The organism is Arthrobacter sp. zg-Y1143 (assembly GCF_030125565.1).
Classification (GTDB): Bacteria; Actinomycetota; Actinomycetes; order Actinomycetales; family Micrococcaceae; genus Arthrobacter_B.
In genome coordinates this window covers 335,089-557,057 of the sequence record NZ_JASKLW010000001.1, presented here as the reverse complement: position 1 = coordinate 557,057, position 221,969 = coordinate 335,089, and the positions used below count along the sequence as shown (strand labels likewise).

Annotated in this window: 229 protein-coding genes, 1 tRNA gene, 3 pseudogenes and 3 riboswitches (2 of these 236 only partly in view); of the genes and pseudogenes, 105 read left to right on the top strand and 128 right to left on the bottom strand. The window is 66.7% G+C overall.

Going from position 1 to position 221,969, the window contains the following annotated elements; all coding sequences use genetic code 11:
* Together QNN98_RS02860 and QNN98_RS02855 are read right to left on the bottom strand one after the other, a co-directional pair.
* Positions 1–1,096, bottom strand: partial view of an MFS transporter gene (locus QNN98_RS02860; RefSeq protein ID WP_227925609.1) — the 5' portion only. The gene continues 269 nt to the left of window position 1, outside the view; only the first 1,096 of its 1,365 coding nucleotides appear in the window; its start codon is at positions 1,094–1,096; its stop codon lies beyond the left edge, outside the window.
* Positions 1,097–1,258: 162 nt separating this feature from the next.
* Positions 1,259–1,555: a hypothetical protein gene (locus QNN98_RS02855; protein WP_227911875.1), complete on the bottom strand. Its 297-nt coding sequence runs from the start codon at positions 1,553–1,555 to the stop codon at positions 1,259–1,261.
* A 195-nt stretch (positions 1,556–1,750) separates the two neighbouring features.
* Between QNN98_RS02855 and QNN98_RS02850 the strand changes: the two genes are divergently transcribed.
* Complete coding sequence (locus QNN98_RS02850; protein WP_283996207.1) at positions 1,751–2,410, top strand: nucleoside/nucleotide kinase family protein; 660 nt, start codon at positions 1,751–1,753, stop codon at positions 2,408–2,410.
* 133 nt (positions 2,411–2,543) lie between these two features.
* On the top strand, positions 2,544–3,452 hold the full coding sequence (locus QNN98_RS02845; protein ID WP_283996206.1) for an SMP-30/gluconolactonase/LRE family protein: 909 nt from the start codon (positions 2,544–2,546) through the stop codon (positions 3,450–3,452).
* A 36-nt stretch (positions 3,453–3,488) separates the two neighbouring features.
* Here QNN98_RS02845 and QNN98_RS02840 read toward each other — a convergent pair whose 3' ends face one another.
* A complete protein-coding gene (locus QNN98_RS02840) occupies positions 3,489–3,632 on the bottom strand; it encodes a hypothetical protein (RefSeq protein ID WP_283996205.1) in 144 nt (47 codons plus the stop codon).
* Between the two features lie 64 nt (positions 3,633–3,696).
* On the opposite strand from QNN98_RS02840, the gene QNN98_RS02835 reads away from it, so the two are divergent.
* The 5 genes from QNN98_RS02835 (at position 3,697) to QNN98_RS02815 (ending at position 7,981) form a co-directional block, all read left to right on the top strand.
* Entirely contained in the window at positions 3,697–5,163 is a 1,467-nt protein-coding gene (locus QNN98_RS02835; protein WP_283996204.1) for an amino acid permease, read from the top strand.
* 138 nt (positions 5,164–5,301) lie between these two features.
* Positions 5,302–5,700 (top strand): hypothetical protein, encoded by a 399-nt coding sequence (locus tag QNN98_RS02830; protein WP_227911880.1) that lies wholly within the window; start codon positions 5,302–5,304, stop codon positions 5,698–5,700.
* 54 nt (positions 5,701–5,754) lie between these two features.
* A complete protein-coding gene (locus QNN98_RS02825; protein ID WP_227911881.1) occupies positions 5,755–6,057 on the top strand; it encodes a hypothetical protein in 303 nt (100 codons plus the stop codon).
* A 39-nt stretch (positions 6,058–6,096) separates the two neighbouring features.
* Positions 6,097–6,459, top strand: a complete 363-nt coding sequence (locus QNN98_RS02820) for a DUF1622 domain-containing protein (protein WP_283996203.1) — start codon at positions 6,097–6,099, stop codon at positions 6,457–6,459.
* 247 nt (positions 6,460–6,706) lie between these two features.
* Positions 6,707–7,981 (top strand): Nramp family divalent metal transporter, encoded by a 1,275-nt coding sequence (locus QNN98_RS02815; RefSeq protein ID WP_283996202.1) that lies wholly within the window; start codon positions 6,707–6,709, stop codon positions 7,979–7,981.
* 46 nt (positions 7,982–8,027) lie between these two features.
* Here the strand turns inward: QNN98_RS02815 and trxB are convergent, their stop codons facing one another.
* Positions 8,028–9,005 (bottom strand): thioredoxin-disulfide reductase, encoded by a 978-nt coding sequence (trxB, locus tag QNN98_RS02810; protein WP_227925612.1) that lies wholly within the window; start codon positions 9,003–9,005, stop codon positions 8,028–8,030.
* A gap of 245 nt (positions 9,006–9,250) precedes the next feature.
* Between trxB and QNN98_RS02805 the strand changes: the two genes are divergently transcribed.
* The 3 genes from QNN98_RS02805 to QNN98_RS02795 are packed head-to-tail and all read left to right on the top strand — an operon-like array spanning position 9,251 to position 11,929.
* Complete coding sequence (locus tag QNN98_RS02805; RefSeq protein ID WP_283996201.1) at positions 9,251–10,855, top strand: HNH endonuclease signature motif containing protein; 1,605 nt, start codon at positions 9,251–9,253, stop codon at positions 10,853–10,855.
* 37 nt (positions 10,856–10,892) lie between these two features.
* Positions 10,893–11,375: a hypothetical protein gene (locus QNN98_RS02800; RefSeq protein ID WP_283996200.1), complete on the top strand. Its 483-nt coding sequence runs from the start codon at positions 10,893–10,895 to the stop codon at positions 11,373–11,375.
* Positions 11,372–11,929, top strand: a complete 558-nt coding sequence (locus QNN98_RS02795) for a GNAT family N-acetyltransferase (RefSeq protein ID WP_283996199.1) — start codon at positions 11,372–11,374, stop codon at positions 11,927–11,929. Before QNN98_RS02800 ends, QNN98_RS02795 begins: the two co-directional genes overlap by 4 nt.
* A gap of 100 nt (positions 11,930–12,029) precedes the next feature.
* Here the strand turns inward: QNN98_RS02795 and QNN98_RS02790 are convergent, their stop codons facing one another.
* From QNN98_RS02790 to QNN98_RS02765, 6 genes are all read right to left on the bottom strand, one after another.
* Positions 12,030–12,905 (bottom strand): ABC transporter permease, encoded by an 876-nt coding sequence (locus QNN98_RS02790; RefSeq protein WP_283996198.1) that lies wholly within the window; start codon positions 12,903–12,905, stop codon positions 12,030–12,032.
* Positions 12,902–13,636 (bottom strand): ATP-binding cassette domain-containing protein, encoded by a 735-nt coding sequence (locus QNN98_RS02785; RefSeq protein WP_283996197.1) that lies wholly within the window; start codon positions 13,634–13,636, stop codon positions 12,902–12,904. Before QNN98_RS02785 ends, QNN98_RS02790 begins: the two co-directional genes overlap by 4 nt.
* Positions 13,546–13,749: an ATP-binding cassette domain-containing protein gene (locus QNN98_RS02780; RefSeq protein WP_283996252.1), complete on the bottom strand. Its 204-nt coding sequence runs from the start codon at positions 13,747–13,749 to the stop codon at positions 13,546–13,548. Before QNN98_RS02780 ends, QNN98_RS02785 begins: the two co-directional genes overlap by 91 nt.
* Before the next feature lie 100 nt (positions 13,750–13,849).
* Positions 13,850–14,401, bottom strand: a complete 552-nt coding sequence (locus tag QNN98_RS02775; RefSeq protein ID WP_283996196.1) for a GNAT family N-acetyltransferase — start codon at positions 14,399–14,401, stop codon at positions 13,850–13,852.
* Between the two features lie 32 nt (positions 14,402–14,433).
* Positions 14,434–14,610, bottom strand: a complete 177-nt coding sequence (locus tag QNN98_RS02770) for a hypothetical protein (protein ID WP_227911890.1) — start codon at positions 14,608–14,610, stop codon at positions 14,434–14,436.
* Between the two features lie 197 nt (positions 14,611–14,807).
* Entirely contained in the window at positions 14,808–14,948 is a 141-nt protein-coding gene (locus QNN98_RS02765) for a hypothetical protein (protein ID WP_227911891.1), read from the bottom strand.
* Positions 14,949–15,222: 274 nt separating this feature from the next.
* Here QNN98_RS02765 and QNN98_RS02760 point away from each other — a divergent pair, with 274 nt between their 5' ends.
* Complete coding sequence (locus QNN98_RS02760) at positions 15,223–15,348, top strand: hypothetical protein (protein WP_283996195.1); 126 nt, start codon at positions 15,223–15,225, stop codon at positions 15,346–15,348.
* 14 nt (positions 15,349–15,362) lie between these two features.
* Here QNN98_RS02760 and QNN98_RS02755 read toward each other — a convergent pair whose 3' ends face one another.
* Together QNN98_RS02755 and QNN98_RS02750 are read right to left on the bottom strand one after the other, a co-directional pair.
* Positions 15,363–16,091, bottom strand: a complete 729-nt coding sequence (locus tag QNN98_RS02755; protein WP_283996194.1) for an SDR family NAD(P)-dependent oxidoreductase — start codon at positions 16,089–16,091, stop codon at positions 15,363–15,365.
* A 533-nt stretch (positions 16,092–16,624) separates the two neighbouring features.
* Positions 16,625–16,697 (bottom strand) — tRNA-Ala (locus QNN98_RS02750).
* A gap of 222 nt (positions 16,698–16,919) precedes the next feature.
* On the opposite strand from QNN98_RS02750, the gene QNN98_RS02745 reads away from it, so the two are divergent.
* Entirely contained in the window at positions 16,920–17,324 is a 405-nt protein-coding gene (locus QNN98_RS02745; protein WP_227911893.1) for a four-helix bundle copper-binding protein, read from the top strand.
* Positions 17,325–17,344: 20 nt separating this feature from the next.
* Here the strand turns inward: QNN98_RS02745 and QNN98_RS02740 are convergent, their stop codons facing one another.
* On the bottom strand, positions 17,345–17,860 hold the full coding sequence (locus QNN98_RS02740) for a mycothiol transferase (RefSeq protein WP_283996193.1): 516 nt from the start codon (positions 17,858–17,860) through the stop codon (positions 17,345–17,347).
* A 146-nt stretch (positions 17,861–18,006) separates the two neighbouring features.
* Here QNN98_RS02740 and QNN98_RS02735 point away from each other — a divergent pair, with 146 nt between their 5' ends.
* The 5 genes from QNN98_RS02735 (at position 18,007) to QNN98_RS02715 (ending at position 23,603) form a co-directional block, all read left to right on the top strand.
* On the top strand, positions 18,007–18,231 hold the full coding sequence (locus tag QNN98_RS02735; protein WP_227911895.1) for a hypothetical protein: 225 nt from the start codon (positions 18,007–18,009) through the stop codon (positions 18,229–18,231).
* A 181-nt stretch (positions 18,232–18,412) separates the two neighbouring features.
* Positions 18,413–20,350, top strand: coding sequence for a heavy metal translocating P-type ATPase (locus QNN98_RS02730; RefSeq protein WP_283996192.1), 1,938 nt, complete (start codon positions 18,413–18,415; stop codon positions 20,348–20,350).
* 145 nt (positions 20,351–20,495) lie between these two features.
* A complete protein-coding gene (locus QNN98_RS02725) occupies positions 20,496–22,091 on the top strand; it encodes an SLC13 family permease (RefSeq protein ID WP_283996191.1) in 1,596 nt (531 codons plus the stop codon).
* Between the two features lie 97 nt (positions 22,092–22,188).
* Positions 22,189–23,184 carry a magnesium/cobalt transporter CorA gene (corA, locus tag QNN98_RS02720; protein ID WP_227912407.1) on the top strand — a complete coding sequence of 332 codons (996 nt, stop codon included), beginning with the start codon at positions 22,189–22,191 and terminating at the stop codon, positions 23,182–23,184.
* Positions 23,175–23,603, top strand: coding sequence for an META domain-containing protein (locus tag QNN98_RS02715; protein ID WP_283996190.1), 429 nt, complete (start codon positions 23,175–23,177; stop codon positions 23,601–23,603). The genes corA and QNN98_RS02715 overlap by 10 nt, the downstream gene beginning before the upstream one ends.
* Here the strand turns inward: QNN98_RS02715 and QNN98_RS02710 are convergent.
* Positions 23,600–24,967: an MFS transporter gene (locus tag QNN98_RS02710; RefSeq protein ID WP_283996189.1), complete on the bottom strand. Its 1,368-nt coding sequence runs from the start codon at positions 24,965–24,967 to the stop codon at positions 23,600–23,602. The genes QNN98_RS02715 and QNN98_RS02710 overlap by 4 nt on opposite strands.
* Before the next feature lie 151 nt (positions 24,968–25,118).
* Here QNN98_RS02710 and QNN98_RS02705 point away from each other — a divergent pair, with 151 nt between their 5' ends.
* From QNN98_RS02705 to QNN98_RS02695, 3 genes are all read left to right on the top strand, one after another.
* Positions 25,119–25,796 carry a M23 family metallopeptidase gene (locus QNN98_RS02705; protein WP_227911900.1) on the top strand — a complete coding sequence of 226 codons (678 nt, stop codon included), beginning with the start codon at positions 25,119–25,121 and terminating at the stop codon, positions 25,794–25,796.
* A gap of 72 nt (positions 25,797–25,868) precedes the next feature.
* The gene (locus tag QNN98_RS02700; RefSeq protein WP_283996188.1) at positions 25,869–27,431 is read left to right on the top strand and encodes a DHA2 family efflux MFS transporter permease subunit; all 1,563 of its coding nucleotides are present in this window, start codon (positions 25,869–25,871) and stop codon (positions 27,429–27,431) included.
* A 97-nt stretch (positions 27,432–27,528) separates the two neighbouring features.
* Complete coding sequence (locus QNN98_RS02695) at positions 27,529–27,897, top strand: hypothetical protein (RefSeq protein ID WP_283996187.1); 369 nt, start codon at positions 27,529–27,531, stop codon at positions 27,895–27,897.
* Here QNN98_RS02695 and QNN98_RS02690 read toward each other — a convergent pair.
* The gene (locus QNN98_RS02690; protein ID WP_283996186.1) at positions 27,894–29,153 is read right to left on the bottom strand and encodes a cytochrome P450; all 1,260 of its coding nucleotides are present in this window, start codon (positions 29,151–29,153) and stop codon (positions 27,894–27,896) included. The genes QNN98_RS02695 and QNN98_RS02690 overlap by 4 nt on opposite strands.
* 176 nt (positions 29,154–29,329) lie before the next feature.
* Positions 29,330–30,211 (bottom strand): manganese catalase, encoded by an 882-nt coding sequence (locus QNN98_RS02685; RefSeq protein ID WP_227925641.1) that lies wholly within the window; start codon positions 30,209–30,211, stop codon positions 29,330–29,332.
* A 196-nt stretch (positions 30,212–30,407) separates the two neighbouring features.
* Here QNN98_RS02685 and QNN98_RS02680 point away from each other — a divergent pair, with 196 nt between their 5' ends.
* Positions 30,408–31,937, top strand: a complete 1,530-nt coding sequence (locus QNN98_RS02680) for a S10 family peptidase (RefSeq protein WP_283996185.1) — start codon at positions 30,408–30,410, stop codon at positions 31,935–31,937.
* Between the two features lie 22 nt (positions 31,938–31,959).
* On the opposite strand, the gene QNN98_RS02675 is transcribed toward QNN98_RS02680, so the two are convergent.
* Positions 31,960–32,712: a class I SAM-dependent methyltransferase gene (locus QNN98_RS02675; RefSeq protein WP_283996184.1), complete on the bottom strand. Its 753-nt coding sequence runs from the start codon at positions 32,710–32,712 to the stop codon at positions 31,960–31,962.
* A 119-nt stretch (positions 32,713–32,831) separates the two neighbouring features.
* Complete coding sequence (locus tag QNN98_RS02670) at positions 32,832–33,332, bottom strand: DUF456 domain-containing protein (protein ID WP_227925646.1); 501 nt, start codon at positions 33,330–33,332, stop codon at positions 32,832–32,834.
* 610 nt (positions 33,333–33,942) lie between these two features.
* Here QNN98_RS02670 and QNN98_RS02665 point away from each other — a divergent pair.
* Complete coding sequence (locus QNN98_RS02665) at positions 33,943–35,079, top strand: TIGR04086 family membrane protein (RefSeq protein ID WP_283996183.1); 1,137 nt, start codon at positions 33,943–33,945, stop codon at positions 35,077–35,079.
* Between the two features lie 73 nt (positions 35,080–35,152).
* Here the strand turns inward: QNN98_RS02665 and QNN98_RS02660 are convergent, their stop codons facing one another.
* Complete coding sequence (locus QNN98_RS02660) at positions 35,153–36,061, bottom strand: SDR family oxidoreductase (protein ID WP_283996182.1); 909 nt, start codon at positions 36,059–36,061, stop codon at positions 35,153–35,155.
* A 99-nt stretch (positions 36,062–36,160) separates the two neighbouring features.
* Positions 36,161–37,393 (bottom strand): multidrug effflux MFS transporter, encoded by a 1,233-nt coding sequence (locus QNN98_RS02655; RefSeq protein WP_283996181.1) that lies wholly within the window; start codon positions 37,391–37,393, stop codon positions 36,161–36,163.
* A 119-nt stretch (positions 37,394–37,512) separates the two neighbouring features.
* Here QNN98_RS02655 and QNN98_RS02650 point away from each other — a divergent pair, with 119 nt between their 5' ends.
* Positions 37,513–37,953, top strand: a complete 441-nt coding sequence (locus tag QNN98_RS02650) for a universal stress protein (RefSeq protein ID WP_283996180.1) — start codon at positions 37,513–37,515, stop codon at positions 37,951–37,953.
* A gap of 126 nt (positions 37,954–38,079) precedes the next feature.
* Here QNN98_RS02650 and QNN98_RS02645 read toward each other — a convergent pair whose 3' ends face one another.
* On the bottom strand, positions 38,080–39,711 hold the full coding sequence (locus QNN98_RS02645; protein ID WP_283996179.1) for a carboxylesterase/lipase family protein: 1,632 nt from the start codon (positions 39,709–39,711) through the stop codon (positions 38,080–38,082).
* Positions 39,712–39,916: 205 nt separating this feature from the next.
* Positions 39,917–41,440, bottom strand: a complete 1,524-nt coding sequence (locus QNN98_RS02640) for an MFS transporter (protein WP_283996178.1) — start codon at positions 41,438–41,440, stop codon at positions 39,917–39,919.
* A gap of 122 nt (positions 41,441–41,562) precedes the next feature.
* On the opposite strand from QNN98_RS02640, the gene QNN98_RS02635 reads away from it, so the two are divergent.
* From QNN98_RS02635 to QNN98_RS02625, 3 genes are all read left to right on the top strand, one after another.
* Entirely contained in the window at positions 41,563–42,129 is a 567-nt protein-coding gene (locus QNN98_RS02635) for a TetR/AcrR family transcriptional regulator (RefSeq protein WP_227911912.1), read from the top strand.
* A 69-nt stretch (positions 42,130–42,198) separates the two neighbouring features.
* On the top strand, positions 42,199–42,672 hold the full coding sequence (gene rraA, locus QNN98_RS02630) for a ribonuclease E activity regulator RraA (protein ID WP_283996177.1): 474 nt from the start codon (positions 42,199–42,201) through the stop codon (positions 42,670–42,672).
* Between the two features lie 8 nt (positions 42,673–42,680).
* Positions 42,681–43,268, top strand: a complete 588-nt coding sequence (locus tag QNN98_RS02625; protein WP_283996176.1) for a dienelactone hydrolase family protein — start codon at positions 42,681–42,683, stop codon at positions 43,266–43,268.
* A 45-nt stretch (positions 43,269–43,313) separates the two neighbouring features.
* Here the strand turns inward: QNN98_RS02625 and QNN98_RS02620 are convergent, their stop codons facing one another.
* The 6 genes from QNN98_RS02620 to QNN98_RS02595 form a co-directional block, all read right to left on the bottom strand.
* Positions 43,314–44,159 (bottom strand): HpcH/HpaI aldolase/citrate lyase family protein, encoded by an 846-nt coding sequence (locus QNN98_RS02620; RefSeq protein WP_227911915.1) that lies wholly within the window; start codon positions 44,157–44,159, stop codon positions 43,314–43,316.
* Between the two features lie 141 nt (positions 44,160–44,300).
* On the bottom strand, positions 44,301–45,161 hold the full coding sequence (locus QNN98_RS02615; protein WP_227925655.1) for a hydroxypyruvate isomerase family protein: 861 nt from the start codon (positions 45,159–45,161) through the stop codon (positions 44,301–44,303).
* Complete coding sequence (locus tag QNN98_RS02610; RefSeq protein ID WP_283996175.1) at positions 45,158–46,021, bottom strand: bifunctional allantoicase/(S)-ureidoglycine aminohydrolase; 864 nt, start codon at positions 46,019–46,021, stop codon at positions 45,158–45,160. The genes QNN98_RS02615 and QNN98_RS02610 overlap by 4 nt, the downstream gene beginning before the upstream one ends.
* Complete coding sequence (locus QNN98_RS02605) at positions 46,018–46,164, bottom strand: hypothetical protein (protein ID WP_283996174.1); 147 nt, start codon at positions 46,162–46,164, stop codon at positions 46,018–46,020. The genes QNN98_RS02610 and QNN98_RS02605 overlap by 4 nt, the downstream gene beginning before the upstream one ends.
* Complete coding sequence (uraD, locus tag QNN98_RS02600; RefSeq protein ID WP_283996173.1) at positions 46,161–46,706, bottom strand: 2-oxo-4-hydroxy-4-carboxy-5-ureidoimidazoline decarboxylase; 546 nt, start codon at positions 46,704–46,706, stop codon at positions 46,161–46,163. Before uraD ends, QNN98_RS02605 begins: the two co-directional genes overlap by 4 nt.
* A 137-nt stretch (positions 46,707–46,843) precedes the next feature.
* Positions 46,844–47,383 carry a hypothetical protein gene (locus QNN98_RS02595; protein ID WP_283996172.1) on the bottom strand — a complete coding sequence of 180 codons (540 nt, stop codon included), beginning with the start codon at positions 47,381–47,383 and terminating at the stop codon, positions 46,844–46,846.
* 141 nt (positions 47,384–47,524) lie between these two features.
* Here QNN98_RS02595 and QNN98_RS02590 point away from each other — a divergent pair, with 141 nt between their 5' ends.
* The 3 genes from QNN98_RS02590 (at position 47,525) to QNN98_RS02580 (ending at position 50,172) form a co-directional block, all read left to right on the top strand.
* Complete coding sequence (locus QNN98_RS02590) at positions 47,525–48,079, top strand: DUF3995 domain-containing protein (RefSeq protein ID WP_283996171.1); 555 nt, start codon at positions 47,525–47,527, stop codon at positions 48,077–48,079.
* A 76-nt stretch (positions 48,080–48,155) separates the two neighbouring features.
* Complete coding sequence (locus QNN98_RS02585; RefSeq protein WP_283996251.1) at positions 48,156–49,325, top strand: XdhC family protein; 1,170 nt, start codon at positions 48,156–48,158, stop codon at positions 49,323–49,325.
* A gap of 7 nt (positions 49,326–49,332) precedes the next feature.
* Positions 49,333–50,172 (top strand): FAD binding domain-containing protein, encoded by an 840-nt coding sequence (locus QNN98_RS02580; RefSeq protein ID WP_283996170.1) that lies wholly within the window; start codon positions 49,333–49,335, stop codon positions 50,170–50,172.
* A 232-nt stretch (positions 50,173–50,404) separates the two neighbouring features.
* Here the strand turns inward: QNN98_RS02580 and QNN98_RS02575 are convergent, their stop codons facing one another.
* Genes QNN98_RS02575 through QNN98_RS02565 form a run of 3 tightly spaced genes read right to left on the bottom strand, consistent with a single transcriptional unit; the run spans position 50,405 to position 52,430 of the window.
* The gene (locus QNN98_RS02575) at positions 50,405–51,382 is read right to left on the bottom strand and encodes a hypothetical protein (protein WP_283996169.1); all 978 of its coding nucleotides are present in this window, start codon (positions 51,380–51,382) and stop codon (positions 50,405–50,407) included.
* Positions 51,379–51,717 carry a PadR family transcriptional regulator gene (locus QNN98_RS02570; protein ID WP_283996168.1) on the bottom strand — a complete coding sequence of 113 codons (339 nt, stop codon included), beginning with the start codon at positions 51,715–51,717 and terminating at the stop codon, positions 51,379–51,381. Before QNN98_RS02570 ends, QNN98_RS02575 begins: the two co-directional genes overlap by 4 nt.
* Positions 51,718–51,743: 26 nt before the next feature.
* Complete coding sequence (locus QNN98_RS02565) at positions 51,744–52,430, bottom strand: DMT family transporter (protein ID WP_283996167.1); 687 nt, start codon at positions 52,428–52,430, stop codon at positions 51,744–51,746.
* On the opposite strand from QNN98_RS02565, the gene QNN98_RS02560 reads away from it, so the two are divergent.
* From QNN98_RS02560 to QNN98_RS02540, 5 genes are all read left to right on the top strand, one after another.
* Positions 52,407–52,763: a MarR family winged helix-turn-helix transcriptional regulator gene (locus QNN98_RS02560; RefSeq protein WP_349643203.1), complete on the top strand. Its 357-nt coding sequence runs from the start codon at positions 52,407–52,409 to the stop codon at positions 52,761–52,763. The two genes, QNN98_RS02565 and QNN98_RS02560, sit on opposite strands and share 24 nt — an antisense overlap.
* 135 nt (positions 52,764–52,898) lie before the next feature.
* On the top strand, positions 52,899–53,846 hold the full coding sequence (locus tag QNN98_RS02555) for a hypothetical protein (protein WP_283996166.1): 948 nt from the start codon (positions 52,899–52,901) through the stop codon (positions 53,844–53,846).
* 131 nt (positions 53,847–53,977) lie between these two features.
* Positions 53,978–55,510 carry a GNAT family N-acetyltransferase gene (locus QNN98_RS02550; RefSeq protein ID WP_283996165.1) on the top strand — a complete coding sequence of 511 codons (1,533 nt, stop codon included), beginning with the start codon at positions 53,978–53,980 and terminating at the stop codon, positions 55,508–55,510.
* Positions 55,511–55,530: 20 nt separating this feature from the next.
* The gene (locus QNN98_RS02545; RefSeq protein ID WP_283996164.1) at positions 55,531–56,007 is read left to right on the top strand and encodes a GNAT family N-acetyltransferase; all 477 of its coding nucleotides are present in this window, start codon (positions 55,531–55,533) and stop codon (positions 56,005–56,007) included.
* A 45-nt stretch (positions 56,008–56,052) separates the two neighbouring features.
* Positions 56,053–57,312 carry a glycosyltransferase 87 family protein gene (locus QNN98_RS02540; protein WP_283996163.1) on the top strand — a complete coding sequence of 420 codons (1,260 nt, stop codon included), beginning with the start codon at positions 56,053–56,055 and terminating at the stop codon, positions 57,310–57,312.
* Here the strand turns inward: QNN98_RS02540 and QNN98_RS02535 are convergent.
* A complete protein-coding gene (locus tag QNN98_RS02535; RefSeq protein ID WP_283996162.1) occupies positions 57,309–58,088 on the bottom strand; it encodes an SDR family NAD(P)-dependent oxidoreductase in 780 nt (259 codons plus the stop codon). The genes QNN98_RS02540 and QNN98_RS02535 overlap by 4 nt on opposite strands.
* Before the next feature lie 94 nt (positions 58,089–58,182).
* Between QNN98_RS02535 and QNN98_RS02530 the strand changes: the two genes are divergently transcribed.
* Entirely contained in the window at positions 58,183–58,779 is a 597-nt protein-coding gene (locus tag QNN98_RS02530; RefSeq protein ID WP_283996161.1) for a TetR/AcrR family transcriptional regulator, read from the top strand.
* On the opposite strand, the gene QNN98_RS02525 is transcribed toward QNN98_RS02530, so the two are convergent.
* The 9 genes from QNN98_RS02525 to QNN98_RS02485 all read right to left on the bottom strand — a co-directional run bounded on the left by QNN98_RS02525 (position 58,756) and on the right by QNN98_RS02485 (position 67,755).
* The gene (locus tag QNN98_RS02525) at positions 58,756–59,337 is read right to left on the bottom strand and encodes a GNAT family N-acetyltransferase (protein WP_283996160.1); all 582 of its coding nucleotides are present in this window, start codon (positions 59,335–59,337) and stop codon (positions 58,756–58,758) included. The two genes, QNN98_RS02530 and QNN98_RS02525, sit on opposite strands and share 24 nt — an antisense overlap.
* A 66-nt stretch (positions 59,338–59,403) precedes the next feature.
* Positions 59,404–59,958: a MarR family winged helix-turn-helix transcriptional regulator gene (locus QNN98_RS02520; protein ID WP_283996159.1), complete on the bottom strand. Its 555-nt coding sequence runs from the start codon at positions 59,956–59,958 to the stop codon at positions 59,404–59,406.
* A complete protein-coding gene (locus QNN98_RS02515) occupies positions 59,922–60,818 on the bottom strand; it encodes an alpha/beta hydrolase family protein (protein ID WP_283996158.1) in 897 nt (298 codons plus the stop codon). Before QNN98_RS02515 ends, QNN98_RS02520 begins: the two co-directional genes overlap by 37 nt.
* A gap of 431 nt (positions 60,819–61,249) precedes the next feature.
* On the bottom strand, positions 61,250–62,056 hold the full coding sequence (locus QNN98_RS02510; RefSeq protein ID WP_283996157.1) for an HpcH/HpaI aldolase family protein: 807 nt from the start codon (positions 62,054–62,056) through the stop codon (positions 61,250–61,252).
* A complete protein-coding gene (gene hpaH / locus QNN98_RS02505; RefSeq protein WP_283996156.1) occupies positions 62,041–62,826 on the bottom strand; it encodes a 2-oxo-hept-4-ene-1,7-dioate hydratase in 786 nt (261 codons plus the stop codon). Before hpaH ends, QNN98_RS02510 begins: the two co-directional genes overlap by 16 nt.
* Before the next feature lie 76 nt (positions 62,827–62,902).
* The gene (hpaD, locus tag QNN98_RS02500; RefSeq protein WP_227925674.1) at positions 62,903–63,988 is read right to left on the bottom strand and encodes a 3,4-dihydroxyphenylacetate 2,3-dioxygenase; all 1,086 of its coding nucleotides are present in this window, start codon (positions 63,986–63,988) and stop codon (positions 62,903–62,905) included.
* 45 nt (positions 63,989–64,033) lie between these two features.
* Positions 64,034–65,551, bottom strand: a complete 1,518-nt coding sequence (gene hpaE, locus QNN98_RS02495; protein ID WP_283996155.1) for a 5-carboxymethyl-2-hydroxymuconate semialdehyde dehydrogenase — start codon at positions 65,549–65,551, stop codon at positions 64,034–64,036.
* A gap of 36 nt (positions 65,552–65,587) precedes the next feature.
* On the bottom strand, positions 65,588–66,286 hold the full coding sequence (locus tag QNN98_RS02490; protein WP_283996154.1) for a GntR family transcriptional regulator: 699 nt from the start codon (positions 66,284–66,286) through the stop codon (positions 65,588–65,590).
* Positions 66,283–67,755 (bottom strand): fumarylacetoacetate hydrolase family protein, encoded by a 1,473-nt coding sequence (locus QNN98_RS02485; RefSeq protein WP_283996153.1) that lies wholly within the window; start codon positions 67,753–67,755, stop codon positions 66,283–66,285. The genes QNN98_RS02490 and QNN98_RS02485 overlap by 4 nt, the downstream gene beginning before the upstream one ends.
* A 506-nt stretch (positions 67,756–68,261) precedes the next feature.
* Between QNN98_RS02485 and QNN98_RS02480 the strand changes: the two genes are divergently transcribed.
* The 3 genes from QNN98_RS02480 to QNN98_RS02470 all read left to right on the top strand — a co-directional run bounded on the left by QNN98_RS02480 (position 68,262) and on the right by QNN98_RS02470 (position 72,711).
* The gene (locus QNN98_RS02480) at positions 68,262–69,605 is read left to right on the top strand and encodes a TIR domain-containing protein (RefSeq protein ID WP_283996152.1); all 1,344 of its coding nucleotides are present in this window, start codon (positions 68,262–68,264) and stop codon (positions 69,603–69,605) included.
* Positions 69,606–70,166: 561 nt separating this feature from the next.
* A complete protein-coding gene (locus QNN98_RS02475) occupies positions 70,167–71,075 on the top strand; it encodes a hypothetical protein (protein WP_283996151.1) in 909 nt (302 codons plus the stop codon).
* A 553-nt stretch (positions 71,076–71,628) separates the two neighbouring features.
* A complete protein-coding gene (locus QNN98_RS02470; RefSeq protein WP_283996150.1) occupies positions 71,629–72,711 on the top strand; it encodes an alkene reductase in 1,083 nt (360 codons plus the stop codon).
* Positions 72,712–72,781: 70 nt separating this feature from the next.
* Here the strand turns inward: QNN98_RS02470 and QNN98_RS02465 are convergent, their stop codons facing one another.
* From QNN98_RS02465 to QNN98_RS02450, 4 genes are all read right to left on the bottom strand, one after another.
* Positions 72,782–73,360 (bottom strand): PIN domain-containing protein, encoded by a 579-nt coding sequence (locus QNN98_RS02465; RefSeq protein ID WP_283996149.1) that lies wholly within the window; start codon positions 73,358–73,360, stop codon positions 72,782–72,784.
* 15 nt (positions 73,361–73,375) lie between these two features.
* Entirely contained in the window at positions 73,376–73,900 is a 525-nt protein-coding gene (locus QNN98_RS02460; RefSeq protein ID WP_283996148.1) for a helix-turn-helix domain-containing protein, read from the bottom strand.
* Between the two features lie 316 nt (positions 73,901–74,216).
* Positions 74,217–75,071, bottom strand: a complete 855-nt coding sequence (locus QNN98_RS02455) for an SDR family NAD(P)-dependent oxidoreductase (RefSeq protein WP_283996147.1) — start codon at positions 75,069–75,071, stop codon at positions 74,217–74,219.
* Between the two features lie 5 nt (positions 75,072–75,076).
* Entirely contained in the window at positions 75,077–75,619 is a 543-nt protein-coding gene (locus tag QNN98_RS02450) for a YbhB/YbcL family Raf kinase inhibitor-like protein (protein WP_283996146.1), read from the bottom strand.
* An 85-nt stretch (positions 75,620–75,704) separates the two neighbouring features.
* Here QNN98_RS02450 and QNN98_RS02445 point away from each other — a divergent pair, with 85 nt between their 5' ends.
* Both QNN98_RS02445 and QNN98_RS02440 read left to right on the top strand, forming a co-directional pair.
* Positions 75,705–76,373 (top strand): GntR family transcriptional regulator, encoded by a 669-nt coding sequence (locus QNN98_RS02445; protein WP_283996145.1) that lies wholly within the window; start codon positions 75,705–75,707, stop codon positions 76,371–76,373.
* Between the two features lie 246 nt (positions 76,374–76,619).
* On the top strand, positions 76,620–77,474 hold the full coding sequence (locus QNN98_RS02440) for an aldo/keto reductase (RefSeq protein ID WP_283996144.1): 855 nt from the start codon (positions 76,620–76,622) through the stop codon (positions 77,472–77,474).
* Between the two features lie 39 nt (positions 77,475–77,513).
* Here the strand turns inward: QNN98_RS02440 and QNN98_RS02435 are convergent, their stop codons facing one another.
* Positions 77,514–78,659, bottom strand: a complete 1,146-nt coding sequence (locus QNN98_RS02435) for an FAD-dependent oxidoreductase (protein WP_283996143.1) — start codon at positions 78,657–78,659, stop codon at positions 77,514–77,516.
* Between the two features lie 172 nt (positions 78,660–78,831).
* On the opposite strand from QNN98_RS02435, the gene QNN98_RS02430 reads away from it, so the two are divergent.
* From QNN98_RS02430 to QNN98_RS02410, 5 genes are all read left to right on the top strand, one after another.
* Entirely contained in the window at positions 78,832–79,323 is a 492-nt protein-coding gene (locus QNN98_RS02430) for a MarR family winged helix-turn-helix transcriptional regulator (protein WP_283996142.1), read from the top strand.
* A 22-nt stretch (positions 79,324–79,345) separates the two neighbouring features.
* On the top strand, positions 79,346–79,792 hold the full coding sequence (locus QNN98_RS02425; RefSeq protein WP_283996141.1) for an SRPBCC family protein: 447 nt from the start codon (positions 79,346–79,348) through the stop codon (positions 79,790–79,792).
* Positions 79,793–79,849: 57 nt separating this feature from the next.
* The gene (locus tag QNN98_RS02420; protein WP_283996140.1) at positions 79,850–80,470 is read left to right on the top strand and encodes an MOSC domain-containing protein; all 621 of its coding nucleotides are present in this window, start codon (positions 79,850–79,852) and stop codon (positions 80,468–80,470) included.
* Positions 80,471–80,496: 26 nt separating this feature from the next.
* Complete coding sequence (locus tag QNN98_RS02415; protein WP_283996139.1) at positions 80,497–81,537, top strand: FAD-dependent monooxygenase; 1,041 nt, start codon at positions 80,497–80,499, stop codon at positions 81,535–81,537.
* A gap of 137 nt (positions 81,538–81,674) precedes the next feature.
* Positions 81,675–82,391, top strand: a complete 717-nt coding sequence (locus QNN98_RS02410; protein ID WP_283996138.1) for an NADPH-dependent F420 reductase — start codon at positions 81,675–81,677, stop codon at positions 82,389–82,391.
* Between the two features lie 10 nt (positions 82,392–82,401).
* Here QNN98_RS02410 and QNN98_RS02405 read toward each other — a convergent pair whose 3' ends face one another.
* Positions 82,402–83,109: an SDR family NAD(P)-dependent oxidoreductase gene (locus tag QNN98_RS02405; RefSeq protein ID WP_283996137.1), complete on the bottom strand. Its 708-nt coding sequence runs from the start codon at positions 83,107–83,109 to the stop codon at positions 82,402–82,404.
* Between the two features lie 101 nt (positions 83,110–83,210).
* Here QNN98_RS02405 and QNN98_RS02400 point away from each other — a divergent pair, with 101 nt between their 5' ends.
* The gene (locus QNN98_RS02400) at positions 83,211–84,080 is read left to right on the top strand and encodes a helix-turn-helix transcriptional regulator (protein WP_283996136.1); all 870 of its coding nucleotides are present in this window, start codon (positions 83,211–83,213) and stop codon (positions 84,078–84,080) included.
* Positions 84,081–84,107: 27 nt separating this feature from the next.
* Here QNN98_RS02400 and QNN98_RS16495 read toward each other — a convergent pair whose 3' ends face one another.
* Entirely contained in the window at positions 84,108–84,392 is a 285-nt protein-coding gene (locus QNN98_RS16495) for a hypothetical protein (RefSeq protein WP_502864548.1), read from the bottom strand.
* Between QNN98_RS16495 and QNN98_RS02395 the strand changes: the two genes are divergently transcribed.
* Positions 84,282–84,989 carry a TetR/AcrR family transcriptional regulator gene (locus tag QNN98_RS02395; protein WP_283996135.1) on the top strand — a complete coding sequence of 236 codons (708 nt, stop codon included), beginning with the start codon at positions 84,282–84,284 and terminating at the stop codon, positions 84,987–84,989. The two genes, QNN98_RS16495 and QNN98_RS02395, sit on opposite strands and share 111 nt — an antisense overlap.
* A 67-nt stretch (positions 84,990–85,056) precedes the next feature.
* On the opposite strand, the gene QNN98_RS02390 is transcribed toward QNN98_RS02395, so the two are convergent.
* Positions 85,057–85,614 carry a TetR/AcrR family transcriptional regulator gene (locus QNN98_RS02390; protein WP_283996134.1) on the bottom strand — a complete coding sequence of 186 codons (558 nt, stop codon included), beginning with the start codon at positions 85,612–85,614 and terminating at the stop codon, positions 85,057–85,059.
* 86 nt (positions 85,615–85,700) lie between these two features.
* On the opposite strand from QNN98_RS02390, the gene QNN98_RS02385 reads away from it, so the two are divergent.
* Positions 85,701–86,117, top strand: a complete 417-nt coding sequence (locus tag QNN98_RS02385) for a nuclear transport factor 2 family protein (RefSeq protein ID WP_283996133.1) — start codon at positions 85,701–85,703, stop codon at positions 86,115–86,117.
* A gap of 384 nt (positions 86,118–86,501) precedes the next feature.
* Here QNN98_RS02385 and QNN98_RS02380 read toward each other — a convergent pair whose 3' ends face one another.
* The gene (locus QNN98_RS02380; protein ID WP_283996132.1) at positions 86,502–87,248 is read right to left on the bottom strand and encodes an SDR family NAD(P)-dependent oxidoreductase; all 747 of its coding nucleotides are present in this window, start codon (positions 87,246–87,248) and stop codon (positions 86,502–86,504) included.
* 84 nt (positions 87,249–87,332) lie between these two features.
* Here QNN98_RS02380 and QNN98_RS02375 point away from each other — a divergent pair, with 84 nt between their 5' ends.
* Together QNN98_RS02375 and QNN98_RS02370 are read left to right on the top strand one after the other, a co-directional pair.
* Positions 87,333–87,914: a TetR/AcrR family transcriptional regulator gene (locus QNN98_RS02375; protein WP_283996131.1), complete on the top strand. Its 582-nt coding sequence runs from the start codon at positions 87,333–87,335 to the stop codon at positions 87,912–87,914.
* Positions 87,817–89,516, top strand: a pseudogene (locus QNN98_RS02370) (alpha-amylase family glycosyl hydrolase). The gene QNN98_RS02375 and the pseudogene QNN98_RS02370 overlap by 98 nt, the downstream one beginning before the upstream one ends.
* Here the strand turns inward: QNN98_RS02370 and QNN98_RS02365 are convergent.
* Positions 89,513–89,890: a VOC family protein gene (locus tag QNN98_RS02365; RefSeq protein ID WP_227925700.1), complete on the bottom strand. Its 378-nt coding sequence runs from the start codon at positions 89,888–89,890 to the stop codon at positions 89,513–89,515. The pseudogene QNN98_RS02370 and the gene QNN98_RS02365 overlap by 4 nt on opposite strands.
* A 71-nt stretch (positions 89,891–89,961) precedes the next feature.
* On the opposite strand from QNN98_RS02365, the gene QNN98_RS02360 reads away from it, so the two are divergent.
* Positions 89,962–90,270 (top strand): ArsR/SmtB family transcription factor, encoded by a 309-nt coding sequence (locus QNN98_RS02360; protein WP_283996130.1) that lies wholly within the window; start codon positions 89,962–89,964, stop codon positions 90,268–90,270.
* A 95-nt stretch (positions 90,271–90,365) separates the two neighbouring features.
* Positions 90,366–91,052 (top strand): MBL fold metallo-hydrolase, encoded by a 687-nt coding sequence (locus tag QNN98_RS02355; protein WP_283996129.1) that lies wholly within the window; start codon positions 90,366–90,368, stop codon positions 91,050–91,052.
* Between the two features lie 41 nt (positions 91,053–91,093).
* Here QNN98_RS02355 and QNN98_RS02350 read toward each other — a convergent pair whose 3' ends face one another.
* The 7 genes from QNN98_RS02350 to QNN98_RS02320 form a co-directional block, all read right to left on the bottom strand.
* Positions 91,094–92,104 carry a lantibiotic dehydratase C-terminal domain-containing protein gene (locus tag QNN98_RS02350; RefSeq protein WP_283996128.1) on the bottom strand — a complete coding sequence of 337 codons (1,011 nt, stop codon included), beginning with the start codon at positions 92,102–92,104 and terminating at the stop codon, positions 91,094–91,096.
* 222 nt (positions 92,105–92,326) lie between these two features.
* Positions 92,327–93,766 (bottom strand): DUF4832 domain-containing protein, encoded by a 1,440-nt coding sequence (locus tag QNN98_RS02345; protein ID WP_283996127.1) that lies wholly within the window; start codon positions 93,764–93,766, stop codon positions 92,327–92,329.
* 181 nt (positions 93,767–93,947) lie between these two features.
* Positions 93,948–94,895, bottom strand: a complete 948-nt coding sequence (locus tag QNN98_RS02340; RefSeq protein ID WP_283996126.1) for a carbohydrate ABC transporter permease — start codon at positions 94,893–94,895, stop codon at positions 93,948–93,950.
* Entirely contained in the window at positions 94,888–95,823 is a 936-nt protein-coding gene (locus QNN98_RS02335; protein WP_283996125.1) for a carbohydrate ABC transporter permease, read from the bottom strand. Before QNN98_RS02335 ends, QNN98_RS02340 begins: the two co-directional genes overlap by 8 nt.
* A gap of 4 nt (positions 95,824–95,827) precedes the next feature.
* Positions 95,828–97,174 (bottom strand): ABC transporter substrate-binding protein, encoded by a 1,347-nt coding sequence (locus QNN98_RS02330; protein WP_283996124.1) that lies wholly within the window; start codon positions 97,172–97,174, stop codon positions 95,828–95,830.
* Entirely contained in the window at positions 97,171–98,454 is a 1,284-nt protein-coding gene (locus QNN98_RS02325; RefSeq protein WP_283996123.1) for a Gfo/Idh/MocA family protein, read from the bottom strand. The genes QNN98_RS02330 and QNN98_RS02325 overlap by 4 nt, the downstream gene beginning before the upstream one ends.
* A gap of 137 nt (positions 98,455–98,591) precedes the next feature.
* Positions 98,592–99,389 (bottom strand): DeoR/GlpR family DNA-binding transcription regulator, encoded by a 798-nt coding sequence (locus QNN98_RS02320; RefSeq protein ID WP_229958234.1) that lies wholly within the window; start codon positions 99,387–99,389, stop codon positions 98,592–98,594.
* A 133-nt stretch (positions 99,390–99,522) separates the two neighbouring features.
* Here QNN98_RS02320 and QNN98_RS02315 point away from each other — a divergent pair, with 133 nt between their 5' ends.
* Positions 99,523–100,401 (top strand): SIS domain-containing protein, encoded by an 879-nt coding sequence (locus QNN98_RS02315; RefSeq protein ID WP_227925709.1) that lies wholly within the window; start codon positions 99,523–99,525, stop codon positions 100,399–100,401.
* Positions 100,402–100,432: 31 nt separating this feature from the next.
* On the opposite strand, the gene QNN98_RS02310 is transcribed toward QNN98_RS02315, so the two are convergent.
* Entirely contained in the window at positions 100,433–101,581 is a 1,149-nt protein-coding gene (locus QNN98_RS02310) for a baeRF2 domain-containing protein (protein ID WP_283996122.1), read from the bottom strand.
* A 192-nt stretch (positions 101,582–101,773) separates the two neighbouring features.
* Here QNN98_RS02310 and QNN98_RS02305 point away from each other — a divergent pair, with 192 nt between their 5' ends.
* Positions 101,774–102,073 (top strand): hypothetical protein, encoded by a 300-nt coding sequence (locus QNN98_RS02305; protein WP_229958240.1) that lies wholly within the window; start codon positions 101,774–101,776, stop codon positions 102,071–102,073.
* 41 nt (positions 102,074–102,114) lie between these two features.
* On the opposite strand, the gene QNN98_RS02300 is transcribed toward QNN98_RS02305, so the two are convergent.
* The gene (locus QNN98_RS02300) at positions 102,115–102,456 is read right to left on the bottom strand and encodes a YciI family protein (RefSeq protein WP_227911976.1); all 342 of its coding nucleotides are present in this window, start codon (positions 102,454–102,456) and stop codon (positions 102,115–102,117) included.
* 237 nt (positions 102,457–102,693) lie between these two features.
* Between QNN98_RS02300 and QNN98_RS02295 the strand changes: the two genes are divergently transcribed.
* The 8 genes from QNN98_RS02295 to QNN98_RS02260 all read left to right on the top strand — a co-directional run bounded on the left by QNN98_RS02295 (position 102,694) and on the right by QNN98_RS02260 (position 112,536).
* On the top strand, positions 102,694–103,647 hold the full coding sequence (locus QNN98_RS02295) for a carbohydrate ABC transporter permease (protein WP_229958243.1): 954 nt from the start codon (positions 102,694–102,696) through the stop codon (positions 103,645–103,647).
* Positions 103,644–104,483, top strand: coding sequence for a carbohydrate ABC transporter permease (locus QNN98_RS02290; protein ID WP_227911978.1), 840 nt, complete (start codon positions 103,644–103,646; stop codon positions 104,481–104,483). Before QNN98_RS02295 ends, QNN98_RS02290 begins: the two co-directional genes overlap by 4 nt.
* 47 nt (positions 104,484–104,530) lie before the next feature.
* Positions 104,531–105,826: an ABC transporter substrate-binding protein gene (locus QNN98_RS02285; protein WP_283996121.1), complete on the top strand. Its 1,296-nt coding sequence runs from the start codon at positions 104,531–104,533 to the stop codon at positions 105,824–105,826.
* Between the two features lie 111 nt (positions 105,827–105,937).
* Positions 105,938–107,101: an ADP-ribosylglycohydrolase family protein gene (locus QNN98_RS02280; RefSeq protein ID WP_283996120.1), complete on the top strand. Its 1,164-nt coding sequence runs from the start codon at positions 105,938–105,940 to the stop codon at positions 107,099–107,101.
* On the top strand, positions 107,098–108,525 hold the full coding sequence (locus QNN98_RS02275; RefSeq protein WP_283996119.1) for an ADP-ribosylglycohydrolase family protein: 1,428 nt from the start codon (positions 107,098–107,100) through the stop codon (positions 108,523–108,525). The genes QNN98_RS02280 and QNN98_RS02275 overlap by 4 nt, the downstream gene beginning before the upstream one ends.
* Positions 108,522–110,483 carry an SUMF1/EgtB/PvdO family nonheme iron enzyme gene (locus QNN98_RS02270; RefSeq protein ID WP_283996118.1) on the top strand — a complete coding sequence of 654 codons (1,962 nt, stop codon included), beginning with the start codon at positions 108,522–108,524 and terminating at the stop codon, positions 110,481–110,483. The genes QNN98_RS02275 and QNN98_RS02270 overlap by 4 nt, the downstream gene beginning before the upstream one ends.
* Positions 110,480–111,673: a CaiB/BaiF CoA transferase family protein gene (locus tag QNN98_RS02265; protein ID WP_229958261.1), complete on the top strand. Its 1,194-nt coding sequence runs from the start codon at positions 110,480–110,482 to the stop codon at positions 111,671–111,673. The genes QNN98_RS02270 and QNN98_RS02265 overlap by 4 nt, the downstream gene beginning before the upstream one ends.
* A complete protein-coding gene (locus QNN98_RS02260; RefSeq protein WP_283996117.1) occupies positions 111,670–112,536 on the top strand; it encodes an HpcH/HpaI aldolase/citrate lyase family protein in 867 nt (288 codons plus the stop codon). The genes QNN98_RS02265 and QNN98_RS02260 overlap by 4 nt, the downstream gene beginning before the upstream one ends.
* Here the strand turns inward: QNN98_RS02260 and QNN98_RS02255 are convergent.
* Positions 112,521–113,072 carry a dihydrofolate reductase family protein gene (locus QNN98_RS02255; protein ID WP_283996116.1) on the bottom strand — a complete coding sequence of 184 codons (552 nt, stop codon included), beginning with the start codon at positions 113,070–113,072 and terminating at the stop codon, positions 112,521–112,523. The two genes, QNN98_RS02260 and QNN98_RS02255, sit on opposite strands and share 16 nt — an antisense overlap.
* A 133-nt stretch (positions 113,073–113,205) precedes the next feature.
* Between QNN98_RS02255 and QNN98_RS02250 the strand changes: the two genes are divergently transcribed.
* Positions 113,206–113,457 (top strand): hypothetical protein, encoded by a 252-nt coding sequence (locus QNN98_RS02250; protein WP_227911986.1) that lies wholly within the window; start codon positions 113,206–113,208, stop codon positions 113,455–113,457.
* A gap of 32 nt (positions 113,458–113,489) precedes the next feature.
* Here QNN98_RS02250 and QNN98_RS02245 read toward each other — a convergent pair whose 3' ends face one another.
* The 3 genes from QNN98_RS02245 to QNN98_RS02235 are packed head-to-tail and all read right to left on the bottom strand — an operon-like array spanning position 113,490 to position 116,150.
* Positions 113,490–115,097 (bottom strand): DUF6297 family protein, encoded by a 1,608-nt coding sequence (locus tag QNN98_RS02245; protein ID WP_283996115.1) that lies wholly within the window; start codon positions 115,095–115,097, stop codon positions 113,490–113,492.
* 3 nt (positions 115,098–115,100) lie between these two features.
* A complete protein-coding gene (locus QNN98_RS02240) occupies positions 115,101–115,787 on the bottom strand; it encodes an ABC transporter ATP-binding protein (protein WP_283996114.1) in 687 nt (228 codons plus the stop codon).
* 48 nt (positions 115,788–115,835) lie between these two features.
* Positions 115,836–116,150 (bottom strand): DMT family transporter, encoded by a 315-nt coding sequence (locus QNN98_RS02235; RefSeq protein ID WP_283996113.1) that lies wholly within the window; start codon positions 116,148–116,150, stop codon positions 115,836–115,838.
* Between the two features lie 10 nt (positions 116,151–116,160).
* Positions 116,161–116,227: riboswitch (guanidine-III (ykkC-III) riboswitch) on the bottom strand.
* A gap of 187 nt (positions 116,228–116,414) precedes the next feature.
* Between QNN98_RS02235 and QNN98_RS02230 the strand changes: the two genes are divergently transcribed.
* Positions 116,415–116,963 (top strand): GNAT family N-acetyltransferase, encoded by a 549-nt coding sequence (locus QNN98_RS02230; RefSeq protein WP_283996112.1) that lies wholly within the window; start codon positions 116,415–116,417, stop codon positions 116,961–116,963.
* Between the two features lie 74 nt (positions 116,964–117,037).
* Positions 117,038–118,435, top strand: coding sequence for an LssY C-terminal domain-containing protein (locus QNN98_RS02225; RefSeq protein ID WP_283996111.1), 1,398 nt, complete (start codon positions 117,038–117,040; stop codon positions 118,433–118,435).
* A 35-nt stretch (positions 118,436–118,470) separates the two neighbouring features.
* On the opposite strand, the gene QNN98_RS02220 is transcribed toward QNN98_RS02225, so the two are convergent.
* Together QNN98_RS02220 and QNN98_RS02215 are read right to left on the bottom strand one after the other, a co-directional pair.
* Entirely contained in the window at positions 118,471–119,427 is a 957-nt protein-coding gene (locus tag QNN98_RS02220) for a hypothetical protein (protein WP_283996110.1), read from the bottom strand.
* 80 nt (positions 119,428–119,507) lie between these two features.
* Complete coding sequence (locus QNN98_RS02215) at positions 119,508–120,464, bottom strand: AraC family transcriptional regulator (RefSeq protein WP_283996109.1); 957 nt, start codon at positions 120,462–120,464, stop codon at positions 119,508–119,510.
* A 114-nt stretch (positions 120,465–120,578) separates the two neighbouring features.
* On the opposite strand from QNN98_RS02215, the gene QNN98_RS02210 reads away from it, so the two are divergent.
* Positions 120,579–121,316 (top strand): SDR family oxidoreductase, encoded by a 738-nt coding sequence (locus QNN98_RS02210; protein ID WP_283996108.1) that lies wholly within the window; start codon positions 120,579–120,581, stop codon positions 121,314–121,316.
* A 192-nt stretch (positions 121,317–121,508) separates the two neighbouring features.
* Entirely contained in the window at positions 121,509–122,135 is a 627-nt protein-coding gene (locus QNN98_RS02205) for a hypothetical protein (RefSeq protein ID WP_227911995.1), read from the top strand.
* Here the strand turns inward: QNN98_RS02205 and QNN98_RS02200 are convergent.
* Both QNN98_RS02200 and QNN98_RS02195 read right to left on the bottom strand, forming a co-directional pair.
* A complete protein-coding gene (locus tag QNN98_RS02200) occupies positions 122,132–122,674 on the bottom strand; it encodes a VanZ family protein (protein ID WP_283996107.1) in 543 nt (180 codons plus the stop codon). The two genes, QNN98_RS02205 and QNN98_RS02200, sit on opposite strands and share 4 nt — an antisense overlap.
* Before the next feature lie 9 nt (positions 122,675–122,683).
* Positions 122,684–123,178, bottom strand: a complete 495-nt coding sequence (locus tag QNN98_RS02195) for an ASCH domain-containing protein (RefSeq protein WP_283996106.1) — start codon at positions 123,176–123,178, stop codon at positions 122,684–122,686.
* Between the two features lie 251 nt (positions 123,179–123,429).
* On the opposite strand from QNN98_RS02195, the gene QNN98_RS02190 reads away from it, so the two are divergent.
* From QNN98_RS02190 to QNN98_RS02175, 4 genes are read left to right on the top strand one after another with little or no spacing between them, the layout of a single operon-like run.
* A complete protein-coding gene (locus QNN98_RS02190) occupies positions 123,430–123,900 on the top strand; it encodes a hypothetical protein (RefSeq protein WP_227911998.1) in 471 nt (156 codons plus the stop codon).
* The gene (locus QNN98_RS02185) at positions 123,897–124,898 is read left to right on the top strand and encodes a hypothetical protein (RefSeq protein WP_283996105.1); all 1,002 of its coding nucleotides are present in this window, start codon (positions 123,897–123,899) and stop codon (positions 124,896–124,898) included. Before QNN98_RS02190 ends, QNN98_RS02185 begins: the two co-directional genes overlap by 4 nt.
* Positions 124,868–126,109 carry an alpha/beta hydrolase gene (locus tag QNN98_RS02180; protein WP_283996104.1) on the top strand — a complete coding sequence of 414 codons (1,242 nt, stop codon included), beginning with the start codon at positions 124,868–124,870 and terminating at the stop codon, positions 126,107–126,109. The genes QNN98_RS02185 and QNN98_RS02180 overlap by 31 nt, the downstream gene beginning before the upstream one ends.
* A gap of 4 nt (positions 126,110–126,113) precedes the next feature.
* A complete protein-coding gene (locus QNN98_RS02175) occupies positions 126,114–126,545 on the top strand; it encodes a hypothetical protein (RefSeq protein WP_283996103.1) in 432 nt (143 codons plus the stop codon).
* A 64-nt stretch (positions 126,546–126,609) separates the two neighbouring features.
* Here the strand turns inward: QNN98_RS02175 and QNN98_RS02170 are convergent, their stop codons facing one another.
* Positions 126,610–128,508, bottom strand: coding sequence for an FAD-binding monooxygenase (locus QNN98_RS02170; protein WP_283996102.1), 1,899 nt, complete (start codon positions 128,506–128,508; stop codon positions 126,610–126,612).
* A gap of 490 nt (positions 128,509–128,998) precedes the next feature.
* On the bottom strand, positions 128,999–130,225 hold the full coding sequence (locus QNN98_RS02165) for an MFS transporter (RefSeq protein ID WP_283996101.1): 1,227 nt from the start codon (positions 130,223–130,225) through the stop codon (positions 128,999–129,001).
* 93 nt (positions 130,226–130,318) lie between these two features.
* Between QNN98_RS02165 and QNN98_RS02160 the strand changes: the two genes are divergently transcribed.
* Positions 130,319–130,837, top strand: coding sequence for an ArsR/SmtB family transcription factor (locus QNN98_RS02160; RefSeq protein ID WP_227925744.1), 519 nt, complete (start codon positions 130,319–130,321; stop codon positions 130,835–130,837).
* Positions 130,838–130,940: 103 nt separating this feature from the next.
* Here the strand turns inward: QNN98_RS02160 and QNN98_RS02155 are convergent, their stop codons facing one another.
* Positions 130,941–133,334: an ATP-binding cassette domain-containing protein gene (locus QNN98_RS02155; protein ID WP_283996100.1), complete on the bottom strand. Its 2,394-nt coding sequence runs from the start codon at positions 133,332–133,334 to the stop codon at positions 130,941–130,943.
* A 236-nt stretch (positions 133,335–133,570) separates the two neighbouring features.
* On the opposite strand from QNN98_RS02155, the gene QNN98_RS02150 reads away from it, so the two are divergent.
* Together QNN98_RS02150 and QNN98_RS02145 are read left to right on the top strand one after the other, a co-directional pair.
* Positions 133,571–134,956, top strand: coding sequence for an FAD-binding oxidoreductase (locus QNN98_RS02150; protein ID WP_283996099.1), 1,386 nt, complete (start codon positions 133,571–133,573; stop codon positions 134,954–134,956).
* A gap of 51 nt (positions 134,957–135,007) precedes the next feature.
* Positions 135,008–135,973, top strand: coding sequence for an alpha/beta hydrolase (locus QNN98_RS02145; protein ID WP_283996098.1), 966 nt, complete (start codon positions 135,008–135,010; stop codon positions 135,971–135,973).
* Here the strand turns inward: QNN98_RS02145 and QNN98_RS02140 are convergent.
* The gene (locus QNN98_RS02140) at positions 135,970–136,368 is read right to left on the bottom strand and encodes a hypothetical protein (RefSeq protein ID WP_227912010.1); all 399 of its coding nucleotides are present in this window, start codon (positions 136,366–136,368) and stop codon (positions 135,970–135,972) included. The two genes, QNN98_RS02145 and QNN98_RS02140, sit on opposite strands and share 4 nt — an antisense overlap.
* A 14-nt stretch (positions 136,369–136,382) precedes the next feature.
* Positions 136,383–136,754 (bottom strand): hypothetical protein, encoded by a 372-nt coding sequence (locus QNN98_RS02135; protein ID WP_283996097.1) that lies wholly within the window; start codon positions 136,752–136,754, stop codon positions 136,383–136,385.
* A 152-nt stretch (positions 136,755–136,906) separates the two neighbouring features.
* On the opposite strand from QNN98_RS02135, the gene QNN98_RS02130 reads away from it, so the two are divergent.
* Together QNN98_RS02130 and QNN98_RS02125 are read left to right on the top strand one after the other, a co-directional pair.
* Positions 136,907–137,188: a hypothetical protein gene (locus tag QNN98_RS02130; RefSeq protein WP_283996096.1), complete on the top strand. Its 282-nt coding sequence runs from the start codon at positions 136,907–136,909 to the stop codon at positions 137,186–137,188.
* On the top strand, positions 137,185–137,727 hold the full coding sequence (locus QNN98_RS02125; protein ID WP_283996095.1) for a hypothetical protein: 543 nt from the start codon (positions 137,185–137,187) through the stop codon (positions 137,725–137,727). The genes QNN98_RS02130 and QNN98_RS02125 overlap by 4 nt, the downstream gene beginning before the upstream one ends.
* On the opposite strand, the gene QNN98_RS02120 is transcribed toward QNN98_RS02125, so the two are convergent.
* From QNN98_RS02120 to QNN98_RS02105, 4 genes are all read right to left on the bottom strand, one after another.
* Positions 137,728–138,573 (bottom strand): aldo/keto reductase, encoded by an 846-nt coding sequence (locus QNN98_RS02120; protein ID WP_227912020.1) that lies wholly within the window; start codon positions 138,571–138,573, stop codon positions 137,728–137,730.
* 46 nt (positions 138,574–138,619) lie between these two features.
* Positions 138,620–139,018, bottom strand: coding sequence for a (R)-mandelonitrile lyase (locus QNN98_RS02115; RefSeq protein WP_227912021.1), 399 nt, complete (start codon positions 139,016–139,018; stop codon positions 138,620–138,622).
* A gap of 154 nt (positions 139,019–139,172) precedes the next feature.
* Positions 139,173–139,760, bottom strand: coding sequence for a hypothetical protein (locus QNN98_RS02110; RefSeq protein ID WP_283996094.1), 588 nt, complete (start codon positions 139,758–139,760; stop codon positions 139,173–139,175).
* Positions 139,761–140,304: 544 nt separating this feature from the next.
* Positions 140,305–140,523: a MerR family transcriptional regulator gene (locus QNN98_RS02105; protein WP_283996093.1), complete on the bottom strand. Its 219-nt coding sequence runs from the start codon at positions 140,521–140,523 to the stop codon at positions 140,305–140,307.
* 97 nt (positions 140,524–140,620) lie between these two features.
* Here QNN98_RS02105 and QNN98_RS02100 point away from each other — a divergent pair, with 97 nt between their 5' ends.
* From QNN98_RS02100 to QNN98_RS02090, 3 genes are all read left to right on the top strand, one after another.
* Positions 140,621–141,952, top strand: coding sequence for a sensor histidine kinase (locus QNN98_RS02100; RefSeq protein ID WP_283996092.1), 1,332 nt, complete (start codon positions 140,621–140,623; stop codon positions 141,950–141,952).
* A 43-nt stretch (positions 141,953–141,995) separates the two neighbouring features.
* A complete protein-coding gene (locus tag QNN98_RS02095; protein WP_283996091.1) occupies positions 141,996–142,655 on the top strand; it encodes a response regulator transcription factor in 660 nt (219 codons plus the stop codon).
* A gap of 66 nt (positions 142,656–142,721) precedes the next feature.
* Complete coding sequence (locus QNN98_RS02090; RefSeq protein WP_283996090.1) at positions 142,722–143,345, top strand: maleylpyruvate isomerase N-terminal domain-containing protein; 624 nt, start codon at positions 142,722–142,724, stop codon at positions 143,343–143,345.
* Positions 143,346–143,365: 20 nt separating this feature from the next.
* On the opposite strand, the gene QNN98_RS02085 is transcribed toward QNN98_RS02090, so the two are convergent.
* On the bottom strand, positions 143,366–144,496 hold the full coding sequence (locus QNN98_RS02085; RefSeq protein ID WP_283996089.1) for a serine hydrolase domain-containing protein: 1,131 nt from the start codon (positions 144,494–144,496) through the stop codon (positions 143,366–143,368).
* Between the two features lie 80 nt (positions 144,497–144,576).
* On the opposite strand from QNN98_RS02085, the gene QNN98_RS02080 reads away from it, so the two are divergent.
* The 5 genes from QNN98_RS02080 to thiD all read left to right on the top strand — a co-directional run bounded on the left by QNN98_RS02080 (position 144,577) and on the right by thiD (position 148,592).
* Positions 144,577–144,987: a VOC family protein gene (locus QNN98_RS02080; protein WP_227912034.1), complete on the top strand. Its 411-nt coding sequence runs from the start codon at positions 144,577–144,579 to the stop codon at positions 144,985–144,987.
* Positions 144,984–146,105: a saccharopine dehydrogenase family protein gene (locus tag QNN98_RS02075; protein WP_227925759.1), complete on the top strand. Its 1,122-nt coding sequence runs from the start codon at positions 144,984–144,986 to the stop codon at positions 146,103–146,105. Before QNN98_RS02080 ends, QNN98_RS02075 begins: the two co-directional genes overlap by 4 nt.
* Before the next feature lie 44 nt (positions 146,106–146,149).
* A riboswitch (TPP riboswitch) is annotated at positions 146,150–146,239 on the top strand.
* Complete coding sequence (thiM, locus tag QNN98_RS02070) at positions 146,231–147,052, top strand: hydroxyethylthiazole kinase (protein WP_442860306.1); 822 nt, start codon at positions 146,231–146,233, stop codon at positions 147,050–147,052. Its footprint overlaps the riboswitch before it by 9 nt.
* Positions 147,049–147,735: a thiamine phosphate synthase gene (gene thiE, locus QNN98_RS16430; protein ID WP_227925761.1), complete on the top strand. Its 687-nt coding sequence runs from the start codon at positions 147,049–147,051 to the stop codon at positions 147,733–147,735. Before thiM ends, thiE begins: the two co-directional genes overlap by 4 nt.
* The gene (gene thiD, locus QNN98_RS16425) at positions 147,723–148,592 is read left to right on the top strand and encodes a bifunctional hydroxymethylpyrimidine kinase/phosphomethylpyrimidine kinase (RefSeq protein ID WP_349643199.1); all 870 of its coding nucleotides are present in this window, start codon (positions 147,723–147,725) and stop codon (positions 148,590–148,592) included. The genes thiE and thiD overlap by 13 nt, the downstream gene beginning before the upstream one ends.
* Here thiD and QNN98_RS02060 read toward each other — a convergent pair.
* Together QNN98_RS02060 and QNN98_RS02055 are read right to left on the bottom strand one after the other, a co-directional pair.
* On the bottom strand, positions 148,589–149,143 hold the full coding sequence (locus QNN98_RS02060) for a GNAT family N-acetyltransferase (RefSeq protein WP_283996088.1): 555 nt from the start codon (positions 149,141–149,143) through the stop codon (positions 148,589–148,591). The two genes, thiD and QNN98_RS02060, sit on opposite strands and share 4 nt — an antisense overlap.
* Before the next feature lie 48 nt (positions 149,144–149,191).
* On the bottom strand, positions 149,192–149,380 hold the full coding sequence (locus QNN98_RS02055; RefSeq protein ID WP_227925765.1) for a DUF8730 family Cys-rich protein: 189 nt from the start codon (positions 149,378–149,380) through the stop codon (positions 149,192–149,194).
* 52 nt (positions 149,381–149,432) lie between these two features.
* On the opposite strand from QNN98_RS02055, the pseudogene QNN98_RS02050 reads away from it, so the two are divergent.
* Positions 149,433–149,582: pseudogene (locus QNN98_RS02050) on the top strand (rhodanese-like domain-containing protein); the annotation flags it as partial.
* A gap of 43 nt (positions 149,583–149,625) precedes the next feature.
* Entirely contained in the window at positions 149,626–150,390 is a 765-nt protein-coding gene (locus QNN98_RS02045; RefSeq protein WP_283996086.1) for a sulfite exporter TauE/SafE family protein, read from the top strand.
* Between the two features lie 143 nt (positions 150,391–150,533).
* Here the strand turns inward: QNN98_RS02045 and QNN98_RS02040 are convergent, their stop codons facing one another.
* The 3 genes from QNN98_RS02040 to QNN98_RS02030 all read right to left on the bottom strand — a co-directional run bounded on the left by QNN98_RS02040 (position 150,534) and on the right by QNN98_RS02030 (position 154,342).
* Positions 150,534–151,916 (bottom strand): DUF2254 domain-containing protein, encoded by a 1,383-nt coding sequence (locus tag QNN98_RS02040; protein WP_283996085.1) that lies wholly within the window; start codon positions 151,914–151,916, stop codon positions 150,534–150,536.
* A 67-nt stretch (positions 151,917–151,983) separates the two neighbouring features.
* Positions 151,984–153,534: an ATP-binding protein gene (locus tag QNN98_RS02035; protein WP_283996084.1), complete on the bottom strand. Its 1,551-nt coding sequence runs from the start codon at positions 153,532–153,534 to the stop codon at positions 151,984–151,986.
* Positions 153,527–154,342 (bottom strand): alpha/beta fold hydrolase, encoded by an 816-nt coding sequence (locus QNN98_RS02030; protein ID WP_283996083.1) that lies wholly within the window; start codon positions 154,340–154,342, stop codon positions 153,527–153,529. The genes QNN98_RS02035 and QNN98_RS02030 overlap by 8 nt, the downstream gene beginning before the upstream one ends.
* Positions 154,343–154,919: 577 nt before the next feature.
* Between QNN98_RS02030 and QNN98_RS02025 the strand changes: the two genes are divergently transcribed.
* Together QNN98_RS02025 and QNN98_RS02020 are read left to right on the top strand one after the other, a co-directional pair.
* Positions 154,920–156,665, top strand: a complete 1,746-nt coding sequence (locus tag QNN98_RS02025; protein WP_283996082.1) for an MDR family MFS transporter — start codon at positions 154,920–154,922, stop codon at positions 156,663–156,665.
* Position 156,666: 1 nt separating this feature from the next.
* Positions 156,667–157,131, top strand: a complete 465-nt coding sequence (locus tag QNN98_RS02020) for a MarR family winged helix-turn-helix transcriptional regulator (protein ID WP_283996081.1) — start codon at positions 156,667–156,669, stop codon at positions 157,129–157,131.
* A gap of 106 nt (positions 157,132–157,237) precedes the next feature.
* Here the strand turns inward: QNN98_RS02020 and QNN98_RS02015 are convergent, their stop codons facing one another.
* The 5 genes from QNN98_RS02015 to QNN98_RS01995 all read right to left on the bottom strand — a co-directional run bounded on the left by QNN98_RS02015 (position 157,238) and on the right by QNN98_RS01995 (position 162,331).
* Positions 157,238–158,866 (bottom strand): sensor histidine kinase, encoded by a 1,629-nt coding sequence (locus QNN98_RS02015; RefSeq protein WP_283996080.1) that lies wholly within the window; start codon positions 158,864–158,866, stop codon positions 157,238–157,240.
* Positions 158,859–159,674, bottom strand: a complete 816-nt coding sequence (locus QNN98_RS02010; protein WP_283996079.1) for an alpha/beta fold hydrolase — start codon at positions 159,672–159,674, stop codon at positions 158,859–158,861. Before QNN98_RS02010 ends, QNN98_RS02015 begins: the two co-directional genes overlap by 8 nt.
* Positions 159,675–159,744: 70 nt before the next feature.
* Positions 159,745–160,734 carry a COG1361 family protein gene (locus QNN98_RS02005; RefSeq protein WP_283996078.1) on the bottom strand — a complete coding sequence of 330 codons (990 nt, stop codon included), beginning with the start codon at positions 160,732–160,734 and terminating at the stop codon, positions 159,745–159,747.
* A 150-nt stretch (positions 160,735–160,884) separates the two neighbouring features.
* Positions 160,885–161,433, bottom strand: coding sequence for a WxL domain-containing protein (locus tag QNN98_RS02000; RefSeq protein WP_227925786.1), 549 nt, complete (start codon positions 161,431–161,433; stop codon positions 160,885–160,887).
* A gap of 412 nt (positions 161,434–161,845) precedes the next feature.
* The gene (locus tag QNN98_RS01995) at positions 161,846–162,331 is read right to left on the bottom strand and encodes a MarR family winged helix-turn-helix transcriptional regulator (RefSeq protein ID WP_283996077.1); all 486 of its coding nucleotides are present in this window, start codon (positions 162,329–162,331) and stop codon (positions 161,846–161,848) included.
* Positions 162,332–162,422: 91 nt separating this feature from the next.
* On the opposite strand from QNN98_RS01995, the gene QNN98_RS01990 reads away from it, so the two are divergent.
* Positions 162,423–164,297: an ABC transporter ATP-binding protein gene (locus QNN98_RS01990; RefSeq protein ID WP_283996076.1), complete on the top strand. Its 1,875-nt coding sequence runs from the start codon at positions 162,423–162,425 to the stop codon at positions 164,295–164,297.
* Positions 164,298–164,378: 81 nt separating this feature from the next.
* On the opposite strand, the gene QNN98_RS01985 is transcribed toward QNN98_RS01990, so the two are convergent.
* The gene (locus QNN98_RS01985) at positions 164,379–164,750 is read right to left on the bottom strand and encodes a VOC family protein (protein WP_227925789.1); all 372 of its coding nucleotides are present in this window, start codon (positions 164,748–164,750) and stop codon (positions 164,379–164,381) included.
* Positions 164,751–164,783: 33 nt separating this feature from the next.
* Positions 164,784–165,239, bottom strand: a complete 456-nt coding sequence (locus QNN98_RS01980) for a MarR family winged helix-turn-helix transcriptional regulator (protein ID WP_227925790.1) — start codon at positions 165,237–165,239, stop codon at positions 164,784–164,786.
* A gap of 92 nt (positions 165,240–165,331) precedes the next feature.
* Here QNN98_RS01980 and QNN98_RS01975 point away from each other — a divergent pair, with 92 nt between their 5' ends.
* The gene (locus QNN98_RS01975; RefSeq protein WP_283996075.1) at positions 165,332–166,627 is read left to right on the top strand and encodes a multidrug effflux MFS transporter; all 1,296 of its coding nucleotides are present in this window, start codon (positions 165,332–165,334) and stop codon (positions 166,625–166,627) included.
* Positions 166,628–166,715: 88 nt separating this feature from the next.
* Here the strand turns inward: QNN98_RS01975 and QNN98_RS01970 are convergent, their stop codons facing one another.
* The 8 genes from QNN98_RS01970 to ctaD form a co-directional block, all read right to left on the bottom strand.
* Positions 166,716–169,241, bottom strand: a complete 2,526-nt coding sequence (locus tag QNN98_RS01970) for an MMPL family transporter (RefSeq protein WP_227925793.1) — start codon at positions 169,239–169,241, stop codon at positions 166,716–166,718.
* 33 nt (positions 169,242–169,274) lie between these two features.
* The gene (locus QNN98_RS01965; RefSeq protein WP_227912079.1) at positions 169,275–169,943 is read right to left on the bottom strand and encodes a TetR/AcrR family transcriptional regulator; all 669 of its coding nucleotides are present in this window, start codon (positions 169,941–169,943) and stop codon (positions 169,275–169,277) included.
* A gap of 55 nt (positions 169,944–169,998) precedes the next feature.
* On the bottom strand, positions 169,999–170,976 hold the full coding sequence (locus QNN98_RS01960) for an aldo/keto reductase (protein WP_283996074.1): 978 nt from the start codon (positions 170,974–170,976) through the stop codon (positions 169,999–170,001).
* Between the two features lie 96 nt (positions 170,977–171,072).
* Entirely contained in the window at positions 171,073–171,954 is an 882-nt protein-coding gene (locus tag QNN98_RS01955) for a Rieske (2Fe-2S) protein (protein ID WP_227925797.1), read from the bottom strand.
* Between the two features lie 81 nt (positions 171,955–172,035).
* Complete coding sequence (locus tag QNN98_RS01950) at positions 172,036–173,421, bottom strand: FAD-binding oxidoreductase (protein WP_349643198.1); 1,386 nt, start codon at positions 173,419–173,421, stop codon at positions 172,036–172,038.
* A 42-nt stretch (positions 173,422–173,463) separates the two neighbouring features.
* The gene (locus tag QNN98_RS01945) at positions 173,464–175,281 is read right to left on the bottom strand and encodes an L-lactate permease (protein WP_283996073.1); all 1,818 of its coding nucleotides are present in this window, start codon (positions 175,279–175,281) and stop codon (positions 173,464–173,466) included.
* A gap of 239 nt (positions 175,282–175,520) precedes the next feature.
* Positions 175,521–175,991 carry a DUF4383 domain-containing protein gene (locus tag QNN98_RS01940; RefSeq protein ID WP_227925799.1) on the bottom strand — a complete coding sequence of 157 codons (471 nt, stop codon included), beginning with the start codon at positions 175,989–175,991 and terminating at the stop codon, positions 175,521–175,523.
* Between the two features lie 122 nt (positions 175,992–176,113).
* Positions 176,114–177,868, bottom strand: a complete 1,755-nt coding sequence (gene ctaD / locus QNN98_RS01935; RefSeq protein ID WP_227925801.1) for an aa3-type cytochrome oxidase subunit I — start codon at positions 177,866–177,868, stop codon at positions 176,114–176,116.
* Between the two features lie 205 nt (positions 177,869–178,073).
* On the opposite strand from ctaD, the gene QNN98_RS01930 reads away from it, so the two are divergent.
* Complete coding sequence (locus tag QNN98_RS01930; protein ID WP_283996072.1) at positions 178,074–178,859, top strand: SDR family oxidoreductase; 786 nt, start codon at positions 178,074–178,076, stop codon at positions 178,857–178,859.
* Positions 178,860–178,938: 79 nt separating this feature from the next.
* Here QNN98_RS01930 and QNN98_RS01925 read toward each other — a convergent pair whose 3' ends face one another.
* The 6 genes from QNN98_RS01925 to gcvP all read right to left on the bottom strand — a co-directional run bounded on the left by QNN98_RS01925 (position 178,939) and on the right by gcvP (position 186,603).
* Positions 178,939–179,181 (bottom strand): hypothetical protein, encoded by a 243-nt coding sequence (locus QNN98_RS01925; protein ID WP_283996071.1) that lies wholly within the window; start codon positions 179,179–179,181, stop codon positions 178,939–178,941.
* Between the two features lie 87 nt (positions 179,182–179,268).
* Positions 179,269–180,684, bottom strand: coding sequence for an L-serine ammonia-lyase (locus QNN98_RS01920; protein ID WP_283996070.1), 1,416 nt, complete (start codon positions 180,682–180,684; stop codon positions 179,269–179,271).
* A gap of 10 nt (positions 180,685–180,694) precedes the next feature.
* Positions 180,695–182,002 (bottom strand): serine hydroxymethyltransferase, encoded by a 1,308-nt coding sequence (glyA, locus tag QNN98_RS01915; RefSeq protein WP_283996069.1) that lies wholly within the window; start codon positions 182,000–182,002, stop codon positions 180,695–180,697.
* Positions 181,999–182,376: a glycine cleavage system protein GcvH gene (gene gcvH, locus QNN98_RS01910; RefSeq protein WP_227925806.1), complete on the bottom strand. Its 378-nt coding sequence runs from the start codon at positions 182,374–182,376 to the stop codon at positions 181,999–182,001. The genes glyA and gcvH overlap by 4 nt, the downstream gene beginning before the upstream one ends.
* Before the next feature lie 241 nt (positions 182,377–182,617).
* Positions 182,618–183,742, bottom strand: coding sequence for a glycine cleavage system aminomethyltransferase GcvT (gcvT, locus tag QNN98_RS01905; RefSeq protein ID WP_283996068.1), 1,125 nt, complete (start codon positions 183,740–183,742; stop codon positions 182,618–182,620).
* An 11-nt stretch (positions 183,743–183,753) separates the two neighbouring features.
* Entirely contained in the window at positions 183,754–186,603 is a 2,850-nt protein-coding gene (gcvP, locus tag QNN98_RS01900; protein WP_283996067.1) for an aminomethyl-transferring glycine dehydrogenase, read from the bottom strand.
* A gap of 147 nt (positions 186,604–186,750) precedes the next feature.
* Positions 186,751–186,858, bottom strand: a riboswitch (glycine riboswitch).
* Between the two features lie 287 nt (positions 186,859–187,145).
* Between gcvP and cycA the strand changes: the two genes are divergently transcribed.
* Complete coding sequence (gene cycA / locus QNN98_RS01895; RefSeq protein ID WP_227925809.1) at positions 187,146–188,648, top strand: D-serine/D-alanine/glycine transporter; 1,503 nt, start codon at positions 187,146–187,148, stop codon at positions 188,646–188,648.
* Here the strand turns inward: cycA and QNN98_RS01890 are convergent.
* Genes QNN98_RS01890 through QNN98_RS01870 form a run of 5 tightly spaced genes read right to left on the bottom strand, consistent with a single transcriptional unit; the run spans position 188,645 to position 191,078 of the window.
* Entirely contained in the window at positions 188,645–189,262 is a 618-nt protein-coding gene (locus QNN98_RS01890) for an alkaline shock response membrane anchor protein AmaP (protein ID WP_227912100.1), read from the bottom strand. The genes cycA and QNN98_RS01890 overlap by 4 nt on opposite strands.
* 13 nt (positions 189,263–189,275) lie before the next feature.
* The gene (locus QNN98_RS01885; protein ID WP_283996066.1) at positions 189,276–189,890 is read right to left on the bottom strand and encodes a DUF6286 domain-containing protein; all 615 of its coding nucleotides are present in this window, start codon (positions 189,888–189,890) and stop codon (positions 189,276–189,278) included.
* Positions 189,887–190,291 carry an Asp23/Gls24 family envelope stress response protein gene (locus QNN98_RS01880; protein WP_227925810.1) on the bottom strand — a complete coding sequence of 135 codons (405 nt, stop codon included), beginning with the start codon at positions 190,289–190,291 and terminating at the stop codon, positions 189,887–189,889. The genes QNN98_RS01885 and QNN98_RS01880 overlap by 4 nt, the downstream gene beginning before the upstream one ends.
* Positions 190,288–190,467, bottom strand: a complete 180-nt coding sequence (locus tag QNN98_RS01875) for a hypothetical protein (protein ID WP_227925811.1) — start codon at positions 190,465–190,467, stop codon at positions 190,288–190,290. The genes QNN98_RS01880 and QNN98_RS01875 overlap by 4 nt, the downstream gene beginning before the upstream one ends.
* 23 nt (positions 190,468–190,490) lie before the next feature.
* Entirely contained in the window at positions 190,491–191,078 is a 588-nt protein-coding gene (locus tag QNN98_RS01870) for an Asp23/Gls24 family envelope stress response protein (protein WP_227925812.1), read from the bottom strand.
* A 203-nt stretch (positions 191,079–191,281) separates the two neighbouring features.
* On the opposite strand from QNN98_RS01870, the gene QNN98_RS01865 reads away from it, so the two are divergent.
* Together QNN98_RS01865 and aceB are read left to right on the top strand one after the other, a co-directional pair.
* Complete coding sequence (locus QNN98_RS01865; protein ID WP_227912109.1) at positions 191,282–191,914, top strand: RNA polymerase sigma factor; 633 nt, start codon at positions 191,282–191,284, stop codon at positions 191,912–191,914.
* 135 nt (positions 191,915–192,049) lie between these two features.
* Positions 192,050–193,648, top strand: a complete 1,599-nt coding sequence (gene aceB, locus QNN98_RS01860; RefSeq protein ID WP_283996065.1) for a malate synthase A — start codon at positions 192,050–192,052, stop codon at positions 193,646–193,648.
* Here aceB and QNN98_RS01855 read toward each other — a convergent pair.
* Positions 193,645–194,676: an alpha/beta hydrolase gene (locus tag QNN98_RS01855; RefSeq protein ID WP_283996064.1), complete on the bottom strand. Its 1,032-nt coding sequence runs from the start codon at positions 194,674–194,676 to the stop codon at positions 193,645–193,647. The two genes, aceB and QNN98_RS01855, sit on opposite strands and share 4 nt — an antisense overlap.
* On the bottom strand, positions 194,669–195,823 hold the full coding sequence (locus tag QNN98_RS01850) for an alcohol dehydrogenase catalytic domain-containing protein (protein WP_283996063.1): 1,155 nt from the start codon (positions 195,821–195,823) through the stop codon (positions 194,669–194,671). The genes QNN98_RS01855 and QNN98_RS01850 overlap by 8 nt, the downstream gene beginning before the upstream one ends.
* 154 nt (positions 195,824–195,977) lie before the next feature.
* Here QNN98_RS01850 and QNN98_RS01845 point away from each other — a divergent pair, with 154 nt between their 5' ends.
* Both QNN98_RS01845 and ald read left to right on the top strand, forming a co-directional pair.
* Positions 195,978–196,430 (top strand): helix-turn-helix domain-containing protein, encoded by a 453-nt coding sequence (locus QNN98_RS01845; protein ID WP_227912116.1) that lies wholly within the window; start codon positions 195,978–195,980, stop codon positions 196,428–196,430.
* 119 nt (positions 196,431–196,549) lie between these two features.
* Entirely contained in the window at positions 196,550–197,668 is a 1,119-nt protein-coding gene (ald, locus tag QNN98_RS01840; RefSeq protein ID WP_227912119.1) for an alanine dehydrogenase, read from the top strand.
* 73 nt (positions 197,669–197,741) lie between these two features.
* Here the strand turns inward: ald and QNN98_RS01835 are convergent, their stop codons facing one another.
* A complete protein-coding gene (locus QNN98_RS01835; protein ID WP_283996062.1) occupies positions 197,742–199,088 on the bottom strand; it encodes an MFS transporter in 1,347 nt (448 codons plus the stop codon).
* Positions 199,089–199,298: 210 nt separating this feature from the next.
* Here QNN98_RS01835 and QNN98_RS01830 point away from each other — a divergent pair, with 210 nt between their 5' ends.
* Positions 199,299–199,868, top strand: a complete 570-nt coding sequence (locus QNN98_RS01830; protein ID WP_283996061.1) for a hypothetical protein — start codon at positions 199,299–199,301, stop codon at positions 199,866–199,868.
* Positions 199,869–199,897: 29 nt separating this feature from the next.
* Here the strand turns inward: QNN98_RS01830 and QNN98_RS01825 are convergent, their stop codons facing one another.
* Positions 199,898–200,485, bottom strand: coding sequence for a TetR/AcrR family transcriptional regulator (locus QNN98_RS01825; protein ID WP_227925818.1), 588 nt, complete (start codon positions 200,483–200,485; stop codon positions 199,898–199,900).
* Positions 200,486–200,598: 113 nt separating this feature from the next.
* On the opposite strand from QNN98_RS01825, the gene QNN98_RS01820 reads away from it, so the two are divergent.
* Positions 200,599–201,159, top strand: coding sequence for an NADPH-dependent FMN reductase (locus QNN98_RS01820; protein ID WP_283996248.1), 561 nt, complete (start codon positions 200,599–200,601; stop codon positions 201,157–201,159).
* A 106-nt stretch (positions 201,160–201,265) separates the two neighbouring features.
* Here the strand turns inward: QNN98_RS01820 and QNN98_RS01815 are convergent, their stop codons facing one another.
* Positions 201,266–201,454, bottom strand: coding sequence for a hypothetical protein (locus tag QNN98_RS01815; protein ID WP_227912127.1), 189 nt, complete (start codon positions 201,452–201,454; stop codon positions 201,266–201,268).
* Between the two features lie 33 nt (positions 201,455–201,487).
* A complete protein-coding gene (locus QNN98_RS01810) occupies positions 201,488–202,447 on the bottom strand; it encodes a lantibiotic dehydratase C-terminal domain-containing protein (protein WP_283996060.1) in 960 nt (319 codons plus the stop codon).
* 472 nt (positions 202,448–202,919) lie between these two features.
* Between QNN98_RS01810 and QNN98_RS01805 the strand changes: the two genes are divergently transcribed.
* Positions 202,920–203,888 (top strand): helix-turn-helix transcriptional regulator, encoded by a 969-nt coding sequence (locus tag QNN98_RS01805; protein WP_227912131.1) that lies wholly within the window; start codon positions 202,920–202,922, stop codon positions 203,886–203,888.
* Between the two features lie 80 nt (positions 203,889–203,968).
* A complete protein-coding gene (locus QNN98_RS01800; protein WP_283996059.1) occupies positions 203,969–205,264 on the top strand; it encodes an aminotransferase-like domain-containing protein in 1,296 nt (431 codons plus the stop codon).
* 19 nt (positions 205,265–205,283) lie between these two features.
* On the opposite strand, the gene QNN98_RS01795 is transcribed toward QNN98_RS01800, so the two are convergent.
* From QNN98_RS01795 to QNN98_RS01780, 4 genes are all read right to left on the bottom strand, one after another.
* On the bottom strand, positions 205,284–206,714 hold the full coding sequence (locus QNN98_RS01795) for a dihydrolipoamide acetyltransferase family protein (protein WP_283996058.1): 1,431 nt from the start codon (positions 206,712–206,714) through the stop codon (positions 205,284–205,286).
* A gap of 73 nt (positions 206,715–206,787) precedes the next feature.
* On the bottom strand, positions 206,788–207,762 hold the full coding sequence (locus QNN98_RS01790; RefSeq protein WP_227912134.1) for an alpha-ketoacid dehydrogenase subunit beta: 975 nt from the start codon (positions 207,760–207,762) through the stop codon (positions 206,788–206,790).
* Positions 207,759–208,994 carry a pyruvate dehydrogenase (acetyl-transferring) E1 component subunit alpha gene (gene pdhA / locus QNN98_RS01785; protein WP_283996057.1) on the bottom strand — a complete coding sequence of 412 codons (1,236 nt, stop codon included), beginning with the start codon at positions 208,992–208,994 and terminating at the stop codon, positions 207,759–207,761. The genes QNN98_RS01790 and pdhA overlap by 4 nt, the downstream gene beginning before the upstream one ends.
* A gap of 143 nt (positions 208,995–209,137) precedes the next feature.
* Complete coding sequence (locus QNN98_RS01780; RefSeq protein ID WP_283996056.1) at positions 209,138–210,277, bottom strand: histidinol-phosphate transaminase; 1,140 nt, start codon at positions 210,275–210,277, stop codon at positions 209,138–209,140.
* 41 nt (positions 210,278–210,318) lie between these two features.
* On the opposite strand from QNN98_RS01780, the gene QNN98_RS01775 reads away from it, so the two are divergent.
* On the top strand, positions 210,319–210,732 hold the full coding sequence (locus QNN98_RS01775; RefSeq protein ID WP_227925824.1) for a phage holin family protein: 414 nt from the start codon (positions 210,319–210,321) through the stop codon (positions 210,730–210,732).
* Positions 210,733–211,542: 810 nt separating this feature from the next.
* On the opposite strand, the gene QNN98_RS01770 is transcribed toward QNN98_RS01775, so the two are convergent.
* Together QNN98_RS01770 and QNN98_RS01765 are read right to left on the bottom strand one after the other, a co-directional pair.
* A complete protein-coding gene (locus QNN98_RS01770; protein ID WP_283996055.1) occupies positions 211,543–212,889 on the bottom strand; it encodes a hypothetical protein in 1,347 nt (448 codons plus the stop codon).
* 5 nt (positions 212,890–212,894) lie between these two features.
* The gene (locus QNN98_RS01765) at positions 212,895–213,146 is read right to left on the bottom strand and encodes a hypothetical protein (protein ID WP_227912139.1); all 252 of its coding nucleotides are present in this window, start codon (positions 213,144–213,146) and stop codon (positions 212,895–212,897) included.
* 231 nt (positions 213,147–213,377) lie between these two features.
* On the opposite strand from QNN98_RS01765, the gene purB reads away from it, so the two are divergent.
* Positions 213,378–214,793, top strand: a complete 1,416-nt coding sequence (purB, locus tag QNN98_RS01760) for an adenylosuccinate lyase (protein ID WP_227912140.1) — start codon at positions 213,378–213,380, stop codon at positions 214,791–214,793.
* 271 nt (positions 214,794–215,064) lie between these two features.
* A pseudogene (locus QNN98_RS16420) lies at positions 215,065–215,460 on the top strand (PadR family transcriptional regulator); the annotation flags it as partial.
* On the opposite strand, the gene QNN98_RS01750 reads toward QNN98_RS16420, so the two are convergent.
* Together QNN98_RS01750 and rlmN are read right to left on the bottom strand one after the other, a co-directional pair.
* Positions 215,431–215,805 (bottom strand): hypothetical protein, encoded by a 375-nt coding sequence (locus QNN98_RS01750; RefSeq protein ID WP_283996054.1) that lies wholly within the window; start codon positions 215,803–215,805, stop codon positions 215,431–215,433. The pseudogene QNN98_RS16420 and the gene QNN98_RS01750 overlap by 30 nt on opposite strands.
* A gap of 57 nt (positions 215,806–215,862) precedes the next feature.
* Positions 215,863–217,107 (bottom strand): dual-specificity RNA methyltransferase RlmN, encoded by a 1,245-nt coding sequence (gene rlmN, locus QNN98_RS01745; RefSeq protein WP_229958410.1) that lies wholly within the window; start codon positions 217,105–217,107, stop codon positions 215,863–215,865.
* 126 nt (positions 217,108–217,233) lie between these two features.
* Between rlmN and QNN98_RS01740 the strand changes: the two genes are divergently transcribed.
* Entirely contained in the window at positions 217,234–217,752 is a 519-nt protein-coding gene (locus QNN98_RS01740; protein WP_227912143.1) for a GNAT family N-acetyltransferase, read from the top strand.
* Between the two features lie 25 nt (positions 217,753–217,777).
* Here QNN98_RS01740 and QNN98_RS01735 read toward each other — a convergent pair whose 3' ends face one another.
* Both QNN98_RS01735 and soxR read right to left on the bottom strand, forming a co-directional pair.
* On the bottom strand, positions 217,778–218,269 hold the full coding sequence (locus tag QNN98_RS01735; RefSeq protein ID WP_283996053.1) for a nucleoside deaminase: 492 nt from the start codon (positions 218,267–218,269) through the stop codon (positions 217,778–217,780).
* Between the two features lie 127 nt (positions 218,270–218,396).
* The gene (gene soxR / locus QNN98_RS01730; RefSeq protein WP_283996052.1) at positions 218,397–218,927 is read right to left on the bottom strand and encodes a redox-sensitive transcriptional activator SoxR; all 531 of its coding nucleotides are present in this window, start codon (positions 218,925–218,927) and stop codon (positions 218,397–218,399) included.
* Between the two features lie 397 nt (positions 218,928–219,324).
* On the opposite strand from soxR, the gene QNN98_RS01725 reads away from it, so the two are divergent.
* Entirely contained in the window at positions 219,325–219,798 is a 474-nt protein-coding gene (locus QNN98_RS01725; RefSeq protein ID WP_283996051.1) for a VOC family protein, read from the top strand.
* 26 nt (positions 219,799–219,824) lie between these two features.
* On the opposite strand, the gene QNN98_RS01720 is transcribed toward QNN98_RS01725, so the two are convergent.
* The 3 genes from QNN98_RS01720 to QNN98_RS01710 form a co-directional block, all read right to left on the bottom strand.
* A complete protein-coding gene (locus QNN98_RS01720; RefSeq protein WP_227912414.1) occupies positions 219,825–220,616 on the bottom strand; it encodes a carbohydrate ABC transporter permease in 792 nt (263 codons plus the stop codon).
* Between the two features lie 106 nt (positions 220,617–220,722).
* Entirely contained in the window at positions 220,723–221,667 is a 945-nt protein-coding gene (locus QNN98_RS01715) for a carbohydrate ABC transporter permease (protein ID WP_442860149.1), read from the bottom strand.
* On the bottom strand, positions 221,667–221,969 hold the final stretch of the coding sequence (locus tag QNN98_RS01710) for an ABC transporter substrate-binding protein (protein WP_442860308.1). 1,083 nt of this gene lie beyond the right edge of the window; the window shows 303 of its 1,386 coding nt (coding positions 1,084–1,386); its start codon lies off the right edge, out of view — the gene reads right to left on this strand; its stop codon occupies positions 221,667–221,669. The genes QNN98_RS01715 and QNN98_RS01710 overlap by 1 nt, the downstream gene beginning before the upstream one ends.

Below are 221,969 nucleotides of genomic sequence, written 5' to 3'. Positions count from 1 at the left end.
CAATATAGCCGGTGAGGACCAAGGACGTGGAGATGGATCCAATGCCCGCGAAGGCAACGAAGGCCAGGTTCACCACCATGGAGTTGGGGAACATCAGCAGCAGGATTCCCGCTGCACCGAGGATGTAGAAGACCACCAGGATGCGCTTTTGCCCCACCCGGTCTGCGGCGTATCCAAGGACCAGGCCACCGATGGCGGAGGCCAGGCTGAAGACCAGAAGGAAGGTCAGCGAGGATCCCAGGTCATAGCCGGCCTTGCGCATGATCTGCGGCAGCCAGGTGTTGAGGCCGTAGACCAGGACCATGCCGCAGAACAGCGAGATCCAGAAGAAGACCGTGGACCGGAGGAACCGCTTGGAGAACATGGTGGCCATGACTTCGCGCCAGGGAATTGCCGCCGTCCCGCGGGCAGGCGGTGCGGGGTTGTAGTTGGGGATGTTCTGGCGTGCGGCGAGGGCTTTGGCCTGCGTGATCCGGCCCTTGGAGACGAGGTACTCCAGCGATTCGGGCAGCAGGTAGGCCACGACGGGCAGGATGACCACCGGGAGCGCCCCCACGGCAATGACTGCCCGCCAGCCGAATGCCGGCAGCAGGGCCATGGCGACCAGTGCCGAGGCAACAATGCCCAGCGAGTAGCCCGAGTACATCAAGCCGTAGTTGAAAGAGCGCTTCTTCGGTGCGGAGTACTCGATGGTCAGCGCGGCGGCCACCGGGATGACGCCGCCCATGCCGAGTCCGCCCAGGAAGCGGAAGAGGCCGAACATTTCCGGGGTGGGGGCCATCGCGGCGCCCGCCTGCGTCACGGTGAAGATCAGCATGGACAGCAGCAGCATTTTCTTGCGGCCGATGATGTCGCTGAGGGTGCCGATAAACAGGGCGCCAAAGAGCATGCCTACCAGTGCGTAAGCGCCCAGCCCGCCCAGTTCAAGGGGTGAGAGGTCCCATTCCTTGTATTCCGCGAGTGCGGGAAGCACGGCGCCGAGGACGCCGACGTCGTATCCCTCAGCCAGGATTGCCAGCCAGCAGGCAAACAGCACCAGGCCCGTGGTGCGGCGGGGAATGTTCCATTCAGTCGATGATGGTGCCTGTGTAGCCACGGTGCTCCTTGCGTTGCAGTGCTTGGACGCTCCATTATTGACAGACTATGACGATCGTCACAATAGATAAATAGAATTACTTTCTGCCGCTGCCGCCACACACAGATAGGGCCGGACAGGTATTCCTGTCCGGCCCTATGGGTACTTGGGTTTTCGCTGCGGCTAGCGCTTCCGGCCGAAGACCAGCGAAGCCAGGGCGACGGCCCCGGTTACGGTGAAGACGGACGGCCAGGCGCCCATCTTCTTGGCCAGCGGGTGGGACAGGCCGAAGGCGGCAACGTAGCCGGTGGTGAGTGCGGCAGCGGTGCCCGTGCCGGCGTCGCGCTTCCACAGGGCGAAGGCGGCGGCGCCCGCCGCGGCGAGGACGGCTCCGCCGAGCTGGCGGTTCCCGGTATCACGGGCGGTCTTGTAGCCGCCGATCAGGCCGGCGCTGGTAATCAAGGGGGTCAGCAGGGACAACGTATTTCTCCTCGGATAGGCAACATCCCCAGCTTAGGCCGGGACGGGCGCGGCCCGCACACGGCGGTTCAGTGCCTGTTCGGCCTTTCCGCCTGCGGGTGGACCGGCATCGCCGCCTAGACTGGCCGAACCGGAACCTGCATGAAGAAAAGACCTGTCCGGAGCAGACCGGGACGGAGGAGGAGCGGAAGGACCGTGTCCAGTGCTACCACCCTGACCGAGTTGAAAACGCGGCTCCTGGCGTTGGCCGGGACCACGGACGGGCCCGTGATCGTCGGCGTCACCGGTGCGCCCGGAGCGGGAAAAACCACCCTGGTGGAAGCACTGGTCCAAGCCCTGAATCCGGAGGACCAACCCCTGGAATCGCACCGCTTTGCCCATGTTCCCATGGACGGCTTCCACCTCTCCGACCGGGAACTGACCCGCCTGGGCCTGCTGCAGCGCAAAGGCGCACCGGAGACCTTCGACGCCGGCGGGTACGCCGCACTGCTGGAGCGGCTGGCCGCTCCGCGCACCGCCGTCGTCTACGCCCCGGGGTTTGAACGGACCCTGGAGCAGCCGCTGGCCGGGGACATCCCGGTGTTCCCCGCCGCACGCGTCATCCTCACCGAGGGCAACTACCTGCTGCTGGACCGGCCGGAGTGGCGGCAGGTCCGTTCCCGCTGCGCTGAGGTTTGGTTCTGCGAACCCGAGGAGGAACTGCGGGTGGAACGCCTGGTGGAACGGCACATCCGTTTCGGCAAGGACCCGGTGACGGCAGCAGCGTGGGTGCAGGACGTGGACCAGCCCAACGCGGACCTGGTGCGCACTTTTCGGCAGCACGCCGACCTCCTGATCCACGGTTGGGTCCCCTAGCCTTGCGCGCGCTTCGCAACCCCGGAGCACATCCGCGGTGCTGCCCGGCTTGGGACCGGCGACCGCCTCGCGTATAAAAGGACGCAGACCGCACACGCTTGGGCCCGCAGGGGCTGCGAAAAGGAGACAACGCATGGACGCACTGCTGGAAGACGGAGCCGAGCTGGAGCAGGTGGGCACCGGGGCGGTCTGGGCCGAAGGACCAACCTGGGTGCCGCAGCGCAATGCTGTCCGGTACAGCGACGTGCGGTCCAACCGGATCCTGGAATACAGCGAAACCACGGGCGAGCTCAGCGTGTACGGCCGGGATGTGGAATTCACCAACGGCCGCGCACTCGACGCCGACGGCTCCGTGGTCCAGTGCTCGCACGGACGCCGGGCCATTGAGCGCGATACCAACGGCACCGTTCAGACCTTGGTGGACCGCTTCGGCGAGGTGCGCTTCAACTCCCCCAACGACGTCGTGGTCAAGTCCGACGGCACCGTCTGGTTCTCGGATCCCTCCTACGGCATCGACAATCCGGCGGAAGGCCACGGCGGAGAGCGGGAATACGGGGACCGGTACGTGTTCCGCTTCGATCCGGCCAGCGGGGAACTGACCGCAGTCATCACGGACATCATGGCGCCCAACGGCCTGGCGTTCTCGCCGGATGAGTCCGTCCTGTACGTTTCGGACACCGCGGAGGAAACCGTCTCCCCCGCCGGGCCGGCGCAGCCTGCGGGCAACCCCATCCGCGCCTACGACGTCGTCGACGGGCGGCAGGCGAAAAACGGCCGGGTCTTCGTGCGGGTGGCCCCGGGCGTGCCGGATGGTTTCCGGGTGGATACCGACGGCAATATCTGGTCTTCCGGCGGCGACGGGGTGCGGGTCTTCTCCCCTGCAGGGGAAGTGCTCCTGCACATTCCGGTGCCGGAAACGGTCAGCAACGTCTGCTTCGGCGGCGCCGACGGCCGCACGCTGTACATGACCGCGACGTCGAGCCTCTACCGGATCCGGACCACTGCCAGCGACGCCGCCGCGGCCCTGCGCGGCCAGCGCTAGGCGGCCCGCTAGGCGGCCGGTGCTAGGCGGCCAGCGCTAGGCGGCCCGTCCGATCCGGTCTTCCGGCTCCCGGGCCCGCAACGCCTGCGGGCCCTGCTGCCTGCCCGTTTCCCGGCGGTGCCCGCGCCGGTTGAACAGATAGCGGCGCAGGGGTACCCGGATGGCGGTGCAGGGGTCCATACTTCTGCCCTAGCGGGTGCCCGGCACCCGGTCCCGGCACTGCCGCGTACGGAACGGAGCAGATATGTCCACAGTTGCGGGCCGCGGAGGTTCCGTCCTCCGCCGCAAGCCCATCGAAGAGATCGACGACGAGAAGACCGGCAACAAGCTGTTCAAAAGCCTGGGCCTGTGGCAGCTGACCGCCATCGGGGTGGGCGGGATTATCGGCATCGGCATTTTCACCCTCGCCGGCCTGGTGGCCAACGGTGGACCGGACGCTGCCCCGGTGGGTCCGGCCGTACTGATTTCCTTCCTCGTCGCCGGTCTGGCCAGTGCGGCTGCCGCGCTTTCCTACGCTGAGTTCGCCGGCATGGTGCCGCGGGCCGGGTCCGCTTACACCTACGGGTACGTGGCTTTGGGGGAGCTGATCGGCTGGTTCATCGGCTGGGATTTGCTCCTGGAGTACACGGCCATCGTGGCGGTGGTCGCCATTGGTATTTCCGGGTACTTCACCGAGTTCCTGGCGGGCTTCGGTATCGACATGCCGGTGTGGATGCAGGGGACCGGTGACACCGTGGAGGGCGGGCTGATCAACCTGCCCGCCGCCGTCGTCTGCTTGTTCATCACCTTCATCCTGAGCCGCGGCACCAAGACCTTCGGCAGGTTCGAGCTGGTGGCCGTGGGGTTGAAGGTGCTGCTGATCCTGTTCATCGTCGGTCTTGGTTTCTTCTTCATCAACACGGACAACTACACGCCCTTCCTGCCCAGCGGATTCGGCGCCGTGTTCACCGGTGCCGCCACTGTGTTCTTCGCCGTTTTCGGCTACGACGCCATGAGCACTGCAGCAGAGGAAGCCAAGGACGGCAAAAAACACATGCCCAAGGCCATCCTGCTGTCCCTGGGCGTGGCCATGGTCCTGTACATCCTGGCCACCCTGGTGCTCACCGGGATGCAGAATTACGGGGACATCAGCCCAACGGCCGGGTTCGCGTCGGCCTTCCAGTCCGTGGGGCTGCCGGTCATTGCCACCGTCATTTCGGCTTTCGCGGTGCTCTCCATCCTGACCGTGATGCTCACGTTCCTGCTGGGCGTCACCCGGGTGTGGTTCTCCATGAGCCGGGACGGGCTGCTGCCGGGCTGGTTCGCCGGCACCGACCGGCGCGGCACTCCGCAGCGGGTTACCTGGATTGCCGGCGGGGCCTCGGCCCTGCTCGCCGGGTTCTTCCCCATCCGCGCCGTGGCCGACCTGACGAACATCGGCATCCTGGCCGCCTTTGTGGTGGTAAGTGTTGCCGTGATTGTGCTCCGCTACCGCCAGCCGGAAGCCCCGCGGGAATTCCGGCTGCCGCTGATGCCGTGGATCCCGGCATTCGGGGTCTTGTCCTCCGGCTTCCTGATGCTGCAGCTGCACTGGGAAACCTGGCTGCGGTTCTCCATCTGGCTGGTGATCGGCATGGCCGTGTACGGGTTCTACGGCTACCGCCACTCCCTGCTGAACCCCAACAGTCCGCGGCATTCCCAGCTGCGCGCAGATCCCCAGCCAGGAAGCTGAGCCGGCGGGAAGCGCCCTTGTGGCCTCGGCGGTAAAAGCCCATCTCCCAATTCGGCCAAAAACGGCTATTATCTGCATAGGTCCAGATAGGGACCTTTAGTTGGGGAGAAAACCGAAATGGGCAGTCAGTCTCAGGCCATGCCTTCCACCCGGAAGCGGTCGGCCATGCTCTACCGCCGGGCGCGCAGCGGTCTTGTACTGATCGGCGTCTTCTGGCTGTGGATGCTGTTCGGGGCCGCTGACCTGGTCGGCGCCCTGTTCGGTTCCCCCGTGCATGCCGCCCTGGCTGTATTCGCGCTCGGTGCCCTCACCCTGATTTCGCTGCTTTTCCTACCGATTTGCGTTGCCTACCTGGTGCTGAACCGGTCTGCCATGAAGGCCCCCGGGAAGCCGGCGAACGCCGCCGAGCGGCACGAGGGCACCGCACCCGCTGCAGGCCTAGCACCCGTGATCCGCATGATGCCCCGCCGAGCTGCTGAACGCGGCGCGGAGCTCACCGGCCGTGCTGCTGCGAAATGGCGGGACCTGGCTTCCTAGCCGCCCCTCCTCCGCACCGGCAGAAATGTCAGTGCCACTTGCCATGGTTTATCCATGAGCTCCTCCGCCGGCACCTCCGCCCTCTCCGCTGTTCCCACTACACCTGTCACCCACGCCCATTACCGCCGGGAACCGTACGTTCGGTGCACCACCCGCGGCGGCGGAACCGTGGACGGCAAGGCCGTGGCCTGGACCCGCACCCAGGTGCTCCTGCACTGGATTGACGACGACGGCGTGGCCCACAACCGCTGGGTACCGGCACCGGCGGTGCAGCGCATTCCCCGGGACGACTCCGCCTGGCGGGATCCGTACGACGATTTCCGTTTTTACTACAGCCCCTCCCCCGCAGCCGCCTGACCCTTGACGCAGGCGCACCGGGAGGAGCTGATAGTTGGAATGGATTTCAAGCACTTTATCGAAACGGTCGGGGAGCTGGTGGACCTGGCCGGGGTTGCCGCCATAGTGCTGGGAGCCATTGCCGCAAGCGTTGCCGCCGTCGCCGCCTTGGCTCAAAGGAAGCCCCGGGTCTACGCGGATTACCGGCAGCGGCTGGGCCGCAGCATCCTGCTGGGACTGGAACTCCTCGTTGCTGCGGACATCATCCGCACCGTAGCCGTGACCCCCACGTTTGAATCACTGGGAGTGCTGGCGGTCATTGTGCTGATCCGGACCTTTCTGAGTTATTCGCTGCAGCTGGAGGTCACGGGATATCTGCCGTGGAAGCGCCCGCCCGGCGAATTATCAAATGTCAGCGAATAGTCCACCGAAGCAGTTCCGTCCTTTCGGTCCGCAGGCCAGCAAGGGGCACTTCGGTCTCGCCAACCAGCCCGGTCAGCAGGCCGCACCCCAGCCCTAAGCGCCCCGGGCATCCGGTGCGCCCAAAGCACTCCTGAACCGATCCAAGGCCACCTGGTTAGTCAGCGTCCGGAACACCAGTCCACCCGGTGCCAAGGCAGACCTGGAAAAATTGTTAGGCGCACCGAACTTTGAGTGTTAGGTTGCTGTCATGGCTCGTACAGTCCCTTCCCCAGAGACCGTTGTGCCGGACCCCGGCACCCGCCCGGCAGGACGGCCGCGCAATATCCTGTGGCTGCTCGGGCCCGCGCTCGTAGCCGGTGTTGCTTATCTGGACCCGGGCAATGTTGCCAGCAACATGACCGCTGGGGCCCGGTTCGGCTACCTGTTGGTCTGGGTGGTGGTAGTCGGCAACATCATGGCCTGGCTCATCCAGTACCTTTCAGCCAAGCTGGGCCTGGTCACGGGCCGCAGCCTGCCGGAACTGCTTGGTGAGCGGATCGGCCGGAAGCCCGCCCGCCGGCTGTACTGGCTGCAGGCCGAGCTGGTGGCCATGGCAACCGACGTGGCGGAGGTAATCGGCGGCGCCGTCGCCCTCTGGCTGCTCTTTGACTTGCCGTTGTTCCTGGGCGGACTGATTACCGGCATCATTTCGATTGTGGTGCTGCAGCTGCAGAACAGCGGCCGCCAGCGCGGCTTCGAATACGTCATTGTCACCCTGATGGCGGTGATCGTGGTGGGGTTCACGGTAGGGGTGTTCGTCAGCCCGCCGGACGCTGGCGGGGTGGCCGAAGGCCTGGTCCCGCGTTTTGAAGGCAGCGAATCGGTGCTGCTGGCAGCTTCCATCCTGGGCGCCACCGTAATGCCGCACGCCATCTACGCACACTCGGCCCTGACCCGCGACCGGTTCCCCGGACGCACTGACACGCTGACCACCCCGCGGCTGATCAAGGCCACCAAGGTGGACGTCACCATTGCCCTGGCGGTGGCAGGGTCAGTGAACCTGGCCATCCTGCTGCTGGCCGCCAGCGCCCTGCAGGGAGTGGACGGGACCGACACGCTGCAGGGCGCGCATGCCGCCATTGCCGGGTCCCTGGGCGGAGTGGTGGCCACACTGTTCGCCGTGGGGCTGCTCGCGTCCGGGCTGGCGTCGACGTCGGTGGGCGCCTACGCGGGTGCGGAGATCATGCAGGGGCTGCTGAAAATCCGCATCCCGATGCTCCTGCGCCGCCTGATCACGCTGATTCCGGCCCTGGCGATCCTCGCCGTCGGCATCGATCCCACCTGGGCCCTGATCCTCAGCCAGGTCATCCTCTCCTTCGGCATCCCGTTTGCCCTGATACCGCTGGTCTGGCTGACCGCGCAGCAGGCGGTGATGGGTGTGCACCGCAACCACTGGTGGACCACGGCACTGGGCGTGCTGGTCTCACTGCTGCTGGTCGCACTGAACGTCACGCTGCTGGTGCTGACCTTTACCGGCGCCTGAGCTGAGGAGGGGCCCGGTACGTCCGGACAGGGCTCGGCCCGCATGCCTAGCCCTGCAGGGAGCCTTCCACCAGTGCGGTGGCAATGCTGTCCGCATCTTCCACTGCTGCCAGGTACCGCTCGGCGTCGAGCGCCGCCGAGCAGCCGGTGCCGGCCGCGGTGATCGCCTGCCGGTACCGGTGGTCCACCGCGTCGCCGCACGCGAACACGCCGTCGAGGTTGGTCTGCGTGGTGGGGGCGGCCACCCGGATGTAGCCGTTTTCGTCCAGGTCCACCTGCCCGGCCAGCAGATCGGTGCGCGGCGCGTGGCCGATGGCCACGAAGATCCCGGTAGCCGGCACCTCCCGCGTGCTCCCCGTGACGGTGTCCGTCAGCGTCACTCCGGTGACTTTGTCCGTGCCGTGGATGGCGGTGACCTCGCTGTTGAACTCGAAGCGGATCTTGCCGTGGTCGCGGGCGCGCTGGGCCATGATCCGCGAGGCACGCAGGGCATCGCGGCGTACGACGACGGTCACCGACTCCCCGAACCGGGTCAGGAACAGTGCCTCCTCCATGGCCGAATCCCCGCCGCCCACCACCACAATGGGCTGGTTCCGGAAGAAGAAGCCGTCACATGTGGCGCACCAGGAAATGCCCCGCCCATTGAGCTGTTTCTCCTCGGGTAATCCCAGCTCCTTGTATACGGAACCGGTGGCGAGGATGACGCTGCGGGCCTTGTAGGTTTTCCCGCCTCCAGTGGCCACCCGTTTGGTGTGGCCGGCCAGCTCGACCGAGACGACGTCGTCGTACTCCACCACCGCACCGAACTTCTCCGCCTGCCGGCGCAGGTTTTCCATCAGGTCCGGGCCTTGGATGCCGTCGGTGAAGCCGGGAAAATTCTCCACCTCGGTAGTATTCATCAGCGCCCCGCCAGCGGTGACCGAGCCGGCCAGGATGCGCGGCTTCAGCCCGGCCCTCGCCGCGTAGATCCCGGCCGTGTACCCGGCGGGTCCGGAGCCGATGATGAGGACGGAGTCGGTGGCCATGGGGTGTCCCTTCGCTGCGGCGTCGCGGGTTTCTTCAAGTCTGGCGGGGAACCGGTTAGGGTCGGAACCCCGGCCGCATATTCGCGCTGCCGGATCAGGCAAAGGAGCCGGCAGCGGCCGCAAGGACGGCGGCAGGGGAAGGTAAGTAGCCAGGTCCTCAAGACAGGTATTTCTGGTGTGAGCATGCACCCTTTTCCGCCTGTTTTGGGGCCGGAAATGTCAGTGCCGGGTGAAATCCTTGGGGCATGGATCAGCTCGGGAACACCGAACGGATAACCGAAGAATCAGGGTCAGAACACCAGTCGGCTGAAGGCCACGCTGGTAACTCGGATGGGCCTGATGTGGTGCGCACGCTCGCCGTGTTCCGGGCGGGTGCCGGTACCGTCGACGGCGGCTCCCGGTCCGGCGATTCTGCCGCAGGCGCGGATGCTTCCACCGCCTTTCCGGACGGCTTCAGCGGACTACTGGCTCTGCAGAACCTTGAATCCTTTGACGAACAGACCACCTGCGATGTTTTGGCCCGCGTGGTCCATCTGGTGCGTTGGACGCAGGCACAGGAGGCCCGCCTGATCCACCATATGGAGGAACTCTTTCGGTCCGGTCTCTGCAAGGATTTGGGCCGGGAAGAAGCCGGGCTGGCGTTCAGCCTGGCAGCCTCTGAATGTGCAGCCATTCTGAACGTGCCGCAGACCACCGCGCAGGGGATGATGTTCGAAGCGGACAGGCTCTGCGGCACCCATACCGCCACCCTGGCCGGACTGGAAGACGGACGGTTCAGCTACGGGCACGCTCAAGTGGTGCTGGACCAGTGCCAGGACATTCCCGCGCCGGACCTTCCCGGATTCGAGTCCGAACTGCTGGCCAAAGCCGAGGGCGTAACGAGGAGCCAGTTCTGTGCCAAGGCCAGGCGGCTAAGGGAGAGGAAATATCCCCAAACCATTCCCGAACGGCATTTGACGGCCTTTGATAAACGGCGCGTCGTCCTGGACCGGGACGAGGACGGCACGTCGTGGCTGTCGGCGCATTTGCGGGCCGCGGAAGCCCAGCAGATCTACACGGCCTTGAGCACTGCTGCCCGCGGTGAACAGGCCGCCGGTGACTCCCGGACTGCGGACCAGCTGCGCGCCGATGTCCTGGCCCAGCTGCTGATGGGCGGCCTCGGCTCAGCCCCGTCAGGTGCACGAAGTGGAGCAGGCAGCGGAGCAGCCGGCGGAGCGGGCAGCGGAGCAGCCGGTCGAGCAGCCGGCGGAGCGGGCAGTCGAGCAGGCGGTCGAGCAGCCGGCGGAGCGGGCAGTGGACCTGCCGATGCCGATCCCGACGCCTCAACGGTCCTGCCGCGGGCGGAGATCATGGTCCTGATCAACGCTGAAACGCTCTTTGGTGCCAACGAGGAGCCGGCTGAGCTCCACGGCTACGGTCCGATCAGCGCCGAAGAAGCCCGCCGACTGGCCCGCAACGCTGCGGGGTGGACGGGTCTGGCCCAGGATCCGAAGACCGGTGAAATCCTCGGCGTGGGCAGGCGCCGGAAAGTCCCCGCCGGACTGGCCCGCTGGCTACGCGCCCGGGACGGGACATGCCGATTCCCCGGTTGCAGGGTCAGCACCGCCGTCACGGAAATCGACCACACCATCGACTGGGCGGCAGGCGGTCCCACCGAGCACGGCAACCTTGAACACCTGTGCCGCCGGCACCACCGCTTCAAGACCCTGGGCTATTGGAAAGCCCACCAGCCAACACCGGGTGTGATCGAGTGGACCTCACCAGCCGGACGCACCTACCGCACTGATCCTTTCCTGGAAACCGAACGCCCCACCGCTGACCATCCAAGTGCGGAGCCTGCACCGTTCTGAGCGCGGGTTTCTGACTGGAGTCGGTTAGGCTTCCCGGATGACATCGTGGACAGAAATCACAGACGCCGTGGGGATAGCCCTGAGCGGGGACCGGACCGAGGGCAAACGCCGTCTCCTCGAGTGCTGGGAGGGTACAGTTCCGGGCGAGCACGCCCACCGCTGCGTCCTGGCGCACTATCTGGCGGATACGGAAACTGACCTGGCAGCGGAAATCGCCTGGGACGAGGCCGCCTTGGCCGAGCATGCAGGCGTCAGGGACGAGGACCTGGTGCCGCTCGGCATCCCCTCCGCCCGCGGGTTTGCACCCTCACTGCATCTGAACCTCGGGGATGGCTATCTCCGCCGCGGCGAGCCTGAACCGGCACACCGCCACCTTGTGCTGGGACTCGCCTCAGCAGAGGTGCTGGGCAACGACGGCTATGGCTCGATGATCCGTGCAGGCTTGGAAAATCTGGCCCTGCGGATCGAGGCAGCCCGCTTCACCGGGGCAGGAACCAGCGCGGACCGAACCGCCTCGTGATTGCGCAGGACCTTTTTGTCCGGCAAACCACCCTCGCCACAGGCCGCCTGCGCCTGGAACCGCTCGGTCTGGCGCACTTCGACGGGATCTGGGCCTCTCTCCAGGACCCGGAGATCAGCCGCCTGACCGGAACCCACGCCGAGTTCACCCAGAGGCAGATCCACACGTGGCTCGCTTCCCGGTCCGACGCCGCTGATCGCGCAGACTGGGCAATGGTCAGCGCTGCCGACGGCACTTATCTGGGCGAGGTGGTGCTGAATGACTTGGATCCGGACAACGAGTCGATGGCATTCCGAATCGCTTTGAGGGGACCGGAAATATTCGGTCAGGGCTACGGCACCGAGGCCATCCGCGCGGTGCTGAACCATGCATTTGATGACCTCGGCCTGCACCGAATCGAATTGGAGGTCTTCGAATTCAACCCGCGCGCACGGCACGTCTACGAGAAGTGTGGCTTCGTCGTAGAGGGCCGGCGCCGGCAGGCCCTCCGTTGGGGCGGCCAGTGGGTGGATGCAGTCTCCATGGCCGTATTGGCGGATGATCCGCGCTTCTGAACTGCGAGGCAGCCCGCTGACGGAAGCGCCGAACGGATCCATCAGCGGCCGCGCCGTCGTGCCTGCCGCGCCTCGAACCTGTACCGGCGTCGGACCCTGCTCAGCGAATGCGGGACCGGATCCGAAGCGCGGCCAGGACGGAAAAGACCACCACCATCGCCGCCAGGACAAACAGCACATATCCGGTGGGCACGGCCCAGTCCCCCACATAGGCGGTGATGCCGAAGAGACGCTCTACCTCCGCGATCGCCCCCGGCTGGTCCGTCACCGCCCCCATGGGCCCTTCGGTCATTTCCTGGCGCACCACCATGGACGCCTGCATAAACGGCAGCGCGCTGACAAAGTTCCGCACACCCTCGGGAAAGGCACCCACCGGAATGTAGGACCCGGCTGCGAAACCGAGAATGGTGCCCACCAGCGTGGACAGAGCCGCGAAGGACCCCGGCGTGCGGACGAACGTCACCACAAAGCAGCTCAACGCCCCGAACGCAACACAACTGAGAACCAGATAGCCGTAGGAGCGGGCCACCTGCCCCACAGCGAGCACCACCCCGTCCACTAAGCCCAGGTAGGCCAGGCTCACGGCGAACACCACCGTGGTCATGATCAGCGCTATCACCACCGTGGACAGCAGGTACCCCAGCACCAGCTGGCCGCGGCTGATGGGCGACACCAGGAAGTCGCGGAAGCGGCCGGTGGCGGTGTCGTCCACAATCACGTTCACGGCGGCAAGTCCGGTGGTGATAGCGGTGATGCCCACAATGCCGGCGAACATCCAGGCGTCCACGAAGCCCTTTATGTCCTCTTCGGCGGCTTGCGGAAAGCTCTCGGCCAGCCCCTGGGTCTGCTGGTTGCCCAAGAACAGGGTGTACAGCAGGAACAGGACCAGAGCCCCGAGGAGGGAAAAGAAGACGTTCAGCCGGTCCCGGAAGTACAGGCGCAAGTTCCGTCCAGTGATGTCCATAACTACGTTCATTCCGCTTCCCCCCGACGGCCGGTCAGGGCCAGAAACACATCGTCCATGGTGCCGTGGCGGAACTCGAAGTCCAGTACGTTTTCGCCGTGCCCGGCCAGCAGCTCCCGGGCAGTGTCGGAGCGGTCCACCGCCAGCCGGAGCACGTTCGACTCCTCACCCACGACGTCGACTCCGGCGCCGCGCGCGAGGAGCCGCAGTGCCTCCGGGTCGGCGGAGCTGATCGAGAGGATGCTGCGGCTGTACTTTGCCCGCAGCTCGGTGGGTGTTCCGTCCGCAATGATCCGGCCCTTCTCGATCACGCAGACCCGGTCCGCTTCCTCGGTTTCCTCCATGTAGTGCGTGGTGAGGAAAACGGTGAGGCCGTGGTTTTCCCGCAGGTCGTGGATGGTGGACCAGACCAGAGCACGGCTGGCCGGATCCAGGCCGGCGGTGGGTTCGTCCAGGAAAATGATCGACGGCGCGTGCAGCAGGGCGCGGGCAATGTCCACCCGCCGGCGCTGCCCGCCCGAATAGGTGCTGTAGCGGCGGTCAAGGAAGTCCTCCAATCCGACCATCCGGCTCAGCTCCTCGATGCGGGCATTGTTGGCCGCCTTGTCAGGGGAATAGAAGCGCGCCCTGGTCTGCAGGTTCTCGCGGCCGGTCAGGATGGGGTCCAGCATGGAGTCCTGGAACACCACCCCGATGGTTTCACGGACTCCGGTGCCGCTGCGCAGCACATCATTTCCGGCCACTTCCACCGTGCCGTGCCGGAGTCGAACGGCAGGACCGTGGTGAGGCAGGAGATGGTGGTGGACTTCCCCGCGCCGTTGGCCCCGAGGAAAGCAAAGACGGTGCCGGCGGCCACTTCGAAGGACAGATCATCGACAGCGGCCACGCTACCGAAGCGTTTCGTTAATCCGCGTACAGAAATAGCGGGAGTGGTAGCTGCCAAAGGGTTTCCTCGGTTACTGGGGATCACAAAAGGGGAAATCGTCGAATTCCAGCGCGGTTACGGTGTTGGTTTCCCAATCCGACCGAAGTATCGCATAGGCAACCGATGCCACCCGGGAACCGTCCGCCGTCGGCCATGCCTGACGGTAATGGGCCTCCTTGACGAACCCGGCGCGCAAGAACGTTTTCCGCATGGCAATGTTGTCTTCCCGCGTCTGGCCTTCAAACCGGACACTGCCGGCGTGCCCGGTAAACACGAGCCCACAAAGCGCCCGCAAAATACCCGCGCCCCGGCCCTGCCCGCGGTGTTCCTCAGCCAGTCGGAGGTCGAACATCGGGTTTTCATCCTCAGGATCCTCAACGACCACCAGCCCGAGGTCCTGATTGCCATCCTGGATCCAGTACCCCTGCGCCGCCGTCGACCAGAAGTGCCCCTGCTGCACCCGGTCCCGTGCCTGCGCCGCGGTGGGCGCGGGGGACGCATGAAAAGGAAACGTGTTGGAGGTCAGGAAAGAGGTAAGGACATCGGCGTCGCCGGCGGTCATCCTGCGGAAGGTGAACGTCATGACCGCGAGTCTAGCCGGGCTGTTCCGTACGGCTAGAGTGCGCCGATGCGGTCCTGGTTCCCGGCTGCCGCCGCTGCCTCGACCTCTTCCTCCAGCTTGCGGCGCCAACCGCGCGGCGGAGGCCAGGAGATTCCCCACTCGGCAAGCTGCTGCTTGGTGAAACCACCGGAGGGCGTACGGGCTGCATCGATTTCTTCGCGGGTCGGCATGGCCAAATCATGACATGCCGGCGGGGCTGTGTCACCGAATAAAACGAACGTTTTGGGAGGTGATTTCCAGGTCAGTTATTGACTATTCACCAAACACGGGCTAATCCCCGGAAATCCGCGGATTCCGGGGGTTAGCAGAACCTTGGGTATCACTCAAAAGATAGTATTAGGGACGTCCGGTACTGCCTAATAACCTTTTACGGGTGGGTGGTAACCATAATCAATTGCCAGCCTTCCGGGACCTGCTTTTGCAGGGCTTCCCGGGCGTCAAGAAAATTCTCGCCCTCCGCTTCCAGTTCCCGGGTTTCGATGGGGCGCATGATGCCAGTAACCTTCATGGTTCCAGCCTAGGCACCGGACACCGGGAGCGAAAACCGGTTGCCCTGTTGTGTCCACCACCCGGCGGGTCGCCAGCGGCCAGGATCTCGTGCTCCGCCCGGCCCTAAGCCTTGTCGTGCACGGTGATCGCATAGCCTTCCGGGTCGCAGAAGTGAAGGTGGTGCCGAAGGGACCCTCGAAGGGCTCCTGAATCACAGGCGCACCGAGCGGCCGGCACGGCCGGAATCCGGCAGATCACTGCCCGCTGTACTGACCCCCGAAGGCACGGATCTCTTGGCACGTGCCGAAGCAATGGTGGATACCGTGGACCGGCGGATCGTCTCCGGGCTCAGCGATGGGCAGGCCAAGGCACTGGCACAGGCACTGGGTGCCTGCATGGAGGCTTTGGAAGAGGCCTAGTTGTACTGACCCGGCTAGGACTGCAGCGAAGTGCCGGTTTCCCGAGCCAAGGCGGACAGGAGCTCATCCTGGAACGCTTCGTCATGGACTGCAGCGTGGGGCTGTTGCCGCTGCCGGTGATACCAGTAGCCGCCACTCGTGAGGGCTTCAGGTTGGTCGCTGGCGGCCAGCCATTCCTGGGTTTGATGGCCCAGCTCCAAATCATCCGGAGCACCGGGGCCGCCCATCCGCGTCGGCACCCAGCCGGGGTCCACCGCGTTGCTCAGCACCTCCGGCCGCAGGCGTGCGAGCGCAGCCGAGAAAGCGGTCACAAACAGCTTGCTGTCCGCGTAGGACCGGGGCCTGCCGCCGGACCAGTCCGCGCCGGCCAGGGATGGCTGTCCGGCGAAGTGGGAACCGCTGCTCAGGTACACGTGCCGCTGCGGGCCTTCCAGCAGCGCGGTAAGGAGATACGGTGCGACCGTGTTCACCGGCAGCACGGCCGGGCCCCTCCATACTCCGGCGTTATGGATCACCGAGTCCAGCGGCGCCCCGCTGTTCAATTCAGCAGCAACCTCCCGGACGGCGTCGCGGTCGGCGAAATCTCCCACCACAATCTCCGCCCCGCGGCTGACAAGGGGCGCCAGGCTGGCTGCACGGTCCCGGTTGCGTGCATGCACTACGACGTCGTGCCCCTGGGAGAGCAGCGCATCGGCGGCAGCGTGCCCGAGACCGTCGGCTGAACCGGTTACGAGGATCCTCATGGAACGCACCTTCCGCGAATACTGACCGTTTTCGGCAAACACTGACCACCGGCTGCTGCTGGGGCTGTCCGGTTGCCAGGTTGCCGGGGATGCCAGGTTGTCCGGTTGCCCGCCCAACGCTGGCCGCCAGGGCCGCCGGCACTGCACGAGGTATCCCCGTCCCCCCTGCCGCGTGCATCCCGCTCACGACTTTCCCGCTCACGACTATAAGGACCACGGCAACCGGTGTCAGGAGGCCCCCCGCGGAGGATCCCACCGAGTGGGGCTGCTGTGACCTATGGGGAAACACCGGCCCCACCGTTAACACTGCGTGGGAAGTTCCGCTCGCGGGCGGGCTGGCATACGAACGAAAGGGCAAAATTTACCGATTTTTGGCCCAGAATCGGTAAATTGTGCTTTTTCGTTTCCGGGGCGGACCCCACTGCCTCCGTCCCACCCCGAACCCGTAATCCCGATCCCGCAACCCCTGGCCCCGGGGCGCAGAAAAGGGGCCCGCTTCCCGGTAAACCGGGAAACAGACCCCTTCGAATCTGTGGAGCCTAGGGGAATCGAACCCCTGACCTTTTCATTGCGAACGAAACGCTCTACCAACTGAGCTAAGGCCCCAAACTGCACCGTACGGCGTCGGAACGACCAACATTTTTCCTGATCAACTCTGCCGATCAACCGACCCCGCTAGGCTACACCGATTCTAATCACGCCGTCGCGCAGCGGCCAAACGAGCGGCACCCTTGGGATGTCCTGCCGGCGTCGTTACCGTGGGGCAATGGGTCCATCCGCACCGGCGGCCGGGACCTGCCAACGCACTGCGGAACGAAGGAGAATCCCATGGCCCTGATCACCGAAATGCTCAAGAACCATCCCGGCGGACCCCGCACTTCGGACCCCCGTAAACTCGCCGAATGTCTGCAGGCCTGCGCGGAGTGCGCCCAGGTCTGCAACGCCTGCGCAGACGCGTGTCTGGGCGAGGACATGCTGGGTGACCTGGTGGCCTGTATCCGCATTGACCTCGACTGTGCGGAGATCTGCGCGGTTACCTCGGCGGTACTGTCCCGTACCGCAGCGTCCGGCCCCGCAACGGCAACCCTGCTGCGCGCCTGCATGGCCGCCTGCGCGGCCTGCGGCGAGGAATGCATGCAGCACGCGTCCATGCATGAACACTGCCGGATCTGCGCGGAGGCATGCCGCCGTTGCGTCAACGCCTGCGAGGAACTGCTGACCTCGATGGGCTGAGTTGGTCCTCCGACAGGGCCCTAGGAACCTTCCGCGAGCACCAGGCCGCGCAGATACGCGGCTTGGCCGGCATGCTCCAGGCAGTCCGCCAGGATGCTCACCAGCCGCACGCCCAGGGTGACCGGCGGATCCCAGGCCCGGTCCACCACCTGGTCCAGGTCCGCCGCGGACAGTCCGGAAACAAACGCGGCAGTGCGGGAATGCACGTCGTCGTAGTAGCCCAGCAAAACCTCGGCCGAGGATACCTGCACCTGTGCCACCTGCTCGGAATTGTGTCCGTAGCCGGTGTCTTCCACCGATAACGGCAGCCCCACGCGTTTCGCCCAGCCGTCCGCCGTCCAGGCCTGTTCCTGCCCGGCGGCATCGGCCACTTGGGCGTCCTCCACCCGGGCCAGATGCCAAATCAGCCAGGAAATGGAGTTTCCCTCCGGGTAGGGGCGGTGGTTCAGGGCCTTCGCGTCCAGGTCCTTCACCGTGCGCCGTACGGTGCCGGGCAGCCGGCCGAAGGCGTCAATCAGCAGATCACTTTGGTCCATGGTGGCAGGCTCCCGAAGGTCGGCGGCAGGGTGCGGCCATCCTTTCACGCCACCCCGCCGCCGGGAAGAGCCGGGGTTCGTGTGCGACAGCAGAAAAAGCCGGCCTAACCGGTGCGCCGGCACTCCGTCGGTCCTAAAATTGCCGGATGAGCTGGACTGACGAGCGGCCCGCATGGCTTCCGCCCATTCCGTCCCCGCACCGCGGCCTGATCCGGATCACGCTGGGCATGATCCTGGTCTGCGCGAGCATGCTCACCTGCCTGGTCATCGCCGCATTCGGCGCCCTGCTGAGCATGTACCTGCTCTGGCCGCTGGCAATCGGCCTGCTGCTGCTGATGTCCGGGCTGCTCAGCCGGCGCCGCGGCGCCTAGCGCCCCGGCCCGCTCCGGAGCCCCGGCGGCACGCCCCGGCCCGCCCCGGCCCCACCCGCTTCCGCGGCAACGGCACGCCCCGGCCCGCCCCGGACACAACGAACACAACGGCCGCTCCGCGGAGGTTAGGTTAGCTTTCTCTTGCTGGAAACCGCGGTGCCGGCGGGCTTACAACAGAGGCATGGTCACTGTTCGCATGAACCGAAGCCGCACCCTGATCCGGCGTTATCCGCTGGTGGTCGCCACCGTGCTGGTGGGGGTGGCGTTCCTCGTACTGCAGGCGGCCGGCGCGGGCACCGCCGCGGACTGGACCGGCGGCGTCTATGCCTGCGCAGTAGCGGCAAAAACCGGAGCGGGCATGATCCGGGACATCCGCGCCGGACGCTACGGGTTGGACATCCTGGCCGTAATCGCGATCCTGAGCACCGTCGTCGTCGGCGAGTACCTGGCCGCGCTGATCATCGTGCTGATGCTCACCGGCGGTGAGGCGCTGGAGGACTACGCCGCCGGCAGGGCCCGCCGGGAGCTGGATGCCCTGCTCACCCGGGCTCCCCAACAGGCGCACCGGTTTCCGGGCGGAAACACCCAGCGCGGTGCCGTGGATGTCCCGGCCACCGACGTGGGGCCGGGCGACCTGCTGCTAATCCGGCCCGCCGAGGTGGTTCCCGTGGACGGGATCCTGGTCTCCTCTGCCGCGGACTTCGACGAGTCCTCACTCACCGGCGAATCCCTTCCCGTGGGCAGGCACGCCGGGGATCCGGTGATGAGCGGTTCCGTCAACGGTGCCCGCGCCGTGCTGCTGCAGGCCACGGCGACGACGGCGGACAGCCAGTACCAGCGCATCGTGGCCCTGGTGGCCGAGGCCGCCGAGTCGAAGGCGCCGGTGGTCCGCTTGGCCGACCGGTTTGCGGTGCCCTTCACCGTGGTGTCGCTGCTGATCGCCTCCTTGGCCTGGGCACTGAGCGGGGATCCCGTGCGTTTCGCGGAGGTGCTGGTCCTGGCAACGCCGTGCCCGCTGCTGATCGCAGCCCCGGTCGCGTTCCTGGGCGGTATGAGCCGTTCGGCCCGCACCGGGATCATCGTCAAGGGCGGAGCCGTACTGGAACAGCTCGCCAAGGTCGGCACCGCGGCGTTCGACAAGACCGGAACACTCACCCACGGGCATCCCGAACTGGTGGAGGTCCACCCGCAGCCCGGCTTCAGCGCCGAGGACGTGCTGGGCCTGGCCGCTTCCGCCGAACAGTATTCCTCCCATGTGCTGGCTGCCGCCGTGCAGCAGGCCGCTGCCGCCCGCGGACTGGAACCACACTCCGCCGCGGACGCGCGGGAAACGGCCACGAACGGTGTGGAGGCCGTGCTGGACGGGCATTCTGTCCGGGTGGGCAAGGAACGTTTCGTGGCCGAAACCGCCCCGGATACCCGGCCGGCAGACCTGCAGCCGGGCCAGATGGTGGTTTACATCGGCGTAGACGGACACTTTGCCGGCACCCTGATCATGAGCGATGCCGTGCGGGACAACGCCGCCGCGACCCTGCACCGGCTGGCGGAACTGGGCATCGGCCGCACGGTCATGCTCACCGGTGACAGTGCGGCGACCGCGGAGGCCGTAGCCGCGGGGCTCGGCATAACCGATGTGCGGGCGGGCTTGCTGCCCGCCGGCAAGGTTGACGCCGTGCGGACGCTCGCGCCGCGGCCGGTGATCATGGTGGGCGACGGCGTCAACGACGCTCCGGTACTGGCGGTGGCCGACGTCGGCATTGCCATGGGAGCGCGCGGATCCACCGCCGCGAGCGAGTCCGCCGACGTCGTGCTGGTGGCGGATGACATTTCAAAGGTGGCCGACGCGGTTCAGATTGGCCGCCAGACCATGCGGGTGGCTTTGGGCAGCATCTGGCTGGGGATCGCGCTCAGCCTGGCACTGATGCTGACCGCCGCCTTCGGGTTCATTCCGGCGGTAGTCGGGGCATTGACCCAGGAGCTGGTGGACCTGGCCGCCATCCTCAACGCCCTGCGCGCCCTGCACGGCGGCCGGCAACTTCCGGGTACCGCCCGCGAAACGCCCTCCGCGGCGGACAGCGTCGCGGCAGCGCGGCCGAAGCCGGTCCCCCGGGCCGGCTGATCCGCCTAAGCCGGCTCAGCAGGCGCCGCTATGGCATTGCAAAGGTTCCGGGGGCAGGCTATTGAAGCGGGGGAACACCGCGTGCACGAACCGTCGGGGACCACACACAGGGGTGAGACGTGGATACAACCGAAAGCCCGGCCGCATGATCCCGCCAATGCTCGCCACCTTTGTGGTCCTGGCCCTGGCGGTAGCGGGCTTCATGACCAACCGGCTGCCCCTCGTGGTCGTCGCGCTCTTCGTTCCGGTGGCACTGTGGGCCACCGGAGTGCTTCCCCTCAACGAATCCCTGCAGGGTTTCAGCGACCCGATCACCCTGTTCATCGCCTCGCTGTTTGTGCTCAGCGAGGCCCTGGACGCCACGGGGATCACCGCCTGGGTTGGGCAGCAGCTGGAACTTCGCTCGTCGCTGAGCCGCACCGGCCTGCTCGTCACGATCATGGCTGCCGCCGCGCTCCTCTCCGCGGTCATCAGCATTAACGGTGCCGTCGCGGCGCTCCTGCCCGTGGTCGTCGTTGCAACGGCGCGGGCCGGGGTCATTCCCTCGCACATGCTCATCCCGCTGGCCTTCGCTGCCAGTGCGGGATCGCTGCTGACCCTTACGGGAACGCCGGTAAACATCATCGTCTCCGAGCTCTCCGCCAGCTCCGGAGGACGCGAGTTCGGGTACTTCGAGTTCGCGCTGGTGGGGCTTCCCCTCGTCGCCGTGACGACCCTCCTCGTTGTACTGCTGGGGCGAAGGCTCCTGCCGAAGCGTGCACCCGAGCAGCTGGCAAAGGCGGGCACCGACCCGCGGGAGCGGGTGCGGTCCTGGCGGGAGATGTACACAGCCGACCTCGACACGGAGCGGCTGTTCACGGGACGGCTGGGCGTGGTGGAGGTTCTCATCGCGCCCCGATCAACGCTGATCGGGCGCATCGTCAGTCCCGGCATGACCACGCGCGACGAGGACCTGGTGATCGTCGCCCTGCACCGCGGCGGAACCACCGCGGTGCACCCCGACGCCCCCGCGCCTCCCGGCACGCTGACGCTGCGGGCCGGAGACTCGGTGCTGGTCCACGGCCCGTGGGATGCCCTGAACCGATACGTCCAGTCCTCCGATGTCATCGCCGTCGAACCTCCGCATACCCTCCAGCGGGGAGTGCCGCTGGGCCGCGGATGGCGCCGCTGCCTCGCCGTGCTGGCCGCCACGATCGCGCTGCTGGCCACCGGGCTCCTCCCGCCGGTGATCGTGGGGCTCCTCGCCGCGGCCGCCCTGGTGCTCCTTGGAGTGGTGACCGTACCCCAGGGGTTTCGGGCTATTTCGTGGAACACGGTGGTCCTGATCGGGGCGCTCATCCCCCTGTCCTCCGCGTTTGTGTCCTCGGGTGCCGCGGATGCGATCGCTTCGCTGGTGCTGAATTCGACCGGCAGCATGTCCCCGCACCTCGCCCTCCTGGTGATCTGCGTTCTCGCGCTCATCCTCAGCCAGTTCATCTCCAACGTGGCCACCGTGCTCGTGATGGGACCCGTAGCAGTGACTTTCGCGCAAACGCTGGAGGTCAGCGTGCTCCCGTTCATGATGGGGCTCAGCGTGGTTGGGGCAGCCGCCTTCCTCACCCCCATCGCCACCCCCGCCAACCTCATGGTGATGCAGCCGGGCGGCTACCGTTTCGGCGACTACTGGCGCCTTGGGCTGCCGCTCTCCTTCGTCTTCCTCGCCGCCGCGGTGCTGTATGTGCCGCTCATCTGGCGGTTCTGATCCCGGCGGAGCCGGGAACGGGGATAATGGTCAGTGGTCCGGCCGGCAGTGCCGCTCCGCTGACGGTAATCAAGGATTCGACGCTAGGGGTATGTCCATGACGCTGATCGACAACGCGGTGTACGTGGACGGCAAGCGTGTCCACGACCCGGACAACCTGGATGAGACCTTCGAGCTGACCCGAACCTCCGACGGCATGGCCTGGATCGGCCTGTACCGCCCGGACGAGGTGGAGCTGCTGGCCGTCGCCGAGGAATTCGGCCTGAACCTGCTCATTGTCGAAGACGCCCTCGCCGGACACCAGCGTTCGAAGCTGGAGCAGTACAACGACCAGCTGTTTGTGGTGCTGCGCCCCGCCCGCTACCTGGACGACGTCGAACGGGTGGAATTCGGTGAGCTGCACCTGTTTGTGGGCCCGAACTTCGTGGTCACCGTGCGGCACGCCGAGTCCCCGGACCTGGCCCGGGTACGCAAACGGGTGGAGCAGGAACCGGATCTGCTGGCCCTGGGGCCGCAGGCCGTGCTGTACGCAGTGCTGGACCAGGTGGTGGACGAATACGCGCCGGTCGCTGCAGGGCTGGAAAACGACATTGACGAGATCGAAGACCAGCTGTTCAGCGGCGACGCCGAAGTATCCCGCCGCATCTACGAACTGTCCCGTGAGGTCATCCAGTTCCAGCGCGCCATCTCCCCGCTGCAGACCGTGGTGGGCGAACTGCGGCATGCCGCGGACCAGTACGGGGTTCCGCCCGAACTGCGGGACAACCTCGGCGACGTCCTGGACCATGTGCTGCGCCTGATCGACCGGGCCAACGCGTACCGCGCCATCCTGGAAAACGCGCTGACCCTGTCCTCCACGCTGGCCTCGAACCGGCTGGCCGAAACCAGCATTGAGCAGAACGAACAGGTCAAGCGGATTTCCTCCTGGGCCGCCATCCTGTTCGCTCCCACCCTGGTGGGCACCGTGTACGGGATGAACTTCGACAACATGCCCGAGCTGTCCTGGCAGTTCGGCTACCCGCTGGCACTGCTGGGGATGCTGGTCACCGGCATCGTCCTGTACCTGACCTTCAAACGGAACAAGTGGCTGTGACGCGCCGCCTGCCGGTTCCGGCCCTCTTGTCCGTCCTGCTGCTGCCCGCGCTGCTGCCGCTCGCGGCGTGCGGGGACGTCGCAGGCAGTACTTCCCCGGACGACGGCGGTGCCACCCCGGATGCCGACGTCACCGGGGCCTGGGGCGACACGGCCAACACCGAAGCACCGTCGCTGGACTTCGACCCCAACGGGCGGGTCAGCGGAACCGACGGCTGCAACCGGCTGATGGGCCACTGGAACATCAAAGGCAACCGGGTCACCATGCAGGACATGGCCTCCACCATGATGCTCTGCCACGGCATCGACACCTGGCTTTCCGGCGGGGCCGCCGCCGACGTGGACGGCGACACCCTGCGGATTTACGACCAGGCCGGCACCGAGCTAGGCGTCCTGGAGCGCCCGAAGCCCGGGTCCTAGCGCGGGCGCCGCTTGGCCGCGGTCTCCACATGCAGGTCCGTGCCCCGGGTTTCCTTCACCATCGAAACTGCCGCGAAGGAAATGACGCACAGCACCATGATGTAGAGGCCGATGGACGGGGACCAGCCCGTCCCGTTCAGCAGTGCCTGGGCAATGGTGGGCGCGAAGGCACCGCCCAGGATGGCGCCGAGGGCGTATCCGATGGACACCCCCGAGTAGCGCACCCGGGCCGGGAACATCTCCGCATACAGCGCGGACTGCGGCCCGTAGGACAAGCCCAGGCCGATGGTCAGCACAAAGATCGCCACCGCAAACAGGACAATGTTGGTGGTGTCGATCAGCAGGAACATCGGCACCGACCACAGGAACACCCAGACGTAGCCAAGCTGGAAGGTGCGTATCCGTCCAATCCGGTCCGAGAGGATGCCTCCGTACAGGGTGAAGATCAGCCAGCCGAAAGAGCCCAGGGTGGTGGCCAACAGCACAGAGGGGCGGTCCATGCCAAGCCCGCCGCCGCCGTCGGGATTGGGCTTGCCGCTGGCATAGGAGGCGAAGAACGCGATGACCAGGTAGCCGGCCGCGTTGTTCGCCACGAAGATCAGGGCGCTGAGGATGACTTCCCGGCTGTTGTGCCGGAACAGCTGCCGCAGCGGGGCGGAGGACTCCTTCTTCCGCTCCTGGATTTCCTTGAAGATTGGGCTTTCGGACACGGAACGGCGGATGACGTAGCCCACGGCAATCAGCACCACGGAAAGCAGGAACGGAATACGCCAGCCCCAGCTTTCGAACTGGTCCTCGGTGAGGCTGGTGCTCAGCACGTACATCACGAAGGTTGCCAGGATCATGCCGATGGGTACGCCAATCTGCGGATACGCACCGAAGAGCCCGCGCTTGGCCACCGGGGCGTGCTCCACGGACAGCAGGGCAGCTCCGCCCCATTCCCCGCCGGCGGAGAAGCCCTGCAGGATGCGCAGCAGGATCAGCAGGATCGGGCCGGCGATACCGATCTGCGCATAGGTGGGCACCACCCCGATCAGGGCGGTGGAGGCGCCCATCATGATCAAAGTGAACACGAGCATCTTTTTCCGGCCGATCCGGTCCCCCAGGTGCCCTGCGACAATGGCTCCCAGCGGACGGAACAGGAAGCTGATGCCGATGGTGGCGAAGGAGACCACCTGGCCCAGCGGGCCGTCATTGATGGGACCGAAGTACAGCGTTGCCAGCACCAGACCCGCGGCCTGGGCGTAAATAAAGAAGTCGTACCACTCGATGGTGGTGCCAACCAGCGTTCCGGCGAGGACTTTGCGTTCCTCCCGGCTCATCCGGCCGGCGGAAGGCGCGGCGGAGGCGGCGTTGACGCTCATCTGAAACTCCATTGTTCGAGACGGACAGTGTGGTGCGACGGACCCCGATTTGAGACCCTTGCTGCAGGAATCCGGTTGCACGCATCCTAAGCCCAGCCCGGATGCAACCGGCAGAGCCCTGCAGGACCCGGGCGAGTCACGGAAGGTCCTCATGTCCACCGCCCTGCCGCCACCGCCGCCGGCGGAACCGGCACCCACTGTCCTGGGCCTGCCGTTCACCGGCCGCTGGCTCACGCAGAACAGCCCGGCGAACCGCGTCCCCAGCCACGGCACGGACCTGTTCGGAACTACCTACGCCATAGATTTCGTGGCCGTGGACGGGCATGGCCGGTCCGGTCCGCCGGGCTGGCGGGCACTGTTCGCCACCGAGGCGCCGGAAGATTTCCGCGGGTTCGGCACACCGGTGCTGGCGCCGTCGTCGGGCACCGTGGTCTCCGTGCACGACGGCGAGCCCGACCACGAAGCGCGCCGCTCGCAGCCCGCGCTGCTCGCCTACGCCCTGACGCAGGCGGGCCGGGTGCGGCAGGGACCGAATGCCATTGCCGGCAACCACGTGGTCATCGCCCTCGCCCCCGACGGCCCGTATGTACTGCTGGCCCATCTGCGCCGGGGATCGATTGCCGCCGTGCCGGGCGCCTTGGTCGCCGAAGGTGCACGGATCGGTGGATGCGGGAACTCCGGCAACAGCACCGAACCGCATGTCCACCTCCAGGTCACGGACTCAACGGACTGGTCCGCCTGCCGCGGCCTGCCGCTGGCGTTCCGGCATCCCGACGGCGGTCCCGGGCCGTGGCTGCCGCGCAACGGCACGGTCTTCAACGCCTGGTGATTGCACGGATTACCGGAGGCCGGAATATGCGGGCACCGTCACGGGTTTGCCTCTAGGGCACGCAGGGCCAGAATGGACTTCGGCCTTTTCCGACACCACTATTCCGAACGGCAGCGACGCACCTTGAAAAACCTCTCCCCGGACACCGTCAGGCCCTGGCCTGCCCTGTGGTCCCTGGTCATCGGATTCTTCATGATCCTGGTGGACTCCACGATCGTTAACATCGCCACCCCGGCCATCATGGAGGACCTGGGCGCCGGCCTGGACAAGGTCATCTGGGTGATCAGTGCCTACCTGCTGGCCTACGCCGTGCCGCTGCTGATCACCGGCCGGCTCGGTGACCGCTTCGGCCCGCGCCGCGTCTACCTGATCGGCCTGGTGGTCTTCACCCTCTCCAGCCTCTGGTGCGGTTTTGCGGGCAGCGTTGACGGGCTCATCCTGGCCCGTGTCTTCCAGGGCTTCGGCGCCGCACTGATGACGCCGCAGACCATGTCCGTGATTACCCGGATCTTCCCGCCGGAAAAGCGCGGTATCGCCCTTGGCCTGTGGGGCGCCACGGCCGGCGTCGCGACCCTGGTCGGGCCGATCCTCGGCGGCGTCCTGGTGGACGGCCTGGGCTGGGAATGGATCTTCTTCATCAACGTCCCCGTGGGCATTGTGGGCTTCATCCTCGCCTACCGGCTGGTACCGAAACTCTCCACGTCAGTGCACCGCTTCGACTACCTGGGTGTCCTCCTCAGCGCCGCGGGCATGTTCGCCCTGGTCTTCGGCATCCAGGAAGGCGAAAGCTACAACTGGGGCACCATTGCCGGTCCCATTTCGGTCTGGTCGCTGATCATTGCCGGTATTGTGCTGCTGGCCCTGTTTGTCCTCTGGCAGCGCCTGAACCGGGCCGAGCCGCTGCTGCCCCTGAAGCTCTTCCGGGACCGCAACTTCTCCCTGGCCAACATCTCCATCACCGGTATGGGCTTCGCCGTGACGGCGTTCTCCCTGCCGCTGATCCTCTTTGCGCAGAACGTGCGCGGCCTCAGCCCCACGCAGGCAGCCCTGCTGCTCGCCCCCATGGCGGTGCTGTCCGGTGTGCTGGCCCCGCTCGCGGGCAAGACCGTGCAGCGCGGCAATCCCAAGTTCATCGCCGTGTTCGGTTTTGCGGCCATGGCGGCGTCGCTGATCTGGCTCGGCGCCCTGCTCAGCCCGGATGTCCCCTACTGGCAGCTGGTCCTGCCGATGCTGCTGATGGGCCTGGCGAACGCCTGCATCTGGCCCTCCGTATCGCTGACCGCCACCCGCAACCTGGCGGCCAACGTCGCCGGTGCCGGGTCCGGCGTCTACAACACCACGCGCCAGTTCGGTGCGGTGATCGGCAGCAGCGCCATTGCTGCGATCATGCAGTCCCGCCTGACCGCGCACCTGGGCGGCGGGGCGGCCGACGGCGGCACTGCACCTGCCGCAGGCGCGTTCCCGGAGGCGCTGAAGGCCGGCTATTCCGAGGCCATGGGCCAGTCCCTGTACCTGCCGGCCGCTGTGATTGTCGTGGCGCTGCTGGCGTCGCTGTTCTACGCCAAGCCGGCTCCGCACCTCACCTCTGCCGGGGCCCGCAGCGCGAAGAGTCCCGCAGAGAACACTGTCGCCTAGCATTCCGCTTCTGCTGCCGGTTTCGGTTTCTGCTGCCGGTTCAAACCCGCAGCAGAAACGTAAACCGGCGGCAGAACCTCCGGGGTACGCTCGCCCCATGACTATGGTTTCCAAGTTCTTCGCCGGGGTGCTCTTGGCCAACGCTGTACCGCACGGCGTCAGCGCCGTGCAGGGCCGGCAGTTTCCATCACCGTTTGCCTCGCCGCCCGGCGTAGGCCTCTCCGGTCCGGTAACCAACGCCGCCTGGAGTGCCGTCAACGCCGTGGGCGGCGCCGCGCTGCTGGGCCGGGGCGGACTGGACCAGCGGAACCGCGCGGCCGTGACCGCCGGAGCCGTGGCGATGGGTTTCTTCCTGGCGCATTACTTCGGGAAGAACAGCAGCCATTCTGCAGCCGGGACCGGAGCCGGGCCGGCGGCCGACCCCGTACCCGGGCCCGACCCCGTACCCGGGCCGGCGGCCGGCTAGACCGTACCCCTGCCGGCGGGCCCGGCCGCGGTGAGCAGCAGCCCGGACCGCGGGATTGAGGGCAGCTGGGACAGCGAGATGCTCAGGTCCTGCGCCGGAACCCCGTACCCGCCTTCGGCCAACAGCCGCACGGCGGTTTTCACCAGTTCCAGGGTCAGCCCCTCCCCCGGGCAGCGGTGGGCCTTGGACACCTGCCCGGCACCCTGCGGCACCAGCCGGTAGGGGTTGTCATCCCAGGTGCGGAACCGTTCGGGGCGGAAAGCCTCCGGATCCGGCCACAGCCGGGAATCGTGGTTGGTGCCGTAGATATCCAGCATCACCCAGGAACCGGGCCGGAAGTCGTGGCCGTTCCAGGAAAAGTCCTTCAGCACAGTGCCGGCGATGGCCGGGAAGAACGGATAAAAGCGCCGGACCTCCTGCGCAAACGGCTCCAGGTCGGCTCGGTCGTCGTCGCTGCCGCCGGCGAACTGCTGCCGCCACTGCGGGTGTTCCACCAGCGCCGTGCCGGCGAAGGTGATGAAGCGGGCCACGGCCACAATCGGGCGCAGCACGTTGAGCAGTTCCACCGCAGCAATGTCCACCGGCAGCAGCTGCCCCTCCGGGTCCCGGTGCCCGGCCACCAGGCCGGCGGCCGACGTCGGCGACACCTCCAGGGCACCGGAGCGGATGGCGCTGACGATTCCCTGCGCCCATCTCTCGGTACTACGGCGGCGCAGCTGCGCCCACCAGTTGGCCGGGCCGAAGGACCCGGCCTGGTCCACCATCAGGCCGAACTCGGCGGCCCGCCGGTCCACCACGGCGTCGGGCTGCGGGATGCCGGCCCATTCGCACGCGGCGGCGGTAAGCATCCAGCGGGCTTCCTCGTGCAGCACCACGGGTTTCCCGGACCAGCCGGCGGTGCGGCGGCGCCACACATCCTCAAAGATGGAGCCGATCCGGGCAATGGACTCGGGTGCCATCATGGCCGTGAACATAGCCTTGCGGTGATGATGCGCGGCGCCGTCGAGCGTCTGGACGCTGCCCTTGTCCTGGAGCAGGTGCACCACAGTGGGCGGCAGGGCGCCCTTGCGGCTGAACCGGTCGCCGTCGTAAAAGATCTGCGCCGCTTCGGCACCGCGCATGCAGTACACGGGGCGGCCGGCAATCCGGGTCCGGAACAGGTCGGTGCCCAGGCGGTCGCAGCGGGAAGAAATGAACGTGTAGCCCTCGCGCAGGAAGGCCAGGGAGCTGTCCGGTGAGGGCAGTTTCGGAATCAAAGGACGTCCTCGATAGTCAGGGTGCTTTGTTTCCCAGCCTACCGAGGGGCCCGCCGCGGCGGGAATCAGCCGGTGCGCAGGTTGCCCGGCTTGCCCGGCGGTGCCCGGGCACGGCAGGACCGGGCGCCGTCCTGCCGCGCCCGGTTCTGCCGGTCATGCCGTCCCCGGGGTGGCGGCTACTCCTTCTTGAGCTTGTCCTGCGCGCTGCCCGCTGCCTTCTCCACGGTGTTGGGCACCTCCGTGGTGCCGTAGAACCGTACATCCGGATGGGTGGGCGGCGGCATGGGGGCCGATGTCGTGGGTCCGTCGTGGTAGCTGAACTCCCCGTGCCCGTCGGGGGTTGGGCCCTTCGCCCAGGAGCCCTCGGACGCATGCTGGCCGTCGGAGAAGTTCAGGTACTGGTAGGACACCTCCCGGTATTCCTTGCTCAGCGGGAAATTGCTGGGGACCGGAAGCTGTTCCATGTTCTCCGCCTGAAGTTCCAGGGCCGCGGTGGTCCACTGGTTCTGGTGCATTGTGTCCCGCGCCAGGAGGAAGGACAGCAGGTCCCGGATCCCATGGTCATCGGTCATGTGATAGAGCCGAGCCACGGCGAGGCGGCCCTGCATCTCGATGTTGGCGTTGGAGGTGAAGTCCGCCAGCATGTTGCCGCTGGCCGTGATGTAACCGCCCGTCCACGGGTTGCCGTTGCTGTCCACCGGGCGGGCACCCGCACCGGCAACAATCGCGTGCTGCACGTCCATGCCGCCCATCACTGCCGCTACCGTCGGATCGGATTGGACGGCGTCATTGGTAATTCCCAGCGGAGCCTTTTCCAGCAGCTGGGCAATCATGATGGCAAGCATTTCGACGTGGCCCATTTCCTCTGCGGCGATGCCGTAGAGCAGATCCCGGTATTTGCCCGGTATATGGGAGTTCCACGACTGGAAGCCGTACTGCATGGCCACAGTGATTTCACCGTACTGGCCGCCCAGGACCTCCTGCAGTTTCCGGGCATAAACGGCGTCTGGCTTGTCCGGGGTGGACTTGAACTGGAGTTCCTGTTTATGGAAAAACATGCAATTCCTCCGCACCTTGGGGACCGCCGCGGGAGACGGAACCCGCATGTCGGGAGCCGCGGCCGGTCACGGTGCTCCCAACGTAGACCGATGGCCGGAGGCATGGAAGAGCAAAGCGGACGCTGCCCGCCCCGAAAAGTGAAACCGTCCGTAGAGATCCCGGGTTAACCGGTTCCGGGCAGGTAGTGTGCTTGCCATGGTCTCCCCGGAACATCCCGAACCCCCTGCCCCGCCGGCTTCCGGCATCTCCGGCGACGGCGCCTCCTCCGCCTCCTCCGCATCCGGCACCGCCGCGGCCGGCGCCAAGGTCGACGTGAGCGACGACTTCGCCGTCCGCCGCCACACGCTGCCCTCCGGCCGGGAATACACCACCACCGCCGGCCGGCTGGTGTTCCGCAAGGAAGAGGTCAAGGACGGCAAGTCGGACGGCTTCCGGCCCAAGGCGGAAATTTTCATGGTCGCCTACACTGCGGATGCTCCCGAGACCGGCCCCAACCGCCGTCCGGTGGTGTTCGCGTTCAACGGCGGGCCCGGGTCCGCCTCGGTCTGGCTGCACATGGGCCTGCTCGGTCCGCGGATGGTGGTTTCCGGCGACGCCGGTGCGCTGGCTCCGCCGCCGTTCGGCCTGGTCGACAACCCGGACACCCTGCTCGAGCACGCGGACCTCGTCATGATCGACCCGGTGAACACCGGCTTCTCCCGCGTAGTGGACGGCAACGACGCCGGCGAGTTCCACGGCTTCGAAGAGGACCGGGACCTGGTGGCGGAGGTGATCCGGCTATGGACCACCCGCAACAACCGCTGGCTGAGCCCCAAGTACCTGGTGGGCGAGTCCTACGGCACCCTGCGCGCCGTCGCCGTGGCGGGGAAACTGTTTGACGCCTACGGGCTGGCGGTCAACGGCCTGGGCCTGGTCTCCACGGTGCTGAACATGGCGACCCTGGATTTCGCGCCGGGCCGGGACACCCCGTATCCGCTGCACCTGCCCACGTACGCCGCCATTGCGCACTACCACGGCCGCCATCCGGGCCGGGAGCTGGCCGACGTCGTGCGGGAAGCCGAAGAGTACGCGTCCGGGGACTACGTGCTGGCCCTGCACAAGGGGTCCCGGCTGGGCGCGCAGGAGTACGACGACGTCGTCCGCCGGCTCGCGGAAATCACCACCCTGAGCGAGGGGTTCATCCGCCGCACCAACCTGCGCTGGGACTACTCCATGTTCTCGGCCGAGCTGCTGCGGGAAGAGAACCTGGCGGTGGGCCGAATCGACGGGCGGTTCACCGCGGCGCCGGCGCACCAGCAGGACTGGATCAACTGGGACGATCCGAGCATGACGGCAATCAACGGTCCCTACTCGGCAGCGGTCAACCACTATCTGCGCGCCGAACTGGGTTACGAGAATGACCTGCCCTACGAAATCCTTACCGGCCGGGTCCGGCCTTGGAGCTACAAGAGTTTCGAGGGCGTCCCGGTGGATGTCACCGGCACCCTGGAACGGTTGCTGGTGCACATTCCGGCGCTTCGGGTGCATGTGGACTACGGCTATTACGACGGCGCGACCCCGCATTTCGCCGCGGAATACGTGTGGGCGCACCTGCGGATGGACGACGCCGCCCGGGCCCGGTTCAGCCACCACTACTACGAGGCCGGGCACATGATGTACGTGAAGCCCGAGTGCCGGGTGGATCAGCTGCGGAACCTGGCGGAATTCGTGACCGCGGCGGAGTAGTCGGGGCGGGGGCAGCGGGCCTCTAGGCCTCGGGCTTGCGGAAAAGCGCGGTGAGCAGGAACGGTTCTCCAAACAAGGGCGAGTCTTTGCCCTGGGGGATCATGGGCCGAATCGCGATCTCTTCGAAGTCCTCGAAAATCCAGCGGAGATCTGCCGGGCTGAAGGCCATGCCCGCCTCGAACTGTCCGTCCCGGTACAGCTGGTCATCGGGGAGCTCGGATCCCATCTGCCCGCTGGCGAAACAGGCCAGGCCGAAGTAGCCGCCCGGGGCTAGCGTGCGCTCAAGCAGCTGCAGGTAGCTGATCCGCCGGTGCGGCGGAAGATGGTGGAGGCAGCCGGAATCGTAGACCAGTCCGTAAGGTCCGGGGATTGCCTCCGGCGGGAGCGTAAACGCGTCGCCACAGGTGAAAGCGACGTCGAGATTTCGGTCCCGGGCCCGTTCCTTCCCCCACTCGACCGCGGTGGACGAGAGGTCCACGGCGTCGACAGTGCAGCCCTGCTCCGCGAGGAACAGGGCGTTGCGTCCCGGTCCAGAGCCCAGATCCAAGACTCGGATTGGTGCACGCAGGGTGTTCCGGACCAGTGCGGCAAGGTTTTCATCTGGTTTGTCCGCGAAGAACGGGACAGGACGGCTCCGGTCGGAGTAAAAGGAGTTCCACCATGCTCCCCCGGCCGTTTCGGTCCACCGCGCTGCGTCCTGGACAAACAGGCCGTCCATCAAGGTGAGGAGGTCCTCCACTGCCCGGAGACGGCGGTTGATCCCGGGCTCATTCATGTCCAGAGCCTACTGGTCCGTGCTGCGGCGCGGGAAGGGTGCTGCCGCCTGGGAAGGGTGCTGCGGCGCGGGAAGGGTGCTGCCGGCACCGGTACTGGCTGGCCGTCGTCGTCGTCGACCTAGCGGGTGGCGAAGTGCACCCAGACGCCCGCACCCCAGATACCGCCGGCGGTTAGCGCCAGCGCGAGTTCGGCCAGGATGCCGATCCCCATGGCCTTCAGCGTGGCCAGGCTGGAGGACCAGGCGGTGCGCAGGTCCCGCTGGCGCAGCCACTCGCTCAGCAGCAGGCCGACGGCGAATCCCACGAACAGCCCGACGGCCGGGATGGTGAACATACCGACGACGCCCAGCACCACACCGGCGACGATGGAGCGGGTGGGGATTTTCCGTTCCTTCAGCCGCCTCCCGGTGAGGAACGTGCTGGCGAGCATGCCGGCGACCAGCAGCACCGCGCCGATCCCGAAGGTCCACCAGCCGGCCGGGCTCTGCACGCCGTAGGCCCAGCCCAGCAGGGCAATGATGATCAGGATGCTGCCGGGAAGCACGGGCACCACAATGCCGGTCAGCCCCACGGCGATCACCAGGGCTGCGACGAGGGTTATCAGAAGGTCGGGATCCATGGCACCAGTCTTCCATCGGTTTCGAGCCACCTGCGCATTTTGGTTCCCGGGAGTGGTTTGGCGTCCGGTTTGGGATTCTGCTGCCAGTTTGGGCTTCTGCTGCCGGTTTGAAGTGGCAGGGAATTCCCAAACCGGTCGAATTTCCCCAAAACGGAGCGAAAACGGAGCGATTCGGGCGCCCGGTGCGCCCTGACTCCGTGGAACGCGCCGCCGCGACGTTCATAGTGCAGCAGATGCTCCTTCGGGACCGGCCAGGCCGCATCTGCTGCACACTGAATGGGTTTGACGGCTTGCGGGGGGGGCGCCAGATTGCCGCGACGGGATGCGGGCGGGTTCACCGGGGTAGGTCCTGTGCCCGGGACGTGTTGCCGCCAGTCTGGGATTCTGCCGCCGGTTTGGGATTCTGCTGCCAGTTCGGGATTCTGCCGCCGGTTTGAACCGGCAGGGAATTCCCAAACCGGTCGATTTTCCCCAAAACGGAGCGATTCGGCGGCCCGGTGCCCGGAAATTCCGCAAACTGCCCGCCACGTCGGGTGGAGAAATTAGTAAGGATGCTTATATGGTGGCATCTTCAGCCCGAATCACCGGACGGAAAACAGGAGATGCAGTAATGAGCACCGAACCAGGGAACACCTCTAACGCTTCCGCGGCCGGCCGCGGCGCCGGTGACGGCGGTCCGATGCGGGACCGCTCAGACCGGCCCGCTGCCGATGACGCCGCCCGCACTGCCCCGGAACACGGCACCGAAGATACCGGCACCAGGGTGATCCGCACGGACTCCGCACCTGCAACCACTCCGGTTGAGGGTACCGGCCGCCACACGGGCAGCCACACGGCCCAGCCCGCAGACGGATATGAGGACTCGCGGGTTGCATCGGCCGTCTCGAATGAGCACCCGACCGCTGGCCACACCGCCGACGAGAACACCCGTACGCGCGCGGTCCCCGCCACCGAGGACACCGCCACGCGCGCGGTCCCCGCGACGGACTCCCGCCACGCCGAAGACACCCGCACGCGGGTTGCCCCGGTAACGGCCAGCCGGGACCTCCCGGAGGAGACGGACCACAACCGGCACACCGACCGCGCAGACCGGGATGTACGCGACGCCCACGGCACCCGTCACGACGACGCCGACCGTGACGGCGTGGTCCGCGAAGCTGCCCTCCCCAACCGGGAAGCACTGCTGGCCCGGGAAAAGGAGCGCTTCGGCGGCATGAAGTTCGGCTCGGCCTTCTTCGGCTGGCTGACCGCCACCGGCATGGTGGTGCTGCTTTCGGCACTGGCCGCGGCTATCGGCGCCGCCATCGGCCTCTCCGCTGAAACGAATCTGGGTGCGGCACTGGAATCAGCCGCCGCCAACCAGTCCGCGGGCATCATCGGCGCCATCATCATGCTTGTGGTGCTGCTGCTCTCCTACTACGCCGGCGGCTACGTGGCCGGCCGGATGGCACGCTTCAACGGGCTCAAGCAGGGACTCGCCGTCTGGCTGTGGGCGCTGATCGCCGCCGCCGTCGTCGTCATCCTCGGCCTGATCTACGGCAGCGACATCCGCAGCATCAGCCAGCTGAACTCCGTGGCCCCGCTGCCGGAGGACCTGGAGAACGTCAGCGCCGGCACCTGGCTTGCCGTGGCCGCGAGCCTGGTGGTCACCCTGATCGGCGCCATCCTGGGCGGCCTGGCCGGCATGCGGTTCCACCGCCGCATTGACCGCGCCGACTTCCGCACCGAAGAGACGGTTAGCCGCTAATACCCAGGGCACAACACAAAGGAAGGGCCCCGCAGCTGCGGGGCCCTTCCTTTGGTTAAGCGGAAACCAACGCTTACGGCGCGGGGGTGCCGCCGTTGACGTTCAGCGTCTCGCCGATCACGTAGCTGGATTCCGGGGAGGCCAGGAAGACGTAGGCCGGAGCCAGTTCGGTCGGCTGGCCCGCGCGGCCCAGCGGAACGTCCTGGCCGAACGTGGTCAGGGCGTCCTTCTGCTGTCCGTCCGAAGGCTGGAGCGGGGTCCAGAACGGACCCGGAGCCACGGCGTTCACGCGGATGCCCTTGGGTGCCAACTGCTGGCCCAGGCCCTTGGTGAAGTTGTTGATCGCGGCCTTGGTGCTGGCGTAATCCAGCAGGTCAGCGGAGGGCTGGTAGGCCTGGATCGAGGTGGTGTTGATGATGCTGGAACCGGCCGGTAGGTGCTTCAGTGCTGCCTTGGTCACCCGGAAGAACGAGTAGATGTTCGTCTTGAAGGTGTGGTCCAGCTGCTCGTCGGAGAGATCCTCGAGGTTCTCCACGGCAATCTGCTTGCCGGCGTTGTTGACCAGGATGTCCAGCCCGCCCAGGGCAGACACCGCATCTTCCACCAGCTGGCTGCAGTACGCGGGGTCCTTCAGGTCACCGGGCAGCTTCACGAGCTTGCGGCCGGTTGCCTCCACCACCTCGGCGATGTGCGCGGCGTCGGGCTCCTCTTCGGGGAGGTAGGAGATGGCGACGTCGGCACCCTCACGGGCGAAGGCGATGGCCACGGCCGCGCCGATGCCGGAATCGCCGCCGGTAATGAGTGCCTTGCGGCCCTCGAGCCGCCCGGTGCCGCGGTAGGTGTCCTCGCCGTGGTCCACATGCGGAGTCATGTCCTTGTCCAGGCCGGGCTCCGACTGGTCCTGCACGGGCGGAGCGATGCTCGGGTAGCGGTCCACGGGGTTCTGGAAGGTGTACTGGTCCGTCTTGTTGCCGTTTGTCACAGAAGTTCCCACTTTCGGTAGGTCAGTCCATTCGGGCGGTCCGGATACGGGCCGCCGTAAAAGGCGGTCACTCACGCGAACGTAAGTATGCTTATCACCCTATGCCCGGTTCCCGTTCCGGCTCAAGTCGGGAGCCGACGACGGCGCGCGGGTGGCCAGCAACGCCAACAGGGCCACCAGCCCGGAGCCGCACATGACCAGGGCCAGCGGCAGGGCGGTGTCTTCGCCTGCAATCCCGGTCAGCGGGGAGACCAACGCACCGAACAGGAACTGTCCGCTGCCCAGCACGGCCGAACCGCTGCCAGCGGCAAACCCCGCCTCGGCCAGGGCCAGGCTGGTGGTGTTGCCCATGATGAAGCCCACCGAAGAGGCGGCCAGGAAGATCGGCACTGCCAGCAGCAGCGGCGGAACATCCAGCAGCACCAGGAGCAGCAGCACAGCGGACGCACCCAGCAGGACCGGAACGGCGATGCTGACAGTACGGCGCGGCGGCACCGTGCGGGCCAGCCGGGCGGAAATGAATCCGGCCAGCACCAGTCCAAGGGCATTGATGCCGAAGGCCACCCCGTATCCGGCCGGAGAAAGGCCCATCAGGGACTGGTAAATGAACGGGGACGCGGAAATGTAGCCCATCAGCACACCGAAAGTGGAGGCGAACAGCACCGCGTAACCTACAAACCGGCGGCGGCGCAGCACCGAGGCCAGACCGCCCAGGATCGGCCCGCTGCTGCGCTTTTCCGCCGGCCGGGTTTCCCGCACGACGCCGGCCACCCCGGCCAGCATGGCAGCGGCCAGGCCTGCCAGCACCCAGAGCACTCCGCGCCAGCCGACGCTGCCGGCCAGGATGCCGCCAACGGTGGGGGCAAGCACCGGTGCAACACCGCCGATGGTCATGAGCAGGCTGAAGGTGCGGGCCGCGGCAGGCCCGGAGGTCAGGTCCGCCACGATGGCACGGGCAATCACGACGCCGGCGGAGGCAAACAGGCCCTGGAAGAGCCGGCCGGCAATGAGCACCGGCAGGTTCGGGGCCACGGCGCAGACCACTGAGGCGAGCACAAACAGCACCGAGCCGAGAAGCAGCGGACGGGACCTGCCGTACCGGTCCGAGAACGGCCCGAAGACCAGCTGCCCGGCGGCCATGCCGATCAGGAACGCGGTGAGGCTGAACTGCACCCCTGTGGCCGAAGCGTCCAGCTGGTCCGCCATCTGCGGGAAGGAGGGCAGGTACAGGTCGGTGGCAAACGGGCCGGTGGCCGAGAGCAGGGCGAGGACCAATAGGAGCCCGGTGGTCATGGCGGTGGTTGTCCGGGCGGATCCGGGTAGGGCAGGCATATGCCACATCCTATTTGGCCCGGGCCGCCGTGCTCTGGCCATTACCGCTTCATGAAGCGCACACTGCTGGGTATCTGGACGCAAACATTGGCTGGACGCAAACATTGGAAGGAGCCCCCATGGCTGAGGCACACCGGAAACGGATTGTGGTGGGCATGGACGGCTCGGAGGAGTCCATTGCCGCGCTGCGCATGGCGGCCCGGCTCGCCGAGCTGCTCGGCTGCCGGATCCAGGCGGTCACCGTCTGGGAGTACCCGGCCATGCTGGCCATGCCGTTTCCCACCTCGGAGTTCTCACCGCGGGTGGAAGCGGAGCGGGCACTGGCCGAGGCGGTGGACGCGGCGTTCGAGGGCAGCGGAGCTCCGGAGGACCTCACCCAGGAAGCGGTGGCCGGCCAGCCCGCCAGGGTGCTGATGGAAGCCAGCCGGGGAGCGGAAATGCTGGTGGTGGGCAACCGCGGCCGGGGCGGTTTTGCCGGACTGCTGCTTGGCTCCGTAAGCGCCGCGGTCGCGTCCCACGCCTATTGCCCGGTCCTGATCGCCCGGCCGCACCGGGACTAGCTCTGCCGGGTCCAGCGGGGCGGAAGCCCTTACGGCCGACGACGGCGATGCGGCCCTGGCGGGTCCAAAAGAAAGTCAGAGCGGCGGGACAGCCTTGACGCACCCTCCCGCCGCCCGGCTGCGCAACTATGCTGCCGGCAGCGACTCGAAGAACGCGCAGTTGTGGAGGTCGTACAGCCCGGTCGTGACATAAACCTCCGGCGCAAAAACGATCGCCTGGTCGCCTGCCAGGGTGTAAGCCGGCCACTTCAGCTCGCCCCGCGCAGTGGGTGCTCCCGACTTGGCGAACGCAGCCCAGTAGTCCTGCATCGAATGGCCCAACTCCTGCTCCTGATCGGTGAGCGGGCGATCTCCCAACGTGAAGTCGAACAGGTAGGCCAACTCGGCGCTGTGGGCGCTGGACATATCTATTCCCTCGGGTTGGAACCCAAACAGCGTTGGGCTGCCCGGGTCCTCAAAGAGATACCGGTAGACGGGCACGCCCTGTCCGAGGAACAGTTTCGCGTTCCTATCCACCGAACAACCGGCTCCAGCATCCGTGCGCATGGACGCCAGTGCATAGAAGGGCGCCTCATACGCGCTTGCCGGATATTCGGCCAAAACCAGCGGACCGGCAATGTCTCCATAGTCCTCCATCACCATCGCCTCGTATTCGGCCTCGGTAATGTCTGCCAGCTGCTGGTTCTGGAGCTTCTGCTCCCATCGGGTGTTGCCTACGATCACGGGAACCTTGTGCCAGTTGCCGTCAGCGATTGCAGCCCCCGCCGACTGGGGCAGCACCGCCGTGCCAGTGTAGGCACTGGTCCGGTTGACCACTGCCTGCGCCTTGACCAGGGCGGCGGGCCAGGCCTTTCGGAGACAGTCGAGCTGGTTCGGGCCGTCGGCACACCCTGCTGCAACCGCATAGGACTGTCCGCTGGCGTGAGCCTCTTCCTTGGTGATCTCACCGGCAGTGCAGGCCGAACTCTGAATCACGGCACGGTTAATGAGTCCCTCGGTGAGCGGTGTCGCCAGCAGCCGGCAGACCGCTCCGCCGCCTGCTGACTGCCCGAAGATGGTCACATTGTTGACGTCACCGCCGAAGGAGGAGATGGACTGTTGCACCCACTTCAGCGCTTCAATCTGGTCCAGGAGTGCGAAGTTCCCGCCCACGTCCGGGTTCTCTGCGTCGAGTGCGGGCAGGGCAAGGGTCCCCGAAGCGCCGAGGCGATAGTTGGTACTGACAACAATGACGTCTCCCCGGTCGGCGAGGGTCTGGCCGCCGTACAGCACGCCTGATCCCTGGGTTCCGGCGCCACCATGATAGAAAACCATCACTGGGAGCTGGGTGCCCCGCGGAATCCGTGCCGGACGGTACACATCCAAATACAGGCAATCCAGACTGGTCGGCTGATCGTTCTTGACGCCTGTCGGCTCGAACTGAAGGCATGCGGGTGCCTGCTCGGTGGCATCCCGGACCCCCTTCCACTTCTCCGGGGCCACTGGCGCCTTCCACATCAGGTCATACACGGGAGCCTGTGCGAAGGGGAGACCGAGGAAGGCTTGCGAATTCCCCCGTTCCTCACCCCGCACCTTCCCAAAAGGGGTTTGCACCTCGAGGCCCTGATGACCCTGCTCGTGGCCGTGCGAAGCCGTTGCCGCTGAGGGCAGGGCCGAGGCACCTGCAACGAGCGCTACACCCAGGACGGCTGCACCCGCCACCTTGGCGGCCCGCCGCCGAAACCCGAACTGACGCAGTCCTCGATGTGAACTCTTCATTGAGTCAACTCCTCTGGTCACCCAGCTCGATCCGTACGGGCTGTGGGATCACGAGTATTGAGTGTCACCCAGCGGGGCACAAGCGTCGTGGTGTGAAAGAAGTCAACGTCTTGAATGATTTCTTGTTGCAGACGTAAGACTTCCCGGCCCGGCCGCACCGGGACTAGCGGGCACCGCGCGGCAGGGCACCGGGAGGCCCGGCCTTTTAGTGCCCGGCGGGTGCCTTGCGCAGCAGCACGACGGCGCCGGCAGCGGCCGCCACCATCACCAGCACGCCGATCAGCGAGGTCAGGCTGACACCCGAGTCGAACGCGGCCTGGGCCGAGTGCAGCAGGGCCGAGGCGCTCTCCGCCGGCAGGAACTGCGCCGCGTCGAAGGCCCCGCCCAGGGTTTCCCCGGCGGAAGCCGCCTGCTCGGGGCTCAGCCCGTCCGGCACGGTGACGTGGGTGCGGTAGGCGGAGGTGAGGATGCTGCCCAGCACCGCGGTGCCCAGCACGGAGCCGATCTCGTAGGCGGTCTCGGAGATCGCCGAGGCGGATCCGGCCCGGGACGGCGGCACGCTGGCAAGGATCAGGTCATTGGAAATGGTTTCCGCCGCACCCACGCCAACGCCGAGGAACAGGAACGCCACCACCAGTTCCATCACGGTGACCGATTCCCCGGCGAAGAACACCAGGGCGTAGCCGGCCGCGTTGAAGAGCAGGCCGCCGGCCACCACGTAGGCAGGCTTCAAGTGCTTCACCAGCGGCACCACGGCCAGGCCGGTGATGATGGTCAGCACCAGTCCGGGCAGCATGGTCAGGCCGGCTTCGATGGGCGACTGCCCCACCACCAGCTGCAGGTGCTGGGAGAGGAAGAAGATGAAGCCCACCATGGCGAAGAGGCTGAGCAGGTTGGCACTGATGGAGCCGGTGAAGATGGGGTTGCGGAACAGCCGCACATCCAGCATCGGCTTCTCGCGGTGCAGTTGGCGGCGCACAAACAAGGTGCCGAGCACCAGGCCGGCAAGGATGATCGGCAGACCGGGCACCACGCCGTCGTGCGCGAAGGTCTTGATGCCGTAGGTGATCGAAAGCATCGAACCCATAACCAGGACGACGCCGAGGATATCGACCGCGCCCGGGCTCGGGTCCTTGGATTCGGGCAGCAGGATGGGGCCGAAGATCAGCAGCGGCAGCAGCACGGGGATGGAGAGCAGGAAGACCGAGCCCCACCAGAAGTGCTCCAGCAGCACGCCGCCCACAATCGGGCCCAGGGCTGCGCCGCCGGAGAAACCGGCTGCCCAGATGGCCACCGCCACGCGGCGCTGGGAAGGCACGGTGAAGATATTGCGGATCAGCGACAGCGTGGCGGGCATCAGCATGGCACCGAAGACACCCATCAGGGCGCGGGCCAGGATCAGCATGGTGGCGGAAACGGAGAACGCCGCCACCAGGGAGAGCACGCCGAATCCCACGCTGCCGATCATCAGCAGCCGCCGGCGTCCGATCCGGTCCCCGAGGCTGCCCATGGGAACCAGCAGTCCGGCGAGGATCAGGGCGTAAATGTCCACTATCCACAGCAGCTGCACGCCGCTGGGGGCCAGCGCCTGGGACAGCGACGGGATGGCGAAGCTGAGCACGTTGTTGTCGATGGAGATCAACAGAACCGGCAGCATCAGGACAGCAAGTCCCCACCATTCGCGCTTACCAGCGCGCGTTTCTGCGGGCCTTTCCTGAACCGCCAGCACGGCATCCTCCTTCTGAAGTGTTTGGATTTCGTGAGGGAAAACCTCGACTAGCTACTGTACCGTCTAGACTGTATGGTTCCAAATGCCCGCATTTGAGTCCGCTCATGGCGTAGCGTAAAAGCATGCCCAACTCTCGTCCCGCCCGGGACCGTATCCTCGATGCCTACGAGGAACTGCTGATCAACGAAGGCCCCCGCGGTGCCACCCTGGACGCCGTGGTGGCACGCGCCGAGGTCTCCAAGGGTGGCCTGCTGTACCACTTCAAGAACAAGGAAGCGATGGCCGGGGCGCTGATCGAGCGGCTGCGCGAGCTGGCCGACGTCGATCTGCAGGCCATGCGGGAGGATCCCGAAGGTCCCGCCCGGTACCTGGTCCGCAGCTCGGTATACGTGGGCAGCCCGCTGGACCGGGCGCTGATCGGCGTGGTCCGGCTGGCGCAGGCTTCGGATCCCACGGCCTCCGACTTGCTGCAGCAGATCCACAGCAGCTGGTTCGACATGGTGCAGCAGGAAGTGGGCGATCCGGCCATCGCCCGGGCCATCACGCTGCTGGCCGACGGACTGTATTACAACGAAGGGCTGCCCGGCGGCTGGCCCCAGTCCACACGGGACAACCGCTCGAGCTCGGTGGGCGACCTGCTCCAGATTGTGGATGTCCTGAAGTCCCACGCCCAGCCCGCCACGGCCTAGCCCGGGCAACTTACCGGCGACGGCGTGGCAGCGCCGACACGGGGCACGGCCTCTGCCACAGTAGGTGCCATGGAAACCCGACTGAGCACAGCTGACCTTTATGACGAGCGCGGCGACGAGCTGGCCTCCGTGTCCCTGCAGTTCAAGGACCTGGGCGGACACACCGCCTTCACCGGCCCCATCCGGACCGTGCGCTGCCTGGAGGACAACGGCCTGGTGAAATCCCTGCTGAACTCCCCCGGAGACGGCGCGGTCTTGGTGATCGACGGCGCCGGCTCGCTGAACACCGCGTTGATGGGGGATCTGATTGCCGGGGCCGCCGTGGAGAACGGCTGGGTCGGCGTCGTTATCAACGGCGCCATCCGCGACCGCACCGCCGTCGCCAAGCTGCCGCTGGGCGTGAAAGCGCTGGGCTCGAATCCGCGCAAGAGCGCCAAGAACTCTGTCGGCGAGGTGGATGTGCCCGTAGAGTTCGGCGGCGTCACCTTCCGTCCCGGTGCGGTGCTGTACGCGGACGAGGATGGCATCCTCGTCGAGCCCTAGGAGAACCGATGGCAAACGTCCTGCTCTTCCACCACGCCCTGGGCCTGACCGCGGGGATGGACGCCTTCGCTGAGGTGCTGCGCGAGGCCGGGCACACCGTAACCGTGCCGGACCTGTATGACGGGCGGATCTTCGGGAACCTGAACGAGGGGATCGAGTACGCCGCCGAGCTCGGTATGGACACCGTCGAAGAGTTGGGCGTACGGATTGCCGAGCGGTTTCCGCCGGAGATGGTCTACATCGGTTTTTCACTCGGCGTGATGCCGGCGCAGCGGCTGGCGCAGACCCGGCCCGGCGCCCGCGGTGCGGTGCTAATTAGCGCGTGCGCACCGCTGGGCACCTTCGCCGACAGCTGGCCCGCAGCGGTGCCGGTGCAAATCCACGGCATGGACGCCGACCCGTACTTCGTGGAGGAGGGCGACCTGGACGCCGCAGAGAACCTGGCCGCGGCCAGCCCGGACGCGGACCTGATCCTGTATGCGGGCGCGGCGCATCTGTTCGCGGACATCAGCCAGCCGGACTATGACATGGACGCTGCCTTTGCCCTGACCCGGATGGTGCTGCGGCTGCTGGACCGGGCGGACGCGGCCGGCTGACCAGGCTGGTGAGAAACCGCCGCTGGTCGGCCGGCTAAAAACCGCTTAGGCGTTCCACAGTCCGTAGGAATCGGCCAGCGAGGAGATCTTCTGTGCACGGGCCAGGCGCGGCAGGTAGGAGCCGTCGCCCACCACGGCGCCGGCCGCGTGCGCTTCGAGCAGCTCGTGCGCCCAGGTGATTTCGGATTCGCTCGGCGACAGTCCCTGGTTGATGAAGTCCGCGGCCTCGGGCATCAGGCAGAGCTTGCCGGTCATCCCCATGCTCTGGGTGACCTTGCAGGCGTCCAGCAGCTTCTCGCCCAGGGCACCGACGGTGGGGCCGTCAATGGGGCCTGGCAGCTGGCCCACGCGGGAGGCGACCACGAGCTTGGAGCGGGCATAGGCCAGGGCCATCGGCTCGTCCGAGGCGCCGGTGTCGCGGCGGAAGTCGCCGACGCCGAAGGCGAGCCGGAAGGTGCCGGGTGCGCTGGCAATGGCGGTGGCGTTTTCAATGCCGAGGGCGGATTCCACCAGGGCGAGCACCGGGGTGCCGGCCTGCAGCCGCATGGCGGTGTGGGTGACCTGCTCGGGCTTTTCGGTCATGGCCAGCATCACGCCGCGCAGGCCCGGAGCCTTGGACAGGGCGGCCAGGTCATCAGCCCAGTAATCGGTTTCGATGCCGTTGACCCGCACCCAGGCGGTCATGCCGGTGGACAGTGCCTCGACAACGCGTTCACGGGCTTCGGCCTTGCCGGGCGCGGGGACGGCGTCTTCCATGTCGAAGACCACGGAATCAGCCTCAGAAGCGAGCGCCGGTGCAAAGTTCGCTTCGTTGGCTGCGGAGGCCAGCAGCCAGGAACGGGAGAGTTTTGCGGGGAGCGCAGCCGCGCGGCTGTTTCGAAATGGGGCCATAAGTAGACCCTACTTTCAGGGCGCACGGTTCCTAAAATGCGACGGCCGTCATTGTGGGCACCCTCACCTGTGTGACGCCGGTATCAGTAGGGTCCCTCCTCATTGGGCGCGCCGGGGCCTCTGTTGCGGCCCCCTTCCACGTCAGCTCCCCACACAGGCGCCGGGGTCCTCCAGCCAAGCAAACGCATCCCGCAGCGGTGCCCGGTACTCCAGGGAAACCTCCCCGCGGTAGCCGCCGGCCCGGAGGTCGGAGATCCACTGCACCAGCGGCTGCTGCCCGGTACCCGGTGCACCCCGGCCGGGCGCATCGGCTATCTGCACGTGCCCGAACCGGGCAGCGGCTCCGCCGGCCAGCAGCGCCGCGACGTCGTCGCCGTTCACGGCCAGGTGGTACAGGTCCGCGAGCAGCGCCGCGTTGTCCGTTCCGGCGCCGTGCAGGTCCGCGAGCACCGCGAAGACGTCCGCGGCGGTTTTCAGCGGATAGTCCGGGGCGCCGCTGAGCGGTTCCAGCAGCACGGTGCCGCCGAACGGCGCGACGGCGGCGGCAGCTTCGCGCAGGTTCCGCAGCGCTTCGGCGTCCTGCTCGGCCGGGGAATACTCCGGGCTCCGGTTGCCGTACAGGGCGTTGAACAACCGGCAGGCCAGCCGTTCGCCGATCCCGGCCACCACCTGCACGTTAGCGCGGAAATCCGCCCCGCGGTGCGGCAGCGAGAGCAGCCCGCGTTCCCCGGCCTCCATGGTTCCGCCGTCGAAATTCAGGGCACCCAGCTGCACCCCGGCATCACGGATGGCTGCCTCGAAGGCGCGCACGTCCGCTTCCGGCGGGACGGGTTCGGCGAACGGCCACCAGAATTCCACGGTGTCGAACCCCGCCGCCCGGGCCGCGGCGGGACGTTGCAGCAGCGGCAGCTCGGTGAAGAGGATGGAGCAGTTGACCGAATAGCCGGTCCGGGAACCAGCGGCCCGGGCATCTCCCACCGGGACCGAAACCGGCCCGCTCATCGCCGGCCGCCCAGCAGGACCTGGCGGTTCACGTCCTGATAGAGGAGGTAGCGGAAGTTGCCGGGCCCGCCGGCGTAACAGGCCTGCGGGCAGAAGGCGCGCAGGGACAGGTAGTCGCCGGCTTCCACCTCCACCCAGTCCTGGTTCAGCCGGTACACGGCCTTGCCCTCCAGCACGTACAGCCCGTGCTCCATCACGTGGGTATCGGCGAACGGGCTCACTGCCCCGGGTTCGAAGGTCACCACGTTCATGTGCATGTCATAGGCGACGTCGTCCACGGGGATCAGCGAGGTGGTGCGCCACTTGTTGTCCGCGCCCGGCATGCCCACCGGTTCAATCTCCGCCTCGTTGCCGAACACAGGCTGCGGGGTGCGCCCGGCCAGCGGCTGCCAGGCCTTGCGGATCCAGGCGAACGTGGCCGTTTCGTCCGTATCGTTGAAGGCGCCCCAGAGTGCTTCGGGCGGCAGGTAGGCGAACCCGCCCGGGGGAAGGGGGTGGTCGGTGCCCAGCAGCCGCACGGTGAGCGTGCCTTCCAGGACAAAGACGAAGGACTCCACTTCCATTTCCGGTTCCGGAGCACGCGAGCCGCCGCCCGGGCCCACCTCCACCAGGTACTGCGCGAACGTGGTGGCACCGCCGGCCACCGGGCGATTCAGGATCCAGGTGCGGGTGTCCGTCCATTCGGGCAGGACGCTGGTGACAGTGTCACGCAGCACCCCGCGGGGAATCACCGTGTAGGCCTCAGTGACCACGGCCCGGCCGGTGGGCAGTTCGGTTTGGGCGGGCAGGCCGCCACCGGGGGCGTGGTAGCGCGGTGCGGAGGTATTCGGGGGCGGGGTATTCGGGGGCGGGGTGCTCATGACTGGACCTTTTCGGAAGCAGCGAATCTGGCGGGCGGAGAGGGCGGCGACGAGGCCTTTGGATACGCCGGCGCCGCCAGTTCGACGCCGAGCAGCCCGGCGCCGTCCTGCACTTCGGCCTCGGTGACGCGGCGGCGGGTCATGGGTGGAGCAGTCCGTCCAGGCGCAGGATGGCGATATCGCGCAGCTGGGCAGCGATGACGGGCAGTTCTTCTTCTACTGTGTGCTGCAGGCGGTCCTGGAGCGAGGCAAGGATCTCCTCGGCGCTGCGGCCGGCGGCGCGGATCAGGAACACCCGGCCGAACCGGTCCTCATAGGCGCGGTTGCCTGCACCCAGCCGGTCCCTGACTCCGGACAAGCCGCTGACGGAGGCCTGCTCGCTGCGGGAAAAGGCGCCTTCAACCCCGGAGCCGGCCGGACGCTCGCCGATCCGCGGATGGTGCGCCAGTGCGCCGTCGACTTCGGCTTCGGTGAAGTCCGGGGCCGCCAGTTCGGCAAAGCTCAGCAGCTCCCCGGCGGTGGCGAAGGGCCGGGCTGCGGCAATCTCGTTGCACCAGCGGGGAATGTCCAGGCAGGGGCGCAGCATGGCTTCCGCTTCAGCGAAACGTGCGGTGTTGAATGCGGTGAGGAAGTCCGGTCCGGACGCCCCGTGACCCGGGGCGTCCGGCGCTGGTTCTGAGGACACGGGTGTCAGCTTTCGCTAGGGCTGCGTCGGCAGCCGGCGCTGAGCGCCCTTGACCATCGGCTGCGCCGACTTGATTCGATCTTTCCGGCAGACGCAATTGATATTCCGGACAGTCTGGGCGAGCGCCGTCGAAGGTGTCAAGGATTTGTATAGGGGTCCGCGTACCGGACGTACTCTCCGGTAGGCGCCGTGCCGTTGAAGCTTGTCTCAGAACCGAACCGGCCGTCCAGCTGACAGCTCTGCTGCGTGCCGGAAAAGGCAACTTCGTTGAACCCGTAAGTGACATCCATCGACTGGCCCGGGGACAGCGTGATGGCGCCAATCTTCTGGCCCGCACTCCAAGTCTGCTCCTCGAAGGCATCAATGCCATGGTCCGACTTCAGGGTGGAGAGGACGTCCGTCAGGGAGACGGACTCGGGGACCTTGACGGAAGACGCGGCAGCAGCCATCCGGGATGCCGGAACCGGTGCGGCTTCTGTGGAGGAGTTGGTGAGGGTTGCCGATTCCCGCGGCGCTCCCATGCCGGGAATGACCGAACCGGGCTCGAAGACTGTTCGAATATCACCGGGTTCGCACTCGGTCATCGCGGCCGTTGCCGGCAGTGCCAGGACCGCGGAGCCGGCCAACAGGCCGGCGGTGGACAATAGGACGGCCGTTCTTTTCGTCACGTTCTTCATGTCGCTCCTCTGTGTGCCGGGCTCTGTCCGGCACCTTCGGGAGCCCCCCACGTTACCGGCCGGTAGTTTTCTGTCAACACCGTCCGGCGTTTGCCCGGCGCGGGTTCCTGTGCCCTGGCCTGCTTCTCACAATGGAAGGCGATGGACGCCGACACCCGCCGGGATCTGAGCCTCTGGTGCATCTGGACGGCGTGCGCAGCCGGTCTGGTGCACGCTGCGTTCAGTCTGTACTGGGCGGTGGGCGGGCAGTGGCTGCTGGACACGGTGGGCCGCTGGGCGGTTGAGCAGTCCGTCTTGGAGCCGCTGCGGACCGGGCTGATCCTGGCAGTGGTGGCACTGATCAAAATTGCCGCTGCACATCTTCCGGTGGCCCTCGCCTACGGCCAGCTGTCCGTGGCGGGTTACTGGCGGGCAGCCTGCTGGGCCGGTGCGGTGCTGCTGGTGCTCTACGGCGGCGCCAACATGGCCGTCAGCCAGGCTGTGCTGAGCGGGCTGGTGCGCCCGGAAACCGGCTATGACAGGGCGGCAATGATCGGCCATGCCTGGCTCTGGGATCCGTTGTTCCTGCTGTGGGGTGCTGCGCTGCTCGGCTATCTGCTGCTCACCCGGACCGGGCCGCGGACCGGGCCCGCAGCCGGGAGCGATGCCGGGAGCGATGCCGGGAGCGATGCCGACGCCGCACCCGGTTCGGGCTGACCTCCGGGGTATCCCGCCCGCCTGAACAGCGTGGTACGCTTCCCTGCAATTTGGAGGGTAGGCCGCAGTGTTGGAGATGCTCGAGGTGCTGGCGTCCGCAGGGGAACCATGCGTCGCAGCCACCATTGTGCGTGCTTCCGGATCGGTGCCGAGGCCGGTGGGCACCTCCATGCTCATCAGCGGCAGCGGGCAGGTCACCGGGTCGCTATCGGGCGGCTGCGTGGAAGCCTCCGTTATAGCAGTGGCCGAGGACGTGTTTGCGGACGAACGCGCGCGGCTGGAGGTCTTTGGCTACAGCGACGACGATGCCTTCGCCGTCGGGCTCAGCTGCGGCGGAACGCTGGACGTCCTGGTGGAGCCCGTGGCTGCGGGGACGTTCCCCGCGTTGGCCGGCGCCCCGTGCGCCCTGATCCGTGCGCTCCCCGCCGGAGACGGCGACGGTGCACGCCAGCTTCCGCTGCTGGTTGCCAGCCCCGCCGCTGCCGCCGCCCCGGCCGCACTGCTCGCCGCGCACGGCCCGGAGCTGGCCGCGCTGCTCAATGTCCGCCCAGAAGCTGCCCTCCCTAATGGTGTCCTGCAACGTGCCGCCGCCCGGCTGTCGCCCCTGCTCGCTGCGGGCCGCACCGGCGTCGTCGAACTGGACGGTCCGGGCAGCGGGACATGCGAAGGCAGCGCTCCCGCACTGTTCCTGGAGTCCCGGCTGGCCCCGCCCCGGCTGGTGCTGATCGGCGCCAATGATTTTTCGGCCGCCCTCGCCCGGCAGGGCCGGCTACTGGGCTACCACGTCACCGTCTGCGACGCCCGCCCGGTGTTCACCACCCCGGAGCGTTTTCCCGCCGCCCACTCGGTCCAGGTGCAGTGGCCGGACCAGTACCTGCGCGGGGAGGCGGCGGCGGGGAGGTTCGATGCCCGCACCGTGGTGTGCGTGCTCAGCCACGACGCGAAGTTCGACGTGCCGGCGCTGGTCGAAGCGCTGCGCCTGGATCTGGGCTATGTGGGGGCCATGGGCTCGCGCCGCAGCCACGACCAGCGCCTGACGGCCCTGCATGCTGCGGGGTTGGGCGCGGCGGAACTGCAGGCCCTGCACTCACCTCTAGGATTGGACATCGGCGCCGCTACGCCCGAGGAAACGGCTGTGTCCGTTTTCGCCGAGATCGTGGCCGCCCGATCCGGGACCGCTGCCAGCGGGCGGCCCCTGCGGGCCGTGAGCGGCCCCATCCACCCGCACACCTCATTAACCTCATAGGGACATCATGGACATATCCACCGTTTCCGAGCTGGTCCGCACCGCGGACCCGCAGCAGTGGCGCCCGGGCGATGCCTGGCTCGCCGGGGGCACGGTGCTGTATTCCAACGGAAGCGAAGACCTGCAGCGGCTGCTGGACATCACCGGCGCAGGCTGGGAACCGCTGACGGTGTCCGACGCCGGTCTGGAGATCGCTGCGACCTGCACCATCGCCGAACTATACGCATTTCCCGATGCCGTCCCCGCGGACCGCCAATGGCAGGCCCTGAAGCTGGTGCGGCCGTGCTGTGATTCCTTTGTGGCCTCCTTTAAGGTCTGGAATGTCTCCACCGTGGGCGGGAACATCTGCACCGGGCTGCCCGCCGGGCCCATGACCGCATTGACCGCGGCCCTGGACGGCGTTGCCCTGATCCACTCCCCCGACGGCACGTCCCGCCGGGTTCCCGTGGCCGAGCTGGTGGTGGGAGACTGCCGCACCGCGCTGGCACCGGGCGAACTGCTGCGCAGTATCAGCGTGCCCGCCGCCGCGCTGCGCGCCCGGACCGCGTTCCGGCAGCTGTCCCTGACCCGGCTGGGCCGCTCGGGGGTGCTGCTGATTGGTCGGCTGGATGAGGACGGCGGGTTTGTCCTCACCGTCACCGCCGCCACCAAGCGTCCGGTCCAGCTGCGCTTCGCAACTCTGCCGGACGCGCCCGGGCTGCGCGCGGCACTGAACGAGACGATTGATGCCAGTCTCTGGCACGACGACGTGCACGGCCTGCCGCAGTGGCGGCACTACATGACGGACCGGCTGGGCGAGGAAATCCGCGCCCAGCTCGCGGCACCGGAGCCGGCACCGGTTCCATAGCCGCCGCCATAGCCGCAGCGCCGGCCTGCCCGGACGGAGGACTCGCTGGGGCCGCAGGGGCGAAGGTGATGGGCATTCCCCCGCAGTTTGTGCGTTTTCCCGCGCTGCGCACCGCGGGAAAATGCACAAACGGCGGGGATTTGGAGCGCGAAATGCCTACGGTTTGCGCGTTCCCTGCCGCTTGGGAAATCCCTCCGCAGCGCACCGGCAGGGATTTCCCAAACCGGTCGGTTCAGGCTGTGGTGGTGCCGGTGCTGTTCCTGGAAAAGCTGATGACCGGGCTCTTCCAAGCCGCCCAGGCACTGACCAGGCCGGCTACGGAACACAGCCCGTAGAAAAATGCCGGTTGGACGCCTATCAGCCCGATGGAACTGTTACCCCCGAGGCTTAGGAACAGTCCGGACAACGGCAGGGACGTCAGCGGGACGAGGAGCAGGCAGGCCCATGGCCGGATTCCTGGTCCGACAGCGGCCAGCAGCGCCGCGACCACCAGCAGCTCCAGGAACCAGAACGCCAGCCGCTGGTCGTTGATCAGGTACGGCCCGCCCCAGAAGGTCCGCTGCGCACCGCCTCCCTGCAGGTAGCTGGTTACCGTGATGAGGACGCCCAGCGCCGGTGCACCGATGAACACATGCAGCCGTGCGGTCCGGACGGGGTTGCCCAGCAGTGCCAACAGGTTTGCGGCAGCGAAGAAGCAGAACACGAGCGGATGGACTTTAATGCTTGGCTCGGTCACCGCGAGGGTAATCCCCACGCCGACCGCGGCCGCGAGGGCGGCACCATGCAGGATCTTCGCGGTGGTCCGACGGTGTGCAGCCACAGCGCCGAAGGCCGTGAGGGTGAGGATAAACACGATCACCGCGGGGGTAGTGAAGGCCCCGAACGGATGATCCACCAAGTTGTAACTGTTCCACCGGAACCAGCGTCCGAGTTCGCCAAGGACCAGCATCACCAGCGCCAGCGAGGTGCCGCCGATGCAGCCGACGGCGGCCAGCCGGTCCCGGTGTCGTCGGGGCAGATACTGGTTCACCCGGGCCGCCGCTCCGTGCAGCACAACGTGCGCCAGTTCGGACCGCGTGGCCTTTTGCCTTCCCTCGGCGGCGGCGACGTCGAGCATCACCCCGACGAGTTCCTCGCCGTGCCTGCTGCGCCAGCGGGACGGGTAGGCCCGCAGCATCTGGCGGTAACGGCGTTCCAGGGCGTCGCTCATGCCGTTGCCCCCTTGGACCGCAGGCTCAGGCTTTGCCGGGCGGCGCTCGCCGCGGCTTCCATCCGTGCGGCCTCGACGTGCAGGGCTTCGGCCCCGGCATCCGTCAGCGCGTAGTAGCGGCGCAGGCGTCCGGCCACCACTTCCTCGCCGGCGTCCTGCACCAAGCCTTCCTCCTGCAGTCGGTCCAGGCTGGTGTAGAGACTGCCCGGCTTCAGTGCCACCCGCCCGCCGGAGAGTTTCTTGGTTTCGGTGAGCAGCGAGTAGCCGTGCTGCCTGCTGCGGGCTAGGGCTGTGAGGATCAGGAACGTGGGTTCGCGCATTTCCCGGTTAGTCATGTGAGCAATATATGTATTGAACATGACTATGCGGGGAAGTGCGACCTTGGCGTGTCGGTTTGTGCATTTCCTGCCGGTTTGGGAAATCCCTCCGCTGCGCAGTGGCAGGGATTTCCCAAACCGGAGGGACCCGGAGCGCCCCGCCGCACACCCGCTGGTCCCGCCAGCACCAGGGTGGCCAGGACCACCGCGGCACCCAGGCACTGACCCGGACTGAGCGCCTGCCCCACGAGCAGCCAGCCGGCCGCGGCCGCCACTACCGGACTGAGCAGCCCAAGCAGCGCCGTCCCGGAAGCGGGCAGCCGGTGCAGGCCGCGGAACCATAGCGAGTAGGCCAGCGCGGTGCCGACCAGGCCCAGATAGGCGTACCCGGCCAAGTTGGTGCCGGTCAGGGCGGGCGGCGGCCCCTCCACCAGCAGGGCCACCGGCAGCAGGAACAACCCGCCGGCCACCAGCTGCCACGAGGTGGCGGCCAGCAGCGTATCCGGGGTGCCCCACTTCTTGGTCAGGACAACACCTGCGGCCATGGCCACGGAGCCGCCCAGCGCGGCTGCCACGCCGAGCGCATCCAGCCGGGCTTCCGCCTGCAGCACCAGCAGCCCGACGCCGGCCAGTCCGGCAGCGCCGGCCGCCACTTTCCGCCCCGTGAGCCGCTCACCGATCCAGCGCGAGGCAAACAGCGCCACGAGCTGGCGGAAACCTTCGCTGCGCACGGCCTGGATGCGGCGTCCTTTGACGTGCTGGCCACACTGCGCCGCTCGGGCCCGCCGTACACGCTCAGCCCCCGCGAGCTCACCGCCAGTTCCATGGTTACCTCCGCCGCCATTGCGCAGCGGCTGAACCGGCTGGAGGCGCAGGGGTTTGTGCGCCGCTCCCCCAACTCCGCCGACGGGCGCGGCAAGCAGGTGGCGCTCACCGATGCCGGCAGGGCCGCCGTCGACGCCGCCCTGCCGGACCATGTGGCCACCGAACACCGGCTGCTCGCACCCCTGGACGAGGACGAACGGAAGACACTGGCGGGCCTGCTGGCCAAGCTGGACACCTGACCGGCCAGGCCGAAGAATTCCCCCGGGTGTTCCGCATGTCTATCCCGGTGCAGGGTGCAGGACTCCTTAGGCTGAGCGCGACGTGAATTGGCTTGATGGGAATTCTATTGACCGGCTCAGCGAAGGGGAGTCCCCGTGGGAATTTTCAAGAAGAGGCAGCCGGGCGGAGCGGAAAGCCCGGATCCGCACCTGACGTTCTTCTCCATCTCCACGGCGAATCATTTCCGGGCGCTCACCCGGCAGGTTTTCGCCGAGCTGGGGTACGAGGTGACCGTTTACCCGGATCATGCAGTGGACGGCACGGGCCGTAAGTTCGGATTCTGGAACATAGCTGCCACCTGCAGCCCGCAGCCGGAACCGGCATGGCGGTCCCTGATCAGCGTCCATCTCCAGCAGCGGTTGAGGAGCTTTGATGCTCCCTCCCCCTTTGACACCGTGCCCGCTGCGGACATTCCCGGCCACACTTTTGCCCGCCTCTACGATGAATCCAGCATTCCCGGACTCGGCAACCATCCCTACCGAGAGTTCGCGCCCGGTGTGGTCGAGATGCTTGCCTTGGACCTTCCGGAGAGCGTCGCTGTGTTCCGGCACGAAAATGCGCGGACCTTCGGTGGCTGGGAGGCACTCCGGAAACAGGGCATGGCGAACCTTGCCGGGTTGAAGACCGAACTCCTGGAAAAAGTGACCTCACCGGAAAACGCGTCTTTCAACATCCTGATGGGCTCATCCTTCTACACCGCCAGCAGGGCTCTGCTCCTTCCGGGGCTGGCCACGGAGCTCACCGGCAAACAGGTCCGCGAGGACTTCGGCTGGCTGATGAGCATCCCCAGCCGGCACCAGCTGATGTTCCACGTCATTGAGGATGACTCAGTGCTGGCCGCGCTCAACAACATGGCCATCCTTACCGCCAGGGGATACAGCGATTCCCCCGGCCAGATCAGTCCATACGTTTATTGGTGGAACGGAACCGGCTACGACCAGCTGACCCATGCAGGTGAGGACCGCCGGATGCGCGTCCGGATTGAGCCGGGATTCCAACGGGTCCTGGAAGCGGTCACGGCCCAGAAACCGGCGGAAAGGTAAGCGGCGGTTTGAGCCGTGTACCCGGGGGCGGACCGCCGCCGGCTCTCCCCGCATTTTCCCGTTTGTGACACCGCCCTGACACGTTAGAGGGGCGCCGCGGAACGGCCGGGAGCAGCGGTTAGACTCAGCGCATGAGACGTGGCGGGGGGCCAACAGCTGCAGCAGCATGGCGGGGGGTTGCCGGTTGCTTCGCTGTATGCGCCTACGCCGCCGTCGGGCTGTTCCACATCCTCGTCTGGAACCCCCGGGCCGCAGTTCCCGGAACGTCCCTGGATACCATTTCCCGCACGCTCGCCGACGCCGGCACCAGCCTCTCCACTCCGCTGGTCATGGCGTGGGCGGGGTTCGGCTGCCTGGCTGCACTGGCAGTGCTCGTGGCCGGCCTGCGCGGCAAGCTTCCCTCGGCGCGGGGCACGGCGAACTGGCACCTGGGGCTGCTGGCGCTGGGCGCGCCGGCGTTTTATATCGCCTCCTTCAGCGCCGCCGCCGCACTGCGGGAAACATATGCGGTGCGCGGCGGTTCGCGGTGGGACCTGGTCCTGTACGGCGTCAGTGCCGCTGCAGCGGGCGCCCTGCTGGTGGTGCCGGTGCGGAACTGGGCACGACGACGGCGCGAGCCCGGCGAGGCTGTCCACGCCGCCCCCGAGGCATCAACCGTGCCTGCACCGCAGTCCGCAGCCGCCCCGGTTCCCCCGGGCGAACCGGCACCTGCACCGGCGCCCGCCCTTGCCCCCGACCCGGCACTTTCGCTTGACCCAGCACTTTCGCTTGACCCGGCATCGTCACCAGCACCTGCACCTGCACCGGCCGTTCCGCCGGAAACCCCTCCCCTCTCCGTCCCCTCGTTGGAAGAAGAAGTAGCAACAATGTCCCAATTCATCCCACCGCCGCCGATCAAGACCCCGGCACCCGTTCCCTTTGCCGCCCCGGGCCAGCGGGCTGCCCCGGCTGCCCCGCAGCCCTCGCTCCACGACACCCTGCGCACCCTCCGGCCCACGCAGTCCGGAGACCAGAAGCCGCGCCAGGTAAGCCTGCTCCGCGACGATCCGGCCAAGCCCGATGTCATCTCCCTGCTGGCTCAGAACCGCGACCTGCTGTACCCCGGTCTGGGGGCCGGCGCCGTCGGCCTCACCCCGCCGTATCTGAAGGACCCGTCGGTGACCTTCTGGACCGTGCGCGAGAACGGCACACTGCTCGGCTGCGGTGCCATGAAGGAGTTCCGCCCGGCTCCCGGAAACGGCATTACCGAATTCTGCGCTGAAATCACCTCCATGCGCACCTCCCCGCACGCGCGCGGCCTGGGCGTGGGCCAGGTGATCCTGCAGCAGATCATCTCGGATGCGCGGACCCGCGGGTATGCGTCCCTGCTGCTGGAAACCGGCACCCAGGACTTCTTCGCCTCCTCCCGGCGCCTGTACCAGCGCCACGGTTTTGTGGTCTGCCCGCCGTTCGGGAAGTACCAGGCGCATCCGGGCAGCATTTTCATGCGACTGGCTTTGCAGGCCCCGGCGGAGACCGGCGCCGAGTCCGGTTCCACTGCGGCAGCAGGCTCCCCCGGCGCGGCCGCCGAGCAGGACAAGAACCACGCCAAGGCCGGAACCCTGTCGGCGATCCTCGCCGCGCAGCGGGCCCTGGCCGCGAAGCCGAACCCGCGCACGCGGTGATTGTGCCTGGACTGCAGGGCATGGACTTGAGCCGCGGCGACCCCGCGGCTCCCGATGTCCTGGCGCTGATGCAGGAGCATTTGGCGGACATGTATGCCACGTCGCCTGCGGAAAGCGTGCATGCCCTGGACCCAGCGGCCCTGCGCGATCCCGCGGTCACGTTCTGGACGGTCCGGGAAGACGGGGTCCTGCTGGGCTGCGGGGCGCTGAAGGAACTCGATTCGCAGCAGGGTGAAATCAAGAGCATGCGCACGGCCACGGCTGCCCGGGGCCGCGGCGTCGCCGGGACGCTCCTGCGGGGCATCATCGGGGAAGCGACCGCACGCGGCTACCTTCGCCTGCTGTTGGAAACCGGTACGGAGGACTTCTTCGCCCCGGCCCGCCGGCTCTACGCCCGGCACGGCTTCACCGGGTGCCCGCCCTTCGGCAGCTACACCGAGGACCCCCACAGCACCTTTATGCGCCTGGACCTGCAGCCGCAACCCGCGGCGCCCTGATGGTCCCGCCGCCGGGTAGCGACGTTCCCGCCTAAACTGGCAGGCATGGCTTTAACGACGGCGGAGCTCCGCCCCCGCACCCGCGCGCAGGCCCTCTGGCTGTGGCTCGGGCTGCCCGTGGCGCTGGTCCTGGTGGTCCTCGGCGCGCAAATCCACGGACTGGATTTCACCGTCTACCGCGAAGGTGCCCGCGCCCTTCTGGGCCAGGGCGGGCACCGGCTGTATGACCCGAGCCTGGTGCAGACCGACACCCGCGGCCTGCCGTTCACCTATCCGCCGTTCGCGGCCGTGCTGCTGGTGCCGTTCGCGTTCCTGCCCGAAACCCTGGGCCTGGTGCTGCTGACCGCCACGGCGTGTGCGTGCCTGGTGGCGGTGGCGTTCCTCGCGTCCCGCTACCTGGTGGACAACAGTGCGCTGCCGGAGCGGGCTGCCACCACACTCGGACTGCCCGGCCTAACCGTCCTGGCGACCCTGCTGATCGGGATACTCGGGCCGTGGCGGGAAGGCATGGGCTTCGGCCAGCTGAACCCCCTGCTGATGCTGCTGGTCCTGGCCGATCTGCTCCGGCCGGCGTCGTCGAAGCTGCCGCGCGGCGTGCTGATCGGGCTGGCGGCGGGCATCAAGCTCACCCCGCTGGCGTTCGGCCTGATTTTCCTGGCCCGGAAGGACTGGCGGGCCATCCTCACCATGGGCGCCACCTTCGCCGCCACGGTGGCCGTCGGCTGGCTGGCCGCCGCGGAGCAGGCCCGGAAGTTCTGGTTCGAGTCGCTCTCCGATCCCAGCCGGGTGGGCGATTCGTCCGAAATGTACAACGTGTCGCTGAACTCGCTGATCCCGCATCTGGGCGTCCCCGAGTCCCTGCAGCGCCCGCTGTGGCTGCTGGCCTGCGCCGCCGTCGTCGTCCTGGGCTTCCTGGTGATCCGCCGGATGGACCGCGCCGGGGACACGGTCGCGGCGGTCACCGCGAACGCCGTGGTAATGCTCGCGATTTCACCCATTTCCTGGTTCCACCACTGGGTCTGGATCGCGCTGCTGCTGCCCGTGCTGTGGGTATGGGCCCGACGGCGGCGCGGGGCGGGCCGTGCGGTCGGCGTCGGGCTGGCGGCGGTGCTGGTGCCGGTGTTTATGCTCTCCTCCATCACCATCACCTTCACGCTGACCGGCGTGGTCAGCGGCACCGGCCCGCCGGCGCTGGAGCTGTTCACCAGCCTGGGCGTGGTGCTGCCGGTCGCGGCGCTGGTTTACCTATTGGCCGTGCCGGCTGTTCCGAAGGGCTCGCCGGCCCGGAGCGCTGTCCCGGCTTAGGCCGCCGGCCGGGATTCGGCCAGCCGCAGAACTGTGCGGACTGGCAGAAAATCGACCAGGCGCCGGACCACGCGGTTGGAACGGCCCGCGATGACGCTGACCGGAGGCCTGCGGCGGTCGAGGGCCTTCAGGGCTGTGCAGACCACCTGCTCGGGGGTCTGGAACCGGGCGCCGTCGGTGCTGGTGCCGCTGCGTGCGTAGAACCCGCTGCGGGTCGGCCCCGGAGACAGCACCATCACCACCACACCGGAGCCGCGGACCTCATGTGCAAGTGCCTCGGTAAACCGGATCAGGAATGCCTTCGCGGCGGCATACACCCCCATGCCGGGGACGGGCATGTAACCGGTCATGCTTCCGACATTGACCAGCGCCCCGCGCCCTGCCGCGAGCAGGTCCGGCAGGAACGCCCGGGTGATCCCAAGCGGCACCTCGGCATTCACCTGCAGCTGCATGTGGATTTCCTGTTCAGTGGACTCCGCAAAAGCCTTGGTCAGGCCGGCGCCGGCGCAATTAACCACGGTGTCGACAGTGATGCCCATGGCGTCGACGCGTTGTTTCAGGAGCACGCCGGCCCGGTCCACGTCCAAGTCGAAAGGCACCACGTGGGCCTTTCGGCCGGTGTCGGCGGTGATTTCAGCTGCCGCCGCCGTGAGGGCGTCTTCACGGCGGCCCACCAGCACAACATCGGCTCCGCGGCGGGCCAGCTGACGGGCAAACTCAGCGCCTATCCCGGAACTGGCTCCGGTGATCAGGGCGGTGGTGTTCTCGAACTGCATGCTTCCTCCAACGGTTACGAAGCGGCTATGTAAGTCCCTATTACATGCACCCTAACCGCAAATGTGAGAACCTCATACATGGAAGGAGTGTTTTGTGGCCGAACGATCGAGTTACCACCACGGAAATCTGCGCAGCGCGCTGCTGGAAGCGACCATTGAGCTGGTCCGGGAACGGGGCCCCCGGGGGTTTACCGTGGCCGAGGCTGCCCGCCGGGCCGGAGTGTCATCCGGTGCCCCCTACCGGCATTTTGCTGACCGGGACGCCATGCTGGCCGCCGTCGCACAGCAAGCCTTCACGGAACTGGAAACCTATTTCGCCGGTCTGCGGCTGGAATCCAGCCTCGGTGAGCGGGCCGAGCAGATCGCCGTCGCCTATTTGGTGTTTGCGCGCGAGGACCCGACGCGGTTCGCCGTAATGTTCGGTTCGGGCATCAACAAGGATGCCTACCCGGAACTCCTGACGCAGGCCGGACGCGTGCAGGTGCTGCTCGAGGCAGCGGTTGCCCCCTTTGTCCCGGCGGAGGAAGTGGTTCAGCGTGCAGCGGAGTTGTGGTCGATTGCCCACGGGGTGACCGACCTGGCGATTGGCGGCAATCTCCGCCATGTCATGGCCCCGGAACGCATTGACGGGATTGCTTCCTCCGCCGCACGTGCCTGGGCCGCAGGATTAGCCGGCAACTCGGCCCACTGACCTACTGCCCGCCTCCCAGCCGAGGGCGAAGTAGACCTCCAGCTCGCCGGCGTACGGCCGGTCCAGGCTGCGGATCCGCTGCAGCCCGGCGGCCAGTGCGGTGCGCTGCGAACCGACGTTGGCGTCCGTGGTGCGGGCCATGACCGGCAGGGCGGGCAGCAGCTCCCGGCCGCGCCGCACGGCTTCGCGCGCCCCTTCGGCGGCATACCCCTTGCCCCACGCGGAGGGATCGTAGCGGTAGTACAGGTTGAGGATGTCCTGCCCATCCACCACGGCCCGCTGCAGCCCGGTGAAGCCGATGACGGTTTCCGGCGCCGCACGTTCGGCCACCGCCCAGTAGCCGAAGCCTTCCCGCTCCCAGTGCGCCAGGAAGTCCCGGAACAGCTGCCCGGACCGCTCCCGGCTGGGCTCATTCGGGTTGTGCCGGTTGGTTCGCGGATCCATGTGGATGCGCAGCGCGGCGTCACGGTCCTCAGGGGCCAGGCGGCGCAGCAGCAGGCGGTCGGTGCCGGCGGGGGTCCAGTCGGCGGGGTTCTGGGACGCGGGGTTCTGGGACATGCGCCCATCCTAGACAATGCCACTCCCGGAACGGCCGGTCCGGTGCGGGCAGGACGGCCGGTCCGGTTAGTCCAGCGCCTCCGACACGTGCCGCAGCCAACGTGCCACGGTGGCCAGTTCCTCGGCGCTGAAGCCCTCATTGATGCGCGCGTTCAGCTCGTGAAGGGATTCCCGCACGACGCCGAGCGCCTCCCGCCCGCCGGGGGTCAGGTCCAGGCGGATGGTCCGGGCATCGGCCGGATCCGGGGTGCGGGTGATAAACCCGGAGGTTTCCATTCGGGACAGCAGCCCGCTCAGTCCGGCCGGGGACGCCTGCACGGCCTCGGCCACCTCACCCGTGCTGGCCCCCGGATGCGAGGCCAGATGCAGCAGCACCCCGCCCGCGGAGGCGCTGATGCCGCGCTCCCCGCCCCGGCCGGCAATCCAGCGCCGCAGCCGGCGTTCGGCGGTCAGTGTCAGGAAAAACAGGCGCGGCGGGCGGGCGGTGCGCACCGCGCCCGGGCTGGTCCCGGCGTCGTCGTCCCCGGCGCCGATACCGGCCACGTCGTTCGTGCCGGTGGCCGCCCGCGGTCCCTGATCCGGGCCTATTGCGGGCTGAGCCCTGCTTTGTCCGTCAACCACGTGAGTACCTCCGGCCACAGCTTCTCACGCGAACCGCGGCGGAAGAAGCCCATGTGCCCGATGGCCGGGATGCCGGCGTCGGCGGGTGAATACGTGCGCCGCTCCACCGAGGCGTTCACCAGGTGGCTGAAGATGGCGTTGATCTGCCGGGGTGTGGCCCAGGGGTCGTCGGTGAAGCCGATAACCAGCGCGTCGGTCTTCACCTGCGCAGTGCGGTGGGCGGCGTCCATGCTCGGGTCGTCGAAGAAGTAGTTGGGTTTTTTGCTCCAGCCGCTCCACTCCAGCATTGCGCCGCCGGGCATGTCCTCGCCCAGACCGAGTTTCTTGCCCGGAACCGCGCCCAGCAGCCGGCCGGTCAGCGGACCCAGGAAGCTCAGGATCAGGCCCACGCGCCGGCGTTCCTTGCGGTCCTCGATGGCCTTGGTGACACCGGCGTGCGACGCCACTCCCACAAATCCGTGCAGGTCCTCCAGCCCGTTGTTCAGCGCCATGGCGTGCGCGCCGAGGCTGTGCCCCACTGCCAGGTGCGGCAGGTCCGGGAACCGCTCGCACACCCATGCCGCCGTCGCCGGGACGTCCTGGTCCATCCAGTCGCGCATCCGGAGCCGCCGGTTAGCCTTCGGGCTGCCGGAGGCACCGGTCCCGCGGTAGTCGTAGCTGAACACTGCGAAACCGTTCTCCGCCAGGTATTCACTGAAGCCGGTGTACAGCCGTTCGGCCACGGCGGTCGCGGGGTGGATAACGACGGCAGCGCGCGGCTCGCCGTCGGGCAGGCGCAGGGTGCCGGCAATGGTCCCGCCGGCGACAACCGGGATGGAGATCCGTTCGGAAGTGATCGAGGTCACGTCGTTATTTCGCATGCGAAACAATATACATGGGACGCCCGGTTTCGGATACCGTTCCGGGCCGGCTTCTTAGCCTGGGGTGGGGTGGCTGGCAGGCTGGCAGGCTGGCAGGAGGGGTAGGGCCGGGCGCTTTGCTACCGGTTTGTGCATTCCCTGCCGGTTTGGGTTTGTGCTGCCGGTTTAAACGGGCAGCAGATTCCCAAACCGGCAGCAGAATCTCGAACCGGTCGATTTTGCAGGCCGGACCTCCGCCCCGGCCGCACAGATTCCCCCCGAATGTTACTGGTGAGACCCGTGGGGAAACATCGGCCCCACCCGCACCAGAGCGTGGGAAAATCGGCTCACCCCGAGGCTGGCAGCCAAACGAAAAGGCACAAATTACCGATTTTCAGCCGAAAAACGGTAATTTGTGCCTTCTCGATTTCCCGCGAACCCTCCGGCCCCCACTAGTAACTCGCGCGGGCCCCGTCTTCAGCGGCCGGGAGGTACTTCGCAGCCAGCCCCTCGCTCCCCCGAGCCAGGAGGGCGACGTCGGCGCCCACCAGGATGAAGTCCACACCGGCGGCAATGTACCGCCGAGCGGTGGCCTCGGCGAACGCGTTCACACCCACCGGTTTCCCCGCGGCCTTCGCCACACGGATGCAGTGCTCGACGGCGGCGATCACGTCGGGATGCTCCTGCTGGCCCAGGTGCCCCATCGAAGCCGCCAGATCAGCGGGCCCGAGGAACAGGCCGTCCACCCCGTCCACGGCAGCAATCTCGGCAACATTCTCGACGGCGGCCGCGGACTCGATCTGCACCAGCAAGGTCACGGACTCCGCGGCGTGTTCCAGGTACCCGTCGATCCGGTTCCAGCGCGAGGCCCGGGCCAGCGCGCTGCCCACCCCGCGGATGCCCTGCGGCGGATACCGCACGGCGCGGACCAGTTCGGCGGCCTGCTCGGCGGTATCTACCATGGGAATCAGCAGGTTCTGCGCACCCAGGTCCAGGTACTGCTTGAGCAGCACCGCATCCCCGGACGGCGGGCGGACCACGGCGCTCACCGGGTAGCCATGTACGGCCTGCAGCTGGGCGAGCAGGGATTCGAGCCCGTTGGGGCTGTGCTCGGCGTCGATCAGCAGCCAGTCCAGCCCGGAGCCGGCGCAGATTTCGGCGACCAACGGGCTGCCGGAGCACACCCACATGCCGGTCTTGCGGCCGCCGGCGGCAAGCCGGGCGGCGAAGGTTTCCTCGGGGCTCATTCGAAGCGGCATGTGATGGTTCCCAACGGTCCGTAGTCGGCGAACACGGTGTCGCCCTTGTAGACCCACATGGGCCTGGTGAAGGAGCCGGCGAGAATGATTTCCCCGGCCTGCAGCGAAGTGCCGTGCACCGCCAGCTTGTTCGCCAGCCAATACACCCCGGCGGCCGGGTGGTTCAGCACCCCGGCGGCCACGCCGGTTTCCTCGATGCCCTGGTTGCGGTAAAGCAGCGCCGAAACCCAGCGCAGGTCGACGTCGGCGGCCCGCACCGGGTTGCCGCCCACCACCATGGCGCCCATCGCCGCGTTGTCGGAGATGGTGTCCACTATGGTGCGGCCCTTCATCTCGATCCGTGAATCCAGGATCTCCAGCGCCGGCACCACGTAGTCCGTGGCATCCAGGACATCGAAGAGCGTGCAGTGCGGACCGGCCAGCGGCTTGCCCAGCACAAACGCGAGCTCCACCTCCACCCGCGGATGGGTGTAGGCATCCCAGTCCAAGGTGGCGCCGTTTTCCAGCACCATGTCATCGAGGATGATCCCGTAGTCCGGTTCGGTGATGCCGGTGGCGGCCTGCATGGCCTTGGAGGTGAGGCCGATCTTGTGCCCGGCCAGCTGCCGGCCCTCGGCCAGCAGCCGGTCCGCCCACAGGTTCTGCACCGCGTAGGAATCCTCGATGGTCATATCCGGGTAGCGGGCGGTCAGCAGCGGCACCGGGGTCCGGGTCCGCTTGGCTTCGACCAGTTCGTCGGCCACCGTCTGGAGAGTTGATTGATCTAGCACCGTGCTGCTTTCTGTTCAGTAACGCTGAAGACGGGGTAGGACGACGGCGGCGCGCGCCCGCCGTCGTCGTCGTGCGTTAGAGCTGGGAGCCTACCTTGAAGCCCTTTTCCTCGCCCGGTTCACGGGTGTAGGAGAAGCCGTCGGCGCCGATGGTGACTTCCATTTCGGAGGTCTCCGTGCGGGAGGTCAGCGGCTGCGGGTTGCCGTCCAGGTCCAGGACGCGGGAGGCCTCGGTGTACCAGGACGGGACCACGGGGTTGCCCCACCAGTCGCGGCGCTGGTTGTCGTGGACGTCCCAGGTGACGGTGGGGTTGTCCGGGTCGCCGGTGTAGTAGTCCTGCGTGTAGATCTCGATGCGGTGGTCGTCCGGATCCAGGATGTACAGGTAGAAGGCATTGGACACGCCATGCCTGCCGGGGCCGCGTTCGATCCGATCGGAAATGCGCAGGGCGCCCATCTTGTCGCAGATCTGGATGATGTTGTGCTTTTCGTGCGTGGCGAAGGCCAGGTGGTGCATGCGCGGGCCGTCGCCGCCGGTCAGGGCAGTGTCATGGACGGTCTGCTTGCGGTGCATCCAGGCGGCGTAGGTGACGCCGTCGGAATCCTTGATGTCCTCGGAAACCCGGAAGCCCAGATCCTCCAGGTAGGCGCGGCCGCGGGGCACGTCCGGGGTGACCTGGTTGAAGTGGTCCAGGCGCACCAGTTCGCCGGCGGAGTAGAGGTCATAGCGCTGGGTGAGGCGCTCCACGTGCTCGGTCTCAAAGAAGAACTCGTAGGGGAAACCCAGCGGGTCCTCCACGCGCACCGAGTCGCCGATGCCCTTCACGAAGCCGTCGGCCCGGCGCTCCGTGCGGCAGCCCAGTTCCTTGTAATACGCCTCGGCTACGTCCACGTCTTCGGGGGTGCGGACCCGGTAGGCCAGGGCGGCGACGGCGGCCACCGGGCCCTTGCGCAGCACCAGGTTGTGGTGGATGAACTCCTCCAGGGAGCGCAGGTAGATGGCGTTTTCGTCCTCTTCGGTGACGTGCAGGCCGAGCACGTCCACGTAGAACTTCCGCGACCGCTCCAGGTCCGTGACCACCAGTTCGGTGTAGGCGCAGCGGACAATGTCCGGCGGGGCGATGCTGGGTGTGGGGATGGGGTTGGCAACTTCAAAGGTCATGGGGTTTTGCTCCTTTGCAAAAGGCGGGCGAAGTGTCGGGAGGGGTTAGCCGTCGACCTTGGCGGCGTCGTCGGTCCCGAACTTGGGGGTGTGGACCTTGCCCAGGGTGATGTGCACGGCCTGCTGGTCGGTGTAGAAGTCGATGGAGCGGTAGCCGCCCTCGTGGCCCAGGCCGGAGGCCTTCACGCCGCCGAACGGAGTGCGCAGGTCCCGGACGTTGTGGCTGTTGAGCCAGACCATGCCGGCCTCGGTGTTCTGCGCGAAGTTGTGCGCGCGGGTGAGGTCGGACGTCCAGATGTAGGCGGCCAGCCCGTACTTGGTGTTGTTGGCCAGTTCCAGGGCTTCGGCTTCGGTGTCGAAGGGGGTGATGGCGACGACGGGGCCGAAGATTTCCTCCTGGAAGATCCGGGCGTCCGGGGCGACGTCGGCGAAGACGGTGGGGGCAATGTAGTTGCCCTCTTCCAGGCCTTCGGGGCAGCCGCCGCCGGCGAGCAGGCGGCCTTCGGTCTTGCCGATCTCCACGTAGGAGGCAACCTTCTTGAAGTGTTCGGGGTGGACCAGGGCACCCACCTGGGTCTTCGGGTCATGCGGGTCGCCGACGACGATGGTCTTGGCGCGGGCGGCGAAGCGTTCGCAGAACTCGTCGTAGACCGCGCGTTCCACCAGGATGCGGGAGCCGGCGGTGCAGCGTTCGCCGTTGAGTGAGAAGACACCGAACAGGGCGGAGTCGAGGGCGGCGTCCAGATCCGCGTCGGCGAAGATCACGCAGGGGCTCTTGCCGCCGAGCTCCATGGACAGGCCCTTCAGGTTTTCCGCGGCGTTGCGAAAGATCGTTTTGCCGGTGGTGGTTTCGCCGGTGAAGGAAATCAGCGGGACCTGCGGGTGCTTCACGAGTGCGTCGCCGGCTTCCTCGCCCAGGCCGTTGACCAGGTTGAAGACACCGGCGGGGACGCCGGCTTCGGTGAAGATGTCCGCCCACAGGGAGGCGGAGAGCGGGGTGAATTCGGCTGGCTTGAGTACCACGGTGTTGCCGGTGGCCAGTGCCGGGGCGAGCTTCCAGGACTCGAGCATAAACGGGGTGTTCCACGGGGTGATCAGCCCGGCGACGCCGATGGGCTTGCGGTTCACGTAGTTGATCTGGCTGCCGGGGACCTTCATGGCGTCGTCGAACTGGGCGACGATCAGGTCCGCGAAGAAGCGGAAGTTCTCCGCGGCGCGCAGGGCCTGGCCCTTGGCCTGGGTGATGGGCAGGCCGGTGTCGAAGGTTTCCATTTCGGCCAGGCGGGACTCCTGGGCCTCGACGGCGTCGGCGATCCGATTGAGGATGCGGGCGCGTTCGCGCGGCTTCATTTTCGGCCAGGGGCCGTTGACGAAGGCTTCGCGGGCGGCGGCGACGGCGGCGTCGATGTCTTCCTTCTGCCCGGCGGCGGCGGTGGCGTAGGTCTGGTTGGTGACCGGGTCCAGCACCTCGAAGGTGGCGCCGTTGGTCGAGTCAACGAACTTGCCGTTGATGAAGTGCTGGATGTGGTTGGGCAGGTTCTCGGGGACAAAGTGGGTGGTCATGGGGTGTTCCTCTGTGTCTTTGGATCGGCGGGGTCGTTAGATCGGGGAGGGTGGCTGGTGGGCCTGCGCCAGGAAGGCGTTGAGCGTGTTGGTGCGGTGCGCGCGGGCGGCGTGCTCGACGTCGGTCGCGGAGGCTTTTGTTTCGATCAGGTTCAGCAGGTTCTCGTGTTCGGCCACGGAATCCTGCGCCCGGTCCGGCACGTACCGGAAGACCGAGGAGCGCATCCGGTCCAGCCGGTTCCAGCCGCGGTGGACCAGGTCCAGGATGTGCGGGTTGGGGCAGCGGGCGTACAGCAGGGCGTGGAACTCGGTGTTGAGCTGCGTGAAGCGGACCGGATCGAAGTGATTCAGTACGTTGCGCATTTCGGCGTTCAGTTCACGGGCTTTCGCCAGTTCCTCGGCGCTGATGTCCGGGGCGGCCAGCGCGGTGGCGGCGCCTTCGATGATGCTGAGGGTCTGCATGGTGTGCAGGTACAGGTCCGGGTCGATGCCTGCCACGGTGGCGCCCACGTTACGTTCAAAGTGGACCAGGCCTTCGGCCTCCAGGCGCCGGATGGCCTCCCGGACCGGGACCACGCTGAAGCCCATCTCGGTGGCGATGCTGCTGAGCACCAGGCGGTAACCGGGGCTCATGTCGCCGCCGAGGATGCGGTCCTTCAGCTGTTCATAGGCCTGCTCCGATTTGGAGCCGGTGGCGGTGCTGGTGTCGGCGGCGCTCATGGGTTCTTTTGTCATACTTGTTCCGCTGCCCAGGCCTCGTACTTTTCCTTCCACGCGGCGTTCATCGGGTACAGACCGTCCACGCCGTGCCCCGCCTTCACCATTTCGGCGATGAACTCTTCCTGGTGTTCCTGCTTAATGCACGCCTCCACCAGCTCCTCGGCGATGGCCGGCGGGATGACCAGGATTCCGTCGTCGTCGGCCACGATGATGTCGCCGGGCTGGACGGTGGCGCCGCCGCAGGCGATGGTGATGTCGGTGTCCCAGGGGACGTGCTTGCGGCCGAGGACGGCGGGGTGCGGGTTGGCGCAGTAGACGGGCAGGTCGATGCCGGCCACGGTGGAGTAGTCGCGGACGCCGCCGTCGGTGATGATTGCTGCGGCGCCGTTGTGCTTGGCGCGCAGGGCGAGGATGTCGCCCAGGGTGCCGGTACCCTTTTCGCCGCGGGCTTCCATGACGAGGATTTCGCCCTCGCCTACGGAGTCGATGGCGCGTTTCTGTGCGTTGTAGCCGCCGCCGTGGGACTTAAAGAGGTCCTCGCGGTTGGGCACGAAGCGCAGGGTGCGGGCGGTGCCCACCACCTTGCGGCCGGTGCGGGTGCCGGTGAGGCCGTCGATGGAGACGTTGTTCAGGCCGCGGGCGCGCATCTGCGAGGAGAGGGTGGCGGTGGCGACGGATTCGAGCTTGGCCCGAAGTTCCGGGGGAAGGGTTTTGGTCTGCTGCTTTGCCGGAGCGAGGCCGGCCTTTTCCGCGGAACCCCAGGCTTCTTCGCGCTGCGTGTCGTCAATCTTCGGCTGCGCGCCGAAGGAGGCCAGCGGCGTCGTGCCGTCGGTGACGGTGGTAGTGAGGCGGCCGGTGGTCATGTCCGTGCCGGGGACGTCCACTTCGATTTCGAGGCGGTCGCCGGGGACGGCCACGGAGGCGCCGGCGGGGGTGCCGGTGAGGATCAGGTCGCCCGGTTCCAGGGTGAGCAGCTGGGACAGGTCGGCTACCAGCTGGGCGAAGGGGAAGATCAGGTCCGCGGTGGTGTCCTCCTGCGCGAGGTCGCCGTTAACCCAGGTGCGGATGCGCAGGTTGGCGGGGTCGACGTCGGCCGCGTTGAGGATGGCCGGGCCGACCGGGGTGAAGCCGTCGCCGCCCTTGGAGCGGAGGTTGGAGCCTTTGTCTGCCCAGCGCAGGTCGTAGACGCCCAGGTCATTGCTGGCGGTCACTCCCCCGACGTAGCTCCACGCGTCCTCGACGCTCACGCGGCGGGCGGTCTTGCCGAGGACGAGGGCTATTTCGCCTTCGAAGCCGAGCAGTTCGCAGCCGGCCGGGCGCTCAACGCTGCCGCCGGTCAGGGCCAGGGAGGAGCCGGGCTTCAGGAAGTAAGAGGGCTGTTCCGGGGTGCGTCCGCGTTCTGCTGCCCGTGAGGGGTAGTTGATGTGGACGGCGATGACCTTGCCGGCCTGCTTGAGCGTGTCCGTGGTGGCGTCGTTGCCCATGTCTCTCCTGGATCAAGTACGAAATCGTATATGATCAGGGTCACATGTGGCGCGGGTCACGTCAAGGTCCTGGTTCTCTACCGCCCATTCGGGTCCCTCCAATGACCGCCTGATACAAACCCCCACCGTTGCCGTCGGAATGAACCGAAAGTGTCTTGCATGGCAAGGACCGAGCCAGCTCGATGAGAAGTTCCGCTACATAGCTGAAGGACACTCGGCGCCGCTAATACTGCGTAATCGCAACTGTCTCGCTCGCCGCGTCTCACAATCCATGGCTTATAAGGCAGTGGCGGGATCCGCTGGCCCGAGGAGACTTTCGTAAGCGAACTTTTCCATGCCCTGGTCAACCGGGGCAATACCGGCAAGTAGTAAGTCTAGCCACTGGCCGTCGCGGCCAGATCGCCATGTGGTCAACGCAATTAATTTATCGGCAGTGCATTGAGCGTTGCGGCCACCATGGTTTCCCCGTGAAATGAACGGCATGGTCCTGTCGGTAGCATCATTACATGTCGAAGAATGGTCCTCACATGTTCAATGTTCCAATCGTTATTTTCCGCGACCGCGAAGCGGGAAACCAACGTATAGAAATGATGGCTGCCTTATGGCCCGGCAACATCTCAGTGGCCGTCGACGCCGACATAGAACATGGCGACCGGATAGAGAGGAAGCTTCCAAACGGGAAGATTCAGACCTACTGGGTTACGCAGGTCAACGTAATGCAGAGCCCGTTTCATCGCGGTAATGGGTGGAACTTGGATCACACAGAAGTTAAGTACTCCACTAGCCCTCCTGATCGTCAGCAAAGCGCTACGGGGCGGGATAAAGTGAGTAGTCTCAACTCTGTGAGCAAACGAATATTCAAGAAAATTGATCTACCTCTCCTCTCGTCAGCCATAGCAAGCGGACTGACGCATGGAGAAATTACCCAGTTCGAGTTGGGCTTGGCCTTCACTACAGAGGGGACAAAAACACAGCGAGCTGCTGAAATAGTTCGACGCACATTCGATGAAGATCCCCACTGCGACACCACATTCTTGCGTCTGTTGAACTACACCTATTTTGAAACGTCGGGTGTCAGGAATGCCCGGCAGCTCATCGAATACAAGCGCCTGTCGATTGACGTCCTGACTCCACGAGGCATTCAACTCACCGACGATGGGTTCCAGCTAAGCTCGGCACAGGAACCGGATGCAGATGCAGATGCAGATACTCACGACGTGCGCACCCGTCAGGCACCTTCCATTTCATCTACCCCAAGACCTGCATCTAAAGGTTCGGACGGGCAAACAGCGGAGGAAAGATCTGAAAGCGAGATGGCATCAGCCGTGATTTCACGGGAGAACCATAAGGTCTTCATTGTTCAAGGACGTGATCAGCGCCCGGTTCATATGCTCGAGACGTTTCTTCACTTCGCCGGTCTGGAAGTCATGTCCTGGACTGACGCTGTAGACCTCACCGGGAAGCCCACACCTTCCACTTACGAGGTCATTGATAACGCCATGAGGGTAGCAGCAGTGATCCTGGTAGTTTTCTCCCCGGACGACGAAGCTAGGCTGAAGCCCGAATTCGCACTTACCACTCACGTCGAGGACTTGACAGGCCAACCACGCCAGAACGTGCTCCTCGAAGCTGGTATGGCCTTCGCGATGGCTCCAGATCGCACCATTTTCGTGAAGTCCGGTCCGACGAGAGACATTTCAGATATTGCAGGGTTCAACTGGGTCAACATGGACGGGACTTGGGATAGCCGAGACACCCTGGTCCGTCGCCTCCGCGCCGCAAAAGCACCGGTTAAACTGCGATCCGAGAACCTGGCCCATCGCCTCGCCGGCGATTTCAAAGTCAACTGAACACCGCGCTTCAGCCATCGACCGGTTCGAATAGCCAAGACCCGCCACTGCTGGCTAATCCCACTCCGTTGCGAATTGATCCGCGCGACCAGGTTGGGCTCGCGGATGACCCTGTTTGTCATCTCGATGCACGTGGGCGGAAACGGGAGCTCTACAGAAAACGGGACTCCTCAGTTCAATCGCTGGACAGTCCCAACCGTACGCACAACTGATCTGTCGTTCAGGGCTGGCCCCACTGGGGTCACCCCCCCTGTCAGCGTCGGGGGGGCATTCTTAACGATCCCGGAGGCTTCTCGTTAACTGTCCACTACCGGTGCTTTGCGGATTGTCCCCGAGGCTGGTCCTTCGGGCTGCCTGTTGAGCCAGACAGCAAAGGCTCCCTCCGCAAGGTCTTCCGCTTTCGAATAGCGCGGGCATGCCCCCCCCTGCCCAAAAACTGTTCCAGCTGGACGGATCGGTGGTCCCAAGCGAGCCCAGCAGCTTCTCGTCCAGGTTTGCCACTTACGATTTCGAGAGTTTTCCTCGACGAACAATGTCAGTGGTGCCCTTTAGAGTTGTGGGGTGACGAAGAACGAAGCACTCGTAAGCGACCACGCCCTGTCCCAGATGCAAGCGATCACCGCCGTCTCCAAAATGTTCGACTCCGCCACAACTGCCTCCGTACGCGCACTCGGCCTCTCACAGATGGAGGGGATGACGGCCGTGTCGAAGATGCTCAACTCCGCCACAGCTGGCTCTGTAGGCGCGCTGAACCTACCCCAGATGCAAGCGGTCACCGCCGTCTCCAAAATGTTCGACTCCGCCACAACTGCCTCCGTACGCGCACTCGGCCTCTCACAGATGGAGGGGATGACGGCCATGTCGAAGATGCTCAACTCCGCCACAGCTGGCTCTGTAGGCGCGCTGAACCTACCCCAGATGCAGGCGATCACCGCCGTCTCCAAAATGTTCGACTCCGCCACAGCCTGGCAAGCTTGGAGCCCGCTTTTTCAAGACGGCGGCTCGTTCGCGTCCGCCGCCGCGAAGCTGCAGAGATCTAATGCCGCTGTCGCCTCAACTCTTGCGACAGTGGCCGCGCAGCGACTAACTGCATCACATCGGGGTGTGAGCCAAGGATCCTTTGACGGCCAGTTCGCGGCTATAGCTAGGCGCATAGCCCTCGAAGACATTCCGGTTAGCTTGCGGAATGAACACCCAGAGCCGGCTGAAGATCCGCGGCTCATCGAAGCTGCGGCAATGAACATGGGTTTATCCAGCGTTCCTGCGGAAACAAAGGATCGATGGATCCTAGAGCTGCTCATTGGGTTTACGGCATGGCTGTCGTACGTCGTTGTGCAGATTGGAATGACCGCTGATCCTATTACGCCTGATTTTCTATTGGGCAGTATCGAAGCGGGATCTGCGGGAGCAGCAGTCGTGCACTGGGGGCCGGGCGTGCTGGAGAGACTTAGAAAGCCCGGCCCGTCCTGACAGTCTGGACAGCAGGCTTCTGAGCAGACTCAGATGGTCGCTTTACCCTGATCGGCCCCAGGTGCGTCCCCAGTTGCAGGGTCTGGTGCCCCGCAATGAACCATCACTCAAGCGGGGCGCTTTCCTCGTCGTCTACAGAGGCGAACCTGCTCCGTCGGATATCTGCCTAGATCCGATCAATGAAGATGCTCCCCATGATCTGTCTCCAAACGTTAGTGTCCGCCTCCAGTGGGCTAAAGGATGGAAGCGGGAACCGCACCACACGGTTCCTGCTTCCATCCTTGTTTCCTTCGCAACCAAGAAGGAAGTCTATGGGCCCTGGTGTCGCTCTTCTTGCAGGGCGCACCGGCCAACACGCCGGGAACGTATGTGTCAGATGTCGTAAACTCCGCGGGGCCGTTGCATCCGTTCGTCGACCGCTTCGTCTACTCCCACCATGTGAGTTCGAACGCTCTCGGAATATCCCCTGGCGCCCACATAGTTGCCCTACACATACGAACTGCAGCCAGGGAGAACTCACGTCCCGCTGCCACGCAACAAAAGGAACCCCCACTTGAAACTCTTTACCCCCCTGACCGTCGGCACCATGGAACTGCCCAACCGCCTCGTCATGGCACCAATGTCCCGCGTACGCGCCGACCGCAACGGCGTGCCCACCGACATCATGGTCGAGCACTACCGCCAGCGCGCCTCCATGGGCCTGATCATCACTGACGGCATCTACCCCTCCTTCACCGGCCAGGGCAACGCCCTGATGCCCGGCCTGGTCACCGAGGAGCACGTCGCCGGCTGGAAGCGCGTCACCGACGCCGTCCACGCCGCCGGCGGCCGGATCGTCGCCCAGCTGATGCACTCGGGCCGCGTCGCCCACGAGAACATCAACGGCGGACGTCCCGTGGTCGCCCCCAGCGCCATCGCCGTCGAGGGCATGGCGCACACCTACGACGGCAAGCAGCCCTTCCCGGTGCCGCACGCCCTCACCGAAGCAGAACTCCCCGGCATCGTGCAGGACTTCGTCTCTGCCGCGCAGAACGCGATGAAGGCAGGGTTCGACGGCGTCGAACTGCACGGTGCCAACGGGTACCTGCTGCAGGAATTCCTCTCCCCCGTCTCGAACACGCGCACCGATAACTACGGCGGATCGCCGGAGAACCGGGCCCGCCTGGTCATCGAGGCCTTCCGTGCCGTGGCCGAGGCCGTCGGCGCCGAGCACACCGGCATCCGCATCTCTCCGGAACACAACATCCAGGGTGTGCTGGAAACCGACCGTGCCGACGTGACCGCCACCTACACCGCACTGGTGGACGGCATCGCCGATCTGAAGCCGGCCTACCTGTCCATCCTGCACGCGGATCCGGCCGACGCAATGATTCAGGATCTGCGCCACCGCTTCGGCGGCCCGGTGCTGATGAACACCGGTTTCGGCACGGTCACCAGCCGCGAGGACGCCATCATGCTGCTCGAGGAGGACCTGGCCGACGCCGCCGTCGTCGGCCGCCCGGTCATCGCCAACCCGGACCTTGCCCGCCGCTGGCAGGAGGACCACCCGCTGAACGAGATCGACCAGGCCACCGTCTACACCGACGGCGCCGCCGGCTACACGGACTACCCGTTGCTGGCTCCGGCCGCTTCCTAGCTCGAACGAACGACGACGGCAGGCCTTCCGCACGATGCGGAAGGCCTGCCGTCCCTTAACGGGGATGTTTCTAAAGCAGCCCTCTAAGTAGGTCGGTCGTTGCGTCCAAGGAGTATGTCTTTGCCAGTTGGTCAAGAATGTCCGCCGGGGTCTGCTTGGTTCCTTTTCGTCCCGAGCGCTCAGACATTGCACGGACCGCAGCCAGTCCAAGCTCAGGGTGGACCGAGACGGTTTCGTAAGCGAAATCTTGAACGCGAGTGATCTGAATTCCGCCAGGAACCTTATCGGACGGAAAATCTCGAAAATTATCGGTCACAATACATCCGGCCCCTCCGACTACCGCAGCGGCTAACACGTGCTCGTCGTCAGGGTCCGGCAGTCCATAGGTCCCCTCCAAGCCTTCCCAGCCCGTCACGATCGAATCAGCGAAGTGGGTACGCATTTGCTCGGCAAGATGGCGGGCTTTGGCTTCCGCGGCCGGCTGGCTGTCGCCTCGCTTTATGCGCTTCCGTTCTTCGTTGACCTCCACCTCAGTGAGAATCGCTTCACTGAAAACGAACCGGTAGGACCCCTCGAAAGCCAGCGACAATAAGAAGTCCCTCAGCGTGCTCGGCCACAGCACGCAGCTGTCCAAGAGGGCGGTGAACATGCCCGTATTCTGGCACTACTTAGGAGCGCGCTGGCGGCGGCGTGCCGCTTCCTTCTTAGCTTCTTTCATGTCTTCGACGACGCTAGCCGGATTTTCATCTTCAATATCGCCCAGGGAATCGAGGGCCGCGTACTGCTCCGCCTTCCGGACTTCCTTGAAGTCCAGGACGTCTTCAAGCTTGACGCGTCGGTGCGTACCTGGCTTTTCGTACGGGATTTTTCCGGTATCCAGGAGACGGACGAGAGTGGGACGGGTCACGCCCAAAAGTTCGGCGGCTTGCTGGGTGGTCAGCGTCATTGATCGAGGAGTGAGGGTTACGGCTTGGCCCTTGCGCATGGCGTCCACGGCCTTGACCAAGACTTCGTAGATTTCATAGGGGAGTTCAACCTGATCGCCCTCGCCGGCGCCAGACAGGAAGAACTGCGGCCTGGGCTTTGCCCCGTTCTTCTGCGCATGTGCCTCAATGAAGTTGTAGAGTTTCCCCGTTTCGGGGGCTTCGGGAGCGAAGAAGGTCTCCTTGGCTGCGGCGTTCGGACTCATCCGTATCCCACTTCTCTGTGTTTTCGTTTTTTTCGTTTTGACGTTTTTTGAATCCTATCGCCAGGACCTTCGCGCGTCCAGTCCACACTGCTCCACCTTGTTCCACCGTTTTCCACCCTTTTCCAGGCAGCACCGTCTTCGCGATTCCACCAACCGAGCTGGCAAGGTTTGGGACCTGGTCGACGCCGTCGTCGTCGGCCGCCCGATTATCGCCGACCCGGACCTGGCCCGCCGCTGGCAGGAAAACATGCCGCTGAACGAGGTCGAACAAACGACGGCGGGCCCTCCCGAGTGTGGAGGGCCCGCCGTCGTCGTGTCAGTCAGCCGTGAGTTCGTTGCTGATTTCCCATAGCTCCGTGCGGAGCTCTGACCGGTACGCATCGGGGTGGGCGTTCGTTTCGGTCCCGCGGTCAAAAAACCGTCCTGTGATGTGCGAGAGCTCGGGCGCAAAGGCCAGCCGCAGTGTGGACCGCACACCGGTGTCCAAACTGTCGATGCTGAGTTCCGGTGAATCAAGCATCTTTGTCGGCATGTAGGTGCCGGGATGGACGCTGTTAACGGTGAGGACTCCGGGGTCGTAACGTTCTGCCAGCTCCATTCCCGCCATAACCAGGGCGAGTTTCGACGCTGAGTAAGCGCGCTGGCGGGTGTATCCGTGAGCCATCGCCAGGTCGTCAAAGTCGAGAGAGGTCTGACTGAGAGACGCCACGTTGACCACACGGGCCGGCGCGCCCGCCCGCAACGCACTCGCCAGCAATAGAGGCAGCAGGCGCTTTGTCAGCAGGAAGGGTGCAAGGTAGTTGACCGCGAAACACAGTTCGTGGCCGTCCGCGCTGAGCTGGCGGGCGTGGCCGGCGCTCACGCCGGCGTTGTTTATCAGAACGGATATGTCATCGGCCAGGCCACGGATCCTGTCGGCGAGCCGGGCCACCTGTGCCAGCTCCGCGAGATCCCCCTGCACCGTGATGATGTCCGCCGGGCCGCCGGTCAGCTCCTGTTCGAGCTTTTCCAGCCGCTCCGGGCTTCGACCGTGAAGAACCAATCGAATCCCGCTGTGGCCGGAGAGTCCGAACGCCAGCGCCTTGCCCAGTCCGTCTGTGGCGCCAGTGATAAGGATTGTGGGCGTACCTCCCCGATCATTTGTAGGCAGGTGTACTTCGTTTATCGGCATCGCGATCAGACCGCCGGCGTCTCGGCGGTTCCTGTCAGCCAGGCGCGGCCGATCGTGTGTCCGGCCATCAGAAAGCCCAGGGTTGCCGGGGTGGCTTCGGCTGGGACCTCGATTTCGTCGACGTCGAGGGCCGTTACCGTGATGAAGTAGCGGTGCTGTCCATGGCCTGCGGGCGGTGCGGCCCCGATGAACCGGGCTGCGCGCGCATCATTGGGAAGCTGCACGGCGCCTTCCGGCAGGTACGATCCGTCGTCGTCGCCGGCTCCTTCCGGAATGCTTGTTGAACCGGCAGGGATGTTGGCCACTGCCCAGTGCCAGAACCCGGACCCAGTGGGCGCGTCCGGGTCATAGACAGTGACCGCGTAGCTCTTGGTTTTTGCCGGTGCGCCCGACCAGGAAAGCTGCGGAGAGGCATCGAGGCCGCCCGGCACTCCGGACATGCCCGACCACTGCGCGAGAGCCAGCGGCTGCCCGTCGCTGAGGTTCTCGCTGGTGAGTGGAAAGGTCGGAACTTCCGGCAGTCGGGAGAATGGGTTGTTTTCGGTCATGGTGTTCCTGTCCGTGGTCGGCGTGCTTGGTTATCGATTATTACGTTAATAATCGATTATGTGCAAGGAGCTCTATGATGGGGAGATGACACCCACCGCCGACGCCAAGCGCCAAGCGCCCTCCGAACGCGTCTACTCGCTCTTACGGGCAGCGGTGCTGCACGGAGCCGTTCGGCCCGGGCAGCCACTCCGCCCCCAGGAGTTGGCCGACCAGCACGGCGTGAGCCTCGCCGTCGCCCGGGAGTCGCTATTGCGGCTTGTTGGCGAGGGCCTGGCCGAGCGGCTGCCGAACCGCGGTTTCGCGGTCCCCACCGTCGGCAATGACCGGTGGCAGCAACTGGCGCAGGCCAGGGCAATTTTCGAGCCCGCGATGCTGCGCATGTCTATCGAGCGAGGCGATCTGGAGTGGGAGGCCCGGGTACGGGCGGCGCATCATCGGCTCTCCGGCACAGCTCCGTATGAGCACGAAGGTGACGCTTATTTCTCGGATGCCTGGGCGGCCGCGCACCATGATTTCCACCGCACACTGCTGGACGCCTGTGGCAACGAGGTGTTGATGGAGACCTTCGATCGCATGTGGACCGCCACTGAGCTCGCCCGGCGCTGGTCAGCCGCAATCGCACCGCACCGCGACGGGGCTGGCGAACACCGCGCGCTCGAAGAGGCAGCACTGGCGCGGGAGGCGGAGAAGGCAGCCGACTTGCTCACCCGGCACCTGACCGGTACCGCTACCGCGCTCTCGACGCCACGCTGATGGGGAGGGGGATCCTGTGCCGTCATGGTGCGCTCCTTATGCCCGGCCCGCCCCTTCCCAGGCAAGCACTCCGCCGCGACGCCCGCCAACAGCCGGAAAAACTTGCCGCCGGCCGGGTCCATCCGGCCCGTGCCGGAATACGCTCAGATGAGCCGCGTCCCGCCTCAATGCGCATTCCCTTCCCCGCAGACTGCGGGACCATGGCAGGCAAGAGCGTGTTCCGCTGATCGGTGAGGAGCAGGAACCATGGTCCTGGACGACACGTACACCTTGGCCAACGGCCAGGCCATTCCGAAGCTGGGTCTGGGCACCTGGTTTATTGACGACGGCGCCGCGGCGCAAGCGGTCCGGGACGCCGTCGAGATCGGCTACCGGAACATTGACACCGCGCAGGCCTACGGCAACGAGCACGGGGTCGGCGAGGGCGTGCGGACGGGCGGGGTTCCCCGCGGTGAGCTGTTTGTCTCCAGCAAGCTGGCCGCCGAGATCAAGGACTACGACGGCACCGTGGCCGCCATTGACGGGTCCCTGGCCACCATGGGCCTGGAGTATCTGGACCTGATGCTGATCCACAGCCCCCAGCCCTGGAACGACTGGCGCGGCGGCACCTACGCCGAAGGCAACCGGCAGGCCTGGCGGGCACTGGAGGAAGCCCAGCAGGCGGGCAAGCTCCGCTCCATCGGCGTCTCCAACTTCGAACAGTCGGACCTGGAGAACATCATCGAGGTCTGCACGGTGGCCCCGCAGGTGAACCAGGTGCTGTTCCATGTGGGAAACACCCCGGATGACCTCCTCTCCTACTGCACCGGGCAGGGCGTCCTCATTGAGGCCTACTCCCCCATTGCGCACGGAGAGATCCTGGAGAACACCGACGTCGCCGACATGGCAGCACGCTACTCGGCGACCGTTCCGCAGCTGTGCATCCGCTACGCCCTGCAGATGGGCACGGTCCCGCTACCCAAGACGGCCAATCCGGACCATATGCGGGAGAACGCCCAGGTGGACTTCACCATTTCCGACGAGGACATCAGCGCACTGTGGCGCCTGCGCATCAGCGACTACGGCAGGTCCAGCCGGTTCCCGGTTTTCAGCGGCAAATAGTATGACAGCTCTGAAATGGCCGCCGCCAGCTGCTCCGGGTTAGTCGCGGTACTCGTGGCCGTAGGTTTTGGCGCCCTCCATCATGTTCCGCAGGGTGGCGGGTGCGTTGTAGCCGAAGGTGCTCTCGAAGGACTGGTAGCCCTCCTCGGATGACGCGGCGCTGCGCGGCAGCATCTCCTCGGCGAACGCATCGAACGCGGCATCGACGTCATCCGTCGATGCGGCAATCAGCCTGCCCAGCTCCGCCCCGTCGTACAGGGCCCAGTTCGCGCCGTCGCCGTCCGGCGGTGTCAGATGCGCGGCATCGCCGACGAGCATCACTCCAGGTATCCGGTCCCAGGTGTGGCCGAGCGGCAGGCCCCAAATCGGACGGATGACGGGGTCCGTGTCGCCGGCAGTCAGCAGCTGCCGGAGTTCGGGCGACCATCCTTCGCCGAGCTGGTCGGCAATAACCTGCAGTGCCTGGGCACGGTCTGTGGTGTCGAGCGTTTCCGCCCAGGACAGCGGCTTCTTGAGCACGGCATAACTGTGGATGATGTCGTTCGCTTCGCGGTGCCCGAAGATCCCCCGGCCGGGCTGCATCGCAAGCATCGCGCCCCGGCCGACGAGTTGCGCGCTGCCCGGATGGCGGGCTTCGACGTCGTGCAGGAACGTTTCGGCCCACAGGGTGCCGAGATATTCCGGGGCTGCGCCGTTGAGGTAGGACCGCACCCGTGACCAGGCGCCGTCCGCGCCGATGAGGATATCCGTGTCGATCGATGCGCCGTTGGCGAAGACGACGGTGTGGCCGGTGCCGCTGCCGTGGATCGATGCGACTTTGTGGCCCCACTGGATGGTGCCGTCCGGCAGCGACTCCGCGAGGATGCGGCGCAGCTCGCCGCGCAGTACCTCGGGGTTGGTCAGTTCCCCGTCGTCCGGGATCTCGCCCACGAGCTCCCCGCCGGAGTCGAGGAACCGCATGGCCTCGGCACCCATGTTGATGATCGAACGGAATTCATCCATGAGCTGGCACTGCTCGAGGGCGGTTTGGCCGTTGAAGTCGTGGATGTCGAGCTGGCCGCCCTGTGTCCGTGCGTTTATGGACGGTTCCCCCTCGTACACGGTCGCCGGGATGCCGTTGAGGTGCAGGACGCGTGCGAGCGTCAATCCCGCAAGGCCGGCTCCGATGATGACGATGGGCTTCATGATCAATCTCCTTCGTTGGAACGAGGAGACCTGCCGGGCCCCTCAACTTGTGCTGTTGCAAAATGATTATGTAACAAAACTATTATTTTGCAAAGAGAGTTTAGCCCTGACGCAAAACTATTTTGCGAATAAACTATGGGCTATCGACGATCCAGGAAGTGAGTGTGCAGCGATGGCAGATGTTGCCGGAGCCCCGACCCAGCGGAAACAGATCATCGCCAGCCTCCTGGCCTTCACCGCGGCGCAGAACGAACTCGTCCGCCTGTTCGCACGCAGTAACCACATGCATTCCACCGACGCCGCAGCGGTGGTGCAGATCATTGAACACGAAGACCAGGACCGGCCGCTCACCCCCGCCGGTCTTGCGGCGCGCATCGGGCTGTCCCCGGGCGCGACGTCGATCCTGCTGGCACGCCTGGAGGAGGCGGGCTTCATCAGCCGGACACGGGAGCACTCCGACCGGCGCGTCGTGACGCTGCGCTCCACAAAGTCGATCAACGACGCCGCCGATGCCTTCTTCCAGCCTTTGGCCCAGGAGCTCGACGGCGCCCTCACGGCGTTTGCCCCTGACGAGATCGACGTCGTGAACCGTGCTGCCGGCGAGCTGCAGTCCGTGCTCGAGAACTACGTCCGCACTGCTGCGGGTGAGATGGAAGCGAGTTAGCCCAAGGCTGCATACTCGGACCATGACCGTTTACTTTGAGTGCACCACTCGGACAGCCCTGCCGATCCAGGAGCTGTTCGACCGGGCCCGGAGTATTGACGTCCACAAGGATTCGATGGCGCGGTCCCGCGAAGCGGCGGTCGGGGGCGTAACGTCCGGCCTCATCTCCAAGGGCGAGGAAGTCACCTGGCGGGCCTGGCACTTCGGAGTTCCGTTGCGGATGACGAGCCGGGTCACGGAGATGGAGCCGCCGGACCGCTTCGTCGATGAGCAGATCCGAGGCCCGTTCCGGCGGTTCCGGCACGTCCATGATTTCAGCGAGGATGCCGCCGGCACCACCATGGTTGACCGGATCGAGTTCGAGGCACCGTTCGGCGTCGTCGGGCGGGCAGTGGAGAAACTGGTGCTGGCGCGCTACCTGAAGAAGCTCATTGAGGGACGCAATCGGCATCTGGCCGCGGATTTCTAGTCCGTACCCTCTGCAGAATATGGAGGCACCGTGCCGAATCATGGAATGATCCATCACATGACGTCCAGCAGCACTCCAGCGGCCGCGAACAAACCTGTCAGCCAAGAGAGTGAAGCTGCGGGCAGCGCCTCAACAACGGATTCGAGGGTGCTCTCCGTCAGCCGAAGCAGCAAGCACAACTTCAGCAAGGACCAGGTTGACTCGGTGCTGCTGGTGGAAGGGCTGGGTATCGACGGCGACGCGCATTCCGGCACCACCGTGCAGCATGTGTTTCGAAAGCGGTTCCATCCCACGGAACCCAACCTGCGGCAAGTGCACCTGATCCAGGCAGAACTGTTCGACGAACTGGCGCAGGACGGCTTCGAGGTGCGTCCCGGCGACCTCGGGGAAAACATCACCACCCGCGGCATCGACCTCCTGAACCTGCCCGAGGGGACACTCCTGCGCATAGGACCCGACGCCGTCGTTCAGGTAACCGGCCTGCGGAATCCCTGCCGGCAGATTGACCGCTTCCAGACCGGGCTGCTTAAAGCGGTGCTGCCCCGCGACAGCGAAGGAAAAGTGGTGCGAAAAACGGGAATCATGGGCATCGTACTGACCGGCGGGCTGGTGAGCATCGACGACGGGATCCGCGCCGAGGTTCCTGCCGGTCCGCAACGCCGGCTCAAGTGCGTCTGAAACCGGACCATCGAGGAGGAGAGCCCATGCGCGGTTCAGCACTGGTCGTCGGAGCGGGTATCGCAGGAACCGCCGTTGCACGCGGGCTGCTCCGGGCAGGATGGTCGGTCCAGCTGCTCGAACGCGGCGCAAACCTGCCCGGCAGCGGAACGGCACTGGCCATGTGGCCCGAGGCGATGCGAGCCCTCGACGCGTTGGGAGCCGGGGACGCAGTCCGCAGCGGTTCGGTGGAAGAGCACGGCGCGCGGATCCTGAAACCCGACGGCACCCAGATCGCAGCCATGGGCCGCAGCCGGACAGCCCGCCTGGTCCCACGCACCGTCCTGCTCGACGCGCTGGCCGGGGATTTGCCCGCCGGGGTTATCCAATGGAATTCACCGGTCGCCGGGCCCTCAGCCCTGCCCCCTGCCGATGTTGTTGTGGCCGCCGACGGAATCTTCAGCCGCCTGCGCACCGCCTGCAACGGAATATCGCCCCGGGCGCTGGGAACAGTGGCCTTTCGCGGCGTTGTCCCCGGCCCGGCCGGTGGAGTCAGTGAGACGTGGGGGCCCGGCCGCCTGTTCGGCATTACCCCGCTCGATGCCGGTAGCACCAACTGGTTTGCCTGCCTCCGTTCCACAGACCTTCCCGCGCTGGGCTCCCCGGAGGCTATCGGCGCCCAGGGGGCAGACCTGCTGCGCAGCCTCTACCGCGGGTGGCATCCGGGCGTCATCCGGGTCCTGGGGAAACTGGACGGAAGCCCGATAGATTACCGGGAACTGTTCGACGTCCCGCCGCTCCCGTCCTACATTTTCAGCAACATGGCGCTGCTGGGCGACGCGGCGCACGGCATGGCCCCGAACCTTGGCCGCGGCGCCTGCGAGGCACTTCTGGACGCGGTTGCCCTGATCGATGCACTCACCTCGGCTCCCGACGTTGCCGCCGGCCTGCAGCGCTACGACGCCGGCCGGCGTCGGCGGGGAAACCTTATGGTCCGCGCGGCACGGCTGCTGAACCGAGTCGGAACGGCCGAGCATTTCACCGGAGCCCGAAACCTCGCAATGTCCGCCGGGGCACGGTTCGCCTAGCACTTCCACCGGACGGAAGCACCCGCCGGGACGCCGCCGCCCGGGGAATTCCTGTACGGCAGGGGCGGTTTCTTTCCATAGGGACAGACGCAGGACACCGCGGTCTGTCCAGCTGAACACTATCGAAGGAATATGTAATGGCAACACTGGGAATCATCGGAAGCGGAAACATCGGATCGGCCGTCGCCCGGCTCGCGGTTGCCGCGGGAATGAACGTCGTTATCGCCAACTCGCGGGGACCTGAAACGCTCTCAGACCTGGTCACCGAGCTCGGGCCGCTGGCCACGGCCGGAACGGTGGAGGTTGCCGCGAAACTCGGCGACGCCGTCGTACTGTCCATTCCGCTCAAAGCGGTTTCCGAGCTTCCGGCCGGACTGTTGGACGGGAAAATCGTCTTGGACACCAGCAATTACTACCCGTCCCGGGACGGGCGCATCGCCGCACTCGATGACAGCACCGTCATGACCAGCGAACTGGTGCAGAGCTGGCTTCCCGGAGCGCAGTACGTCAAGGCGTTCAATAACATCCTGGCGCACCACATTCCGCTTCTTGCCCGCCCCAGCGGTGCCGCGGACCGCTCCGCCCTGCCCATCGCCTCCGACGACGACGCGGCCAGGGCCGAGGCGGCGGCACTGCTCGACGCGTTGGGGTACGACGCCGTGGACGCCGGCACCGTCGCCGAAAGCTGGCGGTTTGAGCCGGACTCCGCGGGCTATACCCGCCTCTACCTCGCGGATCCCAGCACACCCGATGACCAGCTGATGAGCTCGGCCCCCGGCACAACCCCGAGGGAGAAGGTCGAGTCCGCGCTGGCGTCGGCCGCCCGCGTGAACGTGGCCGAACGCGTCTTCTAAGCTGTTTTCGTCACCACACCACCGGGCCGTCCTTCGAGGTGAAGGTGCCGGACGGTCCCTGCGGTCCCGCCTGGGCCATGGCCACGATGATGCCGGCACCCTCTGCCACCGTCTGGGTGCCGGTATGGCCGTTCAGGTCCGTATCCGTGTAGCCCGGGTCCACCGCGTTGACGCGGATGCCGGGAAAGGCTTTGGCGAACTGGATGGTGACGGCGTTGACCACTGCTTTGGACGCCGGATAGGCAATGCCGGGATAGAAGTGGGTATAGCTGTCCGGATCGCTGAGCATGGCAAGGGAACCCAGTCCGCTGGAGACATTCACGATAGCCGGGGTGCTGGAACGCTGCAGCAGCGGCAGGAAGGCGTGGCTGACGCGCACCAGGCCGAAGACGTTCGTATCGAAAATCTGCAGCATGGCGTCGGCAGTGGTTTCGGCCGCGCCCAGGATGGAGTTATCCGGCTGCCTGCCCTCCACGCCGGCATTGTTGATGAGCACGTCCAGCCCGCCGTCGAACTCCACCTGCTTGGCGGCGGCGTCGACTGAAGCCTGGTCGGTGACGTCGAGCTGCACAAAGCGGGCGCCGAGTTCCGCGGCGGCCTTCCGCCCGCGGTCCTCGTCCCGGGCGGCGATGTAGACGGTGTGCCCGGCGGCGAGCAGCCGGCGGGCGGTTTCCTTGCCGAGGCCCTTGTTGGCACCGGTAATCAGTGTGGTTGTCATACCGCCATCCTGATCCCTGTCCGACCCGATAGGCAGGCTCCTGGTTTTCCTAGGAACGCCAGTCCCATGACAAGCCTCTCCGGCCACGGCAGACTGTCCTGATGGAAACGTTGGATCTGGGCCGGGCGGTGTTCCGCTGGCGGAACCGCCTCACCGCCGAAACAGTTGGCGTGCCGGTTGGCGCACGACGCCGCGTGGCCGGGTTGCGCCGGGAGGAACTGGCGGAGCTGGCCGGGATCAGCGTGGACTATCTGGTCCGCCTGGAACAGGGCCGGGCTACCTCACCCTCGGCGCAGGTGGTCGAAGCCCTCGCCCGGGCACTGCGGCTGACGGATACGGAACGCGAACTGATCTTCCGGCTCGCCGGACAGGCTGTTCCGGGAGCGGAACTGATCCCCACCCGGATCTCGCCGAGCATTCAGCGGCTGCTGGACCGGCTCGGCAACAACCCCGTTGCCGTATTCGATGCCACCTGGACCCTGCTCACCGCCAATCAGCCGTACAACGCACTGATGGGCGACACCTCCTCCTGGCGGGGCATTGAGCACAACACCCTGTGGCGGTTTTTCGCCGGCCCCGGCTCCCGGGCCGTCTCGACGTCGGCTGAACTCGCCGATCTGGAGGCCCGGCTGACGTCGGACCTGCGGATGGCCGCCGCCCGCTACCCCGCCGACCCGCGCCCCGGGCAGCTGGCACGGACCATAGCCAGAGACAGCGAGCGCTTTGCCCGGCTCTGGGAGGCGGGAAATATCGGTTTGGGCGGGGATCAGCCGCGGCGCAAGATCATCCGGCATCCCGACGTCGGCGACCTCGCCTTGGACTGCGACACCCTCACCGTTTCCGGCGACGGACTGCACGTGATGGTCTACACGGCCGAACCCGGCAGCGCCGATGCCGACCGCCTGGCCCTGGCCGTGGTGCTGGGTACGCAGCAGATGTCCGCCCCGCGGGAGCAGGTGGCAGACAGCTGAAGTCCGGGGCACGAAGAAGGCCTCCGCTCAGTCCGGGTCCCTGCGCCGTCTCCGCGTCCCGTCCAGTCCGATCTCGTCAAGTATCGCCACGGCAATGAGTACTGCGACAAGCATTGCCCCGACCAGCAGGACAGGCAGGGAAGCACCAAACAGGCCGGTCGCCGCACACGTGAAGACGGCGACCGGCCGGCTGTACCCCACGTGGCGCGTCGCCCGCAGCTGCAGAGCGAGTTGGGCAAGAAGAAAGACAACTGGACCAGCGACGACAATGGTCCGTTTTGTACTCTCCAGGGGGTCAAACGGGTGGGCGATGACCAGTTCATCGCCCACAGCCGTCAAGATGATTCCGGCAACGATGAGGCGATCATCGATGCTACGCGCCTGCTGCTCACCACCAAGGGCTACTCATCTATGACGATCGGAGACATCGTCGCCGCTGCGGGCGTAACCCGTCCGACCCTCTACCGGCGCTGGTCGAGCAAATACGAGCTCGTCGTCGAAGCCCTGCAGCAAGGGTTACGCAGGCAACGTGAGGCCTATCCGCCCTTGGATCTCGATGACCTCACCCCCCGGGATGCGATGGTGGAGGCTGTACGCCAGCTGAATCCGCGCTACCACAACCCCCGGGCGATGACCCTCCACGGTAACTTCATGGCAGAAGCCGAGCGCGAGCCCACCCTGCTCGCGCAAATGAGGGAACAGGGAAACCGGCCGCGTTGCGAGGAGTTCGCTGCCGTGCTCACTGAGCTTCAACGCAGGGGCGCGGTACGTGAAGATGTGGACCTCGATATGATCGTGAGCCTGGCCTTCGGCAGCTACTTCGCCGACTTTAACCGGTACGGGCGGGAAGTCCCCGCTGACTTCGCCGAGCGCGTGGTTGCCACGTTATTGCCCCTCGTCGCCGCGTAGGAGCCGCATAGGAACGGAACAACTTCCACCCGAGGCGGGAGCCCACCTTTCGGGAACGTAAATTGCCTCACGTTCCCTCCTTGGACCCTGTGGGCATTACGCGCAGGGCGAGCTCCGCCACGCGCTGCAGCTGCCCCTCGCTGGCACCGTCGCGGGCATAGGACGACAAGCCCACCAGCATCACCTGGGCGAAAGCGGCAAGGGCCTCCGCACCACTGCTTGCCTCGGCGCTTTCAGCCACTTCCCGCAGCCGGGCCGCGGTGATTGCGCAGTTTTGAGTGCGGTTGCCCGCCAGCTTCGGCTCGCTATTGACGAGGCATCCCCGCGGATGCGCCGTGCTCGCGTACTCCCGCGCCGCGCATTCGAACATTGCCCGGAGCACCTCGCGCTGGTTCGTCCCGGCATTTCCGGCCGTGGTCACCGACTGCGGGCTGGCTTCATAGCGAGCCACGGCCTCGTCGAACAGCTCCTGCTTGTCCCCGAATGCCGCATACAGGCTGGGGGCCGAAATACCGAGCTCCCGGGTGAGGTCATTGATGGAGGTCCGCTCGTAACCGCGCTCCCAGAACAGGCGCATGGCCTTATCGAGGGCGGCATCCCGATCGAAGCTGCGTGGTCGTCCCATGACTGCATTCTATAGCGGCCATTACATATGTGCTACCGTTCTGTATCGACCACTACAGAACGGCGGTTTCGGATCGCCGACCGGAAATGAGGAACCACATGACCACCGCCACAGAAACGACAAACGCCTTCCTGGAGCGGCTCGACGCGCATGACGCCGAGGGTCTCGGGGAACTGTTCGCCGAGGAAATCGACTGGTTCGTGCCCGGCTCACCGGAAGTGGCCCATTGGGTAGGCAAGCGCACGCGAAAGAGCGAGGTCCCGGACTACTTCCGCACCCTGTGGGCGGCACTCGAACCAGGCAAGAGCGTGGTCTCCCTCGAGACCATCGTCGCTGACGGTGATGACGTGGTGATCTTCGCCGTGTTCGACCATGTCGCCGCTGCCACTGGTCGTCCCTTCCACACCGATGTCGCAATGCGTCTGACCGTCACGGAGGGCAGGATCGTTCGCATGCACCTTTATGAGGACACTGCGGCAGCTGCGGCAGCGTTCGTAGAGTAAGCCGAACAAACGACCACGGCTCCCACACACAGCGGAGGAGCCGTCGTCGTATCAGCGGATTGGCTGCCCGTCCTCAGCCGTCAAGGAACCGTTCTTCCCGCGTCGGCGGCGAGGCCGAGATGGCCGCCGCCCCCGAAAAAGCACCGCAAGGGGCGGCATCAGCCAGGTTCCCTTCTGCCCGGGCGCACGAGTCGAGTGCAGTGGGCATCCTTGCCGCCGCCTTGTTCTGCGCCCTGCCAGGTGCCCTGTTCGGAACCTACCTGGGGGCGGCGCCTAACCGGATGGTTTGCACCCCCGCCACCGGCTACGGCTCCGGATGCGATGAAGGCGAGCTGCTGATCCCCCTGCCGGTGTTCGGCGCCCTCTTCCTAGCCCCCCCATTCCTCACATCAGCACACCCCCGGATACCTCGATCCGCTCCCCCGTTGCCCAGCGAAACTCAGGCGACACCAGGGCAGCGATCGAATCGGCAATGTCGTCCGGCTCGCCCACCCGCCCCAGGGCGGTCTGCCCGGACAGCGTCTGGCGCATGGCATCGCTGTCGCGCATGGCTCCGCCGTTGAAGTCCGTCGCGGTCGGCCCCGGTGCGATCGTGTTGACCCGGATGCCGCGCGGTCCCAGTTCGGCGGCGAGGCTCCGGGTCAGCGCTTCGAGCGCCTTCTTCGACGCCGCATAAACGGAGGTCGCCGGGCTGACATGCCGGCTGAGCGAACTCGACACGTTTACAATGCTTGCCCCGTCCGCCAGGTGCGGCAGGAAGACCTGCGTGACGAATAGCGGCCCCCGGACGTTGACGGCAAAGGTGGTATCGAATTCCTCCGCCGTAATAGCCCCCAGTGGTGCGAACAGTCCCACCCCGGCGTTATTGACCAGCACATCGATGGTGGTTGAATCCCATTCCTGTCCGATGCCGGTAAGCACCGCGACGCGGGCCGCCTCGATGGAGGCGGGGTCCGCAACATCCATCCGCACCGCCATGGCTTCGCCGCCGGCGTCGACGATTTCGTCCACGACGTCGCGTGCATCGCCCCGCGCGGCGGCGACCACTTTGATCTTGTTCCGGGCCAGGGCAAGTGCGGTCGCACGTCCGAGTCCGCGGTTGGCTCCGGTCACGAGGGCTATGCGGGTCATGTCATCTCCTGTAAGTAAATGGATACTTACCGATAAGCTAGTGTGCGGGCACCGGCCGGTCAATACCTATCGAAGGGGAAACAGATGGCACGTGACGCTGAAGCCACGCGGGAGCGGATACTCGCTGCAGCAACCGTGGAGTTTGCCGCCCACGGTTTCGCCGGCGGGCGTGTGGAGCGGATCGCTTCCCAGGCACAGAGCAACGTCCGGATGATCTACGCGTACTACGGCAGCAAAAGCGGCCTGTTTGATGCCACCCTCGCGGAAGCGCTGCGGCGCATGGCCGCGAACGTCCCCCCGCGCCCCGAGGACCTGGCCGGCTGGGCCGGAGACGTGTTCGACCACCATCAGCGCTTCCCGGAAGTCCTCCGCCTGAGCATGTGGGCCCAGCTCGAGCGGCCGGAGGCCACCGCCGAGCCGAGCGGCATCTACCGGGACAAAACCCTCGCCGTCGCTACCGCGACCGCCCGCCCACTTTCACCCGTTGACCTTCTGGTTTTCATTTACGCCATCGCGCAGGCCTGGCAGCTCTCGCCGAAAGGGCTTACCAGCCTCAACGAAAGAGGTGATGAAGTTGCCGCCCGCCGGCAGGCCGTCGTCACCGCCGTCGAGCGCATGCTGCAGGCCCGCGGGTTTGAAAACCCGCATACCGGAGGCACCAAATGAGCGGGTCCGCGCTGCACGCCCAGCGGGACGGCTGGTGGCAGGATGCCGTGATCTACCAGGTGTACCCCGGTCCTTCGCCGACGGCGACGGCGACGGGGTGGGCGACTTTGCGGGTCTGCTGGACCGCCTGCCGTACATTGCCTCGCTGGGCGTGGACGGCATCTGGATGACCCCGTTCCAGCCCTCCCCGCAGGTGGACCAGGGGTACGACGTCAGCGATTACTGCGCCGTCGATCCGCTCTTCGGCACCATGGACCAATTCGACCAGCTGCTCGAATCGGCCCACGCGCTGGGGCTGCGGATCTTCCTCGATGTGGTGCCCAACACTGCTCATCGGAGCATCCGCTATTCCAAGCCGCCGTCGCCGCTGGGCCCGGCTCACCGGAACGGGCGATGTTCCACTTCGCGGCCGGGAGCGACGACGGCGCCCCGCCGAACAACTGGCAAAGCGTTTTCGGCGGCACCGCCTGGAGCCGGGTGAATCCGGGCTCCGAGACGGACCGGGAGTGGTACCTGCACCTCTTTTCCCCGGAACAGCCGGACTGGAACTGGCGCAACCCGGCGGTGGGCAACTACTTCGAGGGCGTGCTTCGCTTCTGGTTCGGCAAGGGGGTGGACGGCCTGCGGATCGACGTCGCCCACGCGCTGTTCAAAGCCGACGGTTTGCCGGACGCGCCAACCGCGGACCCCGTCGTCGACGGCCTGCGTTCCAACCCGAAAGTCTCCGATCAGGAGGAAGTGCACGAGGTCTACCGGCGCTGGCGCCGCGTTGCCGACTCCTACTCCCCGGGGCGGGTGCTTGTCGGCGAGGTGAACCTGGCACCGGACCGCGCCGCCCGGTACACCCGCCCTGACGAAATGCACCAGGCCTTCGCGTTTGCCTTCGTCAAACTGGGCTGGGACGCCGCCGCGTGGGCCGCGGCCGGCACGGAACTCGAAGCCGCCCACCAAGAGCACGGAGCACCGCCCACCTGGGCGCTGGAGAACCACGACATCAGCCGCTCCGTGACGCGGTTCGGCGGCGGTGACCGCGGAGTTCTTCGGGCGCGCGCCGGCTTGGTTGCCATCCTCGGACTGCCCGGGGGCGCCTACATCTACCAAGGCCAGGAACTCAGCCTTCCCGACGTCGACGTCCCGGTTCACGCCCGGGTGGATCCCATGTGGGCGCGCGGCGGGGTGTCCCGTGACGGGGCCCGCGTTCCGCCGCCCTGGACGACAGCTCCCGAAAATGCCTACGGCTTTTCCCCTCCGGGTGCAGCTGAGCCTTGGCTGCCGCAGCCGGCGTTCTGGGGATCACGGTCCGTGGAAGCGCACCGCGGCAATCCCCATTCGGCCCTGCATCTGGTTACCGGGGCACTTCGACTGCGCACCGAGCTGCTCGCCGAGGGGATTTTCGCGGCCGACGACGCCTGCAGCTGGCAGGTCCGGGAGGATGGGTTGCTGCTCTGCGAACGCGGCGATCAGATCCTGCTGGCCGTGGCGATGGGCGATGGACCCTGCCCGCTGCCGGACGGAAGCGTCCTGCTGTCATCATCACCCCTGACCCCGGGAGGGTTCCTCCCACCCGACACCGCCGTCTGGATGCGCCGGCACCGCCGCTAAGCGGACTGGACTTCTACGACGCAGAATAGGTTATTCTCCGGGTCCGCAAGCACGGAAAGGCGCATGCCGGGATGTTCATCCAGCACTTCCCAACGCAGTGTTGCCCCGAGGCCGATGAGGCGTTCGGCCTCGGCCTCCCGTTTCCCCCATTCGACGCGGAAGTCCAGATGCATCTTCTGCTCGTCGTCGGCCGTTGTGGTGGTGCTGCGGTGGAAGTGGAACCGCAGTCCGTTCCCGGCGTCGGATGATAGGAACATGTCGGAGTCATTGCCGGCCGGTTCCCCGCCGGCGGCCGCTGCCCAGAAGGCGGCAAGGGCCTGAGGGTTTGCAGCGTTGATCGTGATGCCGGAGAGGCTAAGTTCGGAAGTGCTCATGGGTGACCTCCAGGTCAGCGGAAGAGTTATATCGTTGTTCGTCGATAATCGATGAATGCTAGCATCCCTGTATGCGCGTCGTCGTTCACCCGTCCCTGAAGGACATCCCGGTTCACCAGGTAATGCATGCTCTAGCAAGTCCCGTGCGGCTTGCAGTCGTAAAGGAGCTTCTGGACGGACAGGTGCACCAGGGCAGTGAGTTCGATTTCGGAGTGAGCCAGTCGACGCTGAGCCACCATGTGAAGATCCTCCGCGAGGCGGGCATTGTTCAAAACGATCCCGAAGGGACGCGCTGCCTGATGTCGTTGCGTGCGGCCGAACTGGACGAACGCTTCCCCGGGTTCGTTGAAATGCTTAGGGTCCTGAGCGCTGCATCCTGACCGCTGCGCACTGAATGAAAAAGCGTTAGGCGGTATCCGTGGCCGTCCCTCCGGAATACGCTGGAAGGGCCGAATTCCAGCTAAGGAGAGTGGCCATGAGCGAACCTGCCAACGGCGGAAACGCCCGCCTGGATGTCGAAGAAACGGTGCGCGAGACCGTGGTTCCCGCCGGGATTGCAGGTCCCGAACCGCTGGCCATGAACGTGCGCTGCTACGCCGTGGCCCAGCCAGCGGGCATTGTCATCATTGATACCGGAATTGCCGACACCGAAGCGGGCATCGCAGCGGCGGTCCGGGCTCTGGGCGGGACCTTCGACGACGTCCGGGACATTGTCCTGACCCATCTGCACCCGGATCATATCGGCTCACTCTCCGCGGTTGCGGCACGGGCTCCGCTGGCCGCCATTTACGCGGGCGGTGCAGACGCCCCGGATATCCGGGCACCGCACGCAATCACTCCCATCAGCGAAGGGACCGCCATCCAGGACTTCAATGTCCTGGCCACCCCGGGCCATACCGAGGGCCATGTGAGCCTGTTCCACGAACCCACGGGAACACTGTTCATCGGTGACGCAGCGGCCTCGGATCAGGGCGACGTCGTCCGCGGGCCTGAGGTCTTCACCGCAGATGCCGGCCGCGCCGAGGAATCACTGGAACGCATCGCGGACCTGGGCCCCGCCCGCATCCTGTTTGCGCACGGCGCCGAACTCGAGGATCCGGCCGACGCACTGGCCCGCCTGATCGGCGGCCCCGGCCCGCATCCGCCAGCCGGCCGGCTCTGAAACCGCACGCCCGGCCCGCCGGGGCCGCGCGGTTGTCCTGGTCATCCCTGGCCGTGAAGCTGGGCTTCCTTCTCCTTGCTCCACGCACGGGCGTAGATACCGAGCGCCGCCTCTTCGCGCAGGGGGATGCCGAGCCGGTTTTGGAGGACTCCGCTAGATGCCTGGGCCAGCCGTTGCGCACTGCGGCTAATCCGCTGCTTGTCCACCCGGTACAAGTACAGATCAATGGTCTGCGCCCAGCGTTTGCGCCAGAGATCCACTGACGGCTCGGAGGCCAGGGCTCCCATCACCCGGTGTGCCGGCGGAACCCTCGGTGCCATCTGCGCCAACATGACCTTGCGGCCCTGTTCCGTCCGTCCGCTGAAGGACGCGGTGCACGCCTGCAAATGCGTGTTCCAGTAAAAGTCCCAGCTGGTGGTTCTGCGGTCCGGCCATACAGCGGACCGGGGGCCGCGCATCATGGCATGGGCGGTGTCAAAGAGGAGCAGGGCCGCCAGCATGGAGCGCATGCTGGGCCGGGGAAAGCGGTTAACCGCCCACAGGGCCAGGTCCATGGACACGTCGGCAACATCGGATGCCAGTTTCAGGCCCTGCGCACCGCCGAACCGCGAAAACGTTGCCTCCATGAGCTCGGGTACCCGTTCCCCGGGCCGGGGCGGATACACGACATCCGACGATCGGGTGAGCTTCACTGCTCCGAGTTTGGCTGTGCTGCCCTCCGCGAGCGCGTGCGCAAACTTCCAGACCCGTTCGACGGTTTCGTGAGTGGCAAGCAGATGCAGCTGCACCGCCGGATGGTCCGGTTCCTTGCTCCGCGAAAAACCGAACCTGTACCCGCCCCAGCTCTGGGCCTTGGCACTAAGCGGAATGACGATATGGCGGATAATTCCATCCCCCGCATACTCCGGCTCTGCACTCTGCTGCCGGGTCCCCTGCTGCGGATCCGCCGCTATTTCCAGGATGGACCACACGGCGGTGCTGCCGGATTGCTGCTGGACGGGCCGGGCTCCCGGCACTCCGGGAAAAAACTGTGCTTGCGCGGTTTGGCTCATTTAAACCCCAAGATTGTTCGTGCCAATGGTGGTGCGGTTACACCCATCACCAGAGTGTGTTTCAGGGCGGCAAGGTTTGTCCCGCGTAGTGATGGGATACCGCCGCAACGGGAAAGGCAGGCCCTCCGCACAAAGGGGAAGGCCTGCCTTCTATCCGACGGCGGGCAGGAAGCCCCCGTCAGGTACGTTGCACCGGGCGCCCCGGCAGAACGGCACCGCCGGTCAGGGCACAGCGGCCCCGGCGAAAGCGGGCGCGGCGGAGGGTGCCGCAGGGCGGGGCCCGACGACGACGGCCTGGTTCAGCGCATTTGTGCCGTCGGTTTCATTCCAGGTGCCGAGGTTCGCAGCCTGCACGGCGAACCGGGGATCACCGGCTGTTCGGGCGTCCGACGACGGCAGCGCAAGCGAAAGGGAATAGCTGCCTTCGGCAAGGGCTGCGATCGCCGGATCAGACAGGCTGAGGGTAGTCGAGAGTGTGGTGGTGGTGCCGGCAAGCCAGTGGCGGGCATCGGCATTGGACGTAAACGGCACCGACACGGACGTACCGTCGCTGCCGGTCAGCTGCAGCATGGCTGTCCGCGGGAGATAGGGAGCCGCCCAGCCGTCATTGCGTATATCGAGGGAAACCTCAACCGAATCTTCCGCCGGTGTAACGGTGGAAGACTCCATCACGAAGCGGTACCCAAGCCGCTTGGCGGTTTCGGCCAGCGCCGGCTCGCCCCAGGAGTCCAGTACGAGCCGGTTGTAGTCGGTGTTGAGGTAGCTGTAGTGGTACCTGGCGAGTTCCACGGCGGCTGTCTCCCACTCGGAGCGGGAGGGGACCACCTTGCACGTCTCCCCGCCGACCGGAACGTAAACGCTGTCCGCGGCGAGATACTCGTAATCCAGGGTCCGCGGGTCCGACAGGTAGGTTCCTCCGTCGTCGTAATCCGAGAGGAAGCAGTCGTTGTGGTGCCCTATCCGGGCGATGGGTGTATCAGTGAAGGCCTGCTCGGCCGTTACCGCGCTCGAGGCGGCCGGCGGAACGTTCAGCAGATGCTGTTTCGTGGCCATGGTGCGCACCTGGACCCCGCGGTCCGCAGGCAGCTCGTCGAGCAGCGCCTGGGTAACGGCGGAGCGGTTAGCCCAGTCCTGCTCGGTCACCACGCCCGGGTTCGCCGGATCGGCCACGAAGTGGTCCGTGTAGTACCCCTCGCCCCACCGTCCGATGAAGCCGTTCTGCACCACAGGAATCACGTCTGCATTGGCGCGCAGCACCGGCCCCAGCTGCTTGATGTGCGCCAGGACGATGTCCAGGGGTGCATCACCGTAGGGCGGGGTGGCGCCGCCGTCATCCCCCACATAAGCAAACCGGGTAATCACCGAGATCCCGGCAGCACGTGCGGTGTCATAGTCCGCCTGAAGCTGTGACAGGACCCGCTCATCAAGCACCGGATTGGCTGCGAAGTCCTCCAGGTATACAACCCGCAGGATCTGGGTGATGCCCTTGGACCTCAGGTCCGCCAGGTTGGCTTCTGTCAGCGGGGTGTTCTGCTCCGGTTTGGCCGTATTGAAGTGCGTCGTGGTGTGGTGGTAGAAACCTCGCTGCGGATTCGCAATCACCGAGTCGCTGGGTTCATAGGCAACGGTGCTGGCCGCGTCGCCGGGAACGGAGACGGACACGCCGGGCGGCCCCTCCCCCGGGATTCCGACGGCGACCGCGGCCGCCGTCGGGCCCGCTGCGGTGACAAGACCGGCAACTAAAAGGACTGCTAAGGATCGTTTCATCATTCTCCAGGTACCTAGTTATTTTCAGGGGGGTTACTTGGGAGGGAAACTTGAGGGAGTTGCGTGGATCGAAGGGTTACTTGAGGCCGCTCGAAGCCAGGCCGTCAATGACGCGCCGCTGCAACAAAATGAACATCAGCAGCACCGGTGCCATGGCGAGCAGGCTTGCCGCCATCACCACCGGATAGTCAGTGGTCCGGTCACCGATCAGGGTCGCGAGCCCGGCAGACAGGGGCATCCGGTCGCTGAACGTGGTGACCACCAGCGGCCATAGCAGCTCATTCCAGGACCAGAGCACCGTGGTGATGGCCAGGACACTGATGGTGGGCCGGGCCAGCGGCAGCATCACCCGCCAGAAGATTTGGAACGGGTTGGCCCCGTCCAGGCGGGCGGCCTCCTCCAGTTCCGCCGGCATGGACAGGAACGCGGTGCGCATCAGGTAGGTCCCGAAGGCGCTGAACAGCCCCGGCAGGACCAGGCCGCCCACACTGTCCAGCAGCCCCAGGCCCTGCACAATCTGGTACTGGGACAGCAGGTACACCTGCGAGGGCACCATCAGGATGGACAGCACCAGGGCAAGGAGGACCGACCGGCCGCGGAACCGCATCCGGGCAAAGGCGTAGCCGGCCAGGGTACAGAAGAGGATCTGCGCCAGGGTGCGGATCACGGTGATCAGCACGGAGTTCTGCAGCTGGTCCAGGAACGGCAACCGCTCGAAGACTTCGGCATAGTTGGACCACTGCAGTTCCGCCGGCCAGAAGACCGGCGTGACGCTTTGGACCTCCGCGTTGGTGGAAAGTGACATCACAATCTGCCACAGGAACGGGAAGGCCATCACCAGCGCGCCCACCCCGAGGACGAGGTGCGCCACAACGTGGGACCCGCCGCGCCGTCGTGCGCGCTGCCGTGCCTGCGCTTTCACGGTCCGGGCCGGCCGCTGCCCGTCGCCGGGACGCACTTCCGCGCCGGAGGCCGCGGGCACAACAGCGGAGGGCGTGCGCGCCGGCAGTAGTCGGTCAGTCACTTTGCACCCACTTCTTCTGGAATCGGAACTGCAGCAGGGTGACGACGCCGATGATCAGCAGGATCACCATGGCGATGGCCGCGGCGAAGCCCTTGTCGTTGTTGACGAAGCCTTCCCGGTAGAAGAAGTACACAAGGGACATGCTTTTGGGCAGGACCGGGTTGCTGCTGCCCAGGATGGCGTAGAGCAGGTCAAAGAGCTGGAAACTGGATATGACCGTCACGATGGTGACGAAGAAAACGCTGGGTGAGAGCAGCGGAACGGTGATGTTCCGGAACTGTCCCCAGCGGCTCGCGCCGTCGAGTTCGGCCGCTTCATACAGTTCCGGCGGAATGTTCTTCAGCCCGGCCGCGAGCACAATCAGGCTGAACCCTAGCGAGGACCACAGGCCCACCACCGCTACCGCCACCATCGCAAAAATCGGGGTGCTGATCCAGTAGGGCCCGTCGATGCCCAGGAACCCCAGGCCGTAGTTCACCAGCCCGAAGTCGCCGTTGAAGATCATCCGCCACACCATCGCCACCGCGGTGGGCATGGCAACGTAGGGCAGGAAAAACAGCACCCGGTACACCGCTGCGAAACGCAGGCCCGGCAGGTTGAGCAGGCTGGCCAGGTACACCGCAATGGGAATACCCAGCATCACGATGCCGGTGTAGAGCAGCGTGTTGCCCAGGGAGCGGTACAGCTGGGGGTCCGTGAACAACTCGACGTAATTCTCGACGCCAGAGAAAGCGGATCCGCCGAACGGTCCCGTTTCGGTGAACGAGGTGCCCACGGTCTGCACAATGGGCCAGAGGTAGAAGACACAGATTCCCAGCACCAGGGGTGCAATGAAGAGCCACGGCCACGGTCCGTCCCCGCTGAAGCGCCGACGGCGGACCGCCGGGGACAGCGGGGGCGGACCGGAGCCGCGTTCAACTGTTGTCATGGGATTATTCCTCGGCCAGGGCCGCGTCCATCTGGCTGGCAAGATCCGCCGAAATCTTCTCCACGGGCTGAGCCCCGGAGAAGGCCTGCGGCAGCAGATCGGTCTCCAGTGCGTTCCACGCCGCCGAGTTCTTGCTCACCGGCAGCGGCTGCGCGTAATCGAGGGCATCCAGGAAGATCTGCAGGTTCGCGTTGGGCATGGAGCCCGTAAATGCGCTCTGTGTCCCTTCGAAAGCGGGAATGACCGCACCCGCATCGCCTTGCTGCTGCTGCGCGTCCTTGCTGGCCAGGAAGGCTTGCAGCGCCTGCGCAGCCTGCTTCTCCTTGGACGCCGCAGATACTACGTTGGCCAGGCCGTGGATCACGGTGGCCTGCTTCTCGCCCTGCGGCAGCGGCAGGACTACAACGTTTTCTTCCAGTTCCGTGTCGGTCAGCGCCGAGCGGAACCAGCTGCCGCCCCAGTACATGGCGAGCTTGCCGGAGGTGAACCACTGGTCTGCGGTGGTGTCAGTGAGCTGCTGGATGTTCGGGGAGCCGCCGCTGGCGATCAGGTCGGTCCAGAACTGGAGCCCGGCCTGCGTTTCCGGTGAGGCGTACCCCGATTTTCCGTCCTCAATCACGGTACCGCCGGCTTGGAGGATGGTGTTGTAGTACGTGGTCTGCCCGTCCATTCCCCCGGCGCCGCCGTACTCGCCGTCGGCCGCCAGCGCCGTTGAAATGTCCGTTGCCGTTTTCTGGAACTCGTCCCAGGTCCAGTCGCCGCTGGGCAGTTCGACGCCGGCCTTCTCGAAGAGTGCCTTGTTGGCCCAGATGCCGATGGTGTCCATGTCCTTGGGCACCCCGTACTGCACGTCGTCGATGGTGTAGAGGTCCACCAGCGCCTCCGGATAGTTGGCCGGATCAATGTCGCCGGCTTCCACTGCGCCGGTGATCGGCTCCAGCTTGCCGTTGGAGGCGTACAGGCCGATATTCGGGCCGTTGATCCAGAAAAGGTCCGGGAGGGTGTCGCTGGAGGCCTGGGTCTGAAGCTTGGTCCAGTACTCCGCGTAGGGGGTGACGTTCACGGTCACCTCGATGTTGGGGTACTCCTCGTTGAACGCGTCGATGTTTTCCTCGATCGCGTCCACCTGGTTCTTGTCCCACACCCCGTAGGTGATGGACGCGCTCAGGTCCTTGTCCGGGGCCGCATACTCCGCGGGTTCATCAGAGGCCGCGTTGGAGCCGCATCCGCTGGCGGCCAGGGCAAGTCCGACGCCGAGCGCGACGCCGGCGGAGGCGCGCCGGGCGGGCGGACGGCCGGGGACGTGCCCGGCAAAGGTACGCCGGACGGCAGAAGGGAACATGTTTCTCATCGGAAAGTCCTTCCAAGGGTGGATTGCGAGGAGTGGGTAAAGGCGGGGGGCGGCGGATCCGCCGGGGATGATGGCCGGGAGAAGTGCCCGACGATGTGCTCCGGCAGAGCGGGAACGTCCAGCGGCTGCGAACCGCTGCGCAGGGATTCGGCTGCCAGGTAACCGGCGGCAACCGCTTCGCGGGCTGCAACCGGGCTGACCAGGGTGGGGGTGCCGTCCAGCAGGGTGTCGAAGAATTCGGTCATCGTGAGCAGGTCCGCGTCTTCGTGTCCGCTGGCGGCGCCGTCGATGGGATATTCGACGTCGCCGGCGCCCTGCCATTCGTGGCGCCGGTTCCAGACCTTGATCACGCCGCCGGCGGTGTCGCCGTGGTTCTCCAGCCTGCCCTCGGTGCCGATCACCGTGTAGTTGCGCCAGTAGTCGGGCGTGAAATGGCACTGCTGGTAACTGGCCATCACGCCGTTATCCAGCGTCATCAGCATCATGGACACGTCCTCCACGTCCACTACCGGGTTCAGCCCCGTCTGCTTCTCCGGCGGCCAGTTCTCGTAGGAGAACCAGTCGGGCATGGTTTCGCCGTGGCGGCTGCGGCGGTCGGTGATGCCGCCGTAGACCATCAGCTCCCCCATGCCCACCACCCGCCGGGTGTAGCCCGAGGCAAGGTAGTGGATCACGTCAAGGTCGTGGCTGGCCTTTTGCAGCAGCAGGGTGCCCGTCTTGGACCGGTCGGCGTGCCAGTCCTTGTAGTAGTAGTCCCCGCCGTTGCCGACAAAGTGGCGCACCCATACGGCCTTGACCTCGCCGATTTCGCCGCGGCTGATGACCCCGCGCATGGCCCGGACCACGCCGGAGTGCCGGAAGTTGTGGCCTACATAGAGCAGGGTGCCGGTTTCGGCGGCCGCGGCCAGGACCCGGTCCGCGCCCTCGAGCGTGATCGCCAGGGGTTTCTCCAGATAGGCGGCGATCCCGGCGGCCAGCAACTTCAGGGCGATCTCTTCGTGCGTGTGGTCCGGCGTGGTCACGAGCGCGGCGTCGATGCCGCCGCCGGCAATCAGGGAGTCAACGTCGAGGTGGAGTTCGGCGTCGGGGTAGGCGCGCCGGGCACGGCCGCGGCCGGCGTCGTCCGGTTCCACGACGGCGACGACTCGGGCCCCGGGACGGGCGGAAGCCACGTGTTCGGCAATGGCGGCGCGGGCGCCGAAACCAATGACGGCTACCCGCGGTGAGGTTTCGGCGGGCGCAGTTTCGCTGGTGCGCTGGGTGTCCCGGTCGATGTGCATGACGTCATCCTGCATTAGATGCACGGATTTGTCACGAACTATCTCAAATTGATCATCTTCTGGCAGGAACGCGGGCACAACCGTGCACTGTGCACGCCCCGCGGCGGGCGCCGGCGGGTGCGCCTTTGGGCGGCCGGCTACTTGCCGGCGTCGGCGACGATGACCTCTACCCCGGCGTTGGCCAGTTCGGCGGCGAAGTCCGGTGCAACGGGCTGGTCCGTGACCAGGGTGTCGATGCCGGCCAGCGGGCAGATGCGGGCGAAGGTGCTGCGGCCCAGCTTGGTGGAGTCGGCGGCGATCACCACGCGGCGGGCAACCGCAGCGATTTCCCTGCTGGCTTCCGCTTCCCCTTCATGCAGGGTGGTGGCGCCGAAGGCTGCGCTGAGCCCGTCCACCCCCAGGACGGCCAGGTCCATGCTGAAGTCCTTCAGCGAGTTGGCCACCAGGGGGCCGATCAGTTCATAGGACTGGCGGCGCGGCACCCCGCCGGTCACCACGATTTTGATGTGCTCGCGCACCGACATTTCGTAGGCGATGTTCAGCGCATTGGTCACGATGGTGACGCCGGGCGAGTCGCCCTCGGGATGCAGCCGCTCGCTGCGGCCCAGCATCCGGGCCACTTCGCTGGTGGTGGTGCCGCCGTTGAGGCCCACCGACTGCCCAGGCTGGATGAGGTCTGCCACGGCCCGGGCAATGGCCACCTTCGCGTCGGCCTGGCGGGCGATCTTGTACTGCAGCGGCAGTTCGTAACCGGAGCCGAGGGCGGAAGCGCCGCCATGGGTGCGGGTGACCAGGCGCTGTTCGGCCAGGGTGTTGAGGTCGCGCCGCACGGTGGCCGTGGATACCCCCAGCACATCGCTCACCTCGGCGATCGACACACTGCCCCGTTCGCTCACGAGGTCAAGGACAACATTCAGGCGCTGCTGCTGGGTCATGCTCGGGCCAACCTTTCGTTATCCGTTCATATTCTCACAGCCAGCCTTGCTAATCGTGATTGATTCTGCTCAACTATCCACATATCGATCAAAACCAGTCTTTTATTGGTGCAGAGCAGACCGAAAGAAGCCCATGCCTTCCTCCTTCGTAGAAGCAGAAATAGCCTCCCAGCCCGAGACCTGGCGGCTTGCCGCCCAGATGGTCCCCGAGATTGCCGGCCGGCTGCCCCGCCGCGGCGAGCGGGTAGCGGTGGTTGGATGCGGCACCAGCTGGTTCATGGCCATGTCCTACGCGGTGCTGCGGGAGCGTGCCGGCCACGGGGTGACCGACGCCTGGGCGGGCAGTGAATACCCGGCGGGCCGGGACTATGACCGGATTATTGCCATCTCCCGCTCCGGCACCACCACCGAGATCGTTGACCTCCTCAAGACGCTCGGCCCGGTCCCCACCACACTCATCACGGCCGTGGCCGAATCCCCCGGAGCTGAAGCAGCAGATGATGTCATCGCCATGCCGTTTGCGGATGAGCAGTCCGTGGTGCAGACCCGGTTCGCGACGTCGGTGCTGACACTGCTGCGCGTCCACCTCGGCGAGGACGTTGAACCGCTCATCGCAGATGCTCAGTTGGCGCTGGACATCCCCGTGGACAAGCTGCTCGCAGCCAACCAGTGCACGTTCATCGGCCGCGGATTCGCCGTCGGCCTCGCGTTCGAGGCGGCCCTGAAGACGCGGGAGGCCGCCCAGTACTGGTCCGAGTCCTATCCGGCCATGGACTACCGGCACGGTCCCATTGCGATCGCAGAACCCGGCCGGCTGGTGTGGAGCCTGGGCGAGCCGCCCGCCGGGCTGGCCGACGACGTCGCCGCGACGGGCGCGCGGTTCGTACACCATGACCTGGATCCGCAGGCGGCCCTCGTGGTGGCCCAGCGCTTCGCCGTCGGCCTGGCCGTGTCGCGGGGCCTGGATCCGGACCGCCCGCGTTCCCTCACCCGGTCCGTTGTCCTGACCTGACGCTCCGGGCGTGACAGGACGCCGCCGGCGCCTAGGTCGCGTTGGCGCCCGGAGCTTCGGGGCCCACGGGCCAGCGCAGCAGTGCGGCGAGGTCGGAGCCGCCGGGCAGGACGCCGTCGGGCACCAGGAGGAGATTCGCGTCCGTCAGGGCCGCCGCGCGCAGCAGCGCCGATGAGGCAGGAACCTGCCCCAAGACTTCCGCGCCCAGCGCCTGTTCCTCGGCGGTGGCCAGCCACGGCTCGGCGCCCAGCGCCAGCAGGTGGCGGTCGGCCAGCGCACTGTCATTCAGGATCAGCGTGTCCACCTGGGCCTGCTGGAGCGCCTGCACCACAGCTCCCATGCCGGTGGCCGACTCGGGATTGGCCTGCCCTTCCTGCAGGGCAAGCCGGTCCATGATCTGTTCCTGTTCGGCCGCCCACTGCAGGGCAAGGCTTTCCTGGACCTCATCCTCGAACTGCTGCTGGTGCGGGTCCTCAGGGCGAAGCTCGGAATCAATCATGCTGACCAGCGGTTTGTGGCCCTCGGCCAGCTGGTCCCGCACCAACCCCCGGGCGCGGACGTCGCCGGCCAGCACAATCAACCGGGCGCCGCTGCTGTCCACAATCCGGTCGATCGATCCGGCAACTTCATCAGCGTTCCGGCGCCAGGTTTGCTCGGTCCTGCGCTGCTGCTTGTCCTGCGCCCAGCCCTCACCGGCGGGAAGCTTGCTGATGTCGTCGCTGGAACCCTCGACACCCTCCACTGTCCCGGGTCCGGGACGGCCCGCGTATTCCAACCGGATCTCAGCGTCCTCCCGCGTTGCTTCCACAACGATGTACGGGAACTCCTCGGGACGGTGCTTGAACAGCGGCAGCAGGTCCGGAACGGGTCCCACAGCAACCTGCATGGGGGCCACCAGCGGGCCGGGCAGCAGCTCGTTCAGTTCCACCGCGCCGTCCCGGACAAGGACAAAACGCGAGATTGGCGCGGGCAGCCCGCGGGCGGGATCCACCGCACCTTCCATGGCCTCCTGATCCTCCGGCGTCGCCCCCTGCTCCCCCAGCCCCGCCCGGACGTCACCGGACCGGGCTGCGGCGGCTTCGGCGCCCTGCGCTCCCCCGGCCCCGGCATCGACATAGGCAACACACCACGGCCCCTGCTTCCGATAGAGATCCGCAAATTTGTGGAGGTGCTCCGTCATGTCGATCTCCTTCCCGCACAGAGGCGGCCGCACATCGAATCAACCCGTGCCTCTAGCTAACACCGGTTCAACCGGCAGCTAAAGGGCTGCGGGGGCCGAAGGCACGCTTCCGCCCCACCCCGTCCTTTCGCCCGGACCAAACCTGTTCGGCAGGCTAGGGAAGCGCGGCCCCGGATGTGGTTGGTTGGGGCCATGGCGAACGAAAACGCCCAACGGGCCTCCCTCCAGCGCCAGCTGGACTCGATGAACCGCCGCATCCAAGACCACCCTTTGAACTCCGAGAAATTCACCAGGGCCCGCGCACTGGTGAAAGAGTCCTCCGTGGAGGACCGCGTCGAAGTCAGCGCAACCCTCCGCGAACAGGGGCTGCCCGGTGTGGGCGCCCAGATGCGGATGCTGGCGCTGGGCCTGGCGTCGTTGGCGCGGTTGAACCGCAAACGCCTGCGCCTGGAAAACATGCTCAGTGAGCTTGATGCCGGCGGGCCAAACTAACGCCGCTGCCGACGACGACGCACGCGGCTTCAGCGGCACGGTCAGCTTTCGGGATCATCCATGAACAGGCGTACCTCCTGCGCGCACCGGCATCCCTGCGCAATCTTCGCCGCCCAGTCCAGCGCTGCCTCGCGCGAGGGCACCTCCAGCACGGCGTAGCCGCCTTCGATCTGCCGCGTCTGCGGATAGGTGCCCTCGATGACGGTCCCGGCGCCGTCGACCATCACCGGGGGAACACTTTCATCAATACCGCCGCCGAACACCCACACTCCGGCGTCTTTGGCCTCCCGGACCACCGCATGGGCGGCATCCGACACCGCCGACAGGTCCCCCGTGGGAACAACCATGGCGCTGCTGGGAAATGAAATCAGGTACTTGGGCATCGAACCGGCTCCTTCAGTAAGGCGGAAATGCGGCCCATTGTTCCCCAGGAGGACGCAGGGCGCGAGCGTTCCGTGCCCTGCCCGCCGGGAGGAACGAAACTATTGACACCCCCCTGAGCCGGTGGCACAGTCGCGGACACTGGCTGTAAACGTTTACAACACTCAAAGGAGAGCGTTGGTCCGAGTCACCATCACACAGGCTGCAGCGCAGGCGCGCCCTTCCAGTGGGGCAGCCGAATGAGCACCACCGCCACCAGGACCACCCGCGAAACACCGCCGCCACCACGGGCCGGGAAGCGGGTTGGCCACCGTGCCCGCGCCCAGCGGCGCGAAGCGGTGGCCCTGGTGATTCCCGCCCTGCTTCCAATCATCATCTTCTCCGTCATCCCGCTCGTTAGCGGCGTGGCCCTGGGCTTCACCGACACCACCCTGAAGCGCAACGCGGAGATCAACTTCATCGGGTTCGGGAACTTCATTGAATTGTTCGGCGACCACCGTTTCTGGGGATCGTTCGGCATCGGCATAGTCTGGGCCGGCGCCGTCGCGCTGCTCACCCTGGTCTCCGCCATGGGCTTGGCACTGCTGCTCAACAGCGACCTGCGGCTGAAGGGCCTGACCAGGGTGCTGGCCCTGATCCCCTGGGCCATGCCGCCGGTGGTCACCGCCATTGTGTGGCGGATGATCTACAACCCCAACTCCGGTCCCCTGAACGGCGCCCTTCAAACGGTGGGTATTCCCGGGGCCAACTGGCTGGGAGACTTCTCCACCGCACTGCCCGCTGTCATTGTGGTGGGCGTGTGGGCGGGCATCCCGCAGACAACTGTGCTGCTGCTGGCCGGCATGCAGTCCATTTCCACCGAACAGCAGGAAGCGGCGGCCGTGGACGGCGCCGGGGTGTTCCGCCGGTTCTGGCACGTCACCCTCCCGGCCCTGCGCCCCATTGTCCTGGCCGTCACCGCCCTGGACTTCATCTGGCAGTTCAACTCCTTCGGCCTGATCTACGTCCTCACCGAAGGCGGCCCCGGCGGCCGCACCATGATCCCGCCGCTGTTCACCTATCTGGAGGCGTTCCGGAACCGTGAAATCGGCTATGCCTCGGCGATGGGAGACGTGCTCGTGATCGCGATCCTGCTGATCCTCTCGCTCTACCTCATCAACCAGTTCCGCCAGGCGAAGGGAGCACGGCCATGATCACCCGGCGCCCCTGGTACGGAACGGCGCTGATGTACGCCGCGCTGGCGGGCTTCCTCGTTTTCCTCGGCTTCCCGCTGCTGTGGCTGCTCTCGGCGTCGTTCAAGTCATCGGGCGAACTGAACTCGCTGGCCATTAACCTGCTGCCGGCCGAATGGGATTTCAGCAACTACGCCTCCGCCCTGGCACGGCAGAACCTGCTGCCGGCGGCCGGGAACTCGCTGCTGGTATCCCTTGCCACCATGGTGATCACCGTGCTGCTCTCCATGCCGATGGCCTACGCCCTCGCCCGCCTCAAGGGCCGGCTGCGCGCGGCGGGTACGGTGTGGATCCTGACCAGCCAGGTCTTCCCGTCCATCCTCATCATCATCCCGCTGTTCCTGGTGCTGCGTTCCATCAACCTCAATGACACCCTGTTCGGCCTGATCCTCGTCTACGTCACCTTCACCCTGCCGTTCACACTGTGGATGCTGCAGGGCTACGTGGCCGCCATACCGGCGGATCTCGAGGAGGCCGGTGAAATGGACGGCGCGTCCCGCTTCACCATCCTGCGGAGGATCGTCCTCCCCCTGCTCGCACCGGGACTCGTGGCGACGGCGATGTTCACGTTCGTCTCGGCGTGGAATGAGTTCTTCCTCGCCCTGGTCCTGCTGCAAAGCCCGGAGCTATACACCCTGCCCATCGCCCTGCGCTCCTTCCTGGGCGCCGAAGGGCAGACCCAGCTGGGGCCGCTGGCCGCCGGAGCAATCCTCGCGACCATCCCCTCGCTCATCATCTTCACCATCCTGCAGAAGAAACTGACCGGCGGAATGCTGGCCGGCGCGGTCAAGGGCTGATGGCCCGCCGCAAACCCGCATCATCCACCAGAAGGAAGGCAAGCATCATGAAGAGAATCCGAGGCATCGGCGCCGTCGCTTTCGCGGGCGTAGCCGTGCTTGCCCTGAGCGGCTGCCAGCAGGGCAGCACATCAAGCGGGTCCGACGGCGCCGAAGGCGATGCCGTCACCCTCCAGTTCCAGTCGCTCTCCGACCAGCCCGCCACTCAGGCCGCGGTGAAGTCCATCGTGGATGAGTGGAATGCCGAGAACGAAGATGTCCAGGTCGAGATTGTCCAGGCCGGCTGGGACGGGACCTTCGACAAGCTCATCACCCAGTTCTCCGGCGGCACCGCCCCGGACATCATCCACTACGAGGCCAGCTCCATTGTGTCCTTCGCCGCCGACGGCTACCTCGCGGATCTGAGCGACTACATTGACCCGGACCTGAAAGCGGACATCTCCGAGGGCATCTGGGATTCCGTCACGCAGGACGGGCAGATCATCGCCTACCCTTCCACCCTCCAGTCCTACATGGTCTTCGCCAATGCCGACCTGTTGGAGGCGGCCGGGGTCGAAATTCCCAGCGGCGAAACCATGACATGGGAAGAGCTGCAGGAAATTGCCAAGGCCACCACAACGGACAGCACCTACGGACTGGGGTGGGGCCTCGCCTCGCCCACAGCGGCGATGATGAGCCTCTCGCTCGGCTTCGACGGCGGGTTCTTCGACGGAGAAGGCACCGATGCCTCGATCCAGGTGGAGGATTCCGAACTGGCGGTGCCTGAACGCATCCACGAGATGGCCTACACGGATAAGTCCATTGAACCCACCTCGCTGACCCAGTCGGGTTCGGATGTGCTCGCCTCGTTCTACGGCGGCAAGGTGGCGATGACGGTGCAGGGCTCGTTCCAGGCGACGAACATCGCCAACGACGCCCCGGAGGGCTTGAACTGGGTGGCGCTGCCGCCGCTGGAGGGTTCCGCCGGCGCCGTGCAGGCAGCGAACCCGCAAACCTATTCGGTGAACGTGGATTCCGAGTATGTGGAGGAGTCGGCCGACTTCCTCAACTTCCTGATGAACGGCGACAACCTGGCCTCGATCGCCTACGCCGACGCGCTCATCCCCTCCTCCGGCGCGGCCCGCGACGGCGTCGAGACGCTCGCGGCGGATGACCCGGCGTGGACCCAGGTGCTGGCCTCCGGCGAAGGCCTGGAAGGACCGCCTTTCCTGAAGGTGGAGAAGTACACCGAGTGGAAGGACACCATTGCCACGCCGGCCTACCAGCAGTACCTGGCCGACAAGATCACCAGCGACGAACTGGCCGCCCGGCTCTCCGACGGGTGGAACGACGTCGCCGGCTGATCCCGGACGCGGGGAGGGACAGGGCAGCCGGCCGGTTTGCCCCCGGCCCGCCGCTTTCGGCCCCCGGCCCTTTAAACCGTCGTCACTTTAAGAGGTACTCAAGGAGTGGGAATGTACGTGTTGCAGGATCGGGTGGCAGGGGTGCTTGCCGGCGCAGCCGTGGGGGACGCACTGGGAGGCGCCACGGAGGGCTGGACGCCGGAGCAGATTCAGGAGCGCCACGGCGGCCGGGTCGAGGGCATCGTGGGTCCGTTCCTGGCCGATTGGAGGACCGCGCGGCCCATTGCCCCTTTCCACAAGGGCGACGGCCACGTCACGGATGACACGCTTATGACGCACGCACTCGTGGAGGTGTACGCCAAGCGGCGCCGCCACCTCGATGCCTACGACGTTGCCGCCGACCTGGTACCGCTGATGATCGGCGAGCGTCGCTGGGTTCCGGAACTGGAAGACCATGCGCTGATCCTGCAGCGCGTTTTCCTGGCCGAGAAATGGCTCGTGGCGAAGCTGCATTACGGCCATGCCGACCCGCGGGAGGCGGGGGTGGGCAACATCGTGAACTGCGGTGCCGCCATGTACATGGCACCGGTGGGGCTGGTGCACATCGGTGATCCGCGCGGCGCTTACGCCGAAGCCATCGACATTGCGGGTGCGCACCAGTCCTCCTACGGGCGGGAGGCGGCCGGTGTGTTTGCAGCGGCGGTGGCAGCCGCCGCGGCACCCGGCGCGGCGATGGAGGACGTGCGCGCAGCGGTGCTGGGGGTCGCGCACGACGGCACCGCTGCGGCGATCCGGGCCGTGTTCGACGCCGTGGATGCCTTCACTGCCGACGGCGGGGATCCGTGCGACGTCGCACGGGTGGTGCGCGCCGCTGTCGCACCCTATGACACGGTGGGCGAGCAGTACCGGGCCCCGGCCATGGACGCGCGGCTGCCCTCGCGCACCAAATCGATCGAAGAACTGCCCGCCGCCCTGGGGTTCGCGCTTGCCCGCGGCGGGGACCTGCGGGCCGCGGTGCTCGACGCCGTGAACTACGGGCGCGACGCCGACTCGATAGCGACGATGGCCGGCGCCGTCTGCGGCGGCCTGCACGGGACCGACGCCGTCCCGGCGGACTGGGTGGCGGACGTGACGGCGGCCAGCCGCCTCGACCTGGACGCCGTGGTCACCGCCATGACGGAGACGGTGCGGGAGGTGGCGCGGGCCGATCTGGACCGCGCCGCCCGGCGAACCGCGGCGCTTCAGTCGCTGCTCAGCCGGGAGGAGGCACGGTGAGGCTGACCTGGGCGCAGCCGGAGGACCTGGTTCCGGCCGAGTTCGCTGCCCTCCGCGAGCAGGGCGTTCCCGAGGAGGACCTCGTTCCGATCGAGCGGCGGTGGGCCGCCGCCGGCGGACCCACCAGGCTGGAGCCGTCCGGGGCCGCGGTTGCGGACCCGGGCCCGGAGGTGCGCGCCATGGCCCGGCGGGTGCTCGATGAGCTGCAGGTCCTGCAGGTGCGCAGCGACGCCGAGCCGGATGACTGGCTGGACATTTCCGCCCTGCTGCCGCCGGCCGCGCGGGGGGCCGCGGCGGCGAAGGGGCTGGCTGTGAAAACATCCCCGGCGTTCGATCGGGTGCACGGGGCCTGGCTCGGCCGGGCGGCCGGTTGCCTGCTGGGCAAACCGGTGGAGAAGATCCCCCGAGAGGGCATTGAAGAGATTGCCCGGGCGACCGGGAACTGGCCCATCCGCACGTATTTCACCGCGGCCGGGCTGCCCGCAGACATCGTGCAGCGCTGGCCGTGGAACCGGCGGTCCGCCCCCACCTCGCTGCTGGAGAACATCCAGGGGATGCCCGAGGATGATGACCTGAACTTTCCCATCCTCGCCCTGGAGCTAATGGAAACCTCCGGCCGGGCCCTGGCCACTGACCAGTTCGCGCAGGCATGGCTGGCGGCGCTGCCCGCCGGACGGGTGTTCACCGCCGAGCGCGCCGCGTACCGGAACATCCTCGACGCCCGGCCGGCGCCGGAGACGGCAACCCACCACAATCCGTTCCGCGAATGGATCGGTGCACTTATCCGCGCCGACGTGCACGGCTGGGTCCATCCCGGAGACGTCCGCGCCGCTGCTGCTTCGGCCTGGGCCGACGCCCGGCTCAGCCACACCCGCAACGGCATTTACGGAGAAATGTGGGCCGCCGCGCTGTGCTCCGCGTCCCTCACCGAAACCAGCGCCGACGCCGTGCTGGACGCCGCCGACACGGTGGTGCCGCCGTCGTCGCGGCTGGCCGCCGCAGTGCGCCTGGGGCGGAACACCGGGCGTACACTCGCCCGCGGAACCATCACGGACGCTGCCGCCCTGGACGTATTGCACGCCGGGTTCGCCGGGATGCACTGGGTCCACTGCCTCAACAACGCGGCACTCATTGCCTGCGCCCTGCAGGCACACGGCGGAAACTTCAGCGCGGCCATTGCCTTCGCCGTCGCGGGCGGGTGGGACACCGACTCGGACGGCGCAACCGTTGGCTCCGTGGCCGGCGGGCTGCTGGGCGCCGGCGCAATTGGTGCGGAGTGGACGGATCCGCTGCAGGACCGCATCGCCACCTCGCTTCCCGGCGGCGCGGAACGGTCCATCCGGAACCTGGCCGAACGCACACTCCGGCTGTCCCGGACCGGGGTACCGGACGCAACGGGTCTCATCGAAAGGACTAACGCATGAGTGGCGGGTTCGATCCCCTGCATCCGCGCGACGTCGACCTGCCCACCCGGGTGCCGCTCAAGGGGGACCTGAGCACCGGGGATGTGGCGATCTCGCTGGACGACGCCAAGATTTTCGCCGCGCCGGCGGACGCCGGTGATCTGGTGCAGTGGCGCCTGCAGCTCACGGCCTGGCGGGACGGGGCACGGAAGCGGCACGGCGAACCCACCCGGTACAACGACGGCGCCGCCGCCTGGGCCAGCCGGTGCTTCACCGTGGCGCAGGTCTGGTTGTGGGACGAGTTGTTCTTTGACTTCGAGGCACAGCGGTTCACGCCCGAACGGTTCCTCGCCGATGCCCGCGAGCGTTTCGGCGGGCTGGACGGCATTGTGCTGTGGCATGCGTATCCGGTGATCGGCATCGATGACCGGAACCAGTGGGATTACTACAACGTGCCCGGCCTCGCGGATGTTTCGGCCGCGCTGCGCCGCGCCGGTGTTGCCGTGTTCCTGAGCTACATGCCCTGGGACATCGGCACGCGCCGCAGCGGCGACGACGCGGCCGAGCTCACCGCCACCGTCCGCCGGCTCGGGGCGGACAGCGTTTTCCTCGACACCCTGAAAAAGGCCGACCGCTCGCTCGTCGCGGCCCTGGATGCGGCCCGTCCCGGGATCGGACTGGAGGGCGAATCGAAACTCTCCACCGACCGCATTGCCGACCACACTCTGTCCTGGGCGCAGTGGTTCGCGGATTCCGAGGTTCCCGGCGTGCTGCGGGCGCGGTGGTTTGAACGCCGGCACATGCAGCACCACATCCGCCGCTGGCACCGGGACCACGCCGAAGAGCTCCGCGCCGCCTGGCTCAACGGCGTCGGCGTCCTGGTGTGGGAAGTGGTGTTCGGCGCCTGGGTGGGCTGGAATGACCGGGATTCGGCCACGCTGCGCCGCATGGTTCCCGTCCAGCGCGGTTTCCACCGCTGGCTCGTGGACGGCGAATGGACACCGCTCACCGTGACCGAGGGGCCGGTGGTGGGCTCCAGCTTCGACCTCGACGGCGTCAAACTGCTGCTCCTGGCCAACACCTCGGACACCGATGCCAAGCATCAGCTGGCCGGAACGGGGTGGGATCCGCTGCACCCGGGCGACACTTCCGAGGTGGTCACCGTGCCGGCCAACGGCATAGCCGCAGCGGTCCAGGTCAGCGCCGGCGCCGCGGTTCCCGGGGAGATCGCTGCCGTTCAAACCGCCCTCGCCGGTGAGCCTGCCGTCCGGAATTCCTCCTTCCGGCACCGCCGCGCCCGGCGGCTCAGCGCCCCGCCCTGGCCGGGACCGGCGGCACCGGCTGCCTTTTCGGCCGCCGCCGTTTCGGCCGTCACTGTGCCGGCCGGTGAGTACACGCTGACCGTGCGTTACCGGATGCGGGAAACCGGGATGTACGGCGGAGCGCCCTACGTAGACGAGTGGAAGCCGCTGTCCCCGCGGCTCCATGACCAGCGCACGCTGGACCGGTTCGTGACGCTCCCACGGCCGGTGCATGTTGCCGCCGAGGAGGTGAGCGAAGCGGAATACGCCCGCTTCCTCGACGCCGTCGGCGAGCACGCCGAAGCCCGTGATCCGGAGCGTCCCGCCACCAAGGTGACGCTGGCCCGGGCCCGGGAGTACGCGGCCTGGGCCGGAGGCCGGCTGCCCAGCGAGGATGAGTGGCAGCTCGCGGCCGCCGATCCGGGTTTCCGGCGCAGGACCCCGGAAGTGTGGAACTGGACCGAGTCCGAGCACTCCGACGGCCGCACCCGCTTCGTGATGCTCAAGGGCGGCAGCGCCCACCGCAGCAGGGGCTCGAACTGGTATTTCGACGGCGGGCTGCAGCCGCCGGAGTTCACGGCCAAGCTGCTCCTGCCCGGACTGGAGCTGGACGCCTCCGCATCCATCGGGTTCCGGATCTGCCGGGACCAGTCCGACGACGGTGGAGGCCCCCAATGAGTCCGCTGGAGGGCCTGCGGGTCGTGGACGTTTCCACCCTTTTTGCCGGCCCGATGGCCGCCATGCATCTGGGCGACATGGGCGCCGACGTCGTGAAGGTGGAGCATCCCCGCCGCCCGGACCCGGCACGCGGCCACGGACCAGCCAAGGACGGGCAGAACCTCTGGTGGAAAACGCTGGGCCGGAACAAACACACAGTGGCCATCGACCTGCACACGGCGGGTGGACGCGGCGCGTTCCTGCGCCTGGCCCGCACCGCCGACGTCGTGATTGAAAACTTCCGCCCCGGGACGCTGGAACGCTGGGGGCTGGACTATGCCGCGCTGTCCGCACAGAACCCCGGGCTGGTCCTGGCGCGGGTCACCGGATTCGGGCAGATCGGGCCGTACCGGAACCGCCCCGGATTCGGTACGCTCGCCGAGGCGATGAGCGGGTTCGCGTCCTCCACCGGGGAGCCGGACGGGCCGCCCACGCTGCCGCCCTTCGGCCTGGCGGACGGCGTCGCGTCCCTGGCCACCGCGTACGCGGTCATGGTGGCCCTGCACGCCCGGGACCGGGACCCGGACGGCCGGGGCCAGGAGCTCGACGTCGCGATCATCGAACCGATCCTGGCGATGCTCGGCCCGCAGATCACCCGCTGGGACCAGCTGGGCACCGTGCAGCCGCGCATCGGAAACCGGTCCGTCAACAACGCACCGCGCAACACGTACCGCACCAAGGACGGGTCCTGGGTGGCGGTGTCCACGAGTGCGCAGTCCATTGCGGAGCGGGTCGTCGCCCTGGTCGGCCGGCCCGAACTCGCCGACGAGCCGTGGTTCGCCAGCGGCGCGGGACGGGCCGGGCACGCGGACCTGCTGGACGACGTCGTCGGCGCCTGGATTGCCCGGCACTCCCGTGCGGAGGTCATCGCCGCGTTCGACGCCGCCGAAGCCGCCGTGGCGCCGGTCTACGATGCCGCAGACATTGTTGCCGATCCGCAGTTCAACGCACTGGGCACCATCCACCGGATCAAGGACCCCGAGCTCGGCGACCTGGCCATGCAGGGGCCGCTGTTCCGGATGTCGCGGGATGCGGCAACCATTGCGTTCACCGGGCGGGCGCACGGCGCGGACACGGACAACGTGCTGACCGGGCTGGGGTACACGGCCGCGGAACTCGCCGCGCTGCGGGCGGACGGGAGCATCGGATGAGCCGGCCGGTCATGGTGGCCTTATATGCGCCGGCGGACCGGCCGGAGCGGTTCGCCAAAGCGTTGCAGGCCGGGGCGGATGCGGTCATCGTGGACCTGGAAGACGCCGTCGCCGCCTCCCGCAAGGACGCTGCCCGCGCGGCGCTGACCGACTTCGCGGCGTGCTGGGAAGAGTGCCGGGAAGCGGGCGGCGGGGATGCTCCGGCGGTCCAGGTCCGGGTGAACGCGCGCGGGTCCCGGGCCCACGACGCCGACCTCGCCGCCGTTGCAGCACTGCCCCCGGAGTTCGGGGTGCGGCTGCCGAAAACGCAGTCGGGCGCGGACGTTGCCGCCCTCCGCACCGTCCTGCCGGGGCGGCAGGTGCATGCCCTGCTCGAATCGGCGCTGTCCATTGAGCGTGCGTTTGAGATTGCCGGTTCCGGTGCTGCCTCGATCGCCGCCGGTGAAGCGGATCTGCGGGCCGAGCTGTGGGTTCCTGCCGGGCCGGCCGGCGAGGCGGGCCTGGCCTGGGCGCGCAGCCGCATCATTAACGCTGCTGCCGCGGCGGGCCTGCCCGCTCCGTTGATGGCGGTTTACGCCCATGTCCGGGACGTGGACGGGCTGGCCGCCAGCTGCCGTGCGGGCCGGGCGCTCGGTTTCGCCGGGCGGACCGCGGTGCATCCGCGCCAGATTGAGGTGATCCGCCGGGTCTTCACCCCGGATGCGGCTGAGCTGGCCCGGGCGCAGGGCATTGTGGAGCGTGTGCAGGCAGCAGCCCGTGACGGAAGCGGCGCTTTTGTGCTGGCGGACGGGACCTTTCTTGACGTCGCCATGCTGCGCGCTGCCGAGCGGGTGCTAGCCCTGGGAGGTCATTCCACCGCGTAGTCGAGCCGCACCGCCCCGTTCGCGAAGCGCCGCTCCCCCAGCAGGCGCAGGTTGATGCGCAGGCCGTCCGGCAGCACCCGGGTACCACCGCCCACGATCACCGGATAAACCACCAGCGAGACGGCGTCGACCAGTCCCATCTGCAGGGCGCTCTTGGCCAGCATCGGCCCGCCGATGGTGACATTCCCGGCCGCCTTCGCCCGCTCCACCGCCTCCCGGGTCAGCGCCGGTTCCAGTTCAGTCCGTTCCGTCCAAGGCTCGGTGAGGGTGGAGGAGAACACGGTTTTCGGCGTCGCCTGCCAGACCGCTGTGAACCGTTCGGCCCCGGGCGCGCCCGCAACGGCGGCCGGGTCCCTTTCCCACACGGCCATGCTTTCGTACATCCGCCGTCCGTACAGGACGGCGGCTGCGTCTTCCATGTCCTCGGTGTGGGAGAGAACCATTTCCTCGGAGGGCGCCATCCAGGAGAAGTCACCATTGGCGTCGGCGCTGTAACCGTCCAGAGAGCAGTTGATCGAATACATCAGGGATCCCATCGGCCCAGCAAACCCGCCCGGACCGCACTGCACAAGGGTGCCGCAGGTCCCGGCCGGCGAATTACAGGCCTGTTTACCGGCCGCGGCCCTCCGGGTCTGGACCGGTCAACTGCTGCGGTGGCACAGTGCTGGCATGGCTGATTCGAACCCTGATATGGAGCATTGGTGGCCGCAGCTGCCGGCCGCGGCCCAGCGGTGGCTGGTGAACCACAACGGTGAAGCGGTGCCGCTGGAAATCCAGGAGGAGATTATCGGTGCGGGCGGCACTGTGGTTGGGGAGGACTGGTGGGTGGGCACCAGCGACGACGACGGCTTCTACTTCTCCGACGCCGGCATCGACTGGATCGAGGACGCCGGCAATGACGAGTTCCCAGGCGCACCGTAAGCCGCTTTACGTGCTGGGTCCTGTTCGGGGTCCTAACGAGGGTTCGAGAACATCACCAGCAGGGCGCAGCCGGCGGAAAACACAGCCTGGCCCAGCAGCAGGGCACCCGGAACGTAGCCCAGGAACAGGCCCAGCAGCAACGGCACCGCTGCCAGCAAAATGGTGTCCAGGCCGCGGGCGAGGGACCCGGTTTGCGCCGTCGGGACCGGGCCGAACACGGTGTCCGACGGCGGAACCGTCCAGTCCGGCAGCGGCCGGTAGGCGCCCCGCACCGCGGCGGCGCCGAGCCCGGTTCCGGCGAGTGCGCCGAGCCCGATCAGCGCCGGACTGCCCGCCCCCAGCAGGACCAGGACGGTACAGAACCCGGCGGACCACAGGGCCATGGCAGCGGCGGGCAGCGTCATCCGGCTCAACCGCACCAGTGCCGGGGACAGCGGCAGCAGGGCGTCCAGGCCGGGGGTGATGGCGGTTTGCCGGGCCAGGGCACCCATGGCCGGGACGGCCGCGCCGATGGTGAGCAGGATGACTGCCAGCTGCATCAGGGCCGGTTGCTGTCCGGCTGCCAGCAGGACAGCGACGCACAGCAGGAGCAGCAGCACCGGACGCCCCCATAAGCCTCGGGTGCGCAGGAACGCGGTGGCATCGGCGCGCAGCAGTGCGCCGAACGGTGTACGGGCACCCTTGGCATACCAGCGTCGGGCGCGGCGGGAGGTCCGGGCGCCGGGGGCGGCGGCGAACGCCCGCCCCAGCTCATTGGTGTCCATCAGATACAGCGCCGCCCCGGCGTGGCCGGACACTCCCCCGCCGCGGATCAGTTCACGTCCCGGGATCCGCTCCAACCGCGTCTGGACCCACAGCCCCAGTCCGACGACGGCGGCCAGCGCCGCGGGGGCGGGCCACCACTCGCCGGCGGCAGCCAGCCGGGGAAGGAAACCCAGCAATGCCAGCAGCACCAATGCACCGGCCGTACCGAACGGTCCGGCCGGGATGCCGTTTCCTGCCGTCGGGCGATTTCCGCCCGGCTGTCCGTCTACCTGCTGCCCGCCTACCTGGCCGTTCCCGGCCGACTGCCCCACGGCCGCCAGCAGCAACGCGCATACCGCGGCCAAGCCGAAGACGGCTGCCCCGGCGAGCTGGCCGGCGAATGCCGCCTGCAGGTCGGTAATCACCCCGACCGGCAGGTACAGCACCGCACCGGCCGCCCACACCATGCCGACCCGGCGCAGCAGCCGCCCGGTGAGGAACGGCCGGCGGTCCACGGGCAGGCCCAGCCACCAGTACCCCTCGGCGGAAGTCACCGCCACCGGCCCCAGCTTCCGGGCCCCGGTGAGCACCGCCGCCAGGGCAGCGAACAGCAGGACGGTGACGGCCGCGCCGTCGGGCAGGCCGGTCCATACAGCGGCAACGATGGTGCGGCGGCCGCCGGCACCGGACCCCAGGGCCCGCGCCACCTCGTTCCGCAGCGCGAGGACCAGTCCCCCGGCCAGCGCCAGGATGGTGCCCACCCCCAGGAGCGTGGTGTAAGCCTCCAGCAGCACGTCCCGGAGGCGGGTGCTGCCGCGGCGGTGGCTCCGCGACACGGTCCGGGTGTAGCGGGCCGGATTGAACTGCGGCGAAGCGGGCGCGGTGGTGCGGGCCATGCGCTATTTACCGGCGATCTCGGCGGCGGCGCGGGCGGGTTCGATCTCGCGCACCTCGTCATCTATGAGCAGGCAGCGCTCCGCCGTCGCCAGGAGCAGCGCCGGATCGTGGGTCACCAGCAGGACCGTGCCGCCGTCGTCGGCGTAATCCCGGATGCGGACTCCCACGCGTTCGCGCATCACCGGGTCCAGGCGCTGTTCGGGTTCATCGAGGATCAGCAGCGAGGACGGGCGGATCAGGGCCGAGGCGAGCAGCAGCCGGCGGCGCTGGCCGGAGGAGACGGAATCCGGCACAGCGTCGGCGCGGTCCTGCAGCCCGAAGAAGTCCAGTTCCGCGTCGACGGCGGTGTCCGGGTCCGGCACGGAATGGCCGCGGGCCACCAGCTGCAGGTGTTCGCGGAGCGACAGCGACGGGAAGAAGGCGTCCTCGTCAAAGAGGGCGGCGACCTGGCGGCGGAAGGGGATGGCGTCCTCATTGGCGGGCAGGCCGTGCACCCGCACCTCGCCGTCGAGCATCAACTGTTTGCCGGCAATCGTGCGGGCGGCAGTGGACTTGCCGGCCCCGTTGAAACCGACGACGCCGAGGATCTCCCCGGGCGACGCGGAGGCGGTGATCGCCCCGCAGACGGGAGCGCCGGCGTAGCCCACCAGCAGTTGGGAAATCTCGAGCACGGGCCCGGCAGCAGTCATGCCCACCAATGTAGCGGGGCGGAGTGGCCGTTCAGGCCAGGGACATGTCTAGTGCAGCGACTTCAACCCGATCACGCCGCCCACAATCATGGCCAGGAACAGGATCTTCAGCACGGACACGGATTCCGCGCCGGTGGCCATGCCGTAAATGACGGTCAGGGTGGCGCCGATCCCCACCCACACGGCGTACGACGTGCCCAGCGGCAGTTCGCGCATGGCGTACGCGAGCCCGGCCATGCTCGCGACAAGCGCGGTGACGAAGATGGCGGACGGCCAGAACCGGCTGAACCCCTGCGACTTGTCCAGGGCGGTGGCCCACACTGCCTCCAGGACACCGGACAGAACTAGAACAATCCATGACATGGCAATCTCCCACGGGCCGTCTTGTCGCACACCGGGTACGGCACCCCTCGTCCGGGAGACCGTGTCGCGGCCTCCCTTCCACGGTCGCACGCACGGGTGCCGGGGGCAACTCGGGGCGAGGCGTGCTGCCGGTGCGGACGAAAAGGCAAAAATTACCGTCACGGGGATCGAAAAGGCACAAATTACCGGTTTCCGGGGCGAAAAACGGTAATTTGTGCCTTCTCGTTTCGACCGGGCGACACCCGCAGCAACTAGAGTGGCCGCATGCCGCAGCTGATCGCCCCCACTGCCGCACTGGAGGGCGCCTGGCGTCAGGCCCGCGCGGAGTGGGGCCCGGGCGTCCACGAGGACGGGTTCGGGCTGCGGCCGGAGGACGACGTCGAAACCTCCGCCGGGTTCTCGGCCTGGCTCCGGCGGCTGGCGGCGGACACCGGCTGCACCTACCGGTGGATCGTCTCCGGCGGGCAGGTGCTGGGCGGGATCGCCCTGCGTCACGGCGACGCCGACGCGGTGCGCCGGGCCGGGAACATCGGCTACGGCATCCGCCCCTCCGCCCGGCGGCAGGGCCATGCGGTGGCCGCGCTGCGGGCCATGCTCGACGAGGCGCGGGAGCTGGGCCTGCCCGAAGTGCTGCTGATCTGCGGGAAGGAGAACACCGCCTCCGCCCGCACCATCGAACGGGCCGGCGGTATCCCGGCCGGTCCCGCCGTCGGTCCCGGCAGCGGCGCGACTGGCCGCGGCAGCGGCCGCGGTGGCAGCGGCGCGAGGCTGCGGAAGTATGTCATCTCCACGGGTGCAGGCACCGCGGACTGAAGCTCTGACACGTCCGGCCCCTGCAGGAAGCACCGCGCATTGACGTGAGCCGGGGCGGCGGTCAGCGTGGATTCATGACAGAACCGGACGCTGCAGGCGCAGGCAGAAATGCCGCCGCCCCAGGCCCGGACACTGACCCGGGGCCGGGGCCGGGGCCTGCGGCTACCGCACTGGACTCAGCCTTTTTCGCCTTCAGCGGCCTCGCAGCGATTTGGTTCGCCGTCCTGCTGTTCCAAAGATCGCTGGAGCTGGGGCTGGGGCACATCGGGTTCCTTATCGTGTTCTGGGCGGCGCTGGCCTACCTGGTGCTGCCGCGGGTGGACCGGATCCTGACAAAGATCTTCATCCCGGACTACTTCATGGGACGGACCCGCACCAATGCCGGTTTGTTCGGGGACGCCGTCAACCTTGCGTTCCTGGGCACCGAGGAACAGCTCCGCGGAGCGCTGGGCCGGGCCGGCTGGCATCTGGCGGACCCGGTGACGCTGTCCAGCAGCTGGCGGATTGTCTCCTCGACCCTGCTGCACCGCAGCTACCCGTATGCGCCGGTGAGTCCGCTGCTGCTGTTCGGCCGGGAACAGGATTTCGCCTACGAGCAGGAAGTGGACGGCAACCCGCGGCAACGCCACCACGTGCGGTTCTGGCGCTGCCCGGAGGGCTGGATGCTGCCAGGAGGCATTGCCTCCGACTGGCTGGCGGCAGCGTCCTTCGACCGCGCCGTCGGCCTGTCCCTGTTCACGCTGCAAGTCACCCACCGGGTCGGCGAAAACATCGACGCCGAACGGGACTACCTCGTCTCCACCATGGAAGAGAACTCCCCGGAGATCTCGGTGCAGGTCATCAAGAACTTCTCCTCGGGCTACCACTCGCGCAACGGCGGCGGTGATTCGATCGCCACCGACGGTGACCTGCCGGTGGTAGACCTGGCCCGCATACCGGAGGAGGCCGGAGAACAGGAGGAGCTGGCGGCGATCAACCGGACCGGTTCCGGCGCCCTCTCCCGGCTGCCACTTCACCGGCCTGCTCCGGTGGTCTTCGGCGCCGTCCTGGTGTTCCTGCGCGGAGTCGCGGCTTTCACGGTGGCCTCGCCGTTCCTGGCCCGGTTTGCCAATGGGCCCTGGGTGACCCAACTGCTGGGCGAAGACAGCCAGGGGCTCGCGGATATGGGCAGCGCCTACGCTCCGGCCAGCGTCTCGCTGACTGTGTTCGCCGGCGTGGAAGCGGTGCTGGCCGTGCTGATCCTGCGCGGCAGCAACATTGCCCGGGTCACGGCCATGTCCCTGAGCTCCGCGGCCATCATCCTGCAGGTGGTTACGGTGTTCAGCCAGCCCGGGGTGCCGCTGGGCTCGAACCTGTTCGGGTATTCCTTCGACATCCTGCTGATCCTGGCCCTGTCCAGCAGCCGGGCCAGGATCTACGCCCGTATGCACGGCCGCCGCCACCTGCACCGGCGTGTGCAGCAGACTGGGTAGGCGGATTGGCTGGGCGGATTGGCTGGGCGGACCGGCTAGGCAGTGCGGCGGGAAACCATGCGCACAAGCACCCCGGCCACACCCAGCGCTGCGGCCAGCACCACCGTCCCCACGGCTCCGGGCGAATCCAGCGCTGCCGTAAAGGAGCCGGCGGCGTATTCCTGCATCAGCGCCAGGTCACCCCGGAAAACGCGTGTGCCCAGTGCCCCGGCGACGGCGTCGAACAGGACCGGGACCGTCCACAGCAGTGCCAGATCCACCACCCATACTGCCGCGCGGCCCATCCGGTCCGGCGGGCACCAGGCCAGTGCCAGCCCCGCCAGCACCGCCGGGAACCAGTGGCCCAGCATCGAGACCACCGGAGGCAGGGCGAAGGACTCCCAGAACACCTCACCCCACGCAAACAACCACTCCCCCGCCGGCACCGCCGCCAGCCCGATCCCCAGCGCCGCCACGGCCTTACTCCGCGACCGAACGGCCAGGAGTACCAGCACCGCAGCCGCTATTGCCGCGACCACCCCGGCCAGCAGCCCGTAGAAGTAAAGGTCGCCCATGCTGCCCATAAGCAGCCCGTCACCCAGGACCGAAAAGGACTGCACCGCGGCGGCGACCTGCACCAGCAGCAGTCCCGCGGCCGCCCAGCCGACCGCTGTCCAATGGCGGGCCGGAGCCCACCAGCGCAGGCCTAAGGCAGCCACCAGTCCGCCGGTAACCATCAGGCCTACGATCCGGATGGCCATGTACTGGCTCAACGGCAGCAATGCCACGGGCATATCCTCGGGCATGGTCTGGAAGGCCCACAGATTCTGCACCGGCAGCACCATGCCGGTAGCGGCCCAGGGCGCTAATCCCACCAGTCCGGCAAACACGCCGATTCCCAGTGCGATCAGCACCAGCGCGGCGACCGGGTGCTGCCGGCCGGCATACGTGCCTGGGCGGGCATCGCCGTCGTCGTGACTGGGCCGGCCCGGCTGCGCTGCGCTGTGACTCATGGAATTCCCCCCGGAAGCTGTTGGGCACCGCACCGGACCGCGCCCGGAAGTGCTGCGGACAGCCTAACGGCGCCAGGCGCCTAGTTCGACGCCGCGAGCCCGCGCATCCGGGTGCGGTAGCGAAGCGGGGACTCCCCGATGCTGCGTTTGAAGGCCGTGCTGAAGGAGCTTTCCGAGGAAAAGCCCAGGTCCAGGGCGAGCGACCGGATCCGGACGTCCCCGGAGCGCAGCTCCCGCTGCGCCACCAGCATCCGCCAGTTGTTCAGGTAGGTGCGCGGCGGAGTGCCGGCCACCTCACGGAACCGTTCAGCGAAGGCGGTGCGGGACATCGCTGCCGCACGCGCCAGCTCTTCCAGGGACCAGGGTTTGTCCGGCCGGGAGTGGATCAGTGCGACGGCGGGCCGCAGGCGGTCATCGGTCAGCAGTTTCAGCCAGCCGCTGGGCAGCTCCGCCTCTTCCAGAAAGGCCCGGAGCACGTCCACCAGCAGCAGCTGCCCGTACTGCCGGACCGCGAACTCCGATCCCATCCGCGCGTTGGACACCTCCGCGAAGAGCCGCTCGATCAGCCCGTGCATGTGCGGGGCGGCTGCGGAGCCGGAGCGGATGTGCGCCACGGGCGGCAGGGCCTGCAGCAGCAGTTCCCGCCCGGCATCATTGACGGCAATCCGGCCGCCGATGATGATGTCCTCCTCGCCGGGTTCCCCCTCCCCCACGCGGACAAAGGTGCCGCTGGCCGGCGGATCCAGCCGGACCGGCACGCTGTCCCCGGGGCCTTCCCCGGCGCCGCCCCCGTTGCAGCCCTCCAACCGGAGCCAGGTGCGGCCGTTGAGCACGGCCACCTCGCCGGCTTCCAAAAGCAGCGGGGTTTCTGCGCCGTTGGTGGACACCCGCATGGACCCCTGCACCACGGCGAAGAACTTCAGGTCCTCCTCCAGCAGGCTTTCCGACTCCCAGCGCCCGTGCACCGCCTTACTGCCCGAGATGATCCCGCGCACCTCAATGAAGTCCAGCACTTCCGACAACCGGTCATTCGCCATGTTTGTACTCTAGAGCAATAAATGCGGACTTTAAGTTATTCCGCGTACAGATTTTCGCGGGCAGACTGGAAGGCGTCCTCCAGTTCGGAGGAAAGGTTTTCTTTAGGAGTTCCCATGAATGACAGAATGATTACCCTCGTCACCGGCGCCAACAAGGGCATTGGCCGGCAGATCGCCGGGCAGCTGTCCGCGCTTGGCCACACCGTGGTGGTGGCCGCACGGAGCGCCGTCGCCGGCGAACGGGCAGCGGCAGAGCTGCGGGCCGAGGGCGGCGACGCCTTTGCCGTGGTCCTGGATGTCACTGACCGCGACTCGGTGGAAGCCGCCGCCGACGCGGTCAAAACCCGCTTCGGCCGTCTGGATGCCCTGGTCAACAACGCCGGCATCGTCGCGACGCCGGGGGTCAGCTTTGCCGCCCAGCAGCCCGGCTCGGTGGACGTCAATGAGATCCGTTCCGTTTTCGACACCAACTTCTTCGGCGTCATCAACGTAACCTCGGCGTTCCTGCCACTGCTGCGCCTGTCCCGGACCCCGCGGATCGTCAACGTCTCCAGCGTGGCGGGATCGCTCATGGCGGTCTCCGATCCGGCCAATACCGACCCGATCGCGGCCGGCTACGCCCCCTCCAAGACGGCACTGACCTCGCTGACGCTGCAGTACGCGAAGGGCCTTGCGCCGGAAGGGATCCTGGTCAATGCGGTGTGCCCCGGCTTTGTGGCCACGGACCTGAATGGTTTCCGCGGTACCCGCACCCCGGAACAGGGCGCTCGGGCTGCGGTGCGGATGGCCACCATTCCCGCCAACGGTCCCACCGGCACGTTCAGCGACGAAGACGGCCCGCTGCCCTGGTAACTGCGTACCTGGTTGGCGCGGCGGGGCGGCAGGGTGGTCCGGACCAGGCGGCCTTGCCGCCGTGTCCGCTCAAAACCGGTACTAGCCATGCCGACGCCGGGCGGTTAGGGTTTGGATAGCCTGCGGCACGCTTGTGCCGGACGTGCCGGACGCGTTCCCGCCGTGGGCTCCGCTATCGGGGGATGGATCGGCTTGGAAACTCGGAGTTCAGGTATTTTCGCGGCGCTGCTGCTGGCCGGTCTGCTCGCCGGGTGCGGTGCCACCGATGCCGAGATGAACGAGGCCCGCGCCCGCGCCGAGGCCAGTGCAAGCCCGTCGCAGGCAAAAAGGACCCTGCGTCCCTGCCCGGGCGGGGAAATTCTGCGTACGGAACCGTCCGGCATGCAGAGCATTAGGCCGGAATGCTACGACCAGGCCGTTGCCGAAGCCATCGCCGAATTCCCGGAGCCGCTGCCTGCCGGTGTGGAATGGCAGGTTGAAACCACCGACTTCAGCGACCCCGAGGTCCGGGCGAAGCTGGGCGACATCAGCATCGCGGACGGCAACCAGGACAACGATGTGGCCGCCTACTGGCTCTGCGCCTGGATGGACGCCTATATCTCAGCCTCAGACGCCGGTGACGCGGCAGCACAGGAACAAAGCATGGGTTACCTGGCCAAGTACACGAGCCTGCCGGCATCCCGGGAATACATGGTTAACCCGGAGGTCTTTGACGCAGCCGTAGTTGAGCCTGCCAGGGCCGGGAATCCCGCAAAACTCCGGGAGTACTACAAGGGCAGCTGCTCGGCCTTTCAACGGGCGGCGCATCCGGGATCCTAACCGGGGCGGCCCGCTCCGGCCGGAAGCCTTCGGCGAAAGGCGGGCAGGAGCAGCATTCCCCGGTAGATGCCGTACCCGAGGGGAGCTCCTCCGGTATTGGCCAGCAGGTCATTCACGTCCGCAACATGACCGCCGTTCCACAAAACGGCGTTGGCGTACTGCAGCAGTTCCACGGTGAGGCTGACCAGGAACCCCACGAGCAACACCCGTGGTGCCGAACGGATGCGGGAGATGAGCGGCAGGAGCATGCCCAGAGGGATGAACACCAAGATGTTTTGCAAAATGTCATCCCACTCTGCGTTCTGCAGCGGGACCAGGTTCAGGCTCCCCCAACGCGGGCTGGAGCCGGCCGCAAACTGAATCGGGAAGAGCGTGTTCCCGATGACACCGGCACCGTAGACGCACATGACGGCGCTCACCAGAACCCGCGGAACGGTCAGGTCCCCCCTGCGGTGCAGCCGCCACAGCAGAACGGTGAAAACCACCACGGCCAGCGGGATGACCACCGGGTACGCGGTGATCTCATAATGGGGACGCATTCCAGACTCCTATTGGGCGGGCCAAACCACCTCGAAGCGCTCGAACACCAACTCGTCGGACTCGGACCAGCTGCCGCCCCGCGCGGCTGCGGTGCGCTCCCAGAACCGTTGATGTTCCCGCCGCCAGGAGTCCAGGCTGAGATCGTCCTCCCCCTCATCGCGGGCGAGAGCTTCATCAGCATCGTTGAATGTGCCGAGCCTAAGCTCCGTGGTCCGCAGGATCACCCGCGGCACGCCGTCGCCGTCGCACACAATCCAGTGAAGCCCGATGCGCGGCAGGGGCTCACCCTCGTCCACGTATTCGGCAACGTGCGAGGAAGTGGCGCGTTTGGTGCCGTCCAGCACCAGGGCCAGCAGTTCGTCGGCCAGGGCCGGAGAGTCACCGAACGCCTCGACGTTGTAGGTTCCGGCGGCAGCCGCTTGGGCAGGGAACGCTGCTGCACAGGCATCCCAGAGGTTCGCGGCGGCGTCGAAGTCCAGCTCCGGCGAAAAAGGCTCATTCATACCGGCAAGTCTGCCACTGCCGTTACTCCCGGCCTGGACAAAGCCATCCTTGAACCCTTTCCGCATCAAAGTGCGCTATTTTCAGCACATGCCGGAGAAGGATGTCGGCCCGCAAATGACCGTGGCTGCGAAAACTCGCAAGTCCCCCAACTTTCGCGACGATTTGCTGCGGGCCGACACCCTCACCGTACATGATCGGAACATGTTCCGAAATAGACTAATTGCTCAGCCCGGAAATTGAGGATCCAGATTTGTCCAAGACCCTGCACGAAACGGCACAGGAAGCGTTTCAGCGCCTCCGGCTGCCTGCCCGTGTCACCCTTGATTCCCTGATTGAACGTGTTCAGGTGCTGCGTAACCGCCGGATGGTGATCATTGAAAGCGACAAACTCACGGGCACCAAGATCTGCGGACTGTGGATTCCCCGGGAGCATGTGGACGTGGTCTATCACTCCGCCACCAGGGGCGTGCTGCACCGCCAGCAAATGATCCTCCACGAACTGGCCCACATGATCCTCAGGCACGATGAAGCCGAAGGCGCCACCTGGCAGGGCATCAAGGCTTTCCAGGAGCTTTCCGGTGAAGTGGTGGCAAAGGCCCTGGCCCGCGGGGATTTCCGGTCCGATCTGGAAGCCACAGCCGAATACCTGGCAGACCTCCTAGCCGCCGCCATCAGGGAATCCAGCCAGGAAATCTACAGCTACGAGGCCTATTTCGAATGATCACCATTCTTGTTTCCGTCTTTATGTGGCTGCTTGTCCTGACCCTGCTGCTGCGTGCGCGTTCCCGACCCGACAACACCATGCTGAAAGCCGCCGTCGTCATAGCTGCGTCGCTTACCACCAACATCAATGGCGTTTATCTGTGGGCGGCGCATCAATTGCCCTGGCCCAATGCCCTGGACCTGGTCTCGAATATTTTCCTGATTGCCGGCATCTACTATCTGTCCCGCGCAATCGCCCGCGGAGCAGCGGCCGGAGACACCGGCGCGGCTCCGGGGCAGCGCTGGATTCCCGCCGCTGCCGGCGCCACCATCCTCGTTATGGTGGTGAGCTTCGCTTTCATTGACGATCCGGCTGTATCAACCACTTTTATGCTGGATTACGGGGATCAGACGGCCGCGGCGATCTATTCGGGTATCCAGTACCTGTACCTCTTTGCCGTGCTGGCGGGAACGTTGCTCACCTGCATCCGGAATGTGCCGCACATGCGGCGACGGCGCTTCCGGGCCGGGTTTAGGATCATCGGCTGGGGCTGCTGCGCCGGGATGGTGCTGTGCTCATCGGTGATCGTGATGGATGTAGCCCACGTAGCTGGTGCCGAAAGCCTGATGCGGGCTGTCGGCACGGTCTATGACATCTCCTATGCCCTGACGGTGCTGCTGCTGGCGTCCGGCCTGGCCGTTCCGCCACTGGGCAGGGTCCTGAGCGAATTCAGCGTCCGCCGGCAGATTCAGGAACTGGAACCGCAGGTGAAAGCCCTGTGGCTGTCCACCGTAGCCATGGCTCCGGCGGTCAGCCTGCTCGGCACCACGGCGGGGAGTGTTGCCGCTGGTCCCGAGAAAACCGCGCGGGACGCCACCGACACGATTCACCGCCTGGTGATCGAGATCCATGACTGGATAAATGTCAGCGGCCAGCCCGCACTGTCCGTGGAGCATCAGTCCGTCCTGGCCCGAGCGGAAGCGCTGTGCTTGCAGCAGGGCCGGGCCGTCCGGTGAACCGGTTCAAGGCGGCGCTTCTGGCCTCCGCCGCAGCCGTCGCCGCGCTCCCGCTGCTGGCCGGGCCTCTCATCCGCGCCCAGGCAACCGATGCCGCGCAGAGCAGGCGGCTGGTTCCGGTCCGCGGCCACGGCCACGGCCACGGCCAACAGGATTCACGCATGTACTTGGATTTTGATCCCGCCGGGTTCGCGGCCCACCCGGGGCGCCTGAGCATGCGCGCCGCGTCCGGGGGTGAACTCATCGTCCTTGGGCCTCCCGTCCTCGAACCGCCCGCCGCAATCCATGCCACCCCGCACCGGGCCCTCCCCGGACAGCCGCTCCGGGGACTGCGGCGAGCCGTGGAACGGGGCGATCCCGCCCGTGTTCTCCGCGACGGCAAGGGACAACTCAGCGGCCACCTCGGGGAAACCCCGGCCGATTTCGGTTTCCGGTACGAGGACGTGCAGATCGGCGGCTTGCCCGCCTGGGTTATCCCCGCCGAAGGTCCCGGTGATGTATGGGTCATCCACGTCCACGGACTGGGGAGCTCGCGGAGCCAGTGCCTGCGTGGAGTCCGGGCGTTTTCCCGGCTCGGCTACACCTCCCTGCTTCCCTCCTACCGGACCTCCCTGGACCTTCCCGGGCGGCAGCGGCGCAGTCACCTGGGTGTCAGCGAGTGGACCGAAATCGAAGCGGCACGCCGCTACGCGCTGGCCTGCGGAGCCCGCAGGATCATCTTCGTTGGCTGGTCGCTGGGCGCCTCCATTGTGGCGCGCGTTCTGCAGGAATCTCCTGACGGGAGCACGGCGGGTGCCCTCCTCGTCTCCCCCGCCCTGGACTGGCCCGCCATCATCACCGCACATTTGCGGAAAGCCGGCTGCCCGGAATTCGCCGCCCGTTGGCTGCCGTCTACCGTCAATATTCTTCGTCCCCGGGGCGAACCGGTAATCCGGTGGCACCAGATGCCGGGCGTCACCATGCAAAGCTATCCAGCGACCCCGACTATGATTCTTCATGGCTCAGATGATCAATCAGTGCCCGTAGAGCTTTCCCGGATATTCGCGTCCAGGCACTTGGCCTCTGTGCAGCTCATTGAGTTTGCCGGTGCCCATCACACGCTGGAATGGAATTCCGCCCCGGCGTTATGGGATGAGGCCGTCACTGCCTGGTGCCATTCCCTCGGGCTGGCAGGAGAACACTCCATCGAAGACTTTTCGGAGGCGAAATAAAACCGTGACCGGTGAGAGCGCCGCGCAGCGCAACCTAAGAGACGCCCAGATCCTGGCCCGGAAAATCGCTCTGCTGCTGGACGTGGTGGTCACCGCCGAGGGCAGGCCCTACGAATTCCAGGACATCCAGTCCGCCCTGGCGGACAAAGGCGTCAAACTGTCCCGCACCCGCTGGCACCACATCAAGGCCGGGGACGCGACCGTGCGGCAGCCTTCGGAAGTCCTGGCGGCCCTGGCCGAATTCTTCGACGTTAATCCTGATTACCTGCTCGAATCGGACGGCAAGGTACCTGAGCGCATCCAGCATGAACTGGAACTGCTGGCCGCCATGCGCCGCGCTAAGGTCAAGGAATTCGCCACGCGGACGCTGGCCGAAGTCGACAACGAAACCCTGGACGCAATAGCTGCCCTCCTGGACGACTCCACTAAATACTGACCAGTTCGACGACGGCGGCGGCACCGCCCGAGGTGCCGCCGTCGTCGTTTGCGGTGGAACTTCCCTAGTGGTGCACTTGGCGGGCCGGCAGCAGCGGGGTGAAGAACTGCGCCAGTTCCGCGGTGGCCGTCAGCGGCAGCACGTTGGCCACGTACTGGTCCGGCCGGACCACCACTACGGCGCCGCTGCGGGAGATGGAGCGGGCCTCGAAAATGTCCGCCGCCGGGTCCGTGCCGTAGACCTTCGCCAAATCACGCAGCTGGAACGGTCCGACCTGCGGCTTGAACACGGCCGGAACGGCGTTGATGTCAATGCCGGTGTGGTCCTGCTGGTAAATGACCTTGATGTCGAACCACGCGTCGCGGTCCAGGCCTGCCGGGGTGGCGGCCAGCGGCGAGTCCGGGGCGGTGTCCAGCCAGTCGGCGAACGCGGTGAGGGCCGAGTCCGTGCCGGCCGGGGCGGCGTCCGCGAACACGTAGATCCGCCAACGGCCGTCGGCCCGGGCCTGGTGGCCCAACTGCACCGGGTTGGTGTCGCTGACCCGCAGCACCGGCGCTGACTTGAAGCGCTTGCCGAGGGTAAAGCCGGCGGCCAAATCCTGGTGCGTACCCTCGGCGACCAGCAGGGAGCGCGTGTACTCGGTCATGAACCCGGCCGGGAATTCGGCGGTGCGCACGTAGAAGTCCTCCAGGTCCGAGGGGTTCTCGAACTCCTCGGGCTTCTTGGCCATGAGGCTGGACCATTCCTTGTCGAAATCGATGAGGTTCTTTGCCACCACCTGGCGTTCGGCCGAGTAGGTGGAGAGCAGCGCCTCGGGGCTGCGGCCGTCCAGCACGTGGCCGAGCTTCCAGCCGATGTTGAAGCCGTCCTGCATGGACACGTTCATGCCCTGCCCGGCCTTGGCGCTGTGCGTGTGGCAGGCGTCGCCGGTAATGAACACCCGCGGGCTGCGGGTGCCGAGGTCCTCGGGCCGCACGTCGTCGAACCGGTCCGTGAGCCGGTGGCCCACCTCGTACACACTGTGCCAGGCCACGTTGCGGACATCGAGCGTGTAGGGGGCGAGGATGCCGTTGGCCTTGGCGATGATCTCGTCGATGGTGGTTTTCCGGACCGCCCCGTTGTCGTCGTCGGGGACCACGCCCAGGTCCACGTACATGCGGAACAGGTGCCCGCCCTCGCGCGGAATGAGCAGGATGGACCCGCCGTTGGAGGACTGGATGGCGCACTTGGTGCGGATGTCCGGGAAATCCGTGTTGGCCAGCACGTCCATGACGCCCCAGGCGTGGTTGGCCTGGTCACCGTCCAGGGTGCAACCGATGGAGTCGCGGACCTTGCTGCGCGCGCCGTCGGCGCCCACCACGTACTTGGCTTTCACCGTCCGCTCGGTGCCCTCGAGCGGGCCGGCGGTATGCCGGAGGGTGACGGTGACCGGGTACTCGGCGTCGTCGTCGACCTCCAGGCCCATAAATTCCAGGCCGTAGTCCGGGGCCATGCGGGCCGGCGAGTTGGCCATGAACCGGGCGAAGTAGTCCAGCACGCGGGCTTGGTTCACAATCAGGTGCGGAAATTCGCTGATCCCGGCCGGATCATCAAGGGCGCGGCCGGCGCGGACAATGCGCGAGGGGTCCTCGGGGTCCGGGCGCCAGAAGCACATTTCCGTGATCCGGTACGCCTCGGCGGTGATTTCCTGAGCGAATCCGAAGGCCTGGAAGGTTTCCACGCTGCGGGCCTGGATGCCGTCGGCCTGGCCGATCACCAGCCGCCCGTCACGGCGCTCCACAATCCGGGTGGTGACGTTGGGGAACTGGGACAGCTGCGCCGCGGCGAGCATGCCGGCGGGGCCGGTGCCGACAATCAGCACGTCCACTTCCCCGGGCAAGTCTGCGGGCCGGTCGACGCCGACGCCGGCGGCGGGTTCGATGCGCGGGTCGCCGGATACGTAGCCGTGGTGGTGGAACTGCACGGATGTCCTCACTTCGTTGTGCCGTAGGTGCCGCCACACGGCTTTCTTCAAGCGTGTTCGATATTCGGGCACGCCGTTCGATAGCCGGAGGGGTGTAGCCACTGTACGGGAGGCATGACACAGGTCACAATTTCCCGGCCCGTTCCGTTGGGACGGAAATCGACCGGTTTGGGAAGATTCGACCGGTTTGCAGCGGAGGGATTTCCCAAAATGGCAGCAAAATCCCAAACCGCCAGGTGGCGGATGGGTCTGGCGCAGTCCCGGTTGTTGGAGGGCTCGACGTCGATCTCCGCCCTGGCTGGCGAGCTCGGCTACCGATCCGGGGCAGCCTCCGCTCGGGCCTTCCTGCGGGTGGTGGGGCAAACGCCGGGATCGGTCCGCACACGGCGTGACGCTGCAGCTTCCCGTTTCTGCTGCCGTCTCCCGCTTCTGCTGCCGCTTCAAACCGGCAGCAGAAGCCCGAACCGGCAGGGAAAATCAGCTGCCCGCACTACAACCGGCGGGCTGCAGCGGAGGTGCCGCATGTCAGGGTTACGGCCACCAGCGCGCCGCCGGAAACCAGCACGGCAGCGCCGGCACCGCTTGTATCGCTGAGCCAGCCCAGCAGGTTGTTCGCGAACAGCACCGGCAGCGTCTGCACAAACAGGCTGATGGACTGGATCCGGGAAAGGTATTCGTCCGGCACCTCGGTCAGGAGCACCGGCGCCGCCTTCGCCACGAAGTACCCGGTTCCGCAGCCTGCCGCCACGCAGGCCGCCCCGGCCCACCCCGGCGTCGGAGCCACCGCGACGGCGAGCATGGCCAGTCCCGTGACCGCGGTGCCGGCCAGTGCAGGCATCCGGGTGAGGCGGGAGTGCGGGCGGAGCAGGAAGAGGACCGAACTCAGCAGCACGCCCGCGCCGTAGGCTCCAGCCATGCTGCCGGCTGCGGCGCCGGGCCAGCCCTGGTCCCGGGCCAGCAGCGGCAGCAGCAGCCCGGTTAGCGGAATGACGAAGCCGGCAATGAAGGCCAGCAGCACCAGGATCACCCGGACCGCCGGTGTCCGGAGGGCATAGGCCAGCCCGTCCCGGACCGCCACCGAGAGGTTCCTGCCACTGGAGGCACGGGCCACGGGAAGCCGCCGGGTGCGCAGGGTCACCAGAATCAGGAACATGACGGCGAACCCGGCAGTGGCTGCCGCGGTGCCGCCCTGCAGGGACAGCACCATCACCACCACTCCTCCCAGCACCGGTCCCGCGATGCCGATCAGCTGGAGCACAATCTGCCGGGCTGCGGCGGCCTGCCGCATCTGGCCGGGCGGGACCAGATAGCGGGGGAAGGCGCCGGAGGCCGGGCGGTAAAACGCATCCGCAACACCCATCAGCCCGGCAGCCGTCAGCAGGACCCACAAGGGCGTTCCCACCGACAGCACCACCACGGTGAGCACGGCACAGACCACCGCCATCAGACCGTCTGCCGTAACCATCACCGCCCAGGCCCCGAACCGGTCTGCCACCGACCCGCCCCACAGCGACAGCAGCAGGCGAGGCAACAGTCCAGCGCTGAGCACCAGTCCGGCTGCGGTGCCGCTGGTCCCGGCCGCCACCCAGGCCAAGCCGAAGGTCAGCACGGCGTTGCCCGCCACCGTCCAGATGAACCCGAACAGCCACCAGCGGTACGCAGCCGGCAGCCGGGTGGGTTGATGCGCAGCGCGCAGGTCCGTGCTGGCAGAGCTCATGAGTATCCCCCCATTCTGAACTGATCCAGAAGTCCAGATCACTTGTGATCCAGAACAATAGATCAGTTCGGCGGTGCCGTCTATGCTTTTCCCATGGAGCGGGACAGGGACGCCACGGCAGCGGAAGCAAAAGCACTGGCGCACCCGGTGCGCATCCGGATTCTGCAGGCACTGCGCGGGGAAGCCAAAACCAACAAGGAAATTGCCGCCGAGCTGGGTACCACGCCGGGGGCGACCCTGCACCACATCAACCGCCTTGTGGACCAGGGGTTCATCGTGGTCCAGGCCGAGCGCACCGGCAGGCGCGGAGCGCGGGAAGTGCCGTATCTGGCCACCGGCAAAACGGCTACCCTGTCCTTCCCGGGCACCAGCGCAGAGTCGATGAGCGTCCGCAACGCCATCCTGCGCTCCGGACTGGATTCCTATGCGGCGGCACCGGAAGCGGACCGTTTCGGCGAAGCGTCCTACACCCTGCACCTGACCCCGGACCGGCTCGAAGCCTTCCGGGCCCAGCTGGCAGCGGTGGTGCGCGAGTTCAAGGACGACCTGCCCGGGGCCGGCAGCGACAAGTACGGCTTCTTCTGGGCCGGTTTCCGGCATACGTCGGGGTAAACCCCGCGGTTTGGGAAAAACCGTACGGTTTGGGAAATTCCTGCCGTTCCGCAGCGGAGGGATTTCCCAAACCGGCAGCAGAATCCCAAAACGGAGGGAAAAGCTAGCCGGCCACGTATGCGGCCAGATGCTCTCCGGTCAGAGTGGACGGCTGGGCCACCAGGTCCGCCGGCGTTCCCTCGAACACGATCGTGCCGCCGTCGCGCCCGGCTCCCGGACCCAGGTCAATGATCCAGTCCGCGTGCGCCATCACCGCCTGGTGGTGCTCAATGACAATCACCGACTTCCCGGACTCCACCAGCCGGTCCAACAGCGCCAACAGCTGCTCGACGTCGGCCAGGTGCAGGCCCGTGGTCGGCTCGTCCAGCACGTAGATGCCGCCCTTGCCGCCCATGTGCGTGGCCAGTTTCAGCCGCTGCCGCTCGCCGCCGGACAGGGTGGTCAGCGGCTGGCCCAGGTGCAGGTAGCCCAGCCCGACGTCGGCCAGCTGCGTCAGGATCTTATGCGCGGCCGGGGTGCGGGCCTCGCCGTCGCCGAAGAATTCCTGCGCGTCGGCGACCGAGAGCGCCAGCACCTCGGCAATGTCCTTGCCGCCCAGCCGGTACTCCAGCACCGAAGCCTGGAACCGGCGGCCCTCGCAGGTTTCGCACACCGATTCCACCGTGGCCATCACGCCCAGCTCGGTATAGACCACCCCGGCGCCGTTGCAGGTTGGGCACGCACCCTCGGAATTGGAGCTGAACAGGGCCGGCTTGACTCCGTTGGCCTTGGCGAACGCTTTGCGGATGGGTTCCAGCAGGCCCGTGTAGGTGGCCGGATTGCTGCGCCGGGAGCCGCGGATGGCGCTCTGGTCCACGGTCACCACATCCTCCCGCCCGGACACGGACCCGGAAATCAGCGAACTCTTGCCCGAGCCGGCCACCCCGGTGAGGACCACCAGCACGCCCAGCGGAATGTCGACGTCGACGTTGCGCAGGTTGTTGGTGTCCGCGCCGCGGACCTGGAAGAACGACGACGCCGGCCGCACCGCCTCCTTCAGCCGCGCCCGGTCCCCCAGGTGCCGGCCGGTCAGGGTGCCGCTGTCCCGCAGCCCGGCCAGGCTCCCCTCGAAGGTGACTGTGCCCCCGCCGGTTCCGGCGCCCGGACCCAGGTCCACCACGTGGTCGGCAATCGCAATGGTCTCGGGCTTGTGCTCCACCACCAGCACGGTGTTGCCCTTGTCCCTCAGCTGCAGCAGCAGCTGGTTCATCCGGGCAATGTCATGCGGATGCAGGCCAATGGTGGGTTCGTCGAACACGTAGGTGACGTCGGTGAGGGAGGAGCCCAGGTGGCGGATCATCTTGGTCCGCTGCGATTCGCCGCCGGACAGGGTGCCCGAGGGCCGGTCCAGGGACAGGTAGCCCAGCCCGATCTCCGCGAACGCGTCCAGCAGGTGCTGCAGTCCGGCCAGCAGCGGCGCCACCGAGGGTTCCTTCAGCCCGCGGACCCAGCCGGCCAGGTCGCTGATCTGCATGGCACAGACATCGGCAATGTTTTTCCCGCCGATTTTCGAGGACCGCGCTTCCGGGGCCAGCCGGGTGCCGCCGCAGTCCGGGCAGGTGCTGAAGGTGATGGCCCGGTCAACGAAGGCGCGGATGTGCGGCTGCATGGATTCCGGGTCCTTGGACAGCATGGACTTCTGAATCTTGGGGATCAGGCCCTCATAGGTGAGGTTGATGCCCTCCACCTTGATTTTGGTGGGTTCCTTCCACAGCAGATCATGCAGCTCGCGCTTGGAAAACTTTGCAATGGGTTTGTCCATCCGAAAGAAGCCGGAGCCGGCGAAGATCCGCCCGAACCAGCCCTCCATGCTGTAGCCCGGGATGGTGATGGCCCCCTCGGACAGGGACTTCGCATCGTCGTACAGCGCGGCGAGGTCGAAGTCAGTGACTGCTCCGGTGCCCTCGCAGCGCGGGCACATCCCGCCCAGCCGGTTGAAGGTGGCTTTCTCTGCCCGGGTTTTCCCGTCGCCGCGCTCCACCGTGATGGCACCGGAGGCGCGCACGGAGGGCACGTTGAAGGAGTAGGCGTTGGGCGGGCCGATGTGCGGCTGCCCCAGCCGGCTGAACAGGATCCGCAGCATGGCGTTCGCGTCGGTGGCGGTGCCCACGGTGGAGCGCGGGTTGGAGCCCATCCGTTCCTGGTCCACGATGATCGCCGTGGTCAGCCCCTCCAGCAGGTCCACATCCGGCCGGGCCAAGGACGGCATAAATCCCTGCACAAAGGCACTGTAGGTTTCGTTGATCAGCCGCTGGGATTCTGCGGCAATGGTGCCGAACACCAGTGAACTTTTCCCGGACCCGGACACGCCGGTAAACACGGTCAGGCGCCGTTTGGGGATCTCAATGCTGATGTCCTGCAGGTTGTTCACCCGAGCCCCCTGGACCCGGATCACGTCATGGCGGTCCGCCGCATGCCCCGCTTCGGTTTCCGTGCGCGCGCCGGTGTCCGTGCTCATTGGTGCTCCCTCCGCCGCCGGGACCCGCCCCGCCGTCGTTCCGATTCTGCCCGGTCCCGGAGGGCGCGGCAACGCTTAGCCGGAACGACGGCGGCGGGCCGGGGCGGGCGGGCGGGTTCCCGGCGCGAACTTCCGAGCCGGGGATGTACAGGCAGCCTTCCGCTTCCCTAGCGTTTAACCAGGCCGGGGTGGTCTGCCGAACCGCGCAGCCGTGCGCCCCACCGAGAGAAAAGACCATGCTTACCGACACCGACCTCGAAGACCTCCGCGCCGCCGTCCGGGGACCCGTCAGTTTCCCCGGGGATCCGGGTTATGACACTGACACCATGACAGTGAACCCCACCCTGATGCACCGCCCCGAGGCGGTGCTGGGCGCGGCCGGCGCCGCCGACGTGCAGGCCGCGGTCCGCTGGGCCGGCGAGCGTGGCATTCCGCTGGCGGTCCAGGCCACCGGACATTCTGTTTCCTCGCCCATGGACGAGGGCCTGCTGATTAATACCTCCCGGCTGCAGGACGTGGTGATCAACCCCGACGACGGCACCGCCACGGTAGGGGCCGGCGTCCGGTGGCGCACCCTGCTGCAGCAGACCGTGCCGCTGGGCCTGACCGGAGCCCATGGCTCCTCCGGCACCGTGGGCATTGTGGGATATTCCGCCGGCGGGGGGCTGCCGGTGATGGGCCGCGCCCTGGGCTTCGGCAGCGACCATGTGCGCAGCATCGAAGTGGTGACCCCGGACGGCCGGATGCGGCACGTGGACTCGGAGGGCGACGACGCCGAGCTGTTCACGCTGCTGCGCGGCGGCAAGGGGAATTTCGGCATCATCACCGCCATGACGCACGAGCTGACACCGTTCCAGGAGTTCTACGGCGGCGGCCTGATGTATCCGGAAGCCGCCGGACCGGAGGTGCTGCAGGCCTTCCTGGATTGGACGGCGCAGCTGCCCTCGGACGCCTCCGCATCGTTGGCCTTCCTGCATCTGCCGGATGTCCCGTTCCTGCCCGAGGAACTGCGCGGCACGGCGCCGGTGCACGTGCGGTTCGCGCTCTTCGGCAGCCACGAAGAGGGAGACCTGCTGATTGAACCCATGCGCCGGGTGTCCGTGCCGTTTATGGACACCATCGGCCCCATGGACTACTCAGGCATTGGCAGCATCCACATGGATCCGGACGGCCCGATGCCCACTATGGAGCGCGGCGCCCTGCTGTCCTCGCTGCCCGCTGCGGAGCTGCTGGAACAGGTGGGCCCGGGCTCGGACACCCCGCTGATGATGACCGAGATCCGGCAGATGGGAGGGGCAATGGACACTGAGCCGGACATTGAGGATGTGGTGCCCGGCCGCGGATCCGCGTTCCACCTGTTTACAGTGGGGCTCAACGCACCGCCCATCGCTGACGCGACTGCTTCCGCCCTGGAACGGCTCAGTGCGGCCACGGCCGCGTACTCCACCGGCACCATGGTGAACATGCACGGTCCGGCCGGGGATCCCCGGGACCGGCGGCGCGCCTGGGAGCCGGCAGCCTTCGAGCGGCTGCAGGAGGCCAAGGCCGTCTATGATCCGCAGAACCTCTTCCGCTTCGGCCACGCGGTGCCGTTGCCGGAACCCGGCATCTCCATGCGGTAGGGCTATATTCAGCCCTGTCACGGCAGGACGGGTGCAACGAAAGGCGCGGGCATGGCGAAGCTTGATTTACGGGTCCGGTTGGTGGGCAAGGTGCTGGGGGCGGTCTCGGTTTCACGCCTGAGCGAGAAGCAGATCCTGGCGAACCAGCAGCGGAGCATCCGGCACAACCCCGTGACCGACTGGTTGCTGGGCGGCCTTGCACCCGGAGTCGACGTCCGGGAAGACGCTGCCGCCGGCGACGAGGGCCGCATCCCCGTCCGCGTCTACCGGCCGGCGGACTCCGCGGAAGCACTGCCGCTGGTAGTCCTGATTCACGGGGGCGGCTGGACCACCGGGACGTTGGATGTCTATGACGGAATCGCCAGCACCATTGCCCGGGACGCGCGCGCCGTCGTCGTCTCCCTGGCCTACCGGCTGGCCCCGACACACCCGTGGCCGGCCGCGGCGGAGGACTGTTACGCCGCGCTGTGTGATGTCGCGGGGCGGGCCGCGGAATGGAACGCCGACGCCGGCCGCCTCGCCGTGGTGGGCGACAGCGCCGGCGGCAACCTGGCTGCGGTCCTGACGCTGATGTCCAGGGACCGGTCCGGGCCCGGAATCATCTTCCAGGGCCTGGTGTATCCCGCCACGGACCTGACCATGGGCAGTGCCTCCATTGAGGAGAACGCGCAAGCCCCCATCCTCACGAAGTCCGACATGCACCGCTACGGCAACCTCTACGTGCCGGACAAGGAGGACCGGAAGCACCCCTATGCCTCTCCCCTGCTCGCTCCCGACCACACCGGCCTGCCGCCGGCATTGATCCAGGTGGCCGAGCACGACCCGCTGCGCGACGACGGACTGCGCTATGGGGCGGCACTGCAGGCTGCAGGTGTACCGGTGCGCGTCAGCACCTACGTGGGCATGCCGCACGGCTACCTCGCGTTTCCGCGCCTGTTCCGCAGCGCACCGCAGGCGCTGGCAGAACTATGCAGTGAGCTGCGCCGGGCACTGGCTCCTGCACAGCAGGCGGGCTAGGGCGTGCCGGCCAGTGCCATCAGCGGCCACATCAGGACCCAGAGCAGGAACATGCCCAGGAACAACCAGGCACCGGCCTTGGGATTGCCGCCGCGCCAGGAGAGCAGCAGGACCACACCGCTGATCAGCAGCCCGGCCAGCCATCCCGGCCCCATCCACACGGTGCCGAAAGTCCAGCCGTCCACCTCCAGGGACAGCCGGAACAAGCCGTACGCAATCGGCATGGTGAGCAAGAAACCGGCCAATCCCAGTGTCAGCGCAATCCCGCCGGACCAGCCCAGCCGGACCGGTTCGGTCCCGGGCGTTTGTTCGTCCGGCGCGCTTGCGGGGGCTCCCTGCTGCGGAGCATATGGGTGGGCCGGGGTGTCCTGCCGGGACATGTCCTGCTGCGGCACGTGGTTCCTTCCGATCAGCGGTTCGGGGCGGCGGAACGGCGGCGGCGCGAGCGCGTACGACGGCGGGACTGTCCCTGAGAGCGAGACTGCGCCTGAGAGCGGGACTGCGCCGGAGTACGGGGGCCAGGCTGGATACGCGGAGTGGTTCCAGCCCCGGCGGCCATGATTCCCGCCTTGGACCGGGAGGACATCACGGACCCGACGGACAGCCAGGACATCACCGCGGCGGCGGACAGGGCGGAGCCGATCGCCAGCAGGGACCCGAAGGAACCGATCGACCCAATAGAGCAGACGGATCCCACACTGCCAATGGACAGCACGGAGTTCTTGGAACCGACGGACAGCACCGACCCCGAGGACCACAGCGATAACACCGATCGTTCCATGCTGACCCTTTCCGTCCCGGCGTATCGCCTCGACGCCCCTACCCTAACCCGGCAGGCGGCGCCTGTCCCCGACTCGTCCAGGATCAGTCGATGCCAAGAAACGATGTCAAGAAACCGTTGACGCCTGCGTGATGTCAAGTTCTAATTGACACATGAGAGCATCCCGAACCTTCAACATTGTTTGCGCCGTCGCCCTCATCCTTGTGGGCGCCGCGCTCCTGGCTGCCTGGCTGCTGCTGGACATGGCCAGCTTGTGGGAGGGCTTCTGCCTGGGCGCCGGGATTACGTTGCTTGCGGCCGGGATTTACGTCGCCGTGGCCTTCGTGTGGAAGGGAAGCACGGACGCCAGCGGCACCGAATACTGGCTGCCCAGCCGGGACACCGGCGGTTCCGCCGGGCCGCTGCCGGGTCCCAAGGGCGGTGGGCAGCCGTGAGCGGCAGCAAACCGGTCACCGATCTGCAGGAACAGATCGGCAGCCTGATCCTCGGGGACCGCGGCGAAGCCGGCGCCCTCAGTGAGGAGGAGCATCTTGCCCTGGTGGCACGGGCTGCCGCAGCGGAGCGGGCCAGCCAGGAGTTGCAGCGGCGGGCCGTCATGGCGGCCCGCGGTGCAGGCGTCAGCTGGGCTGCCCTGGGCCGGGAGCTTGGCATGACGCGGCAGGCGGTCCAGCAGCGGTTCGGCGGACACCCGGACGCCGCGGAGCCCGGTGCCCGCGAGCGCTGGCTTGGTCCCGTCACCGCCTTCGACGAATTGCGCGAACTGGAGCTCGCGGGGCGGCTGGGCTGGCGGACCGTGGGGGCCGAGCTGCTGCGGCACCGGATGCTGCAGACCGACACCCAGTGGGAGCACCGCCGTGTCCTCTGGACCCGTCCGGTCCACTACTACGAAACGGACGGCTGGCAGCTGGGCTGCCGGGCCTTTCCCTGGCTGTATCTGGTGCGGGACCTGCATATACCGCCGGTGGGCGAGTAATCACTCCATCTTCACGCCGCTGAGCCGGGCCACGGCCTCGGGGTCGGTGTGGTCGAAGAACATGGACTTCCCGGTATCCAGATCGGCGATGGCTGCCATTTCCTGCGGACTGAGCTCGAAACCGAACGAGTCCAGGTTCGCGGCCATTCGGTCCGGGTTCACGGTCTTGGGAATCACCACGATGCCGCGCTGGATCAGCCAGCGCAGCACCACCTGGGCAATGGACTTGCCGTGGGCTTCCGCAACGGCACTAAGTGTCGGATGCGAGAACAGGTTGTTCTTTCCCTCCGCGAACGGGGCCCAGGACTCCTGCCGGACACCGTGCTCGGTCATCATCTCGTTTTCGACCGCCCGCTGATAGAACGGGTTCGTTTCGATCTGGTTCACGGCCGGGGTGATCTCGTTGTGGATGATCAGGTCCAGCAGCCGGTCCGAGGTGAAGTTGGAGACCCCGATGGCCCGGGCGCCGCCGTCGTTGTAGATCTGTTCCATCACCCGCCACTCCCCGTACACGTCGCCGAAGGGCTGGTGGATCAGGTACAGGTCCACGTAGTCCATGCCCAGGTTCTGCAGCGAATTCTGGAACGCCGGGCCGGTGCCCGTCTCTCCGTTGTCCTGGATCCAGAGCTTGGTGGTAATAAACAGCTGGTCCCGCGGGATGCCGCTGCTGCGGACGGCCCGCCCCACGGCGTCCTCATTCTGGTAGGCGGCCGCCGTGTCCAGGGAGCGGTAACCCGCTTCCAGCGCGTTGGCCACCACCTGCTCGGTGTCCTCCGGCGGGACCTGGTAAACGCCGAAACCAAGGACCGGCATTTCCACGCCGTTATTCAGGGTGAAGGTATCCATCGGGGTTTTCCTTTCGTGGCGGGGCTGCAGCGGATACTGACCGTGGTTACAGGGCGCCGTATTCCGCGTCGGTGACCAGCTCTCCCCATTCGGATTCCTGGCCCACCGGCGGCGCCTCCCACATGGCCAGATGAGTCATCAGGCTGTTCCGGGCGGCACCGTGCCAGTGCCACTCCCCCGGCGGGGTGTAGATGGTGTCGCCGGGCCGCACCTGGACAATGAGTCCGCCCAGGGACTGGACCAGCCCGTACCCCTCGGTGACGTGCAGGGTCTGCCCGACGGCGTGGGCGTGCCAGGCAGTGCGGGCACCGGGGGCAAAATGCACGGCGTTCACCCGCATCCGCGAGGGGGCCGGCTTGGGTGCTGCAATGACCTCAAACCAAACGTCGCCGGTGAACATGTTGGCAGGGCCTTTAACGCTCGGGTGGCGCGGTTCCACTTCCATGGGATCTCCCTGGGGATGCAGCAGCCGGAGTGCCGTTTGAACCGGCACGGGACTCCTTGGACCCCTCCGACATTACAAGCGTGCGGGCTGATGCGGGAGGGGGCAGGCGCGCTGCGGCCCCGGCTGCCGCGTTCCCCTGGAGATGCTCCGGCGCTTAGCCGTGCCGCCCGCGTGGCATGAGGGTGAGCGCAATGACCACAACGCCGGCCGCCAGAGCGCCCAGACCCAGGACCGCCATCTGGGAGGGGGAGCCGCTGGCGTCGGTGCCGGTATAGGCCAGCGCACTGCGGCAGGGTCGCACCGTGTTGCCGCTTACCGGGTCAACCAGCGCACCATCAGGTCCCACCGTGGCAACCGGAAGCCCTGCAGCTTCAGCAGCTGAAATTGCCGCTGCGGCGTCCGGACAGGTGCAGTTGGCTGCGCCTCCGCCGCCAGATGCTGCACCCCCGCCACCCTGGGTGGCTGTGCCCGTGGTCGGACCCGGCGTCGCTGTGCCCGTGGTCGGGCCCGGCGTCGGCGTGCCCGTGGTCGGACTCGGCGTCGGCGTATCCGTTGTGGGGCAGGGGGTGGGAGCGGGTGAGGTGGTAGGTGGCGTGTCAGAGCAGCCGTTGGCCAGGAATTGCGCGGCCCGGGCCGGGTCCTCACGCCACTTCGCGCTTCCGTTGTAGCCCTCAAACGGCGGCACTACGTCCCCCTGATGGCTGTCATGCCCGTTGCCGCCGAACACGCTGGACGTACTCACGTTTTGATAGTTGTAGACATCCTCCGGCTGGCCCTGCGGGTGGTGGCAAATGCTGACTTTGCCGGCCCCCAGGGCGGGGGACGTTTGTGCCGGAAGAGTCACGGCCTGTGCGGGTCCGGCCAAGCCAAGTAGAGCGAGCACAAAAACAGCTAGAAAACTGAAGACAGGGATTTGGCGGGTTCGTTTCATGGCGGGGATGCTCCTACCGACGAGGGTGCGCTTCGTGAGCCATGCCCACCAGGCGGTAGACATGGCCGGATGCAGGCCTGGCGGGGAATGGGCCCAGCACCGATGTCGGAGTTCGGCCCGTTCGCTAATCCGCCGGCCCGGCAGTGGTGACAGAAACCGGGTGAATTGCAAGTAGCTGGACCGACACTACGCAGCAGCCAAGCGGCGCAATAGGGGGTTTACCCATACTGGGCCAAGTAGTTAAGACTTTTTCGCGGGTATTTAAATTGCCATAGTTCTGTCAACTCTCCGGCACCATTTTGGGCAGGGTGTATTTGATGCCCTTACACCCTTTCCGCCGGCTGCTGCAGCTCCGTCACCCACTCATGCTGGTCCGCGGAATCCGAGCGAAGGTAAACCTCCCGGCACGGACCCGACGGCGCGAAGCCGCGGGCAATAATTTCGGCGTGCAGTGCCTGCCAACTGCCAGGATGGAGGCAACGTCCTCCAGGCCGAAACCGAGCTGACGGAGGGCGACAATCCGGTGCAGCCGCTCCAGCTGCGCGGGATCGAAGGAACGGTCAGTCAGGGTCACGTATCACGTCCCGCAAGCTTCACACGGGGGTTATCCCTACCGGGATGCGGCGGTATGCCCGGTGTTGGTGTGCCTGCGGCACCGGCAGACTTGGACCATGACCCAATCACTGCCCCCTGCCTACCGCCGCGCCGGGAATCCCGCCCTCTTCCGCGGGGAGACCTGGCGGGCCTTCGGCTACCACTGGCTTTCCCTGCTGCTGACGCCGTTCGCCTTCACCTACGCGGTGGCCACCGTGTCCCTGGGTGCCTCGCTGGCGGTGACCTGGGCCGGGCTGGTGATTCCGGCGGCAATGATCGTAGGCGCACGGGGCTGGGGCTGGCTGAACCGCGGATTGACCCGTCACCTGCTAGGCACCCACCTGCCCGCACCGGTGCCGTTTACCCCGCAGCGCGGGTTTGTCGGTTTCCTGCGCAGCGGCCTGACTGACGGGGCGGGGTGGCGCGCAATCGTGCACATGGAAGTCTCCTTTGTACTGTCGGTAATCTCCTTCTGCTTCAGCATCTCCTTCCTGGCCGCCGGCTTGGGCGGTGTAACGCACTGGTTCTGGTACCGGTTCATCCCCATGCAGCAGAGTGCGGACGGCAGCTGGCACCGCGGTACGCAGGTCTTTCCGGAGGTCTATGCAGACACCCCAATATGGCAGTGGATCTACGCGGGCGCCGGCCTGCTGATCCTGTTCTTCGTCTGGCCATGGATCAACAACATCACCGCCCGGCTGCAGGCGCTCCTGGCGGCCGCGCTGCTCACCCCAACGGCGGCCAGCCTGCGCGTGCGGAAACTGGAACAGTCCCGCAGCGCCTCGGTGGAGGACGCCGACGCCCGCCTGCGGCGCATTGAACGCGACCTGCATGACGGCACGCAGGCGCAGCTGGTGGCCATCGCCATGAAGGTGGGCGATGTCCGCGAGCGCCTCGCCGCCACAGATGCCAGCCCCGAGGTCCTGGCCCTGCTGGACAGTGCGAACGGAACGGCAAAGGAAGCCCTGACGGATCTGCGCGGACTGGCCCGCGGCATCCGGCCTGCTGCCCTCGAAGACGGGCTGGACACCGCTCTCGAAACCCTCGCCGCCGGCGCCGCCCTGCCCACCACTTTGGACTACCGGCTGGCCCGGCGCCCGGATCCGGCCATCGAAGCCATCGCCTACTACTGCGCCGCTGAGCTGCTGACCAATGCGGTTCGGCACTCCCGTGCCACCCAGGTCGGGATAACGGTGGAGGGGCACGACGACGACGGCCTGCTCCTCACCGTCGCCGACAACGGAACCGGAAGCGCCGCCGTCGGCCGCCGCACTGCCAGAGGTACCCGCACCGGGCTGGCCGGGCTGCAGGAACGGGCCGGGTCCGTGGACGGCTGGCTGAACATCGATTCCCCGGCCGGCGGACCCACCCGGATCAGCGTGGAGCTTCCGCTATCCTCGAAGGCATGATTCCGGCACTTCCCCTCCCTGCACCCGCCGCTGCTGTAGCCGCATGAGGATAGCCCTGGCCGAGGACTCCGCCCTGCTGCGCGCGGGTTTGACCGAGCTGCTCACCAGCCGCGGGCACGAGGTGGGCATTGCCGTGGACAACGCCGCTGACCTGCTCGCCGCCCTGGACGGGGTTGACGACGACGCGCTGCCCGACGTCGTCGTGCTGGATAACCGGATGCCGCCCACGTTCACCAACGAGGGGATCCGGGCGGCCTTGTCGCTGCGCGGTAGCCATCCGCGGATCGGCGTGCTGGTGCTCTCGCAGTATGTGGAGACCCGCTACGCCGCGGAACTGCTGGCCGGCAGCCCAGCCGGTGTGGGCTACCTGCTCAAGGACCGGGTGGCCGATGTCCGGGACTTCCTCGACGCGCTGGCCCGGCTGGCGCGCGGCGAGACCGTGCTGGATCCCGAGGTGGTGCAGCAGTTGGTGGGTGCCTCCCGGCACCGGTCGGACCTGGACCGGCTGACCGCGCGGGAGCGGGAAGTGCTGGAGCTGATGGCGCAGGGACGCACCAATACCGCCGTCGGCAGCACGCTGTTCCTCTCCGCGGGGGCGGTGGAGAAGAACATCACGTCCATCTTCGCCAAGCTGGGACTGCAGCAGAGCCCGGCGGACCACCGGCGGGTGCTGGCCGTCCTCGCCTACCTGCAGTCGGCTTAGGGCTGCGCTAGGCTGTCCGCCATCACGGAGCACCGGCCCTCGCCGGGCAACAGGACGGTGGATTTGATGACTCTTGACGGTAATCCGGAACGTGCAACGCAACTGTGCATCGAGGCGCAGCAGCGCCTGATGGCTTCGGTGGCGGGCCTGACCGACGACGACGTCCGGGCACCGAGCCTGTTGCCGGATTGGACCGTTGGACACGTCCTCACCCATTTGGCACGCAACGCCGACGGCCTTGGCCGGCGGATCGACGGCGCCCTCGACGGCCGGGATGTCCCCAAGTACCCGGGCGGCACAGCGCAGCGGGAAGGTGACATCGAGGCCGGGGCGGGCAGGTCCGCACAGGAAATCATCAGCGATCTCGCGAACAGCCAAACAATGCTCGAGACCGTCCTGGCCCGATATGCCGAGGCAGGTTTCCCCAACGGACACTTCCTGGGCGGCGAGCACTACGGGGTGGCGGCCTGTCCGGCGCACCGGCCGCGCGAAGTGGAGATGCACCATGCCGACCTCGGACTGGGATACGGACCGGCTGACTGGCCCGAAGAATACGTGGAATGGGACCTGCCGGTGCTGCTGGCCACGGTTCCGGAGCGGCTTGCCTCGGCGTCGGACCGGCGGATGTTCATGGCCTGGCTTGCGGGCCGCGGGCCCTTGGCTGCCGCACCGGCTCTCGATCCGTGGTGACGGCGCCCTGGTGATAGTCCTTACCGGCAGACGCTCGCCCGCAGCGCACCGAACGGTTCCCAGAAGTAGTCGAAGCTGTCCTGCGGTCCGCTCATAAACCGCTGGGTGAAAACCACACCCGCGTCGCCGTTGGGATACACCGCGGCGCTGGTGCCGGAACCGCCGGCCCAACCCCACATCCCGGGTTCGGACCACGGGGCGCCCCGCCCGGTCTGCACCGCGGTCATAAACCCCCAGGATTCATCCGGCCCGGACATCTCGATCATGCCGGTCCGCTGCGGGGAGGTGAGCTGGTCATCGGTCATCTGCTGCCGCAGGGACGCGGGCAGCACGGCGTCGTCGGCCAACTGTGCCAGGAACCGCAAATAGTCGGGCACGGTGGACACCAGGCCACCGGCCAATGATTCGAATATCGGGGGCGCTGCCATGGCGTCCCGGTAGGAGACCGCTTCCTTCAATTGACCGTCCACTGCCTCGTACACGGTAGGGAACGTGTCCTTTCCGGTAGGAAACCCGGTGCCGGTGAGCCCGAAGGGTCCATTGACCCGCTCCTGCAGCAACTGACCAACTGAGCTGTCGGCGGCCTTGGCCATCACCACCGAGAGGAGGTCCGCGCATGAGTGATACATCCACAGATCCCCCGGCTGATGCGCCAGCGGCAGAGCAGCGAGGCGGGCCAGATACTCCTCGTGAGTCAGGTCCGGCGGGTTCGGACCCCACAGCAGGTCGCGGGTGGCGGCGGCGTAGGGTGTGGGCGCGAAGTCGATGCCGAATCCTGCGGTGAAGGTCAGCAGGTGACGCAGGGTGATCGGCCCGCGGGCGGGGACCGAGACGGACAGTGGCGCATCGGGTGTGGCGAGCACGCGCAGGTGCCCCAGCACGGGGAACATGCGGGACACGTCCTCATCCAGTTCCAGGGTGCCGTCCGCGAGCAGGCTCAGGGCCAGGGCGCCGCCCAGCAGCTTGCTCAATGAGGAAATGCGGAACGGGGTGTCCTCGCCCATTGGCGCGGACCGCCCAACACCCAGCGAACCGGTCGCGAAGATCTCTGTCTGCCCGTTAAGCCGGATACCCGCCACCAGCCCCGGGCACCAGCCGGATTCAACGGTCTCGGACAGTTTGTCCCACAGCGGTGCACCGATGCCTGGCATGGGTCCACTGTCCGCTGGCCATGCCGGGGAGTCAACGGCCACGGTCCCCGCAGCGGTATCGGCAGCGTATGCTGTGCGGCATGACGGCACCCATGGTTTACGTCCTGTTTCCGGGCACTGCGCGCAAAGCCCTCACCTTTTATGCCGGAGTGTTCGGCGGTGAGCTATCGCTGCATACGAACCGGGACTTCGGCAGCGGCGGCGCGCCGGACGCGGTTGCGCACGGAGTCCTGGATGGCCCTGTCGCCCTGGCCGGAGCAGATACCGACGGGCCGGAACAGAACGTCCGGATGGAGGGGGTCATGCTCTCCCTGCTCGGGACCGGCGAACCGGAACTCCTGCATAGCTGGTTTAGCCGGCTTGCGGCCGACGGCCGGATCGTGGACCCGCTTGGCCCCAAGCCGTGGGGCGCTTCGGACGGTCAGGTCATTGACCGATACGGACTGCACTGGCTGATCGGCTACGAACCGAAGGCACAGGACCAGAAGTGAGCGGCCGCCTCGTCCTTCTCGGTGCCAGCGGATATACCGGCACCCTGGTGTTGGACGCGCTGATCCGGCGCGGCGTGCGTCCCGTCCTCGCCGGACGCAATACCGCCGCACTGTCTTCCCTGGCGCGGGACCACGGCGGGTTGGAGTTCACTGCCGCAGATGCCGGCGATACCGGCAGTATCCGGCGGCTGCTGAATCCCGGCGACGTGCTGATCACCACCGTGGGGCCCTTTGAACGGTTCGGCCTGGGGGTGGCGGAAGCTGCCGTGCAGGCCGGTGCGCGCTACATCGACACCACCGGCGAGGTGGGGTTTGTCCGCACCCTGCAGGAGCGGTTCGGACGGCAGGCAGAGGAAGCCGGCGCCGTGCTGTTGCCTGCGTTCGGATATGACTACGTACCGGGCATCCTGGCCGGCGCCCTGGCGGCGCAGCAGGCCGGAGAAGCCGGACGGAGGCTCGACGTCGGATACTTCACCGCGGGCGCGCTGAGTCCAGGGCTCAGCCAGGGTACCCGGACCACCATGCGCGACGGCTTGTTCCTGCCCGCAGTGCGGTTGAGGGACGGGCATCTGGTGGAAGAACGGGCGGCAGCAGATGTCCATGTTTTCCCGGTGAGCGGTTCCCGCCGGGGACACAAAGCGGGCTTCCTGGTTCCCGGAACGGAAGTCCTGTTCCTACCCGATGCCTTCCCCCAGCTGGATAGCGTGTCGGTGTACAACGGCTGGTTCCCTTCCCTCAGCCGGGCAATCAGCCTGGCATCCGCAGCCAGCCATGCGATCGGAAAGTCGGCCCGGGGCCGCCGCCTGCTGGAGAACCTGTCCGCTCCCCTGATCGGGAAACCCGGCGGACCGGACAGCGCCCGGCGCGCAAAAACCCGTACACAGGTGGTGGCCGCCGTGACCGGGAGGGACGGAAGCCTGCTCTCGGCCGTGCAGCTCACCGGGCCCAATGTCTACACGTTGACCGGTGAGCTGATCGCTTGGGGAGCGGAGCAGCTGCGGGACCGGCAGGACCTGGACCCGGGTGTGGCCAGTCCCCTCAGCGCCTTCGGCCTCGAGGATCTGGCCAGCGGCTGCGCCGGCCTGGGTCTGGTGCCGGTGGAGGGCCGCCGGGCATAGGCACCGCCCCTTTGCCTTTCCCCAGCCGTGCTCGTAGAGTCGGTTCCAGTGACACGGGGTGCCGTAAGGCTGAGATGAAACCCGTTGAACCTGATCTAGTTAGAACTAGCGAAGGGATGTCGCGGATGACTATTCGCCTGACACCGTTAACCGTTTCCGACCACCTGTCGCGCCTGCGCGCCGAACCGCCGCTCGTGCAGTGCCTGACCAACGCCGTGGTCACCAACTTCACTGCCAACGTGCTGCTGGCACTCGGCGCCGCACCGGCCATGACGGATATCCCCGGCGAGGCGGGCCCGTTTGCCCGGGTTGCTTCCGCCGTGCTGATTAATCTTGGCACTCCGCATGCCGACCAGCGCACAGCCATGCTCGAAGCCGCCGAAGCAGCCAATGCCGCCGGAACGCCTTGGGTGCTTGACCCGGTGGCCGTGGGCAGCCTTCCGGTCCGCACCGCCCTGGCCGCGGAACTGCTGGCCCTGCGCCCCACCGCCGTCCGCGCCAATGCCTCGGAGATAATGGCCCTCGCCGGGCTCGGCTCGGGCGGCCGCGGTGTTGACGCCACCGATAACCCCGAGGACGCCCTGCCTGCCGCGTCCCTGCTTGCAGCCAAGTACGGCTGCATCGTGGCCGTCTCCGGCGCCACCGATGTCATCACTGACGGCACGGACACCTTGCGGCTGAGCAACGGGACCTCCCTGCTCACTAAGGTCACCGGCGGCGGCTGCGCGCTGGGCGCGGTTACCGCGGCGTTCCTTGCAGTTGCCGGCGACGCCGGGCCCGACGGCGGCGGGCTGGTGGCGGCGGCCGCCGCCACTGCGGCCTATACCGTGGCAGCCGAGCATGCTGCAGTCTCCGCGTCCGGCCCGGGCAGCTTCGCTCCGATCTTCCTCGACACACTCTGGCACCTGGATGCGGAGCTCGTAGCCGAACGGCTGGCCGCCGCGTGAACACTGCATCTTTCCCGGACTCCGGCCGCCTCCGCGAACGCGCTCGGAACACCGGCATCTACCTCGTTACCGACACCCTCCTGTGCGGGGCCCGGGGCGTGACCGAAACCGTGCGGGCCGCCGTGGCCGGCGGCATCCGAACGGTGCAGGTCCGGGAAAAGCAGGCTTCCGCTGCCGACTTTTACCAACTGGTGTTGGCCGTGGCTTCAGCGGTCGGGGACCGCGCCCTGGTACTGGTTGATGACCGGGTGGACATTTACCTGGCTGCCCGGACCGCGGGCGCCGAAGTGCACGGGGTGCACGTTGGCCAAAGCGACCTGCCCGCCGGCGCGGTGCGGCGGCTGGTGGGACCGGACGCCGTTGTCGGGCTGACCGCCAACACGGAGCGGCATCTGGCTGCCGTTGGCGCGCTCCCCGCCGGGACCGTGGACTACCTGGGTGCCGGCGTCATCCGGCCCACCAGCACCAAACCGGACCACCCCGAACCGTTGGGAATAAGCGGTTTCCGATCCTTCGCTGCCTCCTCGCCGCTGCCGTGCGTTGCGATCGGCGGAATCCAGCCCGCCGACGTCGTTGCGCTGCGCGCCGCCGGCGCTTCCGGAATTGCCGTGGTTTCAGCTGTCTGCGCTGCTGTTGATCCCCGCAGGGCGGCAGAGGAACTGGTGGCGGCATGGAACCGGTGAAAGTCCCCCGGGTGCTGAGCATTGCCGGCACCGATCCCACGGGCGGAGCCGGCACTCAGGCCGACCTGAAATCCATTGCGGCCACCGGTGGCTACGGTATGGCCGTAATCACCGCCCTCGTGGCGCAGAACACCGTTGGCGTGCGCTCGGTGCACACGCCTCCGGTGGCGTTCCTCCGCGAGCAGCTCACCGCCGTCAGCGACGACGTCGTTATAGACGCCGTGAAGATCGGCATGCTGGGCAATGTGGAAACTATTGAGGCCGTCTCTGAATGGTTGACTGCCGTCCGTCCGCCCGCCGTGGTGCTGGATCCGGTCATGATTGCCACAAGCGGTGACCGGCTGCTGAACGCCGATGCCGAGGATGCCATGCGGCGGCTGCTGGGCGGGGTGCATCTGGTGACCCCCAACCTTCCCGAACTCGCGGTACTGGTGGGGGACGCCTGCGCCGGCAGCTGGGACGAGGCGCTGGACCAGGGCGTCCGCCTGGCGCGGGCCCACGGGGTGGCGGTGCTGGTGAAGGGCGGTCACCTTGCCGGCCCGGCGGCCCCGGATGCGCTGGTCAGCATCGGCGGCGACGGCGCGGTACGCACCGCCGAGGTGAGCTCGGCCCGGGTGGACACCGTGAACACGCACGGCACCGGCTGCTCGCTGTCCTCCGCACTCGCCACGCTGTATGCGCGGTCCGGGAATTGGGAAGTGGCGCTGCAGGCGGCCAAGACCTGGCTGCAGGAGGCCTTGGAAACCGCTGATGAGCTGGACGTCGGGACCGGCCATGGACCCGTCAATCACTTCCACGGGGTGTGGGCCCGCGGCCTGGCGGACATGCCGGGCGACGGCAGCCACTCCGTACCCTAAGGCTGTCTGAGCGACGAGAAAACCAGCAGGTCCCGGCGCTGCCCGGCGATCACCATGTAGCTGCGCAGCAGGCCTTCACGCTCAAAACCGGCGGATTCGGCGGTGCGGATGGAAGCGGCGTTCCACGGCTCGATGTACAGCTCCATGCGCTGCACTTCGGGAATGGACCAGGCGAACTCCGCCACCGCGCGCAGGGCGTTTCCGGCGTAGCCGCGGCGGCGGGCAGCGGGGATGATTCCGTAGCCCGCCTGCGTGCGGCCGTGCGGCAGTTCCCAGCCCCACAGGCCGACCTGTCCCACTACCGTGTCCGTCTCCGCGTCGGTGATGGCGAAGGAGAAACCCGATCCTTTGTCGTGGAGCTGCCGCTCCAGCCACTCCAGCGCCTGCTCGTGGTCCGCGTTGGCGGGCAGGCTGCCGACGGTGGGAAAGTACTCGTCCCGGGCCATCTCCATCACCATTGGGGCGTCCTCATCGCGGAAAGCCCGCAGGCGCACATTGCCGTACTGCGGGTCGGTCGAGGGCCAGGGCGGGATGCCGGTGCTGGATTCCATGGGCATAGCTTGCCACGCCCGGCGCCGGCATTCCCGGTATTGGTGCGTTTACTTGCGGCCGAACAGCTTTCCGAGCCAGCTCGATCCGCCCGCCTGGGCGCCCACGGACGTCGCGGCATTGGTGCTGCACGTGCAGCGGTCCGCCTTGGGGACATTGTTCATGACCTGGTCCACGTGGTTGCCGCATCCGGCCCAGGTGGTCTTGCCGCACTTGCGGCAGCTGACTGCTCGGCACATTTTGAACTCCTTCTTCGACTTGCTAAAGCACTTGTTCCATCATCCAGGGTTCCTTGCCGGCGGCATCGGAGCCGGGCTGGCCTTCTCGGCTGCAACCAACACCTGCGCCATGGGCCAGGCCCTGTCCAAGATGCCCTGGAACAAGAGCGCCGCCGATCCCACGGCTTCCTCGGCCATCGCCCAGCTGCCCGCCGTCCGCTAAGCGGCGTTTCCGCTCTTGTTCCTCCCTCTTTAAGGACCGTTCCATGACAGTCGCCTTCGCGGCAACCCTGCTGCTCTCCGTGCTGATCGGGCTTTCGCTCGGCCTGCTCGGCGGTGGCGGGTCCATCCTCACCGTGCCGATACTCACCTACGTCGCCGGGCTGAACCCCCGCGAGGCAATTGCCTCCTCGCTGTTCGTTGTCGGCGCGACTTCCGCGGTGAGTGTCCTCGGGCATGCCCGCAAGGGCAGGGTGATGTGGCGCACCGGGCTGCTGTTCGGCGCGGCCGGCATGGTCGGCGCCTTCGGCGGCGGCCAGGTGGGAGGCCGCCTGCCGGAGACCGTCCTGATGGTGGCGTTCGCCGCCATGATGCTGGCTGCCTCCGTGGCCATGATCCGCGGCCGCAGGGGTGCCCCGGCCGACAGTCGGACGGGCGAGCAACCGGCGCCGAAGGTACTGCTGATGGGGCTGGTCATCGGATTGGTGGCAGGACTAGTGGGTGCAGGCGGCGGTTTCCTGATTGTGCCCGCGCTGGCGCTGCTGGGCGGGCTGACCATGCCAGCCGCCGTCGCAACGTCGCTGGTGGTGATTTCCTTGCAGTCGCTGGCCGGACTGGGCGGCTACCTCACCACCGTGAACCTTAACTGGCCGCTGGTAGGCGCAGTTACCGTATTGGCCGTCCTCGGCTCCCTCATCGGCGCCCGGCTGGCCGGAAAGATTCCGGAAGCCGCACTTCGGCGCGGCTTCGGGCTCTTTGTGCTGGTCATGGGGATGTTCGTCCTGGCCCAGGAGCTGCTGGGCCTGCGCTAGGCGCGTCCCACGACGGCACGGGGGCGTCCCGGGAATCGAAAAGGCAAAATTTACCGTTTTGAAGCCGAATATCGGTAAGTTTTGCCTTTTCGCCGTGCTGACCGCCTTGCAGCCACACTCCGTGGGAACCTCGGCGAGCCCTTTTAGACCGACCGGGTCTCGCCGGCCCGGTCGGTGAAAGCGGCCGTCAGGTTCCCCGCGAGCGCCTCCTCCACCCGGCGGCCCATGTCACGGATCTCCTCGTCGTCGGCAGCCACCATCTGGTTGCGCGCGGTCTCAAGTACCAGCGAGTTCTGCCGGCGGAGCTCCGCCCGCTGCGATTCGTTCACGGCGGTGGCCGCACAGTCGCGCAGCAGCCGCAGCACGGCGGTGAGCACAATAGGTTCGGAATGGGCGAAGCGGCGCACCGGGCCGCAGACCAGGTCCAGGAAATAGCGGTAGTCCCGGCCGTCGGTGACCAGGCGCTGCACCCCGTGGGCGTCTTGGTGCGCTTCGGGTCCCAGCCGGCGGCGCTGCAGGTCCACCAGCAGGTCCGCGCAGTACCCGGTGGCATGGGCTGCAGTGATGGGGTCATTGATGCTCGGCGAGATGGCCTTCACCGCAATGTCGGTCAGCTGCCTCAGCCCCAGCGCCGCATCCTGCTCGGGAGTGCGTTCGTACCCGATTTCCAGGGACTCGGCCAAGGCGTTCCGGACCGCTGCAAGCGGCACGGTGCCGCCGTCGTCGGCCCACACCCGGGCCACCGGGGAGCCGAGCGTCACGTGGTCGCCGGGCTGGACCATAATCCGCATTTTCAGCCCGTGCTTTTCCAGGGCGGCCATCAGCGGCTTCCAGTCCACCGTCTGCACAATCCCGCTGCGGCCCACGGGAACCAGGGTGCCGCCGTCGGGCACCGGGAATTCCTGCACCTCGCCCGTTTCGGAGAGCGGATACGTGTCGCGGAGCACGGCCAGGCAGCTCTGGTGCGCGCTGCGCATCATGGTGTCCACCCGCAGGGACCGGGCAATGTGCCCGATAAAGAGCAGCAGCACAATCCCGGAGGCGATGCCCAGCACGTAGACCAGGCCCACCACCAGCACGGGCACCGGCCGGTCCGCGTCCATCCCGTGCAAGCCGGTGATGCTGACCAGGAACGTTCCCAGCAGCACGCCCAGGACCGCCTGGGTGCGTACGTCGCGGGCAAATTCGCGCAGCAGCCGGGGCGAGAACTGCTGCGAAGCCAGCTGCAGCGCCACCACGGTCAGGGAAAAGGTCACGGTCACGGCGGTCATCACGCTGGTGGCCACGGTCTGCAGCAGGCTGGACGCGGCGTCGACGCCGGTGGGCCAGATCCAGCGGGCCCAGGCCACGTCGTCGCCCGGCCGGACCGGCATCAGCAGCAGGGTGACCAGCAGCGCCGCCAGGGAAGCACAGCTCGGCCAGAACCACATGGACGCGCGCAGTCCGTCCCGGGTGATCCGGAACCGCGGCTCGGGAACACGCGGACCGGGTGCGGCGGTGGTGGAACCGTGGGCTGGCTGAGCCATCGGAGCCTCTCTAAAGGTGGGACTTTCGCGTACCTTCAGTCTGCCCGGAAGCCGGCGCCGCTTCCACTCAGGGTTGGGGCAGGGAAACCGTAAACGTCGTCCCCCGTCCGGGCGCGCTGGTGAAGGTCAGGGTACCGCCGTGCGCCTCCACAATGTTCTTGGTGATCACCAGGCCCAGCCCCACGCCGGGAACCGCCGATGCCACGGCCCCGCGGCTGCGGAAGAACTTCGTGAAGACCTGTTCCTGCTCGGCCTGGCTCATGCCGATCCCGGTGTCTGCCACTTCCAGCAGCACATTCCCCGCGTCCTGCCACAGCCGCACGCTGACAATGCCGCCGCCCGGCGAATATTTCACCGCATTCGACAGCAGGTTATCCACCACCTGGGCCAGCCGGTGCGGGTCCACATCAGCAGTGAGGGACTCGGGCAGGTCCGGCTGCAGCTCCACCAGGTTGGACCGGGCTTTGGGCGCAACCGACACAATGCCGGCCCGCACCACCTCCGCGAGGTTCACCGGCCGGCGCTCCATCTTGGTATTGCCGGACGCCACGGACAGCAGGTCCGAAACGAGGCCGAGCAGGCGTTCCGCATTGCGGAGTGCAACCTTTAACGCCGCACCGACGTGCTCCGGCAGCCCTTCTTCGTCCAGGGCGAGATCCAGGTAGCCCAGGATGGAGGTCAGCGGGGTGCGCAGTTCATGCGAGACGCTGGCTACAAATTCCTCCTGCGCGGTGACGGCGTGCACCAATCGGGTGACGTCGGTGAAGGCGATCACGGTGCCGGTGAGCTCTTCGTCCGTCCGGATGGGGCGGGCGGAAATGTTCAGGGCCAACTGGTTGCCGCTGCCGGGACCAAACCAGACGACTTCGTCGGAGAAGGACTCGCCCGCGACGGCACGGCGTACGGGCCGTTCGAGGGCTGGGACGGGGGTCACCCGGTCCGGACCGAAGAGGATCCTGCCTCGATCGAAGACCTCCGTGTCCCCCATGATCTGGCCCCAGGTGGACATGAGGTGCGTGTTGGCCAGCACTTTTTCGCCGTGTGCGTCCAGGACGAGCAGGCCGACGTCGGCGGCGTTCAGGATCGTTTCCAGCAGCGCCTGGCTCTTCCGGCTCGCGGCCAGGTTTTCCTGCAGGATGGCGTCTTTTTCCTCCAGGGCTTTCTGGTTCTTTCGCACTTCTGCCTCTGCCGCGGCGCGGGCCTTGTCGGCCGCTTCGGCTTTCCGCAGGGCCTCCACCAGATCCCGCTCGTAGCGTGTGCGCTCCGAGGCATGGAATACGGAAATCCGGTCCGGGCCGGCGTCGCCGTCATCGCCGGCTCCGGGGGTACGGACACCGGAGAGCAGCACCGGAATCCGGCTGCCGTCCTCAGCCATCAGCTCCACGGCCATCTCGTTGAAGCAGCCGGCCACCGCCAGCTGCGGCACTGCGTGGGAGGCAAACAGCACCCGGTCCCCCACCGGCAGCAGGTCAAGGATGCTGCCGCCCAGGAGGTGTTCATGCGTATGCCCGGTCCAGGACAGCAGCTTGCGGTTGACGTCCAGGATCGTGCCGTCCGTTTCGAGGACGAGATATCCGGAAGCCGCTTCGTGGAAATGGGCCTCGTAGTCGTTAGGCATGTCGTTCCGTCTTCAGGAAGTCGTGGACGGCCTGCGCCGTCAGGTGGGGTGCGCTGAGATGGGGCAGGTTTCCCCGGACCGCCAGCATCGTGCGGGTGCCGGCGGGAAGATGTTCGAACAGATAGTTGGAGGCCGACGCAGGGCTGAGCGGATCATCCCGGGTTTGCAGGACCAGTGCCGGGACCTGCACCCGGGGCAGCAGGTGCCGTACGTCCGCGGCCAGGGACATCTGCAGGAAGTCGCGGACATAGTCCGGGTGCAACCGGCACAGCCGGTCGGCAAAGTATGAACTGAGGCCGGAGCCGGGTTCCTTGCCCACCACTCCCGGCGCGACGGCCGCCACCCACAGCGGGTAGTTCGCGTCCACGGAGCGCAGCAGCTCCTCAGCTTCTGCGGGCTCGAAACCGCCCACATAACCGTCGTCGTTCAGATAGCGGGCCGTACCGCCCAGCAGGACCAACCGTCCGATCCGCGGGGTCCGGGTGGCTGCGGACAATCCCATCATGCCCGCGATGCTGTGGCCCACAATGGTCGCGTCCTGCAGGTCCAGGACCTCCAGGACCTCCATCAGGTCTGCCAGGTACGCCTCCAGGGATGCGTACCGGAGCGGGTCGTAGGCCTCCGGATCCGCGCCGCCCGTGCCGACGTGGTCCAGCAGCACCACCCGGTGGGTATCGGTGAATTCCGGCAGGATCGGGTCCCAGACCACCTGGTCGCAGCCGAAGCCTTGTACCAGCACGAGCACCGGGCCGTCGGGGCGTCCAAGCACCCGGACGTTGTTTCTCCGGATGACTGCATCAGCGTTCATGCTGCCGCCGAAAGGTTTGGCGGGAAAAGGGCAGCGAAGCGCAGGGGCTCGCGGCGGCGGAGAGCCTGCGGACAGCGGTACGCATTGAAGTAGAGACCTTACGTTGAGACTGTGCCTGCTGCCGATGAGAGGCCGGCAGTGGAGACGCACTTGGTAAGTACGCTTATCCCCGCTGAAATTCTTGCAGACTGCCGCACGGCAACGAAATCGGCAGTTTTGGCCGGGACAGGGTTTTGCGCGGAGGGCTCCGTTTCTCAGACGGAGCCCTCCGCGCGCGGGGCACAGAACGGCACCGCCACTCCGCGGGGTCTCTACCTCCCACGGGGCACCGATACTTGCACGGAACTCTCAAGAAAGGCGCAGGTTTAACGCAAGGACAGCCAAATCAGCGGTTTGGTAGGAAGCGGCACCGCCGGGGCCAGTGCTGCGGCCCTCGCCACCGATCCCTGGAAACTTGCCTACGAATGGGTATTAGTTCCCTCACACTGGCGCCGGATATGTACAGCGCACACCGGGCGGCGGCGTATCGTTGACTTAAATCAACCTTTGACATCCGTCAACCACTTTTGGAGTGTGCATGTCCGTCTCCCCTGCCCTGCAGGATGCCCGCGCCGAGGCTGAAGCCGCGGCAAAACGCAAACACCGCGAAGTCCTCCAGGCCCTGACCGGCCTGCTGCTGGGCATGTTCGTCTCGATGCTGGCAAGCACCGTGGTGAGCACCTCGCTTCCGGTGATCATTTCCGACCTCGAAGGCGACCAGGCCGCCTTCACCTGGGTGGTCACCGCCACCCTGCTGGCCACCGCCGTGTCCACTCCGGTCTGGGGCAAACTGGCCGACCTGCTTAACCGCAAGGTTCTGGTCCAGCTGGCACTGATCATCTTCATTGTCGCCAGTGCCGCGGCAGGCTTTGCGCAGAACACGGACTGGCTGATCGCCATGCGCGTGATCCAGGGCATCGGCGCCGGCGGTCTGGGCGCGCTGACCCAGATCATCATGGCGGACATCATTTCCCCGCGTGAGCGCGGACGCTACATGGGCCTGTTCGGCGCGGTGATGGCTTTGTCCACCGTGGGCGGCCCGCTGATCGGCGGCGTCATCACCGACTCCGTCAACTGGCGCTGGAACTTCTACGTCGCGGTGCCGCTGGCCGCCGTCGCGCTCTTTATGATTCAGAAGACCCTGCACCTGCCCGCCCTGAAGAAGCGCAAGGTCACCATTGACTACGCCGGCATCATCCTGCTGGCCGCTTCGGTCTCGGTACTGCTGATCTGGGTCTCCCTGGTGGGCACCGACTTCGACTGGATCAGTGCTGCCACCGCATGGATGGTGGGCGGTTCCCTGGTGGGCCTGGCCGCCTTTGTGTTCGTGGAGCTGAAGTCCTCCGAGCCGGTCATCCCCCTGACCCTGTTCCGTAACCGCACCTTCACCTTCTCGGTGATCGGCTCCCTCGCCGTCGGCGTGGCAATGTTCGGCACCTCCGTGTTCCTGTCCCAGTACATGCAGCTGGCCCGCGGTGCTTCGGCAACCATGTCCGGCATCATGACCATTCCGATGATGGGCGGCCTGCTGATCGTCTCTACCCTCGTAGGCAAGATGATCACCAAGACCGGCAAGTGGAAGGCCTACGTGGTCTCCGGTGCGGTCATCCTCACGGTAGCCCTGGTGCTGATGGGCACCATCGAATACGACACCAACTTCTGGCTGGTTTCCCTCTACATGTTCCTGCTGGGTGCCGGCGTGGGCATGGTCATGCAGAACCTGGTGCTGGTGGTGCAGAACGATGTCCCCACCCGTGACCTGGGTGTGGCCAGCTCCGGCATCAACTTCTTCCGCACCATCGGCGGCACCATCGGCGTTTCGGCGCTGGGCGCCGTGCTTGCCACCCAGGTCACCGACCGGATGGCGGAAAAGCAGGGCGAATTGATGGGCGCCATCATGTCGCTGGGCGAACAGGGCAAGGAAGTTGCCGCTTCCCTGACTTCCGGGGCCATCCCAGCTGTGAGCGCGCTGCCGGAGCCGGTGCGGGTAATCGTGGAATCCGTCTACGGTTCCTCCGTTGCGCACATCTTCATGATCGCCGCTCCGCTGGGCCTCCTCACGCTGCTGGCCGTGCTGTTCCTGCCAAACCTGGAACTGGGCAGCATGACCCGGCACGAGAAGATGCAGGCGGAATCGAAGGGTGCCACCACCTCCGTCGACGGCGAAGCAGCCCTCGAAACCGCTGAGCACACCGCGGGAGACACTACAGATCGGATCACCGCGGATGCGCAGGCCGCTGCCGGCCAGAATCCGGATGTTCCTGGCGGAAAGCGCGAGAACTAGCGTGACGACGCCGGCGGCCGAGGAAGCCGCTGAGGCGACCATGGAGTCCTCGATCGCGGCAGTCGAGCGGCAGTTTGCGCACATGCTGACCGCAACGCGGCGGACCTTCAAGGACGCAGCCCTGGCCGTCCACCCCTCGCTGCAGCCGCTCGGGTTCACGGTCATGATGACCCTGTACCAGGGCACGGAATGCCAGCAGGGGGCGGTGGCGGAAGCCCTGCAGGTGGACAAGGCGCTGTTGAGCAGGACCGTCTCACAGCTGGAGGCCCTGGGCCTGGTGTGCCGGCGCGCGGATCCTTCTGACGGGCGGGCCCAGCTCCTGGACCTGACCCCCGAGGGACGGGCCCGGTTCGAGTCCTCGCATTCGGCTAAGCGATCCCGCCTGCGGGGCCGTTTGGAAACGTGGAATCCGGCCGAGGTGCAGCAGCTCGCGCACCTGCTGACCAAGCACACAGCGCGTCCCTGAGGTTTAGGGAATACAGTGCGGCAGTGGCCGGCAACCTTCGGGTTGCCGGCCACTGCTGTTCCCGAAGGCGGCGCCGCCCGGGCGCGGGCCTACGCGGCGGACCGGTTTACCGGTTGAGGGCGGCAATCTCCGCGCTGACCGGAAGGTTGACCCGGTAAACGGTCCCCTCCCCGGGATTATTGACGAAGGTCAGGTCTCCTCCATGCTCTTCGATGATGCTCTTGGCTTCAGCCAATCCTGCCCCCGGAGTAACCGAAGCAAGGGCACGGCGGGAACGCGCGAACTTCGGTGCAGCCTTTTCCTGTTCGGCCTCGCCGGATCCCATGCCGGTATCGGCAATCCGAAGGCAGACAGTCTGCCCTTGCTGCCACAGATGCACATACACGGTTCCGCCCGCCGGCGAAGCCTGCACCGCACTGACCAGCAGGTTGCCGACCACCTGGGAAAGCTTCTGCGGATCAACATCCACCACAGTGGAGACCGGGACATCCGTGAGGAAATCGACTTGGCGGTTCTTTGAACGTGCTGAGGTGATACCCGCGCGGACAGCATCCGCAAGGTTCACCGGGCGGCGCTGCGGCTTGCTGGTTTCCGAAGGCACGGCCACCATGCCGGAAACCGTCGCGAAGAGGCGTTCAGAATTGCGCACCGCAACATCCAGCGCGCCGCGCAGGTGGGGTGCCAGCCTGCTGTCCTCCAGCACCAGATCTAGGTATCCCATAATCGAGGTCAGCGGTGTCCTCAGCTCGTGCGAAAGGTTGGCGGCGAATTCCTCCTGCGCGGCGACGGCACGGGCCAACCGGGTGACCTCGTGGACCGCTAAAACCGATCCGGAGAACGCACCGTTGGCTTTGATAGGGCTGGCCGAAACACTCACTGCGATTTGGTTGTCCCCGGTACCCAGCCACAGCTGCTGATCCGTAAAGGCTTTACCCGAAGAAGCCCGGAGGACGGGGCTTTCCGCCTTCGGCAGGGGCGTCACGCGGTCCGCAGCCAAGACCTGGTCCGGCTTGTGACCAAGGGGCACCCCCGCAGCCGACGGCCAGATGGAAGACAGATAGTCGTTTGACAGCACTGCGTTCCCTTGGGCATCAACTGCCAGCAGACCCGTATCAGCAGCATTCAGCACCGTTTCCAGCAGAGCGTTTTCCGTGGTTTTCTCAGCCAGGCCCTCCTGCAGGAGCCGGTTCTTTGCCTCCAACGCCCGCTGTTTTTCCCGCAGTTCCGCCTCAACCTCTGCGCGGGCTGCTTCTGCGGCCTCCGCCTTTTCCAGGGCATCCACAAGCTCGCGTTCCCTGATCCGGCGGGCAGAGGCCTTGACCACGGTGACGCGGTCTATTGTTCCGCCGTCCGGCCGGGTGGACCGTACGGCGGAAAGGAGGACGGAGAGGTATTCTCCGTCCTTGCAGAGCAGATCCGCTACCAGTTCGTTGACGCTTCCGGCCACTGCCAATTGCGGTACCACGTAGGAGGCGAACACCACCTGAACTGCTCTGGGCATTAGCTCCGCGACGTTGCCGCCGAGAAGTTTTTCCCGCCGGTGCCCGGTCCAGCCGGCAAATGTTTCGTTGACGTCGAGAATTGCTCCATCCGGTGACAGGATGAGGTAGCCGGAGGGTGCCTCATGGAAATGTGCCGCATAGTCGGGAGTTGTTTCCGCTCCCCGGGGCCCGGCATTTTTCCGCAGGCGCGCGGATTTACGCGTTGTGGCGGTTTTCCGCAGTGTCCTAGCCACCGTGGACCTCGCCCAGGTACTTCAGGATGGCCCGTGCAGTTGCGCCGGGAGAGCTGACGTGCGGCATGCTTCCACGGCCTTCCAGCAATGCAAAAGTGCTGCCTGGAAGATGATCGCGCAGGTGCTGCGTTGCCGTGCCCGGGGTCAACGGGTCCAGGGGCGTCTGCAGGATTAATGCCGGTGTGTGGACCAGGGGCAGAAGATGCCGGATGTCCGTAGTGAAGGACATCCGCAGGAAGTCCCGGACGTATTCGGGATCCAGGCGGCAAAACCGGTCGGCCAGTTCCGAGCGCACTGGGGATCCGGCAGGTGTCCCGGACATTTCCACAGCCGCAGCCGTGGCCCACAAGGGATAGTTGGCCTCCGTCGCATCCAGGACCATGTCTATGTCCTGCGGGTCCAGCCCGCCCGCATATTCGCCGTCGTTCAGGTAGCCGGGCGAGGTGCAAAGCAGGACCAGCCGTCCGATCCGCGGATTGTCCACCGCAGCGGCCAGTGCCATGGTGCCGGCAATACTGTGGCCCACGATGGTAGCGTCCTGGAGATCTAGGGCGGCCAAAACCTCCTGCAGATCGCTCAGGTAGCCGGCCAATGCTGCATACTTCACTGCGTCGTAGGCGGTGGGATCGGCGCCGCCGGTGCCCACGTGGTCGAACAGGACCACTTTGTACTTGTCCGTAAACTCCGGCAGCATCCGGTCCCAGATCACCTGGTCGCACCCGAATCCCTGCACCAGCACAAGCGCGGGGCCCTCCGCGGGTCCCAAAACCTGCACGTTGTTACGGTAAAGAACCTTCTCCGTGTTCACTTTCAGCCTGCCTTCCGAAAACCTGATGTATTCCCATGTCCTGCAGTAGAGCCCGGGATCCAACCGGGGCTTACGGACGCCGGGGGTTCCCTCCGGAACGCCTGCGTCGGTAGAGCCAAATGAACATGCCGGCAACCAGGAGAACGGCAGCCGCCACCGCGGCAGCAAGGACCGGACCGTTCCCCGGTTCGGCCGGTGGAACCGCCTCGGTGCCGTTGAACGTCAGATCCGCCTCGGCCTGGGCCGTGGCCAGCCCGCTCTTCAGGTCCAGTTGGGCGTGCCATGGGCCGGAGGGCAACTCCGGATCCAGGGTGACCGTCACCGGCGCAGATTCTCCCGGGGGGATGGTGACCATACCGTCCAGGGAAACGGGGTCGGCCGAGAGACCGCCCGGCCCGGCGCTAAGTGTCAGGTTCCCCTGCACGTCGATTGTGCGTCCGCCGGTGTTGTTCACCTCGGCGGTGATCCGGCGGACGCCGTCGGAGTCATGGTCCGCTGACGGGGTGCCTACGGTGAAGGATGCGGGCGGCCCGTTACCGGGGCCCACGGAGAGGTAGACGCGGATACCAACCCTGCTGGCCGTGACAACCTGGGTATCGGGTGCAGGCGCGGACCGAACCTCCGCCCACAGGACGGCAAATTGCTCACCCTCGGGTGCGTCGCCCGGCACCGCAATCTCCACCACAGCCTGGGCACTCTCACCTGCCGCAAGGTCCACCACCGGCGTATCCGTCTCGATCCATCCGGTGAGTTCGTTCCGGTCCTCCCGCGCCAACCCGGTGAAGGAGCCGTCCCTTACCTCGGCGGCCGAGACATAAAGCGCAATGGACTGCCGTTCGGTGGAGTTGTTCTGCACCTCGACCCGGCGCTTAACAGTTGTTCCGGGCGGAAGGTTATCCACTATGTAGGACCGAGCCCTCGGATCCGCCTGGCTGGCCTCGGGAATGTCGACCAGCCGGATGCCGATTCCCCCGGCCGGGGGAGTATCTGCGGCATATGACGCCGTGGCGGGGGCGAACAGGAAAAGCGCGGCAAGTAAACCGCTATATAAGGTACGCAAAAAAAGACCCCTGGCAGGCAGAAAAATACGGCGTGAAAAAGCGAATACAGCGATGGGAATAGCGCCGGAAAACGGCGGCGGCGGGTTAGCCGGCCAATCGCAAAAGTGGTGTCGTCCCGGAAAGCCGGGCCTCCCGGGACGACAGCCGCGCTAAAGGACCGAGTGGGTCAGAGTTGCCTTGTATGTTCCAGCCAAGGCGTCATCGGGAACCGGGACACTAAGGGTGGCATTCCATTCAGCCGTATTGTTGCCGCGGACGCCCGACGCCAGTACGGCGTTTTCCGCCCTGGTTGATTCGCTGTCGCCAGCCAGGGTGACGGGAGCCGAGACAAGCGATTCGATAGTACCCGTGTGCGTAAGGCTTTCTTCTGCGGCTGAATAGGTGGCGCCGGCGGCCGGGATCGGCTTCGCCCCGGCAACCTCAGTTTTGAAATCGCTCAAGGACACCGAAACGCTCCAGCTGCCGAGGACGGCGCGGTCATCGGCCACCGCGACGCCGGGAACAGCGAAGGTTGCGGGCGTGCCGGGCTTCAGTTCCGTGGATTCAAGGGCCTGGACAACGTTAATTCCGAGGATTCCGCCCTGAACCTCGATGGTGGCCGAGGAACCATCCTCAGCTGCCGAAGCGGGAATGGCAGAAGTGCTCAACAGGGCAGCTGAAACGCCGAGGGTAAGTGAAATACGGGTTGCTTTACGCATGGAGGTAGAGACCTTTGTGTTGATTCATAAACCACCGGTGAGATTGCCGGTGCCGGAGATGCGCCTGAGAAACGCATTTGACTCTCCGCTGGAAATGTAACAGAGCATCGGTGGATAAAAAAATTCATGCATTTGCATGAAGTGGGCACGTGCTCGCCAGGTGAATGCTCGAATATCCCGGTGTGACCGGGATGCAGGCTTTACGAAGAGGGCTTCGTTTCTCAGGCGAAGCCCTCTTCGCGCGGGGTGGTTGTGATTAACCGCACCGCAAGTCTGTAGGGGTCTCTACGTCCCACAGCCTACTGATCTTTCCATGCCATCCTCAGTGGCAGCTCGGGTTCCCCGCAAGATATGACAAATTTCACTCCGGGATGCCTCCTGTGCGGGTGCCACCCCCCAGTCCGGCCGCCCGCTACCGCTGCGTCGGTACGCCGCCGGTCAGTTCCCCCAAGATCCTCGCCAGCTCGGCCCTATCCCGCGGTTCCAGCACGGAGAAGAACTCGTCGGCCTCGCGTTTGCGGTCCGCCAACACCTTCTCCCGCAGCTTCTCCCCCTCCACGGTCAGCGTGAGCAGCGTGGCCCGCCGGTCCGCGGGGTGGGCGCTGCGTTCCACCAGCCCCTTGGCGGCAAGCTGGTCCACCACCTCGGTGGCTGAACGCGGCGCAATATGCAGCCGCTCGGCCAGCTCCTTCAACCGCAGCCCCGACCCGCCGTCGTCGGACCCGCCGTCGGGGCCCCCCGCACTCTCCCCGGCCCGGCCCACAACATTCAGCGCCCGGAACTGGTGCGGCGTCAGCTCAAACGGGGCGAGCTGGAGCATCCACCGTTTGCGCAGCCCGCGGAACGCACCGTGCATCAGTTCTCCCAGGGCGGCCGGATCGGCGCGAGCATCAGTCATGGCACCAGTCTACCCATTTTGCGGTAACCACATAGTGAGGTAACCTCTGCAATAGCTGCCGCGTACGATCCCGGCAGCATAGGAGGACCCCATGGCTATACCCGGACTCGATACCGACCGCTCCGGCGGACCCCGCAGCCCAGCAGGAGAAGGCAGGCCCGGCGGCGGACCAGGCGGCGGCCGCGGCCCCGCAAAACTCAACCCGGCGGACCGGAAGCAACTGAACCAGCACCCCGTCTCCCTGCGCCGCATCGCCGCGCTCTTCGCCCCGCACAAGGGGACCATCGCCGTCGTGGTGCTGCTCATCAGCGCCTCCTCCATGGTGAACCTGGCCCAGCCGTTCCTGGTCCGCGGCGTGATTGACAATGCGCTGCCGCAGCAAAACATCCGCTTGCTCGCCCTCCTCACCGCCTCGATGGTGGCCGTGGCCGCCGTGACCGCAGCCATCGGCGTGGTGCAGACCTGGATGGCCACCAGCATGGGTCAACGGGTGATGCACACCCTGCGCGTGGATCTGTTCACCCACCTGCAGGCCCAGTCGCTGGGCTTTTTCACCCGCACCCGCGGCGGTGAAGTGCAGTCCCGGCTCACACACGACATCTCCGGCATGCAGTCCGTGGTCACCACCACCGCCACGGGCGTGGCCTCCAACCTCACGACGGCGGTCGCCACCGCCGTCGCCATGGTGGCTCTCTCCCCCGGGCTGAGCCTGATCTCCCTGGTGGTGCTGCCGCCGGCCATCTGGCTCTCGCGCCGGGTGGCGAAAATCCGCCGCGAAGTCACCGACGAACGCCAGCGCGAACTCGCCGCCCTGCACACGCAGGTGGAGGAAGGCCTCTCGGTCTCCGGCGTGCGGCTGGCCAAGACCCTGGGCACCATCCCGCGAGACGCAGCCCGCTTCCGCGACCGCTCGGACAAGCTCGTAGGCCTGGAGCTGCGCAGCCAGCTGGCCGGGCGCTGGCGGATGGCCACCATGCAGATTGTCTTCGCCGCCATCCCCGCGGTCATCTACCTGGCCGCCGGCTTCCCCGCCACCAGCGGCGGAATGACCATCGGCACCCTGGTGGCGTTCACCGGCCTGCAGGGCGCCATCTTCCGCCCGGTGATGGGCCTGCTGAACATCGGTGTGCAGTGGGTGACCGCCCTGGCGTTCTTCAGCCGGATCTTTGAGTACCTGGACCTGGTGCCGCAGATCCGCCCCGCAGCCAACCCGGTCCGGCTGGATCCGGCCGCAGTGCGCGGCGAGGTCCGGTTCGAGGACGTGCGCTTCGCGTACGACGACGGCGCGGACGTCCTGCGGAACATCAACATGATCCTTCCGGCCGGAACTGCCACCGCCGTCGTCGGCCCCACCGGCTCCGGGAAAAGCACGCTGGCCTCGCTGCTGCCGAGGCTGAATGACACCAGCTCAGGCACGGTTCTCATTGACGGCGTGGACGTGCGCGAAATAGCCCCCGAAGACCTGGCCCGGATTGTCGGCGTCGTCTCCCAGGAGAGCTACCTGATCCACGCCTCGGTGCGCGAGAACCTGCTGCTGGCGGATCCGGACGCCGGCGACGAGCAGCTCTGGTCCGCCCTGGCCGCTGCCCGGATGGCGGACACGGTCGGTGCCCTGCCCGAGGGCCTGGACACCATGGTGGGCGCCCGCGGGCACCGCTTCTCCGGCGGCGAGCAGCAGCGGCTGGCCATTGCCCGCACCATCCTGCGCAATCCGCCGGTGCTGGTGCTGGACGAGGCCACCTCCGCCCTGGACAACACCACCGAGGCGCAGGTGCAGGCGGCGCTGGAACACCTCTCCGCCGGGCGGACCACGCTGACCATCGCTCACCGGCTCTCCACCGTGGAAAACGCGGACCAGGTAGTGGTGCTCGACGCCGGGCGGATCGTGGAGCGCGGCACCCCGGCTGAGCTGCGGGCCGCGGACGGCGCGTTTGCCCGGCTGGCCGCGCACAGCGCCGCGCGCTAACCGGATTTGCGGCCGGTTTGCGCTTTTGCTGCCGGTTCAAACCGGCAGCAAATGTCTAAACCGGCAGCAGAAGTTGAGGAGCTAGGCCTGGCAGAGGCAGAACGGATGCCCGGCCGGATCCAGGAACACCCGGAAGCTGGTGCCGGGCTGGTGCGTATGCTTGGTGGCCCCGAGCAGGAGCACCGCCGCCTCGGCCTCATCCAGGTCATCCACATCCACGTCAATGTGCATCTGCTGCGGGATGTCCTGCTCCGGCCAGACCGGCGGAGTGTAATTCTCCACCTGCTGGAAGCAGTAGCGCTGCCCGGTGACGTCGGAAATTTCGGTCCAGTTGTCGTAGGGCTCATCCTCGTGCAGGTTCACCTTCCAGTCGAGGAGGGCGCCGTAGAAGGTGGCAAGGGCAACTGCGTCGGGGCAGTCAAGGACAGTGGTGGGATAGCGAGCGATAGCCATGGCGTGAAGCCTAGATGCCGGTGGCGTACCCGGCTACCCCTTGGCCTGAAGCAACCGGTTCAACGCGCCCAGCGATTCCGAGGCAGCCTCCAGCGCTGCCTTCTGTTTGCCGTCCAGCTGCTCGATGGCTGCACGGACGGGCCCGGACCAGGCCGCGGCGATGGCTTCATTCTGTGCGCGGGCCTCCTCGGTGGGCACCAAGTGGCTGACACGCCGGTCGGTCGGGCTGCTGGACCGGGTGAGCAGGCCCCGCTCGGTCAGGGTACGCACTGCGGCGCTGGCGTTGCTTTGCTTCAGCCCCATGAGCCGCGCCACTTCCGTGACCGTGAGACCCGGTGCGTCCAGCACATGCTTCAGCAGGGCCAGTTCGGTGGCCGGCAGCGGATCAATTCCGGTGATCTCCGGCGCCCTGCGGTGGATGTTCCATGCAAGGTCCCGGAGCAGGTCGGCCACGGAGCGCTGCGCCTCGGGCACGCCGTCGATACTCATGCTGACCATCCTAGCGCATATACTGACATATATATGTTGACATATGTTATGCTCATTCGGCATTCTGACGGTTTAGAAAGAAAGACCCCTCCATGACGAGCTCTCCGCTCCCCGCTCCCCCCGCCAAGCGCCCCAACGGCGCACTGCTGACGGGAATTCTTGCCCTGCTGACGGCAGTGGCGCCGCTGTCCATCGACATGTACCTGCCGGCCTTCCCTCACATGGCACAAGATCTGGACACCACGGCCACCGGCATCCAGCTCACCATGACGGCCTTCCTGGTGGGCCTGGCCCTGGGCCAGCTGCTCATCGGCCCGCTCTCGGACGGTGTCGGCCGCCGCAAGCCCCTGCTGATCGGTTCCTTCGTTGCCCTGCTGGCCACAGTGGTCTGTGCCCTGGCACCGAACGTGGAAATCCTCACCGCGGCCCGCTTCCTGCAGGGCTTGGGCGGTGCGGCCGGTATTGTGCTGGCCCGCGCCATTGTCTCCGACACTTCCCGCGGCCCGGCCGCCGCGAAACTGCTGGGCGTGCTGACCATGATCAGCGTCATCGCACCTGTGGTGGGCCCGCTGGCGGGCGGCGCCATCCTGTCCGCCGGCAGCTGGCGGACCGTGTTCTGGGTCCTGTCCATCCTCGTGCTGCTGATGTTCCTGGGGGCACTGTTCGGCGTTCGGGAAACGCTGGACGACGCCGACCGGAACCGCGGCGGCCTCAAGACCACCTTCAAGGTGGCCGGCATCGTGCTGCGCAACCGCAACTACACCGGCTACCTGCTGACCTTCTGCTTCTCCTTCGCCGGGCTCTTCGCCTACATTGCCGCATCACCGTTCGTGGTGCAGAACATCCTCGGCCTGTCCGAAACCCGGTTCTCGCTGATCTTCGCCATGAACGCCGTCGCCATCACCATCGTTAGCGCCGTGGCCGCCGCGCTGGCCGGTAAGGCGCCCTACCGCACCATGATCAGCATCGGCCTGGCTGTGGGGCTCCTGGCTGCCGCCGGAATGCTCATCACCGTTGCCAATGGCACTCCCATGGTTCCCACCCTGGTGCTGTTCGCCGTGTTCCAGGGCTCCATGGGCATGATCTTTGGCAACGCCACCGTGCTGGCACTGGAGGAGGCAGGGCACCACGCCGGCACCGGTTCGGCCTTCCTTGGCTCCCTGCAGTTCCTGCTCGCCGCCCTTGTCTCCCCGCTGGTGGGCCTCTGGGGTGAGGAAACCGGCGTGCCGATGGGTGCAGCCATGCTCGGCTTCCTGATCCTGGCCGCGGCGTCCTACCTGCTGCTGACCCGCAAGGCTCCGAACACAGTTCCGGACGCAGTTCCGAACACGACGGCGGACACGACACCGGGCAGTGCTGCCGGGACGGACACGCACACCGCGGTCTAGCCCAGCGGGCAGCACTCCAAGACAAACGGCAGGTGCCGCTCCCCCTTTTTCGGGAAGCGGCACCTGCCGTTTTGCTATCCGGAGAAGGCTAGCTGCGCGCGTGCGCCTCGACGTTGTCCGACGCCGGCTGGTCCTCCGCGTGCGGATGGCGGCGCTCCAGGGACGCGCCCTCGACGTCGACGTCCGGCAGGATCTTGTCCAGCCACTTCGGCAGCCACCAGGCCTTGTCTCCGGCCAGGTGCATCAGGGCCGGAATCAGCAGCATCCGCACCACGAAGGCATCCACCAGGACACCGAAGGCCAGGGCGAAGCCGATGGGCCGGATCATGGTGCTGTGCGAGAAGATGAAGCCGCCGAACACGGACACCATGATGATGGCCGCAGCCGTCACCACCGAGCGTCCGTTGCGGAAGCCCTGCATCACGGCCACCCGGGCCGGCGAGCCGTGGACGAAGGCCTCGCGCATGCCGGTGCCCAGGAACAGCATGTAGTCCATGGCCAGGCCGAACAGGATGCCCACCAGGATGGTCGGCAGGAAGTTCAGTACCGGGCCCGGGGTTTCCACGCCGAAGACGCCGGCGAGCCAGCCCCACTGGTAGATGGCCACCACGCCGCCGATCGCGGCGAAGTAGGACAGGATGAAGCCCAGCGTCGCGATGACCGGAACGAAGATGGACCGGAAGACCAGGATCAGGATCAGCAGGGACAGGCCCACCACTACGCCCAGGTAGATCGGCAGGGCCTGGGACAGCTTCTCGGAGATGTCGATGTTGCCGCTGGCAGTGCCGGCCACACCCAGCTTCACGTCCCCGTTTTCGGTCTCCAGCGGGGACAGGTCCCGCAGGGTGTGCACCAGTTCCTCGGTGGATTCGCTGGTGGGGCCTTCGGCGGGAATCACCTGGAAGGCAGTGACGGTGCGGTCCTCGGAGGAGCCGACGGGGGCCACGGCCACTACGTCATCCTGGTCGAAGAGCTTCTGCGCAATCTCGGCCTGCGCCGCCGCGGATTCTTCCTCGGTGGGGTTGCCGGGAAGGTCCGCAACCACCAGCAGTGAACCGTTCTGGCCCTCGCCGAACTTCTGCGAGACCGTTTCGTAGGCCCGGTACTGGCTGGAGTCGTGGGCCTCGGAGGAACCGTCGGGCAGGTTGGTGCGCAGGTCCAGCGACGGAATGGCGATGACCAGCAGCCCCGCGATGGACAGCACCACGGTGAGTACCGCACGCAGCGTGGACATCTGCTTCACCGGGATGCTTTCCGGCTTGCCGGCCGAAGCGGAGGCACCGTGGTCCTTCTCCGCCGCGGCCCGCTCCTTGCGGCTGAGGATCTTCCGGCCGGCCAGCTTGAGCAGTGCCGGAGTAAGCGTGGTGGCCACCAGCACGGCAATGGCCACGCAGGCCGCGCCCACGGTGCCCATCAGGCCCAGGAAGGGGATGCCGGTGATGTTCAGGGCCAGCAGGGCGATGAACACGGTGGTTCCGGCGAACACCACGGCGTTGCCGGAGGTGCCGTTGGCCAGGGCGATGGATTCCTCCAGCGCATAACCGGCCTTCAACTGGCGGCGGTGCCGGTTGACGATGAACAGGGCATAGTCGATGCCCACGGCCAGGCCGAGCATAACGCCCAGGATGGGGGTCACGGACGCCATTTCGACGACGCCGGAGAAAGCCAGCGCACCGGCGGCGCCAACGCCCACGCCGATCAGCGCGGTCACCAGCGGCAGGCCGGCACCGATGAAGGTGCCCAGCATAACCACCAGCACAACCGCGGCAACCACCAGGCCAACCACCTCGCCCACACCCAGGATGCTGGGCACACCGGCGGAAACCTCGGATGAGAAGTCCACCTGCACGCCGTCGACGGGCTCATCTTCGAAGGCCGCTACGATAGCGTCCTTGGTTTCCTGCTCGACCTCCATCTGGGTCTCGCTGAAGACAACGTTGACCACTGCCGCGCTGCCGTCCTCGGACACAGTGCGGATTTCGGCGGCCGCGTCCAACAGGGCAGCACCCTGTTCGGCCTGGGTGGCACCGGCTTCCAGTTCTGCGCTCTTGGCATCAAGCTCGGCGCGGCTGGCGTCCAGCGTGGCCTGCTGAGCGTCCAGCTGCGCCAGCATTTCGGCGGGGGCACCAGCTGCTTCGGCCTGCTGCCGGGCGGCGTCGAGCTGGGCCTGGCCGTCCTCGAGCTGGGCCCGCCCCTGCTCGATCTGGGTGCGGCCGGCGTCGACCTGTGCCTGGCCGGACTGCAGCTGCTGGGCCTGGGCGGCGCGGTCCGCTTCGGTGCTGAACGGGTCCACGACGGTTTCCACGCCATCAATGTCCGCAGCCTCGGTGATCAGTGCCGAGATGTCCTGCTTCTGGGCATCCGTGAAGGCCGAGCCGTCCTCGGTGCTGACCACCACGGAGCCGGAGCCGCCGGAAGCCTGCGGGAGTTTCTCCTGCAGGTGGTTGGTGACCTGCGTGGTGGGGGTGTCCGGGATGGAGAAGCCGGTGGCAAGCGTGCCGCCGAAGAGCATAAAAGCTCCTCCGGCAACCACAAGCACTCCGATCCATGCCGCAAGCACGGTTTTCGCGCGGCGGGCGGCCGCGGCTCCGAGGCGGTAGAGGAATTCAGCCATTTGAGGGTCTGTCCTTTTATGGTGGGTTGGGAACTACGGGTGGAGTGATTTGGGGGAGGCCGGGTCCCGGACATAGCCGGAGCGCACCTTTTCAAGCAGCGCGTCCAGCAGTTCTGCCCAGACGCGGCGGGATTCGGGGGTATCCACGGCTCCGGTGGCGCAGTGCCAGTGGTGGTACAGCACGCCCAGACCGCTGGTGAGGGCACCGACCAGCAGGTCCACGCCCAGCTTGTTGGCTTCCGGATACCGGCCGAGCATAGCCGCGGAGAGCCGTTCGCTCAGTTCGGTGAACGCCCGCAGGGCAATCGGGTGTGCCTGCGTCTGGGCCGGCGCAGGAATGGGCCCGTCTCCCAGCAGCCGGGTCAGATACGCCATGGGCGCCACCAGGTCCGCTGCTCGGAACGCCTCGGCAATTTCATCGAACATGGCCGGGCGTCCGACGTCGGAGGCCGGGACGGCGATCAGGCTCTCCACTGCGGAACTGAGGACGTCACTGCACACTTCCGACACAATGTCGCGGACTGAGGAGAAGTGGTTGAACACTGTGCGGCGCGAAACATCGGCGGCCTGGGCCAGCTCGTCCACGGTGAAATCGGTGCTCTGCCGCTCATGCATCAGCGCCGCCGCGGCTGCCACAATGGCCTGCCGGTGGCGGTCTTTTAGCGCCTTGCGGCGGTCTTCCGATGGAACACTGTTCAGCACGCTTACTACACTACGTGCACGTTTGCACTCGGTGCAAACGGTTCCGGCCGTCCCGCTAGTACCGGCTGCCCTCCGGCTGCGGGGCGTTGTCCAGCATCGCCAGGTCCTCGTCGCTGAGCACCAAATCCCCGGCCGCGACGTTGTCGCGCAGGTATTTGGGTGTTTTGGTCCCCGGGATGGGGATGACCCGCTGTCCCTGGGCCACCACCCACGCCAGCGCCACCTGGGCCGGCGTCGCGCCCACCCGTTCAGCGACGTCGCGCACCCGCTGCACAATGGCCAGGTTCGCCATCAGGTTCTCCTGCTGGAAGCGCGGAAGACGGCGGCGCATGTCATCCGGCGGGAGCTGGTCAAAGGAGGTGAACCGCCCGGTGAGGAACCCGCGGCCCAGCGGGGAGAACGGCAGGAACGCGAGCCCGTTCTCCACGCAGTAGGGCACGACGTCGGCCAGCCTGTCCCGGGTCCACAGCGACAGTTCGGACTGCACCGCGGTGACCGGATGCACCGACTGCGCCCGCTTAATCTCCTCCACGCTGGCCTCCGAAATGCCGATGGCGCGGGCTTTGCCGTCCCGGACCGTCTGCGCCATGGCACCCCAGGAATCTTCCAGCGGCACCTCCGGATCCACCCGGTGCAGGATGTACAGGTCCACGTGGTCCGTACCCAGCCGGCGGAGGCTGGCGTCGATGGACTGGCGGATATGGTCGGGGCTGCCGTTCTTCACCAGCCCGGGCATGGTCCCCGCCGCCGGGGCCGTGTTGCTGACCTCCAGGCCAACCTTGGTGGAAAGCACGGCCCGCTCCCGGTAGCCGTCCTTCAGGGCCCGGCCCACCAGTTCCTCGTTCGTGTAGGGACCGTACACATCCGCCGTATCGATCAAGGTGGCGCCGAGTTCAATGGCGCCGCGGATCACCGAAATGGAGGTTTCCTCCTCCCGTTTGGCTTCCATGTCATAGGCGTAGCTCATGCCCATGCAGCCCAGGCCGATCACGCCGACCTCGGGTCCGTTGGTTCCCAGTGTGGTGGTACGCATTAGCGGGTTCCTCCCTGCGGTGCCTGCCTTACGGACCCGGGCGGGGCCGTAACCCTAGGCTAGGAGTGTCGCGGCCCGCGCGGGAGGGGCAGGCGCTTATCCGTTCAGATTCACTTCCAGCAGCCCGTCACGGACGCGGGTGGCAAAGCAGGGCTGCGGCGCCGTGGCCGGCCCGTGCACCACTTCGCCGCTCTGCACGGCGAAGGTGCTGCCGTGCCAGGGGCAGATGATGCACAGCTGGCCCTTCTCCTGGCGCAGTTCCCCCTCATGCAGCGGTCCGCCGAGGTGGCTGCAGGTGTCGGCCAACACGGAAATGGAACCGTCGGCGGCGCCGTCGGTCCGCTTCAGCACCATCAGGTCCACCTCCCCCAGCCTTGCCCGCTGCGGTGTGCCGGAGGCAAAGGAGTCCACCGGGCCCAGGGAATGCCATCCGGGCGATACCTCTTCGGGCAGGTCATCGTTGCGGTTCACCCCGGCACCCTGCCGGTAGGACAGGTGCCCACCGAGGAACCCGCCGATCATCGTGCTCGTCAGGCCGGCAAATCCCAGGGCCCGGCCCAGTCCCTGGCTGCCGCGGAACCGCGCCAGCCAGGAACCTGAATAGAGTCCGAGGGCCAGGATGTTGGAGAGCTGGTGCACCACCCCGGTGCGCTGCTGCTCAGTATCCAACTCGGCGAAGTCCGCGGCTCCGGCGAGCGCAGTGGGAGCGGCGGACAACACGCCCACTCCTATCAGTGTCCGGGCGGCCCGCTCGTTGCCGGGCAGCACATCCAGCACAGCGGCGGACACCCAGGCGCCCAACGGCACTACGATCATCAGCGGGTGCAGCGGGTGGCCCAGCGGGACGCCGTGCAGCACGTCCTTCACCCCTGTGGGCAGCACGGTCCGCACGGAGCGGGCCACCCAGGAGGCGGCGGGATCCAGCCAGCCGGCGTTTTCCAGTTTGTCGGCAACGGTGACCAGTGGCAGGCGGCGCATGGCTTCTCCTAGCGGGGCGGGAACGGTGCCCACAGACTAGGCAGCCGGGGCCGCGGGCGCCACCGAAAACGGCGGGAACTCTCAGATGGCCTTGCCCGGGTTGAGGATGCCCAGCGGATCCAGTGCGGCGCGGAGGGTGTTCATGACCTCCAGCGAGGTTCCGCCCAGCTCGTCTTCCAGCCAGTCCCGTTTCAACAGCCCGACGCCGTGTTCCCCGGTCAAGGTACCGCCCAGCCGGTGCGCCAGGTAGAACATCTCCCCCAGCGCCGCCTTGGCCGGTCCGGCGGTGACCGATTCTTCGGGGTCCGTCACGATCATCGGGTGCAGGTTGCCGTCCGAGGCGTGCGCGATAGTGAAGATCCGCACCCCCGTGCGCGCGGAGATCTCTTCCAGCCCGCCCACCACCTCGGCCAGCTTGCCGCGGGGCACCCCAATGTCCCCGATGGACACCCGTCCCAGCTTCTCCAGCGACGGAATCGCTTCGCGCCGCGCGGTTATCAGGGCCGCGGCGTGCTCGTCATCCACCGCCTTCTCGCAGCTGCCCAGCGGCACCACAACGTCCATCACCACGTCCTGCTCCAGGAACGCGCCGTACCCGTCGGTCTGCACCAGCAGGAACGCTCCGCCCTTGGCGCGGTAGTCGGTGCCCATGGCCATGTCCACCGCCTCCAACGTGGGCCCGTCCATCAGTTCCATCACCGAGGGCTGGATGCGGGCGGCGACGACGGCGGACGCAGCCCGCGCGGCGGCCGTGACGTCGGGGAAGAACGCGGCCACGGTGGCAGTGTGCACCGGCATCGGGCGCAACCGCAGGGTTGCTTCCACCACCACCCCGAGCGTTCCCTCCGAGCCGATCATCAGGGCATTCAGGTCATAGCCGCTGACCCCTTTTATGGTTTCACGGCCGGTCCGCAGCTCCCGTCCGTCGGCCAGGATAACGCGCAGGGCCAGCACCGATTCGCGGGTGACGCCGTACTTGGCGCAGCGCATGCCGCCGGCGTTGGTGGCAATGTTCCCGCCGATGCTGCAGATGGCCGTGCTGGCCGGATCCGGGGCGTAGAACAGCCCGTATTCGGCGGCCGCGGCGTTGAGGTCTGCGTTCAGGACTCCCGGTTCCACCACGGCCAACTGCTCTTCCGGGTCAATCCGCAGGATCCGGTTCATGCCGGAGACATCCAGCACCAGTTCACCGGCCCGGGCGGAGGATGCGGCTGCCAAACCGGTGCCGGCACCGCGGGGCACCACGGGAATCCGGTGCCGGGTGGCCAGCTGAAGGGTGGTGACGACGTCGTCGGCGGTCCGGGCGAACACCACGCCGTCCGGCAGCGACTCGGGGACATACCCGGAGCGGTCGGTGCTGACCCGCTTGCGGTCCTCTTCCAGGACGGACACGGAAGGAAATGTGCTGAGGAAACCCGGTCCGCCCAGGGCGTTGCCGGGATCCGGATCGAGGGAGTGCGTACTCACGGGATGACTCCTTTTGCTTCGGGGCGTTTGCGGTCGGGGCGCTCAGGGCACCATCCAGCCCAGGATCGAGGTGGACTGCAGCCAGATCAGCAGTGTGAGGAAGGCGAGCAGGCCAAGGCTCCAGCCAATGAGCTTGCGCAGCAGCGTGGATTCGGCGCCGTTCAGGCCCACGGCGGCGGCGGCAATGGCGAGGTTCTGCAGCGAGAGCATCTTGCCCATCACACCGGCGGAGGAGTTGGCGGCGGCCATCAGCGTGGGTGAGAGTCCGGTTTCATTGGCCGCTGCCACCTGCAGGGCACCGAAGAGGGAGTTGGAGGAGGTGTCGGAGCCCGTCAGTGCCACGCCGATCCACCCGAGCAGCGGGGACAGGATGGCGAAGAAGCCGCCGGCGGAGGCCAGTGCGACCCCCAAGGTGGTGGTCTGCCCGGACAGGTTCATCACAAAGGACAGGGCCAGGACGGCGCAGACGGTCAGGATGGTCCAGCGCAGCTGCACCAGGGTCTCGCCGTACACCCGGACCCCGCGCCGTGGCGTAATCCGGTACAGGACCATGGTGATGATGCCGGAGAAAAGCAGCAGGGTTCCGGTGGCGCGGATGTGGTCGAAGCGCAGGGTCTGGGCGGCCACGGGTTTGCCGTTGGAACCGGTGACGTCCAGGCCCGGCCAGGAGAACGTGGTGCTGCCGATGCTGGTCAGCCAGGTTTTGATGCCGGGGACCTGGGCCAGGGAGAACACGGCAATAATGACCAGGTAGGGTGCAACCGCCATCCACACGTCATGCCCGGAAGGCCGGCCGGTCCCCGCGGATGCACCGGTATCACCGCTGCCGCGCGCCCCGCCGTCTTCTTTGGGGACGCGGCCGCCGTCGCCGACGGCGGTGGCTCCCCCGGTGCCCGGGGCCCCCGTCGCTCCCGCGGCCAGAGGGTCGCTGCGGCCGGGTCCGGTGAGAGTATCCGCGCCGGCGGTTTCGGCTACGCGCTCCCCGGCCTCCTCCGCTTCCCGGGTTTCCCCGGTCATTCCGATGATTTCCACCGGTTGCCAGACCCGTAGCATCAGCAGCACGGCCACCACGGTGACCACGGCGGCCACCACATCGGTGAGTTCCACAATGAAGAAGTTGGACGCCACGAACTGGGACAGCCCGAAGGCCGCCCCGGCCACCAGGGCCACCGGCCAGGTCTGCCGCACCCCGCGTTTGCCGTCCACCAGGAAAACCAGGATCAGCGGAACCACCAGCGCTATAAAGGGTGTTTGCCGGCCGGTCATGGAGGACAGTTCCTGCAGCGGGATGCCGGTGACGCCGTTCAGGGCGATGATCGGTGCCGCCATGGCACCGAAGGCCACCGGCGCCGTATTGGCCAGCAGCGCCACGACGGCGGATTTGAGCGGCTTCATGCCGGCCGCCATCAGCATGGCCGAAGCAATGGCCACCGGAGCACCGAATCCGGCCAAGGATTCCAGCAGGGCGCCGAAACAGAAAGCGATCAGGATGGAGAGGATGCGCAGGTCATCGGAGATCGACCGGATGGTGCGGCCCAGCACCTCGAACCAGGGCGTGGCTACGGTGAGTTTGTAGATCCACAGGGCGTTGATCAGGATCCAGAGGATGGGGAAGACGGCGTAGAACGCGCCAAGCCCGGTGGCGGAGAGGACCTGCCCCACGGGCATCCGCCAGCCGAGGATGGCTAGGAGGATGGAGAGCACCAGGCTGATCAGGGCCGCCTGGTAGGCCTTCATCCGGAACACGCCCAGCATCACGAATAACAGGAGCAGGGGCAGCGCTGCAAGGATTGCGGACAGGGCCAGGGATCCGGCGATGGGTTCGAGCGGCTGTTGGAATGCGGCTACCTGCGTCTTCACAAAAACTCCCTTGTTTTTGTTTCCACACCGTTTGCCCTCCGCCGTTTGGTGTTCCCGGGGGCTGCCCCGGGGGCATGTACGCGGTGAGGATGGCTCCGACACTAGGCCCGGGCTGTGCGCAGGGTCAACGGTTCAGGCGCATCTTAAACACAGCAGCCGCCGCGGTTCCCGTCCGTGAGGAGCGGGAGCCGCGGCGGCGTGCGGTGCGGTGCTGCGTGGAGCTTGCGGAGCGGGGTTGCCTAGACGCGGGCTGCGGGGGTGTCCGCATCCCGGCGGTCACGGGTCAGGGCCAGGCCCGAGCCGATCATTGCAATCGCGAGAACGGCATGCAGCCAGTTGTCAGCGCTGTTCAGCGGCACGAAGTTGGCCGAGGAGTCGTGGCCGATGAACAGGCCGTAGAGCAGCAGCAGGGCGTAGACCACGCCGCCCCAGATCAGGTAGTTGCGGGCACCCGAGACGGTGCGGGCAAAGGCAATGCCGGCGATCCCGAAGAGCAGGTGCACGATGTTGTGCAGTGCCGAGACCTGGAAGATGCCCAGCAGGTGCGCTTCCGAATGGTGGCCGGCGAATGACAGGTCTTCATAGTTGGTGGTCACACCGGGGATGAACCCGAGAATACCCACCAGCAGGAAAACGACGCCGAAGGCCAGCGCGGCCTTCTGGACGTTGGTGCGCCTTGACGCTGTGGCTGTGTTGCTGTGGTTCGACATTGCGTATACCTATCTCTCGTTTCCAACCCCGCGGTCAATACCGGGAGGATAACCTGGAAACATAATAAGCATACTTAGGGTTGAAGAACTAATTATCATCTCTGCTAAAGGGATTTCTCCGCCTATTGCCGCGGATCGGGATTCTGCGGCTCTTCGCTCCCCATGTCGGCGGCACCGAAGAGTTTCTCCGCCGGGGAATTCGCGGCGCTGTTCGCGCGGGCCATCAATTCCGGATGATGCAGGTCCAGAGCCGGCCGCTCGGAGCGGATGCGGGGCAGGGAGGTGAAGTTGTGGCGGGGCGGCGGGCAGGATGTGGCCCACTCCAGCGATCCGCCGAAGCCCCACGGATCATCCACTTCCACCTTCTTGCCGTGCCGCCAGGTGATGTACACATTCCAGAAGAACGGAATCATGGACAGCGCAAGAATGCCCGCCCCGATAGTGGAGAGCTGGTTCATTCCGGTGAAATTGTCCTCCACCAAATAGTCTGCATAACGGCGCGGCATTCCGAGCACGCCCAACCAATGCTGGATCAGGAACGTGGTGTGGAAGCCGAGGAAAAGCAGCCAGAAATGCAGCTTCCCAAGCCGCTCGTTAAGCATCTTTCCGGTCCACTTTGGCCACCAGAAATAGAAGCCCGCAAACATTGCGAACACCACAGTTCCAAAGACCACGTAGTGGAAATGCGCCACCACGAAGTAGGTGTCCGACACGTGGAAGTCCAGGGGCGGAGAGGACAGGATGACGCCGGTCAGCCCGCCGAACAGGAAGGTGATCAGGAAGCCGATGCTCCACAGCATGGGCGTCTCAAACGTTATGGATCCCCGCCACATCGTGCCGATCCAGTTGAAGAACTTCACCCCCGTCGGCACCGCAATCAGCATGGTCATAAAGGCGAAGAACGGCAGCAGCACCGACCCGGTCACATACATGTGGTGCGCCCAGACGGTCATGGACAGGGCGCCGATGGCGATGGTGGCAAATACCAGTCCCTTGTACCCGAAGATGGCCTTCCGGCTGAAGACCGGCAGTATTTCGGAAATGATCCCGAAGAACGGCAGGGCAATGATGTACACCTCGGGATGGCCGAAGAACCAGAACAGGTGCTGCCAGAGGATGGACCCGCCGCGCTCCGGGTTGAAGATGTCCGCGCCGAACCGGCGGTCCGCACCGAGGGCGAACAGGGCAGCCGCCAGGGGCGGGAAGGCCATCAGCACCAGGATCGAAGTGACCAGGGTGTTCCAGGTGAAAATGGGCATCCGCCACATCGTCATCCCCGGGGCACGCAGGCAGGTGATGGTGGTGACGAAATTGACCGAGCCCAGAATGGTGCCGAAACCGGACAGTGCCAGTCCGAAGACCCAGAGGTCTCCGCCCACACCGGGGCTGAATTCGGTGCTGGACAGCGGCGTATAGGCAGTCCAGCCGTAGGAGGCGGGACCTTGGGGCAGGAGGAACCCCGCCATCGCCACGGAGGACCCGAACAGGAAGAACCAGAACGCCAAGGCATTCAGCCGCGGGAACGCGACGTCCGGCGCCCCGATCTGCAGGGGCATGATCACGTTGGCGAACCCGGCGAAGAGCGGGGTGGCGAACATCAGCAGCATGGCGGTGCCGTGCATGGTGAACAGCTGGTTGTACTGTTCCCGGGTTTGCAGGATCTGCATCCCGGGTTCGAAAAGTTCCGCCCGGATGATCAGGGCCATCACACCGGCCAGCGAGAAGAAGACAAAGGACGCTATCAGGTACATGTAGCCGATGGTCTTGTGGTCCGTTGAGGTGATCCAGCTGACGACAATTCGGCCCTTGGATACCGGCACGACCCGGGGGGCAACGAACGTTCCATCCGGTTCCGCGGTGTACTTCATGGTCGACATGGAATGATCCCGATCCGCTGTTGGGGGTAGTGCGCTGCCAGGAACCACCGAGACTGTCCTTGGTATCGTAGGGCGGCAGCGCACCGCCCACCAGACCCCGCCGGGAATCGGCTGCGTCCGCCGCCAACCTCCGCGGCAGTCGAAGCGAACCGACCGGTTCGGGGAAACGGTGCGGCCGGCGGGGACGGCAAGGCAGAATCGGAGGATGGACACGAATCCCCTGCCCACGCAGTCGCACGACGCCGCTCCGCCCCGCACTGCGGTGGTCACCGGTGCCGGCTCCGGCATTGGCCGTGCCGCCGCGAGGGCCTTCCTGGCCGACGGTTTCCAGGTGGTGCTGGCGGGCCGCCGCGAAACGGAGCTGCGCGAAACCGCGGACGGATCTCCCCGGGCCCTCGTGGTACCCACCGACGTTACGGTGCCCGACGACGTCGAACGGCTTTTCGCCGCGGCCGTCGGGGCGTTCGGAAGGGTGGACGTGCTGTTCAACAACGCGGGGACCTTCGGCCCCACCGGGAGCATTGACGAACTCAGCCTTGAGGACTGGAACCGGACGCTGGCGGTCAATGTCACCGGCACCATGCTGTGCACCGCCGTTGCGGTGCGGCACATGAAGGCACAGTCCCCGCAGGGCGGCCGGATCATCAACAACGGGTCCATTTCGGCGCACACGCCCCGCCCGCTGTCGGCCGCCTATACGGCCACCAAGCACGCAGTGACCGGGCTGACCAAGTCCATTGACCTGGACGGACGCCCCTTCGGCATCACCTGCGGGCAGATTGACATCGGCAATGCCGCTACGGAACTGCTCAGCGGAATCGGCGGCGGCCAGGGCGCACTGCAGGCCAACGGTACCCGGGCGCAGGAGCCGTGCTTCCCGGCGGAGGAAGCCGCAGCGGCCGTGCTGTTCATGGCCTCTGCCCCGGCGTCGGCGAACGTCCGCTCGCTGGTGCTGACCGCCGCCGGGATGCCGTTCGGCGGCCGCGGCTAAGTCCCCGGCCGCCGGCCCCGGCTGGTTCGGACCCTAGCCCTGCCGGGCCTTCCGGGTCGGCGAGCCGTTCTTGCCGGTCTTAGGAATCCTCGGCCTCCGTTGCTTCGCTGGTAAAGGCCACTGCTGCCCCAACGGCGGGTGCGGTGCCGTTCGGGTCCAGGGCAGCCAGCACGTCCTCGGAATCCGTGTCGTCGGGCATTGGCTCGGGCTGGCGCCACTCCGCCACATGGTCCGGATGGGTGTTTCGGGTCAGCCCGGAGGTCTCAGACTTCATTTCGTCATCGAGCCGGCGCCCGTGAGTGCTGTTGCCGCGTTCCGCCATGATGCGTTCCTTCCGGTGAACCAACAGTAAGTGTACTTACGGTTTAGCACCCGGACGGCGGAGCCTCAACCCGTTACGGGGACGGAATCAGCATTCCACCACATTCACGGCCAAGCCGCCGAGCGCGGTTTCCTTGTATTTCGAGCTCATGTCGCGGCCGGTTTCCCGCATGGTCACGATGACCTCGTCCAGGGATACGCGGTGGTCGCCGTCGCCCCACAGGGCCATTTTTGCCGCGTTGACGGCCTTGGCGGCACCAATCGCGTTGCGTTCGATGCAGGGCACCTGCACGAGCCCGCCGATGGGATCGCAGGTGAGGCCCAGGTTGTGTTCCATCGCAATCTCGGCGGCGTTTTCCACCTGCTCCGGGGTGCCGCCCAGGATTTCCGCCAGTCCGGCTGCGGCCATGGACGACGCCGACCCCACCTCACCCTGGCAGCCCACCTCGGCGCCGGAAATGGAGGCCTGCTCCTTGTAGAGCACACCCACGGCACCGGCTGCCAGCAGGAACCGGACCACAACGTCGTCTTTCTGCTCCTGCGTGGCGTTTTCCATGCCGGGGCCGTAGTGGGTGGCGTAGAACATCACGGCCGGAATGATCCCGGCGGCACCGTTGGTGGGCGCGGTGACCACCCGGCCGCCGGAAGCGTTTTCCTCATTAACGGCCAGCGCCACCAGGTTCACCCATTCCTGCCAAAACTTCGGATCCCGGTTCGGATCCTCGGCCCGCAGCCGGGTGTGCCAGGCGGGGGCCCTGCGGCGGACCTTCAGCCCGCCGGGCAGCAGCCCCTCGCGCCGGATGGCGGAATTCTTGCATTCCTCCATCACGTCGCGGATGTGCAGCAGGCCGGCGCGGATGTCCGCCTCGGACCGGGCCGCGCGCTCGTTGGCCAGCATCACCTCGCTGATGCTCAACCCGGTGCCGGTGCAGTGCCGCAGCAGTTCGGCCGCGGTGCGGAACGGATAGGGCAGCTCGGATTTGCTGGCCTCCAGTTCCATGGCGTCGGCCCGCTCCTCGCCGTCGCGGACAATAAAGCCGCCGCCTACGGAGAAGAAGGTCGCGTCCCGGAGCACCGCGCCGTCGGCGTCCAGCGCCGCGAACTTCATGCCGTTGGTGTGCCGGGGCAGCACCGTGAGCGGGTGCAGCACAATGTCCGCCTCGCCGTATTCCAGCGGGCGGGCGACGGCGCCGGGAACCTGGGCGCACAGCTGAAGCTTCCGGGTGGCCTGGATGTCCGCCAGCCGGCCCTCCACCTGTTCGGGCAGGATCAGTTCCGGAGCGAATCCTTCCAGCCCCAGCAGGACGGCGGTCATGGTGCCGTGGCCGCGGCCGGTCGCCGCGAGGGACCCGTACAGGTCTACGCGGAGGCCGGCCACGGCGGACAGGATGCCGGCTGTAACCAGTTCCTCCGCGAACACGGCAGCGGCACGCATCGGACCCACGGTGTGTGAGCTCGAGGGGCCAATGCCCACGGTGAACAGGTCAAAAACGCCAACAGCCAAGGGGTATTTCCTAACGGTGTTCTGCAGCCGGTGCTGCGGAAAGGTCCGCCAGGCCGGGGTACAGCGGGTGGGACTGCGCCAGGGCCGTAACCCGTTCGCGCAGCGGTGCCAGGTCCTGCTCCGGTCCGGCGACCAGTGCAGAGGCGATGATGTCGGCTACCTCGCGGAACGCGTCCTCGCCGAAACCGCGGGTGGCCAGTGCCGGGGTGCCGATCCGCAGGCCGGAGGTGACCATGGGCGGGCGCGGGTCGAAAGGCACGGCATTGCGGTTCACGGTGATGTCGATCTGGGCCAGCCGGTCTTCGGCCTCCTGCCCGTTGAGCTCGGCGTTGCGCAGGTCCACGAGCACCAGGTGCACGTCGGTTCCGCCCGAGACGACGGAGATCCCGGCGGCGGCGACGTCGTCGGCCAGCAGGCGTTCGGCGAGGATCCGCGCGCCGGCCAGCGTGCGCTCCTGCCGTTCGCGGAACTCAGGGGTGGCGGCGATCTTGAAGGCCGTGGCCTTGCCGGCGATGACGTGTTCCAGCGGGCCGCCCTGCTGGCCGGGGAAGACAGCAGAGTTGATCTTCTTGGCGATGTCGGCGTCGTTGGAGAGGATGATGCCGCCGCGCGGACCGGCGAGGGTCTTGTGCGTGGTGGTAGTGACAACGTGCGCGTGCGGCACCGGGCTCGGGTGCAGGCCCGCGGCCACCAGGCCGGCGAAGTGCGCCATGTCCACCATCAGGTAGGCGCCCACCTCGTCCGCGATGCGGCGGAACTCGGCGAAGTCCAACTGGCGCGCGTAGGCGGACCAGCCGGCGACGATCAGCTTGGGCTGATGCTCCTTGGCCAGTGCTTCCACCTCGGCCATGTCCACGCGGTGGTCCGTCTCCGAGACGTTGTACGGCACCACGTTGTAGAGCCGGCCGGAAAAGTTGATCTTCATGCCGTGGGTCAGGTGCCCGCCGTGCGCCAGGGACAGGCCCAGGATGGTGTCGCCGGGCCGGATCAGGGCGTGCATCACCGAGGCGTTGGCCTGCGCGCCGGAATGCGGCTGCACGTTGGCGAAGTTAGCTCCGAAGAGTTCCTTGGCGCGGTCAATGGCCAGCTGCTCAATGACGTCCACGTATTCGCAGCCGCCGTAGTAGCGGCGTCCCGGGTAACCCTCGGCGTATTTGTTGGTCAGCACCGAGCCCTGCGCCTCCATGACGGCCACCGCGGTGTGGTTCTCGGAGGCGATCATTTCCAGCCCCTGCTGCTGCCGGCGCCGCTCGTTGTCGATCTGCTCGGCTACCTCGGGATCAACGTCCCCGAGGGACGAGTTGAGGAAATCGCTCACAGTTCGCCGCCGTTCTTTTCTGCGTACTCCTCGGCGCTGAGCAGTTCACCCTCGGCCGTGGCGTTGACGGTGAACAGCCAGCCGGCGCCGTACGGGTCCTCATTGAGCAGGGCCGGGTTGTCGATGGCTTCCTGGTTGATCTCCATGATCTCGCCCGAAACGGGAGCGTAGAGGTCCGAGACGGACTTGGTGGACTCAACCTCGCCGCAGGTTTCGCCGGCCGTGACCGTATCGCCGACGGCGGGCAGGTCAACGTAGACCACGTCGCCGAGGGCATCAGCGGCGACGGCGGAGATGCCGACGCGGATGGGGCTGGAGGAGTCGACCCACTCGTGTTCGGCGGAGTAGCGGAGTCCTGCGTTTACTTTGCTCATCTTGGGCCTCTCGAAAGGTTGATCGTGTCTGGTTCAAAGTCTAGGTTCCGAGTGCCCGCGGGGCGGCATTCGCCGCCCCTTAGACACCTCGCTCGTTCCTCGCTCGGCGATGCGGGGCTACACGAATGCCGCACCGCGTGCCCGTTCCATCAGCTCACCAACGCTTCAGGCACCTACCGTGAGCCACGCTGGCACCTCTACCACCAATTGCGCCGCGCGCCGCCGTCACAAGAATCTTTTTTTACCGCTTCTCGCGCTTATAGAACGGAAGCTCCACCACCGTGAAGGATTCGGGCTTGCCGCGGAGGTCGACGTCTAGGAGTGTGCCGGGGGCTGAATGGGCGGCGTCGACGTAGGCCAGGGCGACAGGGTAGCCGAGGGTGGGGCTGGGGGCGCCGGACGTGACTTCGCCGATGACGTTGCCGTCCTTCAGGACCGGATAGGAGCTGCGGGCCGAACGGCGGCCGGAACCCTTCAGACCCACCAGGGTGCGGGCCGGACCGGCTTCCTTGCGGGCTTCGAGGGCTGCACGGCCCACGAAGTCACCGTCCTTGGAAAGGGCGACCACGGGGCCGAGGCCAGCCGCGTAGGGGTCCGTGTCGAGGGTGAGCTCGTTGCCGTACAGCGGCATACCCGCCTCCAGGCGGAGGGAATCGCGGCAGGCCAGGCCCGCCGGAACCAGACCCGAGTCCGAGCCGGCGGCAAGCAGCGCTTCCCAGAGGGCCGCGGCGTCGTCGTTGGGGACGTAGATCTCAAACCCGTCCTCGCCGGTGTAACCCGTGCGGGCCACCAGCAGGTCCAGGCTGCGCTCCCCCGCGGCAACAGTGACCGTATCGGCAGCGTAGTACTTCATACCTGTGACGGCGTCGCGCTGCCCGGCCGGAACCAGGGCCAGCAGGATGGCCTCGGCGGCCGGTCCCTGCACCGCTACCAGCGAGGTCTCGGCGGACACGTTCTTCACGGTGACGTTGAAGCCTTCGGCGCGGGCCGCCAGCTCGGCGGCCACGGTGTCCGCGTTGCCGGCATTGGGGACCACCAGATAGGCGTCCTCCGCCAGCCGGTAGCTGATCAGGTCGTCAATGATTCCGCCGTCGTTGTTGGTGATCAGCGAGTACTTCGCCCGTCCCGGCTTCACGGCGGAAAGCTTGCCCACCAGGGCGTAGTCCAAGAACGCTCCGGCGTCGGGACCGGTGACCTCCACCTCGCCCATGTGGGAGAGGTCGAACAGGCCGGCGGCGCTGCGCACGGCCTTATGCTCGGCCAGTTCGGAACTGTACTTGAGGGGCATCTGCCAGCCCCCGAAGTCGGTGAAGGAGGCGCCCAGCTGTTTGTGCGCCTCGTAGAGCGCGGTGTATTTCTCAGTCACTGGAGTATCCCCTAGTTCTCGAACTCTTCGATGGGCGGGCAGGAGCAGATCAGGTTCCGGTCCCCGGCGGCACCGTCAATGCGGCCCACCGGCGGGAAGTACTTGTCCGTCCGCAGGCTGCGCAGCGGGAAGGCCGCCTGCTCCCGCGGGTAGGCGCGGTCCCACTCATTGCCGGCCACCACGGTGGCGGTGTGCGGGGCGTTGCGCAGCGGGCTCTGCTCGAGGGTGAAGTCCCCGGCCGCCACCTGGTCGATTTCGGCGCGGATGGCGATCATCGCGTCGATGAACCGGTCCATTTCGCCCAGGTCCTCGGACTCGGTGGGCTCCACCATCAGGGTGCCGGCCACCGGGAAGGACAGGGTGGGGGCGTGGAAGCCGTAGTCCACCAGCCGCTTGGCCACGTCTTCGGCAGTGACGCCGGTCTTCGCAGTCAGTTCGCGCAGGTCCAGGATGCACTCGTGCGCCACCAGTCCGCCCTTGCCGGTGTAGAGCACCGGGAAGTATTCGTTCAGGCGGGCGGCGACGTAGTTGGCGGCGAGCAGGGCGTGCTTGGTGGCGCTGGTCAGGCCCTCACCGCCCATGAGGTTCACGTAGGCCCAGGAGATGGGCAGCACGCCGGCGGAGCCGAAGCGCGACGCCGAGACGGGGATGTCCTCGCCGTCGGTCCAGGTGGCGGCGTCGCCGGGCATAAACGGTGCCAGGTGGGCCTTGGCTGCCACGGGTCCGACGCCGGGGCCGCCGCCGCCGTGCGGGATGCAGAACGTCTTGTGCAGGTTCAGGTGGGAGACGTCGCCGCCGAATTCGCCCGGCTGGGCCAGCCCGACCAGGGCGTTGAGGTTGGCGCCGTCAATGTAGACCTGGCCGCCGGCCTCGTGCACGGCCTCGCAGACGTCGCGGACGTCGTCGTCGAACACGCCGTGCGTGGAGGGGTAGGTGATCATGATCGCGGCGAGGTTCTCCCGGTGCGCGTCGATCTTGGCGCGCAGGTCCGCGTGGTCGATGGCGCCGTCGTCGGCGGTGGCAACCACCACCACCTTCATCCCGGCCAGGACGGCGGAGGCAGCGTTGGTGCCGTGGGCCGAGGCCGGGATGAGGCAGACGGTGCGCTGCTCATCATTGCGGGAGTGGTGGTAGCCGCGGATGGCCAGCAGCCCGGCCAGTTCGCCCTGCGAGCCGGCGTTGGGCTGGATGGACACCGTGTCGTAGCCGGTGATGACGGCCAGCTTCTGTTCCAGGTCCGCGATCAGTTCCCGCCAGCCCTCGGTCTGGGAATCCGGGGCGAAGGGATGGATGGAGGCGAACTCGGGCCAGGTCATGGCCTGCATTTCGACCGTGGCGTTGAGCTTCATGGTGCAGGAGCCCAGCGGGATCATGGTCCGGTCCAGGGCCAGGTCACGGTCCGAAAGGCGGCGCAGGTAGCGCAGCATCTGGGTTTCGGAGCGGTAGGAGGCGAACACCGGGTGCGTCATGAACTCCGAGGTGCGCAGCAGGTCCGCGGGCAGCTCGAAGCCGTCCGCCGAATCCACCGGGGAGGCACCGAACGCGGCGGCCACCTCGGCGATGACGGCCGGCGTCGTGGTCTCATCCGCGGAGATGCCCACGGTGTCGGCGTCGATTGAACGCAGGTTGATGCCCTTCGCTTCGGCGGCGGCAATGATCTGCGCGGCACGGCCGGGAACGCTGGCTGTCACGGTGTCGAAGAAGGACTCATGCAGCAGCTCGACGCCGGCGGCCCGCAGGGCGGTGGCCAGGGACCGGGCGGACTCGTGCGCTCGGCGGGCAATCGCCGTCAGGCCTTCGGGTCCGTGGTAGACGGCGTACATGGAGGCGACAATGGCCAGCAGCGCCTGCGCGGTGCAGATGTTGGACGTGGCCTTCTCCCGGCGGATGTGCTGTTCGCGGGTCTGCAAGGCCAGCCTGTAGGCGGGGGTGCCGGCGGAGTCCTTGGAAACGCCGACCAGACGGCCGGGCAGCGAACGTTCCAGGCCCTTGCGCACGGCCATGTAGGCGGCGTGCGGGCCGCCGAAGAACAGCGGAACGCCGAAGCGCTGCACCGAACCCACGGCGATGTCCGCGCCCTGCTCACCGGGAGAGGTGATCAGGGTCAGGGCCAGCAGATCCGCGGCCACGGTCACCAGGGCGCCGCGTTCCTTGGCTTCGGCAATCAGTGCCGCCTGGTTGCGGACCACACCGGAGGCACCGGGCTGCTGGAGGACGACGCCGGCCAGCTCACCCTCGGGGAGTCCGTTGGCCAGATCGGTAACGATGACGTCGAAGCCGAGCGCCTTGGCCCGGCCCTTCACCACGGCGATGGTCTGCGGGAAGGCTTCGGAGTCCAGCACAATGGCGCCGTTGCTGTGGGCCTTGTTGGACCGGCGCATCAGCAGCACGGCTTCGGCCACGGCGGTGGCTTCATCCAGCAGGGAGGCGTTGGCAATGGGCAGGGCAGTGAGGTCCTGGACCATGGTCTGGAAGTTCAGGAGCGCTTCGAGGCGGCCCTGGGAGATTTCGGGCTGGTACGGGGTGTAGGCGGTGTACCAGGCCGGGTCCTCCACGACGTTGCGCAGGATCACCGGCGGAGTGTGGGTGCCGTAGTAGCCCTGGCCGATCATCTGGACGGCGGTCTTGTTCTTCCCGGCGATCTTCCGCAGGGCGGCGAGGGTTTCCTCTTCGGATTTTGCCGGATCCAGCACCAGCGGGAAGCCCTGCCGGATGGCGGCGGGAACGGCCATGTCTGCCAGCCCGTCCAGGGTGTCATACCCCACGGCCTTGAGCATGGTTTCAACGGCGTCGGCACGGGCACCGATATGCCGGTCCGCAAACGCGGCGGCAAGGGTAGAGGAGGACGGATCTACAGGCATGAGGGGCTCCAGGAAAGGCAGACGGGGGTACGCCAACTAACGAAGGCTCCTCCCCGCTCTGTATTGGACCTGAGAGATTCCGCGGGTGTACTTCCGCTTGCACCGTCGGTGAGTTCCGGCCGTGCCGGAACTGCTTTCCAGAGTTGCCTCGCCCTGGCGGTACAGGGGCCTGAGAGATTCCCGGGGAGGGTTTGCTCCTACGGCGCCCGGCGCGATGCTCATGTGCATCCGGCAGGACTCTCCCGCCACGGCTGATAAAGGCATGTTCATTTGTAGGTGTCACACGCATGTGACACAGCAAACTCTAACCTGCCGCCTGCACCGCCTCAACCCCTCGACACACCCGGGCGCGGGGGAGCAGCCGGCCGCGAATGTGCCCTGTGACCTGCAACGTCACAAACCTCTGATTTGACGGGGCCAGCAAGCGGCTTTCAAACTGAAATGTCGGCGGCAGCGCCAACAGCAAGGTGCTGTCCCCCCGGGGAGCGGCATAGGCGATAACGGCGGTTAGCTGCCGGCGGGTGCCTATTAGAAGGATTTTGATGTCTGAGCGCATTACCCGCCCACCGAGCGACAGCGCTGTTTCCGCGCCGCAAAACAACTCCCCGCAGCCGCATCTTGCCCGCTCCCTGTCCAGCCGCCACATCCAGCTGCTGGCCATCGGCGGAGCCATTGGCACCGGCCTGTTCATGGGCTCGGGCAAAACCATTTCCGTGGCCGGCCCGTCCGTGATCTTCGTCTACGCGATCATCGGCTTCATGCTGTTCTTCGTGATGCGGGCCATGGGTGAACTGCTGCTCTCGAACCTCAACTACAAGTCCTTCAGCGATTTCTCCGCGGACCTCCTCGGCCCGTGGGCCGGTTTCTTCACCGGCTGGACCTACTGGTTCTGCTGGGTGGTCACCGGCATTGCCGACGTAGTGGCGATTGCCCATTACGTGACCTTCTGGTGGGGCAGCGCCCCACTGTGGATTCCGGCGCTGGCCTGCATCCTGCTGCTGCTGGCCCTGAACCTGCCCTCGGTGAAGGCCTTCGGTGAAACCGAATTCTGGTTCGCGCTGGTCAAGATTGTGGCCATCCTGACCCTGATTGTGGTGGGCCTGGTGATGATCCTTACCGGCTTCACCCACGGCGACGGCGTGACGGCCGGCTTCGGGAACCTCTGGGAGCACGGCGGGTTCTTCCCCACCGGGCCCATGGGCTTTGTTGCCGGCTTCCAGATTGCCGTGTTCGCTTTTGTCGGCATCGAACTGGTGGGCACCGCCGCCGCCGAAACCAAGGATCCAGAAAAGAACCTGCCGCGCGCCGTGAACTCCATTCCGATCCGCATCCTGCTCTTCTACGTAGGCGCCCTGGCCATCCTGATGGCAGTGGTGCCGTGGGACGAGTTCAGCGCCGACGAGAGCCCGTTCGTGGGCATGTTCACCCTCGCCGGGCTCGGCACTGCTGCGGCCGTGGTGAACTTTGTGGTGCTCACTTCCGCGGCTTCGTCGGCGAACTCGGGGATATATTCCACTTCGCGCATGGTTTTCGGTCTGGCGCACGACGGCGACGCCCCCCGGCCGTTCGGCCGGCTGTCCCGGCGCAAGGTCCCGCAGAACGCGCTGTTCTTCTCCTGCACCTTCCTGCTGGCCGGCGTTGTCCTGCTGTACGCAGGCGAGTCGGTGAGCGCGGCCTTCACCCTGGTGACCACCATTTCGGCGCTGTGCTTTATGTTCGTCTGGTCCATCATCCTGGCCAGTTACCTGGTCTACCGGAAGCGCCGCCCGCAGCTGCACGCGGCGTCGAAGTTTCCGATGCCCGGCGGCGTCGTCATGGTTTACGTGGTGTTCGCGTTCTTCGCGTTCCTCCTGTGGGCCCTTACCACCCAGCCGGACACGTTGCAGGCCCTGCTGGTGACCCCCATCTGGTTTGTCCTCCTGGGCATTGTGTACGCGTTCCTGCGCCGCACTCCCGTGCACCAGGCACGGGTGGCAGCGCACCGCGACGCCGTCGCCCGCGAGCGCGCCGGACTGGCCGACGCCGGAACACCGGTCCGCGGCTAATAAACCACTGTCCCCCGGGAGCTGACCGCTGCGCCGCCTCCCGGGGCGCCCGCCTTGGCGCTTGCGTCAATTTCCAGCCCGAAGGTATTCAGCGGCACTTCCAGCGCGGAAACCAGGTGCGGGACTACTTCGTGCTGGATCCGGCCGATTACGCCCTGCACATCGGCATCCGAGTTCACCGTGACCTTCATGGCCAGGTCCGGTTCGTCGGCTGTGCCGCGCAGCCGGACGGTTGAGCCCACCACGCCGGGGAGCTCCGCGGTTTCCCGGTTGGCTGCGGCCGCCAGGATCTGCGGGTCGCACACCGTGATGCCGTGCGTGGGGTCTTCCTGCAGGCGGAACGTTCCCGCCGCCCGGTTCCGCGGAATCTGGGCGAGCAGCCACCACAGGCCCAGCAGCCCCAGCACCACTCCGGCGAGCAGGACACCCCACGGCGCGTACTCCCCGCTGAGGAAACCTTCCCCGTCCGCCAGCAGTGGTTCCGACGGGTCCGCAGCGGCCGTGCCTTTGAGCGCTCCTCCTGCGATCAGTGCGGCCAGGACCCCGGCGGCGAGGAGGATGATCCCCAGGACAATCAGCCAGGTCCGGTTCGCTGGTCCGGCATGTGCTCTCATGGGACTGCCCTTCCTACTCCCTGGTCCGGATGCTGGCGGTAACCTCCGGCACGGGGTCCAGGCCGGTGGCCGCCAGGCGGGAGCGCACCCCGTCCACCACCCAGTGCTCCAGGTCCGAGGTGCCGTGCAGCGCCGTCGTGACGTCCAGGTGGACCCGGCGCGCGGAGGCGGTGGCGGAAGCTGATGCCACCCCGTCAATGTGGTCGCATGTGGAGGCCGCAAGCCGGGCAACTGCCCGGCGGCTCATCACCACGGTTTCGCCGCCCCGGACCGACGGTACTCCGCCGGTGTCCGCCGCTCCCGGCATCCCCGGCATGTTCACCGGCTTGGCCCGCAGCGGCAGGGCGCGGTACTCGCCCGGAATGATGCCGCACAGCAGCAGGATCAGGCCAAGCACGCCCAGGATGACGGCGGCGGTCCATCCCTGGGTGCTGTCCCAGCTGGTCTCCCGGAGCCAGCGCAGGGGTTCAGTGACGAACACCGGCCAGCTTCCGTTGACGAGCCGGAGCACCGCGGCCCACACCAGGGCCACTCCGAGGGCCAGCAGCAGGACAGCGGTGATCGTTGCCGGTACGGACCGGCTGGGCCGGCGGCGCATGGACACCGGCGGATGGATTCTGGCACTCATTGCAGCTTCCTCCGGCGGGGTTCGGATTGCGGCGGACGGAGCCAGGCCACCGTGATGTCCACCTGCCGCACCTGCACCCCGGTCAGGGCCGTGACCCGTTCGGTGATCCGCCGCCGCAACTGTTCCGTGGCTTGGCGCAGCGGCACCGGATAAGGCAGTCCCACCGTCACTTTAAGGCTGGCTATATTGCCGGCCAGCTGGACGCTGGCATCCGGCCGGGCGGAAAGGTCCGCCCGTGCGCCTATGCCCAGGAAGCCTCCGCTGCTGCCGCCGGCGAAGGTTTCGTCCCGGGCCACCTGGCTGGCGGTTTTTTCGAGCACCCGCCGGGCCAGGACGGTTTCCCCGCGGTCATTGATGTCCCGGGCCGGCCGCAGCGGCACCTGCGCCGAGGGCATACTCATCGGCTTGACGCTCTACCGAGCATTCCCTGGACGTCCACCTTCCCGTCCGCCACCAGCCCCACCATCAGTCCAATCAAGCCGAACAGGAGCGTGATGAGGAACGGCACCCAACCACCGAAGGCCAGCACGATTCCCAGCACCAGCCCGATTACCAGACACCACCGCGTTGCAGACATGGAGTCCTCCTTTTGGTTGTTGTTTACTCAAGGCTCTTGGACGGCTTGGCATCCTGGCTGTCGTCGTCCTCGTCCTGGTTGTCCCCGGGCAGGTGCACGTCGGTGACGTTGACGTTCACTTCGAGGACCTCCAGCCCGGTGGCGTTTTCCACGGACCGGATGACGTTGCGCCGAATGCCCTGGCTGACCTCCACTACGGAGTAGCCGTACTCCACCACAATGCTGACGTCCACCGCCGCCTGCCGCTCACCCTTTTCCACCGAGACGCCGTTGCTGACATTTGTCTGCGAACCCGGTATCCGTTCCGTCATGGAACTGAAGGCCCGGCGCGCCGCATTGCCCATGGCATACACCCCGGGCACCTCGCGGGTGGCCATGCCGGCGAGCTTCTGCACCACGGTTTCCTCAATGGTGGTGTCGCCCCGGGGTGTCTGCAGCGGCCCCGACCTGCGCTGGGCGTCTGGGGGCGCAGGCGCTTCCGGGGTGCTCAGTGTGCCCTGCCCCTGCGCTCCCTGCCCCGGTGCTCCCTGCATCCCTTGTGCGCTTTCGACGCTCTGCGCGCCCCGCGGACTCGGCGCTGACGGCGTGGGGGTCTTTGACGGATCTGCCATGGAAATCATCTCCTGCGTATCAACGCGGACTCACCGCGCACGTCCCTTACAGAATTAATGACGTGCGCGGGCCGGATTCGTCACGGCGAAAGCCAAAGTTTGGCTATCTTTCCCGCCGCCCGGGACGGTGTTGTTCCGCCCGGGTCCGCCCTCTGGGAAAATCGGGGCATGGTCCGGTCGCTGCCGGACGGAACAGGGACACCATGGCAGGATCCGAGCTGCCGCAGGCGGCACATAACCATTCTCCCCGCGGCCGTGCCGGGACCGCACTTTCCCTCCCGGACGAGGCTGCGTTGGTGGCGCAGGCCCGGAGCGGCGACCTCCCAGCCTTCGAATATCTGGTGGCCCTCTATCAGGGGCGGCTGTTCCGGCTCGCCTACCGGATGCTGCGGGACCGCGGCGACGCCGAGGACGTAGTCCAGGACACCCTCACGGCCGGCTGGCGGATGCTGCCCACGCTGGACCGGGGCGAGGCGTTCGGCGGCTGGGTTTACCGCACCGCCACCAACCGCTGCCTGGACGTACTCCGCCACCGCACCGCGCATCCGCAGGACCTGCCCGGAACCGAGCACCTGGCAGCGGCACTGGATGCGGGGGCAACCCGGCGCGGAGCCGATCCGCACCACAGTGCCGAGGTTTCCGCAGAACTTGAAACCCTGCGGCGCGCACTGTCCCTGCTGCCGGCGGACCAGCGGGCCTGCTGGCTGCTGCGCGAGGTCCACGGCCAGAGTTATGCGGAGATCGGTGCCGCCCTGCGGATCAGCCCGCCGGCGGTGCGCGGGCGGCTGGCCCGGGCACGGGAACACCTCACGGCCGCGATGACCCAGTGGCGGTGACGGCACCCTTGAACTTCCATTTACCAGACAATAATATCCACGATACGGAAGAAGTAACCGGGATCACCCGCCTGTTTTCCCGCTGGTTTCCGCCACTCCCCCCTCCGCCGGGGCACCGTTCACAGGAGAACCATCATGGCCGTTGAAGTAACCGACTCCTCCCCCGCGGAGGGAGCGGAGCACATCCTGACTCCCGAAGCACTGGAATTCATTGAAGAACTCCACCGCCGCTTCCGCAGCACCCGCGACGAGCGCCTGGCCTCCCGCGCTGTCCGCCGCCGGGAGGTCTCGGCCAGCGGAACGCTGGATTTCCTTTCCGAAACCGCTGATATCCGCAGCGGTGACTGGAAGGTCGCCGAGGCGCCGGCCGCGCTGCAGGACCGCCGGGTGGAAATGACGGGTCCGGCGTCCCCCGCCAAGATGGCTATCAACGCCCTGAATTCGGGGGCCAAGGTATGGCTTGCCGACCTTGAGGACGCCTGCACGCCCACGTGGCACAACGTGGTGGATTCCCAAGTGAACCTTTACCGTGCAGCCCGCGGCGACCTTTCCTACACTTCACCGGACGGCAAGGAATACTCACTGCGCACGGACGTTCCGCTCGCCGTCGTCGTGATGCGCCCGCGCGGCTGGCACCTGCCGGAAAAACACCTGCTGATCGACGGCGAACCTGCCGTGGGTGCGCTGGTGGACTTCGGCCTGCACTTCTTCGCCAACGCGAAACAGCTGCTGGAAAACGGCCAGGGACCGTACTACTACCTGCCCAAGATGGAGAGCCACCTCGAAGCCCGCCTCTGGAACGATGTCTTCAGCTTTGCCGAGGAGTACGTGGACGTGCCGCAGGGGTCGGTCCGCGCCACCGTGCTGATCGAGACCATTCCGGCGGCCTTTGAAATGGAGGAAATCCTCTACGAACTGCGGGAGCACGCCTCGGGCCTGAACGCCGGGCGGTGGGACTACCTGTTCAGCATGATCAAGGTCTTCCGCGACGCCGGGAAGTCCTTCCTCCTGCCGGACCGCGCGGACGTGACCATGACGGCACCGTTTATGCGGGCATACACCGAGCTGCTGGTGAAGACCTGCCACCGCCGGGGTGCCTTCGCCATGGGCGGCATGGCTGCCTTCATCCCCAACCGGCGGGAACCCGAAACCACGGCAGCTGCGCTGGAAAAGGTGAAGGCGGACAAGACCCGGGAGGCCGGTGACGGTTTTGACGGTTCCTGGGTGGCCCACCCGGATCTGGTGGCCACCTGCATGGAGGTCTTCGACGGCGTGCTGGGCGACAAGCCGAACCAAGTGGACCGGCTGCGCGAAGACGTGTCGGTTACCGCCTCGGACCTGCTCGATGTCAGCACCGCCGGCGGGTCGATCACCGAGGCCGGGCTGCGCTCCAACCTGTACGTGGCCGTCAACTATGTGGCCATCTGGCTTTCAGGCAACGGCGCCGTGGCCATCCGCAATTTGATGGAGGACGCCGCCACCGCCGAGATTTCCCGTTCCCAGGTCTGGCAGCAGGTCCGGAACCACGTAGTCCTGGAGGACACCGGCGAGACCGTGACCGAGGACCTGGTCAGCCGGCTCTTGGCGGAGGAGACCGAGCGGCTCCGCGGCGAGGTGTCAGAGGAGATGTACACCGGGTATTTCGAGCCGGCCAGCAAACTGATCGGCTCGATCAGCCTCTCAGCGGATTACCCCGATTTCCTTACCCTTCCCGCTTACGAGCTGATCGACTAGGCGCGGGCCCGCAGGTACCCGCCGGACCACCGAGTGATGGCATTGTAGGCCTGCGCCCGGACCACCGGGGCAGAGAGGAACACGTCATGCATGGCGTTGGCTATCCGCACCACGCTGACCGAGGGGCCCAGCGATAGCGCCCGGTGGGCCACCACATTCACATCCAGGGCAACGTCGGATCGTTCGGCATCTTCAGACCAGCGCGGGTGCAGGTAGCTCTTGTCCGAGAGGAGCACCAGCACGGGCACGTTCAGCCGCAGCCCGGTGGCTACGGTGGCCTGAGCGGAAAACACCGCATTGAGGAACGCCACGGTCACCGGAAAGCCCCGGACCGGCCGCCATTGTGGGTTATAGTTCCATTCGCCGCTAAAAGCCGCGGACACCGTCCGGCTGTAGATGCCCGGATCCACCGGGGGCAGCGGCATCCGCGGCCGGCGCTGTGCCTGCATGCTGACCAGCGGGGAGATCATGCGGCGGGCCAGTTCCGTTGCCTGGAACTCCAGCCAGGGACTGTTCAGGATCAGTGCCGCGGCCCGTCCCGGGTGACGGTAGGCCCACGTGGATAAGGTGAGGCCGCCGGTGGAATGGCCCAGCAGGAGCAGGGGCCGGGCGTCCGCCGCACCCTGGCCCATGGCGTCCAGTGCCGCTTCCAGGTCCGCGTCGTAGTCGCTGAGGCTTTGCACATACCCCGGTTCCTGCCCGGGGCGCAGGCTGCGGCCGTAGTTGTGCAGGTCCAGGGCGAAGAACCGGGCCCCTTGCGCAGCCCAATAGCGCGCGAGCTCGGTCTGGAAAAAGTAGTCGGACCAGCCGTGCACGTACAGGACATCCAAGCCTTCGCTGCCGGCATCCACGCCGGAAAGCATCAGTTCCGGAACCTGCCGCACACCGGCGGGGAGTACCTCGTTTCCCGGGGCCGGTGTGTAGCGGACCAGGGTCGCAACGTTGCCGCCGGGAAGGTCCAGGGTGAGCTGCTCGAAGCCCTCTCCGAGGATGTCCGGCTCCCAGCCGCGCAGCGGCGGCCTAGCCACGGGATCCCGTGGCTGCCGGGTCCTCGAACAGGATCACCTGGCGGATGGCTTTCCCGTCCGCCAGGGTGTCCATGGCGGCATTGATGTCATCCAGGGTGATGGTCGAGGAAACCAGTTCCTCCACCGGGAGCTTCCCCTCCCGCCACAGCTGGGCGTAAACGGGGATGTCCCGGGCCGGAACCGCGGAGCCGAGGTAGCTGCCGATGATGGTGCGGGCCTCCGCGGTGAGGGTCAACGGCAGAATTTCGGCAGTTTGATCAGGAGCAGGCAGCCCCACCGTCACGGTGGTGCCGCCGGCAGCGGTGATCCGAACGGCAGTTTCAAACGCACGGGGGTGCCCGGCGGCCTCGATGACCAGGGCAGGGCGGATCCCGGCCTCGAGCGCCTCCTGCGGAGTGTAGACGGCGTCCGCCCCCAGTTCCCTTGCCCGGGCCAGTTTCTCCGGCAGGGAGTCGATGCCGATCACGCTGCGGACCTCCAGGGAAAGTGCGGTCAGCAGGGCTGCCATGCCGACGCCGCCAAGTCCCATCACGGCGACGTCGTCGTCCTTGCCCGGGCGGGCAGGGTTCAGCACCGCGCCGCCGCCGGTAAGCACGGCGCAGCCCAGCAGGGCCGCCACCTGCGGGGGGATGTCATCCTCCACCGGAACCACGGATTTACGGTTGACCACCGCGTGGCTGGCGAAGCCGGAGACCCCCAAGTGGTGGCGTATCTCCTCCCCGTCTTCGCCGTGCAGGCGCATGCCGCCGTCGAGCAAGGTGCCGGCGTTGTTGGCCGCCGAACCCGTAAGGCACGGCATTTTGCCGTCCGTGCGGCAACCGGCACATTCGCCGCAGCGCGGCAGGAAAGCCATCACCACGCGTTGGCCCACGGCCAGGTCTTCCACCCCCTCCCCCAGCTCCTCCACCCTGCCGGCGGCCTCATGGCCTAACAGCATGGGCAGCGGCCGGACCCGGCTGCCGTTCACCACGGACAGGTCCGAGTGGCACAGGCTGGCAGCTTCTATGCGCACGAGGATCTCTCCCGGGCCCGGAGCGTCGAGCATCAGGTCACGGACGGCCACCGGCCGGGACCGGGCGTAGGGGCGCGGGGCGCCAATGGTTTCCAGGACTGCGCCGCGGATGGACCTGCTGCCGTTGATAGCCATGAACTCTCCCTTGAAATCCCTGCCCTGCGGTCGCCGTGTTTCCGCCCGGCCGGTGCTGCGGCGCCCGTTCCTCCCGCCATTTGATCATGTCCAGGCGGATCCCACACGGCTTGGGTGGCTGCCGGGGGCAGATTCGTTTGGCAAGATTAGGGCCATGAGCCAGAGTTCCCGAACCGTACCGGCGCTGCCGGACAAAGACATCCGTGCCCTGAAGCGGGCCCTCGCCGCCGGCGACGTCACGGTCTTCGTGGACGGCACGGCACTGCGCCTGCCGGACACCGCCCGCGACGCCGTACTGGACCTGCTCTCGCGTCTTGCGGACGGGTCCCCCGTTACCCTGTCCACCGCGGCCCCCGCTCCCGCGGACGCCGGCCAGGACGCACCCCTGCCGGCCGGACCCATGCCTCTGCTGACTACCTCGCAGGCCGCCGCTGCTGCCGGAATATCGCACACCTACTTGCGGAACCTGACCGACGCCGGCATCATCCCGGTGGAGTACCGCGGTTCGCACCGCCGGATCCGGATGGAGGACGTGCAGTCCTGGCTGGAGTCCCAGCAGGCCGCGAAGGCCGCTAAGGAAGCCCGCCCGCAGGGCAACGCCGGCTGACCCGGAGAAGCGCCGGGGAACCGGTCCTGCAGCGGTCTGCCGGCACGCCGGATGGGCATCTATGCTGGGGCTGTGTCGGCGGACACCTCGCCGGCTGACCCTACTGACGGAGCAATACTGTGATCATCGGTATCCCCAAGGAAATCAAGAACAATGAATTCCGCGTAGCAATTACTGCCTCCGGCGTGCATGAACTGCGCACCCACGGCCATGAGGTGCTGGTACAGAGCGGTGCCGGCACCGGTTCCAATATCACTGATGCGGAATACACCGCGGCCGGGGCGCAGATCCTGGACTCAGCCGACGACGTCTGGTCCCAGTCCGCCATGGTCCTGAAGGTCAAGGAACCCATCGCCTCCGAGTACCGGCATTTCCGGCCGGGCCTGATCCTCTTCACCTACCTCCACCTGGCCGCCGAGCCAAAGCTGACCGCGGCACTCTTGGAAAGCGGTGTAACCGCCATTGCCTATGAAACCGTGCAGCGCGGACGCACCCTGCCCTTGCTTGCCCCCATGTCCGAAGTTGCCGGCCGGCTTTCGGTACAGGTGGGCGCCCAGTCCATGATGGCTCCGGCCGGCGGTCCGGGCCTGTTGCTCGGCGGGGTGCCGGGCGTGCGGCCCGCCAAAGTGGTGGTGCTCGGTGCCGGCGTGGCCGGCACCAACGCCGCTGCAGCCGCCGTCGGAGGCCATGCCGATGTCACGGTGCTGGACATCAACATTGACCGGCTCCGGGAGCTGGATGCGCTGTACGCCGGCCGGATCAAGACCGTAGCCTCCAACGCATTCGAAATTGAACGCGCAGTGGTGGACGCGGATCTGGTGATCGGCTCGGTCCTGGTTCCCGGGGCCAAGGCGCCCAAGCTCGTCACCAACGCCATGGTGGCGCGGATGAAACCGGGCAGCGTCCTGGTGGACATCGCCGTGGACCAGGGCGGCTGCTTCGAAGACAGCCACCCCACCACCCATGAGGATCCCACGTTCCGGGTGCACGGCTCGCTGTTCTACTGCGTTGCCAACATGCCGGGCGCGGTGCCCAACACCTCCACTTACGCGCTGACGAATGTGACCCTGCCGTATGCGGTGGCGCTGGCCAACCTCGGTGTTGCCGCTGCCTTCCAGAAATATCCGGACCTCGCGCACGGCCTGAACATCGCCGGCGGCAAGGTGACGCATTCCTCCGTCTCGGCAGCGCACGGCCTGGAACTTGCCGCCGACTGGCCGGAACTGGTCGCGTCCTAACCCGGCTCGGTACCCGGGTCCGCAGCCGTTCGCGCGGACCCGGGTACCGGCCACATTGGCGGGCTGTGCCCCGCTAGTGGACGGGGGCCGGGTGCTTCTCGACCGGACCGTGCAGCACCGGCTTGCCCAGCCTGGAAATAACGACGGCGCCCAGGGCCATGGGGAGCACAAACAGGAAGTAGAGGTCCCCGGCGCTCCAGCCGCCGTCGATCAGGGCGCCGGCAAGGATGGGCGAAATGATGGCCCCAAGCCGGCCCATGCCGATCACCAGGCCCAGCGCCGTGCCCCGGACCTCGCTGGTGTAGTAGGTGGGGCTAATGGCAAGCATCCCGGCAATCGGCGCGTTGGAGCCGAAGCCCACCAGCGCGGCGGCGAAGAGGGCCCAGCCCACTGATCCGGTGGTTGAATTCGCGAAGACCACAAAGGTTGCCGCTCCGGCCACAAAGAACACCGCCAGGACCTTGCGCATCGGGAAACGCGCACCGAACAGGCCCAGCGTTATGCCGCCGGCAATGGCGCCGACGCTGAAGAGGACACCGGCGTTGATCCCGTCCCGGGCAGTGAACCCGCTGGCCGTGATCAGCTTGGGTGTCCAGGAGTTCGCGAAGTAGAAACTGGCCATCAGGATGAAATAGGCCAGGGACAGCAGAATGGTGCGCCGTGTGTTGTAACCGGTGAGGACGTCGGCAAACCGAGAGGTCTTCCGCTGCACCGGTACGGCGTCCGGAAGGGCATCCGGAAGGGCATCCACTGGCGGCTGCCCTATTGAGCGCAGGCTGCGGTTGAGCTGCGCCAGTGCGTCCGCCGGGCGCCTGGCCAGCAGGAAATCCACCGATTCCGGGAACACCTTCATCACCAGGGGAATCATCAGGAAGGTTGCAACCGCTCCGAGCAGGAACGCGGACCGCCAACCATACTGGCTGATCAGCACGCCGCTGGCCAGCCCGCCCAGCACCCCGCCAATGGGCTGGCCGATGGTGACAATGGACAGGGCGGTGGAGCGCCGCTTTGCGTTGGAGAACTCCGAGGCAAAAACGCCGATGGTCGCCTGCAGTGTGCCAATGGCCAAGCCGGTGAGCAGGCGAAGAACCAGCAGCACCGCATAGTTCGGGGCAAAGAAGGACGCCAACATCCCCAGTCCGACAATGCACACACCGACCAGCATGGTGCGCTGCCGGCCGAAGATGTCGGCAACCGTGGAGACGAAGATGGAGCCCACCGCCATCCCCACCAGTGCTGCGCTGAGCAGGTAGCCCAGCTGCGCGCCGTTCAGCCCCCATTCTTCTTCCACATGGCTTGCACTGAAGGCCATCACCAGGACGTCGAAACCGTCGATCATGTACAAGGCTGTACAGATGGCAATGATGGCCACCTGCCGCCGACTCATCGGGGCTTCTTCGATCCGGTCCTTGATGTGCATCGTACAAAGCTATCTGAGGTGCTCATCACACCGGTATTCGGGTCCCCGGGTGACTGTACGGTGACGGGCGGTTCCGGCTCCGCCAAGCCGTCCGCCGCCATAATCCCGCTTGTCAGCGCCGGATAGTCCACCGTAAGCTGTCCTCTGGTCAAGACGTGGCCGAGGCCTGTTTCTGCACAGCCGCACCCTCTTTTAGACCCCAAGGAACAAGTGCCGTTTCGACACGTCAACCCCGACCAGTCCGGGAACTCCGACCAGTCCGGGAACTCCGAGCAGTCCGATTCCAGTCCCGGCCCTGATTCCGTTTCCGCATCCCACACCGCTCCGGCCACCCCGGGCTATTTCCCCCGGCTTCTGTCCGCTGCTGCCCATGTCACCCATGTAGCCTCCGACGGCGCCTTGGAACGCTTTGGCCTGAACCGAAACTCTTTCACCCTGCTCACTCTCCTGGCCGCAGCTGCAACGGGTGACGCCGTAAAGGACACCGCGCTGGCTGCAGGTACCAGGCAGCCGCTGCCGGCCGTCCGGCGGGAGTTGTCTTCCCTTGTTTCGTCCGGATATGCGGAACAGCGGGGCTGTGTGCCGGAGGACCCGGAGACGGCTGCCGGGACCGGCCCGGCTGTCTTGTCCTGGGCCGTCACCGAAGCCGGCCGCGAGGCCATCAAGTGCGCACAGCTGGCCGAGGCGGAGGTAACCCTGGACGCAGAGGACAGCCAGGAACTGCGCCGGGCGCTGCGGTCCCTGATCGCCTCCCTCGGTTTGGAGCATCCGGACCACTAGTCCCCGGCCAGTCCCGGGCCAGTCCCGGGCTAGGCCCGGACAAGGGCAGCCACCAGGTCCGTCCAGCCCTGCTCAAGCCGCGTCTGGTCCATTCCCGTCTCCCCGCGCAGATGAAGCAGCAGCCCGGCGTCCAGGAACGCCGCCAGCTGGTAGGCGGCAAGTTCGGGGTCCCGCACCGGACCCGCTTCCCGCAGCAACCCGGCCAGATGCGCCACGGCGAGGGCACGGGACGGATTCCGGTAGCGGGTTCGGGGGTCGATGTCGGCTGCCCGGGCCAATTCGCTGTTCACCATAAGGATCGACAGGCGTGCCGAGCCGAAGGCCTGCAACCGGGCGAGTGCCGGCGCGCCGGGCCCCAGCGGCGGCGGACCGGACATCCAGTCCGCGCGGAAACCGGCCTCCACGTGCTCCAGGAGCGCCTGCATCAGTCCTGACCGGCTGCCGAACCGGCGGAAGACCGTCCCTTTGCCCAATCCCGCCCGCTGGGCCAGGGCTTCCATGGTCAGCGCATCGGCGCCGCCTGCCGCCACGAGTTCCCGGGCCTCCTCCAGCAGGCGGAGCCGGTTGCGCTCCGCATCCCCGCGGATGCCGGACGGTACGGGATTGCTTGCCTCCATCGCGCAAGTGTAACCCGGAGGGAATATATCCGGACCGTGGTCCGTTTAAGCGATCGAAGACAGAACCGCGTTCGTGCCTGGGGGAATCGGCACGGCCTAGACAGGAGTTCCCTATTTTGAGCACCACCATCCTGACCCTCGTCGGAAGCCTCCGCGCCGGATCCATCAACCGCCAGCTCGCCGAAGTGGCCGCAAGCGGTGCCCCTGAGGGCGTTGAGGTGAAGGTATTTGACCGGCTGGGCGAGATCCCCTTCTACAACGAAGACATCGACGCCGAGGGTCTTGTCCCCGAACCCGCACTGGCACTGCGTGAAGCGGCTGCTGCCTCCGACGGCCTGCTGCTGATCAGCCCGGAATACAACGGCACCATGCCCGCAGTACTGAAAAACGCCATCGACTGGCTGTCCCGCCCCTTCGGCGCCAGCGCCGTGTCCGGAATGCCGACCGCCGTCATCGGTGCGGCCTTCGGCCAGTACGGCGGCGTATGGGCCCAGGATGATGCCCGGAAGTCCGTGGGTATTGCCGGAGCACGCGTCGTGGAGGAAGTACGCCTGGCGATTGGCGGCTCCGTTACCCGCTACGCGGAAATCCACCCCAAGGACGACCCCGAGACAGTGGCCCAGCTCAATGAAGCCGTCCGCGTCCTCGCCGAGGCTTCCATTTCCGTAGCCTAGGCGTCAAAACCGGCACCCTTCGCAGGACAAACGCAGAAAGGGACGGACCCACATGGTCCGTCCCTTTCTGCGTTTCTGCCGCACCGGTCCAGCGGACCCCGGCGCCTCAATACCAGGCCTGATCCGCCCACGCAGCATCCCGCAGATATTCGCGGGCCGGCCCAACATTCCACGCTTCACCGAAGGGTTCCAGCAGTCCGCTGTCCTTCATATCGGCCAGCAGATCTTCCGAGCAGCCCAGGACCAGACCCAGGTCTTGGGCGTCTGCCACCACTACCTCTTCTTGTTCGGCCACAGGCTGGGCCCCCTTCCCAATTGTGCGCACGTTTCAGCGCTTATCCAGCAGTACTGATTCCCGTTCCGGGCTCCAGGTGCGTGCGTACAGCCCCATGGCGGCTTCTTCCCGCAGGCTGAGACCAAGGCGGTTGAGGAGCATATGGGCTTGATATACCGTCAAGTGCTGGGCGCTACGGCTCAGCCGGGCCCTGTCCGCCCGGTAGAGGTAAGTGTCGATGCCGCGGAACCACCGGCGGCGCCAGTTTTCAACCGCCGATTCTGCTGCAGTGGCTGCCATTAGCCGGTGCGTCGGCATTACCTTGGCGCCTACCTGAACCGTCATTGCCTGCCGCACGCCTGCCGCCCGGGGGCCAAACCCGGCGGTGCAGCTGCGCAGGTGGCTGTCCCAGTAGTAGTCCCAGGACAAACGGCGCCGGTCCGGCCAGGCCGAGGCGCGGGGGCCCTTCATCATGCTCCGGGCCGCGTCGAAGAGCAGCAGCGACCCGAGCGCCCACCGGTTTTGGACCTTGGGGAAACGCGCGGTTGCCCAGCTGGCCAGATCCGAGGAAAGTTCAAATACTTCTTCGGCGAGGGACAGCCCCTCCACCCCGCCGTACTTTGCGAGGTCCGCTTCGATCCGCGGGTCCTGAGGCTCTCCGCCGCCCGGGCTCAGCCGGTCGGTGGCGGGTTCAGTGAGCTGCTGGCTGGTCTCCAGATGGCCGATCACTCCGCTGGATTGTTCCTGCAGGGCCGGCAAAAGCGACTGCAGCCGGTCCAAGGTCTCGGTGGTTGCCAGCACCCGTATCTTTACGTGCGCAAAGGCCGGATCCGAGCACCGGGTGAAATACCAGCGCTGGGCTCCCAGGACCTGCGCCTGCGCCGCCAGCGGGGTAACCAATTCTCCAATGATGCCGTCCGCTACATCGAAGCCCCCGGTATGGATGGAGAGTGACCACCAATGAGTGCCGGTTTGCGTCCGTGAGGCTGGTCGAACTGCAGCTAGCTGGCTCATGTGGATCTTTCCCCTCGGGGTTGGTTACCGCCGCTGGGGCGGGCCTGCATTGTTGTTATTTCCTGTGTTCGGCCCCTCGGGGGCCGATGGTTAGAACCAATCCCAGCTCTTCATGATTGCTGTCCCCCTTGAATCTCTTGGCTGTTGCTCAGCCGGCACCTTGATTTGACTCCGAAAGCTTCCCCCGCCGCTGACGCGTCTGTAAATAGGCTCCGCTGCCCTGTTCCGGACATGGCCGCTTCCGGCACCGGAACCCGGCATACCCGTGCCGAAATCGGACGCCTGAACGGGTATGCCCCACCTCTGCTTCCTGTACCGGCCGCGCCGCCGTCGTTGGCATTAACCGGACATGTCCGACTTTCCACAGTGTGTTGGCGACATAAAGCACTTTCGTAACGAGCGGACCGGAAACATGCTGTGCTGGGTAGGGTAGCCGTGGGGGCTTCAGCTTGCTGCTTTGAAAGGATTCGCCGTGCTGTCTCAGGTTTCGCTGGACGTCTACCGATTTGCCGTCAGCCGTCCCGGATGGACGGCTGAAGATGCATCGGAGGCACTGGGATACACCAGCCGCTCCATTGACGCGGCCATCGCCGAACTGACCTCCCGGTGCCTGCTGCTGGCGCAGGCTGCGGACTGCCCCAGCTACACCGCCGTTTCCCCTGACGTGGCACTGGCCGAACTGGTGGATCCGGACGAGCGGGCACTGCTGGAGCTGCGCGGCCGGATCAATTCCCGGCGCCGGGAAATGGCCGCCCTGACCCCCGCCTATGTGGAGGCACGCAAGCGGCTCGCGGCGGATTCCTCGGTGGAGGTGGTGGAGGACCAGGACAAGGTCCAGCGCGTGCTGATCGAATACGGGCGCAGCGCCACGGACCGCGTCCTGATTGCCCGCCCGGGCCAGGGGGCAAATGCAGACATCCACGAAGAGAGCGTGCAGAAGGACCTGGACCTGCTGCGCAGCGGCGTCCAGCGGCAGACGCTCTACCACTCCAGCACCCGGGACCACGTTCCCACCCGCAAGGCGGTGGAAACCATCACCGCGGCCGGCGGCCAGTTCCGCACACTTCCCTACATGCCGCTGCGGACACTGATTTTTGATGAAAAGGTCGCGGTGGTTGCCCGCCAGCTGCACCCCGGAGACGTTGCCGGCCTGGTCATCCGCGATCCCAACCTCATCCGCATCTTTGGCCTGCTGTTCGAGTTCGCCTGGGGCCTTGCCGAGCCGTTTCTCACGGAGAATCCGGCCCGGGACGAGCTGACCAGCACCCAGCGCTCGGTCCTGACCGCCCTGGCCGCCGGATATTCCGATGAAGCCATCGCCCGCCGGGTGGGTATCAGCGTCCGGACGTGCCGCCGGCACATTGCCTGGATGCTGGAGGAACTCGGGGCCGAGAGCCGGTTCCAGGCCGGAATCAAGGCCCACAAGGCCGGATGGATCTAGGGATGGGAACCTAGATCCAGCCAACAGTGTATGAAACAGCCGTTGCATAGAGGTCAACACCCGGGGTTAGCATGGGTGCCATGACCCGCGAGGAATTCTCCGATGCCGTAGAACTGCCCGTAGACACCATGGCCGCCCTGGAGCGGGCCGCCGGTGCGCACCGCCATGAGATGCTCTTCTCCAACCGCGCCTTCCACATCAAGCAGTCCGCGGTGCGGGACGTTTTCGACATCTCCATCCGGCCCGGGCTGATTTCCCTCGCCGGCGGCAGCCCTTACCTGCGCTCCCTGCCCCTGGAAGACCTGGGCGAGACCGCCCGGAACATCATTGCCCGGCACGGACTGGAGGCACTGCAGTACGGCGGCGGGCAGGGCATGGAGGACCTGCGGATGCAGGCCTGCAGGGTGATGGCAGCCGAGGGCATCCTCGACGCCGACCCGGCGGACATTGTGATCACCACGGGCTCCCAATCCGCCCAGGATGTCGCCGCGAAGGTGTTCTGCGATCCCGGCGACGTCATCCTCTGCGAGGACCCCACCTACGTCGGCGCCCTGAACGCGTTCGAGGCCTACGAGGTGGACGTCCAAACGGTCCCGATGGACGACGACGGCCTGCTCCCTGAGGCGCTGGAGCAGCGGATTGGCCAACTGCGCGCCGAGGGAAAAACCATCAAGCTGCTCTACACGATCCCCAGTTTCAACAATCCCAGCGGAGTCACGCTCAGCGCCGAACGGCGGCAGCTGGTGGTGGACATCTGCCGGCGGAACAACATCCTTGTTTTGGAGGACAACCCGTACGGCCTGCTGCGGTTCGACGGCGAACCCCTGGCACCCATGCGGGCCGGGAACCCCCAGGACGTGCTGTACCTGGGCTCGTTTTCGAAGATTTTCGCCCCCGGGGTCCGGCTTGGCTGGGCCCTGGTTCCCCGCCACCTCTACCGGCGGTTCTACCTTGCCTGCGAAGCCGTGGTGCTCTGCCCCTCACCGCTGACCCAGATGCTGGTCTCGGCCTACCTGCGCGACTACGACTGGATGGGCCATGTGAAGGATTCGCGGGCCCTTTACGCCGACCGCTGCGCCTCCATGCTCGCCGCCCTGGACGAGCACATGCCCGAGGGGGTTACCTGGACGCGGCCGGACGGCGGCTTCTTCATCTGGGTGACGCTGCCGGAGGGCGTGGACACCTATCCGCTGCTCTATGAAGCGATCGACGCCGGCACGGTCTTTATCCCCGGAGCTGCATTCACGCCCGGCGAGGGTCCGTCCAACAAGCTTCGGCTGGCCTTCAGCGCGGTGTCGTCGGAAGACATCGGCGAAGGGATCCGCCGGCTGGCCCCCATCCTCGTCAGCGCCGTCGGATCCGCCAAGGTCCGCTAGCGGCAGGCACGGTTCAGCGTCAGTCCAGCAGCAGTGCCGGTTCCTCGAGGATCGAGGCGACGTCGGCGATAAAGCGGGCCGAAAGGTCGCCGTCGACCACCCGATGGTCAAAGGAACCGCCCAGCGTGGTGACCCAGCGCGGGACCACCGCTCCGTCCACCACCCACGGCTTCTGCTTGATGGTCCCGAAGGCGACAATCGCCACCTCGCCCGGGTTAATGATGGGCGTGCCGGTGTCCAGGCCCAGCGAACCGAGGTTGGTGACGGTCATGGTGCCGCCCTGCATGTCCGCCGGGGGCGTCCGTCCTTCCCGCGCCGTGGCCGTCAGGTTGTTAAGCGCGACGGCGAGCTCCTTCAGCGATAGGTCCTGGGCGTCCTTGATGTTCGGCACCATCAGTCCGCGCGGGGTGGCAGCGGCAATACCGAGGTTCATGTAGTGCTTCACGAGGATCTCTTCCCCGGCCCACGCGGCGTTGACGAGCGGATTGCGGGCGGCGGCCCAGATGACTGCCTTAGCCAGGACCAGCAGCGGAGAAACCCGGATCCCCTCAAAGTCCCGGGAGGCCTTCAGCCGCTTCACGAACTCCATGGTCCGGGAGGCGTCCACGTCCACGAAGATGCTCGCGTGCGGTGCGCTGAACGCACTTTCCACCATGGCCCGCGCGGTGGCACGGCGCACGCCCTTGACCGGGATGCGTTCGATCCGCGCATCGGCTGCTCCGGTGCCGGTTGCGCCGGACGTCCCGGCGGCTTCCGGCGCCTGGTCGCGCCGGGCCTGGAAGCCCATCAAGTCCTGCTTGGTAACTTCACCGCTTGCTCCGGTGGCGGGCACCTCGGCAAGGTCGATGCCCAGGTCCTTTGCCGCCTTGCGCACCGGCGGCTTGGCAAGGACCCGCTGGACCAGCCGGTTGACCCGGTCCTGGACGGCGGTGGCGGCCGTCTCAACTGCGGCCTCAACGGGGGCCTTTGCCACCGTTTCTGCAGCAGCAGCCGGGGCCGCGGGTGCGGCCGGACGGCGGCGCTCCCGGCGGCGGACGGCGTCGGGCTTGGGGCCGGTGCCGGTGAGCGAGGCGGCGGGCGCCTCCCCCGTTTCAGGTGCCGGGGCGGCAGACGCTGCCGGGGCAGCCGGTGCGGGGGCGGCAGCCGGTACGGGGGCGGCAGCCGGTACGGGGGCGGCAGCCGGGGCGGGGGCAGATGCTGCACCTGGCGCGCCCACGGTGACGCTGATGATGGGCGTCCCCACGTCAACCGTTTCGCCTTCGGCCACCATCAGGGCGGAGACCGTTCCGGCGTACGGTGAGGGAAGCTCAACCAGCGACTTGGCGGTTTCGATTTCCACGATGACGTCGTTGACGGCAACCGTGTCGCCCGGCTGCACCTTCCACTGCACAATGTCGGCCTCGGTCAGGCCTTCGCCAACGTCCGGCAGGTTGAATGTCTTTTCAGTCATGGCTTCTCGATCTTGTATGGGCTGCTGATGGGCGCAGCTAAAGGGGGCGGGCCGGGTTCCGACGCGGGGTCCGTCAGTAGGAGAACGAGCGGTCCAGCGCCTCCAGCAGGCGGTCAATGTCCGGCAGGTAGTGTTCTTCGACCTTGGCCACGGGGTAGGGCATGTGGAACCCGCCCACGCGGAGCACGGGAGCTTCCAGGGAGAGGAACGCCCGCTCGGTCACCCGGGCGGCAATTTCTCCGCCGATGCCGCCGAAGGTGGGTGCCTCGTGCGTGACGATCAGCCGGCCGGTCTTCTTCACCGATTCGGTAACCGTGTCGAAGTCGATCGGCGAGATGGACCGCAGGTCCACCACCTCCACGGAACGGCCGTCCTCCTCCGCCGCGGCTGCGGCCGCCAGCGCCACCGGGACCAGCGGGCCGTAGGCGACGATGGTGGCATCGGTGCCTTCCCGCACGATGTGTGCGGAGAAGGGGTCCGACGTCGGCGCCGAGGTATCCACCTCGCCCTTGAGCCAGTACCGGCGCTTGGGTTCGAAGACGATCACCGGGTCCTTGCAGGCCACGGCCTGCTGGATCATCCAATAGGCGTCCTGCGGGTTCGACGGCGTAATGATGCGCAGCCCGGCCGTGTGCGCGAAGAGTGCTTCCGGCGATTCCGAGTGGTGCTCGATGGAACCGATGCCGCCGCCGTAGGGAATCCGGATGACCACCGGCGCGCTGAGCGCACCCTCGCTGCGGGAGTGCATTTTCGCCAGCTGGGTGGTGATCTGGTTAAAGCCGGGGAAAACGAAACCGTCGAACTGGATTTCACAGACAGGCAGGTAACCGCGCAGCGCCAGGCCGATGGCGGTACCGATGATCCCCGATTCAGCCAACGGCGTGTCCATCACCCGGTCCCGGCCGAAGTCCGCCAGCAGCCCTTCCGTGATCCGGTAGACCCCGCCGAGGGCGCCGATGTCCTCACCCATAAGCAGCGAGTTCGGGTGGCTTTCCAGCGCGGCGCGCAGTCCGGCGTTGATGGCCTTAGCCATGGTCATGGTGCTCATGCAGTCTGCTCCCGGGAAGCGGAGGTGGTGTCGGTGTCGGTGTCGGCGGCCGTGTCGGTGTCGGTGTCGGCGAAGCCGGCTTCGTACCGGCGATGGGCGTCCAGTTCCTCGCGTACCAACGGGTGTGCTTCGGCGTATACATCGGCGAAGGCGTCTTCGAAGCCGGGTGCCTCCATCTGCTGCACGTTCTCGCGCAGCCGGACGGCCATGTTGGCGCCTTCCTTCCGCAATTCGGCGAAGAAGGCATCGTCGGCCAGCCCCTGGCTGCGCAGGAACTTTTCCATCCGCAGCAGTGGATCCCGGTCCAGCCAGGCTTCCTCGTCCGCGCTGACCCGGTATTTGGTGGGGTCGTCCGCCGTCGTATGGGCACTCATGCGGTAGGTGAAGGCCTCGATGAGGACCGGACCGCCGCCCGACCGGGCGTGTTCCAGCGCCCAGCGGGTCACCGCGTGGACGGCCAGGACGTCGTTGCCGTCCACCCGTACTCCCGGGAAACCGTAGCCCTGCGCGCGGTTGGCCAGCGGGATCCTGGACTGGACCTCGGTGGGAACGGAAATGGCCCAGTGGTTGTTCTGGCAGAAGAACACCACCGGCGCGTTGTACGAGGCGGCGAACACCATGCCCTCGTGCACGTCGCCTTCGGAGCTCGCGCCGTCGCCGAAGTAGGCCACGGTGGCCGCCTCGGGGAGCTTCGGGTCCACGAGCCGGTCACGCGCCATACCCATCGCATAGCCGACGGCGTGAGGCACCTGTGCGGCCAGCACGAGCGTATAGAGGTGGAAGTTCGCTTCCCGCGGATCCCAGCCGCCATGGGAGATGCCGCGGAAACGGCGCAGCAGATGCGCCAGCTCCAGTCCGCGGGTATAGGCGACGCCGTGTTCCCGGTAGGTGGGGAACACATAGTCCTGGGGCAGCAGGGCACGGCCCGAACCGATCTGCGCACCTTCCTGGCCCGTGAGCGGCACCCACATCACCAGTTCGCCCTGGCGCTGAAGGGCCGTGGCCTCTTCGTCAAAGCGGCGCACCAGGAACATGTCCCGGTAGAACCCGCGCAGCTCCTCGGGACTCAGGTCCTGCACGTAGCTGCTGTAGGCCTCATCCTGCCGGAGCTCGCCGTCAATGGTGAGCAGCTGGACCATGTCCGGGACAGGGTTGTCCTCGGGAGCACCCATCAGGGATTGCTCAAGTCCGGCAGCGTTGAACTCGCTTGCCGGCAGGTGTCCTACGTCCATGCCTGCTCCTCGCCTGGACGGCAAAAGCCGCGCCCGCGCTAGAAATATGCCTCGTCGGGAATACATTCCCTGTTTTGCATATGTGTGGAAGTTACTTCCCACAGCCTAACGACGGCGCGGCTTTTGACCCTACTTAGGACCCGCTAGGAAACCCGCGGCCCTTTTGTATAGGTTGCACATAGCTCCAGGAACCGGGTGTTTGCCTCTTCCTCGCCGATGGTCACGCGCACACCCTCGGTTCCGAAGGCCCGCACCGCCAGGGCCTGCTGCTCTGCCATTGCTGCAAACTCGGGGGTGTTCTCGCCCAATTCCAACCACACGAAGTTTCCCTGGGCCGCCGGAATCTTCCATCCAAGGCCCTGCAGGCCCTCCACGACGCGGGTCCGTTCCGCGACCAGTCCTTGTATCCTCTCCACAAGTTGGTCGTGGTGGCGGAGGGACGCAATGGCTGCCTGTTCAGCGATGGTGGAGACCGCAAACGGGACGGCGGCCACGCGCAGGTGCTCCGTGATGTGCGGGTGGGATACCGAGTAGCCCACCCGCAGTCCTGCCAGCCCGGCACCCTTGGAGAACGTGCGAAGGACCACCACGTTGGGACGGTTGCGGTACATGTCGATGCCGTTGACGGCGGCCGGGTCACGCACGAAGTCTTCATACGCTTCGTCAATCACCACGATGATGTCGGACGGGACCCGGTCGAGGAAGGCCTCCACCTGTGCGGTGGTCAGGACCGGCCCGGTGGGGTTGTTCGGGGTGCACAGCAGAATGACCTTGGTGTTTTCGGTAATGGCCGCGGCCATTGCGTCGAGGTCGTGGGTCCCGTCTGCCTGCAGCGGAACCTGCACGCTTGCGGCTCCGGCCAGGCCCACGCTGATGGGGTACGCCTCGAAGGAACGCCAGGCATAGATGACCTCGTCGGCTGTTCCGTCCGGGTTCCGTCCGGCGAAGGTGGCCAGGAGTTGGTTCAGTGCCCCCAAGCTGCCTCCGCCGGTGACGATGTCTTCGGCGGGAATGTCCAGGAAGGCAGAGAGTTCGTTGCGCAGTTCCGTGGAAAGCGGGTCCGGGTAGCGGTTGACCGTGGCATGGTCATTGATCGCGTCCAGGACGGCGGGCAGCGGAGCGTAGGGGTTTTCGTTGGAGGAAAGCTTGTAGCTCTCCAGCCCATTGACGACCACCGGCGGCTTGCCCGCCTTGTACTGCGGCAGTTGGCCCACGATGGGCCGCGGGGAGATGCCGATGGCGGGAAGTACAGCTTCGTCGGTGTCATTCTCGGTAGTGGTCATGGCGTTAACAGTAATGGTCCGGCATCTGCCAGCATGGGTGCATGGTCACACTGTTTCTGCGGATTGTCCTGAACGCCATTGCCCTTTGGGTAGCCAGCTGGCTTCTTCCCGGCCTGACACTGACCTCGGAAACGGGCGGCATGACAGGAAACCCGACCCTGGACACGGTCCTGGCCTACCTTTTTGTCGGCTTGATCTTCGGTTTGGTCAACGCCCTGGTCCGCCCGATTGCGCAGGGCCTGACCCTGCCCCTGGCCATCCTGACGCTCGGGCTTTTCCGGATCATCATCAACGCCGCCATGCTCGAACTCACGGCATGGCTGAGCAGTTACACTCCCATCCGTTTCGAGGTGGATTCCTTCTTCTGGACGGCCATTTTCGGGGCGGTCATCATCAGTGTTGTTTCCATGGTGCTGGACACCGTGACCGGCGCGCGGGGGCGCAGCCGGCGCTAGCGGCCGACGCTAGCTGTATTCAGGCACCACGTTAGTTACATGGGTGATGGGCGTTTGCCGGCCTGGTTTTCTATGTTGTGACTTCGCTCTAACACTGCTGGAGGCAATGGCGTGATCAGATCTGGAAGCTGGATCGTACCTGCGAGTAACCACAGATTCTCCTTACTGGTATCGCCTCCTCCTGTCGATCAGGCTCGGCTTGTAGAGGCCTTCATGGCATCTCGAGGCCAACCCGAGCCTGATCCTCTCCAAGATTTGGGACTGCAGGTGGTCACGGGCATTTGGGGAGGGCCAGTGCTAATCAATCTGGAAGTATTGAGCGAGGCACCCACGTTGCTTACACATGATCATTGGGAAGATGTCGAGGAGACATCAGTCAAGCTCGGTGAAGGCACGCTCACTCTGGGTAATGACGAAGTCAGGTCGATAATGATCGGTTCACTGGAGAGTCAGGACCATCATCGGTACAGATTCCGTATCTACTCCTCCGGTCGGGACATCAACCGAGACCAAATAGTAGAGGAGCCCAGTGAACGCTACCTCCTCCAGTGCTGGCCGGAACCGTTGGGTCGACCTCCGTTAGTTTTTCGGAGCGGCTCATCGTACGGCGGCGGCAATTATGAACCTCGCAGTTTGACGGCGAAGATGCTCCACGACCCGCAAGTTGTGGAGAGCTTTGAGTGAAGACCTCTTAGTTTCGGGTGTGTAGTAACCACCAAATCCAAGAGGTCTTCACCTATTTGCCGTGTAACTAACGTGCTGTCTGAGTACAGCTAGCGGCCGGCACTACCGTCCGCAGCGCTCCGGCGGTCATCTGTTGGACGGGAGCCGGCTGAACGGCGGGGTAGGCGTTGAAACGTCCGCGGGTGCGGCTACCCGGGCAGGGGGACGTGCAGGCAGCGGTTCCCGCTCAAAGCGGTACAAGTGCCTGGTGGCCTGGCCCGCCCCCACCGCCAGGGACAGCGATCCCAGCGCGGTCCGCACCGAAGCATCGTCGCTGGCATCCGCGAGCGCCGCACCGTCGAGGTAGTTCTCCAGCCGGTGCGCCGGGCCCAGGCCGGCCGGCTCCCCTTCGGGGGTGGCAACCGGATCCGTCAGGGTCAGGGTGACCCGGTCCGGGGTATCCGGATTGGGCATGCTGTCTATCCCCGGGACCCAGTCCCGTTCGTGCTCCAGGTGCAGGGCCGGCACACCCGGCGGGAGGTTGGCCGTGCCGGTGGGGCTGCCGGCCGTCAGCACAAAGTCCACCTGATACTGGCTTCCGGTGGCGAGGAACGCTGCGACATTGGCGGCATGGTCTCCGCCCTGGCTGTATCCGGACAGCACCACGGAATCGCCGGCTTCCGCGTTAGCCTGCCGGAGTGCTTCCGCCACGGCAGCGGCAACATACTGGCTTTCGCGGCCCCGGGCCTCCCCCATTCCGGCGAGGTCAAACGGCACGGATCCCCCGTCGGAAAACCAGCCCTGCGTGCCCGGCAGGACGACGACAAAGGTGTTTTTGCCGCCCTCCCCAATACGGAGGACTTCGACCACTCCCGGATCGTTTTCGTCCTTGAGCACCTGCGACCGGGCGAGCAGGCCGGCCGCCGTTCCGTCCAGCCGGATGTTCTCCGGCTTCCCGGGAAGCGCGGTTACCGTCACGGGCCGCAGCTCCGTCACCCCTGCAGTCTTCAGCAGCGCCAGGGCCGCCAGCAGGGCCACTTCGTCAGCCACGGAACCCAATGCGGCCTCCATTTGGCCGCGGGTCGGCACCAGGGTTCCTCCGCTGGCTGGCGCTGCCGGCCAGGGGGACACCTCGCCGGCCCAGGGCATCCGCAGCTGCACCCGACCCTCGGTGGCGGCGTAGCTGCGGGCGCTCTCCCGCACACCCTCGGTGAGCTCCTCGAGCGCGGCCGCCGATCTCCGCAGGGCGAAAGACGCATCAAGCATCCGTGCCCGGACACGGTCCGCGGTCACGGATCCGCCTCCCCACGCTCCGGCCTCCAGCCACAGGCCATTGACCCGTTTCTCAAGGTTCCGCAGCATGGACGTAGTGGTTCCCAGCCGATCCGCCACCCGTGCAAGATCCTCCAACTGCACCAGAAGTCCGACCGAACCACCCCTCACTTGGAACGCCGGCTGATCGCGGAAGCTGTCCGCAGCCCCGATGGCACCCATCCCGATCAACCTCCCGCGATCATCGCGGCCGGGTCCTGTTGCAGATCTGCGGCGGCCGCCCGCAGCTGGTCCGCCACCCACGGCAGCTCCTGAACAGATGCCGCCAAGGCGTGCCGGAACGCATCTGCAGCAGGCGATACCCAGCGGACGCCCGCCGCCGCGGCCACTTCGTCCTCACGTTGGTCCGTTTCCCCGGCGCAGGACACCAACTGATGCGCGGTTTCCTGTGCATATGCGGCCGCAGCCATTTGATTCATGGGTTCCTCCGCTGTGCTCTTTCACATACCGTGTTTGTCGTGACCGCGCTTGTGCCCGCCCCACTCAAGCTAGGCACCACGGCCCGCCGCCGACGATGACCGGGCGCAGCGGTGGGGACTCCCCCTACCCGCCGCCTCCTACCGGAGGTTCTGTGGAGGAGATGTCATCCGACGTCGCCCTCCGGAAAGTCACACACCGGCTCCAACGCACCGGCATGAAAGAATTGCCGCATGGCCGAATCTGAATCCCGTGTATCCCTTGCCTCCGTGACTCCCGCCATCGCTCTGGGCCCCCTGGACGGCCGGTACCGCAGCACCGCAGCACCGCTGGTGGATTACCTGTCCGAAGCCGCCCTGAACCGCGACCGGACCCACGTGGAGGTGGAATGGCTGATCCACCTCACCAGCAACGCCGTCCTTCCCGGCACCGAGCCGCTGAGCGCCCAGCAGCAGCACCAGCTGCGCGAAATCGTCACCGGATTCGACGGCAATTCCGTCACGGAGCTCGGCGAAATCGAGAAGCGCACGGTTCACGACGTTAAAGCCGTGGAGTACTACATTGCGGACCGCCTGGCCGCTGCCGGCATTGAGGACCTCAAGGCACTGGTGCACTTCGGCTGCACCTCCGAAGACGTCAACAACCTCTCCTATGCCCTTGGCATCAAGGGCGCCGTAGAGAACGTCTGGCTCCCCGCCGCCCAGCACCTGGTGGACCAAATCGCTGCCATGGCCGAGGACACCCGCAGCATCCCCATGCTCTCGCGCACGCATGGACAGCCAGCCACCCCCACCACCCTGGGTAAAGAACTGGCGGTTACGGTACACCGCCTCTCCCGCCAGCTGCGCCGCATCCGAAACACTGAATTCCTGGGCAAGATCAACGGTGCCACCGGCACCTACGCAGCCCACTACGCGGCAGTGCCGCAGGCCGACTGGCAGCAGGTGGCACGCAGTTTCGTGGAGGGCCTGGGCCTGACCTGGAACCCGCTGACCACCCAGATTGAATCCCATGACTGGCAGGCCGAGCTCTACGCCGACATGGCCCGTTTCAACCGGATCCTGCACAACTTCTGCACCGATGTGTGGAGCTACATCTCCATCGGCTACTTCGCGCAGGTACCCGTGGAAGGCGCCACCGGCTCTTCCACCATGCCGCACAAGGTGAACCCGATCCGCTTCGAAAACGCCGAAGCCAACCTGGAAATCTCCAACGGACTGCTGGACACCCTGGGTTCCACCTTGGTGACCTCCCGCTGGCAGCGCGACCTGACTGACTCCTCTTCGCAGCGCAACATCGGCGTGGCGTTCGGCCACTCCCTCCTGGCCATCTCCAACGTGGCCAAGGGCCTGGAGCGCCTGGATGTGGCAGCGGACGTCCTCGCCGCCGACCTGGACACCAACTGGGAGGTGCTCGGCGAGGCGATCCAGATGGTGATGCGCGCTGAGGCGGTGGCCGGCACACCGGGCATGGAAAACCCGTACGAACGCCTGAAGGACCTCACCCGGGGACACCGGGTGGATGCCGCCCGGATGAAGGAGTTCATTGCCGGCCTTGGCCTTCCGGCCGAGGCGGAAGCCCGCCTGCAGGCGCTCACCCCGGGTAAGTACACGGGCATCGCGGAAGAGCTGGTGAACCACCTGTTGTAGCCCGGGCACGCGGCCAGGCCGCCGCACCCCACGGCACTGTCTGACACACGAGAAGGCACGATTTACCGTTTTCCAGCCGAAAACCGGTAAATCGTGCCTTTTCGTTTCCCCGGGGCGGACCTCCCCAGCGGGATCCGGCACCCCGGTCACACCAACAACCCTTGAATCCGCGACCGCTCACGATATATCGTGATGTTATGAAGCGCTTCTTTGAGACTCAGGTTGATGATCGTGCAACGACCAATGCGAACGTCTTCGGAAGGAGAAGGCCATGCATAAATTCCATCCCTTTGACACCCCGCAGGAGGCGGCCCAGGAGCCGAACCGCTGCCACCGCACCCCCGGAGGGCCAGCAGGTTTTGGCGGATTCGGGCCCGGCGGTCCCGGCGGGCTCGGCGGCTTTGGCCCGGGCGGCCCCCGCGGAGCAGGAGCCATGCCCGGCGGTATGCCGTGGCGGGGCCGCGGCAGGGGCCATCACGGTCCCGGCGGCCGCCGCGCAGGCCGCGGAGATGTCCGCGCGGCCGTCCTGCTGCTGCTCGCCGAGGAACCCATGCACGGTTACCAGCTCATCCAGGCGATCAGCGAACGCACCAATGGCCGCTGGCAGCCCAGCCCGGGCGCCATTTACCCCACGCTTTCACAGCTGGAGGACGAAGGCCTGGTCACCATAGAGGTCCGCGGCGGCCGCAAACTCGCCAGCCTCACCGAGGAAGGGCGGGGCGCCGCACAGGCCGAAACCGGGGATCCGTTCGGGGATTTCACCGGCGCCCACAGCGGCCCGGACCTGCGCGGCCTGCTGCATGAGCTGGCCGCCGCCACCCGCCAGGTGGGCATGGCCGGGGATCCCGGACAGGTAGCCGCTGCAGCCGCCCTGCTGGGCGAGACCCGGCGGGCCTTGTACCTGATCCTTGCCGGGGAAACGCCCGAAACAGATACTGACGAAACCGGCGATGCTCCCGGCACCCCCGGCGAACCCCGGGACGGAGCCCCGCCAGCGGCGGGAATAAACCACCCCGGCGGGCGGGGCACTGTGCCCGGCCCGCCGTCGCTTTCTCCACGGAGCTGGCTGCTAGTCCGCGGCAGCGAGCTGGCCGCAGGCGCCGTCGATCTCCTTGCCGCGGGTATCCCGGATGGTGGTGGGGATTCCGGCGTCGAGCAGGTGGTTGATGAATTCGGAGATGACCTCCGGCTCAGGGGAGGTCCAGATGGAGCCGGGCGTCGGGTTCAGCGGAATGGGGTTCACGTGCACCCAGCCGCGGCCGCGGGCGTTGAGCTTCTTGGCCAGCAGGTCCGCACGCCAGGCATGGTCATTCATGTCCTTGATCAGGGCATATTCAATGGACACCCGGCGGCCGGTGACGCGGTAGTAGTTGTACGCGGCGTCCAGCGCCTCATCCACCTTCCAGCGGCTGTTGACCGGGATCAGCTCATCGCGCAGCTCATCGTCCGGGGCGTGCAGGCTCAGCGCAAAGGTCACCGGGATGTTCTCCTCGGCGAGCTTCTTGATGGCCGGGACCAGGCCCACGGTGGATACCGTGATGTTGCGGGCGCTCATGCCCAGGCCCTCGGGGACCTCGGCGGCCATGCGGTGCACGGCGTTCATCACGCGCTTGTAGTTGGCCAGCGGCTCACCCATGCCCATGAACACGATGTTGGTGACGCGCTCGGCGTCGTGGCCGCCGTCGCGCCGCTTGCCGCCCAGGCCGCCTTCCTTGATTACCCGGTTGGCCTGGACAATCTGGTCCAGGATTTCCGCGGTGGACATGTTCCGGGTCAGGCCGGCCTGGCCGGTGGCGCAGAACGGGCAGTTCATGCCGCAGCCGCACTGGCTGGACACGCACAGGGTGATCCGGCCGGGGTAGCGCATCAGCACCGACTCCACCAGGGAACCGTCGAAGAGCCGCCAAAGGAACTTGATGGTGTCCCCGTTGTCCGTGGTCAGGCGTTTGACCTCGGTGAGCAGCGGAGGGAACATCTCCGCGGCGATCTCGGCCCGGCGTTCCTTGGGCAGGTCGCTCATGGCCTCGGGGTCGGTGGTGTAGTGCTGGAAGTAGTGCACCGAGAGCTGCTTGGCGCGGAAGCCGGGCAGGCCCAGGGACTTCACCTTCTCCTGACGCTCGGCCAGCGTCATGTCGGCCAGATGCGCCGGCGGCTGGGATACGCGCGGCGACTTGAACTGCAGCAGCGGGCGGCCGTCCGGTTCCTTGGCCTGTTCCCAACCCTCCGTGGCAGGGCGGACCTGGGGTCCGGTGGCGGTGGGAAGCGCGCGGGCGGGGCGCTGCTTTTTTGCGGGGGGAATTTCGAGGCTTGACATCGCCACTATTCTCGCACGGTTCGCACGCCCGGAACATTCCTTTTGCCCGTCAGCCACATCACGGAAACACGATGGAAACCCGCTGCTCCTAGCGTGGGGGCATACCCCTTGGCCGCTGGAGGCAGCATGTCGGATTTGCGACCCTTTTCCGGATTCCGTCCCTACTCGACCCCGCACCTGCGGATCCGCGAAGTGCCCTGGACCAACCCGGTGGGCGCGGACCTGCGCGAAGCCCAGCAGGCCGAGCTGGATGCCCGCTACGGCAGCACCGCCCACGATCCGCACCCGCCCGGAGCCGCGGATTCGGCCGTGTTCCTGGTGGCCTACGAGCGGAGCACCGGGCAACCGCTGGGCTGCGGCGGGCTGCGGCGCGTGGATTCCGTGACCGCGGAAATCAAGCGGGTGTACGTCCTGCCCTATGCCCGCGGTTCAGGAGTGGCGACGGCGGTCCTCGCGGCCCTGGAGGCACGCGCCAAGCAGATGGGCTACGCCGTCCTGACGGCCGAAGCCGGATCCGCCCAGCCGGACGGCCGCCGCTTCTACGAAAACGGAGGCTACAAAGTCGTGCCGAACTTTGGCGCCTACCTGGGCTCGGACGGTTCCACCTGCTACTCCAAGACCATCGGCGCGGCGGTGCCGTTCTGACCTGCGGTGAAGTCCCGCCGGTGCCTTAGTAGTCCACTCGTCCGGCGGCAGCGGTCCAGGCATCGAAGGGCGCCGTGGCCGGAACGCCGTCCACTGCCAGCTGGTTCACCTGCATGGTGCGGCGCTCCAGCGGCGTTTCGAAGTATTCGTAGAACGCGGCGTCGTCGAAACCCGCGGTGGCGGCGTCGTGCCGGTCGGCGGCGAAGACCACCCGGTCCACCCGCGCCCACAGCGCCGAGGCCAGGCACATGGGGCACGGCTCGCAGCTGGTGTACAGCACGGCCCCGGTGAGGTCGAACGTGCCCAGGGTGGCACAGGCATTGCGGATGGCGGTGACTTCGGCATGCGCGGTCGGATCATTGTTGGCCGTCACCCGGTTTACGCCCTCAAAGGCTGCCCCCTCGGCGGTGACGACGACGGCGCCGAACGGACCGCCGTCGTCGGCTACGTTCGCGGTGGCCAAGCTAATGGCCCGGGACAGGTAGACGTCGTCGGTGGTCAAGTCATCCGTGCTCATGTGGCTTCTCCCGTGGGTCCTGATGCAGTGTCGATGCAGGTATGCCAGGTAGATAACCGGAGATGCCGGCCCGCCTTCGCAGCTGCGAGATTAGCAGTTTTCCGGGCGGCAGCGAATATGGGCGGCGTCACGAACGGACATCCGTTTCCCGTGCGGGCCGGGCGGGGGCCTGCACGGCTTCCTCCGGACCGCCTCCTTCAGCTGCCACTGCCTGCCGCTCCCAGCGTGAACCCGGACCTTCCCCGGCTGCTTCGTCCCCCGGGTTGAAGATTCCGCAGCGGTCCAGGGACAGGCAGCCGCACCCGATGCAGGTGTCGAGGGATCTCTGCAGTGTCTGCAGTCCGCGGATCCGCGCAGCCACCAAAGCCGACCAGTCCGCGCTCATGGCGGCCCACTCCGCGCGGCTCGGAGCCCGGTCCGGGGGCAGCACTGACAGGGCGTCGCCCACTTCCTGCAGCGTCAGGCCCATCCGCTGGCCGGCGGAGATGACGGCCAGCCGGCGCAGCACGTGGCGCGGAAACTGCCGCTGGTTCGTGCTGGAGCGGAAGGAACGGATCAACCCGCGCTCTTCGTAATAACGGACCGTTGGCACGGAAAGGCCGGCACGTGCGGCCACCTCGCCGATGGCGAGCAGATTGCGCGGGGTGGGTTGGTTCACGGACCCAGTGTTGCAGTGCTCCGCCCCCGACCTGCCAACTGTGACGCGTATTTGACCTCAAGGGCACTTGAGCAGGTTTGCTCGGACCCATGGCCGCCATCCGGGCGGCCCGGAGAAAGGACCGCACATGTTCCGCAGGCAGGCAGCACGGGAAACACTGGAGAACCGCCGGAACCTACCGGGATACGGCCCGGGGCCGGTTCTTGGGCAGCGGCGGAGTCCGGAGAACGCCGGCGCTGTCCTGGCGGCAATGCTGCCCGAGTACGCGTTCTTGCGCTGATTTTTTCCTTCGGCGGGGTCGGTCTTTCCGTTCCCCCGGACGGGGCTTTCGGCTACCCGTTGTCACGGCCTTCGGCCGGTGGGAACGTAAAAAGTACCCGCCCCGAAAGGACCAGCCATGGAACGCATGATTTTCCCCAACCTCCCCGTCGCGGACCTGAAAACCGCGGAGAACTTCTACCTGGGCCTCGGCTTCACCAAGGACCCGCAATTCAGCAATGACCAGGGCACCGCCATGGTCATATCGGACAGCATTGTGGTGATGCTGCTGCAGCAGGATTTCTACCAGGGGTTCCTGCCGCAGGGCGACACACCGCACCTCGCTTCCTCCGGCAAGGAAGTGCTGAACTGCCTCAGCTGCGACAGCCGCGACGAAGTCGACCGCTTCCTGTCCGCCTGCCGGACGGGCGGCGGCGCTGTTTACGCCCCGGCGGAGGAACGGATGCCGGGCATGTACAGCGGCTCCGCCACGGACCCGGACGGCCACGTCTGGGAGTTCCTGTGGATGGACCCGGCCAACGTCGAGGAGCCCGAGCGGACGTTCGAGGTCTCCTCCAACGCAACCGTGCAGGAACAGAACCAGGCCCTGTAAGCAACGGGTCCCCCAACCGGTGTCCCCTACTTGACGGCGCCCATCGACAGTCCTCGCACCAGCTGTTTCTGCGCCACCCACCCGGCCAGGACCACCGGCAGCGACGCCAGGACGGAAGCGGCCGAGAGCTGCGCCAGGAACAGTCCCTCACTGGTCATCTGGGACACCAGGAACACCGGGACTGTGGCGGACTTCCCGGCGGTCAGGATCAGGGCGAAAAAGAACTCGTTCCAGGCGAATATCACGCAGATGAGCGCGGTGGCCGCCAGCCCGGGCGCGACCATGGGCATGAGCACCCGCCACAGCGTTTTCATCAAGCCGGCACCATCCATCTGCGCCGCCTCCAGCACTTCGCCGGGGACTTCCAGGAAGAACGAGCGCATCATCCATACCGCAATGGGCAGGTTCATGGAGGTGTACAGGACCACCAGGGTCCACACGTTGTCCAGCACCTTCAGCTGCCCGGCAATGACGTAGATGGGCATAATCACGGCTACCACCGGCAGCATGCGGGTAGAGATGAAGAAGAACAGCACATCGGATGTCTTTTTCACCGGCCGGATACTCACCGCGTAGGAGGCCGGGACCGCCAGCGCGATCACCAGGATGGTGGAGACCCCGGTAGCGATGGCCGAGTTGGCAAAGTAGCTGCCGGCCCCGCCCGACAGCACCGCCCGGTACTGGTCCAGGGTGGGCGCGAAAAAGAAGACCGGAGGCGACGACGCCGCAGCGGACTCCTGCTTGAAGGAGGTCAGCACCATCCACAGCACCGGGGAGAAGAAGATCAGTGCCAGCACCCAGGTGACGGTGGTGAGGATTGGGCCGGAATTGAACCGGCGGACCGGCTTGCGGACGGTTCGCCCGGAGGGGGCCGGCGTTTCCTTGCCGGCGGGAGTGGGGGCAGCAGTCTGGGTAGCCACGTCGTTAGTCCTTTACGTCGAAGCTTCGGAAGATCAGGCGCAGCGCGAGGGTGGCAACAACCATGGTTGCAATGACCACCACCACGCCCATTGCGGCGGCCTGGCCGACGTCGAAGCCCAGGAACGCGCGCTGGTAAATGTAGAACGGCAGGTTGGCGCTTGCCGTACCCGGCCCGCCTGCGGTCATCAGGTAGATCTGGTCGAAGGTGTTCACCACGTAAATGGCCCCGAGCAGGACGCCCAGTTCGATATACCGGCGCAGCTGGGGAAGGGTGACCGACACGAAGGTCCGCCACCAGCCGGCACCGTCCACCTGCGCTGCTTCGAGCACGTCCTTTGACTGTGCCTGCAGGCCGGAGAGGACCAGCAGCATCATAAACGGGGTCCATTGCCACACCAGCGCCATGAGGATGGAGACGATGGGGTGCTGCGATGTCCAGTCCACCGGCGGGATTCCCACCAGCCCGATCAACCAGTTCAGGAGGCCGTAGCTGGGGTTGAGGATGGAAATGGACCACAGCAGCGAGCTGGCCACCGGCATGATCAGGAACGGGGTGATCAGCAGCGTGCGCACAATCCCGCGGCCGGGAAAGGAGCGGTCCAGCAGCAGCGCAAAGACAATCCCCAGCAGCATTGCGAAAAGCACGCAGCCGACCGTGAAGATGACACTGTTCAGGGCCGCGCCGCGGAACGTGGAATCGGAGAAGATGTCCACGTAGTTGGACAACCCGACAAACTTGTTGCCCTGCGGACGCAGCAGGTTCCAGTTCTGGAGCGAATACCAGAGAGTAAACAGGAACGGGATCTGGGTGACGATCAGGGTGAAGATCAGCGCCGGAAGCAGCGGCAGCCGCCGCCGCCATCCTTCCGCCGATGACATTCCGCCGCCCTGCCGCTCCTCGGCGGCCTTCCGCGCCCGGACCTGCTGGCGGGCTACCAAGGTGGACATCAGCCGCCTCCGTCCTGGTAGCCCTCGGCCACCGTCTCTGCGTAGCTCTGGGACTGCTCAAGTGCTTCCTGCACCGTTTGCTGGCCGGCAATCGCAGCCGAAATCTGCTGGGCCACCCGTGTGCCCAGGTCCTGGAATTCGGGGATGCCGACAAACTGCAGGCCCGTGTAGGGCACCCCCTGGTTCATGCTGTTTTCCTGCGACGCACCCGCCATGGCGTTGAGGGTGGGCTCCGCATAGGCCTCGGCAATCTCGGCGTATTCGGGGATCTCGTAGGTGGAAAGCCGGCTGCCCGGCGGCAC

Excerpts from the sequence above, each read along its gene's own strand:
- QNN98_RS02845 (WP_283996206.1), top strand. The coding sequence starts at position 2,544 with ATGGACGCACTGCTGGAAGACGGAGCCGAGCTGGAGCAGGTGGGCACC.
- QNN98_RS02840 (WP_283996205.1), bottom strand. The coding sequence starts at position 3,632 with ATGGACCCCTGCACCGCCATCCGGGTACCCCTGCGCCGCTATCTGTTC.
- QNN98_RS02835 (WP_283996204.1), top strand. The coding sequence starts at position 3,697 with ATGTCCACAGTTGCGGGCCGCGGAGGTTCCGTCCTCCGCCGCAAGCCC.
- QNN98_RS02830 (WP_227911880.1), top strand. The coding sequence starts at position 5,302 with ATGCCTTCCACCCGGAAGCGGTCGGCCATGCTCTACCGCCGGGCGCGC.
- QNN98_RS02825 (WP_227911881.1), top strand. The coding sequence starts at position 5,755 with ATGAGCTCCTCCGCCGGCACCTCCGCCCTCTCCGCTGTTCCCACTACA.
- QNN98_RS02820 (WP_283996203.1), top strand. The coding sequence starts at position 6,097 with ATGGATTTCAAGCACTTTATCGAAACGGTCGGGGAGCTGGTGGACCTG.
- QNN98_RS02815 (WP_283996202.1), top strand. The coding sequence starts at position 6,707 with ATGGCTCGTACAGTCCCTTCCCCAGAGACCGTTGTGCCGGACCCCGGC.
- trxB (WP_227925612.1), bottom strand. The coding sequence starts at position 9,005 with ATGGCCACCGACTCCGTCCTCATCATCGGCTCCGGACCCGCCGGGTAC.
- QNN98_RS02805 (WP_283996201.1), top strand. The coding sequence starts at position 9,251 with ATGGATCAGCTCGGGAACACCGAACGGATAACCGAAGAATCAGGGTCA.
- QNN98_RS02800 (WP_283996200.1), top strand. The coding sequence starts at position 10,893 with ATGACATCGTGGACAGAAATCACAGACGCCGTGGGGATAGCCCTGAGC.
- QNN98_RS02790 (WP_283996198.1), bottom strand. The coding sequence starts at position 12,905 with ATGAACGTAGTTATGGACATCACTGGACGGAACTTGCGCCTGTACTTC.
- QNN98_RS02775 (WP_283996196.1), bottom strand. The coding sequence starts at position 14,401 with ATGACGTTCACCTTCCGCAGGATGACCGCCGGCGACGCCGATGTCCTT.
- QNN98_RS02770 (WP_227911890.1), bottom strand. The coding sequence starts at position 14,610 with ATGCCGACCCGCGAAGAAATCGATGCAGCCCGTACGCCCTCCGGTGGT.
- QNN98_RS02765 (WP_227911891.1), bottom strand. The coding sequence starts at position 14,948 with ATGAAGGTTACTGGCATCATGCGCCCCATCGAAACCCGGGAACTGGAA.
- QNN98_RS02755 (WP_283996194.1), bottom strand. The coding sequence starts at position 16,091 with ATGAGGATCCTCGTAACCGGTTCAGCCGACGGTCTCGGGCACGCTGCC.
- QNN98_RS02745 (WP_227911893.1), top strand. The coding sequence starts at position 16,920 with ATGGCCCTGATCACCGAAATGCTCAAGAACCATCCCGGCGGACCCCGC.
- QNN98_RS02740 (WP_283996193.1), bottom strand. The coding sequence starts at position 17,860 with ATGGACCAAAGTGATCTGCTGATTGACGCCTTCGGCCGGCTGCCCGGC.
- QNN98_RS02735 (WP_227911895.1), top strand. The coding sequence starts at position 18,007 with ATGAGCTGGACTGACGAGCGGCCCGCATGGCTTCCGCCCATTCCGTCC.
- QNN98_RS02730 (WP_283996192.1), top strand. The coding sequence starts at position 18,413 with ATGGTCACTGTTCGCATGAACCGAAGCCGCACCCTGATCCGGCGTTAT.
- QNN98_RS02725 (WP_283996191.1), top strand. The coding sequence starts at position 20,496 with ATGATCCCGCCAATGCTCGCCACCTTTGTGGTCCTGGCCCTGGCGGTA.
- corA (WP_227912407.1), top strand. The coding sequence starts at position 22,189 with ATGACGCTGATCGACAACGCGGTGTACGTGGACGGCAAGCGTGTCCAC.
- QNN98_RS02710 (WP_283996189.1), bottom strand. The coding sequence starts at position 24,967 with ATGAGCGTCAACGCCGCCTCCGCCGCGCCTTCCGCCGGCCGGATGAGC.
- QNN98_RS02705 (WP_227911900.1), top strand. The coding sequence starts at position 25,119 with ATGTCCACCGCCCTGCCGCCACCGCCGCCGGCGGAACCGGCACCCACT.
- QNN98_RS02700 (WP_283996188.1), top strand. The coding sequence starts at position 25,869 with ATGGACTTCGGCCTTTTCCGACACCACTATTCCGAACGGCAGCGACGC.
- QNN98_RS02695 (WP_283996187.1), top strand. The coding sequence starts at position 27,529 with ATGACTATGGTTTCCAAGTTCTTCGCCGGGGTGCTCTTGGCCAACGCT.
- QNN98_RS02685 (WP_227925641.1), bottom strand. The coding sequence starts at position 30,211 with ATGTTTTTCCATAAACAGGAACTCCAGTTCAAGTCCACCCCGGACAAG.
- QNN98_RS02680 (WP_283996185.1), top strand. The coding sequence starts at position 30,408 with ATGGTCTCCCCGGAACATCCCGAACCCCCTGCCCCGCCGGCTTCCGGC.
- QNN98_RS02675 (WP_283996184.1), bottom strand. The coding sequence starts at position 32,712 with ATGAATGAGCCCGGGATCAACCGCCGTCTCCGGGCAGTGGAGGACCTC.
- QNN98_RS02670 (WP_227925646.1), bottom strand. The coding sequence starts at position 33,332 with ATGGATCCCGACCTTCTGATAACCCTCGTCGCAGCCCTGGTGATCGCC.
- QNN98_RS02665 (WP_283996183.1), top strand. The coding sequence starts at position 33,943 with ATGAGCACCGAACCAGGGAACACCTCTAACGCTTCCGCGGCCGGCCGC.
- QNN98_RS02655 (WP_283996181.1), bottom strand. The coding sequence starts at position 37,393 with ATGCCTGCCCTACCCGGATCCGCCCGGACAACCACCGCCATGACCACC.
- QNN98_RS02650 (WP_283996180.1), top strand. The coding sequence starts at position 37,513 with ATGGCTGAGGCACACCGGAAACGGATTGTGGTGGGCATGGACGGCTCG.
- QNN98_RS02645 (WP_283996179.1), bottom strand. The coding sequence starts at position 39,711 with ATGAAGAGTTCACATCGAGGACTGCGTCAGTTCGGGTTTCGGCGGCGG.
- QNN98_RS02635 (WP_227911912.1), top strand. The coding sequence starts at position 41,563 with ATGCCCAACTCTCGTCCCGCCCGGGACCGTATCCTCGATGCCTACGAG.
- rraA (WP_283996177.1), top strand. The coding sequence starts at position 42,199 with ATGGAAACCCGACTGAGCACAGCTGACCTTTATGACGAGCGCGGCGAC.
- QNN98_RS02625 (WP_283996176.1), top strand. The coding sequence starts at position 42,681 with ATGGCAAACGTCCTGCTCTTCCACCACGCCCTGGGCCTGACCGCGGGG.
- QNN98_RS02620 (WP_227911915.1), bottom strand. The coding sequence starts at position 44,159 with ATGGCCCCATTTCGAAACAGCCGCGCGGCTGCGCTCCCCGCAAAACTC.
- QNN98_RS02615 (WP_227925655.1), bottom strand. The coding sequence starts at position 45,161 with ATGAGCGGGCCGGTTTCGGTCCCGGTGGGAGATGCCCGGGCCGCTGGT.
- QNN98_RS02610 (WP_283996175.1), bottom strand. The coding sequence starts at position 46,021 with ATGAGCACCCCGCCCCCGAATACCCCGCCCCCGAATACCTCCGCACCG.
- QNN98_RS02605 (WP_283996174.1), bottom strand. The coding sequence starts at position 46,164 with ATGACCCGCCGCCGCGTCACCGAGGCCGAAGTGCAGGACGGCGCCGGG.
- QNN98_RS02595 (WP_283996172.1), bottom strand. The coding sequence starts at position 47,383 with ATGAAGAACGTGACGAAAAGAACGGCCGTCCTATTGTCCACCGCCGGC.
- QNN98_RS02590 (WP_283996171.1), top strand. The coding sequence starts at position 47,525 with ATGGACGCCGACACCCGCCGGGATCTGAGCCTCTGGTGCATCTGGACG.
- QNN98_RS02585 (WP_283996251.1), top strand. The coding sequence starts at position 48,156 with ATGCTCGAGGTGCTGGCGTCCGCAGGGGAACCATGCGTCGCAGCCACC.
- QNN98_RS02580 (WP_283996170.1), top strand. The coding sequence starts at position 49,333 with ATGGACATATCCACCGTTTCCGAGCTGGTCCGCACCGCGGACCCGCAG.
- QNN98_RS02575 (WP_283996169.1), bottom strand. The coding sequence starts at position 51,382 with ATGAGCGACGCCCTGGAACGCCGTTACCGCCAGATGCTGCGGGCCTAC.
- QNN98_RS02570 (WP_283996168.1), bottom strand. The coding sequence starts at position 51,717 with ATGACTAACCGGGAAATGCGCGAACCCACGTTCCTGATCCTCACAGCC.
- QNN98_RS02550 (WP_283996165.1), top strand. The coding sequence starts at position 53,978 with ATGAGACGTGGCGGGGGGCCAACAGCTGCAGCAGCATGGCGGGGGGTT.
- QNN98_RS02545 (WP_283996164.1), top strand. The coding sequence starts at position 55,531 with ATGGACTTGAGCCGCGGCGACCCCGCGGCTCCCGATGTCCTGGCGCTG.
- QNN98_RS02540 (WP_283996163.1), top strand. The coding sequence starts at position 56,053 with ATGGCTTTAACGACGGCGGAGCTCCGCCCCCGCACCCGCGCGCAGGCC.
- QNN98_RS02535 (WP_283996162.1), bottom strand. The coding sequence starts at position 58,088 with ATGCAGTTCGAGAACACCACCGCCCTGATCACCGGAGCCAGTTCCGGG.
- QNN98_RS02525 (WP_283996160.1), bottom strand. The coding sequence starts at position 59,337 with ATGTCCCAGAACCCCGCGTCCCAGAACCCCGCCGACTGGACCCCCGCC.
- QNN98_RS02515 (WP_283996158.1), bottom strand. The coding sequence starts at position 60,818 with ATGCGAAATAACGACGTGACCTCGATCACTTCCGAACGGATCTCCATC.
- QNN98_RS02510 (WP_283996157.1), bottom strand. The coding sequence starts at position 62,056 with ATGCCGCTTCGAATGAGCCCCGAGGAAACCTTCGCCGCCCGGCTTGCC.
- hpaD (WP_227925674.1), bottom strand. The coding sequence starts at position 63,988 with ATGACCTTTGAAGTTGCCAACCCCATCCCCACACCCAGCATCGCCCCG.
- hpaE (WP_283996155.1), bottom strand. The coding sequence starts at position 65,551 with ATGACCACCCACTTTGTCCCCGAGAACCTGCCCAACCACATCCAGCAC.
- QNN98_RS02490 (WP_283996154.1), bottom strand. The coding sequence starts at position 66,286 with ATGACAAAAGAACCCATGAGCGCCGCCGACACCAGCACCGCCACCGGC.
- QNN98_RS02485 (WP_283996153.1), bottom strand. The coding sequence starts at position 67,755 with ATGGGCAACGACGCCACCACGGACACGCTCAAGCAGGCCGGCAAGGTC.
- QNN98_RS02480 (WP_283996152.1), top strand. The coding sequence starts at position 68,262 with ATGTCGAAGAATGGTCCTCACATGTTCAATGTTCCAATCGTTATTTTC.
- QNN98_RS02465 (WP_283996149.1), bottom strand. The coding sequence starts at position 73,360 with ATGTTCACCGCCCTCTTGGACAGCTGCGTGCTGTGGCCGAGCACGCTG.
- QNN98_RS02460 (WP_283996148.1), bottom strand. The coding sequence starts at position 73,900 with ATGAGTCCGAACGCCGCAGCCAAGGAGACCTTCTTCGCTCCCGAAGCC.
- QNN98_RS02455 (WP_283996147.1), bottom strand. The coding sequence starts at position 75,071 with ATGCCGATAAACGAAGTACACCTGCCTACAAATGATCGGGGAGGTACG.
- QNN98_RS02450 (WP_283996146.1), bottom strand. The coding sequence starts at position 75,619 with ATGACCGAAAACAACCCATTCTCCCGACTGCCGGAAGTTCCGACCTTT.
- QNN98_RS02445 (WP_283996145.1), top strand. The coding sequence starts at position 75,705 with ATGACACCCACCGCCGACGCCAAGCGCCAAGCGCCCTCCGAACGCGTC.
- QNN98_RS02440 (WP_283996144.1), top strand. The coding sequence starts at position 76,620 with ATGGTCCTGGACGACACGTACACCTTGGCCAACGGCCAGGCCATTCCG.
- QNN98_RS02435 (WP_283996143.1), bottom strand. The coding sequence starts at position 78,659 with ATGAAGCCCATCGTCATCATCGGAGCCGGCCTTGCGGGATTGACGCTC.
- QNN98_RS02430 (WP_283996142.1), top strand. The coding sequence starts at position 78,832 with ATGGCAGATGTTGCCGGAGCCCCGACCCAGCGGAAACAGATCATCGCC.
- QNN98_RS02425 (WP_283996141.1), top strand. The coding sequence starts at position 79,346 with ATGACCGTTTACTTTGAGTGCACCACTCGGACAGCCCTGCCGATCCAG.
- QNN98_RS02420 (WP_283996140.1), top strand. The coding sequence starts at position 79,850 with ATGACGTCCAGCAGCACTCCAGCGGCCGCGAACAAACCTGTCAGCCAA.
- QNN98_RS02415 (WP_283996139.1), top strand. The coding sequence starts at position 80,497 with ATGCGCGGTTCAGCACTGGTCGTCGGAGCGGGTATCGCAGGAACCGCC.
- QNN98_RS02410 (WP_283996138.1), top strand. The coding sequence starts at position 81,675 with ATGGCAACACTGGGAATCATCGGAAGCGGAAACATCGGATCGGCCGTC.
- QNN98_RS02405 (WP_283996137.1), bottom strand. The coding sequence starts at position 83,109 with ATGACAACCACACTGATTACCGGTGCCAACAAGGGCCTCGGCAAGGAA.
- QNN98_RS02400 (WP_283996136.1), top strand. The coding sequence starts at position 83,211 with ATGGAAACGTTGGATCTGGGCCGGGCGGTGTTCCGCTGGCGGAACCGC.
- QNN98_RS02390 (WP_283996134.1), bottom strand. The coding sequence starts at position 85,614 with ATGGGACGACCACGCAGCTTCGATCGGGATGCCGCCCTCGATAAGGCC.
- QNN98_RS02385 (WP_283996133.1), top strand. The coding sequence starts at position 85,701 with ATGAGGAACCACATGACCACCGCCACAGAAACGACAAACGCCTTCCTG.
- QNN98_RS02380 (WP_283996132.1), bottom strand. The coding sequence starts at position 87,248 with ATGACCCGCATAGCCCTCGTGACCGGAGCCAACCGCGGACTCGGACGT.
- QNN98_RS02375 (WP_283996131.1), top strand. The coding sequence starts at position 87,333 with ATGGCACGTGACGCTGAAGCCACGCGGGAGCGGATACTCGCTGCAGCA.
- QNN98_RS02365 (WP_227925700.1), bottom strand. The coding sequence starts at position 89,890 with ATGAGCACTTCCGAACTTAGCCTCTCCGGCATCACGATCAACGCTGCA.
- QNN98_RS02360 (WP_283996130.1), top strand. The coding sequence starts at position 89,962 with ATGCGCGTCGTCGTTCACCCGTCCCTGAAGGACATCCCGGTTCACCAG.
- QNN98_RS02355 (WP_283996129.1), top strand. The coding sequence starts at position 90,366 with ATGAGCGAACCTGCCAACGGCGGAAACGCCCGCCTGGATGTCGAAGAA.
- QNN98_RS02350 (WP_283996128.1), bottom strand. The coding sequence starts at position 92,104 with ATGAGCCAAACCGCGCAAGCACAGTTTTTTCCCGGAGTGCCGGGAGCC.
- QNN98_RS02335 (WP_283996125.1), bottom strand. The coding sequence starts at position 95,823 with ATGACAACAGTTGAACGCGGCTCCGGTCCGCCCCCGCTGTCCCCGGCG.
- QNN98_RS02330 (WP_283996124.1), bottom strand. The coding sequence starts at position 97,174 with ATGAGAAACATGTTCCCTTCTGCCGTCCGGCGTACCTTTGCCGGGCAC.
- QNN98_RS02325 (WP_283996123.1), bottom strand. The coding sequence starts at position 98,454 with ATGCACATCGACCGGGACACCCAGCGCACCAGCGAAACTGCGCCCGCC.
- QNN98_RS02320 (WP_229958234.1), bottom strand. The coding sequence starts at position 99,389 with ATGACCCAGCAGCAGCGCCTGAATGTTGTCCTTGACCTCGTGAGCGAA.
- QNN98_RS02315 (WP_227925709.1), top strand. The coding sequence starts at position 99,523 with ATGCCTTCCTCCTTCGTAGAAGCAGAAATAGCCTCCCAGCCCGAGACC.
- QNN98_RS02310 (WP_283996122.1), bottom strand. The coding sequence starts at position 101,581 with ATGACGGAGCACCTCCACAAATTTGCGGATCTCTATCGGAAGCAGGGG.
- QNN98_RS02305 (WP_229958240.1), top strand. The coding sequence starts at position 101,774 with ATGGCGAACGAAAACGCCCAACGGGCCTCCCTCCAGCGCCAGCTGGAC.
- QNN98_RS02300 (WP_227911976.1), bottom strand. The coding sequence starts at position 102,456 with ATGCCCAAGTACCTGATTTCATTTCCCAGCAGCGCCATGGTTGTTCCC.
- QNN98_RS02295 (WP_229958243.1), top strand. The coding sequence starts at position 102,694 with ATGAGCACCACCGCCACCAGGACCACCCGCGAAACACCGCCGCCACCA.
- QNN98_RS02290 (WP_227911978.1), top strand. The coding sequence starts at position 103,644 with ATGATCACCCGGCGCCCCTGGTACGGAACGGCGCTGATGTACGCCGCG.
- QNN98_RS02285 (WP_283996121.1), top strand. The coding sequence starts at position 104,531 with ATGAAGAGAATCCGAGGCATCGGCGCCGTCGCTTTCGCGGGCGTAGCC.
- QNN98_RS02280 (WP_283996120.1), top strand. The coding sequence starts at position 105,938 with ATGTACGTGTTGCAGGATCGGGTGGCAGGGGTGCTTGCCGGCGCAGCC.
- QNN98_RS02270 (WP_283996118.1), top strand. The coding sequence starts at position 108,522 with ATGAGTGGCGGGTTCGATCCCCTGCATCCGCGCGACGTCGACCTGCCC.
- QNN98_RS02265 (WP_229958261.1), top strand. The coding sequence starts at position 110,480 with ATGAGTCCGCTGGAGGGCCTGCGGGTCGTGGACGTTTCCACCCTTTTT.
- QNN98_RS02260 (WP_283996117.1), top strand. The coding sequence starts at position 111,670 with ATGAGCCGGCCGGTCATGGTGGCCTTATATGCGCCGGCGGACCGGCCG.
- QNN98_RS02255 (WP_283996116.1), bottom strand. The coding sequence starts at position 113,072 with ATGGGATCCCTGATGTATTCGATCAACTGCTCTCTGGACGGTTACAGC.
- QNN98_RS02250 (WP_227911986.1), top strand. The coding sequence starts at position 113,206 with ATGGCTGATTCGAACCCTGATATGGAGCATTGGTGGCCGCAGCTGCCG.
- QNN98_RS02245 (WP_283996115.1), bottom strand. The coding sequence starts at position 115,097 with ATGGCCCGCACCACCGCGCCCGCTTCGCCGCAGTTCAATCCGGCCCGC.
- QNN98_RS02240 (WP_283996114.1), bottom strand. The coding sequence starts at position 115,787 with ATGACTGCTGCCGGGCCCGTGCTCGAGATTTCCCAACTGCTGGTGGGC.
- QNN98_RS02235 (WP_283996113.1), bottom strand. The coding sequence starts at position 116,150 with ATGTCATGGATTGTTCTAGTTCTGTCCGGTGTCCTGGAGGCAGTGTGG.
- QNN98_RS02230 (WP_283996112.1), top strand. The coding sequence starts at position 116,415 with ATGCCGCAGCTGATCGCCCCCACTGCCGCACTGGAGGGCGCCTGGCGT.
- QNN98_RS02225 (WP_283996111.1), top strand. The coding sequence starts at position 117,038 with ATGACAGAACCGGACGCTGCAGGCGCAGGCAGAAATGCCGCCGCCCCA.
- QNN98_RS02220 (WP_283996110.1), bottom strand. The coding sequence starts at position 119,427 with ATGAGTCACAGCGCAGCGCAGCCGGGCCGGCCCAGTCACGACGACGGC.
- QNN98_RS02215 (WP_283996109.1), bottom strand. The coding sequence starts at position 120,464 with ATGGCGAATGACCGGTTGTCGGAAGTGCTGGACTTCATTGAGGTGCGC.
- QNN98_RS02210 (WP_283996108.1), top strand. The coding sequence starts at position 120,579 with ATGAATGACAGAATGATTACCCTCGTCACCGGCGCCAACAAGGGCATT.
- QNN98_RS02200 (WP_283996107.1), bottom strand. The coding sequence starts at position 122,674 with ATGCGTCCCCATTATGAGATCACCGCGTACCCGGTGGTCATCCCGCTG.
- QNN98_RS02195 (WP_283996106.1), bottom strand. The coding sequence starts at position 123,178 with ATGAATGAGCCTTTTTCGCCGGAGCTGGACTTCGACGCCGCCGCGAAC.
- QNN98_RS02185 (WP_283996105.1), top strand. The coding sequence starts at position 123,897 with ATGATCACCATTCTTGTTTCCGTCTTTATGTGGCTGCTTGTCCTGACC.
- QNN98_RS02165 (WP_283996101.1), bottom strand. The coding sequence starts at position 130,225 with ATGAGCTCTGCCAGCACGGACCTGCGCGCTGCGCATCAACCCACCCGG.
- QNN98_RS02160 (WP_227925744.1), top strand. The coding sequence starts at position 130,319 with ATGGAGCGGGACAGGGACGCCACGGCAGCGGAAGCAAAAGCACTGGCG.
- QNN98_RS02155 (WP_283996100.1), bottom strand. The coding sequence starts at position 133,334 with ATGAGCACGGACACCGGCGCGCGCACGGAAACCGAAGCGGGGCATGCG.
- QNN98_RS02150 (WP_283996099.1), top strand. The coding sequence starts at position 133,571 with ATGCTTACCGACACCGACCTCGAAGACCTCCGCGCCGCCGTCCGGGGA.
- QNN98_RS02145 (WP_283996098.1), top strand. The coding sequence starts at position 135,008 with ATGGCGAAGCTTGATTTACGGGTCCGGTTGGTGGGCAAGGTGCTGGGG.
- QNN98_RS02135 (WP_283996097.1), bottom strand. The coding sequence starts at position 136,754 with ATGGAACGATCGGTGTTATCGCTGTGGTCCTCGGGGTCGGTGCTGTCC.
- QNN98_RS02130 (WP_283996096.1), top strand. The coding sequence starts at position 136,907 with ATGAGAGCATCCCGAACCTTCAACATTGTTTGCGCCGTCGCCCTCATC.
- QNN98_RS02120 (WP_227912020.1), bottom strand. The coding sequence starts at position 138,573 with ATGGATACCTTCACCCTGAATAACGGCGTGGAAATGCCGGTCCTTGGT.
- QNN98_RS02115 (WP_227912021.1), bottom strand. The coding sequence starts at position 139,018 with ATGGAAGTGGAACCGCGCCACCCGAGCGTTAAAGGCCCTGCCAACATG.
- QNN98_RS02100 (WP_283996092.1), top strand. The coding sequence starts at position 140,621 with ATGACCCAATCACTGCCCCCTGCCTACCGCCGCGCCGGGAATCCCGCC.
- QNN98_RS02095 (WP_283996091.1), top strand. The coding sequence starts at position 141,996 with ATGAGGATAGCCCTGGCCGAGGACTCCGCCCTGCTGCGCGCGGGTTTG.
- QNN98_RS02090 (WP_283996090.1), top strand. The coding sequence starts at position 142,722 with ATGACTCTTGACGGTAATCCGGAACGTGCAACGCAACTGTGCATCGAG.
- QNN98_RS02085 (WP_283996089.1), bottom strand. The coding sequence starts at position 144,496 with ATGCCAGGCATCGGTGCACCGCTGTGGGACAAACTGTCCGAGACCGTT.
- QNN98_RS02080 (WP_227912034.1), top strand. The coding sequence starts at position 144,577 with ATGACGGCACCCATGGTTTACGTCCTGTTTCCGGGCACTGCGCGCAAA.
- thiM (WP_442860306.1), top strand. The coding sequence starts at position 146,231 with ATGACTATTCGCCTGACACCGTTAACCGTTTCCGACCACCTGTCGCGC.
- thiD (WP_349643199.1), top strand. The coding sequence starts at position 147,723 with ATGGAACCGGTGAAAGTCCCCCGGGTGCTGAGCATTGCCGGCACCGAT.
- QNN98_RS02060 (WP_283996088.1), bottom strand. The coding sequence starts at position 149,143 with ATGGAATCCAGCACCGGCATCCCGCCCTGGCCCTCGACCGACCCGCAG.
- QNN98_RS02055 (WP_227925765.1), bottom strand. The coding sequence starts at position 149,380 with ATGTGCCGAGCAGTCAGCTGCCGCAAGTGCGGCAAGACCACCTGGGCC.
- QNN98_RS02045 (WP_283996086.1), top strand. The coding sequence starts at position 149,626 with ATGACAGTCGCCTTCGCGGCAACCCTGCTGCTCTCCGTGCTGATCGGG.
- QNN98_RS02040 (WP_283996085.1), bottom strand. The coding sequence starts at position 151,916 with ATGGCTCAGCCAGCCCACGGTTCCACCACCGCCGCACCCGGTCCGCGT.
- QNN98_RS02035 (WP_283996084.1), bottom strand. The coding sequence starts at position 153,534 with ATGCCTAACGACTACGAGGCCCATTTCCACGAAGCGGCTTCCGGATAT.
- QNN98_RS02030 (WP_283996083.1), bottom strand. The coding sequence starts at position 154,342 with ATGAACGCTGATGCAGTCATCCGGAGAAACAACGTCCGGGTGCTTGGA.
- QNN98_RS02025 (WP_283996082.1), top strand. The coding sequence starts at position 154,920 with ATGTCCGTCTCCCCTGCCCTGCAGGATGCCCGCGCCGAGGCTGAAGCC.
- QNN98_RS02000 (WP_227925786.1), bottom strand. The coding sequence starts at position 161,433 with ATGCGTAAAGCAACCCGTATTTCACTTACCCTCGGCGTTTCAGCTGCC.
- QNN98_RS01995 (WP_283996077.1), bottom strand. The coding sequence starts at position 162,331 with ATGACTGATGCTCGCGCCGATCCGGCCGCCCTGGGAGAACTGATGCAC.
- QNN98_RS01990 (WP_283996076.1), top strand. The coding sequence starts at position 162,423 with ATGGCTATACCCGGACTCGATACCGACCGCTCCGGCGGACCCCGCAGC.
- QNN98_RS01985 (WP_227925789.1), bottom strand. The coding sequence starts at position 164,750 with ATGGCTATCGCTCGCTATCCCACCACTGTCCTTGACTGCCCCGACGCA.
- QNN98_RS01980 (WP_227925790.1), bottom strand. The coding sequence starts at position 165,239 with ATGAGTATCGACGGCGTGCCCGAGGCGCAGCGCTCCGTGGCCGACCTG.
- QNN98_RS01975 (WP_283996075.1), top strand. The coding sequence starts at position 165,332 with ATGACGAGCTCTCCGCTCCCCGCTCCCCCCGCCAAGCGCCCCAACGGC.
- QNN98_RS01970 (WP_227925793.1), bottom strand. The coding sequence starts at position 169,241 with ATGGCTGAATTCCTCTACCGCCTCGGAGCCGCGGCCGCCCGCCGCGCG.
- QNN98_RS01960 (WP_283996074.1), bottom strand. The coding sequence starts at position 170,976 with ATGCGTACCACCACACTGGGAACCAACGGACCCGAGGTCGGCGTGATC.
- QNN98_RS01955 (WP_227925797.1), bottom strand. The coding sequence starts at position 171,954 with ATGCGCCGCCTGCCACTGGTCACCGTTGCCGACAAACTGGAAAACGCC.
- QNN98_RS01940 (WP_227925799.1), bottom strand. The coding sequence starts at position 175,991 with ATGTCGAACCACAGCAACACAGCCACAGCGTCAAGGCGCACCAACGTC.
- ctaD (WP_227925801.1), bottom strand. The coding sequence starts at position 177,868 with ATGTCGACCATGAAGTACACCGCGGAACCGGATGGAACGTTCGTTGCC.
- QNN98_RS01930 (WP_283996072.1), top strand. The coding sequence starts at position 178,074 with ATGGACACGAATCCCCTGCCCACGCAGTCGCACGACGCCGCTCCGCCC.
- QNN98_RS01925 (WP_283996071.1), bottom strand. The coding sequence starts at position 179,181 with ATGGCGGAACGCGGCAACAGCACTCACGGGCGCCGGCTCGATGACGAA.
- gcvH (WP_227925806.1), bottom strand. The coding sequence starts at position 182,376 with ATGAGCAAAGTAAACGCAGGACTCCGCTACTCCGCCGAACACGAGTGG.
- gcvP (WP_283996067.1), bottom strand. The coding sequence starts at position 186,603 with ATGCCTGTAGATCCGTCCTCCTCTACCCTTGCCGCCGCGTTTGCGGAC.
- cycA (WP_227925809.1), top strand. The coding sequence starts at position 187,146 with ATGTCTGAGCGCATTACCCGCCCACCGAGCGACAGCGCTGTTTCCGCG.
- QNN98_RS01890 (WP_227912100.1), bottom strand. The coding sequence starts at position 189,262 with ATGAGAGCACATGCCGGACCAGCGAACCGGACCTGGCTGATTGTCCTG.
- QNN98_RS01885 (WP_283996066.1), bottom strand. The coding sequence starts at position 189,890 with ATGAGTGCCAGAATCCATCCGCCGGTGTCCATGCGCCGCCGGCCCAGC.
- QNN98_RS01880 (WP_227925810.1), bottom strand. The coding sequence starts at position 190,291 with ATGAGTATGCCCTCGGCGCAGGTGCCGCTGCGGCCGGCCCGGGACATC.
- QNN98_RS01875 (WP_227925811.1), bottom strand. The coding sequence starts at position 190,467 with ATGTCTGCAACGCGGTGGTGTCTGGTAATCGGGCTGGTGCTGGGAATC.
- QNN98_RS01870 (WP_227925812.1), bottom strand. The coding sequence starts at position 191,078 with ATGGCAGATCCGTCAAAGACCCCCACGCCGTCAGCGCCGAGTCCGCGG.
- QNN98_RS01865 (WP_227912109.1), top strand. The coding sequence starts at position 191,282 with ATGGCAGGATCCGAGCTGCCGCAGGCGGCACATAACCATTCTCCCCGC.
- aceB (WP_283996065.1), top strand. The coding sequence starts at position 192,050 with ATGGCCGTTGAAGTAACCGACTCCTCCCCCGCGGAGGGAGCGGAGCAC.
- QNN98_RS01850 (WP_283996063.1), bottom strand. The coding sequence starts at position 195,823 with ATGGCTATCAACGGCAGCAGGTCCATCCGCGGCGCAGTCCTGGAAACC.
- QNN98_RS01845 (WP_227912116.1), top strand. The coding sequence starts at position 195,978 with ATGAGCCAGAGTTCCCGAACCGTACCGGCGCTGCCGGACAAAGACATC.
- QNN98_RS01835 (WP_283996062.1), bottom strand. The coding sequence starts at position 199,088 with ATGCACATCAAGGACCGGATCGAAGAAGCCCCGATGAGTCGGCGGCAG.
- QNN98_RS01825 (WP_227925818.1), bottom strand. The coding sequence starts at position 200,485 with ATGGAGGCAAGCAATCCCGTACCGTCCGGCATCCGCGGGGATGCGGAG.
- QNN98_RS01810 (WP_283996060.1), bottom strand. The coding sequence starts at position 202,447 with ATGAGCCAGCTAGCTGCAGTTCGACCAGCCTCACGGACGCAAACCGGC.
- QNN98_RS01800 (WP_283996059.1), top strand. The coding sequence starts at position 203,969 with ATGACCCGCGAGGAATTCTCCGATGCCGTAGAACTGCCCGTAGACACC.
- QNN98_RS01795 (WP_283996058.1), bottom strand. The coding sequence starts at position 206,714 with ATGACTGAAAAGACATTCAACCTGCCGGACGTTGGCGAAGGCCTGACC.
- QNN98_RS01790 (WP_227912134.1), bottom strand. The coding sequence starts at position 207,762 with ATGAGCACCATGACCATGGCTAAGGCCATCAACGCCGGACTGCGCGCC.
- pdhA (WP_283996057.1), bottom strand. The coding sequence starts at position 208,994 with ATGGACGTAGGACACCTGCCGGCAAGCGAGTTCAACGCTGCCGGACTT.
- QNN98_RS01780 (WP_283996056.1), bottom strand. The coding sequence starts at position 210,277 with ATGACCACTACCGAGAATGACACCGACGAAGCTGTACTTCCCGCCATC.
- QNN98_RS01775 (WP_227925824.1), top strand. The coding sequence starts at position 210,319 with ATGGTCACACTGTTTCTGCGGATTGTCCTGAACGCCATTGCCCTTTGG.
- QNN98_RS01770 (WP_283996055.1), bottom strand. The coding sequence starts at position 212,889 with ATGGGTGCCATCGGGGCTGCGGACAGCTTCCGCGATCAGCCGGCGTTC.
- QNN98_RS01765 (WP_227912139.1), bottom strand. The coding sequence starts at position 213,146 with ATGAATCAAATGGCTGCGGCCGCATATGCACAGGAAACCGCGCATCAG.
- purB (WP_227912140.1), top strand. The coding sequence starts at position 213,378 with ATGGCCGAATCTGAATCCCGTGTATCCCTTGCCTCCGTGACTCCCGCC.
- rlmN (WP_229958410.1), bottom strand. The coding sequence starts at position 217,107 with ATGTCAAGCCTCGAAATTCCCCCCGCAAAAAAGCAGCGCCCCGCCCGC.
- QNN98_RS01740 (WP_227912143.1), top strand. The coding sequence starts at position 217,234 with ATGTCGGATTTGCGACCCTTTTCCGGATTCCGTCCCTACTCGACCCCG.
- QNN98_RS01735 (WP_283996053.1), bottom strand. The coding sequence starts at position 218,269 with ATGAGCACGGATGACTTGACCACCGACGACGTCTACCTGTCCCGGGCC.
- QNN98_RS01725 (WP_283996051.1), top strand. The coding sequence starts at position 219,325 with ATGGAACGCATGATTTTCCCCAACCTCCCCGTCGCGGACCTGAAAACC.
- QNN98_RS01715 (WP_442860149.1), bottom strand. The coding sequence starts at position 221,667 with ATGTCCACCTTGGTAGCCCGCCAGCAGGTCCGGGCGCGGAAGGCCGCC.